The sequence below is a fragment of the Cupriavidus campinensis genome (assembly GCF_905397395.1).
GTDB classification, from domain to species: domain Bacteria; phylum Pseudomonadota; class Gammaproteobacteria; order Burkholderiales; family Burkholderiaceae; genus Cupriavidus; species Cupriavidus campinensis.
On record NZ_CAJPVH010000002.1, the window covers coordinates 1 to 230686 of the forward strand.

A 230686-nucleotide genomic window follows, 5' to 3' on the forward strand; every position below is an offset into this window, starting at 1 on the left:
GGCCACCCTCGCCCCCCAGGCACAACGCCAGCGCGCGCAGCCAGCCCGGATAGTTGCGCGAGCCCGCCAGCACCTGCCACGCGCCCGCCATGGCCCGGCGGCTGGCCGGCACGCCGGTGGCGCGCAGGTGCTCGTCCAGCACCAGGTGGAGGTTGTAGCTGGCGTTGTAGTAGGACTCGGCGTTGAAGATCGCGCGCTGGTCGGCATCGGCACGTGGCGCCGGAAAGTGATCGACGCACAGCGCCGGGTCATAGAGCAGGCGCCAGCCCGCGCGGCGCACGGCCAGGCTGAAAGCGAGGTCGTTATGAACCTGGGCGCCCGCGCCGCGCAGCCGCGTATCGAAGCGCAGCCCGTCCACCGCGCTGCGCCGCCACGCCATGTTCACGCCCTTGAGCACGTCCACGTCGCGCGGCGCGCCGGCTCCGATGTGATGATTGCCGATCACCCGGCCATACCAGCGCACCTGGCCCACGCAGCTTGCCGCACCCTGCAGGATGCGGCCGCCCTCGTGCACGCGGTCGCGCCCGCCCACGCCGCCAAGGCTGGCATCGCGCGCGAAGTGGCTGCCGATGCGCGCCAGCCAGTCTGGATGCGGCGCGGCGTCGTCGTCGGTCAGGCACAGGATGTCGCCGCGCGCGGCCGCGAAGCCGCGGTTGTTGGCGGCCACCTGGCCGGGCTCGTCCACCGTCACCAGGCGCAGGCCCGGCAGCGTCTCGGGGCAGGCCGTGGAGAGCCAGCGCGAGAGCAGCGCCAGCGTGGGCGCGTCGTCGGCGCGCGCCACCACCACCACCTCGTCGGCGGGGCGCTGCTGGCGCGCCAGCGCGCGCAGACAGCGGTCCAGGTCGTCGCAGCGCCTGTAGCTGGGAATGATTACCGATAGGTCCATCTTGGCGTCCCCCGGCGGATCAGCGGGCGGGCTCCATTGCCGCGCTGCCTTGCCGCCACTTACACGTACCCTGTCTCAATACCGCCCGCGCCGCTCTCAGTAGGCGTTGCGCCGGAGCAAAATGCACGCCGGCGTGCGCAGGATGATCTGCATGTCGAACCAGAACGACCAGTTCCGGATATAGAACAGGTCGAACTTGACCCGGGTCTCCATCTTCTCCACCGTGGACGTCTCGCCCCGATACCCGTTCACCTGCGCCCAGCCGGTCAGGCCGGGACGGATGCGGTAGCGGTGCATGTAGCCCTCCACCAGATTCTTGTAGAGCTCGTCGTGCGCCAGTGCGTGCGGGCGCGGCCCCACCAGCGACATCTGTCCGCGCAGCACGTTGAGGAGTTGCGGCAGCTCGTCGATGGACAGCGCACGCAGCACCGCGCCCACGCGCGTCACACGCGGATCGCCGCGCCGCGCCTGCGTCACCGTGCCGGGTGCCTCGTCGTGCAGGCACATCGTGCGGAACTTGAGAATCTCGAACTCGCGGCCGTCGTAGCCCTTGCGGCGCTGGCGGAAGAACACCGGCCCGTGCGAGGACTGCTTGACCAGCGCCGCCACCACCACGAACAGCGGGATCAGCGCCACCAGCGCCAGCGCGGCGGCCACGCGGTCGAAGATCTCCTTCGGCCAGAGCTGGTATTCGTCGGCCGGCGAGACGGCCAGATTGAGCGTGGGATAGCCCAGCACCTTGTCCACCGAGCATTGCAGGTGCGGCAGGCCGCGCAGGTCCGGCATGTAGCGGATGTCAACGAAGTCGTTGCGGAACTCGCGCACGAAGCGGCGCACCAGATGCTGGTCCGCCAGCGGCAGCGCCAGCCAGATCTCATCGATGGCGCGCGCGCGGACCATGCCGGCGAAGTCGCGGAAGTTGCCGCAGACCGGCACGTTGTGCAGCCACTCGGGGGCGTCGTCGCTCTCGTCATAGACACACACGGCGCGGTACTGCGCACCCGGCGCATGGGCCAGCTGCGCCAGCATGTTGCGCGCATGGGCGCGCGTGCTGACCACGGCCACCGTGCGCGTGCGCGTAGCCGCCCGGCCCAGCCGCCGCGCCACCCAGCCCGGTACCAGCCGCGCCAGCAGCAGCATGCCCGCCGAGGCGGCGGTCACGGCGATGAACCACGAAGTCGGCACGTTCTCCAGGCGTGGCGTGCACAGCAGCGCCAGCCCGGCCAGCGCCACCACGCCACAGGCCGCCAGCACCCGGTGGGTAAGCTGGCTGAGCGAGCGGTCGCGCCACTGGCCGTAGACGCCGAAGGCGGCGAACAGCACCACCGCCAGCAGCGCGTTGAACGACACCAGCATGGTCTGCGTGTCCGACCAGGCCAGCGGCAGGCCATGCCCCGGCAATGCCGGGGGCAGCATGAGCTGGTGCACCAGCAGCGCGCTGCCCGCCACCAGCAGCAGGTCCAGCGCGCAGGCAAGCAGCCCGGTCATCGCGGCATCTCCTTACTTGCGGCCATAGTTGTCCTCGAAGCGGACGATGTCGTCTTCTCCCAGATAGGCCCCCGACTGCACCTCGATGATCTCCAGCGGCGTCTTGCCCGGGTTTTCAAGCCGGTGCAGCGTGCCGATGGGGATGTAGGTGGACTGGTTCTCGCTGAGGATGCTCACGGTCTCGCCGCAGGTGACGCGCGCGGTGCCGCGCACCACGACCCAGTGCTCGGCGCGGTGGTAGTGCATCTGGAGCGAAAGGCTGGCGCCCGGCTCGACAATGATCCGCTTCACCTGGAAGCGGTCGCCATGGTCGATGGCGTCGTAGCAGCCCCACGGGCGGTGCACCTTGCGATGGTTGACCACCTCGCTGCCATGTTCGGCGCGCAGGCGCTGCACCACGTTCTTCACGTCCTGCACGTGGGCCTTGTCGACCACCAGCACGGCGTCGGCGGTTTCCACCACCACCACGTCATGCACGCCCACGCAGGCAATCAGCCGGCCTTCCGAGTGGGCGAGGCAGGCCGTCGCGCCATCGAACACCACGCGGCCCCGCGCGGCGTTGCCGAGCGCATCCTTGGGCGCGATGTCCCAGATCGCGGCCCAGGAGCCGACATCGGACCAGCCCGCGTCCAGCGGCACCACGCGCCCGGGCACGTCGGGCAGGCTCTCCAGCTTCTCCATCACGGCGTAGTCGATGGAGTCCGACTGGCACGCGCCGAAGGCCTCGCGGTTCAGCCGGAACGTATCGCCGCCGGCCTCACCAGCCTCGCCAGCCTCGTAGGCGGCGCGGCACTGCATGTACATCTCGGGCTGGAGCTGGCTCACCGCGCGCAGCCACACCGCCGCACGCACCACGAAGATGCCGCTGTTCCACCAGTAGCCGCCGGATTCCACGTAGTGCCGGGCCAGCTCCAGGTGCGGCTTCTCGACGAATTTCTCCAGCGTGTGGGCGCCATCGACCGCCGTGCCGCCGGCGCGGATGTAGCCGTAGCCGGTTTCCGGCGAGACCGGCACCACGCCGAGCGTGACGATGGCGCCGGCGTCGGCATGGCGTACCGCCGTGGCGAGCGCCTGGCGAAACGCCGGCAGGTCCGTGACGCTGTGGTCGGCCGGCGTCACCACCAGCACCACATCGCCCCCATCCGTAGCCGCCATCGCGTGCAGCGCCGCCACGGTCAGCGCCGGGGCCGTGTTGCGGCCGCAGGGCTCGGTCAGCAGCCGCGCGGGCTTGCCGGCGCGCTTCATCATGTCCGCGATCATGAAGCGATGTTCCTCGCCGCAGACCACCAGCTGCGGCGGCTCGATGCCGGCCGGGCGGCCCGCCAGCACCGCCACGCCGTCGAAGCGGCGCGCGGTGGCCTCCAGCAGCGTGTCTTCCGCCACGAGGTTCAGCAGCTGCTTGGGAAACTGTTCGCGCGAGAGCGGCCACAGGCGCGTGCCGGCACCCCCGGCCATGATCACGGGCTGGATCGGGAACTGGATGACGGGCAGCGCCGCAGCCACAGGCGGCGCGAGGGCGGCGCCGAGCGTGACGGGCGGCAGGCCCACCGGAATCGGTTGGTTCATGGAATGCTCTCCCGGCCGGGCCGCATGCGGCTCAGCGTGTCAGGCGGAACAGCCGGGCGCGCGCGCGGGGCGGCTGCCAGACCATACCGATGAAATGCGTACCGTGTTCCAGGTACGGGCCCTCGCGTTTGCTGAAGCCGAACCCCTCGCAGAACTCGCGCAGGTAGAACGGCACCTGGATGCCCACCGGCGCACCGGGCCAGCGCGTCTGGATGGCCTCCTGCGCGCTGCGCATCAATGCCTCGGCCGTGCCGTCGCCGCGACGCGACATGCGCGTGAGGAACTTGTCGATCCGGATCTCACTGCCCTCCCCCTTGAGCAGGCGGGCGTAGGCCACCACCTGCTGTGTGTCCTCCGCCGGCTCCACGCCAAGCACGTGCGTGCCGACGATGTCCTTGCCGTCGACGTCGAGCAACAGGCTGCCCTGCTCCACGATGAAGACCTCGCTGCGCACGCGCAGGATCTGATACAGCTCCCGCGTGGTCAGCTCGCTGAATTCCTTGTCCACCCAGTTCATGCCCGTCTTCCTGGTCTGTCCAAAGGCACGGACGGCGCTGCGCGCCGCGCTCACGCTCCCCATGCTCACCGCTGTTCTCGATGCGCGCGCCGCAACGCTGGCGGCACGCGGCCACAATCCATGAGTTGCAGTGTAGGAACGGCCCCTCGCCGTCTCTGTACGCTTCCGCACACCTTGCCCGGCGTGCGGTGGCGTGCCCATCAGAGCGCTAAATCGGCCGGGAAAGTGCCACTGCCGGCACGCGGCCTGCCCTCTGCCGGTGCCCCGCCAGCATGCGCGCAAACGTGCACCTTGCTGCGCCGCCTGTGTTGCCTCGCGCACCAATCTTTGGCGCGGTTGGGGCTGTAATGGAGACCGTCTGGCCGCGCCCGGCACGGCGCGGCATGCCTACACAGCGGAGGAGAATCCATATGAATGTCACGGCGACCCTGGCACGCAGCACGCCACAGCCCGCGCCGCACGCGCTGCATGGCGAGGACGTGATCTGGCAGGAGACCAACTGCTACATCGACCTGTGGATCGAACTGCTCAACGGCTGGGGGCTCGAGCCGCGCGCCGCGCTGCCCTTCACCGTCACGCAGGATTTCGAGGGCGATCACTTCACCTTCTTCAAATACCCGACCAACGACATCGAGCGGCTGTACGGCACCGTGGTGCAGGAAATGGCGCTCTACGATGCGCTGGAGGCGCATCTCGTCGAGCAGGTCGGGCGCGGCCACACGGTGCTGGTGGAGGTAGACAGCTACTACCTGCCGGACACCAAGGCCACCTCCTATCGGCAGAAACACGTCAAGACGTCGATCGGCGTGGACATGATCGATGCGCAGGCGCGCCGGCTGGGCTACTACCACGGCCTGGGCTACCACACCGTCAATGGCGACGACTACGAGGGCCTGCTGCGCCTGACGCCCGAACTGTCCGGCAACCCGGACCTGCTGTTCCCCTACGCCGAGTGCGCCAAGCGCGTGCGCGCGCCGGTGGCGCCGGGCATGCTGGCCGATGCCTCGGTGCGGCTGCTGCGCGAGCATCTGGCGCGGCGCCCCGCCGCCAACCCGGTGAGCCGGCTGCGCGCGGTGTTTCCGTCGCATATGGAGCGGATGCTGGCGCGCGGCGACGCCTACTTCCACCAGTACACGTTCAACGTGCCGCGCCAGCTGGGCGCCAACTTCGAGATGCTGCATCACTACCTCACGTGGCTGGCGCGGCAGGGCCACAAGGTGCCCGAGCCGGTGGTGGACGCGGCGCACAGCATCGCCACGGAAGCCAAGGTGCTGCAGTTCCGGCTGGCCCGCGCGGTAGCCCGAGGCCGGCAGGACCCCTGCACGGACTGCCTGGATGTGCTGGAGTCCGCCTACGACCGCACGCTGTCTGGCCTGGTGGCCACGTTCGGCGCGGCGGGGCCGGTGCATGTCCATGCGGGCGTCTGAGGACGGCGGCGCCATGGGCGGCGCGGGCGGGGGTCCGCACCAGGACGGACACGGGGACGGACACGGCGCCCAGGGGCCGCACGGCCCGGGGATGGTGCACGCCGTGATGGAACCGCTGCTGTTCGACGGGTGCTACGGCTGGCTGCACCGGCCTATCGTGCCTCTTTCCCCGCTCTTGCCCGATGCCTGCGGCGTGGTGCTGTGCAACCCGTTCGGGCAGGAAGCGATCATGACGCACCGTGGCTGGCGCTACCTCGCCACGGTGTTGTCCGCCAACGGCATGCCGGCGCTGCGCTTCGACTATCACGGCACCGGCGATTCCGATGGCGACGAGAGCGATCCCGCCCGGCTGCAGGCGTGGACGGCCAGCATCGTGGCCGCCGTGCGCGTGCTGCGCGAGCGTACCGGCGTAACGCGCGTGGCCTTGTGCGGCATCCGCCTCGGCGCGCTGCTGGCCGTCCTCGCCACGCAGGAGATGGAGGCGGAGGCGATCGACGCGCTGGTGCTGCTGGCCCCGGTGGTACGGGGGCGCGACCATCTGCGCGAACTGCGCGCGTTGCAGAGCACCGCGCGGTCGTCCCCGGCGGACCAGCTCGATCCGGCCGAGACCGAAGACTTCATGACCGTGGTCGGCAACCGCTTCTACCGCGACACCATCGAGGCCATCCAGGCCTGCGACCTCGGCAAACCCGGACAACTGCGCCAGCGCCCGGCGGCGCGCATGCTGATCCTGTCGGCCAGTACGCTCGACGGCGCCGGCCGCCTGGCCGAGCGCGCCGCGGCGCTCGGCTGCGACGTGACGCAGGCGCCGTTCGACGAGTACGAGACCTATGTCAGCTATCCCGAGCTGAACGACCTGCCCTGGCAGGCGTTCCGGCACGCCACGGCGTGGCTGGCCGGCGTGCCCGAGACCGATGTGCGCGAGCCCGACAACGCGCGCGTGCGCCGCCTGGCCACCGACGACGCGCCGGTGCTGCACGGTGACCGCTTCGTGGAGCGCCGCGCGCACTACGGCGCCGACGGCCTCTTCGGCATCCTGTGCGAGCCGCCCGCCGCCGCGCGCGGCGACGGCGCGCCGGTGGTGCTCATCATCAACACCGGCGCCGGCCATCATGTGGGCGATGCGCGCATGGGCGTGCTCTGCGCGCGCTACCTTGCCCGGCGCGGCATTGCGTCGATGCGGATGGACCTGGGCGGGATTGGCGACAGCGTCTCGCTGGCGCTGCCCCGCTATGCCTTCCAACCCTACGGCAGCCACCTGCGCCGCGACGTGACCGCCGCCGCCGCATGGCTGGCCGCGCAGGGCTTCGGCCGCGTGGTGCTGTTCGGTATCTGCTCGGGCGCCTTCGTGGGACTGCACGCCGCCACCGGCAGCGAACACGTGGCCGGCGCGGTGCTGGTCAACGTGCAGAAATTCCTGTGGCCCGAAGGGCTCGGCATCCAGGACGTGGTGCAGCAGCGCCCCAGCCCACGCCAGGCCGCCACGCGCGTGTACCTGACCGCCGCGCTGGACACGCAGAAATGGGTACGCGTCTTCAAGGGCGACGCGGAAATCGGCTCGATTGCATGGGAGCTGGGCCGCCGCATCATGGCCCGTGTGCGCACGCGGGCGCAGACGCTGGCCGCATGGATTACTCGCGCTGATACGCCGGTGCGTCAGGTGCATGGTCTCATTCGTCGGCTCGATGAACGCAGCGTGCCGGTGTGGCTGGTCTTCGGCGGCTACGATCCGGGCCTTGGGGAACTCGCCACGCACTTCGGCGCGCGCGGGCGGCAACTGCGGCGCTATCGTCATGTGAAGTGTGTGATTTCGGATGAAGTGGACCACGCGCTGCGGTCTTACGCGGCGCGCGAGGCGGTCTACGCGCTGCTCGACCAGTACCTGCGTACCCATTTCTGCGAGGATGCGGACACCATCGCCGCCCTCGTCGCCGGCATCGATCCGGAGCCGGCGCTGCGCTGAACCGCGCTGAACCGCGCTGAACCGCGCTGAACTGCGCTGGATCGCAGGGATACAGCGGTCGAACGGGCGCCCTAAGCCGGGCGCCCACGGTACTCAGAACACAAACTCCCGCCGCACGTGGTCCACCACGGTGACCGTGCCGGTGCTGGTCATGTGGTGCGAGCCGATCAGCCGCCGGCCGAAGTCCGGGTTGATGCGGCGCACCTCGCGCTCGCGGTACGCCTCGTCGGAGACCGCCAGCACCTCGTTGACGATCAGCCCTTCGCCGTAGCGGTCGAAGCCCTGGCGCTGCGCCAGCCGGTAGATGCGTCCGCCGTCCATGATCAGGCCGGCGTTGCGCCCGCCCGCCGGGTCGATCCGCACCGGGTTGGCCGCGCAGGGCGTCCAGTCCGTACCGAGCGGAGACGGCCCCGAGAACAGGTACAGCTCGCTGCAATGGTCCTTCACGTCGGCGGGGTCCATGCTGGTCAGCAGCCACCATTTGCCGTCGCGCGGGAACAGCACGGTATCGGCGGCGGAGACGTTTTCCATGAGCACGGCCGCCAGCTCCCACTTGAGCGGGAATTCGGCGCACCGATAGACGCGGATCTGTCCGGACCCCGAGCATTCGGGGCACATATACAGCGCCCCCTCGTACGCGAACAGGTAGGGGAACGACATGTGGTACGGCTCCACGATCACCGCGCCAAGATCCACCGCGCGATGGCCGACGATCTCCAGCGCCGAGATATGGGCGCGGCCGGTGGCGTAGCGGTAGTCCTCCACGAAGCAGACCACGCGGCCATCGGGGCCGGTCCACAGGAACGGATCGGCCCAGAAGCGGCCGCGCGGCGCGGTCACCTCCACGGCCTGCCGCAGGTCGGCGTTGCGCCAGGAGCCTTGCAGGATCGAGATACCGAACTTGCGCCGCATGCGCAGCGCGCGCTGGGTGCCCTTGATCGCCGCGCGCTTGAACAGGCGGCCCGCGTAGCCGAGGAGGTCGCGCGCACGGGGCCGGGCCAGCCCGGGAACCGGCGCGCCGGCCGGCGAGGGCAGCGTACCCGTCGTAGCAATGCCGGTGAGCAACGCGCGCAGGTGCACATCGGCCTTGCGGTACAGGTGGGCCTGGTTTTCCAGGTAGCTCACACGCGTGCCCACCCGGCCCGCGCGCAGCACACGGCGCGTACCGTCGATACGTTCGATGGCAAAGCCGGTGGCCGGCTCGGCGTGCCGGCATTCGTCGAAACCGGCGGCTGGCGCCACGCCGCCCCGGCCATAGCGCATCCATAGCGTGCCGATGCGCGCGGCGGCCGCCATGCGTGCATCGACCGTGGCGGGGCCGAAGCCGAGCAGCAGGTCCAGCCCGAGGGCGCGCACCTGGTCTACCGCGGCGACGTCGAACTGGATGTGGCCGTTGGCGCCGGGCATGGGCGCGGCAATGTCCAGGCGCTCGGGAATCGAGCGCGCGAGGTCGTGGCGGGTCAGGTGGCCGCGATAGGTGCGGCGCAGCACCATGCCTTCGGCCCGCATCAGGCCGCGCAGCATGGCCGCGAGCATGCGGTCCCACGGCGGGGTACCGCCCTGCACGGGCGCGTGCACGATCAAATGGGTGATGGCCAGGGCCGGCTGCTTGCGGGCCCAGAGCACGAGCTGGTAGAGGTGGTGCAGCGCCTGCGGGCTGTCCAGCAGCAGGCCGATGCGTAGCGGAACGACCGCTGCCTGGGCATCGCCGCCCGGCTTGGCATCGAGTTCGGGCAGGTCAAGCGAGGTGACCGTCATGGCGGGCTCTCCGGTTGGCGCAAGGATCCTTCGGCAGGAATGCGCGCGGCGCGGCATCACACCGCGCCGCATCGCCCTGGCGGGAATCAGGCTTGCACCAGCGCCGGCAGCAGGCGGTCGTACTCGCGCTTGACGAGCTTGTAGCACTCGCAGGAATGCTTCTCCAGCCCGCAGCGGTCCAGCACCGTGATATGGCCACGGCTGTGGTGGATCAGGCCCAGGTCCTCGAGCTTGCCGGCCGCTTCGGTTACGCCCTCGCGGCGCACGCCGAGCATGTTGGCGATGACCTGCTGCGTGATCACCAGTTCGTTGGAGCTCATGCGGTCGATCGCCAGCAGCAGCCAGCGGCACAGTTGCTTGTTGAGCGAATGGTGGCGGTTGCAGGCGGCGGTCTGCGCGATCTGCGTCAGCACGGCCTGCACATAGAGCAGGGTCACGCGTTGCAGGGCGGGCATGTGGGCCAGTTCGGCACGCAGGGCACGGGCGGGGATGCGATAGGCGAAGCCGGGGCTGCGCACTTCCACGCGGCTCGGCATGGTGTCGCCGCCGGTGACCACGGGAATGCCGACGAGTCCTTCGTTGCCGACGGCCGCGAATTCCACCGTGGCGCCGTCCTCAAGCAGCGACAGCAGCGACACCACCGACGTGGTCGGGAAGTACACGTGGACGATGCGCTGGCCCGAGTCGGTCAGTAGCTCACCGGCGCGGAGCCGGACCAGTTCGAAATGCCGCGAGAGCGTTTCCCATTCGTGACGCGGCAACGCGTTGAGCAGGTGATTGACATGCAAGTCTGACCGATGCGTAATCATGGTGATTCTCCTCCCTCTGACCCGGGAGCAGCATCGGTCCTCCACCCCGCATGGCAATCTCCATGCAGGCTGTGACCCGATCTCGCCGCTCCACCCGTTTGCGTTTTCTGGCGATCTCTGGCAGCCCCGTAGCTGCCACCCTCTTTACCCCCGGCACCTCGCGGGCCCCGGTTTTGCTATCTCGTTGTTGACTCTATTAAGGGCCATGCAGATCAGAATCGACAGTAGGCAGACGGCTGGTGCGGCGGTCATGCTTTGGGAGGGAAGGAGGGAGGCAAACGGCGGAGAGGCGGGGATGACGCGCGACGGGCCGGGCCCTGCGGATATGCCGCCCTGCCGCGCCGCATATGGCGCAGCGGGCAGGGGTTGAGAGGATGAGATCAGGCGTCGTAGGAGAGCGGGCGCTCGGCGTTCAGGGCGGAGATCTCGCCTGAAGGAATGGCGTCTCCCCCACCTCCTCCCCCTCCCTCATTCATCAGGCGGATACGGCGCGCTTCCCCGGGTCCGAGGTGGAACCAGTCGAGCTCCGGGCGAAACGCATGGTCCTCAATATGCACCCAGCGCGCAAAACGCCGGGCGCTGACGGTCAGCCACCACACGCCATCCACCTGATCCACCGTGGCACTCAACCCTGGCGCGCGCAACGCGGCGGCGCGGCGGTCCGGCAGGTACGCCGCCTGGCTGAGCAACGCGTTGCTGGCGGCCGGGTCGTGCAGGGTGGCCAGGACGACGTCGTGCGCGGGCGGGCCGAAGCGATAGGCGTAGGTGAAATCGAAAAAGTGATCGATGAGTTCTGCCGCCACGAGCCGGCGGGTCTCGCGCGGGGCCAGCGTGAGCGTTTGCGTGGCCTGCACGGTGGCGATTTCGCCATCGCGCAGGCAGCGGAAGGTCAGTTGCACCGTGCGCGGCGTGGCCGATTCGTTGACCACGTGCACGTGCAACCCGTTCAGGCCCTCGTCGGTGATCAGCACCTGGAGCGGCTGCCAGACCTGCCGCAGCGCATGCCAGGCCGATTTCGGCCGGCCCCGCGCATCGACGATGCCCCAGCCGGCACCCGGCAGCAGGTCCTGCAGCTGCCAGACCAGCCCGCCCATGCAGGTGGAGCCGGCGCGGCGCCATTCGCTGAAGACGTCGGTCATGATCTCGGCCACCACCGCGCGCGAGAGCGCCAGGTAGCGCGCAGGCTGCTCGTAGCGCAGGCGGGGCGGATCGACCTCGAACAGCGCCCGCAGGTAGAAATCGCGGATGTCCTCGAAATCCCAGGCGGAACCGGCGTCGCGCGGCACGCGCGCCTTCCAGCGCGGGTCGTGCAGCGGCTGGGAGAGGCCCGCCTCGGTCAGCGTGCGCGCGCACGGCACGTTGGCGAAGGCCAGGCACTCGGAGGTGAAGCGCACGTTGGCCAGCCGGGCATCGGCCAGCGGGCGCTGGTAGGCGCCCACGCCGTAGTAGTGCGTGATGCCGGTATCGGGCTGGAACGGCCAGGCGCCTTCGCTGGGCGAATTGCGCACATAGATCACATCGGGGCGATGTTCGGCCACGAGCGCGGGAATCAGGGTGTCGAACAGCGGCTGGCGCCACGCGCCGCGCGGCGTGCCGAGCATGGCCGCCTGCTGCTCGGCCTCGCTGCCGCCGCAGAGCACGGCGAGGCTGGCATGGGCGCGCGTGCCGGCCAGCCACTGGGCCACCTCGCGCGCGGCGTCGTCCATCAGGGCCGGCGTGGCGCTGGTCTCGCTGCCATAGTCGAAATTGGCGAACATGAAGTCCTGCCAGACCATCAGGCCGAGGGCGTCGCACTGGCGGTAGAACGCTTCGCCGGGATAGCAGGTCACGCCGCTGACGCGGACCATATTGGCGCCGGCGTCGCGCGCCAGTTGCAGCCAGCTGGCCACGGCTTCGTCGGTGTCGGCCAGACCCGGCAGGTCGTGGCTGGAAACGCAGGCGCCCCGGCAGAACACGCGCTCGCCGTTCACGCGCAGCGCGAACGCGCCGGGCTCGCCGTCGCGGTCTTCGGTGATGGTGCGGAAGCCGGTCTGGCCGCAGGGGATGGCGTGGCCGCCCACCTCGGCCTGCACGCGGTACAGCGCCGGCTCGCCGTGCGTATGGGGCCACCAGCGCTGGGCATCGGGCACGCGCAGGGTGCCGGCCAGCGAGTGCGCGCCCACGCGGCGCAGCTCGCCCTGCCAGACGCCGCCATCGGCCCCTTCGGCCCGGAAGCTGCCCTGCATCGGCGCCGGGCCGGGAAAGTGGAGTTGCAGCGCCACCACGCCGTCGCGGCCATCGAGATGGCCCGCCAGCACGGCGCGCGCGCCATGCGCGACATCCGCGCCCTCGGGGTGCAGCAGCTCGATGTCGCGCCACGGGCCCACCGCGTGCACGGGCGGGCACCAGCCGGGCATGTGGCCGAGCAGCGTGGTGCGCACCGCGCGCAGCGTGGGCGGCTGGATCATGCGCGGCTTCCAGCGCACCGCGCCGCGCTGCGTGCGCAGCCACGGATGCAGCGCGCGGAAGCAGATATGGAGCACATTGTCAGCGCCCTGCAATTGCACTGCCACCTGGTGCGCCACGAACATATGGCGCGTGGTGAGCACCTGCACGCCGTTGAGCCAGACCTCGGCCAGCGTGGCCAGCCCGTTGCAGCGGAGCACGCGGCGGCCACTGCCGGCGAAATGGAGCCGGTACCAGTAGTCGTGCTGGTGCAGCGGCGGCGGGGCGGAATCGTCCCACCGGCCGGCGGCGCGCAGCGCGCTGGCCACCGTACCCGGCACCGGCGCGGGCAGCCAGTGCCCGTCCTCGCCCAGTTCGCGCGGATGCGTGGCCGCGCCGGCCAGCGTCTCCAGGAAGGTCCAGTCGCCCTCCAGCCGCGCATCGCCCACGGCCACGCCGGCCCACAGGACGGGTTGCAGCGCCGGTTCCGGATCACGCGCGGTCATGTGACGGTCTCCCCGAAATAAGCGGCCAGCGCCGGCACGGTGCCCTCGTACGACAGTTCGAGCTGGTCGAGGCAGTCCTGGCACGGGTCCGGCTTGTGGCTGATGACGGCGCGCATCAGGCGGAACTGCATCACCATCGCCTCGGACGCCATCGTGTAGCAGGCTTCGCAGATCGCATCCGGCAACGGCTGGCCGTGTTCCGAGAGCCAGCGCAGATAGCGCCCCAGCAGCTCGAAGTTGGCGCCCAACTGACGCAACACGCTGGCCGCGTAGACCTGGAAGTTGGGCTCGCCGCGCGCCATCAGCTGCTCCAGGTGCCCGGGAAAGGCGCTGCGGAACGCGGTGATGGGGTTCTGGCGGGGCCGGCAGGCCAGGTGGTGGCGTAGCAGTTCCAGCGAGGCCGCGACCAGCGCCTCGCCCGCCTGCGCCGGAAAGCGCCGGCGCACGACCTCGGCGTGGGGAAACGCGGGCGCCTCCCACTCGGGGGCGATGCTCGCCTGGCGGAAGATGGCCGCGTAGTCGTCCCCGCTGGCGGTGTGGTAGCCATCGCCATGATAGAAACCCACGGCGTTGGCCTCCGGCACCAGCACGTCGATGCCGATGGCCGAGCGCGTGTGCTGGCGGCGGTAGGCATTGGGCGGCTGGGGCAGGTAGAAGCCATCCACCTCCAACAGCACCACGTTGCCCCGGCAGGTCTGCGCGGCCACGTGGGTCTCGAGCTTGTCGTAGGTGGACAGCTCGTGGGTGTGAATGCCGTAGAGGCGCTCAAGATCGCCGGGCGGAAAGCTCGCCAGCGTGAACTGGTCGCCCTCGAAATCCTGTGTCACGGCGAACGGCAGGGCCGCCACGGGTTCCAGTTCCCATCCATGCAGCAGCTCGACCCAGAGATCGATATGGCGGTTGGCGTGTGCCCACACCGGATTGCCACCATGCAATGCCGGGCCGCCCCGCGGCCGAAGCCTGCCGTCACCGTACATTTACTGGCCTCCGAGCGTATCCCGTACCGACTGCGGCCAACGGGCCGGATCCAGCCCGTGATGCTTGAGCAGCGCCAAGGTGAGACGCTCGATGCCAAAACCCACGCAGCCGGTGTGCGCCGTGCCGCCATCGGCGGTACGGATGTCCCACAGCGCGCCGAAGTGGTCCATGTGATAGTTGAAACTCATGCAGGCGGTGGGTCCCAGCCCGTCGTTCACCGGAATCAGCAACTCGAACTTGAGCTTCAGCTCGCGCTGGCTGTCCGCCACGATCTTGCCGCCGCGCCCGAAGAACGGGTCGTTGGCCACGTCCAGCTCCATCGGCAGGCCCAGCGCCTGCACGGCGGCCTGCCCGCGCCCCATCCACATCTCCCGGAACGCGATGATCTGCTCGGGCGATCCGATGCACACGAACTCGTGCTGGCGGAACAGCTGCATGCGCGTGGGCTCCAGCGAGGGCTCGTGCCGGTAGCAGTACGACATCACGTTGATGATCTTGCCCTCGGGCGGCAGCGGCCCGCGCCGCGCGATGACCGGATACACCGGATAGCAGGCGGCCGGCGTCAGCACCACGCCGGTGGGCTGCTGCTGGTCGGTCCAGTCTTCCTTGTCCTCCAGCCGCGCCAGCAGGCGGCGATGGCCGCGGTCGTCGCCACAGAAACTGTGGATGGTGCCGGCCAGCTGCGGAAAGCTCTTCAGGTACTCGCTGGTCTCGAAGTCGTGCTGGCCGATGGCCGGCGGGAAGCGCAGCGTCTCGGCGTGGTGGTCTTCGCCCAGCCGCTTCACCATGCGGTTGAGGCTTTCGGCGATGGCCTCGAAGGTCTCACTGCGGCCATACAGCCCGAGCACGCCGCTGGGAATCAGCAGCCCGGCCTCGATCAGCTGTTCGAGGAAGGTGGGCGCGGCAGCGCTGCCACCGGCTCCGCCGAGGGCGTGCGCGTCTGCCGTTACGGTTTGGGCGTCCATGGAAGCTCCTTGTTCCGACTGCTCTCAGGTCCGGTCGGCCAGCAGCAGGTTGGCCGTGTTGGACAGGATGCGGTCGTTATTGATCATCAACGGCGCCGACCACAGGTCGCGCAGATGGCGCCCCAGGCTGAACGGCGTGCCGTGCTTGTAGCCGGCCATGCCGCAGACCAGCATCGCCTGCTGCACCACGTCCAGCGCCATGGTCGAGACGGCCGTCTTCAGCCCGTTCATCTCGGCGGCCAGCGTGAAGGACGACACCGCCTTGGCCACATGCCGCTCGCGCTGGTGCGCGAGCGCGAGGTCCAGGCGCCCTTCGATCATCTGCAGCAGGCTCACGGCCTCCGCCACGCGCGGCGCGGACGGCGGCATGGAACCCGGACGCGCGCGCGCCTGGCCCTGGAAGAAGGTCTTGGCGCGCTGCACGGCGTCGCCGGCAATGCCAAGCCAGAGCGCGCTCCAGACGATGTGCGACACCGGCGTCATGGTCTCGTCGGCAATCTGGCCGAACGGCACCGGCAGGATCTGCGCCACATCGCCCGCCGCTTCGAGGCGGAAGCCGTTGCTGCAGGTGCCGCGCATGCCCAGCGTGTCCCAGGTGTTCAGGCTCTGGAGGGTGTAGTCGGCTTTCAGCGCACAGACCAGCACCTGGTCGGACGGCGCGGCGTCGGCGCTGCGGCGCGCGGTGATCAGGATGCCGTCGGCGTGCGCGCCGTACGAGATCGTCGGCGCCATCTTGAGCAGGTGGAAGCGTTCGCCCTCGGCGTTGACTGCGCAGCCGCTGTTGCGCAGCGCGCCGCCGATGGCTTCCTCCGAGGTGGCCGAGGCCAGCAGCAGCTGCTCGCCGGCCACGCGGGACAGCAGGCGCTCGTGCCACGGGCTGCCCATGCCGTGCTCCAGCACGCACGCCACCTGGATCTGGTGCATCGCGTAGACCATGCCCGTGGCGGCGCAGGCGCCGCCCAGCACGCGGCAGATGGCGGCCACGGTATCCAGCGTGGCGCCGGCGCCGCCGAGGTGCGTCGGGATCATCGCGCCGAGCAGGCCGTGCTCGCGCAGCGTGACGAAGGCTTCGTCCGGAAAGCGCGCGTCGCGGTCCACCGCATCGGCATGCGTGGCGGCGACGGCGGCAGCGGCCTGGGCGGCGGCGATCAGGGTGGCGGAGTCCGCCGGCGCGGGATGCGGCGACGCCTGGTCCACCGCGGCGAGAACGGGGTTCATCACGCAGCCTCCTGCAGTTGCGAGGCTGCCGCCGCGAGCGAGTTCACGCTCTTGAACAGCTGGCGGGTCAGCATGTGATCGGGAATCTCGATGTTGAACGCATTCTCGAGGGCCAGCATCACGTGCACCGTGGCCAGCGACGACAGGCCCGCCTGGTAGAGGTCGGCCTGATCGTCCAGCGTCTCGATGGGGACGTCGAGGCGGGCCACTTCGGCAAGGATCTGTCGGATGGTTTCCTTCATGGCGTATCTCCTGGTCAGAAGGCAGGGTGTGGCGCTGGCCTTGCCGGGCGCCTGTTTCGGATCGTTTCCTGCTCACGGTGCCATTGGGCCGCAGCGGGGGTACGGCTTCGGTGCGGTGTCCAACAAACGCCCTGGGGCACGCGCGAGAGGTCACATTGCCGGGCTGGGTCGGTCGTCAGTCGTCAGTAGGCGTCCCGGCCGGTCCAGCCATAGACGGCGGTGTGGACGATGATGCGGAGGTCCAGCACGAAGGACCAGTTGCGGATGTAGAAGATGTCGAACTCGGTACGCCGGCGCATTTTCTCCACCGTGTCGGTGCGGCCCCGGCAGCCGTTGATCTGCGCCCAGCCCGTGATGCCGGGCTTCACGCGGTGGCGCAGCATGTAGCGGTCCACGATCCCCTTGTAGAGCTCGTTGTGCTCGATGGCATGCGGGCGCGGGCCCACCACGGACATCTCGCCGCGCAGCACGTTCAGGAACTGCGGCAGCTCGTCCAGGCTGGTGCGGCGCAGGAAGGCGCCCACGCGCGTCACGCGGGGGTCGCCGGGCGCGGCCTGGGTCACGCCGGCGTCCGTGTGCGCCACCATCGACCGGAACTTGAAGACGTGGAACGGCTGGCCGTCCATGCCGAGCCGAGCCTGCCGGAACAGAATCGGACCCGGTGAGGACAGCCGCACGGCGAGGGCGATGGCCAGCAGCAGCGGCGACAGCCCGAGCAGCACCGCGAGTGCGAACACGCGGTCGAAGCTGGCCTTGACCAGGCCGGTCACGCCCGAGTCGGGCGGGCTGTTGAGGTCGATCACGGGCAGGCCCATGAATTCGGAGAAGCGATGGCCGAGCAGCTCCACGGACATGATGTCCGGCACCCAGCGGATGTCGACCAGGTCGTTGCGGAAGTGGAAGACCACGTCATAGAGGTCGCGGCAGGCCGCCATCGGCAGCGTCAGCCAGATCTCGCGCACGCGGTGGGCGTGCACGAAGGTGCAGACCTGGTCGAGCGAGCGTAGCGGGGCCACGCCTTCGGGGAGGTCGTCGGTGCCGGCTTCGTCGTAGATGCCCACCACCTCGTAGCCGGCGCCGGGAATCTGCGCCACGCGGCGGAACATGTCGTGCCCGAGCGGCCCGTAGCCGAGGATCACCACGCGCTTGGCGTTGATGCCCTGCTGGCGCACGCTGCTCAGGGTGCCGTAGAGCACCACGCGCGAACTCACCAGGCCAACCGCCGACCACGCCACCCAGAGCACCGACCACAGCCGCGATACGCCGGCCACCTGGTGCAGCAGGAAGGCGGACACCAGTGCCAGCAGGCAGACCACGCTCCAGGCCGCCAGCACGCGCACGGCCAGCCCTGCCTTGCTGCGTCCGCGCCAGGACCCGTACAGGCCGCAGGCGGGGAAGATCAGCAGCGCGCCCAGCGCGCAGAAGGCGGTCAGGAAGCCGTGGACCGGCGTGGCGCCGCGCAGGCCGCCGGGGAAGACCAGTTCGCCGATGGCAAAGCCGGTGGCGCCGATGATGAGGGCGTCGGTCACGCGGTACAGGTACTGGAAGGTTCCCTGTCGCCCAGCGACGAAGGCGCGCACTGCTGACATGTTGGTTCTCCTGCCGGGGCGGAGCGGGCCACCCTGTCAGGTATCGTCGTGCTGCCGGGCGGGCGGGTCTGTTTGGTGGCGCACACAGCGGGCGGCATCGCCGGTCAGCGCCGCGGCCCGTCCTTGTCGCGCTTCATGCCGGCCTTGCCCATCGTGCCACTCGCCGCGCCGGTACGGCTCCTCCCGGCCGGCGAGATGGCTGGCGATGCGCTCGAGCATGCCATGCGTCGGCAGGCTCACGGACGGATGCGGCGCCGCCAGCGCCAGCAGCAGCACGACGCCCGCCACCACGCGCGGCGCGGCGCGCAGCGGCCGGGCCGACCATGCCAGGAAGGTGGCGCTGGCGCCGAAGCCCAGCGCCAGCCCGGCCACGACCTCGGCCGGCGAATGGACCTCCAGCGCCAGCCGCGACACCCCCACCACGATGGCGACCGCCACGCTTGCCGCCACGGCCAGCGCCGCCATCGTGCGATGGCGCTCCGGCACCAGCAGCCGCGCCAGCACCGGCAGCACGGCGGCCGCCATCGTGCTGTGCCCGGAGATGCCGGTGAAATCAAAGGCGCGGCTGCCGATGCCCCAGCCCATGTAGGCCAGCTTGCTGGCCACGACCAGCGCGACGGCGCAGCCGAGCGTGAGCGCCCAGCGCACGGCGTTGGCGCGGTCGTGCGGGGCACGGCCCGACTGCAGCCACGCGAACACGACGAGCGCGCAGGGCATGAGCAGTGCGCTTTCGCCAACGCGCGAGACGAGGGGCCAGGCAGACATGGTGCGGCAGCTCACAGAAAAGGATGACGGGGTTAGGCCGGCAGACGGAGGTTCGCCCCGTCGCGCCCGCAGTGTGCGACGCAATGTTCAGCCGCCTCAACCAGCCAGAAGGTGGAGACGGCGCCGCGCGGCGCGCCGCCGCCGGGCGTGCGCCCGGCGCGGGGCATGCGTTTGCGCGGGAAGGTGGAGCCTGGCGGCGGCGGCGTGCGCCCCATGCGGCGCGTGATGCTTCTGGCCAATACGCCCCTTGCCCGCGTTTGGCTATCGTCACATGAATGGCGCACGTCCAGGACGGCGTCATTTCAAAGCCCGCATGGTCCCCCGGTCGGCGGGCTTCTTTTTTGGCGCGACGCCTCGTCGTCGTCCGCCGCGATCATCGCGCGCGCGGTGGCCATGTGCCGGGTAGCCTCCCGCTCGCCGAACTCGCACGCGGCGAGCACGGCGGCGGCCTCGGTGGCAAAGCACCGGCCATGCAGCTCGCCCCGAAACAACAACGGCCCGCCTCCTGCGATGGCGAGCCGAATCTCGAAACAACATGCCCACTTGCCCCGGCCCTCGCGCACGGCAAAGCCATGCACGACCAGGATATTGACGCCCCGTTCCATACGACCCCCTGCGTGGCCACGGCGGCCGGCCTCTCAAAGGCACCGGCTTCAGACCGTGGACTTCTCGCAAGCATAGGTCGCGCGACGCGGCCGCGCCTTCATCCGGTTGCCGTAGTGCCGTCAGCGGAGTGGGGGTGGGGGTAGGGGTGAAGGTGGGAGACGGGCGCTGCGCCGGCATGGCGCGGCTGGGCGCGCAGCATCGCCAGGGCCGCGCGCGGGAAGCACTGGCCGCCGGCCCAGACCAGGGCGGCGGCGGCGCAGACCAGTTCGATCGGGGCGGGCACGGCCAGGCAGCCGCTGGCGCCGATCTGGGCGGCGTAGACCATCAACGCGGCATCGAGCGAGTCGGACAGCACCAGCCAGCGGCGCGGGGACAGTTGTTCGCGCACGCGGTCCAGCAGCGCGCGGGGGTCGCCCTCCACGCCGCTGCAGTCAACGACCGCCATGTCCACCGGGGCGTCCGGCACGGCTTCGGAGGCGTCCGGATTGTCGATGGTGGCGGCGCGCGTCTTCGCATCCGGGGTGTCGAGCAGCCAGTCAGGCGCGTGCCATCGCACGGGCATGGAGATGTCCTGCCCCTCCATGCGTCTGGCGAGGATGCGGCACATCATTTCGTTGCTGGCGATCAGGTAGGTCGTCATCGACAGAGATCGGCTTGTTGGGCGTCTGCACCGCGCGGCGTTGCTTACCGCTGGCGCGACGGTGATCGGACGTCGGTTCACTGAACGCGTGCCAAACGGCACACGCACCGCCTGCCCGCGCGACAGGCGCAGCCGGGAAGGCAACAGATGGCAGGCAGGGGATGGATGACGGTGGCGGCACGCGTCTGGTGACGCAGTCCGCAAATCGGTCTGCAAATCGGCCTGCAATAACGCTAGCAAGCGCAGCCGGTCACCGCCTCATGCTTTCGGATGAGGGCGGGCCGGCAGATGGGGGACGCGAGTGGCAGGCCGCGCGACCGCGCTCAGGCGGCCTCACAGGCCTCCCGGGGCTGCAGGACGGCGGACGTACGGATCGAGGTCGGCGCGGTCACAACAGGCCCCGGCCAGTTCAGCGTGGCGCCGCGCTGGAGCGCGACGTAGACTGCCTCGCCCTTGTTGCGCACGTGCAGGCGCTGATAGAGCGTGCACGCATGGGTCTTTGCCGTGGCCACCGAGATATTGAGCAGCCGGCTGACGGTCTTGATCGGATAGCCGCGCGCGAGCAGGGCCAGCACCTCGTACTGTCGCTCGGTGATATTGAGCAGATGGGCGCCCGCCGTCGGGGTTTCCAGCGGCGTGGCGTGCGACTGCGGGCCGTGGCTCGGCACACCATGCAGCGGCACGACAATCGGCGCGGCGGCATGGCGGCCGTCGCGACCATCCGCATGGGCCGCCGGCACCGGTACCGACGCGGCGTGAACCTCGGGCAGCGGCTGGCCAGGCTGCGCAAACTGATTGGCCGCCGCCTCGGCACCGCGCATCACGGCGATGGGCGACGGGAAGCATTCGCCCCCGGCCAGCACCAGGCGGATGGCGGCTTCGAGCGCCTCGGCGGAGCAGGCTTTCGCCAGCAGGCCGCGCACGGTCTCCGGGAGGCCGAATTCGGGCATGGGTGCCGGCACGTGTTCGGCCAGCACCAGCACGCGCTGCGGCTCCAGCCGCTGGCACAGGCCGGCAAGGCCGAGCCAGCCGGCTTCCGCATCGGCGGGCAGGCCATAGATCAGCAGATCGGCGTGGTGCGTCCACGGATCCGGTTCATGCAGGGACTGGGGATCGATATCGACCAGATCGCCGGGAACATGCGCCTGTGCCAACAGGTGGCGCAGCCCAAGGCGTAGCAAAGGATGTGGCTCGAGCAACAGGATGGTGGCCATGGCCGCTCACTTCTTATTGGCGCGCGCGGATGCCGCGTACAATCCACTGCGCGCTGATTGGACACGCTCCGCTTTTGGCACGGCTGCACGCCCATACGATAGGTATCGCCTCCTGAGCCCTGCAGCGTTTCCCGTCCTGGCTCGCTGCTGTCCTGCCGGCCCTCCCTCGGAGGATGCCTACCGCCCCGTTTCGCGTATTCACGCGTTAGATGCTTCGCAACTCAGATTCAAATTAAATTGAATTCTGGTGTTCAGCATAGGAAGCACGCCGAGTGATTGCAAGCAAATGCTGCATTGCGGGGGTTTTCCCGCGTTGGGTTTTTGCGAGGTCGCTCACGGCACAAAGTGCGTTATATGGCGCTTTTTTTGGCGACTATTTTCCATACGTCACGCGTATGACCTGGATGGTTGCCACGTATGCTTCACATCCCCATCCTCCGATCTCCGACCATCTATATAGGCGAGGACGATAGAGGCAGCTTGGCCTCCCATCGAAAATAATTTACATTGCATTTTGATATTCAAAAGTGCCTGGTACGGATTGGCACTCCGCTAGAACTGTTATAACTCAAGCACTTACCGTCCCTTCTTCATGAGCACGGATCCCGACACGCTGGCCGCCACCAAGCTCACCCGAACCGAATTTGCCGTGGTTCGGGCCTATGCCCAGGGCATGCGGCCAGTCGATATCGCCAATCGCTACCTGCTCGATCCGGACGATGACGATGTGCTGACCGAGCATCAGGCGGTGCAGCGCATCCTGACGCTGCGCGACAGGCTGGTGCAGTTCGCGCTCCAGCATGACCGGCCCGATATCGCGGCCATGTTCGAGGCACTGCGCGGGCGCTCTGACGCCGGGATGACGCGCCGGGTGGACGCGCTGTCGTCCATCGAGCGGCTCGGCCAGGGCCGGCCGCTGCCCGGGCATCAGGTGTCGCTGTGGTTCCGCCCCAGCCTCGCCCGCCGGCTGGCCACGGGGGGCGTACGCACCATCGCCGACCTGACCGATCTGGCGAACCAGCGCGGCAGTAGCTGGTGGCGTGCCGTGCCACGCATCGGGCAGCAATCCGCCGAAATCATCACACGCTGGCTGCGTCAGCAGCAGTTGGAGATTGCCACAGCAGTTCGCCCATATGTGATGCCACCATCACAACATCGTGACCGGCCTGCGCTGGTGCCTGCGCGGCTGGGGCCGGCGATGCGCGATCCTATCCCGCTCGAACACATGCTGACGCCCGCGCCTGACTACCCCGGTGCGATCTCGTTAGGGGATGACCTGCGGTTTATTCGCGACTGGGTGGCTCGCCGCAGCGGCTCCCCGAACACGGCCGGGAGCTACCGCCGGGAGGCCGAGCGGCTGCTGCTATGGGTTGCCCAACAGCGGGGGTCGGTCCAGGCGCTGGAGGCGGACGACCTGGCACGCTACCGCAGCTTCCTGGCCGACCCGCAGCCGGCGAGCTTCTGGTGCGGCCCGGCGGGTGCCCGGGACCGGGCGCTCTGGCGGCCATTCGAAGGGCCGCTTGGCGCAAGTTCGATCGAGGCGTCGATGCGCGTGGTTCGGGCCTTGCTCCGGGCCATGGCGCGGTCGGGGCTGCGGCAAGGTGGCCAGGCTGTGTTGGCCGGTAGCGTACCCGTTGCTGCGTCGGAATCCATCGAAACGAATCGCTCGAATTTGCTTCCGCCCGGTGTCGTCGAGGATTTCCTGGATTGGCTTGGGACGGCAGATCCCTCCCCTAGGCAGCGGGCGGCACGAGCGACGGCGCTGCTATTGCATCGGCACGGTGTGCGGATCTCGGCGCTGCCGGCGATGCGGCTCGGGGATGTCCGCCTGGCCGGGCGCAGCGCGCGGCTGCTGTCCGGGGCACAAAATGAATCCGAAGATTCAGGGTTGCGGCTCGATGAAGATGTCTGGATGGCGCTGCGTGCGCACTGGGCCGATCGGGGGATTCAGGTGGAAGCCGGCTGGAACGCCAATGCTGCCCTGCTCGCGCCGAGCGAATTTCCGGCCACGAAGCGGGGTCGCGCGAAGCAGGCGCAGGACGGTGCGGGCTACGCCGCGAGTGGTCTGGACCAGTTGCTGCGGGGCACCTGGAAGCGCTTCGCGGCGGGGCGCGAACTGCCCGAAATCGGGTTCACGCCGCGCCTCCTGGCGCGCGCCGGGCGCCCGCTGCCGGACGCCCCGAAATGACCCCGAGCGTACCTTTTGCTGCGATCCAAATCTTCGATGAAACAATGAGTTAGCGAAGCGACTGCAAAAAACTCAGAGTAGCGTTTTATCCAGTCCAAAGCGTGCCTTAAGTACCTCGAGCAGGTCCTCCCGGGCATTGCGGTCGGACAGCTGAACATCGAGCATTACCCGACCCGAATCCCACTCCTTGATCGTGCCCAGTAACTGGCCCGATTCGGTCCGAATCTTGTACTGCCGGCTGATCTCCTTGACCTTGCGCGACTTCCCTTCCTGCGCCTGTTTACGGATCGCCTCGACCTCGCGGCTGGACAGGCCGTCGTTCATGATGCGCGTTGCCAGGTCACGCGTGCGGTCCTCGCCGGCGATCTTGCAGAACAGCGTCAGCTCGTAGCCGGCGGCAATCCCGATGGCACTCGGTCGCTCGCGCATCACGCCAAGCACTGAATCCGGCAGCTTCAGCAGCGCCAGGGTCTTGTTGACCGTGCCCGCCGACATACCGGTCAGTTCGCAGATCTCCTCCTCCTTCTGAACCTTGCCTTCGTCCAGCAACTGACGCCAGGCGATGGCATTGTCGAGCGCGGACTGGTCCGAGCGCTGCTCGTTGAGCAGGAACGACAGCCGGTAGAAATCGAGATCGCTGAGGTCGCTCTCGATGAAGCATTCCATCTCGAGCTTGCCGGCGGAGGCCAGGGCACGCTTGCGATAGTGACCGTCGATGAGGATGTAGTGCCCGGGACGCACGGGGTCTGGCGCCGCCAGACCAGGTGTTTTCTGCCCATGCGTGGCGATCGACGCAGCACGTTCCTGGACCACTGCGGGATCATAAATTCGACGCGCATTGAAAGGATTGTCGTGCAGTTGCGCGATGGGGATCTTGATCAGCGTGCGGCCCGTTTCCGACGGTTCCACACTTTCAGCGCTGAAAGTTTGGATTTCGGCAACCGGCAGACGCTCGGCGCGTTGGGTCTGGAGCAACCCGTTCGGATGCTGGGAGATGGCTGCCTCCGCCCTCGCGAAGCGATCCATCGTGTCGTTGCGGGTCTTCTCCGCCGCCATGCCGGCCAGCATGCCAGCCTTGAGGCTCTTCAATTTTGTTGCCATGGGAATTACTCGATCAGGGACAGGACTTCGTCGACCATCATGTCAACCTCCTGTATGGCCTCGCGGGCACCCGGCACACCGTGCACGGTGCAGCCAATGGCCTGGCATTCCCGGAACGCCGAGCGCGAGCCAATCATGGCATTCAGCAGCGGCACATCGCCGTCATCGCCCAGGATCTCGATGGCCTGACGGGCGATCGAGACGCGTCGCTGGACCATATTGGCCATGACGCGGATCTGCAGGGTCTCATTCTGGACCTGGGCATGCTGCGCGAGCGTCTTCGCCGCCACGGCCGCCCACAGATCGGGCGGGGACGGGACGACCGGGATAATCGCGAGGTCGGAAATCAGGAGCGCGCTCGACGGCGCGGCCGAATGCACGGCGGGCGGGCAGTCGACAAGGATGTAGTCGTAGTCGTGGATGAATTTGCGGACTTCGCGGTGCATCGCGCCACCGGACGGCGCCAGGCCGATCACGGAAGCGGGAAACGGGCGCTCATCGCTCGCCTGTGCGGCCCAACGGGTGGCGGTGCCCTGTTCGTCCATATCGACAAGCATGGAACGGGCGCCGCGCAGGCCCAGCGTGCCAGCCAGGTGCATGCTCACCGTGGTCTTGCCACAGCCGCCTTTCTGGTTGAACACGGTAATGATTTTTGCTGCCACACTGGCCTCACTTTCAGCGCTGAAAGCGCACATGACGAGTTCTCTACAGGCGGAACTGTAGCCAAATCGGCAGTGCGCTACAACCCATTTTTCATTATTCAAATTTTATGTGTCGTAACGTCGCACCAGCCCGTCACGGTGAAGGGTAAACACGGCTTACCTTAAATTCGGGGATATTTCCTCTTGAAATGAGGCAGAGAATCCGCCTAAAGTAAAGATAGTGCGCATTACCCCGCACATGACACAGCAGAACAAACTGGTTATGATGCGCGCTACAGTCGAGTCAAGTCGTGTCAACCTCGTTGGCTTCCGTTCGGTATCTACGAGACCTCAACGTGCTTGAACGGTTGTTTGCGTTGTGTACAAGAACTTGCTTCGAAAGGAAATTCCTATGGCAACCGGTACGGTCAAGTGGTTTAACGAGACCAAGGGCTTCGGCTTCATTACCCCGGACGACGGTGGTGCAGATCTGTTCGCGCACTTCTCGGAAATCCAGGGCTCGGGTTTCAAGACCCTGAAGGATGGTCAGCGTGTGACGTTTGAAGTGAAGCAGGGCCCCAAGGGTCTGCAGGCATCGGCGATCAAGCCCGCCTGACCCTGGTTCACTGAACGCCCCGCCACGTGCGCAAGCGCGTGAACGGTAAAGAAAAAGGCAAGCGCTCGTCGCTTGCCTTTTTCGTTCCGGCGGTCAGATCGCCTTCAGGCCAGCTTGCGAACGCTAGTGCGTGACGGCTGCAGGATCAGGGCCTTCGACGAATCAGCATCCACCTTTGCGCCCGGATAGACCACCAGCACATCCTTGAGCGCCTTGCGGAACAGTGCGCGGAACTTGCGCTCGCTCTCGGTCTCCGTGCCGAACTGCATCTGCAGCGCTTCCCACGGGATTTCGGTGCGGCGCTGGATCGTGAAGAACCGGTATGTCAGCCATGAATAGACATCGAGCGCGAACGGCGACTGCTTGAGCGCCTTGAGCGCACGCATATCCACAGGCACCGGGCGGTTTACCAGCTCGTTGAAGAATGGCTCCGACAGCACCACAAAGCTCTCGAACATCGAGCCCTGGCCGGGTTGCATCGGATCCCACCACGTCGACAGCTGGTCGGCCAGCAGGTAGCCCACGCGATCGATCGACAAGGGTTCGTGATTCGGCGTTTGATTGGGCGTCGGCGTCGACTTGTTCTGCACGATCGCAATCGTTGCCGAGAAAAGGCGGATCATCTGCTGGCGCACCAGCGTCATCGTGCCGCGCTTGCCCCCAGTCGCCATCGGAATGCCGAGGTTGTACATGAACTCGGACAGCGAGTTACCCAGTGAGATACGGCGGTCCTCGACCGTGCCCGTAAACTCGCCGCGCTTCTTCTTCGCCATGATCTCCTTGCCAATCCAGGCAAGCATCAGGCGTGGATAGGAGCCGTACGGATACCCTAGCGAAACAGTTTCGGAAACGAGCTTCTGACGACCATTGGCCGCCCGCTCGGAGCGTTGCTGCGTGAAGTAGCCCGGCTGGATCATCAGCGAGATGTTGCCACTGGTGCGCGTCCACACGGGCGGCGCGCCTTTGGGAGCACGATACGGCAACGTCACCTGCACGCTGGCGCGGCTCAGGAAGCCCACCTCGCCGCTTTGCCAGGCGTCCTCGCGCTCCATCGCCTGAGCCTCGTCGAAGAGGCGCTGGAATTTCTCGGACGGAACCAGGACGTTCTCGTTTCCGGGAACGATGATGCGGGAAGGCTCGTGATCCCCTTGCAGGACGGAGCGATCCCCCTCGGTGGCCAGGGAGCGTTTGATGGGCATATTGACGGGCTTCGGATTACCCGCCTTTTTACGCGAACCCGTAAACGTTGTCACGCAGAAACAGGTACGTATACGTTCTTTGTGTTTTTCCGGTGCCGAGCGCTGTTGACGTCTTGCCTGCGGTTGCGGTGCCACACCGCCAGCTTGTTTGCAGGCGATCTGTTTGAGGTTTCGGGTTTCTCAAGATTGGCAGGATGTCCGGCATGCGGTGGGCAACCCGACAGGGTTGTCCACGGTTGGCGGCACATCAGCTACAAGTAAACGATACCGATACGGGTTAACTACTTGTAAACCGTATACGGAGGGAAAACGGGCTTGATTTCAAAAGGAAAATGAACGCCCAGCGAACCCGATTCTGCGTGGAACCGTACTCGATTCTGCGAAGCCCCGAACCCGAATCTGCGACTGGGCGAACCCGTTTCAGCGGAAAGCGCGAACCGGATTCTGCGGGGATAACTCACTGATCCCACAGGCTTTTCCACAGTGGGACGCGCCCAAAGCGTACCTGATTCTGCGTGACCTGTGCTCGGCGACCGCTTCCCTGCTCGGAAGCCCTGTGAACAACCGTGTTATCCCCGCAGAAATGGGTGCGCGGGCGGGCTGCGTGATGGCTCAAGCGTACCCGATTCTGCGGACTCGACGCCCTAGAACGTACCTGTTTCTGCGCTGGGCAGGTTCGGGGCCGACCACATCCTGTGCGTACCCGTTTCTGCGGCGTACCCAATTCTGCGGAATGACATCACTTTGCTGCGCCGCCGGCAAACGTACCCATTTCTGCGCTGGTTCTGCTCGTCACAATCTCCGGGAGCGTACCCAAATCTGCGTGGACCGGAGGCGCAATGCGTCAGCCTGCAGAAGCAGCACAACTATACCACTGCCTTCCAGTAAAAGCCAGTGCTCACTCTCAACGTATACGTGGCTGCGACGAGATATCCATGCCGTACCCGTTTCTGCGCCATGTCGCTCTTCCGCATTGCGGCCGGACACGTATACATCACCGGTATCGTGGGCGCCCGTACCCGTTTCTGCGAGCACATTGATGCTGTCCGTCCCGGGTGCCATCGAAGAGCGTACCCATTTCTGCGTCCCAATCGCTGGGATGGGCCGCATACGTCGAGAAATTGCCGCGTACCAGATTCTGCGGGGACAACTCGACGCGAAATCCGGCCTCGGTCGGCCTATGACAGTGGGGTGGTGCCTTAAGCGAAGGGAGGGAGCGGACGAACTGCGTACCCGTTTCTGCGTGCGAATGCGGGAGGCCAGGGCGGCAATCCGCCGCCGACCGTACCCATTTCTGCGGAGATCAGTCAGGAAGGCGTACCCGTTTCTGCGGCGCGACTGCGCAGGGTACGAAGGAAGAACCACATCAAAGCGAAGCCGGACGACCAGGAAGCCTGATCCGACGAAAAACAGGCGAAAAAAAACCCCGCCAGTGATGGCGGGGCTCTTTTCGGTGCTGGCACACCTTGCGGCGTGCCGGAGCTACCTTGGCTTACAGCGGCGTGATGTTCGCAGCTTGCAGACCCTTCGGGCCGTTCTTGACTTCGAACGACACGCGTTGGTTTTCCTGCAGCGACTTGAAGCCGTCGGCGCGCACTTCGGAGAAGTGGGCGAACAGGTCATCACCGCCTGCGTCCGGCTTGATAAAGCCGAAGCCCTTGGCGTCATTGAACCACTTGACGATACCGGTTTGCATGGTATTGCTTTCCAAAAAAAGATAAAAAAGAAACCGATGGTGCACACACCATCGCACTGCCAACTCAAGGAAAGGACACCATGGACAACCGAAGTACCAACGGTGGCTAACGAATGAACTGTTGCCTCGTCGCTTGAATCTAGCTGAGGTTTATACGGGGGATTCGCCGCCTCGTCAAGGTGGGGATTCCCCGGCAGGGGCTGGCAGCGTCACGTGGGCCTATGGGATCATCCTGCCTTTTGCCTATTGTCTGTCATGCAGCCCTTGACGCCGCCCCGGGCCGGGCGAGCCGAGCCGCAGCAGACGCGCAACAGATCCAGGAGACCCCCACATGTCCCTACCGGACCCCGCCGAGCGGCCGGGCAGCGATGCCGCGCCCGCCTTTCAGTCCAGCCCGGCCCCCGCCAGCCTCGCCGAGCGCCTGTTCCGCCTGGCCGAGCACAACACCAATGTGCGCACCGAAGTGCTGGCCGGCGTGACCACGTTCCTGACCATGGCGTACATCATCTTCGTCAATCCGAGCATTCTTGGCGATGCCGGCGTGCCGAAGGACGCGGTGTTCGTCGCCACCTGCGTGGCCGCAGCCATCGGCACGCTGATCATGGGGCTCTTTGCGAATTATCCGATCGCAATGGCGCCGGGCATGGGCCTCAACGCCTACTTCGCCTATACGGTGGTCAAGGGCATGGGTCTGCCGTGGGAAGCGGCGCTCGGTGCGGTGTTCATCTCCGGCTGCCTGTTCCTGCTGGTCACGCTGTTCCGCATCCGGGAGATGATCGTCAAGGGCATTCCGCATGCGATCCGGGGCGCGATCACGGCGGGCATCGGACTGTTCCTGGCGATCATCGCGCTGAAGAACGCCGGCATCATCGCGGCCAGCCCGGCCACCCTGGTCACCATCGGCGATCTGCACCAGCCGCCTGCGATCATGGCCATCATCGGCTTCTTCGTGATCGTTGCGCTGGACCGCCTGAAGGTGAAGGGCGCGATCCTGATCGGCATCCTGCTCACCACGGTGCTGAGTTTCCTGTTCGGCGGCAACACCTTCCACGGCGTGTTCTCGGCGCCGCCGTCGATCGCGCCCACGCTGTTCAAGCTCGATATTGCCGGCGCGCTGTCCATCGGCATCATCAACGTGGTGCTGGTGTTCTTCCTGGTCGAACTGTTCGATGCCACCGGCACGCTGATGGGCGTGGCCAACCGCGCCGGGCTGCTCAAGGCCGGCAAGATGAACCGGCTCAATCGGGCGCTGATGGCCGACAGCACGGCGATCATGGCCGGCTCGCTGCTCGGCACGTCGTCGACCACGGCCTATATCGAGAGCGCGTCCGGCGTGCAGGCCGGCGGCCGTACCGGCCTGACCGCCGTGACCGTGGCCGTGCTGTTCCTGGCCTGCCTGTTCATCGCACCGCTGGCCGGCACGGTGCCGGCCTATGCCACCGCGCCGGCGCTGCTCTACGTCTCCTGCCTGATGCTGCGCGAGCTGGTCGATATCGACTGGACCGATGTCACCGAAGTCGTGCCCGCCGTGCTCACCGTCCTCGGCATGCCGTTCACGTACTCGGTGGCCAATGGCGTCGCGTTCGGCTTTATTGCCTACGCGGTGCTGAAGCTGCTGACCGGCCGCGCGCGCGAGGTGCCGGTCATGGCGTGGATCATCGCCGCCGTGTTTCTGTTCAAGTTCTATTACCTGCCGGGGCATTGAATCCGCCCGCATCCGCCCGATGGCGTACCCGATTCTGCGTCAAATGTGAGCGCTCATTAACCTGATGGGTCGCCTGCGGCGTGCGATTCTGATCTCACACTAAAGTATGAGACATGAATGAAAACGATCACTTCGGGCTGGACAAACCGTCTCAAATGCACTGAACTAGAGGCGAAGTAGACGAAGGGCGCGTGAGAGCGCCCTTTCTTGACTCCGGCCTATGTCGAGGCCGCGCCCCGCGCGCGGCGGCCGCCATCGGCCGAGGGCATCCAACGAGACCGTCTTGCAGCGACGGCGGGGCCACCACGAGATCACAGAAGTCATAAACAGACCACACGGCCGACACGTGTGGCAGACAACAGACAGCTCAAAACCAAACGTAGACAGTGGTAATCGTACGCAGTGCCGGGGGTGTTGTTCAACGGGGAACAAATCATGACCGCAGGAGAGATCCGGCGTCCCGAATTCGGGCCCATCAGTGCATCCGCCAGTCGATCGATTCACCGCGCGCCATTGGCCAGTGACGCGTCCGCCATTTCACTACGGGATGCCGACCTAGGCGGCCCGGACACCGAAGTCGCCGTGCTGCTCGCCGAGGACACGGAGATTTCGCCACGCACGCGCCAGGCCGTCGAGGCCCTGATGCAACGCCATCGCATGCTGGCCGAGGAACTCGCGCGCCAGCGCACCTTGCTCCAGGAATGGATCCTGAGCCAGCTCACCTACAAGGCGCTTTACTTCCAGTACTCCGGCCAGTCGCCCGAAGCGCCCAGCGTGGACCTGATGCGCGAGAAGGACATGGTGCGCCGCCGTATCCGCGACCAACTGCACGCCGGCCGTGATTACGACAGCGTGCTCGAAGAACAGTCTCGCAGTCTGTCCAGACCGTGATACCGACGTTGAGTGCGGGGGAACTCCCCCTGCCGGCGGAACCCAGCCGGGCCATGTGGCCCGCTTCCGGCCCGATTGCCGGCACCGCCGCGAACAAGAAGACAAACGTCAGGGAGAACGGCATGGACCGACTGTGCAAAGCGTCGACACGCTCCGCACAGATCGTGCTGGTGTCGCGTTACGAAGATTTTGGATTCAGTGCCGAGCAATTCGGCCAGGGGTGGGAGATCCGGCGCGTGCAGCAGGTGCGCGACCTGGAGCGCGTCGTGCGCGGCAGTGCGCCCATGGCGGGCATCCTCGACCTGCAATCGAGCTATTCCGATGCGGAGCTGACCCAACTGGAGCAGGGCCTCCAGCATCTGCACGTGACCTGGGTGGCCATCACCTCCAACGAGATGATCGAGGACGAGCGCATCCGCCGCATGATCCGCGACTATTGCGTGGATTACGTGCGCACGCCGTTCTCGTTCGACGAACTGGCGTACACGCTCAAGCACGCCCACGGCATGGCCAGCCTGCATGGCGTGCGCGCGCCGGAGCATGTGCCGCACGGCCCGATGATCGGCGACTGCAACGTCATGCGCGTGATGTTCCGCTCGCTGGCCAAGGTGGCCCACAACGACGCGCCGGTCTTTATCTCGGGCGAGTCCGGCACCGGCAAGGAGCTGGCCGCGCAGGCGATCCACGAGGCGTCGAGCCGCCGCAAGGGCCCGTTCGTGGCGATCAACTGCGGCGCCATCCCCTCGCACCTGGTGCAGTCCGAACTGTTCGGCTACGAGAAAGGCGCGTTTACCGGCGCCAACGCGCGCAAGATCGGCTGGATCGAGCAGGCGCAGGGCGGCACGCTGTTCCTCGATGAAATCGGCGACCTGCCGCTCGAGAGCCAGGTGGCGCTGCTGCGCTTCCTGCAGCAGGGCTGCATCACGCGGTTGGGCGGCCATCAGTCGATTCCGCTCGACCTGCGCATCATCTCGGCCACGCACGTGGACCTGGTGCTGGCGCAGACCGACGGCCGCTTCCGTTCCGACCTGTTCCACCGGCTCTGCGTGCTGACGCTGACGATTCCGCCGCTGCGCGACCGTGGCGAGGATATCCTGCTGCTGGCCAACGCGGTGCTGACCGAGCACGGGCACGAGGCCCACCGGCGCATTCGCGGCTTCTCGGCGTGCGCCACGCAGGCGATGATGCAGTACGCGTGGCCCGGGAATGTGCGGGAACTGATCAACCGCGTGCGGCGCGCCATCGTCATGACGGACAACCGCAAGATCACCGCGGAAGACCTGCAACTGCACGGGGGTGTGGAGGTGCCGCGCAAGACGCTCGATGCCATCCGCGAGGAGGCGGAGCGCGAGGCGATCCGCACGGTGATGGCCAGCCACGGTTTCCACGTGGTGCCGGCGGCGCGGGAGCTCAATGTCTCGCGCGTGACGCTGTACCGGCTCATGCACAAGCACAACATCCGCGTCGATTCGCAACCGGGCGCCGTGGCGGAGTAGGTTGCCGCGGAGTAAGTTACCGAAGTGCCAGGGGGGGCCCGGCGACGTCCGCTCGCCGGACCCCCTTCGTCCCACCGCCCGGACAGCAGCGGCAGGCTAGCGCGGCCTGGCCCGCGCGGAGATCGTCCTTAATCCCTCCCTTTCTCTTTCCCTCTCAAGAATCGTTCCTGGCGCCTCCCTAGTCATTCAAGTCATGCTGATCTTGTCGCGCCGGTGCCGTGGCGGCGTGGCGTCGGTCGGCCCGCGCGTGGGCAGCGGGTCGCGCGGCTCGGCGCTCTCGCGCGCCTGGCGCGCGTCGGGGTGGGGCGCGCTCTGGTCGGGCGCGAAGGTCAGGTCGCCCCAGGCCCAGGCGAAGCTGCGCACATAGCTGTCGTTGCTGAGGGCGGCGTGACTGTTGAGGTTGGCGCAGTCGGGCCGGTCGAAGTACGCGTAGTTGCCGGCGAACGCGGCAGTCGTCGCGGTCGAGAGCAGCGCCAGCGCGATGATGGCGGGGACTCTGGCGTTCATGGGTGGCTCACTCCCTTGCTGGAAAAAGGTGCCCGCCGGGGGACGGAGCACGTAAAGCTTTCAAATACTGCAAGCAATGCCGTTGTCGGTTGTCATCCACTGTTGTCCTTGCGACGTGGCCTCAGCATGCCGGCAACCCGTTGCGGCGCCGGCTGGCGGACACCGCGAGCGTTCGGCTGGCCGCCGCGCAATACGAGGCAACCGGGCGCAGTGGCTGGCGGGGCGACGGAAGCAGGGGCGGCGACAGCAGGTCAATCACGGACGGTGCGGGGCCCGCCAATCGATGGGCGCGCCTGCGTGCCGTCATTCGTGCGGGCGGATGACGCATGGCGGGGGGTCCTCCTGCGTGGTCTGTCGAATAGTTGTCAAAGGCGCGTGCTTCTCCCTGCCCGGTACAGAGCGACAAGTGTGCCAATGCACGCGAAACGCTTGTTTTATAGGGGTTGCGCGACTTTGGCACATGCGCCGGCCCCGGAGCGGGCCGTCAGGCGGCGTCGATCGGTTTCGCCGCTGTAACGCAAGCGGACGGAGGCGCGCGTGGCCGTGTGACATGTGGCAGGGCGGTTAGGGCGGGCGGTGCGTCATCATGCGGCGCCCATGCTCCCGGCCACGCTGCCAAGGTGGGAGGCGGTGGCAGATGTCGCCCCTGAATGACCCCCCGGCGCCACGCCGTTGCGCGTGCCGGTGGGGCGGCAGGGCCGATGGCGCGTCCTGATGCGCGACCCGGGCGCCCTGGCGCCGGGGCGCGGCACGAGGGTGCACCCGGTTGCAGGGCTGAAACATGGGTCTGGCGGGGAGGATCGACGCAGAAACGGGTACGCTCGCCGGCCCGCAGGTCGGCGGGGCCGGGCAGGGGAGGCGGGGAGTGTGGTGCCGGTGGCTAGCGCGGGGTGCCCGACGGCACCGATGCTCCCGGTGCCATCGGTGCCGGTCGGTCGCCGGGGGTGGCGTTCGAGGTGGCGCCGGAAATGGGCTTCGGGCCCGGCTGTCCACGCTGTTGTTCGCAGCCAGCCAGCGCCAGCAGGCCAAGGCAGAGCGCGGCAACGGGGCGCCTGATCGAGGTGCGGATCACGGAAGTCTCCTGTTCCTGGCCGGGCGCGGCGGGTCCGCGCGCCGGCGGGTGTGCCTGAACCTACTGTAGCAGGTTGCACCGGCGCCGCTCCGGATGCGCATTATCATGAACGCAGGTCGGACGCGCGCGGACAGACAGCCCCGGCCGCGTCGTCCATGCTCTGAACGTGACGAGGTCATCACCCTTCACCATCCGAGATCCGGCATGCCTCCTGAACAAGCTTCCCGGCCGCCCGAGGGCGCACCGCCCCGGCCTCAGCGTGGACGGATCCTGCCCGACCGCCATACGGCCGCGCGCACCTTCCGCGTGGTCACCGCCGCCATCCAGGCCTGGTTCGAGCACCGCGCGGCCAGCAAGGGCGCGGCACTCTCCTTCTATATGTTGTTCTCGCTTGCGCCGATCCTGGTGCTGGTGATTTCGATCGCCGGCCTGTTCTTCGGCGCCGAAGCCGCGCGCGGCGAGATCTTCTCCCAGCTCAACGGCCTGGTGGGGGAGCAGGGCGCCGCCGCCATCCAGGAGATCCTGGCCGCCACGCACCGCGCTGGCGGCGGTGGCGTGGCGGCGGCCATCGCGTTCGGCATCCTGATCGTGGGTGCGACGAGTGCCTTCGCCGAACTCAAGAGCAGCCTGGACGACATCTGGCACGCCCCGCCCCCGGCCGGCGCCGGCTGGAAGACGCTGCTGCGCGCGCGGGTGCTGTCGTTCAGCATCGTGCTGGCGCTCGCCTTCATGCTGCTGGTCTCGCTGGTCGTCAACGCCGCGCTGGCCGTGGTGGACCGCTTCTGGGGTGCGCTCTGGACCGCCTCCTGGTTCGCCCCGGTGGCGGACGCCATCTCTACGGCGTTCTCGTTCGCCGTGGTCACGGCCCTGTTCGCGGTGATCTTCAAGATGCTGCCCAACGCCCGCATCGCCTGGCGGGATGTGACGATGGGGGCGATCATCACCGCGCTGCTGTTCGCCGTGGGCAAGCGGCTGATCGGGCTCTACCTGGGGAACAGCGCGGTGGCGTCGTCCTATGGCGCGGCCGGCTCGGTCGTGGCGCTGATGTTGTGGGTGTACTATTCGGCACAAATATTCTTCTTCGGGGCCGAGCTGACGCGCCAGTACGCGTTGCAGTTCGGCAGCCTGCGCGGGCACGATCCGGCCAAGGAAAACCGCGCGGAGCCGGGTACCACGCGCGGTGCCACCCCGCCGGGGGCCGCGAACCGGTAAAATACCGCCCCATTCCCTGTGCCCCGCCCGGGGCCCTCCACCCGATCCTGCCTGTCAGTCACCAGATTCCGTTGCCGTGAGCTCGCTCGTTTCCGAAATTGCGCGTCGTCGCACCTTTGCCATCATCTCTCACCCCGACGCGGGCAAGACCACGCTGACCGAAAAACTGCTGTGGTTCGGCGGCGCCATCCAGGTGGCCGGCGAAGTGCGCGCCCGCAAGGCCGACCGCCATGCCACGTCCGACTGGATGGAGCTGGAAAAGCAGCGCGGCATCTCGGTGACCTCGTCGGTCATGCAGTTCCCGTACCGCCGCCGGCCGGACGTGCCCGAGAACATCGTCAACCTGCTGGACACCCCGGGCCACGAGGACTTCTCCGAAGACACCTACCGTACGCTGACCGCCGTCGACTCGGCGGTGATGGTGATCGACTCGGTGAACGGCGTGGAAGCGCAGACCATCAAGCTGCTCAACGTCTGCCGCCTGCGTGACACGCCCATCCTGACCTTCATCAACAAGCTCGACCGCGAAGGCCGTTCGCCGATCGAACTGCTCGATGAAATCGAGGACGTGCTCAAGATCCAGTGCGCGCCGATGACCTGGCCGATCGGCATGGGCAAGGCGTTCCGCGGCGTGTACCACATGATCGACGACAAGGTGCAGCTGTTCGACCCCAAGGGCGAAAAGGGCACCGCCGCGATCCTGGACGGGCTGGACAACCCCGAACTCGACCGCATCCTGGGCAGCCAGGCCGACGAGTTGCGCGTGGAAATCGAACTGGTACGCGGTGCTTCGCACACCTTCGACAAGGAAGCCTTCCTCTCCGGCAAGCAGACCCCGGTCTACTTCGGCTCGGCGATCAACAACTTCGGCGTGCAGTCGATGCTGGACGCGCTGTGCGAGCTGTCGCCCCCGCCGCTGGCGCGCCAGACCGAGAGCCGCGTGGTGGTGCCGGAGGAAGCCAAGTTCACCGGCTTCGTGTTCAAGATCCAGGCGAACATGGACCCGCGCCACCGCGACCGCATCGCCTTTGTGCGCGTGTGCTCGGGCAAGTTCGACCGGGGCATGAAGCTGCTGCACGTCTCGGCCGGCAAGACCGTGGCCATCAACAACGCCATCACCTTCATGGCGCAGGACCGCAACACCACCGAGGAAGCCTACGCGGGCGACATCATCGGCGTGCCCAACCACGGCACGATCCGCCTCGGCGATGTGTTCACCGAGGGCGAGTCGCTCAAGTTCACCGGGATTCCGTCGTTCGCGCCCGAGTTCTTCCGCCGCGCGCGCTTGAACAACCCGCTCAAGGTCAAGCAGTTGCAGAAGGGTTTGCAGCAGCTGGCCGAAGAGGGCGCGACGCAGATGTTCCGCCCGCTGGCGTCGAACGATCTGGTGCTCGGCGCGGTCGGTATCCTGCAGTTCGACGTGGTGGCGCACCGGCTGGAGCACGAGTACGGCGTGGATGCGATCTTCGAATCCCATGAATGCGCCACGGCGCGCTGGCTGCGTGGCGATGCCGCCGAGATCGAGAAACTGATCGAGAAGGCCGGCCACAACGTGGCGCTGGACGGCGCCGGTGACCACGTCTACCTGGCGCCCAGCATGGTCAACCTGCGCCTGACGCAGGAGCGCTTCCCGAACCTCCAGTTCCTGGAAACGCGCGAGATTGTCTGACATCTCCTGCTAGAATCCTGAGCTTGTACGATGACCGGCGTGCCTTGCACGCCGCACATCGCTCCCTTCCTGCCGCCCCCCATGTCCACCGCCACACCCGTGCCGGCCGCCGAGCCGGACACCGTATTCCGCGACCCCGCTTTCCGGCATTTCTGGTTCGCCAGGCTTTGCACCACCATCGGCTACCAGATCTTCACGGTGGCGGTGGGCTGGCAGATGTACGACCTCACGCGCGATCCCTTCATGCTCGGCATGGTCGGGCTGGTGCAGTTCCTGCCGTCGATCGTGCTGCTGCTGATGTCCGGGCACGTGGCGGACCGTTTCGACCGCCGGCTGATCGTACGCACCTGCCAGGCGCTGGAAGCGGTGATTGCCGTGTCGATGGCCGTGGCGAGCTTCTCGGGCTGGATCACGCGCGAGCACATCTTCCTGTTCGTGGCGGCCATCGGCGCCTGCCGCGCCTTCGAGACGCCCACGCTCCAGGCGCTGCTGCCCAGCGTGGTCACGCCACGCCAGCTGCCGCGCGCGGTGGCGCTGGCCAGTTCCGCCGGCCAGACCGCCATCATCATCGGCCCGGCGCTGGGCGGCTTCGCCTACGTGGCGGGGCCGGGCGTGGTCTATTCGATCAGCGCCGTGCTGTTTGCCATCGCCGCCGTGCTGGTGGCCACGCTCAAGCTGCGCCAGGCCGCGCAGCGGCTGACCACGCCGGTCAGCATCAAGACGCTGTTCGCCGGGTTTGCCTATATCCGCAGCCATCAGGTGCTGCTGGGCGCGGTGTCGCTGGACCTGTTCGCGGTGCTGCTCGGCGGCGCCACCGCGCTGCTGCCGATCTATGCGCGGGACATCCTCCACACCGGCCCCTGGGGGCTGGGGCTGCTGCGCTCGTCGCCGGCCATCGGCGCGCTGGTCACGGCGCTCTGGCTGGCGCGCAACCCGCTGAACCGGCGCGTGGGCCGCGTGATGTTCGGCGCGGTGGCGCTGTTCGGCGTGGCGACGATGATCTTCGGCATTTCCAACTGGCTGCCGCTCTCGATGGGGGCGCTGGTGGTGCTGGGCGCATCGGACATGATCAGCGTGGTGGTGCGCCAGACGCTGGTGCAGCTCGATACCCCCGACGACATGCGGGGCCGCGTGGGGGCGGTCAACTCGGTGTTCATCGGCGCCTCCAACCAGCTTGGCGAGTTCGAATCGGGCGTCACGGCGGCGCTGCTCGGGCCGGTGGGCGCGGTGCTGCTCGGCGGCGCCGGCACGGTGCTGGTGGTGTTCGCATGGATGCGGCTGTTCCCGGCGCTGGCCGACCGTGACCGCCTGCACGATCATCCCCACGACCGCCCGGCCCCGGCGCGCTGATCGCTCCCGATCCGGGCAAAGCGTACCCGTTTCTGCGCACACCTTCCCGCCGGACCCTGCTGCCCGCGCGCGCCATGCAGGGATTACAACGGCTCACGGCCGAAAGTTGTAATCACTGCACTCCCCCTGCCTTTTCTCCCTCGACTGTGATGTAAACGGCGCGCCGCACGGGCCGCCGTGAGCCATTGCGTGGCAACGGCTCACGCAGAAACGGGTACGCTTTGGGATTGTTCGCCGGGTTGGCTGGCACGTCCTTCGCAAGTCGGCCCGGGTTGCACGGAGGTTGCACTGAGGAGCGAACGCATGGAGCTGCCGTATATCGACGCCGATAAAGTCCAGGCCACCTGGGCCTATCTCACCCAGTTTGCGGTCAGCCAGGGGCTGAACTGCCTTGCCGCGCTGGCCATCCTGATTGCCGGCTGGTGGCTTTCCGGCCGCGCCGCGCGGGCCGTGAGGCAGGGCCTCCATCGCACCCACGTGGACGACACGCTGCGGCCCATGCTGGCCAGCGTGGCCCAGTGGGTGGTGCGCGTGCTGACCGTGGTGCTCGTGCTGTCGCAGTTCGGCGTGCAGACCGCGAGCATCATCGCCATGCTCGGCGCCGCCGGCCTGGCCATCGGCCTGGCGCTGCAGGGCACGCTCCAGAATATCGCCGCCGGGATCATGCTGGTGCTGCTGCGCCCGTTCCGCGTGGGCCAGTACATCGACGCCCAGGGCGTGGCCGGCACCGTGCGCGAGACCGGGCTGTTCATGACCGAGCTGACGACCTTCGACGGGGTCTGCCTGCGCGTGCCCAACGGCAAGCTCTGGGGCAGTTCGATCATGAACTACAGCGAGAACGTCACGCGGCGCATGGATATCGAGATCGCCGTGACCTTCGACAGCCCCGTGCAGGCCGGGCTGGATGCGCTCAAGGCCATGCTGGCCAAGGAGCCGCGGCTGCTGGCCGAGCCCAGGCCCGAGGTCATGGTGACGAAGTACACCGACCGGGGCATCGCGCTGAACGCGCGCTACTGGACCTCGAATGACGATTTCTGGAACGTGCAGTTCGGCTTCTTTGGCAAGCTGAAGCCGACGCTCGAGGCGGCCGGCTGCCGGATTGCCGTGCCGGTGCAGGAAGTCCTCGTACCGGAGATGGATGAGGCGGCGCTGGCCGAAGGGGCCGATGGGGCCGACGGCGACGGCAAGGCGGAGCGCTACGACGCCCGCCGCACCCCGCCGCGCCGGCCGAACTAGCCCCGCTCGGCCTCTTCCTCCGCGAACAAGGAGCACGCGCCGGTCTCGGCCGTGCTCACATGGGCGCGGAAGCCGCCGAACAGGTCGCGGCCCACGCCGTGCCGGTTGCGCGAGAGATCGGGCCGATCAGCTTCGCGCGCGGCCAGGTCGGCATCGGCCAGCTTCACGGTCAGCACGCCGGCTGGCGCGTCCACGCGCACGATGTCGCCGGTGCGCACCTTGCCGATGGCGCCGCCCAGCAGCGCCTCGGGGCAGACGTGGATGGCCGCCGGGACCTTGCCCGAGGCCCCCGACATCCGCCCGTCCGTGACCAGCGCCACGTGGAAGCCACGGTCCTGCAGCAGCGTCAGCGTGGGCGTGAGCTTGTGCAGCTCGGGCATGCCGCACGACGCCGGCCCCTGCCACGGCAGCACCGCCACGAAATCGCGCTCGAGTTCGCCACGCTTGAAGGCGTCCAGCAGATCATCCTGCCGCTCGAAGACGATGGCGGGCGCCTCCACCACCTGATGTTCCGGTTTCACAGCCGATGTCTTGATAACACATCGCCCCAGGTTGCCGTCGAGCAGCTTGATCCCGCCATCGGCCGCGAACGGCTGCTCGGGCAGGCGCACGATGGTGTCGTCCAGCGAGGCCGTGGGACCGTCGATCCAGGTCAGCTTGCCGTCGCGCAGCACCGGCTCGCGCGTGTAGTCGGCCAGCCCCTTGCCGGCGATGGTGGTCACGTCGTCGTGCAGCAGCCCCAGCGCCAGCAGGCCGCGAATCACCACTGCCAGCCCGCCGGCCGCCTGGAACTGGTTCACATCGGCCTTGCCGTTCGGGTAGACGCGCGCCAGCAGCGGCACCACGGCGGAGAGTTCATCGAAGTCGTCCCAGGTCAGCTGGATGCCGGCCACGCGCGCCATGGCGATCAGATGCAGCGTGTGGTTGGTGGACCCCCCCGTGGCCACCAGCCCGACGATGCCGTTGACGAACGCGCGTTCGTCGAGCACATCGGCCACCGGGGTGTAGCGCTCGCCGCCGTGCACCAGCGTCAGCGCGTGGGTGGCGGAATGGCGCGTCAGCGCCTCGCGCAGCGGCGTGCCGGGGTTGATGAAGGCGGTACCGGGCAGGTGCAGGCCCATGATCTCCATCAGCATCTGGTTCGAGTTGGCGGTGCCGTAGAAGGTGCAGGTGCCGGGGCCGTGGTAGGACCGGGTCTCGGCTTCCAGCAGCTCCGCGCGGCCGATCTTGCCTTCGGCATAAAGCTGGCGGATGTGGGCCTTCTCCTCGTTGCCGATGCCGGTGGTCATCGGCCCGCCCGGCACGAACACGGCCGGCAGGTGGCCGAAGGACAGCGCACCCATCACCAGGCCAGGCACGATCTTGTCGCACACGCCCAGGTACAGCACGCCGTCGAACATCTGGTGGGACAGCGCCACGGCGGTGGCCATGGCGATCACGTCGCGCGAGAACAGCGACAGGTCCATCCCATCCTGGCCCTGCGTCACGCCATCGCACATGGCCGGGGTGCCGCCGGCGAACTGCGCCGTGCCGCCGGCCGCCAGCGCGGCCTCCTTGATCCAGCGCGGGAAGGCTTCCAGCGGCTGGTGGGCGGACAGCATGTCGTTGTAGGCCGAGACGATGGCCAGGTTGGGGCGCTCCTGCGCCTTGAGGCGGATCTTGGCGTCATCCGGCATGGCGGCCACGCCGTGGGCGAGGTTGGTGCAGGACAGGTTGGCGCGCTCGACCTTCTGCCCGGCCATGGCGCGGGTGCGGTCGAGATAAGCCTGGCGCGTGGCGCGGCTGCGGGTCACGATGCGGGCCGTAACCCGCTCCAGGACAGGGTGGCGTGGCATGGAGTCTTCTCCTGTGAGGCGTGGGGCGCTTCGTGCGGCGCTCCATCAGCGTAGTCCAAATCGGCGGATACAGGTCGGATCGCTCACACGCCCGGATGTTCCGCGCTGGCCTGTGACAACGGCGTGTACCCCCGGTGTGCAGTCCGCGACGCTACGCAGAAATGGGTACGCTCGGGGTCCGCCTGGGGCCGCCCGCCGGCCGAATCCGTCCCGCCCACTGCCCAATCCCCGGCGAGTGACGTAACATGGCCGGAACTTATCCGCCCCTCGCCGGCACTCAGTAGTTGCCGGGGCGCCCACTTCCCCCCCGCAAGGAGCCCAGGGTGAGCATGCCCGATTTCGACATGGTGCTGTTTGGCGGCACCGGTGACCTGGCGCGGCGCAAGCTGCTGCCGGCCCTCTTCGACGCCCACCGCTGCGGCGTGCTGCATCCGTCCGCGCGCATCCTCGCCACGGGCAGCCACGCCCAGACCACCGAGCAGTACATCGCCACGCTGGAAGACACCGTGCGGCCCGCGCTGGAGCACGCGCCGCCCGACGCCTGGGCCTCGTTCCTGCAACGCATCTGCTATGTGCAGGCCGACGCGCGCGAGCCCGCCCACTTCGACGCGCTGGCCGAGAAGGTGCTGGCCCGCAAGCCCGAGGTGGTGGTCTGCTACCTGGCCACCGCCCCCCACATCTTCGTGCCGATCTGCGAGCAGTTGGGCCGCACTGGCGTGAACACGCCCAATGTGCGCGTGGTGCTGGAGAAGCCGCTGGGGCACGACCTGGACTCGTCCGAGGCCATCAATTCCTCCGTGGCGAAGTTCTTCGCCGAAGACCAGATCTATCGGATCGACCATTACCTGGGCAAGGAATCGGTCCAGAACCTGATGGCGATCCGCTTCGGCAACGCGCTGTTCGAGCCGCTGTGGCGCCGCGAATGGGTGCAGGACGTGCAGATCACCATCGCCGAGGAACTGGGCGTGGAGTCGCGCGGCGACTTCTACGACCGCACCGGCGCGCTGCGTGACATGGTGCAGAACCACCTGCTGCAGCTGCTATGCATGGTGGCGATGGAGCCGCCGGCGAGCCTGTCGGAAGACGCCATCCGCGACGAGAAGATCAAGATCCTCAAGGCGCTGCGGCCGATCCAGCCGCAGGACGTGGCCGAGAAAACCGTGCGCGGCCAGTACCGCGCCGGGGCGGTCGGCGGCAAGCCGGTGCCGGGGTATATCGAGGAACCGGGCATCGCCCCGGACAGCCGCACCGAAACCTTCGTCGCCATCAAGGCCGAGATTGCCAACTGGCGATGGGAGGGCGTGCCGTTCTACCTGCGCACCGGCAAGCGCATGCAGTCGCGCGTGGCCGAGATCGTGGTCCACTTCCGTGACGTGCCGCACGCCATCTTCCCCAAGCCGCTGACGCTGTCGCCGCAGAACCGGCTGGTGATCCAGCTCCAGCCCGAGGAAAGCATCAAGCTGTATTTCCTGGTCAAGCAGCCGGGCGATACCCTCGAACTGACCCCCACCTCGCTCGACCTGGACTTCGCCAACTCGTTCAAGGTGCGCCGCGCCGGCGCCTACGAGCGCCTGCTGCTGGACGTGATCCGCGGCCGGCTGGGCCTGTTCGTGCGCCGTGACGAGCAGGTGCAGGCGTGGCGCTGGGTAGAGCCGATCATCGACACCTGGGCCGACAGCACCGTGCCGCCCAAGTCGTATACCGCCGGCACCTGGGGGCCTGCGGCGTCGTCGGCGCTGATGTCGCGCGACAACGCGCTCTGGCACGAGGAAGTCTGACCCACCATCTGTCTAACTAGAAAGGGACCGATCATGCGCCAGTACGAACATGCCTCCGTGATGGATCAGGCCGAATCGCTGGCCCTCTCGATCGGCCATGCGCTGGAACTGGTGATCCAGGCCAAGGGCTGGGCGGTGCTGGCGGTGTCCGGCGGGCGCTCGCCGGTGCCGATGTTCGAACGGCTGCGCTATCGGCCCATCCGCTGGGACGCCGTGACCGTGACGCTGGTGGATGAGCGCGCGGTGCCGCCCGACCACCCTGACAGCAATGGCGCGCTGGTGCGCCACAACCTGCTGCGCGAGGCAGCGGGCGTGGCGGCCTGGTTGCCGCTGGTGGAGGATGCCGCCGAGGCGGCCCAGCCGGAGCGCGCCGTGGCGCGGCTCAACGAACGCTTCCAGCAGCCGGACGTGGTGGTGCTCGGCATGGGCGAGGATGGGCACACGGCGTCGCTGTTCCCCGAGGCGCCCGAGCTCCAGACCGCGCTGTCCGAGCCGAAGCCCGGTTTCCTGGTCACCCATCCGACCAGCGCCAACCACGCCCGCGTGACGCTGAACCTCGCCGCGCTGCTGGCCGCCGAACGCACCTTCCTGGCCATCTCGGGCGAGAAGAAGGCCGAGGTGCTGGCCCGCGCGCTCAAGGCGCCCACGCCGGCCCTGCCGGTGAGCCTGGTGCTGGCGCGCCACCACCACGGCGTGGATGTGTTCCGCACCTGATCGCTCGCCAACGTTCGTTCTCGACAAAGTTTTCGACAAAGGGTCCCGATGTCTCCACCTGATGCGCAAGCCGACTCGTATCCCCGCCTGCTGGCCGACGTAGGCGGCACCAACGTGCGGATGGCGCTGGAAACGGCACCGATGCGGATTGGCGCGGTCACCGCGCTGAAGGTGGCGGATTTTCCGTCGCTCGAAGCGGCCATGCGGCAGTACCTGCGCGGCCTGCACGACCTGCCGCGCCCGCGCCACGCGGCCATCGGGCTGGCCAATCCGGTCACCGGGGACCACGTCAAGCTGACCAACCACAACTGGGCGTTCTCGATCGACGCTACGCGCCGCGCGCTCGACCTGGACACGCTGGTGGCCATCAACGACTTCACCGCTTTGGCGCTGGCGCTGCCCTACCTGCCCGCGGAGGACCTTGCGCTGGTGCGCAGCGGCACGGCGGTGCCCACGGCGCCGCGCGCGCTGCTGGGGCCGGGCACCGGGCTGGGCGTCTCGGGGCTGGTGCCCGCGCCCGGCGGCGGCGCGGTGGCGCTGGCCGGCGAAGGCGGCCATATCGAGATCATGCCGGCCACCGACGACGAGTGGATCGCCTGGCGCTACGCCCATCAGCATCTGGGGCGGGTCTCGGCGGAGCGCATGTTGTCGGGCATGGGCCTGTCCCAGATCCACGCCGCGCTGGCCGCAGAAACGGGTACGCCTCTGGCCCAGCCGCTGACCCCGGCCGAGGTCACGGACGGCGCCATCAAGACCGGCGACCCGCTGTGCCAGCGCGCCTTCGCGGCGTTCTGCGGCCTGCTCGGCTCCGTGGCGGGCGACGTGGCGCTGGTGCTCGGCGCGCGCGGCGGGGTCTATCTCGGCGGCGGCATCGTGCCGCGTTTCGTCGATGCCTTCCGGGCCTCGCCGTTCGCCGCGCGCTTTGCCGCCAAGGGCCGCATGGGCGCCTATCTGGCCGACATCCCGGTCTACGTGATCACCGCCGCCTACCCGTCGCTACCCGGGCTGGCGCGCGCGCTGGCAGACCGCCTCGAGGGCGACATGCGCCACGGCGCCGCCGCCCAACCCTGACTGACCGATCCCGACATGCGTGTATTGCTGGTGGAAGATGACGCCATGATTGGCGAGAGCGTGAAGGTGGCACTGCGCCAGGAGGGCTTTACCGTCGATTGGGTGCGCGATGGCGATGCCGGCCTCGACGCCGCCTCTGACCAGCACGGCCCCCGCGCGGACGGCGGCTACGACCTCGTGCTGCTCGACCTTGGTCTGCCGCGCCGCTCGGGCCTGGACGTGCTGAAGACCCTGCGCGCCCGCAACGTGCGCACGCCGGTGCTGATCCTCACCGCGCGGGACGCCGTGGCGGACCGCGTGGCCGGCCTCAACGCCGGCGCGGATGACTACCTCGTCAAGCCCTTCGACCTCCAGGAACTGGCCGCGCGCATGCACGCGCTGGCGCGCCGGGCCGAGGGCCGCGCCGAGCCGCTGCTGCGCTACGGCGACATCGTGCTCAACCCCGCCACGCGCGAGGCCACCCAGGCCGGCACGGCGGTGCGGCTGTCCGCACGCGAGTTCGCGCTGCTCTCCGCGCTGATGGCGCGCCCCGGCCAGGTCTGGTCGGTGGCGCAGTTGCAGGAGCGCCTGTACGGCTGGGACGACGAGGTGGGCAGCAACACGGTCGAGGTCTATATCCACGCGCTGCGCCGCAAGTTCGGCGCCGCCCTGATCCGCAATATCCGGGGCGTGGGCTACGTGGTGCCGCAGCGTGATGGCGCCGACGAGGAGCGTCCGTCCTGATGCGCTCGATCCAACGTACGTTGTTGTGGTGGCTGGCCGCCGGGCTGGCGGCGGGTATCGCCGTGGCCACCGGCCTGATCTACGCGCAGGCCCGGCAGGAGGCCAACGCGCTGTTCGACTATCAGATGAAGCAGGTGGCGGCGGCGTTGCCGAGCCAGTTCCCGAGCCCGATCGCGCCGCCGTTCGACGGTGGCAATGGCAGCGGCGCCAGCGCGGACCTGCTCCATGCAGACGAGGACGTGGTGATCCACATCTGGGACGGCACGGGCCGCAGTCTCTACCTGTCGCACTCCCACCCGGTGCTGCCGCCGCGCGCGGAACTTGGCTTCTCCAGCGTGCGCACGGATTCCGGCGAATGGCGCATCTACAGCGTGCAGCTGGGGCCGGCCGTGGTCCAGATCGCCCAGCCGATGAGCGCGCGCCGCACGCTGGCCGCGCATATGGCGCTGCGCACGGTGGCGCCGCTGCTGTTGCTGATGCCGCTGCTGGCGTGGCTGATCTGGATGGCGGTAGGACGGGGTTTGCGCCCGCTGCGCGAGATTGCTGCCGAGGTGCGCGCGCGTGACGCCAACACGCTGGCGCCGCTGGCCTTGCGCCAGATGCCGGACGAAATCGCCCCGCTTTCCGACGCGCTGAACCAGTTGCTGGCGCGGCTGGCGCAGGCCATCGACACCCAGCGCGCCTTCGTGGCCGACGCTGCCCACGCGCTGCGCACGCCGCTGGCGGCGCTGCAATTGCAGGCGCAACTGGTGGAGCGCGCCGACAGCGCGCCGGCCCGGCAGGAAGCCGTGTCGCAGCTGCGGCAGGGGCTGGAGCGGCTGACGCACCTCGTCGCGCAGTTGCTGACGCTGGCGCGGCAGGAGCCCGGCGCCGCACCGCCGCCGCATGAGCCGGTGGACCTGCGCGCGCTGGCTGCGGGGGTGATCGCGGAAATGTCCCAGGCGGCCATCGACCGGGATATCGACCTGGGGCTGGAGGCCGATGCTGCCGAAGGCGCCATGGTGCGGGGCGATGCGGACGCGCTGCGCATCCTGCTGACCAATCTCATCGACAACGCGCTGCACTACATTCCGGCCGGCGGGCGGATCGATGTGCGGGTGGCGAGCTTGCCGGGTGTCGGCAGCGAGGGTGGCGTGGAACTGCAGGTCAGCGACAACGGCCCGGGCATTCCCGCCGACGAGCGCGCGCGCGTGTTCGACCGGTTTTACCGTGTACCGGAAGCGCCCACGGGCGGCAGCGGGCTGGGGCTGGCCATCGTGGCCGAGATCGCCCAGTCGCACGGCGCCCGCGTGGCGCTGGAAGATGCCGCGCCGGGGCTGCGCGTGCGCGTGACCTTCCCCCCGTCGCGGCCTGAGCCCGTCTTCCCTTAGTCGTGCCTCAGCCGACCGGCGCGAACAGCGGCTCGCCCGCGAAGTGCCGGCGCGCGTTCTCCAGGAACTGGCTGACCGACGCCAGCACCGCTTCCGGCGACCAGCCGGCCACGTGCGGGGTCAGCACCACGTTCGGGCAATCGAACAGTTCCTTGGGCGGCAGCGGCTCGCTCTCATAGACATCGAGCCCGGCGCCGCCCAGCTCGCCGGCGCGCAAGGCATTGGCCAGCGCCGCCGTGTTCACCACGCTGCCCCGCGCGATATTGACGAGGTAGCCGTGCGGCCCCAGCGCGCGCAGCACCGGCGTATCGACCAGATGGCGCGTCTCCGGGCCCCCCGGCGTGGCGATGACCAGATAGTCGGCCCACTTGGCCAGTGCGCCCACATCGGCAAAGTACGAAAACGAGACGTCCTCGCGTGCGCGGCGGTTGTGATAGCCGATCTCCAGGTCGAAGCCCTGGCCGCGCTGCGCAATGCGCCGCCCGATGGTGCCAAGGCCGACGATGCCGAGCCGCTTGCCCGAGAAATTCGGCGGCAGCGGCAGCGCGTTGCGCCAGACGCCGTCACGCGTGGCGTGGTCCAGCGCCGGCACGCGGCGCACGGTGGCCAGCAGCAGCGCCATGGCGTGGTCGGCCACGCAGCTGTCGTTGGTGCCCGCGCCGTTGCCCACGGCAATGCCGCGCGCCCGGCAGGCGGCCAGGTCGATGTTCTCGTAGCCGGCGCCCAGCGCGCACACCACCTCCAAGGCCGGCATGGCCGCGATCTCGGTGGCCGTCAGGCCGACCGTGCCATTGGTCAACACGGCGCGGAAGGTCTTGCCGTGCGCGGCCACTTCCGCCGCCCGGCCCTCGGCCGTGGGCGCGTAGCGGACGTCGTACTGGGCGGAGACAAGTTCAAGATGAGCGGGTTCGAGCTGGATCAGGACAAGCAGGGCGGGCAGGGCGGGCTTCATGACGTCACGGCGAGGGGAAGTGAAAGGAGGATGCCGGCGAACCGACGCGCCATTCTATGCCCGACACCGGATCAATGCTTGACCCCGCAAGGGTTGGTGCGCGCAGAAATGGGTACGCTTTGCCGGCAGGGGCGGCACCAGGCGGCGGAAAAAGCCGCGCAGAAACGGGTACGCTTTGGCCTGTTTCGCCAATTTCGCCGCTATGCTCGGTCATCCACCCGAGCCGACCATGTCCACCCTCCTCACCACCCCTCGCTGGCGCTGGCTGCCCGCCCCTGACACCTGGCAATACCACGCCCTGCTTGGTGCGGCGGGGATGCTGGTGCTGGGGCCGCTTGGCTGCGTGGCGGCGGCTTACATGAACTTCTCGCTCGGGTTCTTTATTGGCGGGCAGGTGCTGGCCGGCATTCTGGGTTCGGCGGTGACGGCGGGATATGGCGCCGCCGGGCGGCATGGGGCCAACTATATCCAGACGGCGGCGGCGTCCGTGGCCGGCATGGGCGGGATGGTCGTGGTGATCCAGGCGATGGGCTGGATGGGCATGGATGCGCCGCCGCTCTGGCACCTGATCGGCTACATGCTGTGCATCGGCATGTATGGCGTGGGTGTGGGCATGCTCTACACGCCCTTGCTGGTGGACCGCATGCAGCTGACGTTTCCGTCCGGGCTGGCCGTGGCCAACATCCTGCGGGCGCTGACCGATCCGGTGCTGCTGCGGCGCTCGGTGGCGCGGCTGGGCGGCGGTATCGCGCTCGGGGCGGTGGCCGGGGTGGGGGTCACGCGCGTGGCGTGGCTGGGTGCTATCGACCTGTCCGCGTCGACCTTCGGCGCCGGCATGATCGTCGGCGCGCGCATCGGCATCGCGGCGCTAGTCGGGGGGCTGGCGGGATGGGCGCTGACGCCGTATTTCGTGTCGATTGGCTGGCTCGCGCCGGGTGACCCCTATCGCAAGATCACCTTCCTGATCGCGCTGGGCATGATCATGGGCGCGGCGCTGGTCGATGTGTCACTGCTGCTCGCGCGGGCCTGGCGGGAGCGCCTGCCGGCCACGCAGGTGCCGGCGCCCGCCGTCCCTGTCCCCGCCTCCCCTATCCCCGCCTCCCTTATCCCCGCCTCCCAGCGCGGCCTGCCGATGCGTTGGATCTGGCTCTGGGTGGTGGTCTGGGGCGCGGCGGTGGTGGCAACGGGCGCGGCGTGGTTCGGCCAGCCGGTGGGCTACCAGCTGCTGGCCGTGGCGCTGGTGCTGGTGTTCGCGCTGGTCAACGGCATCTCGGTCGGCATGGTCGATGCGAATCCGATCTCGTCGGCCTTCGTGCTCACGGTGATCCTGATGGCCGCCGTGGGGCTGCGCGAGCCCCATATCGGCCTGATCGCCGCGACCGTGCTGCTGGTCTCCACGGCCGAGGCGTGCGACATGCAGCAGGACCGCTCCACCGGCTGGCGGCTCGGCACCAACCGGATGATGCAGTTCGGCTATCAGGTGGCTGGCATCGTCGTGGGCGCGGTGCTGGCGGTGCTGCTGGCGCGGCTGTTCATGCAGGCGTATCCGGTGCTGCGGCTCGACCAGACCCTGCTCCCGGCGGACCAGCAGCCGGCGCGCTGGACCTCCGCCATGACCTACAAGATCGTTGGCGCGCTGCGCAGCATGACCGAGGACCGCTCCTACCAGCGGCTGGCGGTGTGGATCGGGGTGGGTATCGGGCTGGTGACCGAGGTGGCGCGCAAGGCGATCCGTGCCTCGGCCCGCTACCGGCGCTTCGCGCAGTCGGGCGGCGCCGGCAAGACCGTGGATTTCCTGCTCGATGCAGCGGTGCTGCCGTCGCCGTACGCGTCGTCGTTCGGTGGGTTTGTGAACCTGCCGGCCGCCGCGTGGATGGCGGCGGGCGGCGTGCTGGCCAGCGTGGTGGAGAGCGTGGCGAAGAACCGCGGGGCGCCCGCCCGCGATGCCGCGCTGCCCGAGGACATGAGCACGACTTCGCTGGTAGGCGGCGGGCTGATCGCCGGCGACGCGCTGGCGGCGCTGGCGCTGGGTGTAGCGGGGTTGGTGGCAGTGGTGGGCTAGTCTCCCCTCACACCTCCTTCGTCATCCCCTTGAAGTCGATCCACTGGCCGAACTGTTCCTCGGTGACGTGGCCCGAGGCAATCGCGGCCTCGCGCAGGGACAGGTTCTTCTTCACGGCCAGCTTGGCGATTTCGGCAGCCTTGTCGTAGCCGATATGCGGGTTCAGGGCCGTCACGGACATCAGGGAGCGTTCGAGCAGTTCCTGAATCCGTGCGCGGTCCGGCTCCACGCCTTCGACCATATGTTCGGCGAAGCTCGACGCCGCATCGGCCAGCAGTGTCACAGACTGCAACAGGCTATAGACGATCACCGGCTTGTAGGCGTTCAGTTCGAGCGTGCCCAGGCTGTTGGCCAGCGTGACCGTCGTATGGTTGCCGATGATGCGGCAGCAGACCATGGCGAGGGCTTCGGCCTGCGTCGGATTGACCTTGCCGGGCATGATCGACGAACCGGGCTCGTTGGCCGGCAGTTGCAGTTCGGCAAACCCGGCGCGCGGGCCCGAGCCGAGCAGCATGAAGTCCCGTGCGATCTTCAGGAACGACGACGCCGTGGTGTTCAGCGCGCCCGAGAGGTCGGCCAGCGCGTCATGCGCGGCCTGGAGCGCGAAGCGGTTGGCTGCCGGCTCGAACGGCAGGCCGGTGTAGCCGGCCAGCGAGCGGGCAAAGGCGGCGGCGAATCCCGGGGGCGCGTTCAGGCCGGTGCCGACCGCGGTACCGCCCTGCGCCACCGGCATCGCGCGCAGCATGGCCTGTTGCAGGCGCGATTGCGCGTCCGCCACCTGGGTCATATAGCCGGAAAATTCCTGGCCGAGGGTCAGCGGCACGGCGTCCTGCAGGTGGGTGCGGCCTACCTTCACGATGTCGGCAAACGCTTCCACCTTCTTTGCGAAGGTTTGTTGCAGTTTCTCGAGCGAGGGGAGCAGCGTCTGCTGGATGGCGCGCGTGGCGGCGATGTGCATCGCCGTGGGAAAGCTGTCGTTGGACGACTGGCTGGCGTTGACGTGGTCGTTCGGGTGAACCGGCTTCTTGCTGCCGACCTCGCCGCCCAGCAGCTGGATGGCGCGGTTGGAGATCACTTCGTTGAGGTTCATGTTGGTCTGCGTGCCCGAGCCGGTCTGCCAGACCGAGAGCGGGAACTCGGCCGGCCACTTGCCGGCGATGACTTCCTCGGCGGCCTGCTCGATGGCTTCGGCAATCTCGGGCTTCAGCACGCCCAGGTCGCGGTTGGCACGGGCCGCGCAGAGCTTGAGCACGGCGAACGCCTCGATCAGGGCCGGGGGCATCTTCTCGCTGCCGATGCGGAAATTCTGGCGCGAGCGCTCGGTCTGGGCGCCCCAGAGATGATCGGCCGGTACGGCCACATCCCCGAGGCTGTCTTTTTCGATGCGGGTGGCTGACGAGGGGTTTGCGGGCTTGGCGGACATGGACGGACTCCTTGAGGGAAGGCTGCAGGATCAGGCAGGACTGCTAGCATAGCCTTCCCGCGTCACATTCGCGCCGAAGCCCCTGTCGCCGTCAGGCGGTTAGATTGCTGTGCATGTTGCGGCGATGCCGGCAGGTCAGGCGGTCATCTTGAGGCACATTTCCATGCAGGCCTGGCACGCCGCGGCGCATTCCTGGCAGTGCCAATGGTCATGTCGCTCACATTCTTCCTTGCACCATTTACACACTTCGGCGCAGTCTTCACAGACGAGGGGCGCAAATTCGCTATTGCGCAGCATGTAGGAGGCGGCGAGGGTGCAGATGCCGGCGCAGTCCATGTCCAGGGCGATGCAGCGTGTCATCTTCCGGGCGTCCTGCTCCTCGAGGCAGGCGGCCGCGCACTTCAGGCAGGCCGCCGCGCAGGCGTTGCAGGCGGCGATACAGTCGGCATACCGTTCAAAATTCTCTCGCACTGTGGGTCGAATCATCGGGTGTCCTCCTTGGGGGTGGGTGGTCGACAACCAGCAACCGTTATCCACAATAGCAGGCGCCCCGGCGTCCTGCCGCAATGTGGTGTGGTCTACAATGGCCGCCTCAGGTTCGGCGCCGTCAGCGTTGGATAGTTCCGGCCCATTCATCTGGATGGCCGGAGAAGCGTGAAGAAGTTGAAAATTGGCAGCGATAAGCTGCAAGAAAGGACGGCATCATGGGTGAAGCAAAACGGCGGGGCACGCCCGAGGAACGGGCGCAGCAGGCGCAGGCACGGATCGACGCCCTGCGGCCCGCACAACTGGTCTGCGGTGCGTGCAAGACCTCATTCACCAATTTCGATGCGATTCCGGCCCCCGGCCTGCGCGGCATCGACGCCGTGTTCGGCGGCCAGTGCCCGAGCTGCGGCAACGATGTGGTCGTATTCAAGGGCGAGCCCCAGGCGGTGGCCGAGGCCATGCTGGCCTACGAGAGGATGATGGGCGAGAGCGCGCGGCTGGGCTACCAGTCGGCCGATGGCCGGCACGTGCCGTTCGACGAGGCCGCGCCGCAGGCATCGGACGCTTCCGACGACTCGACCAAGCACTGAGCCGCCGGGCGGGTGGCGCTTTCAGCGCCGAAAGTCCCCCGGCTGGGCAGGTCCTGGCCGCCCCTCAGGCTTCCAGCGCCATCAGCTCCGCCGGGCCAATCTCGTAGCGGCCCCGGCCGAGCGCCTTGGCGCGGTAGAGCAGCGTGTCGGCCATGCGCTTGAGTGTCTCGTCCGTCATCGGGCTACCGCGATAGAGCGCCACGCCGATGCTGACGTCCACGTCGGCCATCACGCCGTCGAAGTAGAAGCGCTGGCCGATAGCGTCGAGGATGGACTCGGCCACGCGCTGGGCCGTGGCGGGCGAGGCGATGTCTTCCAGGATGACCGCGAATTCGTCGCCACCCAACCGCGCCACGTGGTCCTGGTCGCGCACGCAGCGGCGCAGGCGCAGGGCGAACGACTGCAGCAGCATGTCGCCCGTGGCATGGCCGTGCGCGTCGTTCACCGCCTTGAAGCGGTCCATGTCGAGGAACAGCAGCGCCATCAGACGATTCTCATCGCGGCTGCGCGCCATGGCGGCGTGGAGCTGGCTCTCGAAGGCGCTCCGGTTCTCAAGCTGCGTCAGGTGATCGGTTTGGGAGATCCGCGCCAGCCGCTGGTGCTCCAGCTTGCGCTGCGTAATGTCCTGCACGTGGATGTGCACCCCCACCACTTGCTTGCCATCCTCGCTCCATTCGGGGCGGTAGCTCATTTCCATCCAGTGCGGCTGCGGCGTGCGGTATTCGCTCTCGAACGTGATCACGGCACCGGCCAGCGCCTGTTGCAGGTAGGGGCGCGCCAGCGCGTAGCGCGCCTCGCCCAGCACCTCGCGCACGGTCTTGCCCCGGATCTCCTCCACCCGCATGCCGAACGCCTGCTCGTAGGCGACGTTGTTGAAGACGTAGCGCTCGTCGTTGTCGATAAAGGCCAGCAGCGAGGGCAGGTTGTCCGTGACCGCGCGCAGCCGGCGCTCGCTGCGCGCCAGTTGCTGGCCGCGCTGGCGCACATCGCGCATCAGGCGGATGAACGCGCGGGTCACGTCGCCGATTTCATCGCGCTGCGGGCGGCGGGGCAGGCGCTCGAAGGCGTCGGCATCGTCGGCGCTGGCCTGCACCACCTGATGCAGCCGCGATAGCGGCATGAGCAGCCGCCGCACCGCCAGCCAGATCAGCAGCGCCACGCCGCCCAGCACCAGCCCGGCCATCATCAGGAAACGCCGCTGCATCTGGCGCAAGGGCGCGTAGGCCTCGCGCGCGGGCAGCACGGCAATCAGCTCCCAGCCCGTGGTGGACATCAGGTGGCGCGCAATCACGGGCCGCTCCGGCATCAGGAATTCGAGCGTCGCGGGCTGGTCCGTCTCGCCGCAGGTGTCACCCAGGGCGCGGGCCGGCTGGCGTGCCTGACGGGTGTCCGGATGCTGCACGTAGACCGGCCTGGCGCCCGCCGACACCAGGCAATAGAACCCGGTGTTGCCCAGCCGGCTATGGGCGATCTCGACCAGGAAGTTCGAGCGCGACAGATCGAGCCAGCCGCCCACGAGGCCCAGAAACTGTCTGGACGCCGAGACCACCGGCATCGCCACCAGCACGCCAATCGTGCCATCGACGCGTGCGTGGATCGGCGCGGCCACCACCGGGTTCAGCGTGCGCACCGCCTCGCGGAAGTAGTCGCGGTCGCCCACTTCGATCGGCGGGCCCGATGACGTCAGCACGCTGCCATTGGCATCCGTCACCACCACTGAATTGAACGCCGCCGGCACAGGGATGGTCTTGCCGATGACGTCGAGCAGATCGGCCCGCACGTCCTCCCGGGCCCGACCGCGTGCATTTTCCAGCACCGCGCCAATCTGTGGCGCCATGTGGGCCAGCATCACGGTGCGGTCGTCCATGGCGGTGTCGAGCTGGTCGGCGGAGAGCTTGACGATGGAGTCCTGCTGGTTCTGGAGCGCGTCCTCCAGGTCCCGGTGCGCGTAATACAGCGAGCCGAGCACGATGCCCGTCCCGAGCACGGCGGCCAGTACCGTGGTGATGAGCGCGATGCGCGCTTTCAGGGAGGGTTGGAGGCGGGGCATGCTGACAAACGCGGGCAAGACGAAAGGCGAGGGCACGCAGGAGTGGAGAACAATGCTGCTCACGCACTTCCCATGCCTGATTCCGGGGGTGCGGCAGCGGGGCAACGTACCACGCATCACCCGTTTGAGTCAGCCGGGGGAAACGGCGTTGACAAGCCCCATGCGTTGCTGCCCGCCCCGCCGCGCATGTGTGTGCGGAAGCACTGTGCGCCGTTGGGCCGGCACGGTATAGTGCGCCCGGCGTAGCGAGTTTGCCCCCCAAACGAGGGGAGCCGGCGCCCCCCGGCCCGCGATGCAGGCCCGGGATATTCACCGTTTTCAGCGTTTCCACCGTCTTTTATCCTGCCTTCATGACCTTGTCCACGTGGTTGCCCGTTCTGTCCTGGCTGCTGGTTGCAGCGGGCGGCGCCTTGGTGGGCTGGATGGCGCGGGCGTGGTGGAGCCGGCGGGCTCCCGGGCAGGTCAGCGCGGCACAGGCGACGCAGGACCAGACCGAGCGCCGCCGCGTGGACGAGTACATCCGCCATCTGGCCCAGCATGACGCGCTGACCGGGCTGCTGAACCGCGCCGCGCTGCACAGCCGCACCGAGGCCGTCCTCGACGATGCGCGCCGCCAGGGCGGGCGCGTGGCGCTGCTGCTGCTGGACCTCGATCACTTCAAGCACATCAACGAAACCCTCGGGCACCCGGTGGGCGACGATGTGCTGCGCACGATTGCCCAGCGCCTGCGTGGCACGGTGCAGCCGCGCGACGTGGTGGCGCGCATGGGGGGCGACGAATTCGCCGTGGTGCTGGGCGGCCTGCGCCATGACAGCGAGGCCGAGCTGACGGCGGCCAAGATCCTGGCGCGCGTGTCCGAGGGCTTGCAGCTCGCCGGGCACCTCGCCGGGCAGCCGCTGCGCGTGACGCCTTCGCTCGGCATGGCGATCTATCCCGACGATGGCGAGACGCTGACGGACCTCCTCAAATCCGCCGATTCGGCCATGTATGCGGCCAAGCGCGGCGGCCGGGCGCAGTTGCGGCGCTTTGCGAGCGAGATGGCCGAGGCGTCGCTGACCCGCTTCACGATCGAGGCACTGCTGCGCCGCGCGCTGGCCGAGCAGGAATTCCGGCTGCGCTACCAGCCCATCGTCGACCTCGTCACGCTGAACGTGGTGGGCGTAGAGGCGCTGATCGCCTGGGAAACTCCCGAACGCGGCGTGATGCAGCCGTCCGAATTCATCCCGATTGCCGAGCAGTGCGGGATGATCGACGCGCTGGGCGAGTGGACGCTGGCCACTGCATGCCGCGAGATCCAGACCCTGCGCACCGAACTGGGCCGCGACATCGACGTGGCGGTGAACATCTCGCCCTTGCAACTGCGCCGCGCGGACTTCCCGGAGACCGTCGCGCGCTGCCTGCAAGCGGCCAGCCTGCCGGCGCCGAGCCTGACCATCGAGGTCACCGAAGGCATTCTGGTGGATGGCGGCGAGACTACGATCGAGTCGTTCCGGCGCGTGCGCCAGCTGGGCGTGAGCGTGTCCATCGATGACTTCGGTACCGGCTATTCGGGGCTGGGCTACCTGACGCGGCTGCCGATCAGCAAGCTCAAGATCGACAAGTCATTTGTCGATGACCTGGCCATGCCCGGCCACGACCGCGCCGTGGCCGCCGCGATCATCGCGCTTGGCCATCAGCTGCACCTGCACGTGGTGGCGGAAGGCGTGGAGTCGATGGCGCAGCTGGAATTCCTGCGTGGCGAGGGCTGCGACGCGGTGCAGGGCTTCCTGTTCTCCCAGCCGCTGGGCTTCAGCGCGCTGCGCGACCTGCTGCTGGCCGGCAACGGCTTCTCGCGCGTGGCCTGAGGACGTTCCGGCACCCATCCGGCGCCCCATCCGGCGCCGCAGAAACGGGTACGCCTTGAGTGCGCCTTGGGTACGCCTCAGGTACGCTCCGACCATGAAAAAACCCGGCTGGCGCTCAGGCGCACAGCCGGGTTTGTCTTATCCGGGGACGGGGCTCAGCCGTTGACGGTGGACGCCGCCGCATCCTCGCCATTGGGCGAATGGAGCCGGCGGTACAGTTCGTCGATACGCAACCGGCTGCTGGCCAGTTCCTCACGTCCCTGCTCGGTCAGTTGATAGACCCGCCCGATACCGTCGCGCAATACACTTTCCAGATAGCCATCCATCTGCAACGCGCGCAGCAAAGGCCGCACCGTGCCGATATCCACCTGGAATCCGTACTCCATCAGCATTTCTGCAAGCATGGCCACGGTGGCGGGCACCTCCATGGCGAATTGCAAGACGTAGACGCGGGCTAACAAGCCAAGGAACTGTCGTTTCATGAGGCAGGCAACGCAAAGGGGGGACTGACGGTTGACGCGGATTTTACCGCGCGCGCTGCGGCGCTGCCCGTGAGATGCCGAAGTCGCATACGATAGGCGCGTGTCCGACGGCAGAAAAAAAAGAAGCCGCCAGGGTTGCCTGGCGGCTTGTCGGGAATGCGTCGGAGGGGTCAATTAACTCTGGCGCAGAACAGAGTTTAGCGGAATCGAATACGCGATGTCACGCCCTGTGCTAAGGCTCCCCACAAATGGGGGGTAGGTATGTAAGGCATCCGAAAGCGATATTGCGGCCAATCCGCAACATTGGTGATCTTTGCCCCACTTTTGGGCAAGTTTTGGGACTTTTAGCGCGTGTTCTTCGACCCCTTCCGTGGTCAGGATCAGGTCCGATTCCAGCGCGCAGCCTGCCGCCGGGCGCAGTGTAATGGCAGTACCGCGTCACGGGTCGGGGAGTTCGACCCTCCGACGACACGCCCCATGCCGATCAATTTCTCGTCGTTTTGTATCCAATGCGCAACAGTTTCGCGGCGCGCGCCCGAATCGTTGCTTCTCACCAAGGCCATGAAACCTTCCGACCTGATTCGCCTGCTGTCGCTGTCCGCCATCTGGGGCGCCAGCTTTCTGTTCATCCGCATCGGCGCGCCGGTGCTGGGGCCGCTGCCGACGGCGTTCTTCCGCGTGCTGATCGGCGCCGTCACGCTGGCGGCCTGCCTGATGCTGATGAAAGTGAAATGGGACATGCGCGGCAAGTGGCGCCCGGTGATCGCGCTGGGCATCATCAACTCGGGCATCCCGTTCGTGATGTATTCGGTGGCCGCGCTCTGGCTGCCGGCAGGCTATTCGGCCATCTTCAACGCCATGACGCCGCTGATGGGCGTGCTGATCGGCAGTCTGTTCTTCGCCGAGAAACTGACGCGCGCCAAGGCGCTGGGGGTGCTGATCGGACTGGCCGGGGTGGCGGTGCTTACACGCACCGGCCCGGTGGTGTTCTCGCACGAGGTGCTGCTCGGCGCGCTGGCCTGCCTGGTGGCGACCTCGTGCTACGGGTTGGCCGGATTCCTGACGCGCCGCTGGATCACCGCGCGCGGCGGCCTGGATAACCGGCTCGTGGCGGCGGGCAGCATGGTCGGCGCGACGCTGTTCCTGCTGCCGTTCAGCCTCGCCGCGCTGGTGCGCGAGAACACGCTGCCGGCGGCTGGCCCTGGCGTGTGGGCGGCCATGCTCGGCCTGGGCATGGTTTGCACGGCCATCGCCTACGTGTTGTATTTCCGGCTGGTGGCGGATCTCGGCCCGGTGCGGTCGCTCACGGTGACCTTCCTGATTCCGCCGTTCGGCATCGTCTGGGGCTGGATGTTCCTGGGCGAGGCGCTGTCGTGGGCGCACGCCGCCGGCATGCTGCTGATCGGCGCGGCGGTCTGGCTGGTGCTGAAGCCGGCCGCGCCGGCGGTGAAACCGGCAGCGGCAAGCTCCTGACCGCCGCCTCAGTGGCGATGGTGGTCGCCGCGGTCGCCGTGGTCATCATGGCCGCGATGGTCATCGTGGCGGTCGCGGCCATCGCCATAGCCATGGCCGTTGCCGTGACGATGCCAGGCCTGGTACTGGCGGCGGTCATACCAGCGGCCGCCATCCCAGTAGCGATCGCCATGCCAGCCGATCACGACCGGCGCCACCACCACCGGCGCCGGACGATAGGCCACCGGCGGCGGCGCCACATAGACAGGCGCCGGACGCGGCTCGACATAAACGGGCGCAGGGGCCACATAGACCGGGGCCGGCACGCCCAGGTTGACGTCGATATCGACGCGCGCCATGGCGGCTGTGGAGGCCGTCAGCGCAGCGGCGCCAGCGACGAAAACCAGGAGGGAAAGGGGACGCTTGTTCATCGTATTCACCAGGGGTGAGAGGTTATGACTCCACTCTACCCATCTGGCGTATTACGATTCACGCACATTTGTAACAGAATCGGCCAATTCTGTAAGCGATCTGGCCGGCACTTCTGTCAGATCGACGACTCGCTTCCCGGCACCACCTGGCAGGCCGGGCACAGGCCATAGAGCACCAGCATGTGCTCGCGCAGCTCGAAGTCATTCTCGGCTGCCACCTTGCGCTGGCGTTGCTCGATTCCCTCGTCACGGAATTCCTCCACCCGCCCGCAGCTCACGCAGATCAGGTGGTCATGATGGCCACCCTCGTTCAGCTCGAACACGGCATGGTCGGCCTCGAAGGTGTGGCGCAGCAGGATATTGGCCTGCACCAGCTGGTTCAGCACGCGATAGACCGTGGATAGCCCCGCATCCACTTCCTGCGCCAGCAGGATCCGGTAGACATCTTCCGCGCTCAGGTGACGGCGGTCGCTGCGCCGGAACGCCTCCAGCACATGCATGCGGGGCGACGTGGCCTTGAGGCCGGCGCGTTGGAGAGGGGTAGGGCTGGACTTCACGGATGACAAGGACATGCGGCGGCTCGCACCGGGCGGGGTGCGCTCAGTTAGTTGACTCCACGAGGATTCCGAAGGGCGGTGGGCGCGGGTATCGAAGCATCGAGGCATCGATGGCCCACCGGCCGGGGCGTGCGGGAAATCAGGCGGGAAGCACCCGGGCCGGACGATGCAGACTGGCAGCCCCGTCCCGGGCGGCCCGCCGTGCCTGACGGCGCGCGGAATAAAAAGGTGGCCTGGCTTGTCGCTGGATGACGCGATCGGGAAAACGGGGTCTGGATGTTTTCCCGATCTTCCTGCGACTGGCTACTACCAAACGCTCCGTGTGTCGGAGCGGTCCCCACAAAAGTCGGTAACCGGCGCCGCATTGCTGCCACGCCCTGAAATCTGTTTTGTCTGCGGCGGCGGTGCCGTTCGTCAGACAGTGAAAGCAGTGTAAATGGGAATCGATCTCATTTCAAGAAAAATCTGCGGGGGGCCGATAACCTTGCGGCCTCAAGCGAGGGGGCTGCTGTGCCGGTCGGGAAACTCGAGCCGGAACGAGGTGAGCGCTTCCGGCTCGGATTGGACCGAGACGGCGCCATGGTGCAGGTCCATGATGGTCTTGACGATGGCGAGGCCGATGCCGGATGACTCCACGGAGTTCGCCCGCGACGGGTCCGCGCGGAAGAAGCGGTCAAACAGCAGCGGCAAGTGCGCAGGGTCGATGCCGGGCCCGGCATTGGTGATCTCGATCGCGGCGTGGCTGGCGCCCGCGCGCCCGCGCACCAGGATCTCGGAGCCCTGGTGCGCGTACCGTACGGCATTGGCAAGGAGATTGCCCAGCGCCCGCCGCAGCAGCGTTGCATCGGCGAAGACCCTGCCGTGGGCGTCGACGCGGATAGTCACTGCGCGGGCCTCCGCCAGCAGCTCGAAATAGTCCGCCTGACGCAGCAGTTCGTCCTTCAGGTCGAGTTCCGCCAGATGGAGCGCCACCCGCGCATTGTCGGCGCGGGCGAGGAACAGCATGTTCTCGATCATTCGGGAGAGCCGTTCGTACTCTTCCACATTGGAGGCGAGCAGGGACTGGTACTCGTCGGCGGAGCGGTCGCTGCCGAGCGCGACCTGTGTCTGGCCGAGCAGATTGCCAATCGGCGTGCGGAAGTCGTGCGCAAGATCGGCCGAGAAGTGGGAAAGCCGGTCGTAGCGTTCGCGCAATCGATCGATCATCTTCTGTAGCGCGCCGGCCAGGTCGTCCAGCTCCGCCGGCAGGGTGGAAGGATCGATCGGCAGGGTGCCGCTGGTGAACGTGATGGACTCGGTTCCGGCCGCGATGCGCCGCAGCGGCGCCATGCCCGCACGGAGCGCGGCGTATCCCAGGATGCCGGCGCCAAGCGCACCGAGGCAGGCCGCGGCGAAGACCTTCCAGCGATAGGCGCGCAGGAGCGCAACCCGGCTGCTGGCCAACTGGAAGATCTCCAGCGTGACCGGTGCCGCGACCGCGCCGGCACGAACCTGCAACGTGATCAGGCGCACGGGGGTGCCGCCGGGGGTGTTCCACATCGCCACGGGGAACATGTCGGGCCCGGTCTCACTCGCAAGATCGGGGTGCTCGGGCCTGGTGCCGTAGTCCGCGCCATTGGCGGCCAGCAACGCGCCGTCGGCGGCGCGTACCCGCATCCCGTATTCGTCATTGCCCTTGACCACACCCAGTATTTCGTTCCAGGCGGGGCTGCCAGGCTGGTCCGATGGGGAGAGCCCAGCCAGCGCGTGCCCGGCCCGCGTGGCCTTGCGCAGCAGTTCCGCGTTGTCACGCTCGATGATCTGGGTGGCCAGCGCGCGATACAGGTAGATACCCACCCCGCCAAAGGAGACGCCGGCGATCAAGGCAAAGGCCAGGGCCAGGCGGGCAGTCAGCGAACGCGTCTTCATCCGGGCTTTCGGCTCTCAAGCACATAGCCGATGCCGCGCACACTGTGAATCAGCTTGGGCGCGAAGCTGTCATCCATCTTGGCGCGCAGGCGCCGGATCGCCACGTCCACCACGTTGGTGTCGCTGTCGAAATTCATGTCCCAGACGTGCGAGGCGATCTGCGTCCGGCTCAGGACCTCGCCATGACGGCGGGCCAGGAAGTGCAGCAGCGCGAATTCCCGGGGCGAGAGGTCGATGCGCGCGCCCGCGCGGGTTACGCGGTGGCGCAGGAGGTCGATGTCGAGGTCCTCGATCTCGATGCGGTCCGCTTCCCGGACCGGCCCCCGCCGCAGCAGCGTCCGGGCGCGCGCCAGCAGTTCCACGAACGCGAAGGGCTTGGCGAGATAGTCGTCGCCGCCCAGTTCCAGCCCCTTGACCCGATCCTCCACCTCGTCCCGGGCAGTGAGGAAGAGCACGGGCGTGTCCTTGTGCTCCCGGAACTGCTTCAGCACTTCCCAGCCGTTCATGCCCGGCAGCATCACGTCCAGGATGACGAGGTCGTAGTCGCCCTCGAGTGCGTGGTGCAGGCCGTCCCGCCCCGTGGTGACCAGATCGACGACGAACGACGACTCGGTAAGCCCTTTGCGGAGGTACTCCCCCGTCTTGGGTTCATCCTCGATGACCAGAATTTTCATGATTCGTCCCCGGCTGCCCAGCGATCGCAGCCCAACCTTGGGGCCGATGATAGCCGGGCGCTCCTCCCGCTTGAATGACAACACTGTAATCAATTTGACCGCGATGCGGAGGGGGTTGGATTTCTAGAATCAGGCCCTGTCATGGCTGATTTGCGCGTGCTGGCGCCTGGAGTGAACTATGTGGATTGTGCGGCTCGCCTTACGTCGGCCTTATACCTTCGTCGTTCTGGCAATACTGATCCTGCTGGCCGGGCCGGTTGCCATCCTGCGCACGCCGACCGACATCTTCCCGTCGATCGACATTCCGGTCGTGAGCGTGGTGTGGAGCTACAACGGCCTGTCCGCGCAGGACATGGCGCAGCGCATCGTCACCGGCTATGAGCGCTCGCTCACCAACAGTGTCGATGACATCGAGCACATCGAATCCCAGTCCTTGCCGGGCGTGAGCGTCATCAAGGTCTTCTTTCATCCGGGCGCGGACATCAATCGTGCGATTGCGCAGACCACGTCGGGCGCGCAGTCGCTGCTGAAGCTGCTGCCGCCCGGCACGACGGCGCCGCTGATCCTGAGCTACAACGCCTCCACCGTTCCCATCCTGCGGCTGGCGCTCGGGAGCGACACGCTTCCCGAGCAGGAGCTGTATGACCTCGGGAACAGCTTCATCCGCACCCAGCTGGCCACGGTGCAGGGCGCCTCCATTCCCCTGCCGTACGGCGGCAAGGTGCGGCAGGTCACGGTGGACCTGCACGTGCCGGCGTTGCAGGCGCGAGGCCTGTCCCCCCTCGATGTGGTCAACGCGATCAACGCCCAGAACCTGGTCCTGCCCGGCGGCACGGCCAAGATCGGTGCGCTCGAGTACCGGGTGGACCTGAACGGCAGCACCGACACCATCGCCGCCCTGAATGACCTGCCGATCCGTAGCGGCCCGGAGGGCACGGTCTATGTGCGCGATGTGGCACAGGTGCGCGATGGCTACGCCCCGCAGCTGAATGTGGTCCGGCAGGACGGCAAGCGCTCCGCGCTGCTGGAGATCGAGAAGAGCGGCAATACCTCCACGCTGGCGATCATTTCCCAGATCAAGGCACTGCTGCCCGGCGTGACGGCGGGGCTGCCGAAGTCGCTCGTTGTGCAGCCGATCTCGGATCAATCGGTCTTCGTCACCTCGGCGATCGACGGCGTGCTGCACGAGGCGCTGATCGCCGCGTGCCTGACCGCCGCCATGATCCTGCTCTTCCTGGGGAGCTGGCGCGCCACGCTGATCATCGCCATCACCATCCCGCTTTCCGTGCTGGCGGCGCTCATCGCCCTGTCCGCCCTGGGGGAGACCCTCAATATCATGACGCTGGGCGGCCTGGCCCTGGCCGTGGGGGTGCTGGTCGATGACGCCACGGTCGCCATCGAGAACATCACCCATCACCGCGAGATGGGCAAGCCGCTGGAACAGGCCATTCTCGATGGCTCCGCGCAGATCGCGCTGCCCACGCTGGTATCCACGCTCTGCATCTGCATCGTCTTCCTGCCGATGTTCATGCTCAGTGGCGTGGCGCGCTACCTGTTCGTGCCGATGGCCGAGGCCGTGGTGTTCGCGATGATGGCGTCCTACTTCCTCTCCCGCACGCTGATTCCCACGCTCGCGCACTACCTGTTGCGTGGGGAAGGGGCGGCGGGTGGCCGCGTTGGTGGCCGCTTCTCTCGCGGGTTCGACCGTGCCCACACCGCCTTCGAGCATGGCTTCGAGCGCGTGCGGCAAGCCTATTCGGCGCTGCTTGGGGCGGCCCTGGGCGCGCCCCGCCGCGCGATGGCGCTGTTCGCGCTGCTTTGCATCCTCTCCATGACGCTCGTGCCGTTCCTGGGACAGGACTTCTTCCCGGCCGTCGACAGCGGCGAGATTCGCCTGCACCTGCGGGCACGGACCGGCACGCGGATCGAGGAAACGGCACGACTGGCCGATCAGGTCGAGGGGAAGATCCGGGAAGTCGTCGGCCCCGCCAATGTCGCGGGCATCGTCGACAACATCGGCCTGCCCGTCAGCGGCATCAACCTGACCTACGACTCCGCGCTGCCCATCGGCACCGGCGACGCCGAGATTCTCGTCTCCCTGAAACCGACGGCCGGCAGCTCGAGCGCGCTGGTCGACAAGCTCGACGCCGCATTGCCACTGGCCTTCCCGGGCATCAGCTTCTCGTTCCTGCCGGCCGATATGGTGAGCCAGATCCTCAACTTCGGCCTGCCGGCGCCGATCGACGTCCAGATCGTCGGGAACGACGCGGCAGGCAACCGCGCCGTCGCCAATCAGCTGCTGCGCAAGCTGTCCGCGATTCCCGGCCTGAGCGACCTCCACCTCCAGCAGCCCGACGACCAGCCCGCACTCACCGTCAACGTGGATCGCACCCGTGCGCTACAGGCCGGCATGTCGCAACGCGATGTGGCCCAGAACCTGCTCATCTCGCTGTCAGGCAGCGGGCAGACGACGCCGAACTTCTGGCTCAATCCGAAGAACGGCGTGAGCTATCCGCTGCTGGTGTCGGTGCCCCAGTATGCGATGGACTCGCTCCAGACGCTGTCGAACATTCCGCTCGGCATCGGCGCCGCAAGCCTGAAGCAGGGCGGCGCGGCGCAACTGGGCCAGTTCGGCACGATCCGTCGCGGCAACCAGGCCGGCGTGGTCTCGCATTACAACGTGCAGCCGGTGCTCGATCTGTTCGGCTCGGTGCGTGGCCGCGATCTGGGTGCCGTGGCGGCTGACGTCCAGCATGCCGTCGATGGCGTCCGTGCCACGCTGCCCGCCGGCTCGCGCATCGCGGTGCGCGGACAGGTGCAGACCATGCACGCCTCGTTTTCCGGCCTGATGGTGGGGCTGGCGGCGGCGATCGTCCTGGTCTACCTGCTGATGGTCGTCAACTTCCAGTCATGGCTGGACCCGGCCGCCATCGTGGGGGCCTTGCCGGTGGCCCTGTCGGGCATGGCGTGGATGCTCTTCGCCACCCGCACCACGGTCAGCGTCCCCGCGTTGACGGGCGCCATCATGTGCGTGGGCATCGCCACGGCCAACAGCATCCTCGTGGTCAGCCGCGCGCGGGAACTGCTCCAGGAGGGGAAGACGGCCCTTGCCGCAGCCTTCGAGGCCGGCGTCGGGCGCTTCCGGCCCGTGATCATGACGGCGCTGGCCATGCTCTTCGGCATGATTCCCATGGCGCTGGGCGCGGGCAGCGCCGGCGCCCAGAACGCCCCGCTGGGCCGCGTCGTTATCGGCGGACTGGCATTCGGCACCACGGCAACGCTTGTGCTTGTCCCAGTCTTCTTTGCCGCCCTGCATGGCTGGATGGAGAAGCGGGCGCGCGCCTCTGCAACCCTCACTCAGGTACACGACCCCGTATGACCTCGAACGAACCCCCTATCGCGCGGCAACCCGTGTCCCATCGGCCACGGCTCAGGATCGCCGCCGTGGCCGCCGTGGTCACCGCTGTGGTGGCTGCCGCCCTGACCGCCGGCATCGTTCCCCGGGTGAGCGGCGAAGCCGCCTTGCAGTCCCGGGCGCTTGTCGCGCAGGTGCCAGCCGTCAGCACGGTCAATCCGAAGGCGGCGTCCGCGGCGCAGGACATCACGCTGCCGGCCGATGTCCAGGCCTATCAGGACGCCGCGATCCACGCGCGCGTCAGCGGCTATCTGCGCCAGTGGTATGTCGATATCGGCGCACAGGTCAAGGCGGGCCAGTTGCTCGCCGAGATCGACGCACCGGAAGTTTCGGACCAACTGCGCCAGGCCCGCGCCGACGAGGCCACGGCCGCCGCCAACTACGCGCTGGCCAGGACCACCGCCGACCGCTGGAAGGACCTCCAGATCACCCACTCCGTGGCGCAGCAGGAAACCGACCAGAAGGTCGCCGACATGGCGGCCAAGGGGGCGCTTCTGGCCTCGGCACGGTCCAATACCGCGCGACTGGCGCAACTGGCGTCCTATACGCAGATCCGCGCGCCATTCGATGGCGTGATCACCGCGCGCAACGTGGACGCGGGCGCGCTGATCGATGCGGGCAGCGCGCCGGCCCAGGGCCGGGAACTGTTCCACATTTCCGCCGGCAGCCGGCTGCGGGTCTATGTGCAGGTGCCGCAGGGCGTCAGCGCGGCGGTGCGCCCGGGCGTGAAGGGCTGGCTGACGCTTCCCCAGGCGCCGGGCGAGCGTTACCCGGCGACGGTGACGCGCACGGCCGGGGCGATCGACACCGTAACACGCAGCCTGCGCGTGGAACTCGACGTCGACAGTCAGGGCGGCAGGATTCTCCCGGGCGCCTACGCGGAAGTGCACATCGAGCCCGAAGCGGGGCGCCCCGGACTGGACCTGCCCGCCAGCACGCTGATGTTCCCGGCCGGCGGCCCGTCGGTGGCCATCGTGGGCCAGGACGGCAAGATCGCGATCCGGCGCATCGCGCTGGGGCGGGATTTCGGATCGCACGTGGAAGTGCTGAGCGGGTTGACGACAAGCGACCGGGTCATCGTCAATCCGGGCGACGGACTCACCAGCGGCACCACCGTACGCGTGGTGCCGGCGAGGCCCGCCGCCGGGCAGGGAGGTGCAACGTGAAACGGCTTGCGATGGGGCTGCTGTGCGCGTGGCTGGCAGGCTGTGCCACCGCGCCCGACTACCACGCGCCGGCCATGCCGCTGCCGGCGCACTACACAGAGGCGCAAGACGTGGCGCGCCAACGGATTCCCGCCAACTGGTGGGCGGTCTATCAGGATCGGGATCTGGACGCGCTGATCCGTCGTATCGACGTTTCGACCCCAACGCTCGGGAAATCGCTGGCCCTGCTGCGTGACGCCCGCGCCCAGCGCGACGCGGCGCGCGCGGCGTATTTCCCGACGATCGGCGCCAACGTGAGCGCAAGCAGCAGCCATGTATCGGCAAACGTGGTCGGGCGCTCGCTCGCTGGCCAGACCACGCCGGACCGATTGATCGGCTTCGGCGCCAGCTGGGAGCCGGACCTCTTCGGGCGCATCGGCAACAACGTGGATGCCGCGGATTCGCGCGTGCAAGCCAGTGCCGACGATGTGGCGGCGGTTCGCCTGAGCCTGCAGGCGGAGGTGGCGGTGGACTACTTCGGCATCCGCTCGCTGGACCGCGAGTCGGCCCTGCTCAGGCAGACCGTGGAGGCCTATTCCTCCGTGCTCGAACTGGTGACAAATCGCTATCGGGGCGGCATTGCCGCCGAGAGCGATGTGGCGCAGGCGCAGGCCCAGCGCGACAGCACGCGTGCGCAGCTGGCCGACCTCACCCTCGCGCGCACCCAGTTGCAGCACGCGCTGGCCACGCTGCTGGGCGAGCCGGCGAGCACGTTCTCCGTCGCCCGGCAGGACAGCTATGACACGCAGCTCCCCGTCGCGCCATCCGCCGTGCCGAGCGAGTTGCTCCAGCGGCGCCCCGATATCGCCGCAGCGGAACGGCGCGTGGCGGCTGCCAATTCCCTGATCGGGGTCGCCCGGGCGGCGTTCTTTCCGAGCCTCATGCTGAACCTCAGCGGCGGGGTAGAAAGTTCGGGCCTGGCCGGGCTGCTCACCGCGCCCAGCCGCTTCTGGGCGGTCGGCCCGGCCCTGGCCGCCACCGTGTTCGATGGCGGCAAGCGGCGGGCGGGGGTCGATAGCGCCCGGGCGCAGTTCGATGCCAGTGCGGCCGACTACCGGGAGACGGTGCTGAAGGCGGTGCAGGACGTGGAGGACAACTACGCCGCGATCCGCCTGCTGAAGGAGGAGGCGGGCAGCCAGGCGTCGGCAGTGACCGCCTCCCGTCTGGCCCTGGCCCAGGCCACTGACCGCTACCAGAAGGGGGCGTCCGCCTATCTCGACGTGAACGTGGTGGAGGCGACGACGCTCGCCAACGAGCGGACGCTCGAGGAAATCCGGCGGCGCCAGCTGTCGGCCAGCGTCTCGCTGTTTCGCGCGCTGGGGGGCGGCTGGCAACCTGCCGATTGAGGACAAAAAACCATCAGGACGGTCGTTGCTGCCGGTCGTTGCAGCCTTCACCCCGCCGTCTTCACGAAATCGATAAAGGCGCGCAGCGGGGCGGGCACGTGGCGATGGCCGGGGTAGTAGAGGAACGGCCCGGAGAACGTCTGCCACCACGGCTCCAGGATGGGCTCCAGCGCGCCGCTGTCGAGGTAGCGGCGCAGGCCGCCCTCGAAGAAATGGACCACGCCGCCGCCCGCCAGGGCGATCTCGAAGGCGAGGTGGAAGGCGGCGGCCGGCTTCACGATCAGCGGCCCGGGCGGGTCCAGCGTCACCACCTCGCCATCGCGCTCGAAGAGCCACGGTGGCTTGGCGCCGCCCGCGAACTGGCCGCGCAGGCAGGCGTGGCCGAGCAGCTCGCGCGGATGGGTGGGCCGGCCGTGGCGGTCCAGATAGGACGGCGCCGCAGCCGTCGCAAAGCGCTGCACGCGCGGGCCAATCGGCACGGCGATCATGTCCTGCTCCAGCCGCTCGTCATAGCGGATGCCGGCGTCGCAGCCAATTGTCAGCAGATCGACAAAGCTGTCCTCGACGATTACCTCGACGCGGATATCGGGATAGGTCTCAAGAAAGCGCGGCAGCAGGGTGGCCAGCTCCAACGTGGTCACGCTCGACGGCACGTTGAGCCGCAGCGTGCCGGTGGGTTTGTCGCGGAACAGGTTCAGCACGTCGAGCGAGGCTTCCATCTCGCTGAACAGCGGCGTCAGCTTCTCCAGCAGGCGCAGCCCGGCTTCGGTCGGGGCCACGCTGCGCGTGGTGCGGTTCAGCAGCCGCAGGCCGAGCCGGGCTTCCAGCCGCCGCACGGCAATGCTCAGGCTGGAGGCGGATACCCCGCCGCTGCGGGCGGCATCCCGGAACCCGCCGGCACGGGCGACTGAGACAAAGGCGGCAAGGTCGTTGAATTCCATCGCGGCAAGGGCACGGGTTGTGCAGATTATTGAACAACCCGTGCAATCTAGATGGGATTATCGAACAGCGCAATCGCTCCCATACTCGCTTCACCCATTTCAAAGGAGCGCGTCATGTCGGCATCCCAACCCCTGAACACCTTTCCGCTGGCCGGTCGGACCATTCGCCGCCTCGGTTACGGCGCCATGCAACTGGCCGGCCCCGGCGTATTTGGCCCGCCGAAGGACCGTGCTGCCGCCATTGCGGTGTTGCGTGAAGCCGTGGCACTGGGCGTCAACCATATCGATACCAGCGATTACTACGGCCCGCATATCACCAACCAGCTGATCCGCGAGGCACTGCACCCGTATCCGGACGATCTGCTGATCGTGACCAAGCTGGGCGCGGTGCGCGGCGCGGATGCCGCCTGGATTCCGGCGCTGGAGCCGGCGGACCTGGCGCGCGGCGTGCACGACAACCTGCGCAATCTTGGGCTGGAGACGCTGGATATCGTCAATCTGCGTGCCATGGGCGATATCCACGCGCCGTCGGAAGGGTCGCTGGAGCGGCAGGTGGTGGCGCTGGCCGAACTCCAGCAAAAGGGCCTGATTCGCCACATCGGCTTGAGCAATGTCACCGCCACGCAGGTGGCGGAAGCGCAGCGCATCACGGAGATTGTCTGCGTGCAGAACCAGTACAACCTCGTGCACCGGCATGACGAAGCGCTGATCGACGATCTGGCGCGGCAGGGCATCGCCTACGTGCCGTTCTTCCCGCTGGGTGGGTTTTCGCCGATCCAGTCCACGGCGCTGGCGGACATCGCGCGCACGCTGGGCGCTACGCCAATGCAGGTGGCGCTGGCCTGGCTGCTGCACCGCTCGCCCAATATCCTGCTGATTCCGGGCACCTCGTCGGTGGGCCACCTGCGCGAAAACCTGCGGGCGGCCACGCTGGCGCTGTCGCCGGACGTGCTTGCGGCGCTGGACCGCATCGAGGCGCCGGCCGCCGCCTCACATTGAGGACTTGCCCTCCGCCTCGGCCCTCACCTCCGCCTCCAACATTGCCGCCGGCTTGCGCCATGGCCAGCCCAGCGTCATGCCGGCGGCGGCCACCAGGATCAGCATCGCCCCGACCAACTGGGCCGGGTGCAACTGGTGGCCGAACGCGAGCCGATCCACCAGGATGGCGACGATCGGATAGATGAACGACAGCGCGCCGGTCAGGTGCGTAGGCAGCTTCTGAATCGCGCCGTAGAGCAGGATGTACATCAGCCCGGTGTGGACCACGCCCATGGTGGTCAGCGTGGCCCACGGCACGAGGCCGGACGGCAGCTCCGAGGACACGGCCATCGGCAGCAGCATCACCGTGCCGACCATCACGTGGATCAGCGCGATCAGATGCGGCGGCGTGCCTTTGAGCTGTTTCGCAAAGATCGCGGCCAGCGCGTAGAAGAATGCCGCGCCCAGCGCCAGCAGGATGCCGACCAGGTAGTCGCCATGCGGCGCGCCGGCGCCGGGCCTGGCCTGCACGATCAGCAGCATGCCGCCGAAGGACAGCAGCAGCCAGCCGAGCTTGGCCAGCGTCAGCCGCTCGCGCAGGAACACCGCGCCGAGCGCCACCAGCATGAACGGCTGGGTGTTGTAGACCGCCGTGGCAATCGAGATGGACGCACCCGCGTAGGCCGAAAACAGCAGCAGCCAGTTGGCGACGATGGCCACGCCGCCCGCCACCGCGAGCAGCAACTGGCGCCGGTTGAGCGTGCCCGGCTTCAGGTAGCCCTTTGCGGCGCAGACCGCCAGCAGCACGGCCGCGCCGAACGCGCAGCGCCAGAAAACCACCTGCGTCACCGGGCGGCCCGACACCACCACCAGCCAGCCGATGGTGCCGGAGATGACCATCGCCGCCACCATTTCCATCATCCCGCGTTTGCGCTCGTCCACTGCGAATCCTCCTATCGAGGCTTGGCAGTTTACGAGGTCACCCGCCTGCTGCCCATGCCGGAATGTAGGAAATCGGCCTATATTCCTTACTTAATTAGGCGAAAGGGGGAAATTTCCTATGTCGATCGACGATCTGGACCGGCGCATCCTGGCGCTGCTCCAACAGGACGCGCGCATGCCGGTGAAGGCGCTTGCGGCGCAGGTGGGGCTGTCCTCGCCGGCGGCGTCGGAGCGGCTGCGGCGGCTGGAGGAGCGCGGGGTGATCCGCGCCTTTACGGTGGATGCCGAGCCGCGCACGCTGGGCTATCCGATGCAGGCCATCGTCCGCATCCGGCCGCTGCCGGGGAAGCTCCAGCAGGTGCAGAAGCTGATCGAGTCGATCCCCGAATTCGGCGAATGCGACAAGGTGACCGGCGACGACTGCTTTATCGGACGGCTGTATCTGCGCTCCATCGAACACCTGGACCATATTCTCGAGCGGATTACCGATATGGCGGAGACCAGTTCGGCCATCGTCAAATCCCAGCCGGTGAGGCGGCGGCTGCCGCCGCTTTGAAATGCTTCGAGTGACGGTGAAAGCATTATTGTGATTTCGACAAAATCGCCGAAACACGTCATTCGCGTTGCGCTGTCAATCCCCCCACAGCGGGTTGGCCGGCGCAAAGGCGCTCCCTGACACTCCACGCCGCCGGGCATCGTAGATTTGCCCGCGGGTACGCGCTGCGGGTCGCTGCGCGGGGAAAACACCATAAGAAGAGGTCAGGGATGAAATCGAGGATTTTGTTGACGGGTTTGGCGGCGGCGGTGCTCAGCGCCTGCGGCGGCGGTTCCGGGGATGGCACGACTACCACGCCGGCCGGCGGTTCGGGCAGCGCGCCGGTCACCACCAAGATCAGCGGCACGGCCGCGGTCGGCGCGGCGCTGGCCGGCGCCACGGTCCAGGCGAAGTGCGCCACGGGCAGCGGCACGGCCACCACGGCGGCTGATGGCACGTTCACCATCAATATCGATAACGCCACGCGCCCGTGCGTGCTGGCCGTGACCACGCCGGACGGCACGACGATGCACTCGGTGGTGGAACCCGGCTCCGGCACCAGCGCCGTAGCCAACATCACCCCGCTGACCGAACTGCTGACCGCCGCGCTGGCGGGCGGCAGCACCACCACCTTCTTCACCCAGTTCGACAAGAGCGCCCAGGGCCTCGTCACCACGGACGGCCTGTCCAAGGCCAACAACGCCGTGAGCCTGGTCCTGACCGGCGTGGTGGACCTCACGGGCATCGACCCGCTCAAGGCACCGCTGGTGGCCGCCAACGGCAGCAATGCCGGCAACGCGCTCGATCAGCTGCTGGACCAGCTGATGGCGCGCCTGGCCACGGCCAAGACGACGTTGGCCGACCTGTCGACGGCGGTGGGCAGCAACGCCGGCACGACCGCCGTCGGCACGATCCTGCAGCCGGCCTCGGCCACCTGCGCGGGCCTGCGCACGGGCAATTACTTCATGGTCATGGCGACGGCAAACATCGTCGGCACGGTCAAGTTCAACGCCGACACGACGTCGATCGCTCCCGTGGCCAGCTTCGACGCGGGTGCCGAAATTGGTCCCGCCACGCCGCTGACTCCGGTTGATGGCGATGCCTGTCACTTCACGGGCGGCACCGCCCCGATGGTGTTCGACATGATGGTGGCGAAGTCGGGCATGAGCATGATGGTGGTGCCGAACCCGGGTGTCAGCGCCCCCCCGATGCTCCCGCCGCTGCTCGTCCCGGCGCAGACCCTGCCGGTGGCCGAGCTGGCTGGCGACTGGAACGGCCTGGGCTTCGAGCGCGATGACTCCAGCGCGCCGTATGCGCCCTCGCGCGTGAAGTTCACCCTGGATGCCACCGGCAAGATGACCGCCGGCGCGGATTGCACGGGTACCAGCACCTGCTCGCCATGGCCCGCAGAGGAACTGGGCACGATCACGGCCAACCCCGTTGGCGGCTTCGACCTGACGGACTCCTCGGGCTTGGCGCGTGCCGTGGCGTTCAAGGGCACGGATGGCCAGATTACCGCCGTGATCGTGCATACCAACGGCATCCTGATTGCCACCAAGGCGATTGCCCGCGCGATGCCGGTGGTCGGCACGAAGAATTCGTACTGGGACCTCACGGCCTTCGCCGACAACACGATCTTGATGGAAACGGCGTCGACGACGATCACTGCGGCAGATCCGGTGACCGGCGTCTACTCGCGCCTGCGCAACGACGGCCGTCCGGACACCTGGACGCAGAACAGCCCGCTGCCGGGCCTGCGTTATCGCGCGGCCGCCAACAGCGTGCGCGAGGGGATTGCCATGACGCTGAACAACACCGGCGTGGGCGTGATGATCAGCCTCAGCGCGCCGGTGCCGTTCTTCGACATCTCGGTGAACCGTCCGCAGTAAGCGTCCCCCCGCTGTACGTATGACCGAAGCCCGCCTACCGGCGGGCTTCCTCGTTCCTGCGCCCGGAGTAGCCGCTTCAGGTCAGCGAGATGCCGCCGTCCACGCGCAGGTTCACGCCGGTGATGAAGCTGCCGGCAGCGCCCGCCAGCATCACGGCGGCCGATGCCACCTCGGCGGCGCGGCCCAGCCGGCCCAGCGGGATGGCGGCGGCCATGGCGGCCTCGAAGCCGGGGCGCTCGGCCGGGCCGACGCCCAGCTTGGCCAGGATCGGCGTCTCGGTCGGACCCGGGCTGATCACATTGACGCGGATGCCGCGCCCCTTGAACTCCAGCGCCCAGTTGCGCGCGAAGGCTTCGATCGCCGCCTTGCTGCCGGCATAGACCGCGTGGCCGTCGAGCACCTTGCCGCTGGCAATCGAGCTGACCAGCAGCACCGCGCCGCCGTCGCGCAGCAGCGGGTCGATCTTCTGCACGCCGAAGAACACCGCCCTGGTGTTGGTGGCGAAATGGGTGTCGTACTCGTCGATGCCGACCTGCGCGGAGTCGGTGATGATGTTCATCCCCGCGTTGGCCACGTAGATGTCGGCGCCGCCGAAGCGCTCCGCGACGAGTGCCGCCACGCGGTCATGGGTGGCGAGATCGGCAATGTCGCCGGTCAGGCCAACCGCCCGGGGGCCCAGTTCGGCCACGGCGGCCTCCACGGCATCGTTGCGGCGCCCGACGATCACTACCTGCGCGCCCTGGTCGACGAATTGCCGGGCGATGGCGAAGCCGATGCCACTGTTGCCGCCGGTAACGACGGCAACCTTTCCTGCTAGCGTGTTCATATGCGTTCCTGGATAGCCCTGATGGGTTTGCCCACGCATTTAGCCAGAGCCGTCCGGGGCGTCCCAGCCCTACAATGGGCCCTTCACTTGTGCCAATCTGTCATCTATGTCGATTGAACGCCTGCATGGCCTGTCCGCCTTCGTCCGCGCCGTGGAAGCGGGCTCGTTCACGGCCGCCGCGCGGCGGCTCGGCACCACGCCTTCGGCGGTGTCCAAGAGCATTGCGCGGCTGGAGGCGCGGCTGGGCGTGAAGCTGTTCCATCGCTCGACGCGCGCCTGCGTGCTGACCGACGAGGGGCAGGCCTACTACGGGCGCGTGGCGTCGCTGGTGCGGGGGCTGGAGGAGGCCGCCGAGGTGCTGGGCACCCCGTCCACGGCGGTGGGCAAGCTGCGCATCAGCATGCCGAGCGACCTTGCGCGCTCCTTGCTGGGGCCGGTCACGGCCATCCTGATGCCGCGCCATCCCCGCCTGGCACTGGAGGTCAGCGTCAGCGACCAGCATGTCGACCTGATCCGCGAAGGCTTCGACCTGGCCCTGCGCGCCGGGCAGGTGGCCGACAGCGGCCTGTTTGCGAAGCCGCTGGCGGACCTGCCGCTGGTGCTGGTGGCATCCCCGGACTATCTGGCACGGCACGGCGTGCCGCGCACGGTGGCGGATCTCGCCGCGCACCGGCACGTGCGCTACCGGCTGGCCGGGCAGGTGGTGCCGATTGCCTTTGCCGATGGCGCGCGCGTGCCGCTGGAAGGCGCGTTCGACTCCGACAGTGGTGAGGCGCTGCGCACCGCCGCCGTCAACGGGCTCGGCATCGCCCAGATCCTGCGCACGGCCGTGCAGGCCGATCTCGACGCCAACCGGCTGCGCGTGGTGCTGCCGGACGTGGCCCTGCGGCCCGTGCCGCTGCAGGTGCTGCACGGCTTCGGGCGGCGCCTGCCTGCCCGGGCGAAGGTGTTCATCGACTTCGTGGCGGCGGCGCTCAGGCGATCGGGCTCGGAGACAGGGCCGGCTCCGGATTGAAGTCGGTCAGGCAGTTCAGCGCCTGCGCGCGGATCGCGTCGGTCATGAAATCGATAAACACGCGGATGCGCGTGGGCAGGTGCTGCCGGCTCAGGTAGCAGAGGTAGTGCCCGCGGTCGTCGGGCGCGTAGCGGGCCATCGCCACCACCAGCTGCCCGGCGGCGAGGGGCTCGGCGATCTGGTACCCGGCCAGCTGCGCGATGCCCCAGCCCTGCAGCACCGCGTGCAGGACCAGATCGGAATCGTTGAAGGTGAGCCGGGCGGTGGGCATGACCTTGCGCACCTGCCCATCCACCTTGAACTCCCACTCGAACACCCGCCCGCTGGCAAAGCGGAAGTTGATGCAGGCGTGCCGGCCCAGCGCCTCGATCGTATCGGGCAGGCCATGCCGCGCCACATAGGCCGGCGACGCGCACAGCGCGATCTGCATCGGAATCAGCTGCTTGGCGATGATGCTCGAATCCTCGATGCGCCCGTTGCGGAAGGCCACGTCGACCTGCTCGGAGGCGAAGTCGGTGGGCCGGTCGTCTAGCAGCAGTTCGATGGCGATCTCCGGATAGGCCGCCATGAAGCGCTCCAGCAGCGGCGCCACCACCTTCCGGCCAAAGCCCACGGTGGCGCTGATGCGGATCATGCCGCGCGGCGGGCCTTCGCGCAGCTCCAGCATGTCGTTCATGGCCTCCACGATGTGCGTGACGCCCTGATGACAATTCTCGAAGAAACGCTGGCCCTCGCGCGTCAGCTGCGTGGTGCGGGTGGTGCGCAGGAACAGCCGCGTGCTCAGCTGCGTCTCCAGCTTCTGCACGTTGCGGCTCACCGCCGAGCGGCCGATGCCGAGGCGCTCGCCAGCCTTGGCGAAGCTGCCCTCGCTGGCCACCGCCATGAAGGCCATGATGCCCGCGTAGCTCGCGGCAAAGCCCGTGGACAGCGCATCGGCGCGATTTGGCAGGCTGACGCGGAAGCCACGTTCCACGGCCTCTGCGGGCGCCGCGGGCGCCACGGGCGCCAGGGGCGTTGTCGGGACCATCGATGCCGCGCCTGCCGCCGGGTCCAATGTGTCGGATCGGTTCATTCCTGCTGTTCCCCAGTCAAAGCGGTTGTGGATCGATATACGTAAGTCGTACGGCAGTGGCCCAGTGCATGACTGAGTTTCCGGGGCCGGACTGCTACTCTGCAATCCAAGACCACCTCACCCTCAACCGCCATGGACACCCTCCCGACCCCCCTCACTTCCGCCGCCGCTGGTGATGCGTCGGGAGAGCAATCGGCCGCACCGGTCGTCGCGTTTCATCGTCGGCAGATGTATCCGCACCTGAGCGCCGCCGACATCGCCCGGATCGCGCCTTATGGCGCTGAACGGACCTGGCGTGCCGGCGAACTGGTGGTGCGCACCGGCGACCCGGCCAGCGGCCTGGTGCTGGTGGTGGAAGGGCGCGTGCGCATCGTCCAGCGTGACGGCATCGGCGACAGCGCGCTGGTCGTGGAGCACGGCCCGGGCAACTTCCTGGCCGAGATCGGCCAGCTCTCCGGCATGCCGGAACTGGTGGACGGCATCGCCATGGAGGATGTACGGGCCATCGTCGTGCGCCCGGCCTGCCTGCGCTCCCTGATGGTGGCGGAGGCGGTGCTCGGCGAACTGATCATGCAGGCGCTGATCCTGCGCCGCTCGGCGATGATCCAGCGCGGACGCGGCCCGTCGCTGGTCGGCCACGGCAGCGACGCCGCCATGGTCGAACTCCAGGCGCTGCTGCGCCGCAACAACTACCCCTACTCGGTGTTCGACCTCGACACCGACGAGGACGCGGCCGGCATGCTGCGCAAGTTCGAAGCCCACGAAGCGGATCTTCCGCTGATGATCTGCCCCAACGGCACGGTGCTGCGCCGCCCGGACGCCACGCAGGTGCTGGCCTGCCTCGGGCTGCTGCCCGAACTCGACAAGGACCGCGTCTACGACGTCGGCATCGTCGGCGCCGGCCCGGCCGGACTGGCCGCCGCCGTCTACGCGGCGTCCGAGGGCCTGCGCGTGATCGTGCTGGACGCCCTCTCGCCCGGCGGGCAGGCAGGCGCCAGCGCGCGCATCGAGAACTACCTCGGCTTTCCGGCGGGCATTTCCGGCCACGCCCTGACCGCCAATGCGTATGCCCAGGCGCAGAAATTCGGCGCGCATATCGCGAGTCCTGTCGAAGTCGACCGGCTGGAATGCGGCACGGTGCTCAAAGTGCGCACCAAGGCCGGCGAGACGGTGCGCGCGCGCACGGTGATCATCGCCAGCGGCGCCGCCTACCGTCGCCCGCCGATCCCCAACCGGGCGACGTACGAGGGCCGGGGACTCTATTACTGGGCATCGCCGGTGGAAGCCAAGCTTTGCGCCAGACAGGAAGTGGTGCTGGTGGGCGGCGGCAACTCCGCCGGCCAGGCCGCCGTGTTCCTTGGCGCGCACGCCGCGCATGTGCATATCGTGATCCGTGGGCCGAGCCTCGAACAGAGCATGTCCCGATACCTGATCGACCGCATCGCCGCGCAGCCCAACATCACGGTGCATGCGCACACCGAACTGGTGGGCCTGAGCGGTGACGCCCGGCTCACCGGCGTGGTGCTCCGCAACCGCGAAACGGGCGTGGAAGAGAAAAAAGCGATTCAACATGTGTTCCTGTTCACCGGCGCCGAGCCGAATACGGCGTGGCTGGGCGGTTGCCAGGTGGGGCTCGATCAAAAGGGCTTCGTGCTGACGGGCGCCCAGGCCGGCCAGCCGACCAACACACTGGAAACCTGCGTGCCGGGCGTGTTCGCCATCGGCGATGTCAGGTCCGGCTCGACCAAGCGCGTGGCCACTGCCGTGGGCGAAGGGGCCGTGGTCGTGTCACAGATCCACGGCTACCTGGCTGCCGCGCAGGAAGCGGCCTGAGGGCGCCCACCTGAGTGCGCCCGCCCCGGCAGGCGCCGCGTGCGCCGCCTGGTGACTACGCCGCCAGCGACAGCTTGGCCAGTTCCGCCCGTCCGGCTGCCAGTTGCAGGGCCACGCGGGCCACGCGAGCGCCCAGGTAGGCCGAGGTCTTGAGGTCCGCCGCGGTGGCGCCGTCATCGGCGCAGACATCCGCATCGCTCTGGGCCGCCGCGCCGAGGAAGTAGCCGTGGCGATTCATGCTGTCTTCGGTGGAGCCGGAATGGTTGTGCCCGGGCGGCAGGCCCAGGTTGACCCAGTGCATGCCCAGCTGCGCGGCGTAGATCGCCAGTTGCTGCAGCGTATTCAGCTTGTCACCGGAGCGCGAGGCCGCGTTGGTGAAGCCGGCGGCCACCTTGTCCTTCCAGGCGCCGGTGGCGAACACGGTCTGCGACGACGCGTCCATGAACGCCTTGAATTGCGCCGAGGCGCTACCCATATAGGTGGGCGTGCCGAAGATGACCGCGTCGACCGATTCCAGGTCCTTCCAGTGCGCGTCGATCTCCTCCACGGGAATCAGCACGCTCCGTACCCCCATGACACTGCCTGCGCCCGCGTGCACGGCTTCCGCCTGTCGGCGCGTGTGGCCATATCCGCTGTGGTACACCACCGCGACGCGTACTGCGTTATTCATGCTTGCTTCTCACTAAAGACTTCGATGCGGGCCGGTATTGCGGCCTGTTTCAGGACTTGCTTCGATGGTAATTTCGGCCCCATGTGCCGTAAATGACAGCGTTCCCAGATTTCCTGCCAAGCTGCCAGCCGCACGCGGCACGTGCCGGGCATCGGCCGGGCGATTGGTGCATACGGGGAAACGCCGTTGGACGCGCCAGGTGTCTTGTTCACCATCCCGCGCCTGACTAGACTCGCTCTGACAGTGTCCCGATCTTGCCTGCGTCAGCGTGGGCCCCAGACTCCCCGATGAGACAAGACCCGTATCGCGTGCCAATTGCTGTGCTGCCGACCCTCCTGCGCCGAATTCCCGCCGTGCAGCACACCCAGTGCCTGGGCGACGCGCTACGAATCCTCGCCCAGCACCCCGCCGCCAGCGCGGTGGCCGTGCTGAGGGGGGAGGTGCCGGTGGGGGTGATCTGCCGCGAGCTGATTGGCGATGTGGTGCGGCTGCCGTGCTACCGGGGCTGGATCCATCGCGAATGCTGCGCGCAGTTCGTCTCGCAAGCGCCGCACCGGCTCTGCATCGATGCCACGGTCATCGAGCTGGCGCGGGCGCTGACGCCGCTGTTGCACCGGCACCCGGCAGACCCGCTGGTCGTGACCCGGGACGGTGCCTACCTCGGCATGGTCGAACGCCCTGCGCTGGTGCAGGCCGTCATCGACCTGCGCCACGTGCCGCCGGGTCCGCCAGGCAGCCAGACATCAGCCGGTCACGGTCTTGCATCAGATTGCCCGCATGACCTAACATCCACCGATTTCAGCGCTACGAGCCATGGGCCAGACACCTCCGCCACCCGCAGGGAACATTGAAGAGATGCCACGCAATATTCTGTTCGTGGTCTATCCCGAGGTGAGTCTGCTCGACCTGGCCGGGCCGCAGACCGTGTTCTGGGCCGCTTCCCGCTACGCGCACGAGCGCGGGCTGGCCGGCTACCGCTGCCATACCGCGAGCGTTGCGGGGGGCGCCGTACCCTCGGCGGAAGGCACGATGATGCATGTCGAATCGCTGGAGACATTCGATCTGCGCCTGGTCGACACGGTGGTGGTGCCGGGCTCGCCGAAGATCATCGACGTGGCCCAGCACTCTGCAACGCTGATTGCCTGGCTGCACGACGCGCCGGCGAGGGTGCGGCGCGTGGCCTCCGTATGCACCGGGGCCTTCCTGCTGGGCTTTGCCGGCCTGCTCGACGGCAAGCGCGCCACTACCCACTGGGCGATGCGCGACCGCTTCCACCAGCTGTTTCCCAGCGTGGACCTGGACGCCGACGCCATCTTCGTGCAGCAGCAGCAGCTCTGGACCTCGGCCGGCGTTACCACCGGCATCGACCTCGCGCTCGCCATGGTGGAGGCCGACTATGGCCACGAGGTGGCGCTGAACACCGCGAAGGAACTCGCGGTGTACATGAAGCGGCCCGGCGCGCAGCCGCAATTGAGCGAGATGCTGATCACGCAGAGCCGGCAGGTGCCGGTGTTCGAGTCGCTCCATATGTGGATCGTGCAAAACCTGTCCCGGGCCGAGCTTTCCGTCGAGCAGCTGGCCGACTATGTCGGCATGAGCCCGCGCAACTTCGCGCGGGTCTACAAGCAGAAGACCGGCCGCACGCCGGCCAAGGGCGTGGAGCTGTTCCGGCTCGAAGCGGCCCGGCGGGCGCTCCAGGACCAGAACCGGGCCATCGACCAGATTGCCCACGAATGCGGCTTCGGCAGTGAGGAACGCATGCGCGTGACCTTCCAGCGCCACTTCGGCCTCTCCCCCAGCGAGTACCGCCTGCAGGTGAACCGCTAGCCTTTCCCCTTGTACGTCTCCTTGTGATTGGTGCGAATTTGGAAACACCGTGCGCTTTGCGTCGGGCTGGCGCGGCGCGATGCCGGTGTCTAGCATGAGGGTGGATTCATCCCCCCTCGGCAACGCAGCATCCAGCAAGGAGAAGCATCATGAAGATTGTGGTCATTGGCGGTAGCGGCCTGATTGGCGCGAAGGTCGTGGCGCGGCTCGTCGCGCAAGGTCATGACGTGGTGGCGGCCTCGCCGAAAACCGGCGTCAACGCGCTGACCGGCGAAGGGCTGGACACGGCGCTGGCCGGCGCGCAGGTGGTGGTAGACGTGGCGAACTCGCCGTCGTTCGCGGACGACGCGGTGCTGCACTTCTTCGAGACGTCCGGCCGCAACCTGGCCGCTGCCGAGAAAGCCGCCGGGGTCGCCCACCACGTGGCGCTGTCGGTGGTCGGCACGGACAAGCTCGCGCAGAGCGGCTACTTCCGCGGCAAGATCGCCCAGGAAGCGCTGATCCGGGGCGCCGGCATCCCCTACACCATCGTCCGCTCCACGCAATTCCTCGAATTTCTCGGCGCCATCGTCCAGTCGGCGGGGGACAGCGACACGCTGCGCATCACGCCCGCGCTGATCCAGCCGATTGCTTCCGATGACGTGGCAGACGCCGTGGCGGACGCCGCCCTGGCCGCGCCGGTCAACGGCATCGTCGAAATCGCCGGGCCGGAACGCTTCCAGATGAGCGACCTCGTGCAGCGCTACCTCAAGGCCACTGGCGCTGCCAAGATCGCCGTGGCCGATCCGGCCGCGCGCTACTTCGGCGCCGAACTCGAAGAAGGCACCCTGGTGCCGGAAGGGGAGGCGCGGCTCGGCCACATCAGCTTCAGCGACTGGATGCATCGTTAACAACCATCCGGGAGACACGATGGAAAACGAGAGGTTGGAACCTCCACCGCTGACGCTGCTCGACCGATACCGGGGCCAGGGCTTCACCGCGCTCTATACGACCACGGTCACGGTGTCGGGGGGCCCGGCAGAGCACGGCCGTGCGTCCGGCGTGGCGAGATCCGATGACGGCAATCTCATGCTCGACCTGCGGCTGCCTGCCGCGCTGGGCGGCCCGGGCAGCGGCACCAATCCCGAGCAGCTGTTCGCGGCGGGCTACGCCGCCTGCTTCCACGGCGCGCTGAGCCTGATCGCGAAGCGCGCGCACGTCGATGTCGCGGCGATGACCGTGGCCGTCGAGGTCGCGTTCGGGCGCGACCCCGCCGATGGCGCCTACGCGCTGATCGCGGACGTCCGCATCCGCATGCCGGGTGTAGAGCGGCACGTGGCCGAGGAACTCGTGCGCAACACCGAGCGCATGTGCCCCTACGCCAAGATGGCCCGCGAGGGGATGCGCAGCGTCATCGCCGTCGCCCACTGAGTACACCGCCCGGGTGCACCGCCCGGGGTACACCGCCCAAGTACACCGCCGATTGGTGCCTGCGCGGCAACAGCGTGCGTACCGCGGCGGCACTTCCGGACCACCGCGCCACCCCCTACGATTCACCCCAAGCAGGACGGCAACCAAGCCGCACCGCCGCCGTGTCCCCGCACTGCGGCGGTGCCCTGCCCTCCCGTAGATATCCCATCGCTGCGGTGCCCGGCGGTACCCCTGGCTGAGACAAAGAGGAAACGACCATGAAACAAAGGATTCTGATTGTGGGCGGCGGCTTCGCCGGCGTCTGGGCCGCACTCGGTGCGGCGCGCGTCGTCGACATGGAGCGCGGCGCGGACACCGTGGTCGAGATCACGCTGGTGTCGCCCAAGGCCGAGCTGCACGTGCGTCCCCGCCTGCATGAAGCCCATCCCGAGCAGATGGCCGTGCCGCTGCTGCCGCTGCTGAACGCGGTCAACGTGAAGTTCATCGAAGGCACCGTGGACCGGATTCATCCGGGCGACCACAGCGTCGATGTGATCACCACTTCCGGCGACACGCGCTCGGTCGGCTATGACCGCCTGGTGCTGACCAGCGGCAGCCGCCTGTTCCGTCCGCCCCTGCCGGGCCTGACCGAGCATGCCTTCGCGGTGGACCAGATCGACGAGGCCGTGAAGCTGCGCGAGCACCTGCAGGGCCTGGCCGCGCGCCCGCGCACGGCCGCCCGCGATACCTTTGTGGTGGTCGGTGGCGGCTTCACCGGCCTGGAAGTGGCGACCGAGCTGCCGGGCCGCCTGCGCGCCATCTTCGGCAAGGATTACCAGCCGCGCATCGTGGTGGTGGAGCGTAACGAGGCCATCGGCCCCGATCTCGGCCCGGGCCCGCGTCCGCAGATTCTGGAAGCCCTCGACCAGCTCCGCATCGAAACCCGCCTGGGCGCCGGCGTGGTGTCGATGGATGCCACCGGCGTGGTCACGGCCACCGGCGAGCGCATCGATACCGACACCATCATCTGGACCGGCGGCATGGTAGCCAGCACGCTGACCAGGCAGGTGTCGCCGAACCTGGACCGCCAGGGCCGCTTGGAGGTGACGCCTGACCTCCGCGTGATCGGCGCCAAGGACATCTTCGGCGCCGGCGACGTGGTGCGCGCGCTCACCGACGACCAGGGCCACTACTCGCTGATGTCCTGCCAGCACGCGCTGTTCATGGGGCGCTTTGCCGGCCATAACGTGGCCGCGGACCTGCTGGGCCTGCCGACCCTCGGCTACAGCCAGGCGTTCTACGCCACCTGTCTGGACCTGGGCAGCTGGGGCGCGGTCTACACCGAAGGCTGGGACCGCCAGGTCAAGCTGACCCACGCCGAAGGCAAGGAACGCAAGATGGTGATCAACACTCAGTGGATCTACCCGCCCGCTCCGGTGCGCGAGCAGGCGCTGGCCGCCGGGGACCCGAACATCACGTACTAAGCCTCCCGCTCCGCTTCTCTCCGTCCCGTCTCCTCCATCCCGTTTAACCGACGGCTTCCTCCTCCGGGGCCGTCGGTTTTTTTCGTCCTCCGGGGTTATTCGTCCTGTGTATCCGGGCGATTGGTGCGGACTTGGAAACGCGGCCTCCCCGGCATGCGTCTTGTTGGGCGTCGCGGGCCTGCCTAGACTTCCTGCAACTGAGAATTGTTGCCTGCAAGCCCCGGAGCCCATCGTGAACCCCCTGCCACCGAAGTCCCCTCACGGGCGCGCCGCCCCCGAACCGCTGATCTACATCGTCGATGACGACCCCGGCATGAACGATGCCCTCGTGAACCTGCTCCGCTCGGTCGGCATGCGCTCGCGCTCCTTCCTCACTGCGGAGGCGTTCCTGGCAGCGCCCATCGACGACTCGCCCAGCTGCGTGGTGCTGGACGTGCGCCTGAGGGTGGCCAACGGGCTGGAGGTGCAGCGCGAGATCAACCAGCGCGGCCTGTGCCTGCCGGTGATCTTCATCACCGGCCACGGCGATATCGAGATGTCGGTGCGGGCGATGAAGGCTGGCGCGGTGGACTTTCTCACCAAGCCCTTCCGCGACCAGGATTTCCTCGACGCGGTGTCGGCGGCGATTGCCATGGATCGCACCAAGCGCCAGGCGCTGCAGTGTGGCGACGACCTGCGCGCGCGCTACACCACGCTCAGCGAGCGCGAGCGCGAAGTGATGATACTGGCCGCCTCGGGCCTGATGAACAAGCAGATTGCCGGAAAAATGGGGATCAGCGAGGTCACCATCAAGATCCATCGCGCCCGGGCCATGCGCAAGATGGCGGCGCGGACCTTTGCCGATCTCGTGAAGATGGCGCTGGAGCTGGGCCTGTGCCCGCCGCGCGAGACCAGCTCGGCCGGGTCGCGCCCGGGGAATGGCGCGGCCCGGCCGGCGGCGATGGGCTACTGAGTGACCGAGTTACCGAGCGCCCTCGGCCTGGCGCCGATGGATGTCGTGCGTCACGAACGGCGTCTCATGCGTGGGCATGGCCAGCCATTCCGGACGGTCCAGCGTGCCGCGGATATCGTCCAGCCCGCTGGTCCAGTGTTCCTTCATCGTCAGCGGCCCGAACTGGAAGTCCTTCGCGCTGCCTTCGAACGACTTGTCGCGGTAGATCAGCTGGATCACGTTGCGGCGCGCGTCGCACGCGCTTTCGGCGGCGCGCAGGTAGGCCTCGCTCTGGCGGCGCGCCGGGGGCACCAGCGCCAGCACGTCGCTGAGCAGGCGGCGGAAGTTCTGCTGCTCGCTCATGGAGTCGGTAATCAGGCGCGTGCGGCTGGAGTACTGAACGTCCTTCTGGCGCGTGGCCACCGCCATCAGGTCTTCCGGTAGCGCCCCCTGGGCGCTCCACAGGTCCACCTGGAAGATCAGTGCGTTGCGACGGGGCTTGGCCCGCAGGATGGCCGACAGCGGCGTGTTGGAGACCAGGCCGCCGTCCCAGTAGTACTCGCCGTCGATCTCCACGGCCGGAAAGCCGGGCGGCAGCGCGCCGGACGCCATGAAGTGCTCGGCACGCAGCGTGGTCCTGGTGTTGTCGAAATAGACGAAGTTGCCCGTGCGTACGTTCACGGCGCCCAGGGAGACCCGCATCTCGGCATGGCGGTTGATGCGGTCGAAGTCGGCAAAGCGCTCCAGCGTCGCCTTCAGCGGCGAGGTGTCGTAGTAGCTTGCGCTGCCGGCGCCCGGCACGCGCCACAGGCGCGGCGAGAAGAAGCCGCGCTGGCCCTCGACCAGTGCGCGCGCGGCCTCGATGCCATCGAACCAGATCCGCAGCGGGTCTGGCCAGTGCTGGGCGCTGTCGGCTATGGTCTCGTACGGGATCAGGCTGGGCAGCCAGGGCTGGCGGCAGATATGGGCCCAGAAATCACGCAGCCGCGCCACGCGGTGCTCGGGCGCGTTGCCGGCGATGATGGCGGCGTTCAGCGCGCCGATGGAGATGCCCGCTACCCAGTTCGGCTCGATCCCGGCCTCGGCCAGCCCCTCATAGACGCCCGCCTGATAGGAGCCCAGCGCGCCGCCGCCTTGCAGCACCAGCGCCCGCACGGCATAGCCGCGATCTATTTCGATGCTTGCCCGCGCGCCGCCGGAGCTGCCCTGCAGGTGCTGCTTGTCGAGAAACATGTCTTCTCCTCGCTTCGGTTGGCATGGGGCGCCCCTGCACGGGGCGCCCCCGTCGCCCTTACTGCATGTACCAGCCGTGGCTGACCACGAACGACTGTCCGGTCAGCGCGGCGGAAGGGTAGGCGCACAGGAACAGCGCCGTCTCGGCCACGTCTTCCACGGTGGTGAAGACACCATCCACGGTGCCGCCCAGCATCACGCGGCGCACCACTTCCTCCTCGCTGATGCCCAGCTCGCGTGCCTGCTCCGGGATCTGCTTGTCCACCAGCGGCGTGCGCACGAAGCCGGGGCAGATCACGTGCGAGCGCACGTTGTGCTCGCCGCCTTCCTTGGCCACCACGCGCGCCAGGCCCAGCAGCCCGTGCTTGGCCGCCACGTAGGCGCACTTCAGCGGCGAGGCCTCGTGCGAGTGGACCGAGCCCATGTAGATCACGGTGCCGCCCTGGTTGTCGCGGTACATGTGCTTGAGCGCCGCGCGCGTGGTCAGGAAAGCGCCGTCGAGGTGGATGGCCTGCATGCGCTTCCAGTCCGCGAAGCTGTATTCGTGGATCGGGGCGACGATCTGGATGCCCGCGTTGGAGATCAGGATGTCCACACCGCCGAAGCGGTCCGCCACCGCCGCCGTGGCGGACTCGACGGCGTCCTCGTTGGTCACGTCCATGGCCACGCTCATGGCCAGGCCGCCAGCGGCCTCGATCCCGGCGGCCACCTTGCGCGCGGCGTCCGCGTTGAGGTCGGCCACGGCCACCGCCGCGCCCTCGCGGGCCAACCGTTCTGCGATGGCCTTGCCGATGCCGCTTGCCGCGCCGGTCACGATGGCCGATTTACCTTGGAGCTTCATGTTTGTTTCTCCGTAAAAAAGGGAAGGGGGAGGGATTGGGGCTAGCGCTGGAGGTAGTCGTAGACCACCTCGCCCAGCCCGAGGGTCAGGTCGGCCACGTAATGCTTCGCGCCCAGCACCTCGAGCACGGGCAGGTCGGCCACCGGGGCCAGCGCATGGGGGAACAGCGACAGCGCCGCCGGGCCGCTCCAGGCGCCCTTCACATCCACGTCCTTGAGGAAGTAGCAGACCAGCTCGCAGATACGGGCGGTGCCGTCCACATGGGGGATGATCTTGAGCAGGTAGTTGGGCGTGTTCGCCAGGGCGTCGCGCACCTCCTGCGGGTCCAGCGCCTGGTGCTTGTAGCCCATGGTGCCGGTGGCCACGCGCACGGGGCCGTAGTCGAGCGTGCCCAGCAGCGTGTCGGTCTCCACCTCCAGGCGCGGCGTGGCCAGCTTCTTCGGAAAGCCCCAAAGCTCGCGCCCGGCTGCCAGCGGCGGGTGATCGTCGAGGAACATCGCATGGGTGTAGTTGCCGCGCCGGCCCTGGTACATCACCGGAATCACCTGGCCGGACTCGGTGTAGTCGCCAAAGCCGGTGGAGTCCGGCATGCGGATGAACTCGTAGTGGACCACCGGCTCGGCCATCTCAAGCGGCTCCGGCACCACGGCGCGCAGCCGCGCGGGATCGGTGCGGTAGGAGATGACGAAGAACTCCCGCTGGAGAAAGCGGTACGGTCCCATCGGATAGGCCGGGCTGCAAAACGGTGCGGCGAACGCGCGCGCCCGGATGGTCTGGACGTCCATGTGCTTGTGCCTCCTGAAGGCGGTCCGTGCCGCGGCCCCGCTGTCCCCATGACAGCGAGCCGTGACGGTCCGGTTCATTCTGGAAGGCCGGCGGAGGGGAATCCATCAGACGTGGGTATCTATCGCCGCGCGGCCAGTGCTGGCAAGGGCTGGCGGCGGATGGGGGCGGTTGGCGGGCGGTCCGGCGCTATACCGGACGGCGGCGCGATCATCCCGGAGGTGTACCCGATGCTGCCGGACGGGTGATGGATTGTGACGACGCCGACACAGGCGGGCGTGCGAACGGAACCGCAGCCCTACGGAATCCCGTCAGCCTTGTTACTCCCCAATCCCGGTGCCGGGTGCCAAACTAGGCTGGGATCGCCCCGCACAGGACGCACAGCACGCACAGGACGCACAGGAGATTGCGAACCATGACGACATCAAGCAAGGACATGAAGACCCCGCCGGTGGTATCGCCGGACGCCTGGGAGGCGGCACGCCAGCAGCTGCTGGTGAAGGAGAAGGCCCAGACCCGCGCGCGCGATGCGCTGGCCGCCGAGCGCCGCCGCATGCCGTGGATGGCGGTGGACAAGACGTACACCTTCGAGGGGCCCGCCGGCCAGGTCAGCCTGGCGGAGCTCTTCGACGGCCGGCGCCAGCTCATCGTGTACCGCGCCTTCTACGAACCCGGCGTGCATGGCTGGCCCGAGCACGCCTGCCGGGGCTGCTCGCTGGTGGCCGACCAGATCGCCCATCTGTCCCACCTGAACGCCCGGGACACCACGCTGGTATTCGTCTCGCGCGGGCCACAGGCGGAGATCGCCGGGCTGAAGGCGCGCATGGGCTGGGAGGACATTCCGTGGTTCACCATCACGGACCGCTTCGATGCCGACTTCGGCGTGGACGAATGGCACGGCACCAACGTTTTCTTCCGCGACGGCGACCGCATCTTCCGCACCTACTTCCTCAACAATCGGGGCGACGAGCAGATGGGCAACACCTGGAACTACCTCGACATCACCCCGCTGGGGCGGCAGGAGCTCTGGGAGGACTCGCCCGAGGGCTACCCGCAGACGCCCACCTACAAGTGGTGGAACTGGCACGACAGCTACGTCGCCGGCGCGCCGCCCGACAGGAAATGGGTGGAGATCTCCACCGCCGGCGAGAAGGCATTCCGTGAAGCCTCGGCGGCGGACAGGAAGCCCTGAGCGCCGCACCCCCCGGGAAGCCTTCGGCCGGGGCGCCTACGCCATCAGCACTTCCAGCGCCGCGCGCGCCTCGCGGCGCAGCTTGTCCACGTCGAGCCCCACGACCTCGCCCTGGCGCACCACGTGCCGGCCGCGCACGAACACGTCGCGTACCGGGGTGGGTTCGCCCGCCGCCACCGGGGCGGTGGCGATGTCGTGGAAGCCGGCAAAGCGCAGGCCGCCCACGTCGTAGATCGCCAGATCGGCGGACTGCCCCGGCGCCAGCGTGCCCACGCCGGGCAGGCCCAGCACCTGCGCGCCGCCGGCCGTGCCCCAGTGGATGACCTCTTCCACGCGGGTCTGCGCCGCGCCGCCCAGCGCCCGGTGCACCAGCCACGCGAAATTGGCCTCGTGCACCATGCTGCCGGACTCGTTCGACGCCACGCCATCCACGCCGATCGACACCGGCACGCCGGCATCGGCCATCGCGCGCACCGGCGCAATGCCGCTGCCGAGCCGCGCGTTGCTGACCGGGCAGTGCGCCATGCCGGTGCCGGTACTGCCGAGCAAGCGGATCTCGTCCGGCGTGACGGTGACGAGGTGGGCGAACCAGACGTCCGGGCCGAGCCAGTCGTGGTCGGCCACGAACTGCACCGGCGTGCAGCGGTACTTCTCCGCGCAGAAGCGCACGTAGTTGTCGGTCTCCGACAGGTGCGTGTGCAGCCGCAGCCCCATGCCACGGGCGAAGCCGGCCACCTCGCGCAGCAGCACGGGCGGCAGCGAGAACGTGGGCGTGGTCGGCGCCACCGCCACGCGGCGCAGGCCGTCTGGCGCGGCATCGTGGTAGCGGGCCTTCAGACGTTCGATATCGCCGAGCATCTCGTCTAGGGTCTCCGGCACCAGCGCCGTGGCGCGCATGCCGGGATGGTCGCCGGCGGACTGGATCGCGCCGCCCCGGCACAGCACCAGCCGCATGCCGAGCGCTTCGGCTTCCTCGAACAGCGCGTCGCCGGTCTCCGCGCCATGGCCGTGGTGGTAGAGGTAGTGATGGTCGGCGCAGGTGGTGGTGCCAGACAGCAGCAGTTCGGCAATGCCCAGCCGCACCGCCGTGCGGAACAGGTCGGGCGTGAAGCGCGCCAGCCGGGGGTAGGGCACGCTGGCCAGCCAGTCCTGGAGATCGGCATTCATGCCGGCCGGCACCGCCTTGAGCAGGTTCTGGAACAGGTGATGATGGGTGTTGACCCAGCCGGGGTAGACCACGCAGCCGGTGGCGTCGATGACCGTCTCGTCGGCGCCCGGCACGAGCCCGGCCGCCAGTTCGGCGATGCGCCCGTCGCGGATGCGGATGTCAACGGCGCCCGCACGCGCCGCGGCGCCGGCCCGGCCGGTCATCACGGCCGCCGCGCCGCGCACCAGCAGGTTGCCTTGCAGGGCGTGGCGAAGGGAAGGGGAGAGAGGGGTGGTCATGGCTACATCTCCGCGATGTGTTCGGGCGTGACGGCCAGCTCCGGCTCCTCGTCGCGCACGGGAATGCCGTTGAGCAGCAGGTTGAGGAAGACCGACACCACGCAGGCGATGATCACGCTGCTGTGGACGAACGGTTGCAGCGCGGCGGGCAGCCTGGCAAGCAGGGACGGCATGATCACCGGCATCAGCGCGCAGCCCAGCGTGATGGCCACCACGCTGAGGTTGGCCGGCTTGCGCTCGTAGTCCACCTGGCCGAGCGTGCGGATGCCCGCCGCGACCACCACGCCGAACATCACCAGCGCGGCGCCGCCGAGCGCAGCCGAGGGGATCGACGAGAACAGCGCGCCGATCTTCGGCACCAGCGCCACCGCGCAGAGCATCACGCCGCAGGTGGCCACCACCCAGCGGCTGCGCACCCCGGTAACGATGACCAGGCCCACGTTCTCCATGAAGGCGATGAACGGGAACGCGGCGAACATGCCGCCGATGGCGCTGGCCAGCCCGTTGGCGCGCAGGCCGTTGGTGGCCTCGCGCTCGGTGACGGGCCGCTTGACGATGTCGCCGATGGCCACGAACAGCCCCATCGACTCGACCATCTGCACCACCATCACGATCACCATGGTGGCGATGGCGCCGGCGTTGAAGGTCGGCAGCCCGAACGCAAACGGCGTGACCAGCGTGAACCAGGGCGCACGCGCCACCTCGTCGAAATTGCCCATGCCGAGCAGCCACGCCGCCCCGCCGCCCATCAGCAGGCCGATCAGCACTGCCAGGCTGCGCACGAGCTTGCCGCCGTGGCTGTTCACGAACAGGATCAGCGCCACCGTGCCGAACGCCACCACGAAGAACATCGGCGAGCCGAAATCCTTGGCGCCGTGCCCGCCGCCGGCCCACTGGTAGGCCACCGGAAACAGCGACAGCCCCACGGCGGTGATGATGCAGCCGCTCACCACGGGCGGAAAGAAGCGCTTGAGCCGGCCGATCACCGGGGCCAGGAACAGCGTGATGACGCCAGCGCCGATCACCGCGCCGCAGACGCCGTTGAAGCCCAGCGCGGGGTCGCTGCCGATGGCGATGACCGGCCCCACGGAGCCGAACGCCACGCCCTGCATCAGCGGCAGCCGTACGCCGAACTTCCAGACGCCCACGGTTTGCAGCAGCGTGGCGATGCCGGAGGTGAACAGCGCGGTGCTGATCAGCAGCGTGGTCTGGGCCGGCGTCATCTTGAGCGCGCCGGCCACGATCATGGGCACCGCAATGGCGCCGAGGTAGCTGACCAGCATGTGCTGGAAGCCGAGCGAGACCATCGCCCGGGCGGGCAGCATCTGGTCGACGGGGTGGACTGGGGGTTGCATGGGGGCGTCTCCTGCCATGTTGGAAGGGCGGGCCAGCCGATCGTGGTCGGGCCGTGCTGCCGCCGGGGGCCGCGTGGCCGCCTGCACTGACAGTAGCGAGCGCGGCGCGGCGGCCGTAGCATCGATGCGAAGCCGCCAGCACGGAAACGAAAAGGCACAGCACAGCGGGTTTCCCTGACTTGCCCGCATGGGTCGCGGCTCCTACGATGGCCGCACCTCACCGGAGACGTGCCATGACGCAGCGCGCCGCATCGCAGACAGGCAACACGGCCCACGCTGGCCGCGCACGGGCGCTGGACCACGTGCAGTCGCTCTCCGCGCGGGTGTTTGGGCCCACACGGCTCGATATCGGGGACGCTACGGGGGACGCCGAGGATGACGCACCGGACGTGCAGCTGCGCACGTGCCAGATCGGTCACCTGACGCTGGCCACCACGCGCTATGGCCGGGCGATGGAGATCGAGCCGCGCGTTGGCAAGGACGAATTCGTGATCCAGACCGTGACGGCGGGCCGCTGCCGGCTGCTGGCGGGAGGCCGCGCCGCCGAGATGCCGGTGGGCGCGGTGCGCGTGTTTTCGCCGTCGCTGCCGGTGCGGCTACAGCCCGATGCCGACTGCGAGCGCTTCAGCGTGGTCATCCGCCGGCAGGCGCTGGAGGCGGCGTTTCTGGAATGCTTCAGCTTCGACGCGCCGGCGCCGCTGGTCTTCGATTTCCACGCGGCGGATTCGGCGCGCTGGCAGGCGATGATGGCGTGGCTGCGTACGGAGTTCGACGCCCGCGCGCAAGGCGCCGCATTGGCCACCGAGGCGATCACCGACGCCGCCATCGAGCGGCTGGTGCTCGGCACGCTGCTGGTGGACCAGTTCGGCCACGACGGCAGCCTGCTGCCGCGCGGCTTCCGGGCCGCGCTGCCGGCCTACGTGCGTTGCGCCATCCGCTACCTGCGTGCCCACCTCGACAAGCCGGTCACGCTGGGCGCGCTGGCCGCCCATTGCGGCGTGTGCGAACGCACCCTGCAACTGGGCTTCCGCAAGGCCAAGAACACCACGCCGATGGAGTACCTGCGCGTGCTGCGCCTCCAGGCGGCGCGCGCGGACCTCCAGCGCGCCACGCCGGGGCGCGGCGCGGTCTCCGCCATCGCCCTGCGGCACGGCTTCACGCACCTGAGCCTGTTCTCGCGCGAGTACCAGCGCGAATTCGGCGAACTGCCTTCGGCCACGTTGCGGCGCTGAGGGGATGCGGGGCATCGCCGCACGATCCCGCACGATGCCGCACGATGCCGCACGGTGGAGGCTCAGGCGGCCGCGCTGGCAGCTTCCATCACATGCTTCAACTGTTGGGCAACATCGCTGGCGTGTGCGTAGCCGCCCGAGACGTGGTGAAGACGGCCGCCGTGATCCAGGACCAGCGCCGGGAAGCTGGAAATGCCCCAGCCGCGTGCGGTGCGGAAGTCTTCCACGGTGGCTGCGATGGCAGCGTCGCTGAGCCACTGGTCCAGGAACGTCTGCGCGGAAACGGCATGACCCTGACGATTCAGCGCCTGCGCCGCGACGTCCGCCAGTGCCTTGCCGTCCGTGGTGTCGAGCGCATCGACGTAGAACGCTGCCTGCAAGGCGCGGAATACCGCCAGGAGGTCGGATTGGGGGAATAGCTGGCGAGCCGTGACGACGGCGCGGCAGATGGGCTCGGTATCGTAGACAAAGTTCTCGCGCGCCATCAGCCCATCGCGATTGAACGGCAGACCGCTCGCGCTTTCCACCCGGCTCCAGTGATGGAGCCGGAAGCGCTTGCCGGCCTCGTCGAGGATGTCGGTGGCGCCAGCGCGGATGCCACCCACGACAATGCGCAACGGCAGATCGGGGAAGCGCTCACGAACCTCGGTCAATTCCTTGCCGAATCCATAGCACCACGAGCACATCGGGTCGCCAACATAGACCAGTTCCATTTCTTGCCTTTGATCGTTAGAGGGTCGCGCCGTGGCGACCGGGTGGAGATGCGCCTTCCGGCGCGGATCGAGCTTTCGGTAATGAAGAGGACTATAGAAGCGCGGACTGGCCCGATGAAGCCATCCAGGTGAACTTGAATTGATACATGGTGGAACAAGTCCGCGCCCTGAGCGTCAACGCTTACGCGTCTGCGCTAGCGCAACGACCTGAAGCTCGTGCGGACTTCTTCCGTGAACGCCCGGGGTTGTTCCCACGCCGCGAAGTGGCCGCCCTTGGGCAGGCGGTTGAAGTGAATCAGCTTCGGGTAGGCACGCTCCGCCCAGCTTCGTGGCGCGGCGTAGATCTCGTCGGGGAACACACTCACGGCAACCGGAATGGCGACGTGCTTCGGCGCGAAAAAGTCGAGCTTGTTCTCCCAATATAGCCGCGCTGAAGACACCGCAGTGTTGGTCAGCCAGTACAGCGTGACGTTGTCGAGCACGTCATCGCGCGTCAGGCCTTCCGGCTGTCCGTCGAACACGCGTGCGATCAGTGCCTGGCTGGCCGCATCGTGGTCGAGCATCCACGCCGCGAGGCCGACCGGCGAGTCCGCGAGCGCATACAGCGTCTGCGGGCGGTTCGCCATCTCCAGCGCATAGCCAAGCCCTTGCTTGTAGAACGTGTCGAGCTGCGCGTACGCATGCTGCTCGTCGGGTCCCAGTCCACCCGGCGCGGCCCCGCCCGCCTTGAGCGCGTTGGCGATGTCTTGCGGAATGGTGGCCGGCATGTTGGTGTGAATGCCGATCAGCTCCGGAGGCGCGATCAGCGCCATCTGCTCGGTTACCGCATTGCCCCAGTCGCCACCTTGTGCCGCAAAGCGCGTAAAGCCGAGCCGCTGCATTAGGGTGACCCACGCGCGTGCGATGCGCGCGGGATCCCAGCCGGTGGTGGTCGGCTTGCCCGAGAAGCCGTGACCCGGCAGCGACGGAATTACCACGTCAAAGGCGTCGGCCGCCGAACCACCATACGCGGTGGGGTCCGTGAGCGGGCCGATGACCTTCAGCTGCTCGATGATCGAGCCGGGCCATCCATGCGTGATGATGATCGGCAGCGCGTGGCTGTGCTTCGAGCGCACGTGGATGAAATGAATGTCGAGACCGTCGATCTCGGTGACGAACTGCGGCGTCGCGTTGAGCCGGGCCTCGATCCTGCGCCAATCGTAGTGCGCCTCCCAGTACTGCGCGAGCTTGCGCACTGTAGAAAGTTGCACGCCCTGCGTGGCGTCGGTGACTGTCTCGCGCTCGGGCCACTGCGTCGCCCGGATGCGCCGTCGCAGATCGACGAGGCGGGACTCCGGCACATGCACGCGCAGCGGGCGGATGGCCGTGCCGCCGGCTGGATTGCCGGACGGGCTGGCGATCCCGACGCTTGGCGGGCTCTCGCCGGCAAAGGCGAATTCGCTCAGGGACCCGCTGGCGACGGCTGCCGCTGCCGCACCCACGGAATAGCCGATAAAGCGGCGGCGCGATGGCGCCTGGGGAAGTGCATCGTTTGACATACAAGCTCCTGGTTATCCATTGAGTCCGGTTGGCGGCGCAGACGCCGCCAGGTCTTGGCAGCAGTATGGAAAAGTCGGAGCAGGACTTGAACGGTAGCCCGCGTACAACTCTTGTGCGGGGCAGGAACAATGCTTCGCAAGAAAAAAGCGGTGCAGGCGGCGTCACGCCGCACTGCACCGGCAAACACCCGACTGTCCGGCAGACGGGTCCCAGAGCGGTATCAAACCACCAATCAGGCCACCAATCAGGCCGCCAGCTGGGCGGGCTGGCACACGCGCAGGAGCGTCTGGAGCCGTGCGCGGTCGAGGTTGCGGCCGATAAAGACGAACTTGCTCTCGCGCGGGCGCGCGTCCCACGGGTCGGCGGGATGGAAGTCCATCAGCCGGTGCACCGCCTGCAACACGTGGCGGCGGTCGTCGTCCTGCACGGCGACGATGCCCTTCATGCGGAAGACGTCGTTGCCCTGCGCGGCCAGCAGGGCCTTGAGCGCGTGTTCCAGGCGCTGGCGGTCGAACGGGGTGTCGAACAGCAGAGAGACCGACGTCACCGACGGGTCGTGGCGATGGGCGTGGTCGTCGTCATCCGCATGGCCGTGCTCGCAGGTCTCGTCGCAAACATGTTCGTGATCATGGCCGTGGTCGTGCCCGTAATCATGCCCATGCAGGTCGTCCGCCGGCAGCGTGGCCACGCCGGGCGTGAAGCCACCGATGCCGAGGATGCGCGACAGATCCACCTGAGCGTGGTTCGAGCGCAGGATCTGCGCGCCCTCGTTCAGGTGATGAAGCCGGGCGGCCAGCGCATCGAGCCGTTCGGCGCTCACCAGGTCGGACTTGTTCAGAATGATGCGGTCCGCCGCCACGATCTGGTCCACCGCCTGGTTGTCGAAGCCGGAGAGCTGCGGGTCGTCCAGGTGCGATTCGATGTGCACGGCATCCACCAGCGTCAGGATGCCGTCGAGCGTCACCTGCTTCGCCACGTCGTTGTCCATGAAGAAGGTGGCCGCCACCGGCGTGGGGTCGGCCAGCCCGCTGGTTTCCACGAGGATATGGTCGAAGCGCTCCGGCTGGGCCAGCAGCGTCTGGAGAATGCGCACGAGGTCGGTCCGCACATCCACCACGCAGCAGATGCAGCCGTTGGTCATCTGGTAGATCTCCTCGTCCGAGGTCATCACCAGATCCGAATCGACATCCACCTCGCCAAACTCGTTCTCGATGACCGCGATGCGGTGGCCGTGCTTCTGCGTTAGGATGTGGTTGAGCAGCGTGGTCTTGCCGGCGCCAAGGAAGCCGGTGAGGATGGTCACGGGCACGGGCGGCAGGGACTGCGGGGTAGCTTGCGGAAGGGTCATGGTGTCTCCTGGGTGGGAAAGTCCGAATGCACGGCGGCCAGCGTGGCGCGCATGCCGCGCCAGCGCGAGACCAGCCCGGCGTGCTCCACGCCGAACAGGTCCAGCACGCGGCCCACGGTGTGGCCGACAATGTCGTCCACGCTCTGCGGATGGGCGTAGAACGCCGGCACGGGCGGCATGACGATGGCGCCCATCTCGGTCACCGTGGTCATGTTGCGCAGGTGGACGAGGTGCAGCGGCGTCTCGCGCGCCAGCAGCACCAGCCGGCGGCGCTCCTTGAGCATCACGTCTGCCGCGCGGGTGACGAGGTTGTCCGCCAGACCGGTGGCAATGGCGGCCAGCGTGCGCATCGAGCAGGGCGCCACCACCATGCCGTCGCAGCGGAACGAGCCGCTCGCCACGGTGGCGCCGATATCGCGCACGTTGTGCACCACATCCGCCAGCCGCTCCACCTCGGGCCGCTGCATGCCGAGTTCGTGATGGATCGTCAGCAGCCCGGACGGCGAGCAGACCAGATGCGTCTCCCAGCCCTCCGCCGTGCCGAGCGCCTGGAGCAGCCGCACGCCGTAGGCCGCGCCGCTGGCCCCCGTGATGGCCACGACCAGCCTGCGCGGGGCGTTCATGGCCGGGCCTCGCCGGGCAAGGCGGACCTGGCAGCAAGCGCGTGCAGCACCTGCTCGGGCCGGATCGGATAGTGGCGGAAGCGCACCCCGATGGCGTCATACACCGCGTTGGCGATGGCCGGGCCGATGGCAACGATCGGGTCCTCGCCCACTCCCTTGGCGCCGAACGGCCCGCCGGGGTCCGGCGCGGCTTCCAGCAGGATCGTGTGGATCGGCGGCATGTCCATCGCCAGCGGCATCTTGTAGTCCACGAAATTGGCATTGAGCGAGCGCCCGGTCTGCATGTCGATCTGGTAGTCCTCGTACAGCGTATGGCCGATGCCCTGCTGGATGCCGCCCTCGATCTGTCCCGCCGCCGCCACCGGGTGGATGACCTTGCCGATGTCGTGCACCGGCACCACCTGCGCCACGGTGATAAAGCCGGTCTCGGTATCGACCTCCACCTCGACGAAATGCGCGGCGAACGAGTACGACTTGGTGGGGTGATAGGTGGCCGTGCCGACGAACTGTGCGGCAGGCAGGCCCTTGCGCGGCATCACGGCCTCGCGCACGGTCAGCGTGGGGCCGGGGCGGCTCCGCACGGCAATCACGCCGTTGGCGATGGCCAGTTGCTCCGGCGCGGCTTCCATCTGCGCGGCGGCGCGGGCCAGCAGCTGCGTCTTGATCTCGCCGGCCGCCATCTGCGCCGCGCGGCCGACCATATAGGTGGTGTGGCTGGCAAAGGCGCCGATATCCCACGGCACCACGTCCGTATCGCCATGCACCACGCTCACGCAGTCGAACGGGATGCACAGTTCCTCCGCCACGATCTGCGCCAGCGCGGTGTGTGCGCCGGTGCCCAGCCCGGCGGCGCCGGTCAGCAGCACCACGGTGCCGTCCTCGTTCATCTTGACGATAGCGTTGCCCTGCTCCTTGATGCCGGGGTAGGCGCTGCTGCCGTGCATCTCGCACCCCACGCCCCAGCCGCGCCGGATCACGCCCTGCTGCTGGCGCGTCTGCGCGCGCCGCTGCGCCCAGCCGGTGGCCTCCATGCCCTTGCGCAGGCAGGCTTCCAGGCCGTGGCCGATCAGCGGATGGTTGGAGGGCGCGATGTCGCCCTCGCGCACGGCGTTGCGCAGCTTCAGCTCGGCGGGGTCGATGCCGAGGTGGGCGGCGGCCTCGTCCATCTGGATGTCCAGTGCGTAGTAGGTCTGCACCACGCCGTAACCCCGGAAGGCGCCGGCGATGGGGCTGTTGGTGTAGACGCAACGCCCCTCCAGCCGCACGTTCTCGCAGCGGTAGAGCGAGACCATCGCGGCGGTGCCCACGTTGGTCACGCCGGGGCCGTGGGAGCCATAGGCGCCCGAGTTGAACACCACCCTGGCCTCGCGTGCGGTGATCGTGCCGTCGTTGCGGAAGCCCTGGCGCAGCCAGATCCGCGCCGGGTGGCGCGTGCGGCCACCGAGGAAGGTCTCTTCGCGCGTGTATTCCATGCGCACCGGGCGGCGCGTCTCGCGGGCCAGCAGCGCGCACAGGAACTCGCTCTGGAACAGGTCCTGCTTGGCGCCGAAGCCGCCGCCCATGTGGTCCACCAGCACGCGCACCTTGTGCAGCGGCAGGCCCAGCACCTCGGCCATGATCCCGCGCACCATGAAGGCGGTCTGGGTGGAGATCCATACGGTCAGGTTGCCGTTGCCGTCCCACTTGCAGGTCAGCACGTTCGGTTCCATGTAGGCCGGCGTGGGGCGCCCGCCCTCGTAGATGCCTTCGAGGATGAAGTCGGCCTCGGCGAAGCCGCGCTCCACATCGCCCCGCTCGATCCGCACCGGCGGCAGTACGAGGTTGCCGCCGGGCGCGCGGTCGTGGATCAGCGGGGCGCCGGGCGCGGCGGCATCGTCCACGGTGAACACGGCGGGCAATGGCTCGTATTCGACCTCGATCAACTCCACGGCGCGCGCGGCGATCTCCTCGCTGATGGCTGCCACGGCGGCCACGCCTTCGCCCCAGTAGCGCACCTTGTCGTCGAGGATGTACTGGTCGCAGGTGACCGAGGCGGAGCGCGGGTGCGGCGAGCCCGCGTGCAGCACGCGCGGCACGTTCTCATGGGTGAGCACGGCCTTCACGCCGGGCAGCGCCAGTGCGGCCGAGGCGTCGATGCGGCGGATGCGTGCATGGGCCACATTGCTGCGCTTCATCTTGGCGTGGAGCAGGCCGGCGAGCGGCATGTCGGCGACGTACTTCGCGTTGCCGGTGACCTTGTCGAGCAGGTCCGTGCGCTTGACGCTGTGTCCGATCACGGCGTGGGTCATCGCGTGGCCTCCGGTGCGTGGCGCAGGGTTTCGGCGGTCTGCTCGATGGCCTCGATGATCTTGGTGTAGCCGGTGCAGCGGCAGATGTTGCCGGCGATGGCGAAGCGGATCTCGTCGCGCGTGGGCTGGGGGTTCTCGTCCAGCAGCGCCTTGGCCATGACCACGAAGCCCGGCGTGCAGAATCCGCACTGGGCCGCGCCGCAGCGCATGAACTGGTCCTGCACCGGGTGCACCGTGTCGGGGTCGGGCTGGATGCCCTCGATCGTGACCAGCGTGCAGCCGTGCGCCTCGGGCGCCAGCACCAGGCAGGCGTTGGTCGGCTTGCCGTCCATCAGGACCGTGCAGGAGCCGCATTCGCCGACGTCGCAGCCCTTCTTGGTGCCGGTGAGGCCGGCGTCATGGCGCAGCGCGTCGAGCAGCGTGCTGTGCGGCTCCACCGCGAGTTCGCGGGGCTCGCCGTTGAGGGTGAGTGCGATGAATTGGCGCATCAGTGGGTCTCCGTTTCCTGCAGGGCCAGTTCGATGGCACGGCGCGTGAGCACGCCCACCATCTCGCGGCGGTAGTCGGCGCTGGCGCGCACGTCGCTGATCGGGCGGGCATCCTCCATGGCCGCGTGGGCGGCCTGGAGAACCAGCCCGGCCGAGATGGGGCGGTCGCGCAGCATGGCTTCGGCGTGCACGGCGCGGATCGGGGTAGGGCCGACTGCCGCCAGCACGATGCCGACGTCGAGGCACTGCCCGCGTTCCACCGTAATCGACACCGCCACGCCTACGGTGGCCAGCTCCATCTGCACGCGCCGGCCATGCTTGAGGTAGGCCTTGCCGGTGTAGGGCCGGGGCGCCGGCACGGTCAGGCGCGAGACCAGTTCGTCGGCAGCCAGCGCGGTCTTGCCGGCGCCGGTGACGAAGGCCTCCACCGGCATCGAGCGCGAGCCGGACAGGCCATAGAGGTGCACCTGCGCGCGGTCGGCAATCAGCGGCGCCAGCGTATCGGCCGATGGCGACGCGCGGCAGACATTGCCCACCACCGTGGCGCGGTTGCGCACCTGGATCGAGGCGAAGTCGGTCACGGCTTTGGCCAGGCTGGCGTAGTGGCGCCGGGCCATGTCGGAGGTTTCCACCTCCCGCGTGGTGACCAGCGCGCCGATGCGCAGGCCCTCGGCGGCATCGAACGTCAGCACGTCCATGCCCGGGATCTTCTTGATGTTGATGACGCGGGCGGGCTGGCGGTGCGACGCCTTGATCTGCACGAGCAGGTCGGTGCCGCCCGCCAGCACGCTGGCGCGCCCGCCGCAGCGGTGCAGCAGCGCGGACGCTTCGGCAAGCGTGGCGGGTTCGAGGTATTCAAACGCTCTCATCGTGGCTCCTGTGGGGGCGGCGTGTCGGTGAAACCATGATGGTTGGCGCGCGATCATCGGTAAATACCCATAACCGGATTTATTGATCGTGTTACGCTCTGAATCGACCACCACACCACGCTTCAACAGAAAGCACGGGGGAGACATGGCCAACCTCAGCAATATGAATGTTTCGCTGCGGCAACTGCGCGCCTTTATCGCCGTTGCCGAGGAACTGCATTTCACGCGCGCGGCGGAGAAACTGAACCTCTCGCAGTCGTCAGTCAGCGCGCTGATCCACGAACTGGAAGGCAACCTGGGCCTCAAGCTGTTCGACCGCCACACGCGCCTCATGCAGATCACCCAGGCCGGCGCCGAGCTGCTGCCGACGGTCAAGAAGGCCGTGGCCGACATCGACAGCGTGCTGGAAAACTCCAACGAACTGCGCTCGCTGGGCCGGGGGCGGGTGTCGATTGCGGCGTCGTCGATCCAGGCGGCGCTGATGCTGCCGCGCTTTATCCGCGAGTTCTGCGTCGGGCATCCGGGCGTGAAGGTGGAATTGCACGATGTGTCCGAGCACGAGGTGCCGCGCATGGTCAGCTCGGGCGAGGTCGATTTCGGTATTGGCACGATTCCGGAGGGCCAGCCGGACCTCACCGCGTACCGGCTCTCGTCGGATGCCTTCGTGATCGTCATGCCGCCGCATCATCCGCTGGCGCGGCGCCGTGAACTGACCTGGGAGGATGTGGCGAAGCTGCCGGTCATCGGCCCGCACCGGGGCAACCCGATCCGCGATTGCCTTGATGCAGCGCTGGCGGTGCGCGGCATCACGCTGTCACGCGTGCACGAGGTCTTCCTGCCGCTGACGATGGTCGGCATGGTCGATGCGGGGCTGGGCATCGCCGTGATGAGCACGGCGGTGACCCGGCTGACCTCGGCGCTGGGGCTGGTCACGGTGGCGCCGCGCGACCCGGCGATTCACCGCGATATCTCGCTGCTGGTCCACGCCGACCGCTCGCTTTCGCCGCCCGCCCAGTCCTTCCGCGACCTGCTGATGAAGCACAGGAAGGAACTGGGCGAGTAAGTCCGGGCAGGCTCCGGGGTCAGGCGATCTTCTTCGCCAGCATCTCCGGCGCCCCGGCCTCAGCCCGGGTGTTGAACAGCAGGTTCAGCAGCACCGCGCACAGCGTGCCGAGCAGGATGCCGTTCTGGCAGAACTTGGCGACGAGTTCCGGCAGCTGCACGAAGAACCTGTCCGCCACCAGCGGAATCATCCCCATGGCGATGCTGACCGCCACGATATAGGCGTTCTTCTTGTTCTCGACGAAATCCACATGGCCGAGGATGCGCACGCCGGTGGCCGCCACCATGCCGAACATCACCAGCGCTGCCCCGCCCAGCACGTACTGCGGGATGGACGCCGCGAAGAACGCCAGCTTGGGCAGGCAGCCCAGCACGATCAGCATGCCGCCTGCCGTGGCGCACACCCAGCGGCTGCGTACGCCGGTCACCTGCACCAGCCCCACGTTCTGGGCGTAGGAGGTATAGGTGAAGGTGTTGAACACCGCCCCCACCAGCGCGCCCACGCCATCGGCGCGTAGCCCGCGCGCCAGGTCATCCGGCGTGACGGGCCGCTCCACGATCTCCCCGAGCGCCAGGAACTGCCCCACGCCCTCGATCATGATCACCACCATCACCACGCACAGCGTGACCGAGGTCATGGCGTCGAAGGTCGGCCAGCCGAAATGGAACGGCGTGATCAGCTCCACCCAGTGCGCCGTGTGTACGCCCGAGAAGCTGACCTTGCCCATCGACAGCGCGATGACAAAGCCCACCGTGATGCCGATCAGCACCGCGACATTGCACAGGAAGCCCTTGAAGAAGGCGATCATGACCAGCACGGTCAGCAGCACCGCCGCCGCGATGCCGAGGTTGGCGGGCAGCCCATAGGCCGGATTCGGCACCGGGCCGGTCGGGCTGGCAATCGTCGGGTTGCCGCCCGCCGCCCAGTTGATGCCGACCCGCATCAGCGAGATGCCTATGATGAGCACCACGGTGCCGGTGACCACGGGCGGGAACCAGCGGATCAGCCGGCTCACGTAGGGCGCCGCCACGTAGGTGAACACGCCGGCCACCATCACCGCCCCGAACACGGCGGGCAGCCCGAGCGCGGGGTTCGATCCGGTGGCGATGATCGGCGCGATGGCGGTGAAGGTGACGCCCATCATCACCGGCAGGCGGATGCCGATCTTCCAGATGCCGACGCTCTGGATCATCGTCACCAGCCCGCAGCAGAACAGGTCGGCGGCGATCAGGAAGGCAATCTGGTCCTTGGGCAGCTTCAGCGCGCCGCCGATGATCAGCGGCACGGCAATGGCGCCCGCGTACATCACGAGCACGTGTTGCAGCCCGAGAGCGGCCAGGCGCAGCGGGGGCAGGACTTCATCGACCGGATGCACGGGCGGTTTCCCGTGGGGGGCGTGGTGGGGGGTCATGCTGTCTCCTTGGTCTTCCAGGCCGGTCGCCGCATGATGGGCCGGAAGGGAGTCGCTGTAGCCGCCCCCCGTGGTCTGTGCCACGTCTTCCGCCACCTGCGTTGTCGTTGTCGGGGCAGCATGCCAGCCACCGGTCAGTGGGTATACAGGCGCCACGGATGAATCGATCGGCAAAGCCGATCAATCTGCCCCTACGGCGCGCTATCTAGGGGCTGGTTGGGGATTAGGGCGTCGGGTCAGTGTTTTCCCGTATCGAGCCGCGCCAGCAGTGCCGTGGCGCGGGCCATGGCGGCGGGGTCGATGCGGGCACGGATGCCGTCGAAGGCCGGGCCGCGCGTGGCGTCCAGCCCCATGCGCGAGGTGGTGCCCACGCCGGACGCCGAGGGGTCGAGCGCGCTGCCGGGCAGGCCGTCCACCACCACTACGTCCAGGTGCGGCTGCAGGTGCGTGGCGATGGCCCACAGCACCTCCTCGTCGCGCGTGATGTCCACATCCTCGTCCACGGCGACCACGGTCTTCAGGTACGGGTCCCAGCCGAGCAGCCCGAGCATGACCTGCCGTGCCTCCCCGGGCCGCGACTGGCGCAGCGCCACGTAGGCGTGGAAGTGCGTGCCGGAACTCGGGTAGTGCACCGCCGTGACGCCGGGAAAGCGCTCGCGCAGCTTCTCCACCATCTCCGACTCGCGCGGAATGCGTCCGAGGTTCAGGTGCTCGGCCGAATTGCCGCCGACCACATCGACCAGCCACGCATCGCGGCGGCGCATCACCGTCTCCACGCGCAGCAGGTTGTTGGTGGAGCGATCGGACGAATAGCCGGTGAACTCGCCGAACGGCCCTTCCTCGACGCGCGCCGACGGGTCGATCACCCCTTCCAGCACGATCTCGGCGTGCGCCGGCACGGCGATGCCATAACGCGGCGTCCGTACCACCTCAAGCGGCGCACCGAACAGCCCGCCGGCCACGTGGCGCTCGTCCACGCCGTACGGCAGTCGTGCCGCGCCGGCCAGCATGAACAGCGGATGGGCGCCGATCACCATCGCCACCGGCAGCGGCTTGCCGGCCGCCGTGGCGCGCTGGAGCATGCGCCACAGGTGCCCGCGCGAATGCAGGCTGGTGGCGATCTCGCTGGGCGAGTGCAGCATCGACCGGTGATAGCTGGCGTTGCCGATGCCGGTCTCGGGGTCTTCGGCAATCAGGATGGCATTGGTGATGTAGGGGCCCCGGTCCGTGGCGAAGTGCCGGATCGCGGGAATCGTCGACAGATCGACCTGCTCCTGCACGATGTCCGTCACCGCGCCGCTCGGCAGCACGCGTGGCGGCTGCATGCGGCGGCTGCGCGCCTGGTACTCGGCATGGATGCCGGCCGGCGAGACTCCGCCGAGCATGCGCCCCACGCGCTCGCGCGAGGCGAACAGGTTGGTGACCAGCGGCGTGGCGAGGCCCGCCACGTTCTCGAACACGATGGCCGGATGGCGGTTCTGCGCGGCCAGTGCCCAGACCAGCGCGGTCGGGTCCTGGTCGGCGGCCACGGGGTCGCGCACGGTCAGGACGTCGTCGGGATACGCCGCGCGGTACGCGGCCAGAAAGGTGTGGAAGTCTTGGGATGTGTCATCGAACCCCGCCGGCGGCGAGGTCGATGGCGTGGGCGAGGTGGGTAAGGCAGTCATGGCATGGCTCCGCTTGGGTACAAGGCTGGTACAACCATCGGGAGTCTGTTGCCGCGCGCGGGCGGAGCCGGGGAGGGCGGCCCGCGCGTGACCAGACGGATGTCAGGCTTGAGCGATGAGCGAGATCAGCGCGTGCTGGCGTAGGTGTCCTTGAGCCGCGCCTGCGCTTCCTCCTGGGTCTTGGGCGGTGCGGTCGGCTCGATACCGACCAGCCGGGCGATGTTGTTGCCCATGTAGCCCTCCAGCCCGTCCTCGTCCAGGTCCATGCCCTGCGGGGCGGGCCCGCACAGCATTTCCAGCTCGCGTAGCCACATGCCGGGCTCGTTGGGCGGCGTATCCGTGCCGAACACGATCTTGTTGCGCGGCAGCTGCCGGGCGAACTCGACAATGCGCGACTGGAAGCACCAGCCAGACTCGCAATACACGTTCGGCGTGTCCATCGCCATCCAGAACGCCTCGAACGAGTAGTTGCCGCCGGTCTGGATGCCGAAGTGACCGATGATGAAATTGACCATCGGGAACTCGCGGATCACCGGGTAGAACATCGTCGGGATCGTGTACGGGCCGTCGCCGGTATGGATCAGCACCACGATGTTGTACTTGGCGCAGACCTTCATTGCCGGGCGCAGCCAGTCCAGCGCGCGGTCAGGCCGGTAGCCGTGCATGTTGGCGTGCAGCTTCAGCATCTTGAAGCCGTACTCCTTGATGTGGAACTCCAGCTCCTGTGCGCCTTCCTCCGGGCCCCAGCGCGGGTTGAAGGTGAAATTGCCGATGAAGCGGTCCGGGTACTTCTGGCACAGGCTGGCGACGTAGGCCATGTAGTCGCGGATGCCTTCGCGGCCACGGCGGTTGCCGTCGCGGTAGCCGGTGTTGCCCGGCGGCGGCTGGATAAAGCCCATGTCGATGCGGCGCGGCTTGCCGTTGATCATGTAGGGGCCGTCCATCATCTTGAGCAGGCGCTCGCCGGTGAAGGGCTCGCCGGTGTGGCGCCAGGCTTCGTCGACGAGGTTGGTCGGGTGCAGGTGGGTATCGATAATCATCTGTGGCTCCGGGTGCGGAATCAGGCGGCCAGGCGGGCGCGGGCTTCTTCCAGCGTGCGCGGCACGGGCGTGGGTTCCAGGCCGATCATGCGGGCGACGTTGTTGCCGAGGTAGTCCTCGAGCGTGTCTTCGTCGAGGTTCAGCCCCTGCGGCGGCTCGAAGCAGAGCACCTCCAGCAGGCGCAGCCACATGCCGGGCTCGTTGGGCGGGGTGTCGGAGCCGAACAGGATCTTGTGCTTGGGCAGCACCTTGGCGAACTCGACGATGCGCGACTGCAGGCACCAGCCGGACTCGCAATACACGTTCGGCATGTCCATGGCCATCTGGAACGGCTCGAAGCAGTACACCCCGCCGGTCTGCACGCCAAAGTGGGCCATGATGAAGTTCACGGTCGGGAACTCCTTCATCATCGGCACCCATTCGGTGGGAATGCTGTACGGGCCGTCGCCCGTGTGCAGCTTGACCAGCACGCCCAGCTCGGCGCACTTCTGCAGCGCCGGGCGCAGCCAGTCCAGCGCGCGGTCGGGCCGGTAGGCGTGCATGTTGGCCTGGAACTGGACCATCTTGAAGCCGAGCCGCTTCACGTAGTGTTCCATCGCGTTCACGCCGTTCTCCACGCCGCAGCGCGGGTTGTAGACGTAGCAGCCAATGAAGCGCTCCGGGTACTTCTCCACCATCTCGCGCGTGTAGCCCATGTACATGTCGATGGACTCTGCGCCGCTGCGCTCGCCGTCGGTGTACGTGTAGATGGTGTTGCCCTGCGGCGGCTGGATGAAAGCCTTGTCGATGCGGCGCGGCTTGCCGTTGAGGGTGAACGGACCGTCCATCATGCGGATCAGGCGTTCGCCCGTGAACGGGTCGCCGTCATGCCGCCAGGCCAGGTCGACCAGGTTCGTCGGATAGCAACTGGTGTCGATGATCATTGAGATCCCCTAACGATGACTCAGGTGGAAGACGTGCATGCCGGCGCTCGGGGACGCTGGTCATGCCGCTTGCGGGAGTCGTGTCAGGGGGCGGGTGCGGCTGGATGCATGGCGCCACTGACGAACGACTCCGTCAGTGAGCAATCTCCAGTTGAACGGGGCGGCGTTGCGCCGCCGGTGTCCAATCGACCGCTTATACCCACGCGTTCGTTATACAGGATAGCCGGCGCCGCGGCGGCATTCATCTGGAACGCAGATCCATATATCGGCCGGGCCGATGAAGCTTGCGCGAAACAATGCGTTCGGGCGCCGGGAACGCTTTCATGGGATGGGTCCGGCCAGCCGTAGCCGGGTCCGGCGGTTCAGGGCTCGCGCGCTGTGTCCGGCGAGAGGCCCAGTACCCAGTCGCGGAAGGCGTCCAGCGCGGGCGCGTGGGGGCCGTCTTCCGGATAGGCGAAGTAGTAGCCCTGGCTCACGTCGAGCACCCGTTCCACCGGAATCACCAGCTGGCCGGTTTCCAGCTCGCGCTCGATCAGCAGGCGCGGCGCCAGGCCGACACCCAGCCCGGCCGCCGCGGCGGCCGTCATCATCGTAAACAGCTCATAGCGCGGCCCGCGTGCCGCCGCCACGCTGTAGTCCCAGCCCTGCACCGCATACCAGTCGCGCCACGCCTGCGGGCGCGTGCTCAGGTGCAGGTGCCGGCACTGGGCGAAGCCCTCGGCATCGGCCAGCGCGTGCGCCGCCCGGAAGGCGGGGCTGCACACCGGCACCATGCCGCCTTCCCGGAAGATCACCCCGCCGCGCGTGCCGGGCCAGAACTGGTCGCCGAAGTAGATCGCTGCGTCGTAGGCGCAATCCTGGAACGAAAAGGGCTGCGAGCGGGCGCTGAGGTTGACCGTGATCTCGGGGTGCAGCCGGGCGAAGTCCGGCAGGCGGGGAATCAGCCATTGGGTGGCGAAGGTCGGCACCACGGCCAGTTCCAGCGTGTAGCCCTGGGTGCGGCCGGCGCTGATCTCCTGGGTGTCCCGTTCGATATGGTCCAGATGGCGCCGTACGCGCGCCGCGTATTCCCGGCCTGTTTCGGTCAGCTCCAGCCGGCGCCGTACCCGGGTGAACAGCGCCACGCCGAGCCGCTGCTCCAGCAGGGCCACCTGCCGGCCGACGGCGCTCTGGGTGAGCGCGAGTTCGTCGGCGGCACGGGTGAAGCTGCCCAGCCGGGCGGCGGCCTCGAACGCGAGCAGCGCGTTCAGGTTGGGGATGTCCTTTCTCATGGCGGGCGGGGGCGACAGCAGGTTGGGGCGACTTGGGGGCGGCAGGGGGAGAGTATAGCGAGACGGACATCGTGCGCGCGGCGCACAACGTTGTGAGCATTCGTCGCTTGTGACCCGCCCGGCGCTGCCGCTATGCTGCGGCGCAACCTTACCGTGACTACGTTCCCATGAATCCGAATATCGCCAAGCTGCTCAACGCCAACCTGGGCGCCGCCCGTGCCGCCCACCTGCTGACCCTGGTCACCATGCCCGAAGGGCTGCCGGCCGATATCGAGGGCCGCGCCACGCGTGCCGAGATCGCCCAGGCGCTCAATGTCGTGCTGTTCGGCGACATCCTGGACCGCGTGCCCACCGGCCGCGCCTACACCGACGACGTGGCCCGCGCCGGCGGCAAGGTCACCTTCGACCATGGCGCACTGCGCACGGTGAAGTGGGAGAGCGGCGCGCTGCCCGAAGGCGAGGCGGCCTTCACGCGCATCCTGCGCCCGCTCGGCTACGTGCTGAACGGTACCTACCCGCTCGACCGCATCGGCATGACCGGCCGCTCCTACGCCCATGCCGACGCCCCCGAGCAGATTGCCCAGTTCTTCCTGAGCGAGTTCCACCCGGAGCGCGAGCGCTACAGCGACGCCTTCCGCGCCGCCGTGACCCGCGTGACCGAAGCGTCCGCCGACCCGCTGACCCCGCGCGCCCAGACATTGCTGTGGCAACTGGAACGCGACGGCCTGCTGGCCGTGGCGGATGGCGCCGAACTGGTCGGCCTGCTGGCGCGCTGCTTTGCCCGCCAGCACCCGGCGCCGCGTCTGGAAGACTACGAGACGCTGCTCAAGGAATCGGCCGAAATGGCGTGGATCTCCACCGAAGGCAACGCCTTCAACCACGCCACGGACCGCGTGGTGGACGTCTTCGCCCTGGCCGATGCCCAGAAGGCGCTGGGCCGGCCGATGAAGGAAAAGGTCGAGGTCTCCGGCAGCGGCCGCGTCAAGCAAACCGCCTTCCGCGCCGATCCCGTCACGCGCGAGTTCGTGGGCGCCAACGGCGAGACCGTCACGCGCCAGGTGCCGGGGTCGTTCTACGAGTTCATCACGCGGGATAGCTTCGAGGACGAAGCTGCGGCCCGTCGCCGGGTGGATCTCGGGTTTGACGCCGGGAACGCGCAGGGAATCTTCAAGATGACGGCGGCAGCCTAGGGGGCTTAGGCGGAGGCAACGGCAGGAAGGCGCCGCAAGGCGCCGGTTTCGATAATTCAATAAATTTGAATAACTATGACAGCGATAGCCCGCTTCCGGTGGCGGGTTGATCGCTATAGTTCAGCACATGGGCAGCGCAACAAAGCCGAGAAGCGAACAGCGCGCTGACCAAGAAAACCTCAAACTTATTGAATATCTTTTTACCGGAGAAACCACCATGTCGAACGCCAACAACGCCAAGCTGCAAGTCCTGACGCCGCGCAACAGCCAGCTGATCATCATCGACCACCAGCCGCAGATGGCCTTCGGTGTGCAGTCGATGGACCGCCAGACCATGAAGAACAACGTGGTGGGCCTGGCCAAGGCGGCCAAGATCTTCGATGTGCCGACGACGATCACCACGGTGGAGTCCGACTCGTTCTCCGGTTACACCTACCCCGAAATCCTCGACGTGTTCCCGGGCCAGCAGACCCTGGAGCGCACTTCGATGAACTCCTGGGACGACCAGAAGGTGCGCGACGCACTGGCCGCCAACGGCCGCAAGAAGATCGTCGTGGCCGGCCTGTGGACCGAGGTCTGCAACACGACCTTCGCCCTGAGCGCGATGCTGGAAGGCGACTACGAGATCTACATGGTGGCGGATGCCTCGGGCGGCACGACCAAGGAAGCCCACGACTACGCCATGCAGCGCATGATCCAGGCCGGCGTGGTGCCGGTGACGTGGCAGCAGGTGCTGCTGGAATGGCAGCGCGACTGGAAGAACAAGGAAACGTACGACGCCGTGACCGGCCTGGCCAAGCAACACTCGGGCGCCTACGGCATGGGCATCGACTACGCCTACACCATGGTCCACAAGGCTGCCCAGCGCACCCAGACGCCGCACGCATCCATCGCCCCGGTGCACGCGCCGGTGATCGAGTAACCCGGCCCGGCACCGTTCACGACCCAATCCGTCCCGGTGATCATGCCGGGACGGATACACGCTTCTCAATCAATCCACGAAATCGGTGGCTTCTGACGAGCCCCTCCACGCATCGAGATCCATCGCGACGGCCTTGGCCTTGACGGCGGCAAGGTCGTTGGCGATCTTGCCGGCGAACAGATGCAGCGGTGGCGATTCGACACTGGCGGCCTGGATGATCAGCAGTGCCAGCTTGTCAGGGTCTCCGGCCTGGTGGCCGTGCAGCGTGCCGAGATGCAGGTCGAGCGACGCCTTGGCCTCCGCGTAATCATCGATCTGCCGTTTGGCCACCGCCAGCGCGCCGCTTGACAGAAAATCGGTGCGAACTGGGCCGGGATAGACCACCGTGGCGCGAATGCCGAGTTCGGCAACTTCCGCGGCCAGCGATTCGGTCAGACCCGCCAGCGCGAACTTGCTCGCGACGTAGCTGCCCCAGCCCGCATAGCCGCCCTGGTAACCGACGATCGACGCGATATTGATGATGTGCCCGCTGCGTTGGCCGCGAAGATGCGGCAGCGCATGGCGCAGGACGACCATCGGCGCAAAGAAGTTCACTTCGAAGTTCTGGCGCAGCTCGTCGTCGGACAATGCCTCGACGGTGCCTTGCTGTGCGTAGCCAGCGTTGTTTACAACCACGTCGATGGCGCCAAACGTCTGCACGGCTTTCTCGATGGCCCGCCGGACGCTTTGGTCATCGGTCAGGTCCACTTCCAGGGGAAGGAAACCGTCGGATGCCTGACCGAACACCTTGGTCAGCGATGCTGCGGTGCGCGAGGTTGCGGCCACACGGTGGCCTTGCTCAAGCAGATGCTTGGCGAGCTTCTGGCCCACGCCTTTCGAGGCGCCGGTGATGAACCAGGTACGGGTTGGTGTTTTCATGGTGAAGATTCTCGAGTTGTAGGTTGAAGTTGGACGGGCGACGTCTTCAGGGCAGCGCGACGCTCATGCCGCCGTCGGCCATCACGACGGCACCGACGATGAAGCTGGCCTTTTCCGATGCCAGGAATGCAATCACCTCGGCAATTTCCTTCGGCTGGGCTGCGCGGCGGATGGGCGCCTTCTTGCCGTGTTCGGCCAGGAACGCCTGACCGTCGGCATGGATGTGATTGGTGATGTTGGTGATGACGTCACCGGAGCCCACCGCATTGACGCGGATGCCGTGCTCGATGGCTTCGAGCGACAACGCGCGGGTCAACTGCGCCAGCGCGCCCTTCGAGGCCGCGTAGGCGGCGATGGTCGGGAATGCCTGATAGCACGCGTACGAACCCACATTGACGATGGCGCCGGACTTTGCCGGCACCATCGCGCGCATGGCTTCCCGCGAGAACAGGAACGCGCCCGTGGCGTTGACGGCCTGGATGCTGTTCCAGTCTTCGAGTGACATGTCGACGACGGGCTTGTTGATGATGATCGCGGCGTTGTTGACGAGAATGTCGAGCTTGCCGAACCGGTCGATCGCTGTCGCGACCGCTTGCACGGCGCTTTCCTCGCGTGCTACGTCGGCGACGAGGGGGACGATGCCGGGTCGGGCCAGTGCTTCGACATTGGCGCTGCGTCCAACGGCGATCACGTTTGCCCCCTGGGCATGCAGGAGTTCCGTCGTGGCCAGGCCGATGCCGCTGGCCGCGCCGGTAACGATGGCGACCTTGCCTGCGAAGGCGCCGGTTTCCGAATGGCGTGATGTCATGATGGTTTCCTTGGTCGGGTTGCGGGACAGGTGCCAGGCGTTCAGAACGGGCTGGCGGTGGGCCGTACGATGATCTCGCTGACGTCGACATCGGCCGGCTGCTCCACGGCGTAGGCGATGGCGCGGGCGATGGCATCGGGCGTGATGGCGATGCGGCGGAACGCCTGCATGGCCGAGCGCGCGGTGTCGTCGGAGATCGAGTCGGCCAGTTCGGACTCCACGACGCCCGGGCAGACCACCGTCACGCGGATCTTGTCCGTCTCCTGGCGCAGCCCGTCGGAAATGGCGCGCACGGCAAACTTGGTGGCGCAGTAGACGGCGGCGGTCGGCGACACGGACAGGCCGCCGATCGAGGAGATATTGATGATCTGGCCCTGGCCTTGCTGCTCCATCGTCGGCAGGACGGCAGCGATGCCGTGCAGTACGCCACGGATGTTCACGTCGATCATCCGGTTCCACTCGCTGACCTTCAGCGCGTTCAGCGGCGAAAGCGGCATCACGCCCGCATTGTTGATGAGCACGTCGATGCGACCGAAGGCGTCGAGCGCAAATCGAGCAAATGCCGCGACATCCTCCGCCGAGGTGACGTCGAGTTCACGATAGCGGACGATGCCGCCGGCCTCCTGCAGCGATGCCGTCAGCTCGACGAGCCTGTCGGTGCGGCGTGCGCCAATCACAAGGCGATGGCCCTGCGCGGCGAGCAAACGGGCGGTGCCCTCGCCAATGCCGCTGCTGGCGCCGGTGATCAGGATGACCTTCGATTGGGTGGAAGAGATTGCCATCTTGCTTACTCCTATTGTCGGTTCGGTTTTGGCGGCGCCTGTCCGCGTTTGTTACGGGGACGACGCCGTGCCGGTTGCGGCCTGCAATGAAGCGAAAGGGGTTCGTCGGCCGGTGAATGAATGGTAGGGAAGACGCGCCCGGAGGCGAATACACGGACCGATGCCGTTATTGCCTATTCCTATCGAGTCCCTATCGAGTCGGCTGGCGCGCGCGCCGGGGGGTGACTACAATGGCGTCTATTGCGACAACAGGAGAGCGCGGTGTCGAACGTCCGCAATCCCGCTTCCACCCGGATGGTCCGTCTGCTGGAGAGACTGGCGCCCAACGAGGGTTACACCCAGTCGGCGCTCGACAGCGTGCGGCTGATGCGTTCGGATCGTCCGCTCGGGCGCACGCCGGTGCTGTACGAGCCGAGCATCGTGATTGTTTGCCAGGGGCGCAAGCTCGGCTTCCTGGGCAATGAGGTCTATGTCTACGACGCGCAGCATTACCTCGTGCTGTCCGTCCCGCTGCCGTTCTCGACGGAAACCCAGGCCTCGCCGGAGGAACCCATGCTTGCGGTGTCCATCCGTCTGGACCTGATCGAACTGAGCGAGCTGATGACGCAGATCGGTGCCGCCGGGCATCATCCCGAAGCGCCGCCGACCGGCATCGTTTCCACACGGCTGGAGGGAGACCTTGCCGGCGCCACGATACGGCTGCTGGAAGCATTGACGGTGCCGCTCGATGCGCAGGTACTGGGGCCAGGTATCGTGCGAGAGATCTGCTATCGGGTGCTCACAGGCGAGCAGGGCGGGGCGATGCGTGCCGCGCTGGCGCATCACGGCCGGTTCGGGCGCGTGGCGCGGGCACTCAAGCGGATTCACACCGAATTTGCGACGCCGCTCAACGTCGCGCGTCTTGCCGAGGAAGCCGGCATGAGCGTGCCGGCGTTTCACGCCAACTTTCGCACCGTGACGCAGACATCGCCGATCCAGTACATCAAGTCGACCCGCCTGCATCAGGCGCGCCTGATGATGATCCGCGACGGCGTGACCGCGGCGGCGGCAGCGGGGCGCGTCGGCTACGAAAGCGCGTCCCAATTCAGCCGGGAGTTCAAGCGCCTGTTTGGCCGCACGCCGGTCGAGGAGGTGCGTGACATGCGCGAATCATTCACGCTCTCGCCGGCGGTCCGCTTCGGTACCTAGGCGCTCGCTAGGCGGTCACGTCCAGAACCACCTTCCCCCGCACGTGGCCGCCCATGCTCCTTGCCAGGGCACGGCTTGCCTCCTGGAGAGGAAAGACCGAATCGACATGGGTGCGCACCTCGCCGGAGGCATGGAGCGCGGCCAGCGCGGCAAGCATCGGGCCATCGGCACGGGTGACGAAATGCCTGCCGGTTACCTGTGCCGGGTTGCCGGCGCGCGCGGCATCCGGCTTGCTGACGGTGGAAACCAGCGTGCCGCCGCGCTTCAGCACCGACCACGACCTTGCCTGCGTTGTGCCGCCGACGAGGTCGAGCACCAGATCGACCTGGGAGACTTGCTCCGCAAAATCCTGTGCGCGGTAGTCGATGAACGCTGCCGCACCGAGGCTTTGCAGGTACTCGCGATTGCCAGCCGAAGCGGTGCCGATGACATGCGCGCCGGCCAGTTTCGCCAGTTGCACTGCCGCGCTCCCCACGCCGCCCGCCGCGGCATGGATCAGGACCGTTTGACCGGCCTGCAACGCACCGTGTTCGTGCAGCGCCTGCCAGGCCGTCAGCGTCGCAGCGGGCATCGCGGCCGCCTCGGCGAAGCTCAGCCGCGCCGGCTTGCGCGCCAGCCGGCTGGCATCCACCACAATCCGGGAGGCATAGGCGCCGACGATGCCGATGAATCCCATGACCTCATCCCCCGGTGCCAGCGTGGTGACGTGGCGCCCGACTGCGACGACGGTGCCGGCGGCATCCACGCCGGGCGTGAAAGGCAAGGGCAGCGGGATGAACGCCTTCATGGCGCCACTGACGATTTTCCAGTCGATCGGATTCACGCCGGCAGCGGCAACATCGATCAGGACTTCGTTATCGCCGGGAACGGGATCGTCCAGTTCGGCCAGGGCCATGGCGTCCGGGCTGGCATAGGCGGCAACTTGTATGGCTTTCATCAGATGCTCCTCGAAGGGACGCCCACGATCGGGGCGTCAAGGGCCAACGCGGCCTGTACCGGATCGAAATACTCCCGCAAATGGGCGATCCGTCCGTCGCGCGCGGTCAGGAATACGACGTACTCTTGCCGGTAGGTCCGCCCGGTTGCGGAGATCAGCCCTTCGGCCCGCACCCGGGCGATGGCATGCTGGGGGTCGTCGGTGGCGGTGACCACCGTATCGAAGAAGCGGAAATCCTTGACCGCGCCCACGAACCAGCCCACATGCCGCAGCACGGACTCGCGGCCGTCAAGTTGCAGCGGATGGCCAAGGCTCGGTGCATAGGGCAGATCCCACACGATGTCGTCGGCAATCAATCCCTGCCATTGCTGCGGGTCGTCAACCAGCCACTGGAGGTGTTGCTGCAAAAGCGCTGTTGCGATGGTCATGATGCGTTTCCCCTTGTTGGTGCCGGATATTAGGCAATGACCCGCTCGGCCAGCGCGCGACGGTTGTCCAGGCTGAAGGCGCCAGCGCCGAAGGCGACCACCTGCAGCAGGCCCCCGGCCATGGCCAGGTTCTTCAGGAAATGGAACATCTGGTTCTGGTCTGCCAGCGCGTGGTGGAAGATCAGCGCGGTCACCACGGCGTAGGCCGCCAGCAGCAGGGCGACCAGGCGCGTCTTGTAGCCGAGCACCAGCAGCGCGGCGCCTGCCAGTTCCAGTACCAATGCGCCGATCAGGCCGAGCGCCGGTGCCGGGAGGCCCAGCGAGCCGATATAGGCCATCGTCGCCCCGGGGGCCATCAGCTTGCCGAAGCCGCTGATGAGGAAGATGGCAGCGATGAGAGTGCGGCCAATGGCCGGGACGGCCGAGCGGGCATTGAGGAGGTCGAGGTTGGCGTTCAGGTTCGAGTTCATGTTGTTCATCCTTTTCAGAGAGTGGATGTCCGAAGATTAGAGACTTGACACCTATCCAGGAAGCCTATATTTCTAGATGAAATCCATCTATATGGTAGATACATGCTCGACGCCGTCTCGTTGGACCAGCTCCGCACGTTTATCGCCGCCGCTGACGAAGGAAGCTTTTCCGCTGCGGGCCGCAAACTCAGGCGCGCGCAGTCGGTCGTCAGCCATACGCTGGCCAATCTGGAAGGGCAGATTGGCGTCCAGCTCTTCGATCGCAGCGGCCGCTACCCCCGGCTGACCGAGGAAGGGACTGCGCTGCTGGCGCAGGCTCGCCAGGTGGTGAGCGGCATGGACGGATTCAAATCGAAAGCGCGCGCGATTGCCGATGGACTGGAGCCCGAGTTGTCGGTCGTCGTGGACGTCATGTATCCCATGGCGTCGTTGACCGATGCCGTCGGCGCATTCCGGCAGGCATTTCCCCACACACCGCTGCGGCTCTACGTCGAGGCCCTTGGCGCCGTCATGCAGCCTGTACTGGGACAGGCGTGCCGGCTTGGTATCAGCGGCTCCATGCCGGCGGTTCCGGAGTTGTTGGAGGCGGAGAAGCTGTTGGACGTACCCATGGTCACGGTTGCTGCCCCGTCACACCCATTGGCGTCCTGCAAGGGACTCATCCGGCCGCGCGATTTGAAGGACCAAGTGCAGTTGGTACTTACCGATCGCACCACGCTGACCGAAGGCACGACGTTCGGCGTCTTCTCGCCGCAAATCTGGCGGCTTGCCGATCTGGGCGCCAAGCATGCGTTCTTGCGCGCCGGGTTCGGCTGGGGCCATATGCCGATGGCCATGGTTCAGGCTGACCTGGATGCCGGCACCCTCGTGAGGTTGCGCATCGAGGCCTTCCAACCCCGTACCCCGCCGATTGCCATGTTCGCGGTGTACCGGAAAGACACGCCGCCAGGCCCGGCAGGTCGATGGTTTCTCAAACGCCTGAAGGGCGCACGGGACGCTTGACCGTCCGGATGCGGGCGTAGAATGCACCGCCAGCCGCCGCTGGCACGGCACCAGTGACACGCTCCTCGAACAAGACCAAAAGGACAAGATGAGAAACGCCTTCGCCCCCTGCCTGACCCTCTGCGCGGCTGCTATTGGCATATCCGGCCTATCCAGCCTATTCAGCCCCGTGGCACACGCGGCAACCCTGGCACCCGAAGCCGCCCAGCAGCAGGCGCAAGCGAGCTACCGCGAGTATCTGGATCTGCTCAGCATCCCCAATGATTCGGTGGCGCCCGAAGATATCCGGCGCAATGTGGCCTGGCTCGAGCAGGCATTCCGCAAGCGTGGATTCACGACCCAGCCGCTGGACAACGACGGCAAGCCGATGTTGTTCGCCGAGTATCCGGGCAAGCAGGCGTCGCGCAAGACCGTCCTGTTCTATATGCACCTGGATGGCCAGCCGGTCATCCCCTCCCAATGGGCGCAGAAGAGTCCGTGGACGCCTGTGCTGAAGAAGAAGGGCGCCAAGGGCGATTGGGAGGAGATCGACATGGCCAACCTGTTCTCGGGGGCGGTGGACCCGGAGTGGCGGGTCTTCGGTCGTTCCTCGTCGGACGACAAGGGGCCGATCATGATGCTGCTGGCGGCCATCGATGCGATGAAGGCGGCAGGCACCCAACCCGCGGTCAATATCAAGGTGATCCTGGACAGCGAGGAGGAGAAGGGCTCGCCCTCCATCGGCAAGGTGATGCAGGCCCATCGCGACCTGCTGGCCTGCGACGGCATGATCATCCACGACGGCCCCATGCATGCCACCAATCGCCCCACACTTATCTTCGGCAACCGCGGCGCGGCGAAGGCAAAGATCACCGTGTTCGGCCCGAAGGCGCCGTTGCACAGCGGCCACTACGGCAACTACGTGCCGAACCCGGCGCTCCGGCTCGCGAGCCTGCTAGGCTCGATGAAGGACGATAGCGGTCGCGTCACCATTCCGGGCTACTACGCCAAGGTTCGTCTCGGCGATGCCGAGCGCAGGATCATGGCCGCCGTGCCTGACGACGAGAAAGCGCTGAAGGCCCGGATTGGCATCGCGCAAGCGGAGAAAGTCGGCGCCAATTATCAGGAGGCGCTGCAATATCCGTCGCTGAATGTGCGTGGCATGGCCGCCGCCGCAGTCGGTGACAAGGTCGCCAATATCGTTCCGGACAAGGCCGAGGCCGAACTCGATCTGCGCACCACGCCGGACTCCGATGCCGCGTACCTCGGCAAGCTGATCGAGCAGTACATCGCCAAGCAGGGCTACCACCTTGTGAAAGGCACGCCGACCGACGAGGAACGCGCGCGCTACGACAAGCTGGCAAGCTTCTCCTACCAGAGCGAAGGGGCGAATGCAGCGGGTTCGCCGATGGACTCCCCGGTCGCGAAATGGGCGTACCAGGGCGTCACCGGCACCTTTGGCACGAGCCCGGAGCCCGTCCGTATCCGCATGATGGGCGGCACCGTGCCGACGGCGGAAATCGTGGATGTACTGAACGTGCCGTTCGTGATCATCCCGCTCGTCAATGCCGACAACAACCAGCATGCCGCGAACGAGAACCTTCGGCTTGGAAACTATGTCAATGGCGTGCGCACGCTGTACGGGCTGATGACTGCGCCGTTCTGAGTATCAGGCTTTCGCTACGGGGGGCTAGCGATAGTCCCCCAGCACCGTCGCGCGCGTAAATTCCTCGATATTGTCCAGCAGCGCATCGAGCGCTTCGCCGGCGCCATCGACATCGCCGCGCGCAATCGCCGAGGCCACCGTGGCGTGCAGCTTCGACATCGTTGGCAGGTCCGCCGCCTCCTTGTAGTGGAGATACCAGAAGCGGCGCGACAGCCCGTGCATCAGCCGCATCGACCCCTCGGCAAACTCGTTGCGGGCGGCAACCAGACACAGTTCATTGAATTCCCGGTCCGCGCGCACGAAGGCCACGTCGTCGCCACTGCGCGATGACTGCTCGAATTCCTTCGCCAGGCGCTTGAAGTGATCGCGCTGCTCCGCCGTGGCGCGGCGTGCGGCGCAGCGGCAGATCAGTCGCTCCACCTCGCGGCGGGTCTCCAGCAGGCGAAGCTGCTTGGCTACGTCGATCGGCGCGATCAGCAGGCCGCGCTGCGGCAGCACCATGATCAGATGCTCGCGCGCCAGCCGCTGGATCGCCTCCCGGATTGGCGTACGGCCGATTCCCGTCATTTCGCTGAGCTGCAATTCCGACACGGAACTACCCGGCGCCAGCTTCAACGTCACGATGGCTTCTTCTACCTGCTCGTATGCCAGGTCGGTCAGCTTGCCGCGCTGGCCTGGAGCCTCTTCAGGCTCTTGTACTGGCGCAGAACGGGCGCGCGTGGCGGGTTTTGAGGTCATGGGCCGGGATCTGGGTGCACGGAAAACCCATTGTATATGAGCCGTACGCAACTCCTGTACAGGCTGGATTTCGCCCTTGCTTCCCGTCGGATTTCTGCTACTATCCTTCTAATATATTAGATGTGTACCGGAGGAGACGTGACGGACGACGATGTCATAGCCGTGGGGGGCGGGCCAATCACCGTGGTGGCCGTCCATGGCATCCAGGGCACACGGGGTGCCTGGCTGCCGCTGGCACGGCAGTTGGCCGACCGATGCACCTTCATCCTGCCAAATCTGCCCGGGCGTGGCCTCGCGAAGGCGCCCGCCAGTGAGGACGACTGCACGCTGGATGCCTACGCACGTGAGCTGGGCCGGACGATTACCCGGCATGTCGATGGGCCGTTCGTGCTGGCCGGGTGGAGCATGGGGGTATCCGTGGCGTTGGCCTATCTGTCACAGGTCCGCACGACGGCCGCGTGGCCGCTCCCCGCCGAGTTGCTGCTGGTCTCGGGCACGCCGTACCTCGACGCGGTGGCCTGGTTCCCGCCGTCGTCACCCGATGCGCTGCTGGAAGCGATCGCGACACGCGAACAACGGCTCGGGCTGCGTGAGGCCGCCGACCATCGCACCGTGGCGTGGACCTGGAACGCGATCCGGCGGACGGACCAACGCGGCGAGCTGGCCCATATCACGACTCCGGCACGGGTCATCCACGGCAGCGAGGATGCCGACTGCCCGCTGACGCACGGCGCGATGCTGGCCGATGGGGTTCCGCGCGCCGAATTCCACGTCCTGCAGGGCGCCGGCCACAGCGTGCTGACCGAGCGGACCGAGGACATCGCCGTGTATCTGCGCAAGCATTGGCCAGCGCCAGCCGCAGCGCACGGCACCAGAACATACCCACGGGAGACAGCATGAGAATGGAGGACCTGATCTATTTCTGCGCGCCGGCGCGCCTGATCATGGGCGCAGGCACCCGCGCGCAGCTGCCTGCGCTGCTGCAGCGGCTGGGCTATCGTCACGGCCTGCTGGTCACGGATACGTTCTTCACCTCCGCCACGCCATGGGTCGATGAACTCGTCGCTGCCGCACGCGCACACGGCGTGGCACTGATGGTCTATGACGGCGGCATGCCGGATCCCACGACCACGCTCTGCGACACCGCCACGGCAGCCATCCGGGCGCAGTGCAACGGCGAGCCGCTCGATCACGTCATCGCCCTCGGCGGCGGCAGCAATATCGATCTGGCCAAGGCCCTTTGCCTGAGCCTGCCGGGCGGCAAGCCGGTGCGGGAGTTCATCGGCATGATCGACAGCGCCACGCCCATTCTGCCGATGATTGCGCTGCCCACTACCGCAGGCACGGGCTCCGAGGCCACGCCCGGGGCGATCCTGGTCGATCCGGAGAGCGCCACCAAGGTGGCCGTCATGGACAACCGCCTGCGGCCCGCCGTGGCATTGATCGACCCCGAGTTCACCTACACCTGCCCGCCACGGGTGACGGCCGACGCGGGCATCGATGCGCTGACCCACGCCATCGAGTCATACCTGACGCTAGACGCCGCCCGTTTCGACCGGGGCGGGGACCCTGACCCCGGTTATAGCGGCCGCAATGCCCTGACCATGCTGTTCGCGCATGAATCGATCCGGCTGTGCAGCCAGTATCTGTTGCGCAGCTACCAACGCGGCGAGGACACCGAAGCGCGCATCGGCATGAGCCATGCAAGCCTCTATGCCGCGCTGTCGTATGGCAGCGCCGGACTGAACGCGGTGCATGGCATCGCCTATGCCGTGGCGGGGCTGACGCATCGCTCGCACGGCACGACCAATGCGGTGACGCTGCCTTACGTACTCGATGCCCTGCGCGATGTGCGTGCCGGCGAGATGCTTGCCGTGGCCCGGCTGTTCGGGATCGAGGACCCCGATCCCCATGTGGCCGTGGCGCGCCTGCCCGTCCTGGTGCGCGATCTGGTCCGTGACCTGGGCATTCCCACCACACTGCAGCAGTGCGGCATCGCGCAAGATGACCTGGAGACGCTGGTGAAGGATGCCCTTGGTGTGACGCGCCTCGCCAAGGCGTTTCCCGTGCCGGACGTACCGGTGCGCTATGCCGCCATCGTCCGGCATGCCTGGCACGGCGATCTCTCCGCCGAAGCCCCGTCCATGGCGCCGCGCCGCGCCGCGTAGCACCGCATTTCCGCTGCACCAAACGATGCCGCTTCGCACGGCATGCCGTAAACCATAACTTGAACATCAGCGATGTCCAACTAATATATTACGAAAGCGCGCCGCCAGAGAGCGCGACTCACCTACACAGGAGACAACCATGGATATGTCAGCAGGCGCCCTCAGGCTGGAGGCCGGCGTAGCGGCGCGGCTGGAACGATTGCCGATGACGGGCTACCAGCGCTCGTTGTTCGGCATCATCGCCACCGCGTGGTTTTTTGATTCGATGGACCTCGGCCTCATGACGTTCGTGCTCGGTTCGATCAAGGCCGAGTTCGGCCTGACCGCCGCGCAGGCCGGCATGCTCGCCAGCTCGAGCTTCCTGGGCATGTTCCTGGGCGCCGCCATCGCCGGGCTGCTGGCAGATCGCTTCGGCCGCAAGCCCGTGTTCCAGGTCAGCATGATCTTCTGGGGCGTGGGCAGCCTGATGTGCGGGCTGGCGGACAACGTCACGACGCTGATGATCTATCGCGTGCTGCTTGGCTTCGGCATGGGGATGGAGTTTCCGATCGGTCTGTCGATGGTGTCCGAGATCGTGCCGGCCAAGAGCCGCGGCAAGTACGTGGCCATCCTGGAAGGGTTCTGGCCGATCGGCTTCATCGCCGCCGGCGCGCTGACGTATTTCCTGCTGCCGATGATCGGCTGGCGCGGCATCTTCATCGCACTGGCCGTGCCAGCCGTATTTGTGTTCGTGGTGCGCCGGATGGTGCCCGAATCCCCGCGCTGGCTCGAGGATGTGGGACGCAGGCGCGAAGCCGACGCCGTGATGGCTGGCATAGAGCAGCGTGTGGAACGCGCCTGGGGCCGCGCCTTGCCCCCGGTCGCCACGACCTACGGGAGTGCGCAGCCGGCCAGCCGGAAGGCGCGCTTCATGGAACTCTGGTCTGGCCCCTATGCGCGCCGCACGATCATGCTCTGGTCGGTCTGGTTCTTCGCGCTGCTCGGCTATTACGGCCTGACCACCTGGCTCGGGGCGCTGCTCCAGCAGGCCGGCTATGCGGTGACCAAGTCCGTGCTCTACACGGTCTACATCTCGCTGGCGGGCATTCCCGGGTTCATGTTCTCGGCATGGCTGCTCGAGAAATGGGGCCGCAAGCCAACCTGCGCGCTGATGCTGCTCGGTAGCGCCGTCGCCGCGTATGCGTACGGCCAGGCGGCGGTGCACAAGGTGCCGGTGGAGCAGTTGATCGCCGCCGGGCTGTGCATGCAGTTCTTCCTGTTCGGCATGTGGTCGGTGCTCTACGCCTACACCCCGGAACTCTATCCCACGCGCTCTCGCGCCACCGGCTCCGGCTTTGCCTCGTCGATCGGCCGCATCGGTTCGCTGGCGGGCCCCTATCTGGTTGGCGTGCTGCTGCCGGTGACCGGGCAGGGCGGAGTGTTCACGCTGGGGGCGATGTCCTTCGCCGTGGCAGCCGCGATGGTGCTGATGCTGGGCGTGGAAACACGCGGCAGGGCGCTGGAGGAAGTCTCCCAATAACGATTCGCCGCGCGGCCAGCGTGCCGCGCCTGACAGGGCCCCTGTGCGACAGGGGCATTTTTTGGATCCTCGCACTTTTATATTCAACTAATATGTTAGTGCGACGGACTTTGCCGGAGATGCAATCATGATGACTGAACGCCAACGCCAGTTCAGGGAGCAATACAAGGCCGATATCAGCCCGCTTTATAACGGGCTGCTGCACATCACCGTGATCTACGGCGTGGGCATCGCCGCGCTGTACTGGGCGATCCAGCGCCTGCACAACGTCACGTGGGAATGGGCCCTGATACTGCCGGTGTTCCTGGCCGGCAACTTCGTCGAATGGTTCATGCACCGCTACATCATGCACCGCCGGATCGACGTGTTCGCGCTGCGCGCCATCTATGAGCGCCATACGCGCCAGCATCACCAGTATTTCACCGACCAGGAACCCACTATCGACACCACGCGCGAATTCCGCATCGTGTTCTTCCCGTGGCGCGTGCTGGCGACGCTGGGTGTGGGCGGCGGCGGGCTGGGCTATGTGGCGTCCCTGATCTTCAACGCCAACGCCGGCTACTTCGTGTTCATCACGATGGTGGCGCAGTACCTGGTCTACGAGACCTTCCATTACTGCTGCCACGTGCACGACAACTGGTTCGTGCGCAACATGCCGTTCGTCAACACCATCCGGCGCCATCACACCGCCCATCACAACATGGGCATCATGATGAAGTACAACATGAACCTGACGTTCCCGATCGCGGACTACATCATGGGCACCTCGGACCTGCGCCGCGGCCTGATCGGGCACCTGTTCAACGGCTACAGCGAAGCGTACGTCAAGGAAGAACTGAAGCCGGTGATCCAGAAGTTCCGCACCGACCATTCGCGGGTGACGCTCGACGGCCCGCTGCTGGACGACGAGGAGCGTCGCGCGATGGCTGCGTGACGCGATGATGGTGCGATTGGAGCCGGTGGCCCGCGCCTGGTAATCAGCGCAATACGCGATAGGTCGACTGTACCAGGCCGGACGGGAAGTACCGGCTTGATTCGAGCGCCAGACTCACGTCGTGCGGCAGGGCGCCGAACAGCGGTCTGCCGGCCCCGATCAGCACCGGCACCGTGGTGACCACCATGTCAGCGATCAATCCGTCACGCAGAAACGACTGGACCACCTGGCCGCCATCGACATATACGCGGCGCGCGCCTTCGCTCGCAAGTTGCGCCATCACGTCCGTGGGCGTGCAATCCGAGAAGCGCACCTTCCCCTGCAACGCTTCTGGCACCGGCGTGCCGGCCAACTGGCGGGATAGCACCAGCACCGGCCTGTCGTAAGCCCATTCCCCCATGCCGAGAACCTTTTCATAGGTGCCGCGGCCCATCACGATCGCGTCCTTGTCGGCGATGAAGCCATGGTAGCCATGGTCTTCGGCGGGGTCGTCCCGTTCCAGAAGCCAACCGATATCGCCATCGGGCCGGGCGATGAAGCCATCAAGGCTGGTGGCAATAAATACGTGTCCTGTCGTCATCAATCTCTCAACTGTCTTATCAAGTATCGATGCGCCGGAAACCTGTCCGCATCTCGACCACCCGCTGAAACACTTGGATCGTCACCTCTAATACGTTTTTTACCCTGCTAGCAACGGGGGATTTGAAGGCGTCGCACCTTCACGACAGCGCGTTATCAGTAGCGCTTACATAACTTTTAAGCCGTGATTTAAGATTGCCCCGCATCACTTTGTGTCAATAACAATACATTAGAACGGGGCAGTTCAATGATGACCCATTTTTGTCGTGGAATCCGGCAGGGCGGCGTGCGCGTGCCGCAAGCGTCCTCTATCACTCTGGCTGTCGCGCTGCTGTTTCCGATGGCTGCGTCGGCCGGCGAATATTTTGCTTCCAGTCTCGCCGAGCTGCAGTCGGCCATTGCGGCCGCCAATGCGGACGGCGATGCCACTGCCACCATTCGCCTGAGCGCTGACGTGACAATGCCAGGGGGCGCCTGGTCAATCGGCACGCCTACCAAGCCTATCACCCTCGATACCAATGGTTTTGTGCTGACGAAGACCGGCGCGCTGGGGAACTATGCGACATCCGCGGCGGGACCGCTGACGTTGAACGGCACCTATACGGTTGCCCCGGACACGGCGGGCGGCACGGCCATGCTGATCAGCGGCGGCGGCCAGGCCATCGTCAATGGCACCGTGACCGGCGGCAACACGACGGTGGCGGGCAGCGAGAGCGGGGCAGCCATCTCGGTACTGCCCAACGCATCCGTCGTCAACAACGGTTCGGTCAAGGGCGGCAGCGGAACGAACTCGGCCAACGGTACGGCAGGCGTATCGCTCTCGACCAATGCCAGATTGGTCAACGCGGCCACTGGCACCATCACAGGGGGCGATGCCTCGGGTGGCCTGGCCGGCACCGCCGTGAACCTCACTGCGACCGTCACGGGCGGCGTGGTCAACGCGGGCATTATTCGCGGGGGCGCCGACCTGAGTGGTGGCGGGGCCGGTGGCGTCGGCATACGCGTGGCGGCGGGTACGCCTACCGTCACTAACACGGGGCTGATCGAAGCCGGTGCGGGCGCGGCGGCTATCGTCGTCAATAGCACCACCGGAACGCTGACGGTCGTCAACGCGGGCACCATCCGCGCCGGTACCGGTTACGCGAATGCCATTGAATATGCCTCGGGCGGCACGGGCCGGGCTGTGCTCGAACTGCAGGCCGGCTCCAACATCGTCGGCAACGTCGTTGCGAACGCCACGGTGGCCAATGACACCTTCCGCCTCGGCGGCACTACTGACAGCGTGTTCGATGTCTCGACCATTGGCGACACCGCGCAGTACCGTTACTTCGACAACTTCACGAAGACCGGCACCAGCACCTGGGCGCTGACGGGCACCGGCACAGTCACCGCGCCGTGGACCGTGGACCAGGGGACGCTGCAGATCGGCAATGGCGGCACCAGCGGCAGCCTGGCCGGCAATGTCGTGGTCAACAGCGGCGCCACGCTGGCGTTCAATCGCTCGGATAGCTATACGTACGGCGGCATCGTCTCGGGCGCCGGCGGGGTGGCGCAGAACGGCACCGGCACCACGGTGCTGACCGGCGCAAACACCTATACGGGCGCCACCGCCATCAACCTCGGCACGCTGGCCATCGATGGCTCGATCACAAGCCCGGTGACGGTAGCCACGGCCGGTACGCTGTCGGGCACCGGCACGATCTTCGGCAATGTCACGAACAGCGGCACGGTGACCCCCGGTGGCACGGGCGTGCTGACCATCGCCGGCAACTACCTCGGCAACGACGGCACCGTGCGCGTGAACACCGTGTTCGGCGGCGATGCTTCGGCCACCGGGCGCCTTGTGGTGACCGGCGATACCTCGGGCACTAGCCAGATCCGGGCGGTAAACGTCGGTGGAGCCGGCGCCGCCACGGTCGACGGGATCAAGATCATCGACGTGCAGGGCGCATCGAATGCCACCTTCACGCTGGCCGGCGACTACACGTTCCAGGGCCAGCAGGCCGTGGTGGCCGGCCCGTACGCGTACCGGCTCTACAAGAACGGCGTGTCCACGCCGACCGATGGCGACTGGTACCTGCGTTCCACGCTGGCCGAAACGCCTGCCGGCAGCACCTCGGCCACGGCTGCCACGCCGCTGCTGGCACCGACCGTACCGCTGTACGAGGCCTATTCCAGCGTGCTGCAGCGCTTCAACGAGCTGGGCACGCTCCAGCAGCGCGTTGGCAATCGCTCATGGTCCCCCAACGCCGCCGTGCAGGCCGAGCAGGATGCGGGCAAGCCGATCATCGGCCGTGGGGCGTGGGCGCGCGTGGAAGGCTCGAACACCCATATCGATCCGTCCACCAGCACCACCAGCGCCAGCTACAACGTGCGCATGTGGAAGTTCGAGGGCGGCGTGGATGCACCGGTCGTCGAGAATCAGGCCGGCACGCTGGTGGTGGGCCCGACCTTCCACTACGGCATTGCCAATTCCAACGTCTCGTCGATGTTCGGCAACGGCGCGATCGATGCCACCGGCTACGGCTTTGGCGGCACGGCAACGTGGTATGGCAATAATGGATCGTATGTCGATGCCCGCGCGACCGTGACCTGGTACGACACCGATATCCGCTCGTCGACGCTGTCGACCAAGCTGGCCAACGGCAACCGCGGCAGCGGCGTGGCCACCAGCGTGGAAGCCGGCCACCAGCTCGCGCTGGGCGGCAACTGGTCGATCACGCCGCAGGCCCAGCTTGCGTGGTCGCAGGTTCGCTTCGATGCGTTCACGGACCAGTACGGGACCAATGTGTCACGTGACAACGGCAACAGCCTGGTTTCGCGCCTGGGCGTATCGCTGGATCACGAGACCAAGTGGACGGCCGGCAACGGCAAGACCCGCCGCTCGCACGTGTACGGTATCACCAACCTGTACTACGACTTCCTGCACGGCACGTCGGCGCGTGTGTCGGATATCAGCTTGATCAGCAAGGAGCAGGCGCTGTGGGCCGGGCTTGGCGTGGGTGCCTCGCTGAACTGGGATGATGATCGCTACAGCGTCTATGGCGAACTGCTGGCGCGCACCAGCTTGCAGGACTTTGGCGACAGCAATGCGATTGGCGCCAAGCTTGGCGTCCGCTACCGCTGGTAAGGCGGCATCGCTGAGCCGGAGCTGTCCCGCGCCCCAGTGGCGCGGGACAGCGAATCATCGTTGTGTTCCCTGCCTGCTCAGTGCGAGATCATCCAGGGCCTGCCGCTGGTGCTCCGGGCTACGTCGGGCCGTCCCGCAAGCTTCGGCTTTGCGCAGCACCCGCAGCCGGGGCCATGTCTCGATGATTCCTTCGGCGCAGCCGCGCTGCGTTCGTTGACCGCATGCGCGGCTCGCGCCGACGCCGCCATGCTGGCGAGCGCGGGCGCGGCCACGAGTGCCCGTTCCGCGCCCATGCCGCAGCCGGGGCACATGGCAGGCGCATCGCGCCGCGCCATTGGCCGGATCAATGCAAACTCGCCGCAGTCCTTGCACCGGTAGTCATAGGTAGGCATCGCCGCTCCGCTGGGTGGATTGCAACATGGTGCCGGCCTAGATCACGTCCGGCGACAGCGGCAGGTCCACGTCGCCCGTGATCATCCGCGTTGGCCCGCTGGCGCTGGGACGGATGTCGAAGTCGAAGATCTGGGTGGGCAACCACAGCGTGGCGCAGGCATTGGGAATGTCCACCACGCCGCTGATATGCCCCTGCACCGGGGCGGTTCCCAGGATGGAATACGCCTGCGCCCGCGAGTAGCCGAACTTGGTCATGTATTCGATCGCGTTCAGGCACGCCTGCCGGTAGGCAACCTGCACGTCCAGGTAGTGCTGCTTGCCCGCTTCGTCGACGGAAATCCCTTCGAAGATCAGGTAGTCGTTGTAGTTCGGCGTGATGGGGCTCGGCTTGAAGATCGGATTGCGGATGCCGTACTTGGCCATGCCGCCCTTGATCAGCGACACGCGCATATGTACCCAGCCCGCCATCTCGATCGCGCCGCAGAACGTGATTTCGCCATCGCCCTGCGAGAAATGCAAGTCGCCCACGGAAAGTCCGGCGCCATCCACATACACCGGGAAATAAACCTTGGCGCCGCGTGACAGGTCCTTGATGTCGCAGTTGCCGCCATGCTCGCGCGGCGGCACCGTGCGGGCGCCCGTGGCGGCGGCCTGGTCGCGCGCATCGCCCTGCAGCTTGCCCATGTGCGCCGTGGCGGCGAAGGGGGGATTCGCCAGCGGAGGCACGCGGTCCGGTTGGGTGGCGATGAAGTCCATCTCCCGCTTGTTCCACGTCTCGAGCATGGCCTGGTCCGGCAGGCAGCCTATCAGCCCGGGATGGATCAGTCCGGCGAAGTTCACGCCGGGAATATGCCGCGACGAGGTGTACAGGCCGTGGAAATCCCAGATCGACTTCTGCGCCTGCGGAAAATGATCGGTCAGGAAGCCGCCGCCGTTCTGCTTCGAGAAGAAGCCGTTGAAGCCCCACTGGCTGTCAGGCTTCGCGCCAATGTCGAGCAGATCCACCACGAGGAGGTCGCCCGGCTCTGCGCCTTCCACGCCCACCGGGCCGGTCAGGAAGTGGACGATGGAGAGGTCGATGTCACGCACATCGTCGGCCGAGTCGTTGTTCTTGATGAAACCGCCGGTCCAGTCGTAGGTCTCCAGGATGAAGTCCTCGCCGGGCTTGACCCAGCAGGCCATCGGGATATCCGGATGCCAGCGGTTGTGGACGTTGGGGTTCTCGTACGGCGATTCGGCCAGATCGACCTTGATCAGGGTATCCGTCATGACGTTTGCCTCCTGGTGGCGGTGAAGATGTGGTGAAGATGTGGGGTTGCGTTTAAACCGACAGCAGTTGCCGGATGTGCGCCACATCGGTGCTGTGGCGCTGGGTCTCGTGCACGAAGCGGCCGCCTTCGATGACAAGCAGCCGGTCGGCCACGTCCATGGCGAAGCTCAGCACCTGTTCGGAGAACACGATGGTGATGTCGCGCGTGCGCCGGATCTCGTTCAGCGCGCGCGCAATGTCCTTGATGATCGATGGCTGAATGCCCTCGGTGGGCTCATCCAGCAGCAGCACCTTCGGGTTGCTGACCAGCGCGCGGGCGATGGCCAGTTGCTGTTGCTGGCCGCCGGAGAGGTTGCCGCCCTTGCGGCGCCGCATGTCGAACAGCACCGGGAACATCGCGAAGATCTCGTCTGGAATGCGCCGCATGCGGCTTTGCTCCATGCCGGTGAGGATGTTCTCCTCCACCGTCAGGTGCGAGAAGATCATGCGGCCCTGCGGCACATAGCCCAGGCCGGCGCGCACGCGGCGATAGCTCTCGTCGTGCGCCACGTCGCGCCCATCCACGGTAACCTGGCCCGAGCGCACCGGCAGCATGCCGATCATCGCCTTGAACAGCGTGGTCTTGCCCATGCCGTTGCGGCCCATGATCGCCACGGTCTCGCCTTGCGCTGCGGAGAAAGAGACGCCGTGCAGCGCCTCGCTCTGGCCATAGTTCACCACCACGTTGTCCACGGAAAGCATGCGGGATTCTCCTTTGGCGAGTTGGCCGTGTTAGTGGCCGCGTTAGTGGCCGAGGTAGACGTCGATCACGCGCGGGTCGTTCTGCACCTGGGCCATCGAGCCTTCGGCCAGGATGCGGCCCTGGTGCATCACGGTGACCTTGTCGGCAATGCGCTGCACGAAGTCCATGTCGTGCTCGATCACGATCACCGCGCGGCCCTTGCTGATGCGCTTGAGCAGCTCGGCGGTCAGTTCGCGTTCGCGCACGCTCATGCCGGCGATCGGTTCGTCCAGCATCAGCAGTTTCGGGTCCTGCATCAGCAACATGCCAATCTCCAGCCATTGCTTCTGGCCGTGCGAGAGCTGCGCCGCCTCGCGCTCCAGGACCTCGTCGAGCGCGATCTCCGCAGCCACCTCGGCTACGCGCTGGCGCTCCGCCTCGGTGGTGCGAAACGTCAGCGCGCCCAACACGCTGCGGCCCCGGGGGAACGAGACGGCCAGGTTCTGAAACACCGTGAGGTTCTCGTAGATCGAGGGCGTCTGGAACTTGCGCCCCACCCCGGCGCGCACGATCTGGTATTCGGGCAGGCCAGTCATCTCGCGGTTGCGAAACTTGATGCTGCCGCCGCTGGCGCGCGTCTTGCCGCAGATCAGGTCGAGCAGCGTGGTCTTGCCGGCACCGTTCGGGCCGATGATGACGCGGAGCTCGTCGCGGTCTACGTATAGCGTGAGGTTGTCGATGGCCTTGAAGCCGTCGAACGATACGGTCAAATCCTCTACCGCCAGCATGAAGTCGGTATTGCTCATGGTGTCTCCCGGTCAGGCCGTCTTGGCGGGCAGGGCTTCCGGCTTGGGCGGCGTGGGCGGCTCGGCGGCGCGGCGGCGACGGCTGACGTATTTGGTGTAGAGCCCTGCCAGCCCGTCGGGGAATGCCACCACCACGCCGATGAACAGCGCCGCCATCAGGAACAGCCACAGATCCGGAAAGCTCTCCGAAAAGTAGGTCTTGCCGGCGTTCACCAGCAGCGTGCCCCACACCGCGCCCACCAGGCTCATGCGCCCGCCCACCGCAGCGAAGATCACCATCTCGATGGACGGCACGATGCCGACGAACGACGGCGACATGAACCCGACCTGCAGCGTGAACATGGCCCCGCCGATGGCCGCCAGCGCGGCCGCCAGGCAAAACACGAACACCTTGAACATCGACACGTCGTAGCCCGAGAACCGCACACGGTCTTCCTTGTCGCGCATCGCCAGCAGCAGCACGCCGAGCTTGCTCTTCTGGATCCAGCGGCACAGCGCGATGGCCCCGAACAACAGCGCCACGGTTACGAAGTAAAGAATCAGCCGCGCACTGTCCGTGCGGATATCCCAGCCGAGCAGGGTCTTGAGGTCGGTGATGCCGTTCACACCGCCGGTATAGCCCTGTTGCCCGATGATCAGCACCGACAGGATGAGCGCCACCGCCTGCGTGATGATGGCGAAGTAGACGCCGCCCACGCGGCGCCGGAACATCGCCACGCTGATGACGAATGCCAGCAGGGCCGGCACCACCACCACCCCGATCAGTGCGACCGGCAGATGGCGGAACGGCTCCCACCACCATGGCAGCGCCGTAAGCTGGTTCCAGTCCATGAAGTCCGGAATGCCAGGCGTGGACTGGATGGCGGTACTTTTGACATCCGATGCCTCCAGCTTGAGGAACATCGCCATGACGTAGCCGCCGAGGCCGAAGAACACGCCCTGGCCCAGGCTCAGGACGCCGCCGTAGCCCCACAGCATCACCAGCCCCACGGCCACGAAGGCGTAGCTCAGGTATTTGCCGATCAGGTTCAGACGGAACACGTCGAGTGCAAGCGGCATGATTACCACCAGCACGAGCGCCAGCAGCGCGTAGCCGGCCCATGCGCCGCCTATGCCGCGCAGCCGTTGCAGTCGGGAAGAATTGGACATGGTCTTTGCTCCTGGCATGGCGGTCAGCGCCGTACCGCCGGGGCGAACAGGCCCTGCGGACGAATCATCAGGATGGTCACGATCAGCAGCAGCGTCAGCACCCGCGCCATGGAACCGGTCATGAAGAACTCGGTGATGGACTGCATCTGCGCGATGCCGAAGGCTGACGCCACGGTGCCGGCGAGGCTCGCTGCCCCGCCGAAGGTGACCACGAGGAAAGAGTCGACGATGTACAGCGCGCCGCTGGTGGGGCCGGTGGAGCCGATCGTCGTGAATGCCGCACCCGCCACGCCCGCGATGCCACAGCCGATGGCGAAGGTCAGGCGGTCGGTGTGGCGGGTATTGATGCCGGCCGCGTTGGCCATCGGCCGGTTCAGCGTCGTGGCGCGTACACGCAGCCCCCAGCGCGACCGGTACAGCGCGAGCCAGACGAGGCCCGCTACACAAAGCGTGAGCGCCATCACGAACAGGCCGTTGATGGGGATGTCGAGCCCGGGCGCGGGTGACCAGGAACCCATCAGCCAGTCGGGCAGGGTGGGGCTGACTTCCTTGGGGCCGAAGATGGAGCGGAAAGCCTGCTGCATGCCGAGCGACAGCCCCCAGGTGGCGAGCAGGGTATCGAGGGGCCGCTTGTAGAGATGCCGGATCAGCGCCCACTCGGCCAGCCATCCCGCGCCGAACGCGATGGCGAACGCGGCGCAGATGGCGATGGGGAAGTAGTAGGGCATCCACGCCGGCGCCAGGCGCTCCACCATGGTGGAGGCCAGGAAGATGACATAGGCGCCGATAGTCATGAACTCGCCGTGCGCCATGTTGATGACGCCCATCTGGCCGAAGATGATGGCCAGCCCGAGCGCCATCAGGAGCAGCACCGAGAACAGGCTCAGCCCTGCAAAGCCCTGCATCAGGCCGATATTCAGCATGTCCGACACGTTCATGACTCTGACTCCGTGGATCGATGGGACGGCGGCGGGCTTACTGATAGCCCTTCGGGAACGGATTGGGCGGAATCAGCTGCGGCGATTCGGCCACCACCTTGAACTGGCCATCGAGCTGCGCCAGCCCGACGCGCGTCTTGCTCCACAGGTGATGGTTCGTATCCACCTTGACATAGCCCTCCGGGGCCGACTTCAACTCGATGCCCGGCGATGCCGCGACGACCTTGTCGATATCGAAGCTGCCGGCCTTCTCCACCGCGGCCTTCCACAGCCAGGGGCCCAGGTAGGCGGCCTGTGTGACATCGCCAATCACGGCCTTGCTGCCGAACTTGCTCTTGAAGGCATCGACGAACTGCTTGTTGTTGGGGTTGTCCAGGGACTGGAAGTACTTCATGGCCGCGTAGAAGCCGGCGATGTTCTCGCCGCCGATGCCGAGCACTTCGTCCTCGGTGACCGAGATGGTCAGCAGGAACTGCTTGTCTGCGGTAATCCCGGCCGCCTTGAGCTGCTTGTAGAAGGCAACGTTCGAGCCGCCCACCACGATCGCGTAGATGCAGTCGGGCTTGGCCACCTTGATCTTGTTGATCAGCGAGTTGAAATTGGTGTGGCCCAGCGGGTAGTACTCCTCGCCCACGACCTTGAGCTTGAGGAAGTTTTCAATGTGCTTGCGCGCGATCTTGTTGGAAGTCCGCGGCCAGATGTAGTCGGACCCAATCAGGAAGAAGCTCTTGGCATTCTTCTGCTTGGCGGCCCAGTCCAGGCCCCAGATGATCTGCTGGGTCGCCTCCTGTCCGGTATAGATCACGTTCTTGGACTGCTCGAGGCCCTCGTAGAACGTCGGGTAGTAGAGCAGGCCATTCTCCTTCTCGAAGACGGGCAGCACCGCCTTGCGCGAGGCGGAAGTCCAGCAGCCGAACACCGCTGCCACACGGTCGTTGACCAGCAGCTTGCGGGACTTTTCGGCGAAGGTGGGCCAGTCCGAGGCGCCGTCTTCCTTGATCACCTTGATCTTGCGGCCAAGGATGCCGCCGGCGGCGTTGATCTGGTCGATGGCGAGCTGTTCGGCCTGGATCGACCCGGTTTCCGAGATCGCCATGGTGCCGGTGGCGGAATGCAGCTGGCCGACGGTGACCTCGGTATCGGTGACGGCGAGCCGGGTGGTGTTCACCGTGCCGGTGGGCAGATTGGCGCCGCGCGCCTGCGTGGCCATGCCGGCAAGTGGCAGCGCGGGCAGGGCGGCAAGGCCCTGCATGAGCCGGCGGCGGGGCAGGGACGGCGGGGACCCGTTTTGTTCGTTATCGCTATCGTTGTCACGCATGATCGACGCTCCGTTGGGGAAGAGGAATGTTGCGGAGCGATCATGCTGTGGGCGTGGGGTGCCCGGCCATACGTCATTCAACGTAGTCGGGCAGTACGCGGCGCACGGCACATCTCTTGCATCGGCAGCGCACGACCCTTAGCCAGTGCGACCATGCACCCCCCTCCATGTCGAGCGTTCCCCAGCCCGTCCAGCGCATCAGCAAGATCCGGCGCGACTACAACCGCTGGGTCGCCGACGAAACCCTGGAGGACTACGCGCTGCGGTTTGCACCAAGGTCGTTCCGGAAATGGAGCGCATTTCGGGTCGGAAATACCGCTTTTGGTGCAGTCGCGTTCCTTGCGCTGGAAGCCATCGGGGCTGCCATCACGCTCAGCTATGGCTTTACCAACGCGATGTGGGCCATCGGGATGGTCAGCCTTGTCATCTTCCTGACCGGCCTGCCGATCTCCTACTACGCCGCCCGCCATGGGGTAGACATGGACCTGCTGGCACGGGGCGCCGGGTTCGGCTACCTCGGCTCCACCATCACCTCGCTGATCTACGCCAGTTTCACCTTTATCTTCTTCGCGCTCGAGGCGGCCATCATGGCGCAGGCATTCGAGCTGCTGTTCGGTCTGCCACGGTCCATCGGCTACCTGCTGTCCGCCATCGTGGTCATTCCGCTGGTCACCCACGGCGTGACGCTGCTGTCGCGCATTCAGCTCTGGACCCAGCCGCTGTGGCTGGTGCTGCTGATCCTGCCCTATGCGCTGATCCTGTGGCGCGAGCCGCAGCGCTATACCGAGTTCCTCTCACTCAACGGCCGCCTGGCCGATGGCGATGGCTTCTCATGGCAGGCATTCGGCGCCGCCGCCACGGTGGCCGCCGCGCTGATTGCCCAGATCGGCGAACAGGTGGACTTCCTGCGCTTCATGCCGCCGCTCACGCGTGACAACCGCGTGCGATGGTGGAGTGCGCTGATTGCGGCCGGGCCGGGCTGGATCATCCTTGGTGCCGCCAAGATGGCTGGCGGGGCGTTTCTCGCGTTCGTCGTGCTGCAGGCGGAATTGCCGATCGCCCACGCGCTGGAGCCCACGCAGATGTACCTGGCGGGCTTCGCACTCGGGCTCGGCAGCGGGTGGCCCGGCTGGGTGGCCGTGCTCCTGACGGGACTGCTGGTGCTGGTCTCGCAGACCAAGATCAACATTACCAATGCCTACGCGGGCTCGCTGGCGTGGTCGAACGTGTTCGCCAGACTCACGCACAGCCATCCGGGCCGCGTGGTATGGCTCGCCTTCAACGTGCTGATCGCGGTGATGCTGATGGCGATGGGCGTGTTCGAGGCCTTGGAGCAAGTGCTGGCGCTCTATGCCCACCTGGCCGTGGCGTGGGTCGGTGCCATCTTTGGCGACCTCGTCATCAGCAAGCCACTTCGGCTCTCGCCGCGCGATATCGAATTCCGCCGCGCCTACCTGTTCGACATCAATCCGGCCGGCTTCGGTGGCATGGTGCTGGCCTCGGCGCTGTCGATGCTGGTGCATCTCGGCGTGTTCGGCGACACGCTGCGTCCCGCCTCGGTAGGGGTGGGTCTCGCGCTGGCGGTCCTGTTGCCGCCGGCGATTGCCTACCTCACGCAGAGCCGCTATTTCATTGCGCGGGCACCAGTCGACTTCGGCGCGCGGCACGCGGTCATCCGCTGCGCGATCTGCCGAAACGCGTTCGAGCAGGAGGACGTGGCCGCGTGCCCGGCCTATCGCGGCCCGATCTGCTCATTGTGCTGCACGCTCGATGCGCGCTGCGGCGACCGGTGCAAGCCGGGGGCCAGCGCGCAAGAGCAGATCGCCTTCGCGCTCACGCGCGTACTGCCCGCCGGCACGCCGCTGGTGATGGCACGCCGCATCGGCCAGTTCAGCCTGGTGCTGGCCGGCATGGTGTTCGCGTTCGGCACGTTGCTGTGGCTGCTCTATACGCAGGAGCAGCTGGCGGGCGCTCTGGTGCAGGGCGCCGCGCCCCGCACCGACCTGTTCCTCAAGATCGGGGCGGGGCTGGTGCTGTTTGCCGCAGTGGCTTCCTGGTGGCTGGTGCTGGCCAACGAGAGCCGGACCGTCGCCCAGGAGGAATCGGAACGCCAGAACGGGCTGCTGCAGAAGGAGATCGACGCGCACCGTCGTACCGATGCGGCGCTTCAGCATGCCAAGGAGGTGGCCGAGCAGGCCAATGCCGCCAAGAGCCGGTTCATCACCGGCATGAGCCATGAGATGCGCGCGGGGCTCAACTCCATCCTCGGATACTCGCAGCTGCTGCTGCGGGCGCCGGCGTTGCCGGCTGCATGCAGGGAGGATGTGCAGACCATTGGCCGCGCTGGCGAACACCTGTCCAGCCTGGTGGATGGCCTGCTGGAGCTGTCACGGATCGAGGCCGGCAAACTGCGGCTCGAGCATGACGCCGTGGCGCTGGAGAGCGTGCTGGACGACCTGGTACGCATGTTCCGCCCGCTGGCGGCGGCGCGTGGGCTGACGTTTCACTATCGCGTCTCCGGTGCCTTGCCGCCCCATGTGCATGGCGATTCCAAGCGGTTGCGGCAAATTGTCATCAACCTGGTCAGCAATGCCATCAAGTTCACGGAGCACGGTGCGGTCACGCTGGCGGTACGCCATCAGCGCGAACTGGCGACCATCACGGTCAGTGACACGGGGCCCGGCATCGCACCGGAAGACCAGGTACGCATCTTCGATCCGTTCGAGCGCGCCACGGCGCATGACGACCGCGAGGGCATCGGACTGGGCCTTGCCATCGTGCGGCTGCTCGTGGACCTGATGGGGGGAGAGGTCAGGGTGCGCAGTGCGCCGGGCATGGGCAGCGAGTTCTCGGTGCGGCTCTATCTTCCCGCGCTGTCGGTGCCGGTGGCGCGGCCACGGAGGGTCCGTGAGGCGCCGCTGCCGGCGCATGCGCGGGTGTTGATCGTCGATGACCGGCAATCGCACCGGGCGGTGCTGCGTGGCTTCCTGTCGCCGCTGGGGCTGGCGGTGCAGGAAGTCGGGGAGGGTGCCGCGGTGCTCCCGCAAGTGCGGGCGTGGCATCCGCAGCTGGTGCTGCTGGACCTGAACCTGCCGGATGCATCGGGCTGGGACCTGTGCCGCGAGATCCGCGCGCTGGCGGACGCGCCGCAGGTGGTCATCGTCTCCGCCAACGCCCACGAGAACACCGAGGAGGCCCGGCTGCTGCACGGCTACCTCGGCTTCGTCAGCAAGCCGGTGCGCGAGTCGGAACTGATCGACATGGTGCGGCATGCGCTGACGCTGCCCGCCGAGCCAGCAGAATCAGCAGAATCCGCAGAATCTGCCGAGCCCCCCCAATCCCCCGAGCCCGAGGCGCCGCCCCATGCCGAGCTGTTGCGGGAGATGCTGCAACTGGGTGCCACCGGCCGGCTACGCGCCCTGGAGGCGCAACTGGCGGAACTTGCCGCCAGCGGCGGCGCCATCGGCGCGTGGGCGCGGGAGATGCTGACGCTGGCGCGCACCGATGGTGCCGCATTGAATGATCGACTTGGCGAGGCGCTCCATGCATCCCGAACCTGAATTCGCGGCATCCGAAACACGTGTGCTTGTGGTGGACGACAACGCCGACGCGCGCAGCTTCCTGACCCGCGCGCTGGGCGGCGAAGCCATGCTGGTACACACCGCGGCAAGCGGCAAGGCTGCGCTCGGCGCGCTGGCACAATTTTCCCCGGATGCGGTGCTGCTGGACGTGGACATGCCCGGGATGGACGGCTTTTCCACCTGTGCGGCGTTGATGGATCGCCATGCCGACCTCCCGGTCATCTTCATGACCGGCCTGGGCGATACGGTGCACATCGTACGGGGCTTCGAGGTGGGTGCGTGCGACTACGTGACCAAGCCCGTGGCCATCGCCGAGGTGGTGGCCCGCGTGCGCTCGCACGTCGGCAAGGCGCGGCAGGCGCGCGCGCTGCGCGAGGCCATCCTGCGCGGCCATGGCGAAGTGGAAGGCAGCAGCGCCGACGTACTGGCGTCCACGGCGGCGTCCACGGCGGCGCTCACGCGGCGCGAGGCCGAAGTCATGTCGTGGGTGGCCCGTGGCAAGACCAACCGCGATATCGCCGACATCCTCGGCATGAGCCCGCGCACGGTCAACAAGCATCTGGAGCACATCTTCGAGAAACTTGGCGTAGAGACGCGCACAGCCGCCGTGGCGGCCAGCGCCGCACGCGGCAGGTGGAATGCCCCGGTGTCGGCCGACTGAGTTATACGCGAGGGCGGCTAGCCGCCTGGATCTTGTCCCAGACCTGCCCGGCCTGCGGAATGTCGAGGTCGAACACGGTTTCAAACGTGTCGGCGAGATGGTCCGCGCTGGTGATGTGTTGTTCGCTGACGCTGCCGGACGTCACGGTGCGCAAGCGGTCATTGTGCAGGGCGATATAGCCGCTCGCGGTATGGCGCAGGACCGCCAGCGCGTTTGTGAACGGTGACCCGGGGTCCTGCATCAGCCAGGCATGCGTGGCGGCCATGGCAGCCTCGTCGCTGTAATCGACACGGAAGTCGAAGCTGTGCGCGATGCCATGCACATGATTGTTGAAGCGCAGCCAGCCGTCCTGCGTCGGCGCAATCGAAAAGTCGAAGCCGCGCTGGCTGATCGGACCGATTTCCAGCGGCACGGGTTCGACGATGGCATCGGCCACGCCGACCTCGGCGAGATAGGGGGCGTCGAGATCGACACGCAGGGTCAGGTGATTGCCGATGGCAATGTCCCCCAGTATTGCGCGATTCACGCCGCCGCACAGACGGGTGACGCGGAAGCCGAGCGCATCGAGGGCGGCGCCGAAGAGACCGTTCATCTCGTAGCACCAGCCGCCACGTCTGCCCCCCACCATCTTGGCGAAGGCCGACGCGGGGGTGATCGAGGACGGCCATCCCATGAAGGCATCCAACGCCTCGAAGGTGAAGGTCATGAGGTGCGCGCGATGGAGTCTCGACAGGCCGGGAAGGTCGGGCGCTTCCGGGCGGTCGATCTTGATCCTTGCGAGATAGGCATCCAGCTGGCTGGCCGTCAGGGTCATATCGTTTTCGCTGGCAGGCACGGTTGGCATCCTTCGGTCTCCTCTTGATGGAAAGCTGTTGTTCGATCCATCCCAAAAAGTGCATGAACGTGCATAACGTCCAAAAGCGGTCCCCGGCTATTCTTGCCAACGATCCGGGGGCGTCGGTGCGGAACCAGACAGTTCGTCAACGGGGCCGCCGCCGGATTTGCTGGATGCGCATTTCGGATCGCCGGATGTCGCATTCCGGTTTGAGGCTGGATCGACGCGTTCCTAGACTCTGTGCATCTCAATAAGGGGAGTGCACGTGTCCATCCTGACCATTTCAACGCGCGGGGCCCGCTGCGCCATGCTGGCGGTCGCTGTTGCGGCGTGCTCCGTCGCCGCCCATGCGGAAACCTGGCCGGCGAAGCCCATCACCATGGTGGTGCCATTTCCGGCCGGCGGCGGTACCGACCTCGTGGTTCGTTCGATCCAGCCGCTGTTGCAGCGCGAACTCGGGCAGCCGGTGGTGATCGACAATCGCAGCGGGGCCGGCGGCACGCTCGGGTCGGGCTACGTGGCGCGGGCCGTTGCCGATGGCTACACGGCTGGCGTGGTCACGACGAGCACGCACGCGGTAAGCGTGGCGCTGTATCCGAAGCTGACCTACAACCCGGCGCAGGACTTCGCCTATGCCGGCTTCATCGGCACGTCGCCCTACGTGCTGGCCGTCAACAACACCCTGCGCGTGGCCGATACCCGCGCGCTGGTTACCCGGTTGAAAGCGGACAAGTCGCAGCACAGCTTCGCTTCGGTAGGCGTTGGCACCGTGTCGCACCTGATGGGCGAACAGTTCCAGAAGTTCATCGGGGTGCCGATGATTCATGTTCCGTATCGCGGTGCGGCGCCGGCCTACACGGATCTGATTGGCGGGCAGGTGCAGATCATGTTCGACAACCCAGTGGGGTTGGCGCCATACATCAGGGCCGGGAAGATTGCCGCCGTCGCCGTGACTGCCGCCACGCCGCTGTTGCCAGATGTGCCGACGTTCGCCAGCCAGGGCGTGCCAGGCTTCGAACAGCAACTGTGGTACGGCATCGCCTTTCCAAAGGGAACGCCCGCCGCGATCGTCGATCGCTTCAATGCGGCCCTGAACAAGGTGCTCGCTGACAAGGCGGTCGCCGATGATCTCGCCGGCAAAGGTGTGACGGCGCGCCCCGGTACACCGTCCGCGCTGCAGACCGCAGTCCAGCGAGACATCCCCTACTGGGGCAAGATTGCCAAATCCGTGGGAGCCACAGGTGAGTGAAGTCAAGCTGATCCGGGTTTTCGTGCGCGATGGGCGAGGCGGCAATCCGGTACCGCTGGTGGCCGACGCGCGCGGCATGAGCGCGCCGGCAATGCAAGACGTTGCCGCAACCTATGGGCACGAGTCGGCATTCGTATTGCCGAGTGAGATCGGCTGCGACTGGCGCTTTCGCTTCTTTGTGCCACAGCACGAGATGGAGATGTGTGGCCATGCCACGGTGGGCACCCTGTGGGCGCTGCGCCAGTGGGGGCGCTGGACCACGCCGACGGCGCGCATCGAAACGCTGAGCGGCATCGTGCTGGCGTATTGGGACGACGCCTCGCAGCGCGTCTGGATTTCGCAGCCGGCAGTGCGTACCGAGATGCTGGGCGCCGGGGCATCGGGCCGCGTGGCCATGCAGCTTGGCCTGCCTGCTGGCAGCTATGCGGCCATCAATGCCGCCACCAGCCGCGTGAAGACGCTCATCCACTTGCCATCCGTGGCAGTGCTAGACGGCTTGCAGCCCGATTTCCCGACCATGGAGGCGCTATGCGCGTCGATCGACTCGACCGGCCTCTATCCCTATGCGTTCGGGGCGCCTAAGGCGGACGGCGAGCCCGTGGTCCATGCGCGGCAGTTTCCGAAGTCGTCTGGCTATCCCGAAGACGCCGCCACCGGCATCGCTGCGGCTGCGCTGTGGGGCTATCTGAACCAGGCCGGCAAACTGGGGGATGATGGCCGAACGGTGTCGTCCATCGCGGTCTGGCAGGGCGACGCCATGGGCAGTCCCTCGGAAATCCTCGTGGCACCGCGCCATGCCGATTCCGGCGCGCCTGACGGATGCTGGCTCAGCGGCGGCGTAGCATGGAGCGACGCATGACGGCCCATTCTCCCGAAGCGCGGCTTGCTGCCGCAGGATTCACGGTGCCCGAGGTGTCCAGTCCACGCGGCAGCTATGCGCCGTATCGCGCGGTAGAGGTGGGTCCGTCGCGTTGGGTGTCGATCGCCGGGCAGGTATGCCGGCAGCAAGGCGTTGCCATGGCAGGCCAATGCCAGAGCGAAGCCGATGTGGAGCCCGCCCGCCGCGCCGCCGAAGTCTCGATGCTGAACGCGCTGGCGGCGCTGCGCGTGGCTGCCGACGGCGAGTTGTCACGCGTGATCCAGATCGTCCGCCTGCGCGGTTTCATTCGCGCGGCGCCGGACTTCACCCATCATCCGGCCGTGCTCGATGCGGCCTCGGCCGTGCTGCGTACGGCATTCCCCGATCAGGCTCTGCCAGCGCGCAGCGCGCTTGGCGTGACGAGCCTGCCAGATGGTGCGTGGACGGAGATCGAGATCGACGCCGTCGTGATGACGGACTGACGCCGCCGGCCCGCTGCGCCTAGGCTGGATCGGCAGCTTCGCGCAGCAGGCGATGCAGATGTCCGCTGGAAGAAAAGCCGAGATCCAGGCTGACGCGGGCGACGGATTGGCCTTGCGCGATCAGGGCGCGTGCATGGGTGGCCAGGATGCGACGCCGGACCGCCACCGGCGTCACGCCGAACTCGATCTGGCAAGCGCGCTGCAAATGCCGGATCGAGACGCCCAGCTCGTTGGCCACGGCATCGATCGACGGCAAGGGCAGGTCGCGTTCAAGCGCCTGATGGAAGCGCCGCACCATGCGCAGTGCCACGGATGATGGTTCTTCGGGCATCGCCAGCGGCCGGCCGGCCAAGAGTTGCTCCACGATGGCGCGCACCAGCCATGCAGCACTCGTCACCGAGATGCCCGGCGCCAGCAGTGCCTCGAGCATGGGGATGGTCGCGGCGTCCAGATGCATGGCGCCAAACCGGCGACCGGCGGGCAGGCGGTCGGGCGGCAGGTAGAGCTCCCCATGCTGTTGGCGCCCGGGCTCGGATGCCGTCAGATGCGAGGTCGATGCCGGCAGCAGTAAGGCGGTACCGCGCACCAGCGACGCAGCATGCGGCGAGTCCGGCACGCCGGACACATCGTTCCAGACCGTCTTGAGCCTGCCCATACGCGGCCAGAGCAGCATGCCGCAGTCGTGGGTATGCCATCCCCGGTGAAAAGCGGGCTGGCGGCTGTCATGCAGCGCAAATCCGTGCTGCGCGGTCAGATGCAGCTTGGGAGACAGGTGAGGATCGTGGGTCATCGCCGGCATTTGGCAACCATTGAGGAATGCCGTCGATCATACGCTGTCAGGTAGATGGGGCGAAGGTCTGGTTCTACCCCTATGCCTCTTGTCGCTGGCGGGCTCAAAGCGGCCATATGGCGCCGAAGTTCCTCAATCGGACTTCGCTGCGAGCAGATCGATCATCCGGTTCGCCAGCGGTGACAGGTAGGCGCCCGCCCGCGACAGTACGCCGACGCGGCGGCCCAGGTCGAGGGCATCGGCGCGCAGTGCAATCGGATGCAGCCCGGCAATCCGGCTGTTGCCGTTGGCGGCGGCCATGCACAGCATCTCGGTGCCGCGCACGAGGTCGAACAGGGTGGCGCTGCCGAAGTCCGTCTCCACGCGCAGGATGGGCGGCGGGAGGCCGAGTTCGGCGAACGCGGCCTCGAGTTGTTGGCGAATCAGGACGTGGGCACTGGGCAGCATCCATTGCTGGCCGACCAGATCGGCCAGCGTGAGGTTGCGCCGCCGCTGCAGCGGGTGGGCCTCATCGGCGACCACGGCGAGGCGGTCGGTAAACAGTTCCCGCATCTGTAGCGCCGGATGGGGCTGGCGCGGCAGCGGCGCAAGGGCCAGGTCCAGTTCGCCGGTCTCGACCAGGTCCATCAGTTCGCGCGCCACACGCATCGTCAGCCGCAGCCGCGCCACCGGGCGCTCCCGGATCAACTGCCGGCACGCGCCGAGCACCAGCCCGGTTGGCATCGACGGCGAATAGCCCAGCCGTAGCAGGCCCAGTTCCCCGGTCTGGATGCCGCGCATCTCCTTTACCGCATCCTCGTATTCCAGCCGGATGCGGCGCGCCCGTTCCAGGAACACCGCCCCGGCTGGCGTCACGCGCATGCCCAGCGCCGTGCGCTCGAACAGCGACACGCCAAGTTGGGCTTCCACGCGCTGGATCGCCTTGGTCACCGCGGGCTGCGTCATCCCCAGCGCCTCCGCAGCCCGCCCGATGCCACCGTGCGTGCCCACTGCCAGCACGTAATCCAGGTCCCGCGTCTCCATATGGCATTCCTGATGGTTATGACTTTATGCCACTCACCAGATTGTAGTGATGGGCCGCAGCTTACAGACTGAAGGTACAAAAACCAAGGCCATCCAGGAGACACCCCATGTCCTTTGCCTATTTCCTCAGGCGCGCCGCGCGTTACTGGGGCGATAACCCCGCCGTACTGTACCGGGACCGCTTGCTGACCTACCGCCAGCTCGAAGACCGTTCGACCCGGCTGGCCAACGCGCTGCTGGCGCTGGGCCTGCGCAAGGGCGACCGCGTGGCGATTCAGTCACGCAATTGCCCCGAGATCGTCGAGATTGAATGCGCGCTATACAAGGCCGGACTCGTCAAGGCCGCGCTGAACCCGCGTTTCACCGCCGCCGAGGCGTCCGACGTGGTGGAAAACTGCACGCCGCGCGTGATGATCGTGGGGCCCGGATATACCGGTTACTCGCGCGATACGCGCGGCTTTGGCAGCGTGGAGCACTTCTTCGCCATCGAGGCCGGGGCAGCGGGCCATCGTGACTATGAAACCCTGGTGGCCGGCGGCGGCCTGGCAGCCATCGACTACACGCCACACCCCGACGATCTGGCGGTGCTGCATTTCTCCTCGGGCTCCACAGGCAAGATCAAGGCGGCCATGCAGAGCTACGGCAACCGGCTGGCGGCGCTGCGCAAGATGATCCTGACCATGGATCGGCCCGCACGCCCCGGCGACCGCCTTGCCCTGATCGGCCCGGTCACGCATGCGTCCGGCATGCTGATGCAGCCTTACCTGTTCCTGGGCGCCACACTGGTGCTGTTCGAGAAGTTCGAGCCGGCGCATTTCCTGGCCGAGGTGGCACGTCTGCAGCTGACCCACGTCTTCATGGTGCCGGCGATGATCAACATGCTGCTGGCCGAACCGACGCTGGCCAATGCCGACCTGAGCAGCCTCAAGACGCTGGCCTATGGCGCGGCACCGATGGCGCCGGCGCGCATCCGCGAGGCGTGGCAGCGCATCGGCCCGGTGCTGTCGCAGGGCTACGGTGCGAGCGAATCCACGTCGGGTGTCACGCGGCTTTCCACGGCCGACCATGCATTGGCCATCGACCAGTACCCCGAGCGGCTGGCGTCATGCGGGCGCGCGCTGGGCGAGACCGAAGTCCGCGTGGTCAACGAGCGCGGCGTGGAGGTCAGTGGCGACGAGATCGGCGAACTGGTGATTCGCGGCGCAGACGTGTTCCAGGGCTACTGGGGCGAGCCGGCGTTGACCAGCGAGGTGCTGATCGATGGCTGGCTCCATACCGGCGATCTCGCGCGCGTGGATGCGCAAGGCTATATCTATCTGGTCGACCGCAAGAAGGACATGATCATCTCGGGCGGCTTCAACGTCTATCCGAACGAGGTGGAGGCCACGCTGTACCAGCACCCCGACGTGATGGAGGCGTGCGTGATCAGCGTGCCGGACGATACCTGGGGCGAAAGCGTCAAGGCCGTGGTGGCGTTGTGGCCGGGCCGGCAGGCCAGCGCGAATGAGTTGATCGGCCATTGCCGCGCGCGCATTGCGGACTACAAGTCGCCGCGCTCGGTGGACTTCGTGGCGGAACTGCCCAAGAACGCCAGCGGCAAGCTGGCTCGCAAGCTCGTGCGCGAGCAGTACTGGGCCGGTGCCGGCCGCCGCGTCAACTGAGGAGTGCTGATGTTCGACCATCTGACCAATCCGGTGCTGATCGAGACGCGCGCCGCTGTGGCGCGCTTCATCGAAGATGAACTGCGCCCGCTCGAGCGCGAACTCGGTCTGGGTACCGAAGACCCATGGCCGCGCGAGGTACTGCGCAACGTCTGGCGCCGTTCCAGCGAACTGGGCCTCTACGCCGCCTGCCTGCCTGCGGAGCTTGGCGGAAAAGGGCTCAACATCCAGGAGCAATGCGCGCTCAAGGCTGACCTTGCCGTCAGCGGCGCGGTACTGGCGCCGCACGTGCTGGGCGATCTGGGTGGCCCGCCCCGCGTGGGCAATATGCTCAAGTACGCCACGCCAGACCAGGTGGCCCGCTACTTCCGCCCGGTGATCCGGGGAGAGAAGTCCACCTGCTTCGCGCTGACGGAACCCCATTCCGGATCTGACGCGCAGAGCATTCGGACCACCGCCGTCGCAGACGGCGACGATCTGGTCATCCACGGCCAGAAGCACTACATCAGCGGGGCACCGTTCGCGGACTTCGCCATTGTGATGTGCGTGACCGATGCAAGCGCCACGCCGCCCGCGATCACCGCAGTGCTGGTGGACCTGGACCTGCCCGGCGTGACCGTCGAGCAGGCTTATGTGCCGATGTCCGGCCAGCATATCGATGCCGACATCCGTTTCGAGAACGTGCGCGTGCCGCGCGCGAACATCTTCGGGGGGGAAGGGCGGGGCTTCAAGCTCGGCATGTCGCGCATCAACGTGAACCGGCTGCTGCATTGCCCCTCGATGCTCGGGCTGGCGGCGCGTGCGTACCAGGCATCGGTGGAGTACGCGGGACAACGGCGGCAGTTTGGCGGCCCGATCGCGCGCTTCCAGGCTATCCAGCACATGCTGGCCGATATGGCGGCGGCGCTGTGGGCCTGCGAGAGCATGATTGCGCAGACGGCGATGCTGGCCGATGCCGGCGCCGACCTGCGCATGAAGGCCGCCGCCTGCAAGCTGTTCGTGTCGGAGCGCTGTTTCGAGGTGGCCGACAAGGCCGTGCAGATCCACGGCAACGTGGGCGTGACGCGCGGGCATCCCGTGGAGCAGACCTGGCGCAAGCTGCGCATGTTCCGCATCTTCACCGGCACCAGCGAGATCCAGCGCAACACGATTGCCAAGGCGATCCTCGATCCCGCTGCTGCCTGAACGCATACCGGCGACGCGGCCCAGACCGCGCGCCCATCAGGAGACAACCATGAATCGTCGTCAATGGCTTGCCAGTGCAGGCGCCGCAGCCGGCGCCGCGGCGCTGGGCGGCACGTTTGGCCGCGTGGCGCTGGCCGCCGCACCCTATCCAGGCCGGCCGATCCGGCTCGTCGTGCCGTTTGTCGCGGGCACCGCGCCGGATGCCATCGCCCGTACGATCTCGGCGGAACTGGGGCCGGTGCTCGGGCAACCGCTGGTGGTGGAGAACGTCGGCGGGGCCGGCGGCATCATCGGCGCGCGCGCGCTGAAGCGGGCGGCGCCCGATGGCTACACGCTGGGCGTGCTGGCCAACCAGCACGTGATCAATGTGCACCTGTATCGCGAACCACCGTTCGATCCGTCGCGTGATTTCACGGCGATCTCGGCGCTATCGGGCGGGCCCGTGGTGCTGGCCGTGCCGGCCTCCTCGCCATACAAGACGGCGCGCGAACTGCTCGACGCGCTGCGCAAGCGGCCCGGCGCGCTGAACTATGGGTCGGGCGGCAAGGGTAGCGTGTCGCACCTGGCGGTGGAAACGCTGCTGCACAACACGCACACGGAAGCGGTGCACATCCCCTACAAGGGCGCCAACGAGATCCTCACCGCCATGATCAGCGGGCAGACACAGTTCGGCATGCCTGTGCTCAGCACCGCCGCGCCGATGATCCGGCAGGGACAGGTGCGCGCGCTGGCGGTATCCGCGGCGGCGCGTTCCACGCATTTTCCGGAAGTGCCGACGTTAGCCGAATCGCTTCCGCCCGGCTTCGTGCTCGACAACTGGAGCGGGCTGTTCGCGCCGGCGGGCCTGCCTGCCCCCATCGCCAGGCGGCTGTTCGAAGCGGTGGCGGCCTTGCAAGCCAGCGGCAAGCTGGACGCCACCATGAAGGCCAATGCCGGGGAGCTGCGCAAAAGCGCATCGCCCGCGCAGTTCGCGGAAATGGTTGCGGCAGAGACCACGCGCTACGGGGCGCTGGTGGCGAAGATCGGGATGAAGGGCGAGGCAGGGTAGCGAAAAAAGCCCGCAGCCAAACCGGCCTGCGGGCTTCAACACCGGGCTTCACCACCCTTATCGAAACACCGGCTTCAGATTGCGCCTGCCAACCTGAACTGCCCCACCGCCCGGTGCAGGGCGTCTGCCTGGTCTTCCAGCGACGCCGCTGCGGCCGTGGCTTCCTCCACCAGCGCCGCGTTCTGCTGCGCCATCTGGTCCATTTGCGACACCGCCTGGTTCACCTGCTCGATGCCGCCGGTCTGTTCCTCGGTGGCGGCGCGCATCTCGCCCATCAGGTCCGTCACGCGCTTCACCGCTTCCACGATCTCCTCCATGGCGCGGCCGGCGCCTTCCACCAGCACCGCGCCGTCTTCCACGCGCTGGGCCGAGTTGTCGATCAGGGCCTTGATCTCCTTCGCCGCCGTGGCCGAGCGCTGGGCCAGGCTGCGCACCTCGCCGGCCACCACGGCGAAGCCGCGGCCCTGCTCGCCGGCCCGGGCGGCTTCCACCGCCGCGTTCAGCGCCAGGATGTTGGTCTGGAAGGCGATGCCCTCGATCACGCCGATGATGTCCACCACCTTGCCGGAGGCCGCCTTGATCTCGCCCATGGTACCCACCACCTGGTGCACGATCTCGCCGCCGCGCACGGCGATGTCCGAGGCGCCCTCGGCCAGCCGCGACGCCTGCCGGGCGTTGTCCGCGCTCTGGCGCACCGTGCTGGTCAGCTCCTCCATGCTCGCGGCGGTTTCCTCGAGCGAGGCGGCCTGCTCCTCGCTGCGGCGCGACAGGTCCACGTTGCCCGCGGCGATCTGGCGCGCCGCGCCGGCGATCGAATCGGCCGAGCTTCGGATTTGTCCGATGGCACCGGTCAGGCGCGCCTGCATCTGCTGCATGTTGTAGAGCACGCTTTCCTGATCGTTGGGCGCGGTCTGCACGTGCGAGGCGAGGTCGCCCTCGGCGATGCGCGCCGCGATCTGCGAGGTCAGCGCGGGCTCACCCCCCAGCTGCTTCTGCAGGCTGACGGACACCCGCACCATCACCACGCTCATCAGCGCGCCCACGCCCAGCAGCCAGGCCAGCGCTTCCCACAGCGACTGGCGGAATTCAGCGTGGATGTCATCGAGGTAGAGCCCGGCGATGAAGTTCCAGTCCCATGGCTTGAAGTTCAGCACGTAGCTCAGCTTGGGCTGGGGCGCCTCGGCGCCCGGCTTGGGCCACAGGTATTCGACGAAGCCGTGGCCCGGGTTCTTGCCCAGCGCGGCAATCTCCCGGAACAGGTAGACCCCGTTGGGGTCCTTCATGTCGCCCATGTTCTTGCCATCCAGCTCCTTCTTGATGGCATGCATGAGCACCACGTGATCAGAACGCATCACGGTGAAATAGCCGTCCGCGCCAAAGCGCAGTGCGCGCACGCGGTCCAGCGCCTGCTTCTGGGCCTCTTCCACCGGCAGCTTGCCGGCCCGCGCCATCGCCTCGTACTCGGTGACGATGGAGTTGGCGACATCGGTCACCTGCTCGAGCGACAGCTTGCGATCGTGCAAGCGCAGCGCGCGCATTTCCCAGGCATTCCAGAGGGTGATGGCCAGCAGGCAGATCCAGCTCAACACCAGGGGCAGCATGAGCTTCTTTCTCAGGCTGAGATTTTGCAGCATTCGATTTCCTCCTTTTCCATGTCTGAAACCCGTTCGGGGCGATCTCTTTGTCGCCCTCTATGGGTGCCATAACGGCGCGGTCATCAAGGATCTTGATCGGGGGGAAACACTGATAGGGTTAGGTGATGAGAGAGGCGCATGGGTTCTCCGACCGCCCACCGCTGGGGCTGTAACGCAACGTAACCAGGAGCGGTGTGCTGATTACGTCATGTCGGATTGCCCCAACAAATGAGAACGATTATCATCCGCCGGTTGCGGCTGATTGACAGGCCGCCGCGCACCGGCGCACCTCCCATTTTTCTCCCGCATGACAGACAACCAGCCGGCCTCGGGCCAGCAGCGCCGCGCCTTCTGGCTCAAGCACCTTCACCAGTGGCACTGGATCAGTTCCGCGATCTGCCTGATCGGGATGATGCTGTTCGCCATCACCGGCTTCACGCTGAACCATGCCGGCCAGATCGAGGCCCGGCCCAGCGTGGTCACGCGCGGCGACACCGCACCGCGCGAGGTGCTGGCCGCCCTGCGGCAAGCGGCCCCGGCCGGTGCCGCCCGGAAGACCGAAAAAACGCCGGTGCCGCCCGCGCTGGCCCAGTGGCTGTCGGCGTCCCTCCATGTGGATGCCGAGGGGCGCGAGGCCGAATGGTCTGCCGATGAACTCTACGTGGCCCTGCCACGCCCCGGCGGCGACGCCTGGGTCAGCGTGGCGCTGGACAGCGGCGAGGTGCAATACGAAGCCACCTCGCGCGGCTGGATCTCGTATTTCAACGATCTGCACAAGGGCCGCAACACGGGCCACGCGTGGAGCCTGTTCCTCGATGTGTTCGCCTTCGCGTGCCTCGTCTTCAGCCTCACCGGGCTGTTCCTGCTGAAGCTGCACGCCGGTGGCCGCGCGGCCACGTGGCCGCTGGTGGGCGCAGGGCTGGTGGTGCCGCTGCTGCTCGCCATCGTGTTCATTCACTGATTTGCATTCCTTCCAACCAGAAAAGGTAGTTCCGATGCGCCGACTCCTTACCGTGACCATGACTGGCCTTGCCGCCGCGCCGCTGGCGCCCGCCATGGCCGCCGATCTGAACGTCAAGGTGGAAATTCCCCGCCTCACCGTGGCCGAGTACCACCGCCCCTACGTGGCGATGTGGGTGGAGCGTGCCGACCAGAGCCCCGTCTCCACGCTGGCGGTCTGGTACGACGGCAAGCTCAAGGACGGCGAGGGCACCAAGTGGCTCAAGGACATGCGCCAGTGGTGGCGCAAGGCCGGCCGCGACATGCAGATGCCGGCCGATGGCATCTCCGGCGCCACCCGCGCGCCGGGCGAGCACGCGGTGTCGTTCAAGGACGGCAAGTCGCCGCTCGGCAAGCTGCCCGCCGGCGACTACCAGCTGGTGGTGGAGGCCGCGCGCGAAGTGGGCGGCCGCGAGCTGGTGCGCGTGCCCTTCACGTGGCCGCCGCAGTCCGCGCAGACGGCCCGCGCCAAGGGCGAGCATGAACTCGGCGGCGTCACCGTCGACCTGAAGCCCTGACCCATCCGCCGTTCTCACCCCGTTTTGACTGGATTGACTGGATTGACTGGAGCCTGACGATGAACAAGCCTGCCCGTTTCCCGCAACGCCTTGCCATGCGCGCCGCCGTGCTGGCGCTGGCCGCCCTGGCCCCGCTGGCCGCCCACGCCCACCGCCAGTGGCTGCTGCCGTCGGCCACCGTGCTGTCCGGCAACGACGCCTGGGTGACCGTTGACGCTGCCGTCTCCAACGACCTGTTCTACTTCGAACACGTGCCGATGCGGCTCGACAACCTCGTCGTCACCGGCCCCGATGGCGCCGCCGTGAAGGCCGAGAACGCCGCCACCGGCAAGTACCGCAGCACCTTCGACCTGCACCTGACGCAGCCGGGCACCTACCGCGTGGCCGTGGTCAACCAGGGCGTGTTCGCCTCGTGGAAGGAAGGCGGCCAGACCAAGCGCTGGCGCGGCACCGCCGAGGCGCTGGCCAGCAACGTGCCGGCCAACGCGCAGGACCTGCAGGTAACCGAGAACGCCGGCCGCGTGGAAGCCTTCGTCACTGCCGGCAAGCCGTCGAAGCAGGCGCTGTCGACCACGGGCCGCGGCCTGGAGCTGGCCCCGATCACCCACCCGAACGACCTCGTGGCGGGCGACACGGCCAGCTTCCGCCTGCTGCTGGACGGCAAGCCGGCCAGCAACCTGAAGGTGGAGATCGTGCCGGGCGGCATCCGCTATCGCGACAAGCTCAACGACATGAGTGTCACCACGGACGCGGACGGCAAGTTCAGCGTCAAGTGGCCGGCCCCGGGTATGTACTGGATGGAAGCCGATGTGCGTGACGACAAAACCTCGGTCAAGCAGGCCAAGGCCCGCCGCGCGGGCTACGCCGTGACCGTGGAAGTGCTGCCCCAGTAAGCCCGGCCGATGCAGCGCGTTCTGATCCCCACCTCGCTGACCGCCCCGCCGCCCACACCGGTGGCGGACGGCCACGTGCGGCAGTGGGCCGGGCGGACCATGGGCACCACGTGGTCGGTGTCGGCGGTGCTGGCAGGCGATGGGGATGCAGGGATCGAAGCCGGGATCGAGACGGTACTCGCCAACGTCATCGCCCAGATGAGCAACTGGTCCGAGACCTCGGACCTGAGCCGCTTCAACCGCGCTGCCGCCGATACCTGGGTCACGCTGCCCGAGGATTGCTTCACGGTGCTCCAGGCCGCGCTGCAGGTGGCGCGCGACAGTGGCGGCGCCTACGACCCGAGCGCCGGGCCGCTGGTGGACCTGTGGGGCTTCGGCCCCGCAGGGCTGGCGCATGCGCGCCAGACCGCGCCCACCCCGGACGACGTGGCGCGCGTGCGCCAGCCCTGCGGCTGGCAGCGACTCGAGGTCGATGTGACCCACCGCCGGGCGCGCCAGCCGGGCGGGCTCGCGCTGGACTTCTGCGCCATCGCCAAGGGGTTTGCCGTCGATGCGGTGTCCCGCCATCTGGACGCGCGCGGCATCACCCATCATCTGGTCGAGATCGGCGGCGAGCTGCGCGGGCAGGGCCTGAAGCCGGACGGCATGCCGTGGTGGGTGGAACTGGAATCCCCAGGGGGGAACGGGACCGGGAGTGGGAACGCCCACGGCGCCGCCCGCACGCTGGTGGCGCTGCTCGGGCTGTCCATCGCCACGTCCGGCGACTATCGCCGCTACTTCGAGCAGGACGGGCGGCGTTTCGCCCATACCATCGACCCGCGCACCGGCTACCCGGCGGCGCACGCGCTGGCTTCGGTGACGGTGATCCACCGGGACTGCATGCTGGCCGATGCCTTCTCCACGGCGCTGACCGTGCTTGGCCCGCAGGCGGGCATGGACTTCGCGCGGCGCCATGCGCTGGCGGCGCGCTTCCTGGTCCGCACGCCGCGCGGCTTCGATGAACTTACCTCGCCGGCGTTCGCCGCCATGCTGTCATGACCGTGGGACGCCTGTGGCCCTGGGCCGTGTGCCTTGCCGGCGTCGCGCTGGCCGTGCTGTCCCCGGAGCGGATGGCGATGGCCGCCGGCGTGGTGGCGGCCTATGCGGGCTTCTGCGCCGCCATCCTCGCCCAGCATCGCCGCCGCCGCGCGGCGCGGGTGGGGCTCATTCAGCAGGACAACGGCGCCGCGCGCCCGACGCTGGTGGCCTACGCCAGCCAGACCGGCTTCGCCGAGCAACTGGCGATGCAAACCGCCCGCGCGCTGCAAGGCGCCGGGCTGCCGGTGCAAGTCCTGTCCTTTGCCGAGCTGGACGGCGCGCGGCTGGCCGCCTGCGGGCAGGCGCTGTTCCTGGTCAGCACGACAGGCGAGGGCGACGCGCCCGATACCGCCTCCGGCTTCACGCGCAAGCTGGTGTCCGGCGCCGCGCCGGAATCGCTGCGCCAGTTGCGCTACGGCATTCTCGCGCTGGGCGATAGCAGCTACGCGCGCTTCTGCGCCTTCGGGCACACGCTGTCCGGCTGGTTGCAGCGCCATCACGCCCAGCCGCTGTTCGACATGGTCGAGGTGGACAACGGCGACCCCGGCGCGCTGCGCCACTGGCAGAACCATCTCTCCGCGCTCGGCGGCGGCGCGGAGATTGCCGACTGGGAGCGCCCGCGCTATGGCCGCTGGCAGCTGGTGGAGCGCCGGCTGCTCAACGCCGGCAGCCAGGGGGCGCCGGCCTGGCACCTCGCGCTGGTGCCCGAAGATCCCAGCGATCTGGCGTGGACGGCTGGCGACATCGCGGAGGTCGGCCCCTGCCAGCCGCCGGACGTGGTGGCGACCCTGCTGACCCGTCTCTCCCTCGATGGCGCCACGCCGGTCCGCTGCGACAGCCGCCCCATGACGCTGGCCGAGGCGCTGGCCACGCGCCTGCCGCTGCCCGATGCCCATCTCGACACCATGGCCGGCCTGGCCCCGCAGGCGCTGATCGACGCCCTGCCGGCCCTGCCGCACCGCGAGTATTCGATTGCCTCGCTGCCCGCCGATGGCCGGCTCGAACTGCTCGTGCGCGAGACCCGTCATGACGATGGCCGGCTGGGGCTGGCTTCCGGCTGGCTGACCGTCCATGCCCCCGAGGGCACGCATATCGCGCTGCGCGTGCGCGCCAATCGCGCGTTTCATCCGCCTGCCGATGACCGCCCGCTGATCCTGATCGGCAACGGCACGGGCCTGGCCGGCCTGCGCGCGCTGCTGAAGGCCCGCGCGGCCGCCGGGCATCGGCGCAACTGGCTGCTGTTTGGCGAGCGTTCCGCCGCCCATGACGACTTCCACGGTGCAGAACTGCGCGCGTGGCAGGAGCAAGGTGTGTTGCAGCGCATCGACCGTGCGTGGTCGCGCGATGGTTGCGTGCCGCACTACGTGCAGGACGCCGTGACGGCGCAGGCCGACGCCATCCGCGCATGGCTGGCCGAAGGCGCGGCGATCTATGTCTGCGGCAGCCTGCAGGGCATGGCCGGCAGCGTGCACGCGGCGCTCGCCGGCATCACCGGCGAAGACGCTTTGCAGGCGATGACCGAGGACGGGCGCTACCGTCGGGACGTTTACTGAACCTGAAACGCCTGTATTGCGGCGGCGCACGATCGCCGTATCGGCCCCATCGGCGCCACATTCGTCTATCCTCATGAGTCCTGATTCAACAGGCCCCGAAGAGGAGACACAATGCTTCACCATTCCCGTCCGCTGCGGCGCACTGCCGCCGCGCTCGCTTGTCTTGCCACGCTCTCCAGCCTCACCACCCTCAGCACCCCCGCCGCCCTCGCCGCCGGCCCAGACCGCTTCGCGGTGCCGGGGCTGGAGAAGCCGGCCAGCATCCTGATCGACAAATGGGGCGTGCCCCATATCTACGCCGGCACGCTCTACGACGCTTTCTACGCGCAGGGCTTCATGGCCGCGCGCGACCGCCTCTGGCAGATCGACCTCTGGCGCAAGCGCGGGCTCGGCGAGATGGCCAAGGACTTCGGGCCGGCCTATGTCGAGGGGGACCGCATGGCGCGCGCGGTGCTGTTCCGGGGCGATATGTACCGGGAGTGGCTGGCCTACGGCTCAGACGCCAAGCGCGTGGCCGAAGCCTTCGTGGCCGGCGTGAACGCCTACGTGGCGCAGACGGAGGCCAACCCGGCGCTGCTGCCGCCCGAGTTCCGGGTGCTGAACTACAAGCCGGCGCTCTGGCGCGCCGAAGACATCGTGCGGATTCGCCACCACGGCCTGACGCTCAATTTCACGGGCGAGATGGACCGCGCGGCGGTGTTCTGCGAAGGCAAGGCCAACGCGGTGCGCGCCGACTGGGTGCGCCGCGAACTCGATCCGCCGGTCGAGCCGAAGCTGCCCGAGGGGCTGGACCCCTGCGCGCTGCCCGTGGCCGAGCTGAAGCAGGCCTACGCGCTGGCCACGGCCGCGCCGCGCTTTCCGAAGGAGTGGTGGACACCGGGCGCCAGCAAGGCTGCGGCCGCGGGGGCCGGGAACGTGCCGGTGGACCAGCTCTATGCGATGGTCGATGCATCCAGCGACACCGGCCGCAGCCTGGGCTCGAACAACTGGGTCATCGCGGGCAGCCGCACCACCACGGGCCGGCCGATCCTCGCCAATGACCCGCACCGCGCGCACGGCGCGCCGAGCCTGCGCTACATCAGCCACCTGAACGCGCCGGGATTGTCCGTGATCGGCGCCGGCGAGCCGTTCCTGCCAGGCATCTCGATTGGCCATAACGGCACCATCGCCTTCGGCCTGACCCGGTTCTACATGGATCAGGAAGACCTCTACGTCTACGAGACCAACCCCGGGCAGGCGCGCGAGTACCGCTACAAGGGCCGCTGGGAGCCGATGGAAACCGTCACCGAGCAGATCGCGGTGCGCGGGGAGGCCACGCCGCGCACGGTGACCATCGACTACACGCGCCACGGCCCGGTGCTCTACGCCGACGCCAGGACCCAGCGCGCCTGGGTGCTGCGCGCCGCGTGGCTGGACTACGGCATGGCGCCGTATTTCGGGTCGATGGACTACATGCGCGCGCGCAACTGGGACCAGTTCCGCGCGGCGATGAACCGCTGGGGCGCGCCGGGCGAGAACCAGGTCTACGCGGATACCTCGGGCAATATCGGCTGGATTCCGGGCGGCCTGACCGTGAACCGGCCCAACTGGGACGGCCTGACGCCGGTGCCCGGCGATGGCCGCTACGAGTGGGCCGGCTATCGCAACATGGACGAACTGCCGTGGGCCTACAACCCGACGCCGGGCTACGTGGTCACCGCCAACGAGAACAACATCCCGGCCAACCATCCGGCCGCGAAGATTGGCGTGGGCTATGAATGGAGCGACAGTTCGCGTGCCCAGCGGCTCAAGGCAGTGGTGGGGGCCAAGTCGCGCAGTTCGGTGGCGGACTCGATGGCGTGGCAGAACGACACGGTGTCCCTGCCGGCTCAGCGCGTGGTGGCGCTGCTCAAGCCGCTCAACAGCCCGGACGCGCAGGTCCAGCGCGGGCTGGACCTGCTGCGCAACTGGGACGGCAACGAGCGCGCCAACAGCGCGGCGGCGGCGCTGTTCGAGGTCTGGTTCAGCAAGCATCTGCGCACGGCCATCGTGCGCGGGGCGCTGTCGCCGGAAGCGGCCAAGCTGGTGGGGGCGGGCGATGCCACCCGGGTGATCGCGGTGATGGAGCAGCCCGCCAGCTGGATGACCGTGGAGCGCCGCAACGAGATCATGCTCAGCTCGCTGAAGTCGGCCATGGCCGAGGTCGAGAAGTCCCTCGGGCCGGACCCGGCGGCGTGGCAGTGGGGCAAGCTGCACACCGCCGTGTTCAACCATCCCCTCAACGCCATCCTCGACCCCGCCCAGCGCCAGCAGTACGACGTGAACGCGGGGCCGATCGGCGGATCGTCATTCACGCCGATGAACACCAGCTATCGCAACAATGACTTCCAGCTCACCGCCGGGGCCTCGTTCCGGATGGTGCTGGACGTGGGCAACTGGGACGCCTCGCGCGCGGTGAACACGCCGGGGCAGTCGGGCAACCCGGCCAGCCCGCACTACCGCGATCTGGCGCCGCTGTGGGCCAAGGGGGAGTACTTCCCGCTGGTCTACACGCGCAAGGCGGTGGAAAAGGCCACCACCGAGCGCGTGGAACTGGTGCCGCGCTGAGCGGCGGGGTCCACCTCAGGCTGGCGGCTGTTCCTGGCTGAACGCCGCCAGCTCGCGCGCCAGGCTCTGCGCCGCGAGCTCGACCAGCGCGCGGCCCCGCTCGCGCGTGGCCAGCCCCGGGTTGGAGCCCAGCCGGCCGTCCGGGAAGCGGGCGCGGAAGTCCAGCGCATCGCGGATCGGGCCAGACGGGGCGATGGGCGGCGCATAGTCGGCCGTCTTCACCGACTCCGGGAAGGCCCATTGCGTGATGGCGATCTCGGAGGGCGTGGCGTGCGCGCCGTGCCCGGTCGGGAACTGGTCGCGCGCCAGTTCGCCCACGCCTTCCAGGTCCCACCAGTTGGCGAGCTTCAGCGCGAAGCCGGCCGGGCGCCGCGCGAAGCTGGCTTCCGCGTACAGCTCCGAGAACGCCGCCTCGATCGAGGCCACATTCCCGCCGTGCCCGTTCAGGAACAGGATCTTCTCGAAGCCGTGCAGGGCGAGGGAGCGTACCCAGTCGCCGATGGCGGCGATGAATGTGGACGGGCGCAGCGAGATCGTCCCGGCAAAGGCAAGGTGGTGCTGGGCCATGCCGATATTGAAGGTCGGGGCGATCAGGATGTCGGCCGATTTCTCCGCCTCCCGCGCGATGATCTCGGGGCACAGCCAGTCGGTGCCCAGCAGGCCGGTCGGGCCGTGCTGCTCGTTGGAGCCAATCGGCACGACGATGGTGCGGCTGCGCTGGAGGAACGATTCGATTTCGGCCCAGGTGGACATGTGCAGTTGCATGGGAATCCTCTTATGGGTGGCTACCGGTTGGCCGGCAGCTTGTTGGTGATGACGATCAGGGCGGCAAGGACAGGCAGGCAAGCCATGACCAGCACGCCAAGGTGCAGGCTGCCGGTGGCGGTCTTGGCCCAGCCGATGATGGCCGGGCCCCAGAAGCCGCCGGACAGCCCGATGGTGTTGATCAGCGCGATGCCGCCCGCCGCTGCCGGCCCCTTGATATAGGCGGGCGGAATCGCCCAGAAGACCGTGTAGGTCATCCACAGCGCCGTGGTGCCCAGCGTCAGCAGCGCCAGCGTCAGGAACAGGTGGCCGTCCGCCAGCGTGGAGGCGGCGAGCAGCACGCCGCCAGCCAGCGCGGGCACGCCGCAGTGAAAGCGCCGCTCGTTCTTGCGGTCCGAGCGCCGGCCCATGTAGTACATCCCGAACGCCGCGCCGATATAGGGCACCGCCGCGTACCAGCCGAGCTGCACGGTGTCCGTCACGCCCTGCGCCTTGATCAGGGTGGGCAGCCAGAAGCTGATGGCGTAGATCGCCGCGATGATGCAGAAGTAGGCGAAGGCCAGCACGTAGATGCGCCTGTCGCGCGCCACGGCCCGGAACGAGTGGCTGTGGGCGGCGCCGGCGTGGCCGAGGTCGGCCTCCAGGATGCGGCGCTCCTGATCGGTCAGCCAGGTGGCCTCCGACGGCTTGTTCGGCACCAGCTTCAGCGCCAGCAGGCCCAGCAGCACGCAGGGCAGGCCCTCCACCAGGAACATCCACTGCCAGCCGGCGAGGTTGCCGGCGCCAGCGAGCGAGGTCATCAGCCAGGCCGAGGCCGGCGCGCCCAGAATGCCGCCAATCGGCCCGGCCAGGAAGACGATGGCGATGGCGCGCGCCATGCGCTGCGGCCCGTACCAGCACGACAGGTAATAGATCATGCCCGGCGCGAAGCCCGCTTCGAAGATGCCGAGCAGGAAGCGCATGGCGTAGAACGTCGGCACATCGCGCACGAACAGCATGCAGGCCGAGGTAATGCCCCACAGCACCAGGATGCGGCTGAAGGTCTTGCGCGCGCCAATGCGCGGCAGCATCAGGTTGCTCGGGATCTCGAACAGCACGTAGCCGATGAAGAAGATGCCGGCGCCCACGCCGTAGGCCGCGTCCGAGAACCCCAGGTCGCTCTGCATCTGGAGCTTGGCGAAGCCGATGTTCACGCGGTCCAGGTAGGCGAACAGGTAGCAGATCAGCAGAAAGGGCAGCAATCGCCAGTTGATCTTGTTGTACAGCGCGGACGTGTCGTCGACTGCACTTTCCTGGGGGATTGCTAGCATTGCCGGTCTCCAGTCTGTTCTCTAGGGATGCCTGTGAGGGATGCCCTGCGTGGGGTCACTCGATATTGGCAGCGGCGCGCCCACCTACCAACAGCAACAAAGTTCACGTATCGTTGCCCCTCAGGCAACGTAGCGAAGGCAACGTAGCGAAGGCAACGTAGCGAAGGCAACGTAGCGAAGGCAACGCAGGGAAGGCGGCGAGATGCGCGAGATCAATCAGCAGCGGTTGCGGTACTTTCGGGAGGTGATGGCGCACGGCACCATCCGGGGCGCGGCGGAGCACCTCAACACGTCACCGTCGGTCATCACCCGGCAGATCCGGCTACTGGAGGACGAACTGGGGTCGACGCTGTTCGAGCGCCAGCCGCGCGGGCTGCGGCCGACCGAGGCGGCCGCGCATCTGCTCGAGTTCTGGCGCGGCTATCGCTCCCACCAGGAGAAGCTGGAAGATCAACTCCACGCCTTGCAGGGGCTTCAGCAGGGCGAGGTGCGGCTGGTCATCAGCGAGGGGTTTGCCGATGCGCTGGTCAACGAGGTGCTGGCGCCGTTCTGCGCGCGCTATCCGAAGCTCGACATCCACATGGTCAGCCTGCCCGTGGACGACGTGCTGAACGAGGTGGCCGAGAGCCGCGCCCATATCGGCCTGGCCTACAACCCGCCGCCGCACCCGCGCGTGGCCTACCGCGCCAGCGTGGCCCAGCCGGTGGTGCTGCTGGTGCGGCGTGACCATCCGCTGGCGCTGCGCGGCGGCCCGGCGAGCATCGCGGACATGCAGGATTACCCGCTGGCGCTGATGCCGCCGTCGTTCGGCATCGGCCATGCGGCCAAGATGCTGGAGTTTGCCGAGAACATCACCATCCACGCCACGCTGACCACCAACTCGCTGCCGGCGCTCAAGCAGATCGTGGCGTACGAGAACTTCATGACGCTGATCGGCGAGTTCGCGGCCTACCGCGAGATCGCTGCCGGGCAACTGGCCGTGGTGCCGATCGACCATCCGCTGTTCCGGAACACGCAGGCCCGGGTGCTGGTCAAGGCGGGGCGGCCCCTGCCGGGCGCGGCGCTGGCGCTGCTGGCGCAGATCACGGAGGGGATGTCGATGTTCCGGGGGCATGCCGTGCGTGATGCATAAGCCACGCGCGATCTCAAAAACGTTCAGATCGGATCCGACGGACGCCGGCATATAGTGGTGAGACCGTTCCCGGCATGGCCGGACAAGGAGTCTCGCATGGCCAAAATTTCCGTCCCCGCCACGCTGCGCCGTGCCGCGTGGCTGACCCTTCCCGCGTGCGGCGTCGCGCTCTCTGCCTTCTCGGGCGTGGCCCACGCGCAGCTCGGCGACTTGATGAAGTCGGCCCCCAGCGGGGGACTCGGTGGCATCAGCGGGCTGTCGATGTCGTCGCTCAGCGCCGGCAGCGCCGGCAATGCCGCCGGGGTGATCGAATACTGCATGAAGAACAACTACCTCAACGCCGACTCGGCAACCTCGGCGGTGAAGGACAAGCTGCTGGGCTCCGTGCCAGGCGGCAGCAAGGACGCCGGCTACAGCGACGGCTCGCGCGGCGTGCTCTCCACCAGCAACGGCCGCCAACTCGACCTGAGCAATACCGCCGGCATCAAGGCCGAAGTCACCAAGCAGGTCTGCGACAAGATCCTCGCGCAGGGCAAGTCGATGCTGTGAGGCGGGCGGTGTCGCCCGCCCGGTCTCACCTGACTCACTTGACGCACCTGACCTACTTGAGCTGCTGGATGCGGAGCATGTTGCCGGCCGGGTCGCGCACGCCCAGGTCGCGCACGCCGTAGGGCTGGTCGGTCGGCTCCTGCACGATCTCGGCGTCCCAGTCCTGCAGGCGCTGGAAGGCGGCGTCGAGGTCGGTCGCGCCCAGCAGCAGCATGGCGTAGGTGCCCTTGGCCATCATTTCGGCGATGGTGCGGCGTTCGTCGTCGGTCACGCCGGGCGTGGCGTTGGGCGGATACAGGACGATCGACGTCTCGGGTTTGCCCTTGGGGCCGACCGTGACCCAGCGGTTGCCGCCGAAGGCGACGTCTTTGCGGATTTCGAAGTCGAGCGCGTCCCGGTAGAAGGCCAGCGAGGTTTCCGGGTCGGTGTGGGGCAGGAAGGCCGAGTGAATGCTGAGGTTCATGAGGGGGGTTCCGGTTCCGTGTTGAGGTCCAGGCAGTCTAGGCCGTCCCCTTTCCCGGCGCTTCTCGATTCCTGATCGGTCGCGTGACCTGCCGGGCGACGCAGGGCGGCATGCCCTCGGTCTCGCCGGCGGCCTCGCGCCGGTAGCGGCTCGGCGAGACCCCGACCAGCTCGGTGAAACGGGTGCTGAAGGTGCCCAGCGACGAACATCCCACCTCGAAGCAGACCTCGGTGACGCTCAGGTCGCCCCGGCGCAGCAGGGCCATCGCGCGCTCGATGCGCCGCGTCATCAGGTAGGCATAGACGGATTCGCCATAGGCCAGCCGGAACTGGCGGCTGAGGTGGCCCGCGGACATGTGGACACCCCGGGCCAGCGCCTCGACGTCCAGCGGCTGGGCATACTCGCGGTCGATGCGGTCGCGCACGCGGCGCAGGCGGGCGAGGTCGCGGAGGGTGGTGTCGGCGGCGATATGGGCGGCGGCGGGCATCCGGCCATGCTGCCATGCCCGCCGGGCAGGTTCAACCCACCATCACTGGCCGTCCCCGCGGATGGCCGCCTCGATCCTGGCGATGTCGATCTTCTTCATCGTCAGCATCGCGTTAAACGCGCGTTTGGCCAGCGCCTTGTCCTGGCTGGTAACGGCCTCGACCAGCACGCGCGGCGAGATCTGCCACGACAGCCCCCATTTGTCCTTGCACCAGCCGCAGGCGCTCTCCTGCCCGCCGTTGCCGACGATGGCGTTCCACAGGCGGTCGGTTTCGGCCTGGTCTTCCGTGGAAATCTGGAACGAGAAGGACTCGTTGTGCTGGAAGTGCGGGCCGCCGTTCAGGCCCACGCAGGGAATGCCGGCGACGGTGAACTCGACGGTGAGGACATCGCCCTCCTTGCCGTCCGGATAGTCGCCCGGCGAGCGGTGGACCGCCCCAACCGCGCTGTCGGGGAAGGTCTTGGCATAGAAATTGGCGGCATCGAGCGCGTCGCGGTTGTACCACAGGCAAATGGTGTTCTTGCTACTCATGCGTGTCTCCTGAAGTTGGACCAACACTTCGGGTCGCGCCGCAGGACGGGCGAAGTTGGCCTCGCTCCATTGTATGACCGCATCCGCCTAGGCAAACACCTCCGCCTCCCGCAGCGTCTTGGCCCCGGCGTCCTTGGCCGCGAGCAGCGGTTCACCCTGGAGTGGCCAGTCGATGTGGAGCGTGCTGTCGCGCCACAGCAGGGAGCGCTCGTGTTCGGGGTGCCAGGTGTCCGTGGTCTTGTAGAGGAACTCGGCATAGTCCGAGGTGACCACGAAGCCGTGGGCGAAGCCTTCGGGCACCCAGAGCTGGCGCTTGTTGGTGGCCGAGAGCGTCACGCCCACCCACTTGCCGAAGGTGGGCGAACTGCTGCGCAGGTCCACCGCCACGTCGAATACCTCCCCCATCACCACACGCACCAGCTTGCCCTGCGGATGGCGCACCTGATAGTGGAGGCCGCGCAGGACATTGCGTGCCGAGCGCGAATGGTTGTCCTGGACGAAGCTGGTCTTCACCCCGGTCAGGGCCTCGAACTCGGGGCCGTTGAAGCTTTCGTAGAAGAAGCCCCGATCGTCGCCGAACACCTTGGGTTCGATGACCAGCACATCGGGAATGGCGGTTCGAGTCACGTTCATGGTCATGGGAGGCTCCAGGCTTACGGGCTTACGGGCTTACGGGCTTACGGGCGCAACTGGTCCAGCAGCAGGTGCAGCCCCTGCTGCCAGTCCGGCAGGTGGATGCCGAACGTGCGGCGCAGCTTGCTGGTGTCAAGGCGCGAACTTGCCGGGCGCGGCGCCGGCAGCGGATAGTCGGTGGCGGGAATGGGGGCGATGCGCGCCGGGTCCGTCTTCAGTGGGAAGCCATGCGCGGCGGCGTAGCGGATCACCTCGGTGGCATAGCCGTGCCAGCTGGTTTCGCCGGCGGCGGCCAGATGGTAGAGGCCGGCCGGGAACGCCGCGCGGTTGCCGGCCAGCCAGTAGCGGGCCACGATCTGCGCGGTGACATCGGCGATGAGTGCTGCGGTGGTCGGCGCGCCGAACTGGTCCGCCACCACGCGCAGGCTGTCGCGCTCGGCGCCGAGCCGCAGCATGGTGCGGGCGAAATTGGCGCCGTGCGCGCCGGCCACCCAGCACGTGCGCAGGATCAGCGCCGGCGCGTCCACGGCGGCGATGGCCTGCTCGCCGGCGAGCTTGCTCCGGCCATAGACCGACAGCGGGCCGGTCGGGTCGCTCTCTATATAGTAAGCACCGGTTTTTGCCCCATCGAACACATAGTCGGTGGAGTAGTGCACCAGCAGGCTGCCGTGCGCGCGGGCCTCTTCCGCCAGCACGCCCACGGCCTCGCCGTTGATCCGGAAGGCGGTGTCGCGCTCGGCCTCCGCCTCCGCCCGGTCCACGGCGGTGTAGGCGGCAGCGTTGAGGATCACGTCCGGGCGGACTTCGCGCACCACGCGCCGGAGTTGGTCGAGGTCCGACAGGTCGCAGCCGGCGCGGTCCAGCGCCACCACGCGGCCCAGCGGCGCCAGGCTGCGGCGCAGCTCGAAGCCGACCTGGCCGTTGCTGCCGGTGACCAGCAGGGTGGGGATCTCGCGGTCCCTGGGGGTGTCATGCGGCGGCATACTGCCTCGCCATCCAGTTGCGGTACTCGCCCGAGGTCACGTCCTTGACCCAGCCGGGGTTGTCCAGATACCACTGCACGGTCTTGCGCAGGCCGGTCTCGAAGGTTTCGGCGGGCCGCCAGCCCAGTTCACGCTCCAGCTTGCGGGCGTCGATGGCGTAGCGGCGGTCGTGGCCGGGGCGGTCGGTGACGAAGGTGATCTGCTGGCGGTAGGAGCCGCTCGCCTTCGGGCGCAGGGCGTCGAGCAGGTCGCACAGCGTGTGCACCACGTCCAGGTTCGACTTCTCGTTCCAGCCGCCGATGTTGTAGGTCTCGCCAACCCTGCCGCGCGCCAGCACCGTGCGGATGGCCGTGCAGTGATCGCCCACGTAGAGCCAGTCGCGCACGTTGAGGCCGTCGCCATAGACCGGCAATGGCTTGCCGGCCAGCGCGCGGGTGATCATCAGCGGGATCAGCTTCTCGGGGAAGTGGTAGGGGCCGTAGTTGTTCGAGCAGTGGGTGGTTAGCACCGGCAGCCCGTAGGTGTGGTGGTAGGACCGGACGAGGTGGTCCGACGCCGCCTTGGAGGCCGAGTAAGGGCTGTTGGGCTGGTAGGGCGTGGACTCCGAGAACGGCGGGTCGTCGGCGCCCAGCGAGCCGAATACCTCGTCGGTGGAGACGTGCAGGAAGCGGAAGTGGTCCGCATCGGCCGCATTCAGGCGCCCCCAATAGGCCCGGGCGGCTTCCAGCAGCGTGAAGGTACCGACCACATTGGTCTGGATAAAGGCGCCCGGATCGGCGATGGAGCGGTCCACGTGGCTCTCCGCCGCGAAGTGCACCACGGCCTGGGGGCGGTGGGTGGCCAGCAGCGCGTCCAGCGCGGCCCGGTCGCAGATATCGGTCTGGGAGAAGACGTGGCGTGGTTGTCCTTCCACGGCGGCCAGGCTGCGGCGGTTGCCGGCGTAGGTCAGCTTGTCCACATTGACGATGCGGTCGCCGTGGTGCCGCCGCAGCCAGTCGAGCACGAAGTTGCTGCCGATGAAGCCGGCGCCGCCGGTGACGAGAAGGGTTGCCATCGTAGTTTGCCTGGTGCCTGGTGCCTGTTACCTGTGGACTAGCGCTATCGCCCGACGATCCGCTTGGCCAGCGCCTTGGCGTACGGGGGCGTCATGCCATGCAGGATGTCTCGCGCGGTGATGGTGAAGCGCTCGCCGGGCCGGGCGCGGAAGCGCGTGGTGTGTTCCTCGGAGGCCTGGTCCGGGCGCCCGTTGGTGTAGTAATAGAGCGCGATCGAGCGGCGCGTGACGCCGGGCGGGCAGGCCAGCGGCACCGGATGGCCGTGCCAGGAGCACTCGTTGGTGCTGAAGACCACCAGCCGGTTGCCGATGGGCGAGATGTTCTGCACGCAGTGCTGGACTTCCTCGTCCCAGAGCTGGAGATGGCCGGCCCAGTTGTCGTCCCATTCGTCATTCAGGTACAGCAGCACGTTAAGGCGCCGGTCCAGCTTCCATTCGAGGTGGTAGTTGTAGTCGATATGGAGCCCCAGGCGGCCGCCCGGCAGCGTCTGGTGCAGCCCGCCGCCGTGCAGGTGGGGGTCCGGCACCAGCCCCTGGATGCCCGACAGCTGCTCCAGGAAGCGGATGAAGCCGGGACTGTTGAACTCGACAATCAGGGCGCGCAGCGCAGGCGGAATGGCGTAGAAGTCCTGGATCTGGAGCTTCAGGTTCTCGGCGGCGGAGCGGAAGGTGAACCAGACTTTCTCGTCGGCGCTGGGGAATGCGGCGCTGGCCTCGCGGTAGAGGCCGTCGTCCAGGAAATTGTCGATACAGACATGCGGAAACGGCGCGGCGCCACTGTAGGACTCCGAAAGCTCGCGCGACATCCAGTCCAGCTTGGCAACATCCAGCAGATCTTGGTGCATGACTCTTGCCTCCTCCTGTAGCTAGGCTGCGTCTGGCAGCGCGGTCTTGTCGAGATTGCGGTAGGCGGTGGGGGACAGCTCGAAGCGTTTGCGGAAGATCTTGGCAAGGCGGTCGCCATTGCCCATGCCGCAGCGGCGGGCGATCTTGTCCACCGGGAGGTCGGTTTCCTTGAGCAGCCGGCAGATCATCTCCAGCCGGGCACGGATCAGGTATTCGGACGGGGTCATGCCCAGCGCGCACTTGAAGCGGCGCAGGTAGTTGCGCTCGCTCATGGCGGCGATGCGGGCGGCGTCGGCCACGGAGATCTCTTCCGCGTAGTGCGCGGTGATCCAGCGGGCGGAGGCGCGCACTTTCTCCAGGGCTTCGGAGGAGGCGGCGATGTCGGGGCCGTCGTCGGGTTCGGGCGGGTCCTGGCGGGCCAGCGGGGTGTCGCGCTGCGGAGCCAGGCGGCGGGCCACTTCGGTTGCCATCGCGCAACCGAGGTCGAACTCGATCTGCGCCAGCGCCATGTCGGCGGCCGAGGGCATCACGTCCGGCGCGGAGACGGCGCCATCGCGGCACCAGAACACGGACGAGGTGACGTGGCTGATGCCCGTCATCTCGTCCACTTCGACAATCTTCTGGGGAATGGCGCGTGATACGCGGGGCTGGGCGGGCGGCGGGGTGCGCTGGCCGCGAGGGTGGCTTCCGGGGCTGCGCTCCAGGACCGAGGCGCTGACCTCGATCATGGCGTTCATCAGGCGGGCGTCGCGCTCGCCAGACGGCTCGCGCTCGCTGCAGCCAATGAAGATGGCGTTGAAGCCACGTTGGCCCAGCACGTCCAGCCCCTGCGTCCAGATCCGCACGGAGGAGGAGCAGGCAACGATGCCGCCCCGGTGGGACAGCAGGGACAACTGGTAGGCGGGCCGGCCGGTGCGCTGCAGGGCGATTTCATTCGCCATGCGGAATGCCTCGGCAATGATGCCGGCGGTCAGCAGGGAGCAGCCATCGAACAACATCAGGCCGATGCGCCGGATCTCGCGCTGGCCGGTCATCGGGATCGGGCCGATGGTGCGCATCGGCGCTGGCGTATCGACTAGGTAATCCATTGGCCGCTGCTCCCCTGATGTCGAATAAGAAAATCGCATCTGCTGCGTTGCATCATAACGAATATCGCCTGCCCGCAAAATCCGGCTGGCCGATAAAGACGCGATATTGGCGGAACATGACTTGTACGCCGTCGCATAAAGGAGAATAAGCGACGCCACCGCCATCCGATGTTTCCGAAGTGAATCATTATTTTCATTCAAATGCGCGGAAACGCACAGAGACTTGTCGCCGATCCGCCGCAATCCCTTGTGCGCACAGGCTTTGGGCATTGCGATGAACTAAATACATGCGCCGCCGCATATTGGTGCGGGATTTTGTAAATATGCCGTGCTGATTCATCCTTTCGATATTCAGCCGGCGTTTCGCCTGATCAAAGTGGAGGCTTAATTACTTTCAAAAGCGTTACACCTTGATTATTCGGACAAAGATTCTGCATTTTCCGCCGCGCGGTCAGATCTGCTTTTTCGGGCATCTATGCTTCGCTGCAACAAAAGGCATTTCGCCCGTTGCAGCGACCCGGACAGGAGCAGACATGCGTACCACGGACACGATGGAATCCACGACGGACCTCGCGGTAGCAGCGCCCGCCGTGCGCTTGCGGCTGGCCGCAGTGGTGCTCGCCGGCGGCTCGGGCACGCGGCTCTGGCCCCTCTCGCGCAAGCACTTCCCCAAGCAACTGATCGACGTGATTGGCGGTGACACGCTGCTCCAGACCACCGCGCGCCGGCTGGCCGGGCTGGTGGAGGGGGGCGGTGCGATGGGTGAGGTGGCCCCGATCATCGTCTGTGGCGAGGCGCACCGCTTCATGACCGCCCAGCAGCTGGCCGAAGCCGGCGTGGCAGCGCGCATCGTGGTGGAGCCGGCCGGGCGCAACACCGCCCCGGCCCTGACCCTGGCCGCGCTGCTTGCCTGCGCCGAGGGCGAGGACTGCATCCTCGTGGCCATGCCGGCCGACCATGTAATTGCCGACAACGGCGCCTTCCAGCAGGCCGTGCTGCGCGCGGCCGGGTTTGCCGAGCAGGGCGCGATGGTCACGCTTGGCGTGCCGCCGACGCGCGCCGATACCGGGTTTGGCTACATCCGGCTGGGCGCCTCGCTCGACGATGCCGCGCGCCGGATCGACGCCTTCGTGGAAAAGCCTGCCGCCGAACTGGCGGCCAAGTACGTGGCCTCGGGCGAGTACTGGTGGAACAGCGGCATCTTCGTGGTGCGCGCCAGCACCTGGCTGCGCACGCTGCAACAGCTGCAGCCGGCCATGCACGCGGCCTGCGCGGATGCCTTCGCCACCGGCCGCAGCGAGGGCGCGGTGTTCCATCCGCACGCGGCGGCGTTCGCGGCAGTGCCCTCGGACTCGATCGACTACGCGGTGATGGAGCAACTCGCGCGCGCCGATGGCGTGCCGGGCGTGGTGGTGCCGCTGGATGCCGGCTGGTCCGACCTCGGCTCCTGGGACGCCGTGTGGGACGCCATCGACAAGGATGGCGAAGGCAACGCCGCGCGGGGCCGCGTGCTGTTCGAGGGCGCCACCTCCTGCTACGCCCATTCCGAGGGCCGGCTGGTGGCCTGCGTGGGCACCACCAACGTGATCGTGGTGGAGACCGCCGACGCCGTGCTCGTGGTGGATCGCTCCCATGTGCAGGGCGTGAAGGGGCTGGTCGAGCGGATCGCGCGCCAGCAGGGCACCGAGGCGGACTCCCACCGCAAGGTGCAGCGTCCCTGGGGCTGCTACGACTCGCTCGACACCGGCGAGCGCTTCCAGGTGAAGCACATCGTGGTCCGGCCGGGCGCCAAGCTCTCGCTGCAACGGCACCACCATCGCGCCGAACACTGGACCGTGGTGCGCGGCACCGCGCTCGTCACCCGTGGCGAAGAGCAGTTCCTGCTCAGCGAAAACGAATCCACCTACATCCCGATCGGCACCACGCACCGGCTCGAGAACCCCGGAAAGCTGCCGCTCGAGATCATCGAAGTGCAGTCCGGCGCCTATCTCGGCGAAGACGACATCGTGCGGATCGAGGACACCTACGGGCGCTGCGCCTAGACCCCCTGACCACCTGAAAACAGTCGCCGCGCGGCCGCCCAGCCGGCCGACGCGCGCCTCCTGGAGACATCGATCGCAAGTTAACCCTGGCCACGGGAGAGTCGCCATGTTCCAAGCTTTCAAATCGCTGTTCACCGAGTCCGGCATCGCCACCCGCCGCCTGACGCCCCCCGTGCCCGGCGGCGCGGGCAGTGCCGGGAGGACGGGCGAGTTGCCCGGCGCCATGGCGACCTTTGTGCCGCCTGCGCTCGATGGCCCGGCGGACATGTCGATGCGGCTGCCGCCCGCGCTGGGGCTGGGCGTCAAGCGCGCCTTCGACGCGGCGGCCGCGCTCACCCTGTTGCTGCTGCTCTCGCCACTGATGCTCACCGTGGCGCTGCTGGTGATGAGGGATGGCGGCCCGTGCGTGTTCGGCCATACCCGCATCGGCGCCAACGGCCGCAAGTTCAAGTGCCTGAAGTTCCGTTCGATGGTGATGAACGCCGACGCGGTGCTGCAGGAGCTGCTGGCCACGGACCCCGTGGCGCGGGCCGAGTGGGAGCGCGATTTCAAGCTGCGAGACGACGTGCGTATCACCCGGCTGGGCCGCTTTATCCGCCGCACCAGCATCGACGAACTGCCGCAGCTGTGGAACGTGGTGCGCGGGGACATGAGCCTGGTCGGCCCGCGCCCCGTGGTGGAGAAGGAGCTGGAGCGCTACGGCGACGCGGCGGCCTACTACCTGCGCGTGCTGCCCGGCATCACCGGCCCGTGGCAGGTCAGCGGCCGCAACGAGACCGACTACGGCACGCGCATTTCGCTCGACGTGGCCTACGTGCGTAACTGGTCGTTCGTGGGGGACATCGTGATCCTGTTCAAGACCGTAGGCGTCGTCCTGCATGGCCGTGGCGCGTATTGACACACACAACAACGACCCTCGCCCGCGCGGGCGGGGGCGATACGGGAGAACGGCATGAATTCGCCTCAGATCATCCACGCAGGCCATGACATGCCGGGGCGGCCCTTCGCCCGCTCGATGAACATCCGCACGACGATCCTGGCTTCGCGCTGGCTGATCGCCGGCACCACCGCGCTGTGCCTGCTCGGGGGCGTGGCCTACGCGCTGTTTACCCGGCCGGTTTACCGCTCGGACCTGTTGATCCAGGTGGAGCCGAGTGCCTCCGAGTCGCGCTCCCCCTCCGGCGACGTGCGGCCGATGCAGGAGCTGAAGCCGGACACCACCTCGGAAATCCAGGTGCTGAACTCGCGCATGGTGGTGTCGCGCGCGGTGGAGACGCTCAAGCTGTATATCGATGCCGCGCCGCGCTACGTGCCGGTGATCGGCTGGTGGCTGGCCGCGCGCACGGACGGGCTGTCCCAGCCGCTGCCGGGCGGCTACGTGCATGGCGCGGAGCGCATCGACGTGGCGCGCTTCGACGTGCCGGCCGGCTGGCAGGGAAAGACCTTCGTGATGACGCTGGGGAGGAACGGGTCCTACGTGCTCACGCTGTCCCGGATGTGGGGCGAGCCGCTGCTGACGCTGCGCGGCAAGGTCGGCGTGCCGCTGCACGCGGACACCGCGCGCGGGCCGGTGGACCTGCTGGTGAAGACCGCCGACGGGGAGCCCGGCGCCACCTTCACGATCAAGCGCTATTCGGAAATCGCCACCACGGAGTGGCTGCAACGGTCGCTGTCGATCTCGGAGCGCGGCAAGCAGTCGAGCATCATCGGCGTGGCGCTCGATAGCGTGGACCCGGTGCGCGCCAGCCAGATCCTGAACGTGGTGGGCACCGAGTATGTCGAGCAGAACGTGCGGCGGCGCTCCGAGGAGGCGGACAAGTCGATCCGCTTCCTGGACGAGCAGCTGCCGCAGCTCAAGCAGCAGGTGGAGGAATCGGAGAGCGCCTACAACGCCTATCGGGCCAAGGAAGGCGCCGTCGATACCAGCGAGGAGGCGCGCACGCTGCTGGAGCAGGCCGTGACCATGGAGACCCGCCAGCTCGACCTGAAGGAGAAGCGCCGGGAGCTGATCACGCGCTACACGGACGAGCACCGCTACGTGCGAGCGCTGGACGCCCAGCTACAGGAGGGCGCCGCCGCGCTGGCGCTCAACCAGGCGCGCACGCGCAACCTGCCGCTGATCGAGCAGACGCTGTTGCAGCGCCAGCGCAAGATGAAGGTGGACACCGAGCTGTACACCAACCGCCTGAACGCGCGCCAGCAACTGGCGCTGGTGCGCGCCGGCAAGGTGGCGAACGTACGGCTGATCGACCCCGCCACGCCGCCCGAGACACCGTTCATGCCGCGCCGGGGCGTGGCCGTGGGCGGCTCGCTGCTGGCCGGCCTGTTCGCCGGGCTGGTGCTGGCCACGTTCCGGCGCCGCATGGCCGGCGCCGTGCAGGACCGCGAGGAAATCGAGATTGCCACGGGCCTGCCCGTGTACGCCACGGTGCCGCGCAGCCGGCTGACCAGCGAGGCCAAGCCCGGCCGGCCAAACTGGCCGCTCCGGCTGGCCAGTCCGGCGGAGCGCGCCGTGCTGCCCGATGCCGCCATCGAAAGCCTGCGCACCATCCGCACCACGCTGCACTTCGCCCTGAGCGAGGCGCCCAACCGCGTGGTGCTGATCACCGGGCCCACCGCCGGCATCGGCAAGTCGTTCGTCGCCGCGAACCTGGCGACGCTGGCGGGGGCATCCAAGCGCCGCGTGCTGCTGATCGACGCGGACCTGCGCAACGGCGCGCTGCACCGGCGCTTTCACGTCGACCGGGGGCCCGGCTTGTCCGAGGTGGTTGCCGGCACGCACCGGCTGGAGGATGTGGTCCGCCGCGATGTCTCGTACGGGCTGGACCTGCTGTCCACCGGCCTGCACATGGCGGGGCCGAGCGAACTGCTGCTCCAGCCGGAGCTGGCCGCGCTGATCCAGCGCGTGTCGGCCCAGTACGACATGGTGGTGCTGGACGGCCCGCCGCTGCTGCCCGTGGCGGATGCGCTGGTGCTGGGCCGCATGGCCGGCACCGTGCTGATGGTGGCGCGCCACCGCGTGACCACGGTCGACCAGATCGACGAGAGCACGCGCCGGCTGGCCCAGGCCAACGTCGCCGTGCAGGGCGTGATCTTCAACGACTTCACCGGCACCCTGCATCGCTACAGCTATGCCTACGGCGTCAATGCAGAGCCCCAGGCGCTCCGCCCGGCCACGCCGGGCTCCTCCCCAAGCGAGCCGTCATGACTTTCTCTCACAACAAGCGCATCACACTGGTCACTGTCACCTACGGAGACCGGCTCCACTACTGCGCGGAACTGCTGCGGCGCGCGTTCGACGACGAAGGCGTGCGGCACGCCGTGGTGGTCAGCAACAACTCGGCATCGGACCTGAGCTTGCTCGAAGCCCGCTGGGGGCGCCGCATCACCGTGGTGCACCTGCCGACCAACACTGGCTCGGCCAACGGCTACGCGGTCGGCATCGAGACCGCGCTGCGTGGCGATACCGACTACCTCTGGCTGATGGATGACGACAACGCCCCGTGCCCGGGCGCGCTGGGCGTGCTCTGCCATCAGCTCGATGTGCTGACCCGCGAGACCGGCCGGGCGCGCGCGGCGGTGCTCGGCTTCCGGCCCGACCATCAGGGCGACATCGCCATGGGCGTGCCGGGTGCGCTGGCCTCGCCGCCGCGTTCGAGCTACTTCGGCTTCCACGTCGCCCGCATCCCCTACAAGATCTGGCGCCGCACGCCGTGGGGCCGGCCGCGCCCGCACGCGCTGCCCGCCGTGGTGTCGATGCCGTTCGCGCCGTACGGCGGCTTTCTGGCCCACCGGGACGTCTATGCCGACCTCGGCCTGCCGGACCCGAATCTGGTGCTCTACGCGGACGACACCGAATACACCTGGCGCCTGACCGCCCGGGGCGGCCGCATCGCGCTGGTGACCGGCGCGCAGCTCGAGGATCTGGAGGGCTCCTGGAACGTCAAGCGCAACTGGAAGAACCATTTCGAATGCCTGCTGCTGAGCGGCTCGGACTTCCGCGCCTACTACAGCAGCCGCAACCAGGCGTGGTTCGACAAGCACTACTGGTCCACGTCCGGGTTCACCTATCGGCTGAACCGGCTGGTGTTCCTGATCCTGCTGCGCTTCTACGGCAAGCGCCGCAGCGCGGCGGCGCGCCTGAGCCTGCTGGAGCGTGCCATTGCCGATGGCGAGGCGAACCGCCTTGGCTTTCATGCCGATTACTCCCTGTAGCAGCGCCCCCCGTTCCCCCACCACCGAGACCCCCATGCCGTCGCACCCGGAACCCGCGAGCCTGACCATCGTCATCTGCAACTACAACTACGCGCGGTTTCTGGGCGGGGCGATTGACTCGGCGCTGGCCCAGACCGCGCCGGCGGTGAAGGTCATGGTGATCGACGATGGCTCGACGGACGGCTCGCGCGAGATCCTGGACGGCTACGGCGACCGCATCGAGGCGATCTGCCAGGCCAACGGCGGGCAGGTCTCGGCCTACAACCACGCGCTGCGCCGCGTGACCACGCCCTACGTGATCTTCCTCGACGCCGACGACCTGCTGGAGCCGGACGCCGCCGCGGCGGTGCTGGCCGCCTTTGCCGCCGGCGACTACGGCAAGGTGCAGTTCCGGCTGGAAGTGATGACCGGCGACGGCACGCTGACCGGCGTGCAGGTGCCGCAATCGAACGCCGTGGCCGACTGCGGCGCGCTGCTGCGGCAGGGCTGGCTCTATCCGTCGCCGCCGGGCTCTGGCAATGCCTATCGCGTGGACGCGCTGCGCCGCATCTTCCCCGTGCCGGTGACCGCCGACAACATCCACGGCGCCGATTTCTATGCGATCTACGGCATCGCGCTGGTCGGCGACGTGTTTGCCATCGACCGGCCGCTTGGCCGCTACCGGGTGCATCGGCAGGACAACGGCGGGCTGTCGCTGGCCAACGCGGAAGACGCGCTGGCGGGCGCGCGGCAGTCCACCCGGCGCTGGGTGCTGCTGCGCGAGATTGCGCGCCAGCGGCTCGGCATCACGCTGCCGGCGGCGCCGCTCGACTTCGCGCTGGAGAAGGCGCTGTTCGCCACCGCGCTGTATGGCGCGCCGCTTGGCCAGCGCTGGCGCTGGTTCCTGCGCGAGTCCGGCCGCTACTTCCACACCGTCACCGCGAACCCGTACTGGAGCCTGCGCAAGAAGGTGGCGGTGTCCGGCCTGACGGCGCTCGCGCTGGTGCCGGTGAGGGCGGTTGGCGACCGCGCGATCCGCTATATCGCCAACCCGCTCGCGCGCAGCGGGGCGCCGGTGCGGCCGGTGGCGCCAGCGGGCGGTGACCCGACCATCGTGTCGATCAATGGCCGCTATCTGGGCCGGCGCCCGACCGGCGTGGACCGCTTTGCGAACGAGGTGATCCGCAGCATCGACGAACTGGTCGCCACGCAGGCGCCCGCCGTGGCGGGGCTGTCGTTCGAGCTGCTGATCCCGCCGTCGGTGCAGGTCGAGCCGGAACGCTTTCCGAATCTGCGCATCCGCACCGTGCCGGGCGGGAACGGCCAGTACTGGGAGCAGGTCTGCCTGCCGCTGGCGGCGCGCGGCACCCTGCTGCTGAACCTGTGCAACGCCGGGCCGCTGCTCTACCGGAATCAGGTGACGGTGATGCACGACGCCGCCCCGATGCGCGTGCCGCAGGCATACACGCGCGCCTTCCGGGCCTGGTATCGGATGATGGCGCCGTGGATTGGCCGCATCGCCCGGCGCGTGCTGACGGTGTCCGAGTTCTCGCGCGGCGAGCTGATCCAGGCGTATCACATCCCGGGCCGCAAGATCGGCGTGCTGCCGATGAGCGGCGACCATATGCTGCGGCTGCCGGAGGAGGTGGACGTCCGCGAGAAGTTCCACTTGTCTGGACGGCCATACATCCTCGCCGTCAGCAGTGCCAGCCATCACAAGAACTTCCGGCTCGTGGTGGAGGCCATCGAGCTGCTCAAGGCCACGGACTACGACGTGGTCATCGTCGGCGGCGGCATGCCGATGCTCAAGGCGGTGCAGCAGGCGTCGCCCGATTTCGTGAAGCGGGTGGGCTATGTCGAGGATGGCGACCTCAAGGCGCTGTTCCGCCAGGCCGCCTGCTTCGTGTTTCCGTCGCTGTACGAGGGCTTCGGGCTGCCGCCGGTGGAGGCGATGACGCTGGGCTGCCCGGTCATCGCGTCCAACCTGCCCTCGGTGCGCGAGGCCTGCGGCGACGCGGCAATCTACTTCCGCCCCACCAGCGCGGCGGAGTGCGGCGAAGCCATGATGCATGTGATGCACGACAGCGCCCTGCGTGACCGCCTGCGCACCCAGGGCTTCGCCAACGTCCAGCGGCGTTCCTGGCGCCTGACCGCCGACCGGCTTCTTACCGAGATCTCCCCATGGCTGCCCCAGCGCTGACCCCCTCCCCGACGCTCACCCCGACGCTCACCCCGAGTCCCCTGCCCGGCGAGTTCGGCCGGGTGGCCGTGGTGCACGACTGGCTGACCACCTACGCCGGCTCCGAGCGCGTACTGGAGCAGATCCTCAAGATCTGGCCCGATGCCGACCTGTTCAGCGTGGTCGATTTCTTCCCGGACGCCCAGCGCCACGTGCTGCAAGGCAAGCACGCCAGGACATCGTTCATCCAGCGCCTGCCGCGCGCCCGCCAGTCGTTCCGCAACTACCTGCCGCTGATGCCGCTGGCGGTGGAACAGTTCGACCTCTCCGACTACGACCTCGTGATCTCGTCCAGCCATGCCGTGGCGAAGGGGGTCATCACCGGGCCGGAGCAGCTGCACGTCAGCTATATCCATTCGCCGATCCGCTACGCCTGGGACCTCCAGCACCAGTATCTCGACGAATCGCGCCTGACGCGCGGGCTCAAGAGCTGGGTGGCGCGGGCCATCCTCCATTACATGCGGATCTGGGACCAGCGCACCGCCCATGGCGTGGACCTGCTGGTGGCCAACTCGGCCTACGTGGCGCGGCGCATCCGCAAGGTCTACGGCTGCCCGGCCACGGTGGTATTCCCGCCGGTGGATGTGGAGCGCTTCGGCCCGGGCCAGTGCCGCGAGGACTTCTACCTGACCGCCTCCCGGCTGGTGCCGTACAAGAAGGTTGCGCTGATCGTGGAAGCCTTCGCGGCCATGCCGGACAAGCGGCTGGTGGTGATTGGCGATGGGCCGGACTTCGCGCGCATCCAGGCCATGTTGCCGCCCAACGTGCGGATGCTGGGCTACCAGTCGACCGAGATACTCATCGACCATATGCAGCGCGCCCGGGCCTTTGTGTTCGCCGCCGAGGAGGATTTCGGCATCGTGGCCGTGGAGGCGCAGGCGTGCGGCACGCCGGTAATCGCGCTGGGGCGGGGCGGCGCCAGCGAGACGGTGATCGACGCCGGCAATGCCGGCACCCGTACCGGCGTGTTCTTCCGGCGCCAGACCGTGGAGGACATCGTGCGTGCGGTTTGCCGCTTCGAGGACAGCGGCTGGTTCGACCCGGCAGTCTGCCGCGAGAACGCGCTGCGCTTCACGCCGGAGCGCTTCCGGCGCGAGTTCCTGGCCGTAGTGCGGCAGGCCATGGCCGGGCAGGCCGGCAGGCTGCGCCCCGCGCCGCCCGAGCCGGACCCCCCGGCGCCGGCGGAATCGCTTCACACCGACGACCTCGCGGTCGTCCCCCGATAGATGCCGATGCCCCATCCGATCCCGCCCCGCGACCTCCATGACGGCTACTGGTGGGAAGACCCCACCCGGCTGCTGCTGTACTTCATCCTGCCGCTCTATGTGCTGATCTCGGTGTCGCTGCTGGGCGACCAGAAGGCCATCGAGCGGGTCTACTTCACCAGCTTCTACGCGCTGGCCGGCGGGCTGTTCCTGGTGGTGTTGACAGTGGCGTCCTACGCGGGCGATTCGCTGGCCCCGCTGGCGCCCCGGCCGCGCGCCGAGATGCCCGTGCACATCCTCGACGCGCTGTTCTGGCTCGCCCTGATCGGCTATCTGGTGATGATGGGCGGCGTGATTGCCCGGCCCGCCGTGCTGATCTCGTTCCTGACCGGCTCCGCCAGCACCTACGACGTCCTCGAACTGAAGGGCCGCATCGCCGGCATCAGCACGCTCACCCAGGCCGGCGTGGCCTACGTGCCGCTCTACTTCTACATTTTCCGCCAGCCGCTGCGTGGCCTGAACCGCTTCAAGGTCTACCTGGCCGTGCTGCTGGTGCTGACGGTGCTGCGCAGCTTCATCTTCGCCGAGCGGCTGGCGCTGGTGGAGCTGGTGCTGCCGTGGGTGCTGATGGTGATGCGGTTCCGCAACGTGCCCCGGCGCAACTGGCTGCTGCGGCTGGGGCCGTTCGCGGCCATCGGCCCGCTGATCGGCTTCTTTATCGCCAACGAGTACAACCGGTCGTGGGAGACGCACTACGTCAATCTCTACGACAACATCTTCGAGTTCGCGCTGGAGCGGCTCGGCATGTACTACTCCACCTCGCTGAACAACGGCGCCGGGCTGCTGGCCATCATGGGCTGGGGCGCCGGCGACGCGGTGTTCACGTTCGACTGGCTGGTCAAGTTCCCGGTGGTGGGCGAGTTCATGCGCCCGCTGGTCGGCAATGGCGACAGCTACACGATGTTCCTGAGCGACTTCGGCGACCCGGAGTTCAACAATCCGTCCGGCATCTACGTGCACTTTCACGAGTGGGGATGGTTCGCGCTGCTGCTGGCGGCGGGCATGGGCTGGCTGCTGTCCCGCAGCTATGCGGGCTGGCGCGCGGGGGATGGCTTCTGGTGCTGCGCGCACGCGGTGCTGCTGGTGTCCCTGCTGGAGATCCTGCGCGTGCCCAACCTGTTCAGCGGGCGCAACTTCGTGCCGCTGGCGCTGCTGTGGCTGATCTTCCAGATGGCCGGCCAGCCGGTGCGACGACGGGCGTCGCCGGTGCCGCGTGGTGTGATCCGTCCCGGTCCGCGCTGACGTCGCCGCCATCATGCCAACCTCCATCCGCGCCACCGCCACTTATCTCCTGCTGATCCAGGCTGGCAACTACCTGTTCCCGCTGCTCCTGCTGCCGCTGCTCGGCCGGGTGCTCGGGGTGAAGGAGTTCGGCGTGCTGGCCTACTGCCAGGCGCTGGCGCAGTACCTGATCCTGCTGACTGACTACGGCCACAATCTCACCGCCACGCGGCTGGTGTCCCTGGGGCGGGACGATCCCAACGTCGTCGCCCGGGTGTTCTCGGCCACGATGGCCGCCAAGCTGACCCTGACGCTGGCCGCCGCGCTGCTGATGGCCGGCACGCTCGGGCTTGTGCCGAGCCTGCGCGAGCACTGGACCATCCTCGCGGCGGCCTTCGTCGGCGTGGTGGCCAATGCGTTCACGCCGATCTGGCTGTACCAGGGCCTGGAGCGCATGAAGGTGCTGGTGGTGCCGAATTTCATCGCCAAGGCAGTCAGCCTGGGGTGCGTGCTGGCATGGGTGCGCGGGCCGGGGGACGCCGCGCTGGCCGCGCTGGGCATCAGCGTGGGCACGGTGCTGCTGGCGGTGGCGGCGCTGTGGGGCATTTATCGGCAGCGGCTGGCGTTGCTGGTGGCGGTGTCGGTGCGCGAGGTGGCCACCTCGTTCCGCGAAGGTTTCCCGGTGTTCCTCTCGCTGGTGCTGGTGAGCTTCTACGTCACCTTCAACGCCATCCTGCTCAACTACTTCCACGGCCCGGTGGCGGTGGGGCAGTTCTCGATGGCGGACAAGATCCGCGTGGCGGCCCAGACCATCTTCACCGTGGTGGGCACCGCCTTCTTCCCGCGCATCAGCCAGTACAACGTCTCGGACCCGGACGCGGCGCGCGCGCTGATGCGCAAGGCGATGCTGGCGGTGTTTGCCTGCGCCGGCGCGCTGGCCATCGGCATCGAGCTGTTTGCCGATGTGGGCATCCGCATGTGGCTGGGCGAGCCGTTCCACGACGCTATCCTGCTGCTGCGGCTGGAAGGCGTGCTGCTGCCGGTGACCAGCGTGGCCTTTGTCTTCGGCAACCTCGGCCTGCTGGCGCTGGGCCGCCACCGGCTGGTGCAGAACATCTACGCCGCCGTGACCGTGCTCCACCTGCTCTACGTGGTGCCGCTGGTGATGCTGATGGGCGCCCGGGGCACGGTGATCTCGATCATCCTGACCGAGGTGTTCGGCGCGCTGGCCTTCTTCATCTGCTACCGGCGCGAGGCGGCTGCCCGCGCCACGGCCCGGAGCGTGGACCCCGTGGCGCCCATCCCCGCCCCGTTTGAACGAGCGACCTGAACAAACTTGACCGACCGACTTGACCCGACCATCGACCTGGGAGATTCAACCATGAACCGCAAAGGCATCATCCTGGCCGGTGGGTCCGGCACCCGGCTGTACCCGATCACGCAGTGCGTTTCCAAGCAGCTGCTGCCGGTCTACGACAAGCCGATGATCTACTACCCGCTCTCCACGCTGATGACGGCGGGCATCCGCGAGATCCTGGTCATCTCCACGCCGCAGGACCTGCCGCGCTTTGCCACCATGCTGGGCGACGGCAGCCAGTGGGGGCTGGACATCCAGTACGCGGAGCAGCCCTCGCCGGACGGGCTGGCGCAGGCGTTCATCATCGGCCGGGACTTCGTGGGCAAGCACCCTTCGGCGCTGATCCTCGGGGACAACATCTTCCACGGCAACGACCTGGCCCGGCTGCTGGCCCGCACCAACCGGCGCGAGGAAGGCGCCACCGTGTTCGCCTATCACGTGGATGACCCGGAGCGCTACGGCGTGGTGGAGTTCGACGAGGACTTTCGCGCGCTGTCGATCGAGGAGAAGCCGGCCGCCCCGCGTTCCAGCTACGCGGTGACGGGGCTGTACTTCTATGACAACGCGGTGTGCGACATCGCGGCGGACATCCGGCCTTCGGCGCGCGGCGAGCTGGAGATCACCGATGTCAACTCGCGCTACCTGGAAGCCGGCAAGCTCAGCGTGGACATCATGGGGCGCGGCTACGCGTGGCTGGACACCGGCACGCACGACTCGCTGGTGGAGGCGGCGCTGCTGGTCTCGACGCTGCAGAAGCGGCAGGGCCTGATGGTGGCCTGCCCGGAGGAGATTGCCTACCGGCGCCGCTGGATCGATGCCGAGCAGCTGGGCCGGCTGGCCGGGCCGCTGGGCAAGAGCCACTACGGCAAGTACCTCCAGCGGCTGATCACCGAGACCCCGCGCGTGCGCTAGGTGCGATAAGGGGTCATTGCTGCCGCAGCGCCGTACGCACCTGCGGCATCCGGGTCCGGTCCGCGCCGGACACCTGTGGCGAGCCGGTCCCGTTGCAGCCGGTCAGGGCGATGCCAGTGCCGTCCAGCGTGTTGCCGTCGCAGGTCCAGGCGTCCGTCGGGCAGTTGCGCACCTGGAGCGACAGCGCCGCGCCGCCAATCGTCACGAACCGGTTGCGCGAGACCCGCACGTTGCACACATTGCCCACGGCCCGGAAGCCATCGTAGGTGGCCCGCGTCACCTGGTTGCCCGCCACCAGCACCCGCGCCACGCTGCCCGTCCCCGTATTGATGTCGATGGCCGCGTGGCCCGCCGCCAGCCGGTTGTTGCCCGGCTGGGTGGCGTTCTCGATATCCGAGATCATGTTGTCCGTCACCTGCACATTGGTCACGCCTGCCGTGCGGTAGCCGTCTTCCTGGGCGATGAGCACCGCCGCCGCCTTCTGCACCCCTTCGATCCAGTTGTTGGCCAGGGTCACATCGGTGCCGCCGACGATGGACGCACCGCGCCCCCAGGCGTTGCCGGCCAGGTAGTTGGCGCTGACGAGGATGTTCTGGTTGATCGTGCCGTCGCGCTGGTAGCTGACGATGCCGATCATGTCGTCGCCGGTGGCGGTGACGGAGTTGTCCTGCACGAGCACGTCGCGCGAGCCGCCGGTGATGTGGATGCCATCGGCCAGCGTGCCGTGGACCTTGTTGCCGACCAGCGCGATGCTGCTGCCGCGCGAGACGAAGATGCCGGCGCTGGCCCCGCCACGGATGGTGACGTCGAGCACCTGGATGCCGTAGCCGTCCACAGACACCTTGGCGGAGGTGGACGATTCGAGCCGCTGCGTGCCGGTGCCGACCAGCGTGACGCCGACCAGCGTGGCGTTGCGGCCGGTGATCTCCACCGCCTGCGCGTCCGGGCTGGTGGCGGTGAGCGTGGCGCCGTAGCCGGACACCACCACCTGCTCGCCACGGATGGCCAGCACGTTGCCCACCCGGTAGTTGCCCGGCGCCAGCACCAGCCGCTGGCCCGGCTGCAGGCTATCCAGCGCCGCCTGCAGGGCAGCGGCCTGGTCGGCCCCGCCGGCTATCGGCTGGACCGCCACATCGGCTGTGGCGCCGACCGCGTCGATCGAGCCGCCCACCTCCTTGCGGCCGCCCAGCCACAGCACGAGCGCCGCCAGCGCCAGGGCCGTCAGTACGCCGGCCGCAGCGCCCTTGCGTTGGCGCCCCGTCATGTCGCCCGGCCTGCCGCGGCATCAGGCGAGACCTTCAACTCGTTTGCGATGGTGCCCATGGCTTTGGTTCTCCGTCCATTTCTCCGTCCAGACCGCTGGTTCGCCGTTGCATCATAGGCGCTGCGCTGGCCCGGTCCGGCCGCTTTGTCCGGCAGGAGCGGGAACTTGGCGGATTTGGACGGAGAATCTGTGGCGTAGGTGCGCTATCCGGCTGGCGTTTGTGCCGTCGCCATGGCCCGCTCCAGCACCCGCGCCACGTGCAGCGCCTCCCGGCCCGCACCATCGTGGATCTGATGTCGGCAACTGGTCCCATCCGCCACCACGAGGGTGTCGCCATCGGCCTTGCGCACGGCCGGCAGCAGCGACAGCTCGGCCATCTTCATCGAGGCTTCGTGGTGCTCGGCCTCGTAGCCGAAGCTGCCGGCCATACCGCAGCACGACGACTCCACCAGCTCGGTCTTCAGGCCCGGAATCCAGCCAAGTACCTGCTCCACGGGGCGAACGGCGTCAAACGCCTTCTGGTGGCAGTGGCCATGCAGCAGCGCGCGTGCCGTGCCGATGGGCTGGAGCGATGGGGCGAAGCGGCCGGCGGCGTGCTCGCGGACCAGGAATTCCTCGAACAGGAAGGCGTTGTCCGCGAGCTGGCGCGCGGCGTCGCCGTAGCCGTACTGGAGGAATTCGTCGCGCATCGACAGCAAACAGGATGGCTCCAGCCCCACCACGGCCACGCCGCGCGAGACGAAGGGCAGCAGCGCATCCAGCGCACGGCGGGCCTCGGCCTTGGCTTCATCGACCAGACCCGCCGCCAGGAAGGTGCGGCCGCAGCACAGCGGCCGCTCGCCCGGCACCGCCGACAGGTGCACGGTGTAGCCGGCGCCCTCCAGCACGCGCTGGGCCGCGCGCGCGTTCTCGGGCTCCATATGGTTGTTGAAGGTATCGACGAACAGCACCACCTCCTTGCCGCCCGCCGCCTTCGGCGTGTAGTCGCCGCCCAGGAAGGCCGCCTGCCAGCGCGGCAGCGAGCGCCGGGCGGACAGGCCGAACAGCCGCTCGCTCAGCGCCGGCAGCCCCGGCACGCGGTCACGCAGGTTGAACAGCCACGGCAGGCGGCTGGCCAGCCCCGCGTAGCGCGGCAGGAAGGCGACCATGCGGTCGCGCGCGCGCAGCTTGCCGGCTTTGGCGTGGGCGGCGCGGACCTCGATCTTCATCTTGGCCATGTCGATGCCGGTAGGGCAGTCGCGCTTGCAGCCCTTGCAGGAGACGCAGAGGTCGAGCGTCTCCTTGACCGCCGGCTCCAGCAGCCCTGCCGGGCCGAGCTGGCCGGACAGCGCCAGCCGCAGCGTGTTGGCGCGGCCACGGGTCAGGTGCTGCTCGTCCCGCGTGACGCGGTAGCTCGGGCACATGGTGCCGGCGTCGAACTTGCGGCAGTGACCGTTGTTGTTGCACATCTCCACGGCCGCCGCCAGCCCGCGCGCGGGGTCCAGGCCGGTGCCGGGCGCGCTCTCGGCCTCGGTCACCGGATCGCGCGTGACGTTCCAGGCCGACCAGTCGAGCGCCGGGGTGATCGGCTTCACTGTGTAGCCGGGCGGGAAGCGGAACAGCGCGGTGTCGTCCATCTTCGGCGTGCCCACGATCTTGCCGGGGTTGCAGCGGTTCTCGGGGTCGAACAGCGCCTTGACCTCGGCGAAGGCCTGGTTCAGCGCCGGGCCGAACTGCCACGCCACCCATTCGCCCCGGCAGATGCCGTCGCCGTGCTCGCCCGAGTAGGCGCCCTTGTACTCGCGGACCATCGCGGCGGCTTCCTCGGCAATCGCCCGCATCTTGGCGGCGCCGTCGCGGCGCATGTCGAGGATGGGGCGCACATGCAGCGTGCCGACGCTGGCGTGGGCGTACCACGTGCCGCGCGTGCCGTGCTTGTGGAAGACCTCGGTCAGCCGGGAGGTGTACGCGGCCAGATGCTCCAGCGGCACCGCGCAGTCTTCGATGAAGGACACTGGCTTGCCGTCGCCCTTCATGCTCATCATGATGTTCAGGCCGGCCTTGCGCACTTCCCACAGCGCTTTCTGGGGGCCGGCGTCGGGCATCTCCACCACCGAGCCCGGCAGGCCGAGATCGGCCATCAGCTCCACCAGCCGCGCCAGCCCACGCACCGTGGTCTCGCGGTCTTCGCTGGCGAACTCCACCAGCAGGATGGCCTCGGGCTCGCCCACCAGCGCGCGCTCGATCACCGGGCGGAAGGCCGGGTTATGGCGCGCGAGGTCGATCATGGTCCGGTCGACCAGCTCCACCGCCGCCGGCTGCAGGGCGACGATATGGCGCGTGAGGTCCATCGACTGGTAGAAGGTCGGGAAATTCACCACGCCGAGGGTCTTGTGCGTGGGCAGCGGCGCCAGTTGCAGCGTCAGGTGCCGGAAGTAGGCCAGCGTGCCCTCCGAGCCAACCAGCAGGTGGGCGAGGTTGACGCTGCCGTCGGCGGTGTAGGGGCGTTCGTTCTGGGGATGGAACAGGTCGAGGTTGTAGCCGCCCACGCGCCGCAGTACGTGCGGGTACATCTCGGCGATGGCGTCGCGCTCCCGCTCGGCGATGCGCCGCACGCCATCGGCGATGGCGCGGTGCGGGGCGCCGTCCGCCGGCCAGCCGGCGTCGAAGCGCACGTCCTCGCCGCCGGCCAGGATCGCCTGGATGCCCAGCACGTTGTGCACCATGTTGCCGTACTGGATCGAGCGCGACCCGCACGAGTTGTTGCCGGCCATGCCGCCGATCGTGCACTGCGCCGCCGTGGAGACATCCACCGGGAACCAGAGCCCGTGCGGCTTGAGCCAGGCGTTGAGGTGGTCGAGCACGATGCCGGGCTGCACGGTCACCGTGCGCGCCACCGGGTCGAAGTCGATCACCTGGTTCAGGAACTTGCTGTTGTCGATGACCAGCGCCTCGCCCACGGTCTGCCCGCACTGGCTGGTGCCGCCGCCGCGCGGCAGCAGCGGCGCCTTGAAGTCGCGGGCGATGTCCAGCGCCAGCCGGGCGTCGGCTTCGTCGCGCGGCACGACCACGCCAATCGGCATGACCTGATAGATCGAGGCGTCTGTGGCGTAGCGGCCACGGCTGGCGGTGTCGAACAGCACGTCGCCGCGCAGCTCGGCGGCGAGCCGCCGGTACAGCGGCGACTGGGTAGCGGGCGACGAAGCGGCGCCGGGCATGAAGCGCAGCGGCTGCACGCCGGGCGGCGTCGGGGTGGTAGGCAGGGCCATGAGCGGGGGATGTCTCCGTGTGCATGCACTGGAGACGCCGTCGCCATGGCCCGTGGCGCGCCTGCCCGCCGTCCGGAGACGGCGCGGCGCGCCCGGGGTCAGGCGGCGGCGTCCTGTGCGCGTTCTAGTTCGGCGATCAGCGCGTCGTGCTTGTGTTGCAGGTGCGCGCGCAGGATGTCTCGCAGGGCGGCGCCGTCGCGCTTCGCCAGGGCATCGAGCATGGCGCCGTGCTCGCGCACGGCCAGATCCCATTTGTCCTGGTCGAAGTTGGAGCGGAAGCGCAGCGCCTGGATACGCAGGTTGATGCGTCGATAGGTCTCCTCGAGGATCGGATTGCGCGCCGCCGCGTTGATGGCGTCGTGGATGCGCCGGTTCAGCGCGTAGTAATTAGGGAGGTCCCGGCGCGCGTGGCACGCCAGCATCTCGTAGTGCATGGCACGGATCTCGACCAGCTCGGCGTCTGTGATGCGCTGGCAGGCCAGCTCGCCGCTGGTGGCTTCCAGCGCGCCCATCATCTCGAACAGGTGGTCGATCGATTCCTTGGACAGCACCACCACCTCGGCGCCCCGGTTTGGCAGCAGTGTGACCAGGCCATCACTCGCGAGCACCTTGAATGCCTCCCGCAGCGGGGTGCGCGAGACCTGGAGCAGGTCGCACAGCACGCGCTCATTGAGCCGGGTACCGGGCGCCAGATCGCCTTCCATGATCATGGTGCGCAGGCGCTGGGCCACCGCCACATGCAGGATCTGGCGGTCTACGGCTTGCGAGGGAGTGGTCGGATTGGCGGTCATCAGGGATCGTGTGGCTTGACAGTATTGTATTCAAAACCTACTCTGGGGCAAGCACGAACTGCATTCCGGTGTCGTTGGCCACGGCCGGAACAGCGCGACGGACGGTCTGAAATCCTGATAAATACTGATTTATAAGGACTTTTTGCGGAATGCAGGGCGCTTGCGCCGGGCAACATTATCCCGCATGCCGGACCCGCAGTGCATCCCCGATTTTTGAATACAAAATTCAAACCGAAGAACACGAGGCGACATGATCCGACTGAACTCCCATCCCAGCGGCCGGCATTTCCTGCAGATCCCGGGTCCGACCAACGTGCCCGACCGCGTGCTGCGCGCGATGGACTACCCCACCATCGACCACCGCGGCCCCGAGTTCCAGCAACTCGGCAAGAAGGTGTTGGCGGACATCCGCAAGGTCTTCCAGACCGCCCAGCCGGTTGTGATCTATCCGGCATCCGGAACGGGCGCGTGGGAAGCGGCGCTGGTGAATACGCTCTCCCCGGGCGACCGCGTGCTGATGTTCGAGACCGGCCACTTCGCCTCGCTGTGGAAGAAGATGGCCGACAAGCTCGGCCTGAATCCCGAATTCCTGGTGGGCGACTGGCGCCACGGCGTGGATGCCGCCGCCATCGGCGCCCGGCTGGCCGAGGACCGCAGCCACGAGATCAAGGCGGTCTGCGTGGTCCATAACGAGACCTCGACCGGCGTGACCTCCGACATCGCCGCCGTGCGCCGGGCGATCGATGCAGCCGGCCACCCCGCGCTGCTGCTGGTGGACACCATCTCCTCGCTCGGCTCGATCGACTATCGCCACGACGAATGGGGCGTGGACGTGACCGTCTCCGGCTCGCAGAAGGGGCTGATGCTGCCGCCGGGCCTGTCGTTCAACGCGGTCAGCGCCAAGGCCGTGGCGGCGTCGGCCAGGTCGAAGCTGCCCAAGGCGTTCTGGGGCTGGGAAGAGATCATCGAAGCCAACAAGAATGGCTTCTGGCCGTACACCCCGGCCACCAACCTGCTCTACGGGCTGTCCGAGGCGTGCGACATGCTCCAGGAGGAAGGCTTGCAGAACGTGTTCGCGCGCCATCGCCGCCATGCCGAGGCCACGCGCGCCTGCGTGAACGCCTGGGGGCTGGAGATCCTGTGCCAGAACCCGGCCGAGTACAGCCCGGCGCTGACCGCCGTGGTCATGCCGGACGGCCATAACGCCGACGCGCTGCGCAAGGTGGTGCTGGAGAACTTCAATATGTCGCTGGGCCAGGGGCTGTCCAAGCTGTCCGGCAAGGTGTTCCGCATCGGCCATCTGGGCGATTTCAACGACCTGACGCTGATGGGCACCCTGGCCGGCGTGGAGATGGGCCTGGCGCTGGCCGGCGTGCCGCACCATGCGGGCGGCGTGCTGGCGGCGATGGAAAGTCTGCGCGCGGCCGCGCTGAAGCCGGCGCTGCGCGCGGCCTGAGGACGCAGCCGACGAAGGTCACCAACGATGTAGAAGAAAAAGACGGGCCGCCCGGTCTTCCGGGACGGCCCGGCCGTACCGCCGATGCGCCATCAGAGCGCACGGTTCACACCAAAGGAGACAGACCATGACGTTGCGTTCCCCCGCACGCGCCGCCGCGCGTGCTTCGCTGCTCGGTATTGCCCTCAGTGTTTCATTTGCCGCTCCCGCGTTTGCCTGGGAGCCCACCAAGCCCGTCGAGATCGTGGTGCCGTTCAGTGCCGGCGGCGCCTCCGACCAGATGGCGCGTTCCATCCAGGGCATCATCGCCAAGCACAAGCTGATGGGCCAGCCGGTCATCGTGGTGAACAAGGCCGGCGCCAGCGGCGCCGAGGGCCTGATGGACACCAAGGCGTCCAAGGGCGACCCGCACAAGCTGCTGGTCACCTCGTCCGCGCTCTATACCGTGCCGATGGTCAGCCAGCTGCCGTTCAACTGGCGCGACCTGACCCCGGTGGCCATGGTGGCGATGGACGAATTCGTGCTGTGGACCAACGCCGAAGCGCCCTACAAGACCCCGGCAGACTACGTTGCCGAGGCGAAGAAGCAGCCCGGCAAGCTCAAGATGGGCGGCACCAGCTCCAAGCGCGAGGACCAGATCATCACCGCGCAGATGGAGCGCAAGGCCGGCGTGCGCTTTATCTACATCCCGTACAAGGGCGGCGGCGAGGCCGCCACGCAGCTCTCGGGCAAGCACATCGACTCCAATGTGAACAACCCGTCCGAATCGATCGGCCAGTGGCGGGCCGGCGAGCATCGCGCGCTGTGCGTGTTCGCGCCGTCGCGCATGCAGTACACGGGCAAGGTCACGGCCACGCAGAGCTGGGGTGACATTCCCACCTGCAAGGAGGCCGGGCTGGACGTGCAATACCAGATGCTGCGCGTGTTCATGCTGCCGGGCGGCGTCACGCCGGACCAGCAGAAGTACTACGTCGATCTGATGCAGAAGGTGGCCGCCACGCCCGAGTGGAAGGAGTACCTCGAAAAGAACGCGCTCAAGAACGAGTTCCTGACCGGCACCAAGCTGACCGAGTTCCTCCAGGCGGACGAGACCCGCCACAAGGACATCATCAAGGAAGCGGGCTTCGTGGCGGCACGGTGAGCGCCGGCGGCGGCGTTCTTTCAACCGGGAGACTCACATGAGCGAACACACCCAGGAGCCGGCCACGCCGGCGGCCATCACGGTGCGCACGGCGGAGATCGCCGTGGCGCTGCTGATCGCCGCCGGCGCGGTCGTGGTCATGGTCAGCAATTACCAGATCGGCGCGGGCTGGGCGCCGGACGGCCCGCAGGCCGGCTACTTCCCGCTGCGTATCGGGGCCATCATCTTCGTGGCCTGCCTGGCCGTGCTGTGGCAGGCGTGGCGCACGGCGTCCGACGCCACCTTCGTTACCTGGCCGCAGCTGCGCCAGGTGGCGGTGATCCTGGTGCCGCTGACGATCTACATCGCGCTGATCAAGTTCCTCGGCATCTATGTGGCCAGCGCCATCTTCATCGCCGGCTTCATGCGGGTCATCGGCAAGTTTGCCTGGTGGCGTGCCGTGCTGACCGGCGTTGCCATCAACGCCGCGCTGTTCTGGATCTTCGAGATGCAGTTCCGCGTGCCACTGCCGAAGGGCCCGCTCGAAGCGGCGTTCGGTTTCTGAGGGGACGGGCGTGGAAGAACTGAACTCACTGATGGGCGGCTTCGCGGTCGCCATGTCGTGGCACAACGTCGGGCTGATGCTGGTCGGCATCCTGCTCGGCATCGTGGTGGGCGTGCTGCCCGGGCTGGGCGGCCCCAACGGCGTGGCGATCCTGCTGCCGCTGACGTTTTCGATGGAGCCAACCTCGGCCATCATCATGCTGTCCTGCATCTACTGGGGCGCGCTGTTCGGCGGGGCGATCACCTCGATCCTGTTCAACATCCCCGGCGAGGCCTGGTCCGTGGCGACCACCTTCGACGGCTACCCGATGGCCCAGCAGGGCGAGGCCGGGCGGGCGCTGACCTCGGCCTTCACGGGCTCGTTCCTCGGCGCTCTCGCGGGTGTGCTGTTGATCACATTCCTGGCGCCGCTGGTGGCCAAGTTCGCGCTGCGCTTCGGGCCGCCGGAATTCTTCGCGGTGTACTTCCTCACGTTCTGCAGCTTCGTCGGCATGGGCAAGGAAGCCAAGGCCAAGATCGTGATTGCGATGTGCATGGGCTTTGCGCTGGCGGCGGTGGGCATGGATACCGTCTCGGGCACGCTGCGCATGACCTTCGGCTCCACCGAGCTGCTGCGCGGGTTTGATTTCCTGGTCGCCGTGATTGGCCTGTTCGGCATCAGCGAGATCCTGATCACGATGGAGGAGGGCGTGGCCTTCCGCGGCAAGCGCGCCAGCATCGACCTCAAGGTAGTGCTCAAGACCTGGGCCGAGCTGCCGCGCTACTGGATGACGCTGATCCGCTCGTCGGTGATTGGCTGCTGGCTGGGCGTGACGCCGGGCGGCGCCACGGCGGCGTCGTTTATGGGCTACGGCGTGGCCAAGCGCTTCTCGCGCAACCGCGAGAGCTTCGGGCGCGGCAATGTGGAAGGGGTGATCGCGCCGGAGTGCGCCGCGCACGCGGCCGGCACCAGCGCGCTGCTGCCGATGCTGGCGCTGGGCATTCCCGGCTCCGCCACGGCCGCCGTGCTGCTGGGCGGGCTGATGATCTGGGGCCTGCAGCCGGGGCCTCTGCTGTTCACCGAGCAGAAGACCTTCGTCTGGGGGCTGATCGCCAGCATGTACCTGGGCAATATCGCCGGGCTGATCGTGGTGCTCTCCACGGTGCCGCTGTTCGCGGCCATCCTGCGCATTCCGTTCGCGATCATCGCGCCGCTGATCCTCGTGGTGTGCGCCATCGGCGCGTTCACGGTGCACAACGCCATGTTCGACGTCTGGCTGATGTTGATCTTCGGCGTGATTGGCTACGTGCTGAAGAAGCTGGACTACCCGCTGGCGCCGCTGGTGCTGGCGCTGGTGCTGGGTGACCGCGCCGAGGATGCGTTCCGGCAGACCATGCTGATGTCCCAGGGCCAGCTGGACGTGTTCTGGTCCAACGGCCTGGTCGGCACGATCATGGCGCTGGCCGTGGCGGTGCTGGTGTGGCCGGTGATCGGCGGGCTGGTGGAAAAGGGCCGGCGCCGGAAGGTTCAGCCGACTTGATCGGCCAACATCGTCAGCCCACGTAGTAGAGGATGCTGACGAACTGGCAGAAGCTGCCCGCCAGGACGAAAAGGTGCCAGATGCCGTGGAAGTGGCGCACGCGTTCGTCGAACAGGAAGAAGCCGATGCCGGCGGTATAGGTGGCGCCGCCGGCCACCAGCCAGTACAGGCCGGCACGCGGCAGGGCGGCGGTGAGCGGATCGAACGCGAACAGCACCAGCCAGCCCATGATCACGTAGATCGACAGGGACAGGATGCGCGTGCGGTGGCCGATCCACAGTTCCTGGATGATGCCGATGACCGCCAGGCCCCAGTTGACGCCGAACAGCGTCCAGCCCCAGGGGCCGCGCAGCGTGACTAGCGCGAAGGGTGTGTAGCTGCCGGCGATGAGCAGGTAGATGGCGCAGTAGTCGAGCCGGCGGAAGATGTCCTTCGCCGGGCCGCGGATGCTGTGGTAGACCGTGGAGATGGTGTAGAGCAGGACCAGCGTGGTGCCGTAGACCACCGAGCTGACCACCTTCCAGGCATCGTGATGCAAGGCCGAGGAAGTGACGAGCACTGCCATGCCGGCGGCCGCCAGGACCGCCCCCGCGAGGTGGCTGTAGCCGTTGAACCGTTCGCCGCGATACATCCCCGAAGCTCCGTTTCCGCGTTGGACCAGCCGGCATTTTGGCATGGATCAACAGAAACGATGTTGCGTCGCCGCAAATCTGACTAGTTCGAAACGTCCATGTTTCTCCCCGCTCCGGCTTGCGCAGCGGGGAGAAGCGCATCCCTGTTACTTCATCGCCTGGAAGAATTTCAGCGTCCGGGCATTGGCCTCTTGTGCCGCATCCGCCACATAGTGCACGCCGTCATTGCGGGCGAAGGCGTGCTGGCAGCCCGGGTAGGTGTGGATCTCCACGTGCGGGCTGTCTTCCAGCGCCTCGATGATCTTGGCCCGGGCTTCGGCCGGCACGAATTCGTCTTCCTCGGCAATATGCATCAGCAGCGGCTTGGCGATGCGGGAGGCCTCGTCCAGATGCTTGTCCATGCCGACGCCGTAGTACGACACCGCCGCATCGGCCCCGGTGCGCGTGGCGGTCAGGTAGGCCAGCAGCCCGCCCAGGCAGTAGCCCACCGTGCCCACGCCGCCGGTCACGCCCGGCTGCTGGCGCACGGCCTGGATGGTGGCGTCGATGTCCGCCACGCCCTTGTCCACGTCGAACGCGTTGTACAGCGCCAGCGCCTTCTTCCATTCCGCCTCGGTCTTGTCGGTCAACTCCACGTTGGGTTCCTGGCGCCAGTACAGGTCGGGGCAGATCGCCACGAAGCCTTCGCGCGCGAAGTTGTCGCAGGTCTCGCGCATGTCGGCGTTGATGCCGAAGATTTCCTGGATGACCACGATGGCCGTGCCGCGCGCGTTGGCGGCGTCCGGCGTGGCGAGGTAGGCGGCGAAGCTGCCGTCCGGTACGGAAAGGGTGATGCGCTGGCCCATGGTTGTCTCCGGTGTGAGGGGAATGGTCCGGAGAAGCTTAGCAAACGGCCATCGTTCATGTGGCGTGAAATGTTGTGAAGCGCGCGTCCCACGGCTTGCCTTTGCCGCCGCCATCGCCTTTGATGAAACGTTTCCGCCCGGCGGCATCCCATCACCGCTGTCCCACCCCCCAACCCCATCCAGGAGCACGCATCATGGCATTCGCAATCGCGCAGGACGGCACGGAGATCTATTACAAGGACTGGGGGCACGGCCGCCCCATCGTGTTCTCGCACGGCTGGCCGCTCTGCAGCGACGCCTGGGACGCTCAGATGCTGTTCTTCGTGCAGCAGGGCTTCCGCGTGATTGCCCATGACCGCCGGGGCCATGGCCGCTCCGGGCAGCCGTCCGGGGGCAACGACATGGATACCTATGCCGATGACCTGGCCGCCGTGCTCGAGAAGGCCGACGTCGAAAAGGCCACGCTGGTCGGCCATTCCACGGGCGGCGGCGAAGTGGCGCACTACATCGGCCGCCACGGCACACGGCGCGTGGCGCAGGCGGTGCTGATCGGGGCGGTGCCGCCGATCATGCTGAAGACCGCCGCCAACCCGGGCGGGCTGCCCATCGATGTGTTCGACGGTATCCGCAAGGGCGTGGCTGACAATCGCTCCCAGTTCTACAAGGACCTGGCGGTGCCGTTCCACGGGTACAACCGGGAGGGCGCCAAGCCGTCCCAGGGCACCATCGACAGTTTCTGGGCCCAGGGCATGGCCGGCGGCATCAAGGGCCAGTACGAGTGCATCAAGCAGTTCTCGGAGGTGGACTACACCGAGGACCTGAAGAAGTTCGACATCCCCACGCTGATCCTGCACGGCGAGGACGACCAGATCGTGCCGATCGATGCCGCCGGGCGGCTGTCGGCCAAGATCGTCAAGGGTGCGGTGCTGAAGACGTATCCCGGCTTCTCGCACGGCATGTGCGTGGTCAATGCCGATGTGATCAACGCCGACCTGCTGGCCTTCGTCAAACAGTCGTCCTGATAGCAGACCCGGGGGGCAGACCGCTGAAACCATAATAATTTTTGCGTTCATCGGTCTGAAAAGCGCTTTTTTCTGCTTCCGACAGCCACCAGACTGTCGGCAGCAGCGCGTCCCCCACCGGTTTGCCCGAGGCTCGCCCCTCCGCGCTGTCCCCTATCTATATAAGAAAGACACCGGAGACAACATGACCCCCACCTACCGCGCCGTCCGGCGCCGCCTGCTGCTGGCCGGGCTTGCCGCGCCGCTGGCCGTCTCGATGCGTAGCGCGCTGGCCGCGTGGCCGGACAAGCCGATCCGCCTGGTGGTGCCCTATCCGCCGGGCGGGGCCACCGATGTGATCGGCCGCATCATCGCCAGCAAGCTCTCCGAGGCGCTGGGCCAGCAGGTGGTGGTGGACAACCGGGGCGGCGCGGGCGGCAATATCGGCGCCGAGGCCGTCGCCAAGGCGGCGCCCGATGGCTACACGCTGCTGATGGGCGCGCTGACCTCGCACTCGACCATGGCCACGCTCGAAAAGGGCCGGCTGCGCTACGATCTGGTGAAGGATTTCGCGCCGGTGATGGTGGTGGGCTCGGTGCCGCTGGTGGTGGTGGTCAACCCCAAACTGCCGGTGCACACGCTGCAGGAGCTGATCCAGTACGGCAAGGCGCATCCGGGCAAGCTGAACTACGCGTCGTCCGGCGCCGGCGCGCCGCAGCGCATGGCCGCCGAGATCTTCCGCAAGGAGGCCGGGCTGGACATGGTGCACGTGCCCTACAAAGGCAGCGGCCCCGCGATGACCGACCTCGTGGCGGGGCAGGTGAACATGATGGTGGAAACCGCGCCGGCCTCGCTGCCGTTCATCAAGTCCGGACAATTGCGCGCGCTGGCCGTGGCCGCGCCGGCCCGGATCTCGATGCTGCCGGACGTGCCCTCCGCCACCGAGGCCGGCATGCCCGCGCTCGACGTCAGCTCCACGTTCGGCGTGCTGGCGCCCACCGGGACCCCGGCGGCCGTGGTCGAACGGCTGAACGCCGCGCTGGCCAAGATGCTCGAGGCGCCCGACGTCAAGGAGCAGTTCCTGAAGCAGGGCGTCTACGCGCTGGCGCCGACTTCGCCGGACAAGGCCGCCGAGCGCCTGCGCACCGAGGTATCGCGCTGGGAAAAGGTGATTACCGACGCCCAGATCAAATCGGATGGCTGACCGCCATCGCCGATTTCCGAATTTTTCTTGATTGTTGTTCGCACACGCCGCATCCATGACTCAGAAACCCAAGGACTCCTCCTCCCCCGCATCGACCGGATCGACGGAATCGGCCGGATCGACCGGATCGACCGGATCGACCCAGGGCCAGCCCGGCGCCACCGGCCTGCGCAAGGGCCTGACCAACTATGGCGACCAGGGCTTCTCGCTGTTCCTGCGCAAGGCGTTCATCAAGGGCTCGGGCTACACGGACAGCGCGCTCGATCGCCCGGTCATCGGCATCGCCGACACCGGGAGTGCGTACAACCCGTGCCACGGCAACATGCCGCAACTGCTGGAGGCCGTGAAGCGCGGCATCATGCTCGCCGGCGGGCTGCCGATGGCCTTCCCGACCATCTCCGTGCACGAGAGCTTTGCCGCGCCGACCAGCATGTACCTGCGCAACCTGATGTCGATGGACACCGAGGAGATGATCCGCGCCCAGCCGATGGACGCGGTGGTGCTGATTGGCGGCTGCGACAAGACCGTGCCGGCGCAGCTGATGGGCGCCGCCTCGGCCGGCGTGCCGGCGATCCAGCTGGTGACCGGGGCGATGCTGACCGGCTCGCACCGCAGCGAGCGCGTGGGCGCCTGTACGGACTGCCGCCGCTACTGGGGCAAGTTCCGCGCGGGCGAGATCGATGCCGACGAGACCGCCGACGTCAACAACCAGCTGGTGGCCAGCGTGGGCACCTGCTCGGTGATGGGCACGGCCAGCACCATGGCCTGCCTGACCGAGGCGATGGGCATGAGCCTGCCCGGCGCGGCCACGCCGCCCGCCGTCACGGCGGACCGCATCCGCATTGCCGAGCTGACCGGCGCGCGCGCGGTGCAGATGGCGCGCGAGCGGCTGACCATCGACCGCATCCTGACCCCGGCCGCGTTCGAGAACGCGATGCGGGTGCTGCTGGCCATTGGCGGGTCCACCAACGGCATCGTCCACCTGGCGGCCATCGCCGGGCGCGTGGGGCTGGACATCGACATGCAGGCGCTGGACCGCATGGGCCGCGAGACCCCGGTGCTGCTCGACCTGAAGCCGAGCGGCCAGCACTATATGGAGGACTTCCACAAGGCCGGCGGCATGGCCACGCTGCTGCGCGAGCTGAAGCCGCTGCTGCGGCTGGACGCGCTGACGGTGACCGGCCGCACGCTGGGCGAGGAGATCGAGGCCGCTGGGCCGGGCTTCGCGCAGGACGTGGTGCGCACGATGGCCGCGCCGATCTATCCGCAGGGCGGCATCGCCGTGCTGGCCGGCAACCTGGCGCCAGGCGGGGCCATCATCAAGCAGTCGGCCGCGGATGCCCGGCTGATGGAGCACGAAGGCCGTGTGGTGGTGTTCCAGGACTCGCAGGACCTGGTCGAGCGGATCGATTCGGATGACCTCGACGTGACGGCAGACGACATCCTCGTGCTGCGCAATATCGGCCCGAAGGGGGCGCCGGGCATGCCCGAGGCTGGCTATATCCCGATTCCGCGCAAGCTGGCCCGCGCCGGCGTGAAGGACATGGTGCGGATTTCGGACGGCCGCATGAGCGGCACCGCGTTCGGCACGGTGGTGCTCCATGTAACGCCCGAGGCCGCCGTGGGCGGCCCGCTGGCGCTGGTGCGCACCGGCGACCGCATCCGCCTGAGCGTGAGCCGGCGCGAGCTGAGCCTGCTGGTATCGGACGAGGAACTGGCGCAGCGGCGCGCGGCATCGGACTGGATCGAACCGAGCGCGCCGCGCGGCTACCTGAAGCTGTTCCTGCAGACGGTGACGCAGGCCGACCAGGGGGTGGATTTCGACTTCCTGCGCGCGGCGGAGACCCGTGGCAAGACGCCGGAGTAGGGCGATGTCAGGGGCGTGTCAGGGGCGTGTCAGGCCCGGGTGGTCCGGAACAGCGCGAGGGCCTCGTCGAGCAGGGCTTCGGCCAGCGAGGCGCGCGGCCCGTGCGTGGCCCAGATCAGGCCCACGCGGCGTACCGGCGCGCGGTCCGGCAGCGGCAGGCGGGCGATCTTGAGCGGGCCGTCCCACATCGGCGCCCAGTCCGGCACCAGCGCCACGCCGAGACCCTCGCTCACCAGCGCGGCGATGACCATCAGGCCATCGACCTCGAGCCGCTGGTGCGGCCGGATATCGTGGTCGCGCAGGTAGCGGTCCGCCAGCTGCCCGCCCAGTACCGAGCGGTCGTAGCGGATGAACGGCTGGGTGGCCAGCAGCGCGTGCGGGTCCTGCCCGGCCAGCGCGGCGGGTGCCACCACCACCAGCGGCTCGGCGATGAATTCGGCCCACTGGTAGCCCTTGGCCACCGCGAACTGCGGTTCCACCACGATGGCGGCATCGAGTTCGCCGCGCACGAGGCTTTCGCACAGTTCGATCGACCGGCCCGGCTTGACGAACAGGTTCACGTCCGGATGCCGCCGGTAGAGCCGGCCCAGCAGCGGCGGCACGATGCTGCCCATCGCCGTCACGAAGGAGCCGAGCCGGAATTCGCCGAGCGAGGCGTCGCCGCTGGCTACGGTGCTCATGTCGCGCACATCGCGAATCACCTGCCGCGCACGCTCGAGAATGCGGATGCCGGCCTCGGTCGGCACCACCGAGCGGCCGGCGCGCCGCACCAGCGGCACGCCAATCTCCTCCTCGAGCGCGTGCAGCCGGGCCGCGATGGCGGCCGGCGTCAGGTCGAGCCGGCGCGCCGCTTCGGCGAGCGAGCCGACATCCACCACCGTCACGAAGCTTTGGAGAAATCTGACATCCATGCCGTGATGCTAACAAATCCCATGACCTTGAAGGGGGCGCCGCTTGGGGCTACCCTGACGCTCGCTTTCCCTGACTATCCATCCAGGAGCCACCATGCCTTCCCCCGCTTTCACCGCGCTGACCGCTGACGCACGCGGCGTCTTCCCCATCGCCCCGACGCCGTTCTTCGACGATGGCACGATCGACATCGCCTCGATCGACCGCCTGACCGACTTTTACCTCGCCTGTGGCGCCACCGGCATTACCGTGCTGGGCCAGCTGGGCGAGGCGCCCAAGCTGGAACATGCCGAATCCGTGGAGGTGGCCGCGCAGATGATCCGCCGGGCGGGGCGACTGCCGGTGGTGGTGGGGGTGTCGGCGCCAGGGTTTGCCGCCATGCGCGCGCTGACCCGCGAAGTGATGGAGCGCGGCGCGGCGGGCGTGATGATCGCCCCGCCCAACACGCTGCGCACGGATGACCAGATCGTCGGCTATTACCGCCAGGCCGTGGAGGCCATCGGCGCGGACGTGCCGTTCGTGATCCAGGACTATCCGCTGACCTTCTCGGTGCAGATGACGCCCGGCGTGATCCGCCGCATCGTGCAGGAACTGCCCTCCTGCGTGATGCTCAAGCACGAGGACTGGCCCGGGCTGGAAAAGATCTCGACGCTGCGCGGCTTCGAAAAGGATGGCTCGATGCGCCATATCTCGATCCTCTGCGGCAACAACGGCCTGTTCCTCGACTACGAGATGGAACGCGGCGCCGACGGCGCCAACACGGGCTACTGCTTCCCGGACATGCTCTGCGACGTGGTGCGCCTCTCTGCCGCCGGCCAGCGCGAGGCAGCCCACGACCTGTTCGATGCCCACCTGCCGCTGCTGCGCTACGAGCAGCAGCCCGGCGCGGGGCTGGCGGTGCGCAAGTACGTGATGATGCGGCGCGGCCTGCTGACCTCTGCCGCCCAGCGCAAGCCGGCGGCGGCGATGACGCCCACGGCCAGGTCGGAGGTCGACCACCTGCTGGTGCGCTTGGCGCGGCGCGACCCGCGCGCGGCCGCCGCGCTTGGCTGACGCCGTTTTTCTTGGGGATTCTCGGACTTGTCCTATATCGCTAAGCCGCGTTGGTTGGTAAGGTGACGAGATACTTGCCTAGCCAGGCACGCCATTCGCATTTGCATGTCGCAATCAATATGAAGCAGGATGGATTTACTTTGGGGATTCAACAATGGGAGACAGGGAAAACCTGATGCGCACGCTCGTATCGTTCGCTCTCCTGCGTGAGGGGGAACGCAAGATCTTCATCTCGCAAATGAACGAATTCCTGCTGGCCTCCCCGAAGATCCGGCAGCGCATCGTGGCGGAATGGCGCGAGCATGCCGAAGGCCACAGGAAGGCCCCCGCTGGCCGAGCAGGGGATTGCAATACATCAGGCCTCTTATGAGTCGCTATGGTATCCGGGTCATCTTTGCCGATGACCACCCTGTGCTCACGCTGGCAAACCGCCATGTCGTCGCCGCCGTTCCCACCATCACCTGCGTGGGCGACGCGCGCAATTCGACCGAACTCGTCGATCTGCTACAACGCACGCCCTGCGATGTGCTGGTCACCGACTACGCCATGCCCGGTGGCGAGTATGGCGACGGGCGTACGCTGATCTCGTTCCTCTCGCGCCGCTATCCGGCACTCAAGCTCGTGGTCATGACCATGATGGACAATCCGATGGTGTTGCGCTCGCTGTTCAGCCAGCGCATCCATTGCGTGGTCAGCAAGTCCGACGACCCGGGCCACGTGGTGCCCGCCATCCATGCCGCCCACCGCGGCGACCGCTATGTCTCGCCGCGCGTGGAGTCGTTGCTGGAGGCCTGGCCGGTCACGGAAGGCAATGGCGCGGAGACGCGCCTGAGCGGGCTCAGCCAGCGGGAACTCGAGGTGGTGCGGCTCTTCGTCTCCGGCATGACCGTCTCCGAGATCGCGGGCATCCTGCGGCGGACCAAGCAGACCATCAGCACGCAAAAGCTCAACGCGATGCGCAAGCTCGGCATCGAGCGTGACGGCGACCTGTACCGGTACGCGAACGAGGTCGGGCTCGTGGCCAGCGCGTCGGGCGCGGCCTGACGGCGGACGTCGTCAAGCCGCCAGCGCGAATCGTGTGAATGGATTGGAAAAATCGGACTAGTTCAATAGATTGCTGGGCGCGGGCTTGCTAGGCTTCGATCTCTGGGAAACGTCTTTCCAGCCTCGAACGGCGCCATGAACGAAACAGATGCAGCACGCGAGGAGGGCACGGTGTCCGCGTCCTCCGATTACAGCGACCTGGTCGCGTTGGCCATGGGTGGCGCGCAGGATGTGCGTTCGCTGCCGGATACATCGCTGGTACGGCACTCTTCCGACGCCAGCCAGCCGATCGCCGACTTGGACGCCTCCGATGTGCTTGGGCAGCTTGCTGTCGAGTACCGCGAGGCGCTGATGTCCGGCGGGCAGGAGCCGAAGCGGCTCAAGCGCCTGGGGGCCGGATGCGCATCGGGTCCGCTACCTCCCGATCCGCTGCGTCTGAATACCAGAACGACATCCGCCGTCTGCCTGTTCGACGACCTGCTGGGGCCACGCCGCATCGACCGTGTGCTGGACGGCCTCGACAGCTTTGGCGCGCAGCAACTGTTTGCGCCGCCGCCCCGGCACGAGATCCTGAGACTGTTCGCCGCCCGCAATCTGCAGACTCGCCGCACTGGCCAGTTCGCGCTGCTGGCACGCCAGGAGCACCATGCATCGAGCATGGATAGCTGGCTCACCATGCCGGAGATCGCCACGGACACGTCCGACGATACAGGAGATCGCCATGCCACCACGTGATGGCGGGTTCCGCAACGCGTACCTCCCCTCCCTGCTGGATCGCCTCCAGGACGATGCCCCGCAGCAGCGCAGCGAGCCGTCCGAGGCCTACGCCCCGGACGAACGCGGCATGCGTCGCATCATCCAGCGCGATCTGGGCCTGTTGCTGAATACCACCAACCTGAACGAGGAACTCGATGCCGAGGCGTATCCCGAGGTGGTGAATTCGGTCGTCAACTACGGCATTCCACCGCTCTCCGGCGGATTCGCCACGGAAATGACCTGGGAGCGGCTTGAGGAGCGGGTGCGTACCGCGATCGCCCGCTTCGAGCCCCGGCTGATTCCGGACACGGTGCGGCTGCGTCCGTTGCGCGACACGTCCGCACGGCGCTACAACAAGATGATGTTCGAGATCGAGGCGCTGATGCAGTGGACGCCTTATCCGCTCGAATTTCGCATCCAGAGCGTCTTCGATCTGGAGCTGAGCAAGGTCTCGCTCCAGTCAGGCCATACCCCGGGATCGGCAGGCTGACATGGATCCGAAGTTCCTCGAGTATTACAACCGCGAGCTGACCTACCTGCGCGAATCGGCAGGCGAGTTCGCCGCACAGCATCCGAAGATTGCGCGCCGGCTGGGTATGGAGGGCATCGAAGTTGCCGATCCTTATGTCGAGCGGATGATCGAGGCGTTCTGCTTCATGTCCGCACGCACGCACCTGAAGCTGGATGCGGAGTTCCCGCGCTTCACCCAGCGGCTGCTTGAAGTCGTCTATCCGAACTACGTGGCGCCCACGCCGTCGATGGCGGTGGCGCGGCTGCATCCGAGCCTGCGCGAGGGTGAGTTCAGCCAGGGCTTCAAGGTGGCGCGCCATAGCGTCATGCGCTCCGCCGTACCGCCCGGCGAACAGACCGCGTGCGAGTTCCGCACCGGCCAGGACGTGACGCTCTGGCCAATCGAGATCGCCGATGCGCGGCTGACCGCCGTACCGCCGGACCTTCCGGAAACCGGCCATCTGCTCCGCCACCGTCAGTTGCGCGGTGCGCTGCGGCTGCGCTTGCGTACGGTGGGCGATATCCGCTTCAACGAGATCAAGGGGCTGGACCAGCTACCACTCTATATCGACGGTGACGAGCGTATCGCCTCGCATCTGTTCGAGCTGATCCATGCGGGCGCCGTGGCGTCCGTGGTGCGGCCGGACGGAGTTACCGATCACCAGCGGAGCCACGTCGTGTCCAGGGCGCCGGTAGCGCTCGAAGGTTTTGAGCCGGAGCAGAGCCTGCTGCCGCTGCGCTGGAACAAGTTCAGCGGGCACAACCTGCTCCAGGAGTATTTCTCGTGCCGGCAACGCTTCTACTTCTTCGTGCTGACGGATCTGGCGAAGGGGCTATCCCGTGTGGACGGCAAGGAGGCCGAGATCGTGCTGCTGCTGGACCGCATGCCCGACGAACTCGGCGTGCATGTCGATGGCAGCCGCTTCCTGCTGTTCTGTACGCCGATCGTCAACCTGTTTCCCAGGCGCACGGACCGCGTGGAGGTGGACCGCAGCCTGACGGATTTCCATCTGGTGGTCGATCGCGCACGTCCGCGTGACTACGAGGTCTACTCGGTTTCGCGCGTCTTTGGGCAGATGGCGCAGACGTCGACGGAGATCCAGTTCAATCCCCTGTACCAGACCCTGCACAGTGACCTTGGCAACTATGGCCGGTACTTCTCGGTGCGGCGGGAACAGCGAATGCTGTCCGGCGACGCCCGCAAGTACGGCACGCGCACGGCCTATATCGGCACGGAGGTCTTCCTGTCGCTGGTGGACCAGGCCGAGGCGCCATATGCCGACGACATCCGCTACCTGTCCGTGGAGGCGTGGGTCACCAACCGCGACCTGCCGCGCCTGATGCCGCGCGGCGTAGGGGCCCATCTGACCATGCCCGATGCGGTACCGCTCGAGGCCGTCAGCCTGGTCCATGCGCCGAGCGCCCCGCGGGCGCCCTACGCGAGCGACGAAGCGGCATGGCGGCTGATCCGCCAGCTCAGTTTCAACTACATGCCGTTGTCGGAACTCGATCACGGCGAAGGTGCGCAGGCGCTTCGCAACATGCTGCGACTGTTCGTGACCCACAGCGAGCGGGAGCAGATCGCGCAGGTCGAGAGTCTGGTCGGCGCAAAGACGCAGCCCGTGGTGAGTCGCCTGCCAGGCCATGGCCTACTGGTGTACGGGCGCGGCGTGCGTTGCGAGTTGACGGTGGACGAGAGCGGATTTTCCGGGGCCAGCCCCTACCTGTTCGGCCTGATCCTGGAGCACTATCTCGCGCGCCACGTGGCGATCAACGTCTTTTCAGAAACCGAACTGCATTCGATGCAACGGGGCCTGATCACGCGCTGGGCACCCCGGATGGGAGGTCGCGGTGCCGTATAGGCCTGTGAAAGTGCCTCCGAACGCCGCGTTGCAGCCGGATGCGATGCGCGCATGGTTCGATCAGGACCGTCCATGGAGGTCAGGCTTCTTGAGCCTGATGCGCGCAATCGCCGCGCGTGACCCCAGCCGTCCCGCGCCGGGCGAAGCCGACCTGCCGTCACAGGAAACGTACCGCATTGGGCAGCGTCCAGTGCTTGCCTTTCCGCCGCGGGAGGTTGCTTCGCTCGACACGCGGCACGGCCGGCTCGACATCCGGCTGTTCGGGCTGGGTATCTGGGGCCCGCAGGGGCCGCTGCCGTTGCATGCCACGGAGTTGGCCTATCACCGGTCCGTCGCGCTCCAGGACCGGACGCTCGAGCACTTCGCCGACCTGTTCCACCATCGCGCGTTGGCGCTGTTCTATCGCGCCTGGGCTGCGGGGCAGTCCACCGCCGCGCTCGATCGGCCCGACGAGGAGCGGTTCTCGTTCTACATCGCCAGCCTGATGGGCACGGACCAGGCCGAGGCACGCCAGAGCTGCCTGCCGACTCACGCGCGTTACGGCGCCTCGGCGCACATTGTGCGCGAGTCGCGCAACCCTGAGGGCCTCGCGGCCACGCTGTCGCAATACTTCGATGTGCCGATTGCCGTCGAGGAGTACGTGCCGCACTGGATCCGAGTCGATGAGACCGGCCATTGCCGACTCGGCATGCCCGGCGCCTCGTCTTTCATGGGCGAATCGGCCATGCTCGGCGAGCAGGTTGCAGACCGGCAGCACAAGTTCCGTCTTGTGATCGGCCCGCTGGATTTCTCCCGCTACCTGCGGCTCACGCCGCGTGGCGAAGATCTATGCACGCTGGTGGAATGGGTCCGTGCGTTCATCGGCTACGAGTACGACTGGGAGATCCAGTTGCTGATCAAGCCGGAGGAAGTGCCGGCACCGCGCGTGGACGGGCGTCAACGGCTTGGGCACTCGACCTGGCTGGGCGAGTGCGACCCGGCGCAACCCGTGTCCGGCATGGTCTTCGAGCCGGAGATCTACGCGGCATGACCGAGAACTTCCCCATGACAATGCATAACCTGGCACCTGCCGAAACGTCGCGCTACGACGACCTGCTTGAACCGGCTTCGGATGCATCAGCCTGTGGTGATGACCTGGAATACGATCCGGCCTTCATCATGCTCCAGGCCGCCGTCGCCCCGTCCGCGCCCGTGCAATACGGTGACTTCGTCGAGACGCCGGCCTCTGTCAACTGGGCCGAGGCCGAGCGAGAGTGCGAGGCGCTGCTGGCGCGCACCAAGGACCTCCGGGTGGCCATCATCCTGTTGCGTGCCGCGGTGCGCCAGCGCGGCGCGGCGGGCCTGCGCGATGGGATGGTCTTCCTCCAGTCTTTGCTGGAACGATATGGCAGCGGGCTGCATCCGTTGCCGTACTTCGACGGCCAATGGGATCCCATCACGTTCGCCAATGCGCTCGCCGCGCTCGCGGATGCGGAAGGCGCGCTGGCCGATGTCCGCGAGATTCCGCTACCCAAGGCGGCCGGCGCGCAGTTGCAGTTGCGCGATATCGAAAAAGCACTTGCGCTGCCGCGTCAGAAGGATGCGCTGTCGCCCGAAAGTGTGACGCGCATGCTCAAGGAACTGGCTGCGCGCGGCGAAGCGGTCGTGCTCGCGCTCGGCGAAGCCCATGCCCGGTTGGCACAGATCGCCGCATGGGCAGAGAGCGGGCTCAAGGCCGACGCGCCCAACCTCGACCCCCTTTCCCGGTTGCTGCAGCCATTCAGCGAGATTGAGCGCCTGGTGGAGGCTGTGCCACCAGCACAGTCGACGGCACCCGTCGCCGAGACGCGGGCTGGGCGATCCAGCGCTATCGCGCCCTCAACCGCGACGGACATTCCCAAGCCCATCGAGTATGCGACGACGACGGCTGCGCCGCACACACCGCCCCCCCCCGCCCTGACGATGGACCGCTGGACCGCCCTCGCCACGATGCGGCAAGTGCGGGAGTGGTTTGAAGACAACGAGCCCAGCAGCCCGGTGACCGTGATGCTGCGCGAGGCGGAGCGCATGGTTGGCAAGCGATTCTCCGAACTCGCACAGAGCATCCCACTTGAACTGCTGTCCAAGTGGGATGCCGTGGACAACTGAATGGCTCCAATTGGCACGCCCATTAACGCATCGGACGACACGCCGGCCAGCCGGCGGTGTCGCCCGCAATCTCGATAGGTACTGTGATGAAAGGCTATACCAAGGGTTTCGCCGTGCTGCTGGGGCTTGGACTGCTGTTGCCGGCGGCGGGCGCGATGGCGGCCTGCAGCCAGGTGACGCAGGCGGACATCGACGAGTGGACCGTGAAGGGGCTTCCGAATATCGACGTCATTCAGAAGGAGATCAGCTTCCATGTGACCTTCCCGTCGACCATCGATGTCCAGCCTGACCTTCCGGTTGGCGAGACGTTTGGCAGCGGGGCGTCCCCGAGCTTGGGAAGCAGCACCGCCCTGTTGAACTGTGACTGGCGCACCGGCGGGCAGGTTCGCTATGCGTTCGTGAGTCCGAAACAGGGCACCGCATTTCCGGGGGTGGTGGAATCCGGCATGAAGGGTATCGGCATGCGCCTCAGCTACGTCCGAGGCTCCGGGACGGTCAGCACATTTCCCTTCATCGTGAACTTCGGGCCGGCGGAGCCCAATCAACCGTACTTTCCCGGCTTCCGCTCGGGGCTGCGGATGGTGATCGATTTTGTGAAGACCGGAGAGATGGACGTTTCGTCGACGTTCGGCGCCGGGGATATCGCCACGGCCATGGGCGATGGCGCGGGCGGACCGGTCATCCGGATCACCACCGGCAGTACGCGGATCAACGTGTTGCCCAGTTGTAGCCCAAGCACACCGACCCGGAACATCGACTTCGGTACGTTTGGCGCCAACAGTGTCTCGCAGACCGTGGGGCCTACGCGACCCATCAACTTTGAAGTGACCTGTATCGGCCCTGCGTCCCCGAGCTCGATCACGGCCAAGCTTACTGGCACGCCGGACACGGAAAATCCCTCGCTGCTCAGGAATACAGGCGCGCAGCACCTTGGCATCAGGGTCAAGGATCGAGACAGCGATACCGTACTCAGGCCCAACGACAACGCCAGCGTCATTACCAAGCCCGGCAACAGCAAGCTGTTCACATACAACCTTGATGCCACCGTGCTACGCACCGGGACGCAGACCCCGACCGCCGGTCTGATCAATGCCACAGCCGTATTCACCATGGCGGTCAACTGAAGGCGACGGTGGCTGGCAACGTGATGGCCGAGAGAATCTTCGTGCAGATGGCAAGCTATCGGGATCCCCAACTGATCCCGACCTTGCACAGCCTGGTCAGGCAGGCCTCCCGGCCGGATCGGCTGCGCGTGGTGGTGTGCTGGCAGCACGGCCTCGACGAGATGATCGGCATGTTCTTCGCACATGGCTTCTCGCATTGGCAAGTGGTGATGCGCGCCGGGCGCACCGTGCATCGGCTGGTGCTGGCGGAAGCGGCGGTCGAACTGATCGATGTGCCCGCGATGGAAAGCCAGGGCGCCTGCTGGGCGCGGAACCTGATCCAGCAGCAGTACGCTGGCGAAGACTATACCTTGCAGATCGACTCCCACCATCGCTTCGTCCACGGCTGGGACGGGATGGCCATCGAGATGCTCGAGTCGCTGCGCGACGAAAGCGCGAGGCCTGTGCTGACGGCCTACCTGCCGGCCTTCGAGCCACGGGGCGAAGACCCGTCGTGCCGAGGCGAGCATCCGACCTTCCTCATCTTCGACCGGTTCATTGCAGCCGGGGCGCTGCTTGTGGCGTCGCGCCGGATTCCGGGTTGGGAGGCGCTGGAAAAGCCGCTCAGAGCCCGCTTCTATAGCGGGCACTTTGCCTTCGCCGATGGCCATTTCGCGACGAATGTCCAGCACGATCCCGAGTATTTCTTTCACGGCGAGGAAATCTCGATTGCCGTGCGGGCCTTTACCCATGGATATGACCTGTACCACCCGCATCGTGTGCTGGCCTGGCATGAGTACACGCGCGACTATCGCGCCAAGGTGTGGGATGACCACACCCCCGAAAATCGGGCCCGCGGCCTGGTGAAGATGGTCTGGTTCGAGCGCGACCGGCTGTCGCAGGAGCGTAATCGCGCCCTGCTTGGTGTGGATGATGTGAGTGCTGCGGGCGTCGATTTCGGTCCGTATGGACTCGGTCAGGTACGCACGCTGGCCGAGTACGAAACCTATGCGGGTGTCAGCTTCGCGCGGCGCGCGGCCACGCCGGAAGCGCTGCGCGGGGATCTCCCCACGGCCGGCACAGACCATCCCGAGACCGCGCTCGCACGCCTGCGACGCTCCCATGACGTGGCTGTTGAGCTTTATCTCGGCGACCTCGATAGCTTGTCTGGCGTTAGTCACATCGCGTTCACGGTTCTTGCGGCGGATGGTGGCACGCTTCATGAAGAGCTTCAGCCCGCCAATGGGATGACGCGGATCCTCGCTGAGCACAACGGCTGGCTGTGCCGGCGACTCATCTTCCAATGCGGCGCGGATGACATTCCGATCCGCTTCATCGCCAGATTCGTCAATGTGGACGACGTCACCGTGCACGAACTGGCGCGCGATGTGCCGCCCTACGGCACCCCTATCTCGCCTTGAACGCCGCCCACCGGCGGACCCATTCCCCTCCCGGCATCTCTGTTACACCATGACCACATCCAGAAAGACCTTGTTCGGCAAACTCGGCGAGACGCTGTTTCGCAGCATCGAATCGGCCACGACGTTCTGCAAGCTCCGCGGCAACCCTTACGTCGAGTTGGCGCACTGGCTGCACCAGATCCTCGCGCTGCCCGACAGTGACATGCATCGCATCTGCCGCCACGGTGGCGTGGACCGCGAGAAGCTCGATGCGGATCTGGTTCGAGCACTCGCTGCGTTGCCTGCCGGCGCCAGCTCGATCAGCGACTTCTCGAACCACATCGACATCGCCATCGAGCGCGCCTGGGTGGTTGCGACACTAGAGTTCCGCGACCCGCGCGTGCGCGGCGCCTGGCTCATGGCGGCCCTGCTGAAATCGCCCGAGCTGCGGCGCGTACTCCTGTCGATTTCCCCCGAGTTCGCGAAGATCGGCGTGACGGATCTGAATGCCATGCTGCCGGCCTGGATCATCGATTCGCCTGAGGAGGGGGATCAAGCCTACGAGAGCTCCGATTTCCCGGCCGCGATGCCCGGCGTGGCGTCCGGCGCCATGGGAGACGCCGCGGTGGCCGGTTCCCCGCTTGAGCAGTACTGCGTAGACCTGACTGCCCGCGCGCGTGCCGGTGGGGTCGATCCTGTGGTCGGCCGGGAACTGGAGATCCGCACGATGATCGACGTTCTGGTTCGCCGCCGGCAGAACAATCCCCTGCTGACGGGAGAGGCGGGCGTCGGCAAGACTGCCGTCGTGGAAGGGCTGGCGTTGGCCATCGCCCGGGGCGATGTGCCGTCGAAGCTGGCCGACGCAAAGCTCCTGAGCCTGGACGTTGGCGCGCTGTTGGCGGGCGCGAGCATGAAGGGCGAATTCGAGGCGCGCCTCAAAGGCGTGCTGGCCGCGGCGGAAGCGAGTGCGGGAACCGCAATCCTGTTTGTGGACGAGATCCACACGCTGATCGGCGCGGGCGGGCAGGCCGGCACCGGCGATGCCGCGAACCTGCTCAAGCCGGCCCTTGCGCGCGGTACGATCCGCACGATAGGCGCAACGACATGGGCCGAGTACAAGCGCCATATCGAGAAAGACCCGGCGCTGACGCGCCGCTTCCAGGTGCTGCAGGTCCATGAGCCGCAGGAGCCGGCGGCCATCGATATGGTGCGCGGGCTGGTGAAGACGTTCTCGCGTCACCACGGCGTGGTGGTCCTCGATGCGGCGATCCGCGCCGCGGTGGCGTTGTCACATCGTTACATTCCGTCCCGCCAACTGCCCGACAAGGCCATCAGCCTGCTCGACACGGCCTGCGCCCGGGTCGGCCTGTCCCAACAAACGCGACCACGGGAGTTGCAGGACGTGCAGCAGCAGTTGCTGGCGGCGCGCGCCGAGCTGGATCTGCTGGAAAGTGAAGCGCGCATCGGGCTCGAAGTCGACAGGAATCTGGAAGACGTGCGGGCCCGCATCGACGGATTGGAGGGTGAGGATGCGGCCGTCACCGCAAGGTGGGAGGCCCAGCGCGAGGCGGCGCAGGCATTGCTGTCCGCGCGCGAACGCATGGAACGCCGTGCAGGCGTGGACGCCGAGCCTGATGGCGACTCCGAGCCGCCACCCTCCATGGAGGCGCTCCGCGAGCTCGAAGCGAGTATGACGGCACTTCAGGGTGAGGCGCCGCTTGTGTTTGCCGAAGTCAACGAGGCAATTGTGGCCGAGGTCGTCTCCGACTGGACGGGCATCCCCGCCGGCCGCATGCTGACCAATCAGGTCGCCGCTGTGCAGGCCCTCCCGTCCACACTCGCCAATCGGGTAATGGGGCAGGAAAATGCCCTGCATCGAATCAGCGAGCGGGTGCAGACCGCGCGCGCCGGGCTGACAGATCCGGGGAAGCCGCTCGGCGTATTCCTGCTGGTTGGCCCGTCCGGGGTGGGCAAGACCGAGACGGCACTGGCGCTGGCAGAGGCCCTCTATGGCGGCGAGCAGAACCTGATCACGATCAACATGAGCGAGTATCAGGAGGCGCACACCGTCTCCGGGCTCAAGGGCGCGCCGCCCGGATATGTTGGCTATGGCGAAGGTGGCGTGCTGACCGAAGCGGTGCGGCGCCGTCCCTACTCGGTAGTTCTGCTCGATGAAGTGGAGAAGGCGCATCGCGACGTCCACGAGATGTTCTTCCAGGTATTCGACAAGGGATACATGGAGGATGGCGATGGCCGCTACATCGACTTCAAGAATACGGCGATTCTCCTGACCAGCAACGTCGGCGCCGAGCTGATCTCCCATTTTCATACCGATACCTCGGATGCACCGGAACCCGATGCGCTGCGCGATGCGCTGATGCCGGCGCTGCTGAGTGCCTTTCCGGCGGCCTTCCTGGGCCGCGTGACCGTAGTGCCGTACCGCCCACTGGCGCATGCCTCGCTGTCGAACATCATACGCCTGCACCTCGACCGCGTTGTGCAGCGCATGCAGGACCATCACGACATCGCGGTGGGCTACAGCCAGGCGGTGGTCGACTACGTGATCGACCGTTGCCTTGTACAGGAGACGGGTGCGCGCGCGCTGATCGGCTTTATTGACCAGCACATCCTGCCGAGATTGTCGGCGCTCTGGCTGGAATCCGTTGCCTCGCGATCTGTCCTGACGCATATCGACGTCGATATCGACGACGCCAGGTTGACCCCTGCGACGGCACTTTGCCTGCACGTGCGCCAGGCAGAAATTCTGTCGCAGAACTAACGGGAACTTTCGAACGCGTCATATATGCGTCGGGAATGCCGGCTTGTACGATGGTCTCGTCGTGAAGTGAGGCGGGATCCGAGTTAGGCCAACGCCGTTTTGCAGCAACAGCGGAAGGACTGAATCCGCATTCTTAATGGAAGGACGTTTCATGAACAAGCAAGTACTCCAGGGTGCCGTCGCCGCTTTGGTCGCTATGGGCGCGGCATCGAACGCCATGGCACAGGCCGTCGTCTCGCAGGGCCAGGTCAATTTCAATGGCCGGTTGACGGGGCAAACCTGCTCGGTCACCGCCGGTGATCGCAACCAGACCGTGACATTGCCGACCGTCGCGATTTCCAGCCTGACGGCGAAGGGCCATACCGCCGGTTCGAAGCCGTTCAGCATCGGTATCGAGAACTGCCCGGTCGGGGTCAACAGCGTGTCGGCGCACTGGGAGATCACGAACCTTAATCCAGAAACCGGGAACGCCCGCAACCTCGCAACGACGACTCCCGCAGGCAGCGTCGAAGTGCAATTGCTGGACCACGACGGCTCGGTGCTGCGTCTGGGCGACAGCGGCAAGCCCATTCAGGTGACGCGGACGGCCGCGGACGCTGTCGGTACCGCAACGCTGCACTACGGCGGCCGCTACTACGCCACCGGTGCAACTTCCGCTGGCATGGTGTCGACCACCGCGAACTTTACCCTGGCTTACAACTAAGGCACGCGGAAGATTGGCTGGGCCCGTTCGCGGGCTAGCCAATCAGGCGCCTGGAGATCAACGATGCATGCCTGGAGATGGCTCTCCTTCCTGTTTGCGGCGACAGTGGGGCTGGCATCAATGTCGGCCCAGGCCGCGATCGTCATTACCGGTACCCGGGTCATCTATCCCGAGAAGAGTCGGCAAGTTTCCGTGCGGCTCAACAATGTCGAGGACACACCAGTCTTGGTGCAGGCATGGATTGACGATGGTGACACTTCGGTTCCGGTCGAGAAGATCAATGTGCCGTTCGTCATCACGCCGCCGGTCTTCCGCGCAGAAGGTGGAAAAGGCCAGACGCTGCGGGTGAAGTTCACCGGCAAGACAATGCCTGCGGACCGCGAGACGGTCTACTGGCTCAACATCCTCGAGATTCCGCCAAAGCCGGTGGATGCGGATAGCCGGAACATGCTCCAGCTGGCGTTTGGCACGCGTATCAAGCTGTTCTATCGCCCCGCCGCGTTGCGCGACGACCCGTCCGCCGGGCGTGCCGGATTGACCTGGACGGCTGCACGGAACGCAGAAGGCAAGCAGGTGCTGCGTGTTGGCAATCCAACTGGCTATTACGTGTCACTCGACAGCGTGTCAGTCAAAGCTGGCACCACCGACATTGGCTACCAGCCCAAGATGGTCCCTCCATTTGGCAGCGCGGAGCTACCACAAGTCGGCGATCGCAATGTCTCCCCGCCAAGCGGTACGGCAATCGCCTACACCCTGCTCAACGACTTCGGCGCGACCGTCGAAGACGCCGCCATAGTCCAGTAACGCCAGCAGCCAACGCTAGCGCTTCCCGTAGTCGCCGTCAGCCGGTGATCCTGCCGCTGAGAAGGCGTGATCACATCAAAGCAAGGCGAAATGTTTCTATGAGTACGAGGCATCGTTTGGCTGTGCGCCCGTTGGCACGGACGGTGATGGTCCTTAGCGCATTCGGGTGCTACGGACTGAATGCAGAGGCGGTCCAATCGAAGCCAGGTGACGTACCGATCGAGGAGATCGAAACGCTCATGACGGCACCGCGGGAGCGAAGCACGCGGCGTCACCGCCCCAAGCTTGCCGCGGTCCAATTCAATCCGGCGTTCCTGAACGGCCAAGTGGTCAGCATTTCGCGCTTCACGAACGGCAACCCCGTGCCAGCGGGCGTCTACGACGTGGATCTGTCGCTCAATGGCAAAGCGCAGGGGCAGCGCGAAGTCCAGTTTGTCGCCATGGCAGACAGTGATGTGGCGGAGCCATGCTTCACCATCGCGGCGCTGCGTGGTCTGGGCGTCGATGTTGACAAGGCACTCCGATCCCGCGTGGAGTCCGCCGGCGCCGTAACCGGTGATGCAACGGGATCCGCAGCCTTCTACGACGACGGCCAATGTGTCCGACTCGCAGACCTCGTTCCCGATGCACGGGCCGAATTCGACCTCGCGGAATTGCAACTCGACATCACCGTCCCCCAGGCAAGCATAGTGCAAACGCCGTACGGCTATGTGAGCCCTGCTTTGTGGGACGCCGGCATCAAAGCGGGTCTGCTCCAGTACAACTTCACGACATACAGCGCCAATCAATCTGGCGCCGACGTGAGCAGTGCATATCTCGGCCTGCAACTCGGCTTGAATCTGGGCCAATGGCGCTTTCGCCAGCGCTCCACGCTTGACTGGAACAGCAACGTGGGCGGCATGCGATGGAACAATCTGGCAACGTATGTCGAGCGAGATCTCACGTCCTGGCGAAGCCGCCTGACGTTCGGTGACAGCTTCACGACTGGTGAGGTCTTCGATTCGTTCAGTGTAAGAGGCGTTCAGATATCCAGTGAAGACCGGATGCTGCCCGACTCGATGCGCGCCTACGCACCTATCGTACGTGGCGTGGCGGAAAGCAACGCGCGCGTGATCGTCCGCCAGAACAACGACATCCTCTACGAGACCAGCGTTCCACCCGGTCCGTTCGAGCTGGGCGATCTGCCGGCGATCGGCTACGGCGGCGATCTGCGCGTGACGGTGGAAGAAGCGGACGGACGCCGGCAAACCTTTCTGGTGCCGTTTGCCGCCGTGCCGAATCTGCTCCGCCCCGGCTTCACGAGGTTCAACGTGTCCGCAGGTCAGTACCGCGATCAGCTCGTTCAGCATGAGCCGTGGGTGGTGCAGGCGACGATCCAGCGTGGTCTGAGCAACATGCTGACTGGTTACACGGGTGTCCTGACATCCGAGGGGTATAGCTCGGGCCTGCTTGGCCTTGCCGTCAATACGCCGGTCGGGGCAGTCTCCGCCGATGTAACGATGGCGCGCACGGACCTGGCGAGCAGTTCGCATACCGGCAGCAGTTGGCGCGTGAGCTACAGCAAGCGCATTCCCGCAATCGAAACGAACCTGCTGCTGGGTGCCTATCGATACTCGACAGATGGCTTCTACAGCCTGCGCGACGCGATCTATGCGCGAAATGTGGGGAATCCGGGCGGCAACCTGATGAGCTACCGCACGCGCAATCGCTTGCAACTCAGCATCAACCAGCCACTCGGCACGATGGGTTCCATGTATCTCTCGGGCAGCACGCAGGACTACTGGGATGGCGGTCGCGGAAGGGATACCCAGTATCAGGCTGGCTTCACCGGGGGAGTCGGGAGAGTGGCGTACACGATCTACGCCCAGCAGTCATTCGACCAGAATCGCTCAAAACATACCCAGTTCGGTGTGAACCTGACCATTTCCCTCGGCCGTAACTCTGCGGTGGAGCGCGGTCCCTTCGACTCTCTGTCGACGAACGTCACGGTGGACACCCACGGCGACAGCGCGTTCCAGGCCAGCCTCAACGGCGCCACCGCGGGCGAAGCGCCCATTTCCTACGGCATGAATGTCCAACGCACGTCGAACTCGGGTGACCACACGAACCAGCTCGGTGGCAACGCCACCTATCGTGCGCGTTATGGCACATACGCCGCGAACGCCTCCCTCGGAAACCGGGGTCGCCAGATCGGCTTGAACGCGGACGGCAGCATCGTCGCGCACGCAGGCGGCATCACCTTGGGGCCGCCACTCGGCCAGGCCGCCGCCCTTGTCGAAGCCAAGGGCGCAGAGGGCGGGCGCATCGTCAATGGACAAGGCGCGCGCATCGACGGAAATGGCTACGCTTTGCTGCCTTCGTTGACGCCCTACCGCGTGAACCGGGTGGCGATTGATCCGACCGACCTGCCAGACGACGTTGAACTGGAGACTTCCAGCGACCAAGTCGTGCCGCGCCTCAACGCCCTTGTGCTCGTGAAGATGCCAACCGTCACCGGAAAAGCCGCGCTGGTGGCCATGCATGACCACGCAGGCGAGCCCCTGCCGCTAGGCACGGCCTTGTTCTCCGCCGATGGCAAGTCGATGGGTATCGTCGGGCAGGGCGGCCTGGCGTTCCTGCGCGGCCTGGAGGGCAGCGGCGCACTGCGTGCGCAGTGGGGCGAGTCGACGGCCGAGTCATGCGAACTGCCGTACGCAATGCCCGCTGGAGCGAGCGTGGATGGCGGAACAGACCCGGGAGCGCGCCTGACACTACGTTGCGAAGCGGCGGCCAGTTGAAGTGGAATCGATGTGAGCGGAGACCCCAAAGAATGAAGATGCACGCTAAGTTGCCCGTCATACAGCAAGCGAGGCCGTTACCACGGACGCTTCAGGCGCTCTTGGCCGTCGGCCTGACCATGCTGTGTGCCTCCGCCTTTGCAGACGGCAGCAAACCATCCGTCGCGTTGAACTTCACGGGGAAGTACGTCACGCAAACCTGCCGCCACTCAGGGTCGCCCCAACTAGAGGTCAGCCTGCCAACGATCCCAACAGGCGCTTTGAAGAAAGCCGGAGACACAGCGGGCGACACCATGTTCACGATCAATCTGGTGTGCGAGGGTGGTCAAGAGCCCGTGGCAGTCTTGTTCCTCACCAATAGAAGGGTCGACGGGCGGTTGAGATCCGTTGGCACCGCGCAGAACGTCCAGGTCCAATTGCTCAAGGCGGACGGGACACCAATCGTGGTGGGCGATCACTCCACGACGCCGATGTTTCCGATGTCGCCGACAGGATTAATGTCGCTCTCATTCGTTGGGCGGTACTACGCGACGGGACCCACCACCCCGGGGTCGGTCATGGCCGACACCTGGTTCTTCATTGAGGTGCGCTGACGCTAGCTCAGAAACTTCCGACAAGACCCGGAACTTTCGAACGTTTCCTATATCGCGGCCCCGCTTCGAGACCTACCATGCTTCTCGCAGGCCCATGCGGCGGAGCTCGGGTCCGCGGATCTCACGGCAAGTCCCACATCACCACGCATTCGACGGAGTATCCCATGTCAGCATCCAACAGTTCACAGAAGTTCATCGCGAGGAACCGCGCGCCACGTGTGCAGATCGAGTACGACGTCGAGATCTACGGCTCGGAAAAAAAGATCGAACTGCCATTCGTGATGGGTGTGCTTGCCGATCTTTCCGGTACGCAGGTGGATCCGCTGCCGCCGGTGGCGGATCGAAAATTCTTCAACATCGATGTCGACAACTTCGACGAGCGCATGAAGGCGATGAAGCCGCGTGTGGCGTTCCCGGTGGCCAACACGCTGTCGGACGAGGGCCAGTTGATGGTGGACATGACCTTCGAGAGCATCGACGACTTCTCGCCTGCCGCCATCGCCCGCAAGGTCGATGTCCTCGCCAAGCTGCTCGAGGCCCGTACGCAGCTCGCCAATCTTCAAACCTACATGGACGGCAAGTCCGGCGCCGAAAGCCTGGTTGCACAGGTGCTCAAGGACCCGGCGCTGCTGAATGCACTGGCCAAGGCACCTCGCCCCGAGGCGGCGAAGGACGCGGACGACCAGGCCCAGGCGCAGTAAGGACAGCAACCGAAACCGAGTACAAGACATGGCAGACATGGCAACACGTGACACGCAATACAAGGCCGCGACAGCGCAGACGCTCGACCGGAAATCCGACTTCAATGCGCTGCTGACCAAGGAATTCAAGCCGAAGACCGAGCAGGCGCGAGAGGCTGTCGAGAACGCGGTCAAGACACTCGCGGAGCAGGCGCTGGCTAATGCGGTGACGATGTCCGACGATGCTTACAAGAGCATTGAGGCCATCATCGGCGAGATCGACCGCAAGCTATCGGAGCAGATCAACCTCATCCTGCATCACGAGGACTTCCAGAAGCTGGAAAGCGCGTGGCGCGGGCTGCACCACCTGGTCACCAACACAGAGACCGACGAGAAGCTCCGTATCCGCTTCATGGATATCTCGAAGGACGAACTGCGCCGCACCATGAAGCGCTTCAAGGGCGTGGCGTGGGATCAGAGCTCTCTGTTCAAGCAGATCTACGAGGAGGAGTACGGTCAACTTGGCGGCGAGCCTTATGGCTGCCTGGTGGCCGACTATTACTTTGATCACACGCCGGCAGACGTGGACCTGCTCGGCTCGATGGCAAAGGTGGCTGCCGCCGCGCACGCGCCGTTCATTAGCGGCGCGTCCCCATCCGTGCTGCAGATGGATTCCTGGCAGGAGCTCGCCAATCCGCGGGATCTGACCAAGATCTTCACGCAGAACCTCGAGTATGCGCCGTGGAACTCACTGCGGTCGTCGGAGGATTCGCGCTACATCGGCCTGGCCATGCCGCGTTTCTTGTCCCGTCTGCCGTATGGCGTGCGCACCAACCCGGTGGATGAGTTCGATATCGAGGAAGAGACCGACGGTTCCGATCACCAGAAGTACGCGTGGTCGAACGCCGCCTACGCGATGGCGGTGAACATCAACCGCTCGTTCAAGCGCTACGGTTGGTGCACTTTGATTCGCGGCGTCGAAAGTGGCGGCGTAGTCGAGAACCTGCCCTGCCATACCTTCCCGACCGACGATGGCGGTGTGGACATGAAGTGCCCGACCGAGATCGCCATTTCGGACCGCCGCGAGGCCGAGCTGTCGAAGAACGGATTCATGCCGCTGATCCACCGCAAGAACACCGACTACGCGGCGTTCATCGGTGCACAGTCGCTGCAGAAGCCCGCCGAGTACTACGATCCGGACGCCACGGCCAACGCCAACCTGTCGGCACGTCTGCCCTACCTGTTCGCTTGCTCGCGCTTTGCCCATTACCTCAAGTGCATCGTGCGCGACAAGATCGGCTCCTTCAAGGAGCGCGACGAAATGGAACAGTGGCTCAACGAATGGATCATGAACTACGTCGACGCTGACCCGACGAACTCGAGCCAGGAAACCAAGGCGCGCCGCCCGCTGGCCGCTGCGGAGGTAGTGGTCGAGGACGTCGAGGGTAACCCCGGCTACTACCAGGCCAAGTTCTTCCTGCGTCCGCATTTCCAGCTCGAAGGCCTGACGGTATCGCTGCGACTGGTAGCCAAGCTGCCGCTGGTAAAGGCAGCCGCCTGAGCATCGTGGCGCGGCGGAAGTCGTGCCTGCGATCTCGATTCCGAGTCACGGCGGGGGCTCGTCAAACAAGCCCGCCATCGGCAAGTCATATCTACTGAACAAGGAAATTCTCACTATGGCACAAGACATCTTCCTGAAGATCACCGGCATCGATGGCGAGTCCGAGGATAGCGTTCACAAGAGCGAGATCGAGGTGTTGAGCTGGTCGTGGAACGTCAGCCAGCAATCCAACATGCACGCCGGATCTGGCGGCGGCGCTGGCAAGGCCACTGTCGATGATCTGCAGTTCGAACACTATATCGACCGTGCCAGCCCGAATCTCGTGCAGTACTGCCTGCTGGGCAAGCATATCGACGAGGCTCGCCTGGTGGTCCGCAAGGCCGGCGGCAGCCCCCTCGAGTACATCAAGTTCACGATGCATGACCTGCTGGTCACGCAGGTGAGCCCCTCTGGCCTCAGCTCGGACGAAGCACGTCCGCGTGAAATCGTGCGTCTGTCGTTCTCGCGCCTGAAGCAGGAATACGTGGTGCAGAACGCGCAAGGCGGCAGCGGCGGTGTGATCACCGCGACGTTCGACGTCAAGAAGAACACCGCCTGAGTCTCCTGGTTGTCGTGCAATCCGGTTGCGATTCGGCGGCCGGGTTGCCCTGTGCGCAGCCAAACCGAATCGAACATGTTCATGCGCTTTGATCTGACTCCCACCGGAATGGCAGGCACTCGCGCCACTCGGTGGATGGCGATTGGGTGGTTGCTGCTGACGGCATGCCTGGTCTTGCAAGGATGCAGCACTGCACCGACGCGCAAGGAGGTGTCGAAGTTGAAGCTCCATATCGAGACGAGCGGGCACCTGAACAGCGATGAACAGGGTCGCGCAGCGCCGGTCGTGGTGCGCGTCTACGAGCTCAAGTCTGCTGCGGCGTTTGATAACGCCGACTTCTTCACGCTTCAGAACGAGGACAGGAAGGTGCTAGCTGCTGACCTGCTTGCCGTCGACGAGTTCATCTTGCGACCCGGCACCGGCGAACGTATCGAACGCAAGTCCAACCCGGCCACAACCGCAATCGGCGTGCTGGTTGGCTATCGCGACCTGGGCAAATCCGTGTGGCGCGCGACGTGGCGACTGCCCGAAGCGCCGGACGCGGCCTGGTACCGCGCAGTGGTGCCCGACAGGACTATCGCCCTGAAGATCGAGGCACGCGATCAAGCTGTTTCGATTACTGAGGTCAACTGATTGCCATGAGCTACCACAATAAGATTGTCTGGAGTGAAGGGCTATTCCTGCGCCCTCAGCTGTTTCAGCAACAAGAGCGCTATCTTGAATATGTTGCACAGCGATGTGTGACAACGCTTAGTCCGTTCTCATGGGGATTCAGCCAGTACGAGATCGATCAGAGCGCTTTGTCCTTCGGCAAGGTGGCGATCAAGCGTGGATCGGGCATCTTTCCCGATGGCACACCGTTCGACACGCCAACTGAGGCGCCGCCGCCACCACCGCTGACGATCACGCCCGAGCATCTCGGCCAATTGATTTACCTTGCTGTGCCGCTACGCCTTGCCAACACCGAGGAAACGATCTTCGAGGAGCAGGCCGGGTCGCTGGCGCGGTATCTCGCCTTCGACGAGGCACTGCGGGACGCAAACGCGATCGGACAAGGTCCGAAGCCGGTCCAGATGGCTAACCTGCGGCTGCGGCTGTTGCCTGAAAAGGAACTGAGCCAGTCCTGGATCGGCATCGCCGTGGCACGCGTCCAGAGCCTGCAGCCAGACGGGTCTGTCGTCCTTCATGAGCGCGATCATATCCCTCCGGTGGTGCACTTTGGCGCCAACGCCTTGCTGCGGGAATGGGTGACGCAGTTGCACGGACTGGCGAAGCTGCGTGCCGACGCGTTGGCGAATCGTCTTTCGGGCAGCCATGGGCGCAGCGGAGCCGTTGCCGAAGTTGCCGACTATCTGCTGCTCCAGGTTCTCAACCGGCATGAACCCCTGCTCGAGCACATCGGGCAGATTGGCGAGACCTCGCCCGTCGAACTCTACCGCGCGCTGCTCTTGCTATCCGGCGACCTGGCGACCTTTGTCCGCCCCCAAACGCGGCGACCGGAGCTTGCGCCGGGCTACGACCATGCGCGTCTCTTTGAAAGCCTGTACCCACTCGTTACCGAGGTCCATTACCTGCTGAACCAGGTGCTGATCCGTGGGGCGCAGCCAATTCCGCTGGTGGAGCAGCCGCACGGCATTCGCCTCGCGACAATGCTGCCAACGGAGCTGGCCGGCTTCGAGAGCCTTGTGCTCGCAGTCGGCGCGCAGATGTCGCCCGACGTGCTGCAACAGCAGTTCGCCGCACAGGCCAAGATCAGCCAGCCTCAGCGCTTGCCGGAACTGATTCGCTCACACCTGCCCGGGCTCCAGATGCTGCCGCTGCCCGTGCCGCCGCGCCAGATTCCGTTCAATGCCAATTACGTCTATTTCGAACTGTCCCGGACCGGCGTGTTCTGGGACCAGATCGCTCAGCAGGGCGCACTGGCCATGCATATCGCCGGCAGTTTTCCCGAGCTGAAGATGGAACTGTGGGGGGTGCGTCATAAGTGAGCGCCGGGAACTTTGAATCGTCGGACGATTTCGCGTTTCTCACCGAGACCGGCGTGACGGACGTACAGACGCCATCTGGCGCGAAGGTGGCGGTCTCGCGCGAGACCATGTCGCCAACGGAAGCCGATGTGCTGTTCGCGTTCGATCCACCAGTGGACGTGGAACGACGGCTCGAGGCGGTGCGGGTCGCCAGGAATCCGCTCATGGAAGCGGCTGGCCCGCTGCTGCGGATGCTGGCCGACATGCCGGCGACGATGGCGTCGCAGGAGGAGATCCGCGCGCTGCGGCTCCTGCTAGCGCGCGAAGTGGACCGTTTCCAGACCCTTTGCGAGCGTGCCAACCTCCATTGGACGCACATGGCGGCGGTGCGTTACTGCCTCTGCACAGCGCTTGACGAGGCCGCCAACCGCACGCGATGGGGCGGCGGTGGCGCCTGGGCGCGCAACAGCCTGCTGATTGCCTTCGAAGGCGAGAACGACGGCGGTGAGAAGGTCTTTCTCCTGATCGGCCGGATGGCTGCCGATCCGCAGACCTACATCGACGTGCTCGAGATCCTGTACCGCATCCTGGGCCTGGGTTTCGAAGGCCGGTACAGCGTGATCGAGGATGGCAGGCGTCATCTGGAGCAGGTGCGGCATCGCCTTGCCGCGCTGGTCGCGGGCGCGCGCGATGCAGTGCCGGTCGAACTGTCCCCACGCTGGAAGCCCGCCGAGCCGGGCCGCCTGCGTGCGTTGCGCGGCGTGCCGCCATGGAGCCTGGCCGCCGTGGCAGCGGTGATCGTGTTCGGTTTGTTCGCCTGGTACAAGTATCAATTGCTCACAGCCGGGGGCGCGTTGCACGCGCGCATTCACAGTATTCCGCGCGGATCGGTGCAGGCGCCGGCGCGGCTCCGCCTGTCGATTCTGCTCAAGGACGAGGTGGCGCGCGGCCTCGTGAGCGTGGAGGAGGACAACCGGCACAGCCTGGTCATCTTCAAGGGCGATTCCATGTTTCCGTCCGGTAAGAGCGAAGTGCGTGCGGACATGTATCCGACCCTCGAAAAGGTGGCAAAGGAGGTGGCCCGAGTCGGCGGACAAGTCGTCATCACGGGTCATACCGATAGCCAGCCGATCCGTTCGCGGGAGTTTTCGAGCAACGAAGCGTTGTCCGAGAAGCGAGCGGCATTCGTGGCGAAGATCCTGGAGTCGGGCGGCACGCCCGCGAATCGTATCGCGGTCCATGGCCGTGGCGATGCGCAACCCGTGGCCAGCAATGGCACGGCGGAAGGACGTTCCCGCAACCGGCGCGTGGAAGTCATGGTGACGCAGTAGCGCGGACCCAACATGCATAACTTGAAGACCTTCTTCTCCCCCCTGTTCTCGAAGGCGATGCTGGCGTTCCTCGCCGTCGTGGCGCTGGGACTGGCCGTCTGGTTCCTCGGCCCCTGGCTCGCCTTCGGCGCTCATCATCCTCTTGGCGATCTGTCGCTACGCGTGACCGCCATCGTGATGCTGGTCGTGCTGTACGTTTGCTGGTTGCGGCGCTGGCCGTATAGCCCGCTCGCGGTAGCCGCGGTGTGTATGTTGCTGTGGCATCTCGGCCCGCTCCTTGCGCTCGGCGAAGTTCGTCCACTGGCTTCCTATGGTGCGCGTACCGTCTGCATTCTCCTGATCGTCATTGCCTACGGGGTATACGGTGCCTGGCGTCTGTGGCGCGCGTTGCGCAGCAACGATGCCCTCGTCAAGCGCATCTTCGCGGCGCCCGATGACGCGGCTGCTCGGCCAAGGGAAGAACTGCACGTGCTTGGCGCCATTGTCGGCAAGGCTGTCCAGCATGTCCGACGCATTCATGGGCGCGGGCTGGGCCTGAAGCGATTTTTTGAGAGTGACCGCCAACTTTACGATCTGCCGTGGTTCTTGATGCTGGGCACGCCGGAGGCGGGCAAGACCATTGCCGCTCTGAATTCCGGACTCGAGTTCCCGGAAGCAGACCAGATGAATGCGGTCTCTCTGAAGGCGCCGCAGGGCACGACCTATTGCGACTGGTGGTTCACCAACGAGGCGGTACTGATTGATGCGGCCGGCCGGTACGCCGATCATCGCGCCGGCGAGACGGATGAACCCGAGCGCAACAAGACGGAGTGGATCGGCTTCCTTGGGCTGTTGCGCAAGCACCGCCCGCGCGCGCCTGTCAATGGCGTGGTGCTGGCACTCAGCGCCTCGGAATTGCTGGGCAAGTCGCCCGACGAGCGGATCGCCCTCGCTGCGACCCTGCGCACGCGGCTGACTGAGCTGCGGCACGAGCTTGGCATCCGCTTCCCGGTGTATGTGCTCGTCACCAAGGTCGATGTGCTGCCGGGCTTCGGCGAGTACTTCCAGTCGCTGACTGCCGAAGGCCGTGCGCAGGTTTGGGGGATTGTCGTCTCTGCACCGGATGACGGTACGGTTCGCGGCGTCAATAATCTGCGCGAACAGTGCGTCGAGGAAATCGGCGTGCTCGTTGATCGCCTGGAAGCGGGCGTCAACAATCGGCTGATCGAGGAGTACGAGACCGAACGCCGCAAGCGCCTGTATGCGCTGCCGGCGGAATTCGGGTGCCTGGCTGACGTGGTGCTCGATGTGGTGTCGCTCGTGTTCATGGATTCGCGCTACGACAGCACGCAGATCGACAGCGCCTTGCGCGGCGTGTACTTCTCGAGCGCAATGCAGTCAGACGTGACGATTGCCGCCGACAAGACCACGCTGCTCCAGCGGCTGCGCGGTGGCGCCATCCGCTCCGTACCCAGCGATACCGGAGCAGAGGCCGAGACATCGGGTGCCCCTGGCGCCGAGACGTCCGGCTATCGCAGCTACTTCCTGCACAACCTGTTCCAGCAGGTGATTGTGCCGGAAGCCCACCTGGTTCGGCCGAACCTGCGCTGGGAACTCCGCTTCCGGGCGATGCGCGGGGCGAGCTATCTGGCGTCGATCGTGGTGTGTGGCTGGCTGGTCTATGCACTCATCGCGAGTTTTGAGAACAATCGCGATTACCTTACGGCCATCGACGCGAAGGTGACTGCGCTCGATGAACGGGTCAAGGGATATCGGAAGCTGCACGAGCCGGCGGCCTTGCCCGCCATGCTGAACGCGTCGGCCGAGTTGCCGCACCTCGGGCAGCTCGATCTCGCCAATCCCGGCTTCGATTACCGATACGGGCTCTATGCCGCGCCTCCGGTCATCGACGCCTCGGGGCGAACCTACGCCATCCTGTTGCGCCAGACACTACTGCCGCATGTCGTGCGGCGTCTAGAGGATTCGCTCGATGCGCGGATGGAGGCCGGCGATCCCGACGGCGTCTATAGTGCCCTGACGGCTTACCTGATGCTGTATGACAGGAAACACTTCGACGCCGCGGTGTTCAAGGCGTGGGTGCTCAAGGACTGGGAGCAGTCGGACAGCAGCAGCGCTGTGTTCGGCGAGCCCCACCGGATGCGCCAGCACCTCCAGGCCCTGTTCGATGGCGACGACCTGTCGCCGACCACGCCGCGGAACGCGTTGCTGGTGGACCGCGCACGTCGCTACCTGAGCAGCAACCCGGCACCGCGCCGGCTCTATGAGCGGGCCATGGTGGAGATGGCCAAGGAGGCGCCCGAGCCGGTCACCCTGGCGCGCGCGGCGGGGTTGCAGGCAGGATCGGTCCTGACGCTCGCGGACAGCGACCTGCTGGAGCAGGGCGTGCCCGGCCTCTACACGTATGACGGTTACCACAAGGTGTTTGCGCGGCGGCTGGCGCACTTCCTTGTCAAGGCCCAGCCTGCGGATGCCTGGATCATGGGGCGCACGGAGTTGCAGACAAAGGCCGGCTACGGCCAGGACGTCGCCACGCTGATGGCCAGTTCGCCGCTGGCCGAAGATATCCGCCGTCAATATCTGATCGACTACGCCAACTACTGGCAGCGTTTTCTGGAAAGCGTGCGGCCGGCGATGCCGGACGCAGCGGAGCAGGGCGGTTCCACAGTGCTCGATCTCCAGATCCTGCGCATCCTGTCCTCCGCGGATTCCCCGCTGGCACGGCTGGCCCGCACTGCCATACGCGAGACGTCGCTGTCGGTGGCGGACGACGAGGAGGACGGCATGGATGCCGCGCAAAAGGCTGTCACGGCGACGGGCATGTCGTCGCGGCTCCATACGGTGACGCGCGCGGCCAGTGCTGCATCCGCGCTCGGCGGCACGAATCGGCTGCGCCGCGTGGAGCGCGAACTGGTCGACAACCGCTTCGCGGCGTTGCGCGAGGTGGTTACCGGGCACGCCGATGGGGGCGCCGGCACGGCTCCCGCCAGCGCGCCGGTGGCTGCGCTCGGCTCCGGCGGCAATGCGCTCCACCTGGGCGGCATCTTGGCGCTGCTGGGCGAGCAGTACACCCGGCTCTCTGTGGCGGGTGCCGCGCTAGCGGCGAATAGCATGCCGCCGGCGGTCGACATCGGCACGATGCTGCAACTGGAAGCCGAGAAACTCCCCGCGCCGTTCCGCGCAGTGCTGGCCGGTATATCCGTTCAGGTAACGCAGAAGGTCAACGCGGGCGTTGGCACGCTTTTGGCGGCCCAGCTCGAATCATCCGTCGGTGCGGCGTGCCGCCGCGCTATCGCGGGCAAGTATCCGTTCGTGGCGGATGCGAGCCAGGATGTGGACATCGAGGACTTCCACCACATCTTTGCGGCCGATGGCCTGCTGGATGCCTTCTTCACCCGAACGCTTGCGCCGAACGTCGATACCAGTTCCCGGCCATGGCGGTACAAGGCGCTCAGTCCCGGCATGCCGCCCATCCACGGCCCGAGCCTGGAACCGTTTGAACGGGCCGCAGCTATCCGCGAGACGTTCTTCCGCGAATCGGGCGGGAAGCGGATGGCGTGGAAGGTGGATGCTCGGGTGGCCAATCTTGACCCCGAGATCCTGGAACTTTCGCTCGACATCGACGGCCAGCAGATCCGCTATGCGCATGGCCCGGTCGTGACGTTCCAACTGGGATGGCCGGGGCCACGCGGCGGGGCGGTAGCCGGGATGTCGGCCAGCCCGAAGATCCGGCCCGATACGTCGACGATCGTGACGTCCGGCCCGTGGGCCCTGTTCCGGCTGGTTGATCAAGGTCGGCCAGTTGGCACGGCCTCGGCCAGCCGCATGGTCGTGGATTTCACATTCGACGACCGCCATGCGGCACTGGAATTCGTGACGGGCGGGCACGCGAATGCGCTGTCCGGTCAGCTTCTCAGGGGCTTTTCCTGCCCGAAGGGCACGTAGCGCCGGCCATGCCGACGACGTTGGAAACAGACTGTGATTGCATAGGGAAGAGATGGCTACTGAATTCTTGAACGGCGTTGCTTCGCAGAATCGTACCGTGGCGATCCGCAGCGCGGCTATGCCCACGGTGGCCGGCTTGCCGGCCCTGGAGTTCCTGCAGGTTCATGGAACGGAGCGGCTTGGCCGACTGTTTGAGTACGAGGTCCAGCTACGCACGCCGGACGACTACCAACTGCCGCTGGCGGCGAGCGCGAACCTCGACCTGAAAGCGTTGGTTGGCAAGGAGATGACGCTCTCGATCCAGATTGATGGGAGCGGCAAGGGGCCAGGCACCCAGGTAGGGCGAGGCACGCGGGAGATCAGTGGGCTCGTTGTCTCGGCCGGTTACCTGCACCAGGAGGGACGCTATAACGTCTATCGCGTGGTGTTGCGGCCGTGGTTGTGGCTGGCCACGCTGACCAACGACTTCAAGATCTACCAGGACAAAACCGTACTCGAGATCATCGACGACGTCCTGGCCGACTATCCCTACCCGGTGGAGAAGCGGCTCGACGTGGGAAAGTATGCGCTGACGAGCGAATCCGAGCGCAATGATCCGCGCAAGTTCCAGGTCCAGTATGGCGAGACGGACTTCAACTTCATCCAGCGCCTGATGGAGGAATGGGGCATCTACTGGTTCTTCGAGCATTCGGACGGCAAGCACCGGCTTGTGTTGTGCGATCACATCGGGGCACACCGCCGCGTGCGCAGCGAGGCTTACCACCAGATCGAATATCACCCCAACGACGACAAGATCGATATCGAACACATCGCGGCGTTCTCTGTGCACGAGGCACTGCGTACCGGCCGCGTGGAAGTGGACGACTACGACTTCACGCGCTCGCGGGCAAGGCTGCTGCAAGCTAATCAGCAGCCGCGTCGCACCACATGGGCCGACCGGGACGTGTTCGAGTGGCCAAGTGACTTTACCGACGCACGACATGGCGACATGATCAGTCGTGTCCGCATGGAAGAAGCGCGCGCGGAAGGGGCGCGCGCGTTCGGCCATGGCAATGTACGCGGCGTGGCTTGCGGCGAGACCTTCGTGCTCTCTCGCCACGCGCACCGCAGCGCGAACCGCGAGTACCTCGTGGTGGAATCGAGGCTGACGCTGACAGAGATTGCCGACGAATCGGGCGCCGGCTATCAGTACCAATGTCGGAACGAGCTCGAGGTGCAGCCGACCAACGAGGTCTTCCGCATGCCCCGCACGACGGCCAAGCCCAATACGCACGGTCCGCAATCGGCGATTGTGGTCGGTCCGCCGGGCTCCACGGTCTGGACGGACGAATTCGGCCGCATCAAGGTGCGCTTCCTGTGGGACCGCTACGCCCGTAACGATGAGTCGGACTCCTGCTGGGTGCGTGTGGTGCAGGCCTGGGCTGGCGCCAAGTTCGGCAGCATCTATATCCCGCGCGTTGGCCATGAGGTAATCATCAACTTCATGAACGGCGACCCGGATCGGCCACTGGTCACCGGCAGCCTCTATAACAATGCGACGCAGCCGCCCTGGGACCTGCCTGCCAGCGCTACCAAGAGCGGCTTCAAAAGCCAGACGCCGGGTGGCGGGCCGGACAACTACAACGGCGTCCGGTTCGAGGACAAGGCCGGCATGGAGGAGTTCTACCAGCAGGCCGAGCGCGATATGGTCAGCCTGACCAAGCGGAACGAGACGAAAACCGTCGGCATGGACCTGGCGATGGGCGTGGGTATGAACTTCAACCTCGGCGTTGGCGCACTCTATGCCACTAACGTGGCCGGCGGATCGGTCCACACGGTCGGCGCCGCGTATTCCATGAGCATCGGCGGCATATCTGCGGTGAACGTCGGCGGCGCTTCGACCTACTCGGTGGGCGGCGCATACCTGGTGAGCATCGGCAAAGCGATGGCCGTCAGTTCCGGCGAGGCCCTGTCGCTGACCTGCGGGGAAGCTTCGCTGACAATGGCTAGCGACGGAACGATCAAGCTCGTGGGCAACAAGGTCGTGATCCAGGGTACGCAACTGGACCTGAACCCGGGCGACGGCAAGAACAAGGGCGGCGGAGGCGGTGGCGGAGGAGGCTTCTTTGCGATCGGGCTGGCCGCGCCGTCGGTACCGATCGTCGTGCCCATGCTGGGTCTTGGCGCTCGCGCCGATGGCGGAGGGATGCCGGGCCCGCCGGGGCCAACAGGGGCGACGGGGGCGACGGGGCCAACAGGGCCAACAGGGCCAACAGGGCCAACAGGGCCAACAGGGCCAACAGGGCCAACAGGGCCAACAGGGCCAACAGGGCCAACAGGGCCAACAGGGCCAACAGGGCCGAGCGGGCCAACCGGGTCGACAGGACCCACCGGTCCAACCGGTCCGACTGGACCAACGCCCCCAACGCCGACGCCTACCCCACCCGCGCCGACGCCGCCGATCCCGACGCCGACGCCAACGACGCCAGAGCCGTAACGGCGGAAGGCGAGAACCTGCTCGCCCCGGTGACATCTGTCACCGGGGCATCACTCGATTCTGAAAGGAAGCACATATGGGAACGCCAGCTGCGCGATTGGGTGACGCGATCGGCCACGGAGGGTCGATCACGTCAGGATCCGGCAATGTCTTCATCAACGGGGTGCCAGCCGCCGTTGCGTGCGCGAGCAGCTGCACGTGCTCGCTGCACGGAGGCGGCTCGCTGGCGAAGGGCTCGTCCACCGTATTCATCAACAACATGCCGGCCTCCATGGTCGGCGGCGTGTCCGGCTGTGGCGCACCGGTCGCAAGTGGCTCCCCGAACGTCTTCGTCGGTGGTTGAGGGCGGACATGTCGGCCATCAGTGAACTGGGCAGCCTGCTCGATGTGCTGCGGACGAAGGAGATCGATGCCGTGGCAACCCGCCCCTTCGTCGGGCGATTCCACGGCCACGACGCGGAGCTCGCGGCGCGGTACGGCGTTCGTCGCGCGCTGTCCGGGCTGCTATGGGGCGACATCGATGTCTTGTCTGGCGACAAGATCTGCCTGCCCGCGCACGAGACCGATTTCACGCTGCCGGCGCGACTGCCGCTGTGCTGGTCGCGCTTCTACTCCGGCGCACTGGCGGTGGAAGGGGCGCTGGGCGTTGGCTGGCGCGTGCGTTGGGAGGTGACGCTGCACCGCCAGGGCGACCGGCTGGTCTACACCGACGAGCACGGGCGCATGATCGATGTGCCTGATCCGCAGCCAGGCGCGCGCGTCACGGTGCTGTCCGAACGCCTGCACCTGGCGTGCCTGTCCGATGGCACGATGGTCGTGGCCGATTTCTCGCCGTGCTATCGCGTTTTCGAAAAGTTCGACGCGCAGGGCATCGCACGGCTCAAGTACATCGAGGACTATGCCGGCGAGCGCATCGGTTGCATCCGGGACGCCTCGGGACGGCTGGACCGGCTTGGCAGCACGTGCGGTTACGTATTGCAGATGCATTATTCCGGCGACGGCAGACGCTTGTCCGCCATAGAGAGCGTTGGCAGCGGGCCTGCGGGCATGCTGGCGCACTATCGCTACGATGACGACGGACGGCTCGCCCGGGTCGAGGACCGCACCGGTGCCACGACCCGGCGCTACGGCTACCGGGGCGGGCGTATGGTCGAACAGGTCGGCGCACTCGGCGGCGTGACCCGCTACGTGTGGGAAGCCGATGGAGACCGTGCGCGCGTGGTCGAGCGCAGCACCGATGCCGGGGCACGCGAACAGTTCACGTACGACACCGCGTCGCGCACCTGCGACGTCACCGATGTGTTTGGGCATACAGCGCACTGGCGCTACGACGCGCGTGGTTGCGTGGTCGGCTTTCGCGATTTCGATCGGCGCCAGTATGCGTTCCAGTACAGCCGCTCGCACTGGCCGGTGGCGCTGGAACTGCCGGGTGAGCGCCGCATCGTGCTCACGCTGGATAACCTGTCGCGCGTGGTCAAGGAGACGGATTCTTCCGGCCGATGGCGCCAGACCCACTACACCTTCAGCACACTCGCGCCGCTGATGGTGAAAGAGTCCGCGGGCCAGAGCTGGGCGTGGGTTCGTGATGACAGTCTCCAGCCGACGCAGCACCTCACGCCGGAAGGCGAAGTGACCACGGCGTATGACGCGCACGGCTGGATCGTCCGCCGCACCGGCCCCGATGGCGCAACGATTACACTCGAGCGGGACGCCGCCGGCCGGGTGATCCGGCAGACCGATGCGGCGGGGCGGACCTTCGACCTGACCTATGACGCGGACAGCCATGTCGCTGCGCTGCGTGATGCGGCGGGCGGCATCACACGCTTGGAATGCAACGGCAACGGCTGGCCGCTCCAGCTGACGCGCGCGGATGGCAGTTGTGAGCGTCATGGCTGGAACGCGCTCGGCCAGCGGACGCAGTATGTCGGTGCCGACGGCCAGGGCCGGACGTGGGAGCGCGATGGGCGCGGGCGTGTCCTGCGCGAGATCAACGAAGAGGGGCACGCCATCGCGCATGCCTATGACGCGCACGGCCGGCGCGTGCGTACCACGAGCGGCAATGGCGCGGTGCAGACGTTCGAATGGGATGCCGTGGGCCGCCCGAGCCGGTCGACCGACGAGAACGGCGTGACGCACGCGTACACCTACACGGACCGTGGTGCGCTCGCCGCGCTGACAGCGAGTGCTGGTGGCCAGATGCGGCGCGAGGCGTTCGCGTATGACCCGCTCGGCCGTCTCGTGGGGCGGGATACCATGCACAGTCGCTATCGGTTCGACTATGCCGCCGATGGCCGGCTCCAGACCGTGACACGCACGCCCACGGCCGAGGGCGAGGCCATCGGCATCGTAGAAACCTCCATCCGCTACACGCATGACGAGACGGGCCAGCCCTTGTCCGAGGAAGGCCCGCACGGCAAGCTGCGCTATGGCTACGATGACGCCGGTCGCCTGATTGGGGTGCTCCTGCCGCAGCAGCAGACCATACAGGTGACGCGCGATGACACGGGGGCGGTCACGTTGATCGGGATCGATGGCCAGCATGTCGCGGAATTTGCCTTCGATGCGATGCAGCGCGAAGTGGTTCGCATGCAGGGCGACCTGCTGACCTATACGGGCTACGACGCCGTCGGGGCGCCGCTGTGGTGGCGCGCGGTGTTGCACAGTGAGACCGCCGAGCGCGAGATCGTAGCCGAGGATCTGCGGCTTTGGCGCGCGGTCAGTTACGGCGCCGGTGGCAGGGTGGTGCAGACCATCGATCATCGCCATGGCACCACGCACCTCGACTATGACCGCAGCGGCAATCTGCTGCGGCGCGTGACGGACGATCTGGGCATCGAGCGCTTTAGCTGGGATGGTGCCGGCACGCAGCTGGACCCGTCGCGGAGCCTGGTGGGCCCGCAGCGGCGCGACGATCACCGGCTCACCGAGTTTGCAGGCTGGCGATATGAGTACGATGCTTGGGGGCGGGTTGTGGCGAAGTCCGGCAACCGCGACGCGATCGCGCTGGAATGGGATGCCGAAGACCACCTGATCGCCGTGCGCGTGCGCGACAGGCTCGTGCGTTACCAATACGACCCGCTGGGCCGCTGCATCGAGCGCACCGTGACGGTCCGGCAGGCGCCGGGCCGCGCCTTGCCGGCCACGCCGCCTCGCGTCACGCGCTTCGTCTGGCACGACGACACCTTGATTCAGATGATCGAGCCAGACCGCGTGCGGACCTATCTCCATGTGCCGACGAAGCACGGCTTTGGCGGTGACGTGCCATTGACCTGTATCGACCAGGTGCTCGATGCCGGTGGGCAGCCCGGGAGCATGCGGCTCCTGCACTACCAAACGGATGTCGCCGGCACTGCCGTGGCGTTGACCGACGAGACGGGGGCGGAGGTCTGGTCTGGCCGCTATACGGCCTTGGGCCGCCTGCTGGCCCAGGATGGCCCGGCCGCCACCGCCGGGCAGCCGCTGCGGCTCGCGGGTCAGTTCGCCGACGACGAAATCGGGTTGCACTGGCACGGCCGGCGCGTCTACGACCCCGATATCGGCCGGTACCTGAGCCCGGACCGGCGGGGCGGCGATGGCGTCAACCCCTATGCGTATCGGGCGCCCACGGCGAAGCCGGTGCCGTCGTTGCATGCGCAAGGGCCGGCCATGCCTGACGACTACTGGACCGTGGCGGATAGCGCACGGCGGCACGCCATGGCCTCCTCCCGCGCGGAGAAGGAAGGGGGATGACCCACTACTGGGAAGGCAATCTCCTGCTCCATCTCGCCCAGCCCCTGTTCCGCATCCTCGACGAACTGTCGCCGGCGCTGAAGTCGATGGCGCGGTTGGAGTGGCTCAAGCGCGAGGCCCGCAAACGGCTTGTCTACCTGCAGCGGGCGGGCGCGGCGGTGAACCTGCCGCCCGAGGCCGTGGAGGCGGTGCGCTATTGCTTCTGCACCGCGCTGGACCAGGCAGGCAGCCGTGTGCAGGGCGCGTCGGGGAGTTGCCGGGGTGTCTGGCTGCAGGACAGCCTGCTGCGCGAGTATTACGGCAGCGCGGATACCGGGCAGCAATGCCGCACGTGGATCCTGCAACTGCGTGAAGCGCCGGAGATCGGCACGCACGCACTGGCCGTGATCGCGGCGCTGGTCGCTCGCGGGCTGCGGGACGAGCATGGCGCGCCGCTGCCGGATACGGCGCCGCGCGTCCGGCCTCCGGTCCCGGCGGTGGTGGAGGAGGAGCCTGTGCCAGCCCTGGTCGCCGAACCGGAGCCGCATAGCGCGATGCCGTGGCGCTGGATTGCCGTGGTCCTCGTTGCACTGGTGCTGTCGCTCTCGCTCGCGCACGTCATCGTCGGGCTGTTCGTGGTTGGATGATGCCTCGGGTACACTGCCGGC

Annotated in this window: 191 protein-coding genes and 3 pseudogenes; 106 read left to right on the forward strand and 88 right to left on the reverse strand. The window is 67.2% G+C overall.

All coding sequences use genetic code 11. The annotated features are described in order from the left end of the window. The 4 genes from KHO18_RS01580 to KHO18_RS01595 all read right to left on the reverse strand — a co-directional run. Positions 1 to 886, reverse strand: an 886-nt coding sequence (locus KHO18_RS01580) for a glycosyltransferase (protein ID WP_211942679.1), incomplete at its 3' end; no start/stop codon positions are given. 96 nt (positions 887 to 982) lie between these two features. Further along, entirely contained in the window at positions 983 to 2374 is a 1392-nt protein-coding gene (locus tag KHO18_RS01585; protein WP_144201087.1) for an undecaprenyl-phosphate glucose phosphotransferase, read from the reverse strand. 12 nt (positions 2375 to 2386) lie between these two features. After that, a complete protein-coding gene (locus KHO18_RS01590; RefSeq protein WP_211942680.1) occupies positions 2387 to 3940 on the reverse strand; it encodes a mannose-1-phosphate guanylyltransferase/mannose-6-phosphate isomerase in 1554 nt (517 codons plus the stop codon). Between the two features lie 31 nt (positions 3941 to 3971). Continuing rightward, positions 3972 to 4457, reverse strand: a complete 486-nt coding sequence (locus KHO18_RS01595) for a GNAT family N-acetyltransferase (RefSeq protein ID WP_092294228.1) — start codon at positions 4455 to 4457, stop codon at positions 3972 to 3974. Positions 4458 to 4867: 410 nt separating this feature from the next. On the opposite strand from KHO18_RS01595, the gene KHO18_RS01600 reads away from it, so the two are divergent. Further along, the gene (locus KHO18_RS01600) at positions 4868 to 5884 is read left to right on the forward strand and encodes a DUF1839 family protein (protein ID WP_244844458.1); all 1017 of its coding nucleotides are present in this window, start codon (positions 4868 to 4870) and stop codon (positions 5882 to 5884) included. Beyond that, positions 5871 to 7847, forward strand: coding sequence for a serine aminopeptidase domain-containing protein (locus tag KHO18_RS01605; protein ID WP_211942681.1), 1977 nt, complete (start codon positions 5871 to 5873; stop codon positions 7845 to 7847). The genes KHO18_RS01600 and KHO18_RS01605 overlap by 14 nt, the downstream gene beginning before the upstream one ends. Positions 7848 to 7940: 93 nt before the next feature. Here KHO18_RS01605 and KHO18_RS01610 read toward each other — a convergent pair whose 3' ends face one another. The 12 genes from KHO18_RS01610 to KHO18_RS01665 all read right to left on the reverse strand — a co-directional run bounded on the left by KHO18_RS01610 (position 7941) and on the right by KHO18_RS01665 (position 21561). Next, on the reverse strand, positions 7941 to 9605 hold the full coding sequence (locus KHO18_RS01610; RefSeq protein WP_211942682.1) for a glucosamine inositolphosphorylceramide transferase family protein: 1665 nt from the start codon (positions 9603 to 9605) through the stop codon (positions 7941 to 7943). An 86-nt stretch (positions 9606 to 9691) separates the two neighbouring features. After that, entirely contained in the window at positions 9692 to 10414 is a 723-nt protein-coding gene (locus tag KHO18_RS01615) for a Crp/Fnr family transcriptional regulator (protein WP_092294220.1), read from the reverse strand. A 380-nt stretch (positions 10415 to 10794) separates the two neighbouring features. Then, positions 10795 to 13344 carry a glycoside hydrolase family 2 protein gene (locus KHO18_RS01620; protein WP_211942683.1) on the reverse strand — a complete coding sequence of 850 codons (2550 nt, stop codon included), beginning with the start codon at positions 13342 to 13344 and terminating at the stop codon, positions 10795 to 10797. Beyond that, positions 13341 to 14321: a DUF1839 family protein gene (locus KHO18_RS01625; RefSeq protein ID WP_149138553.1), complete on the reverse strand. Its 981-nt coding sequence runs from the start codon at positions 14319 to 14321 to the stop codon at positions 13341 to 13343. Before KHO18_RS01625 ends, KHO18_RS01620 begins: the two co-directional genes overlap by 4 nt. Then, entirely contained in the window at positions 14322 to 15287 is a 966-nt protein-coding gene (locus tag KHO18_RS01630; protein WP_144201071.1) for an amino acid--[acyl-carrier-protein] ligase, read from the reverse strand. Positions 15288 to 15311: 24 nt separating this feature from the next. Beyond that, the gene (locus KHO18_RS01635) at positions 15312 to 16505 is read right to left on the reverse strand and encodes an acyl-CoA dehydrogenase family protein (RefSeq protein ID WP_144201069.1); all 1194 of its coding nucleotides are present in this window, start codon (positions 16503 to 16505) and stop codon (positions 15312 to 15314) included. Further along, positions 16505 to 16747, reverse strand: a complete 243-nt coding sequence (locus tag KHO18_RS01640) for an acyl carrier protein (protein WP_144201067.1) — start codon at positions 16745 to 16747, stop codon at positions 16505 to 16507. The genes KHO18_RS01635 and KHO18_RS01640 overlap by 1 nt, the downstream gene beginning before the upstream one ends. A 182-nt stretch (positions 16748 to 16929) precedes the next feature. Further along, a complete protein-coding gene (locus KHO18_RS01645) occupies positions 16930 to 18336 on the reverse strand; it encodes an undecaprenyl-phosphate glucose phosphotransferase (protein WP_211942684.1) in 1407 nt (468 codons plus the stop codon). 36 nt (positions 18337 to 18372) lie between these two features. Continuing rightward, positions 18373 to 19101, reverse strand: coding sequence for a phosphatase PAP2 family protein (locus tag KHO18_RS01650; protein WP_144201063.1), 729 nt, complete (start codon positions 19099 to 19101; stop codon positions 18373 to 18375). 302 nt (positions 19102 to 19403) lie between these two features. After that, positions 19404 to 19706 (reverse strand): hypothetical protein, encoded by a 303-nt coding sequence (locus KHO18_RS01655; RefSeq protein WP_244844460.1) that lies wholly within the window; start codon positions 19704 to 19706, stop codon positions 19404 to 19406. Between the two features lie 98 nt (positions 19707 to 19804). Then, positions 19805 to 20347 carry a DNA-binding response regulator gene (locus KHO18_RS01660; RefSeq protein WP_244844462.1) on the reverse strand — a complete coding sequence of 181 codons (543 nt, stop codon included), beginning with the start codon at positions 20345 to 20347 and terminating at the stop codon, positions 19805 to 19807. Between the two features lie 323 nt (positions 20348 to 20670). Continuing rightward, positions 20671 to 21561, reverse strand: coding sequence for a helix-turn-helix transcriptional regulator (locus tag KHO18_RS01665; RefSeq protein ID WP_144201061.1), 891 nt, complete (start codon positions 21559 to 21561; stop codon positions 20671 to 20673). Between the two features lie 592 nt (positions 21562 to 22153). Here KHO18_RS01665 and KHO18_RS01670 point away from each other — a divergent pair. Then, positions 22154 to 23749 carry a phage integrase family protein gene (locus KHO18_RS01670; RefSeq protein ID WP_144201059.1) on the forward strand — a complete coding sequence of 532 codons (1596 nt, stop codon included), beginning with the start codon at positions 22154 to 22156 and terminating at the stop codon, positions 23747 to 23749. A gap of 72 nt (positions 23750 to 23821) precedes the next feature. Here KHO18_RS01670 and KHO18_RS01675 read toward each other — a convergent pair whose 3' ends face one another. After that, positions 23822 to 24850 carry a ParB/RepB/Spo0J family partition protein gene (locus KHO18_RS01675; protein ID WP_211942685.1) on the reverse strand — a complete coding sequence of 343 codons (1029 nt, stop codon included), beginning with the start codon at positions 24848 to 24850 and terminating at the stop codon, positions 23822 to 23824. Positions 24851 to 24855: 5 nt separating this feature from the next. Continuing rightward, complete coding sequence (locus KHO18_RS01680; RefSeq protein WP_144201200.1) at positions 24856 to 25512, reverse strand: AAA family ATPase; 657 nt, start codon at positions 25510 to 25512, stop codon at positions 24856 to 24858. A gap of 391 nt (positions 25513 to 25903) precedes the next feature. On the opposite strand from KHO18_RS01680, the gene KHO18_RS01685 reads away from it, so the two are divergent. Further along, entirely contained in the window at positions 25904 to 26107 is a 204-nt protein-coding gene (locus tag KHO18_RS01685) for a cold-shock protein (protein WP_006159056.1), read from the forward strand. Between the two features lie 104 nt (positions 26108 to 26211). Here KHO18_RS01685 and KHO18_RS01690 read toward each other — a convergent pair whose 3' ends face one another. Together KHO18_RS01690 and KHO18_RS01695 are read right to left on the reverse strand one after the other, a co-directional pair. After that, entirely contained in the window at positions 26212 to 27306 is a 1095-nt protein-coding gene (locus tag KHO18_RS01690; protein WP_144201054.1) for a replication protein RepA, read from the reverse strand. Positions 27307 to 28798: 1492 nt separating this feature from the next. Then, complete coding sequence (locus tag KHO18_RS01695) at positions 28799 to 29002, reverse strand: cold-shock protein (protein WP_008646365.1); 204 nt, start codon at positions 29000 to 29002, stop codon at positions 28799 to 28801. Between the two features lie 331 nt (positions 29003 to 29333). Here KHO18_RS01695 and KHO18_RS01700 point away from each other — a divergent pair, with 331 nt between their 5' ends. The 3 genes from KHO18_RS01700 (at position 29334) to KHO18_RS01710 (ending at position 33094) form a co-directional block, all read left to right on the forward strand. Continuing rightward, positions 29334 to 30707, forward strand: a complete 1374-nt coding sequence (locus tag KHO18_RS01700) for an NCS2 family permease (protein WP_144201052.1) — start codon at positions 29334 to 29336, stop codon at positions 30705 to 30707. Between the two features lie 435 nt (positions 30708 to 31142). After that, entirely contained in the window at positions 31143 to 31598 is a 456-nt protein-coding gene (locus KHO18_RS01705) for a hypothetical protein (RefSeq protein WP_144201050.1), read from the forward strand. 122 nt (positions 31599 to 31720) lie between these two features. Further along, positions 31721 to 33094: a sigma-54-dependent transcriptional regulator gene (locus tag KHO18_RS01710; protein WP_144201198.1), complete on the forward strand. Its 1374-nt coding sequence runs from the start codon at positions 31721 to 31723 to the stop codon at positions 33092 to 33094. Between the two features lie 186 nt (positions 33095 to 33280). Here the strand turns inward: KHO18_RS01710 and KHO18_RS01715 are convergent, their stop codons facing one another. After that, complete coding sequence (locus KHO18_RS01715; RefSeq protein WP_144201048.1) at positions 33281 to 33601, reverse strand: hypothetical protein; 321 nt, start codon at positions 33599 to 33601, stop codon at positions 33281 to 33283. A 1276-nt stretch (positions 33602 to 34877) separates the two neighbouring features. Here KHO18_RS01715 and KHO18_RS01720 point away from each other — a divergent pair. The 4 genes from KHO18_RS01720 to KHO18_RS01735 all read left to right on the forward strand — a co-directional run bounded on the left by KHO18_RS01720 (position 34878) and on the right by KHO18_RS01735 (position 40140). Next, positions 34878 to 35885, forward strand: a complete 1008-nt coding sequence (locus KHO18_RS01720) for a YihY/virulence factor BrkB family protein (RefSeq protein ID WP_211942686.1) — start codon at positions 34878 to 34880, stop codon at positions 35883 to 35885. 76 nt (positions 35886 to 35961) lie between these two features. Continuing rightward, positions 35962 to 37554 carry a peptide chain release factor 3 gene (locus KHO18_RS01725; RefSeq protein WP_144201042.1) on the forward strand — a complete coding sequence of 531 codons (1593 nt, stop codon included), beginning with the start codon at positions 35962 to 35964 and terminating at the stop codon, positions 37552 to 37554. 81 nt (positions 37555 to 37635) lie between these two features. After that, positions 37636 to 38904, forward strand: coding sequence for an MFS transporter (locus KHO18_RS01730; RefSeq protein WP_144201040.1), 1269 nt, complete (start codon positions 37636 to 37638; stop codon positions 38902 to 38904). 303 nt (positions 38905 to 39207) lie between these two features. Further along, positions 39208 to 40140 (forward strand): mechanosensitive ion channel family protein, encoded by a 933-nt coding sequence (locus tag KHO18_RS01735; protein ID WP_211942687.1) that lies wholly within the window; start codon positions 39208 to 39210, stop codon positions 40138 to 40140. Here the strand turns inward: KHO18_RS01735 and edd are convergent. Beyond that, complete coding sequence (edd, locus tag KHO18_RS01740; protein WP_144201036.1) at positions 40137 to 41975, reverse strand: phosphogluconate dehydratase; 1839 nt, start codon at positions 41973 to 41975, stop codon at positions 40137 to 40139. The two genes, KHO18_RS01735 and edd, sit on opposite strands and share 4 nt — an antisense overlap. Before the next feature lie 329 nt (positions 41976 to 42304). Between edd and zwf the strand changes: the two genes are divergently transcribed. The 5 genes from zwf to KHO18_RS01765 are packed head-to-tail and all read left to right on the forward strand — an operon-like array spanning position 42305 to position 47631. Next, positions 42305 to 43753, forward strand: a complete 1449-nt coding sequence (gene zwf, locus KHO18_RS01745) for a glucose-6-phosphate dehydrogenase (protein ID WP_211942688.1) — start codon at positions 42305 to 42307, stop codon at positions 43751 to 43753. 33 nt (positions 43754 to 43786) lie between these two features. Beyond that, positions 43787 to 44467, forward strand: a complete 681-nt coding sequence (gene pgl / locus KHO18_RS01750) for a 6-phosphogluconolactonase (protein WP_144201032.1) — start codon at positions 43787 to 43789, stop codon at positions 44465 to 44467. 48 nt (positions 44468 to 44515) lie between these two features. Continuing rightward, positions 44516 to 45538 (forward strand): glucokinase, encoded by a 1023-nt coding sequence (locus tag KHO18_RS01755; RefSeq protein WP_144201030.1) that lies wholly within the window; start codon positions 44516 to 44518, stop codon positions 45536 to 45538. Positions 45539 to 45553: 15 nt separating this feature from the next. Continuing rightward, a complete protein-coding gene (locus KHO18_RS01760) occupies positions 45554 to 46261 on the forward strand; it encodes a response regulator (RefSeq protein WP_144201028.1) in 708 nt (235 codons plus the stop codon). Then, positions 46261 to 47631: a sensor histidine kinase gene (locus KHO18_RS01765; protein WP_211942689.1), complete on the forward strand. Its 1371-nt coding sequence runs from the start codon at positions 46261 to 46263 to the stop codon at positions 47629 to 47631. Before KHO18_RS01760 ends, KHO18_RS01765 begins: the two co-directional genes overlap by 1 nt. A 7-nt stretch (positions 47632 to 47638) precedes the next feature. Here KHO18_RS01765 and KHO18_RS01770 read toward each other — a convergent pair whose 3' ends face one another. After that, positions 47639 to 48583, reverse strand: a complete 945-nt coding sequence (locus tag KHO18_RS01770; RefSeq protein ID WP_211942690.1) for a 2-hydroxyacid dehydrogenase — start codon at positions 48581 to 48583, stop codon at positions 47639 to 47641. Between the two features lie 229 nt (positions 48584 to 48812). Between KHO18_RS01770 and KHO18_RS01775 the strand changes: the two genes are divergently transcribed. Continuing rightward, on the forward strand, positions 48813 to 50645 hold the full coding sequence (locus KHO18_RS01775; RefSeq protein WP_211942691.1) for an OPT/YSL family transporter: 1833 nt from the start codon (positions 48813 to 48815) through the stop codon (positions 50643 to 50645). A 7-nt stretch (positions 50646 to 50652) separates the two neighbouring features. Here the strand turns inward: KHO18_RS01775 and fumC are convergent, their stop codons facing one another. Further along, positions 50653 to 52068 (reverse strand): class II fumarate hydratase, encoded by a 1416-nt coding sequence (fumC, locus tag KHO18_RS01780; protein ID WP_144201019.1) that lies wholly within the window; start codon positions 52066 to 52068, stop codon positions 50653 to 50655. Between the two features lie 135 nt (positions 52069 to 52203). Next, the gene (locus KHO18_RS01785; RefSeq protein ID WP_144201017.1) at positions 52204 to 52554 is read right to left on the reverse strand and encodes a four-helix bundle copper-binding protein; all 351 of its coding nucleotides are present in this window, start codon (positions 52552 to 52554) and stop codon (positions 52204 to 52206) included. A gap of 218 nt (positions 52555 to 52772) precedes the next feature. Between KHO18_RS01785 and KHO18_RS01790 the strand changes: the two genes are divergently transcribed. Next, the gene (locus tag KHO18_RS01790; RefSeq protein ID WP_144201015.1) at positions 52773 to 53144 is read left to right on the forward strand and encodes a hypothetical protein; all 372 of its coding nucleotides are present in this window, start codon (positions 52773 to 52775) and stop codon (positions 53142 to 53144) included. A gap of 64 nt (positions 53145 to 53208) precedes the next feature. Here the strand turns inward: KHO18_RS01790 and KHO18_RS01795 are convergent, their stop codons facing one another. After that, positions 53209 to 55194, reverse strand: a complete 1986-nt coding sequence (locus KHO18_RS01795; RefSeq protein WP_144201013.1) for a diguanylate cyclase domain-containing protein — start codon at positions 55192 to 55194, stop codon at positions 53209 to 53211. Positions 55195 to 55544: 350 nt separating this feature from the next. Here KHO18_RS01795 and KHO18_RS01800 point away from each other — a divergent pair, with 350 nt between their 5' ends. Continuing rightward, on the forward strand, positions 55545 to 57038 hold the full coding sequence (locus KHO18_RS01800) for a putative bifunctional diguanylate cyclase/phosphodiesterase (RefSeq protein ID WP_377732460.1): 1494 nt from the start codon (positions 55545 to 55547) through the stop codon (positions 57036 to 57038). A 155-nt stretch (positions 57039 to 57193) separates the two neighbouring features. On the opposite strand, the gene KHO18_RS01805 is transcribed toward KHO18_RS01800, so the two are convergent. After that, complete coding sequence (locus KHO18_RS01805; protein ID WP_144201011.1) at positions 57194 to 57520, reverse strand: PadR family transcriptional regulator; 327 nt, start codon at positions 57518 to 57520, stop codon at positions 57194 to 57196. 561 nt (positions 57521 to 58081) lie between these two features. Here KHO18_RS01805 and KHO18_RS01810 point away from each other — a divergent pair. Then, positions 58082 to 58993 carry a DMT family transporter gene (locus tag KHO18_RS01810; protein WP_144201009.1) on the forward strand — a complete coding sequence of 304 codons (912 nt, stop codon included), beginning with the start codon at positions 58082 to 58084 and terminating at the stop codon, positions 58991 to 58993. An 8-nt stretch (positions 58994 to 59001) separates the two neighbouring features. Here KHO18_RS01810 and KHO18_RS01815 read toward each other — a convergent pair whose 3' ends face one another. The 4 genes from KHO18_RS01815 to KHO18_RS01830 all read right to left on the reverse strand — a co-directional run bounded on the left by KHO18_RS01815 (position 59002) and on the right by KHO18_RS01830 (position 62542). Next, complete coding sequence (locus KHO18_RS01815; RefSeq protein ID WP_144201007.1) at positions 59002 to 59403, reverse strand: PXPV repeat protein; 402 nt, start codon at positions 59401 to 59403, stop codon at positions 59002 to 59004. 116 nt (positions 59404 to 59519) lie between these two features. Continuing rightward, a complete protein-coding gene (gene fur, locus KHO18_RS01820; protein WP_144201005.1) occupies positions 59520 to 59975 on the reverse strand; it encodes a ferric iron uptake transcriptional regulator in 456 nt (151 codons plus the stop codon). A gap of 477 nt (positions 59976 to 60452) precedes the next feature. Further along, positions 60453 to 61868, reverse strand: coding sequence for a heavy metal sensor histidine kinase (locus KHO18_RS01825; protein WP_144201003.1), 1416 nt, complete (start codon positions 61866 to 61868; stop codon positions 60453 to 60455). Further along, positions 61865 to 62542, reverse strand: a complete 678-nt coding sequence (locus tag KHO18_RS01830) for a heavy metal response regulator transcription factor (protein ID WP_144201001.1) — start codon at positions 62540 to 62542, stop codon at positions 61865 to 61867. The genes KHO18_RS01825 and KHO18_RS01830 overlap by 4 nt, the downstream gene beginning before the upstream one ends. Before the next feature lie 178 nt (positions 62543 to 62720). On the opposite strand from KHO18_RS01830, the gene KHO18_RS01835 reads away from it, so the two are divergent. Genes KHO18_RS01835 through KHO18_RS01845 form a run of 3 tightly spaced genes read left to right on the forward strand, consistent with a single transcriptional unit; the run spans position 62721 to position 68508 of the window. Beyond that, positions 62721 to 65921, forward strand: coding sequence for an efflux RND transporter permease subunit (locus KHO18_RS01835; protein ID WP_211942692.1), 3201 nt, complete (start codon positions 62721 to 62723; stop codon positions 65919 to 65921). Continuing rightward, entirely contained in the window at positions 65918 to 67123 is a 1206-nt protein-coding gene (locus tag KHO18_RS01840; RefSeq protein ID WP_211942693.1) for an efflux RND transporter periplasmic adaptor subunit, read from the forward strand. The genes KHO18_RS01835 and KHO18_RS01840 overlap by 4 nt, the downstream gene beginning before the upstream one ends. After that, positions 67120 to 68508: an efflux transporter outer membrane subunit gene (locus KHO18_RS01845; RefSeq protein ID WP_244844464.1), complete on the forward strand. Its 1389-nt coding sequence runs from the start codon at positions 67120 to 67122 to the stop codon at positions 68506 to 68508. The genes KHO18_RS01840 and KHO18_RS01845 overlap by 4 nt, the downstream gene beginning before the upstream one ends. Before the next feature lie 47 nt (positions 68509 to 68555). On the opposite strand, the gene KHO18_RS01850 is transcribed toward KHO18_RS01845, so the two are convergent. Then, positions 68556 to 69449: a LysR family transcriptional regulator gene (locus KHO18_RS01850; protein WP_211942694.1), complete on the reverse strand. Its 894-nt coding sequence runs from the start codon at positions 69447 to 69449 to the stop codon at positions 68556 to 68558. Positions 69450 to 69563: 114 nt separating this feature from the next. On the opposite strand from KHO18_RS01850, the gene KHO18_RS01855 reads away from it, so the two are divergent. Continuing rightward, on the forward strand, positions 69564 to 70448 hold the full coding sequence (locus KHO18_RS01855) for an aldo/keto reductase family oxidoreductase (protein ID WP_211942695.1): 885 nt from the start codon (positions 69564 to 69566) through the stop codon (positions 70446 to 70448). Here the strand turns inward: KHO18_RS01855 and KHO18_RS01860 are convergent. Next, positions 70440 to 71369 (reverse strand): DMT family transporter, encoded by a 930-nt coding sequence (locus tag KHO18_RS01860; protein ID WP_244844466.1) that lies wholly within the window; start codon positions 71367 to 71369, stop codon positions 70440 to 70442. The two genes, KHO18_RS01855 and KHO18_RS01860, sit on opposite strands and share 9 nt — an antisense overlap. Before the next feature lie 118 nt (positions 71370 to 71487). Here KHO18_RS01860 and KHO18_RS01865 point away from each other — a divergent pair, with 118 nt between their 5' ends. Continuing rightward, positions 71488 to 71925 (forward strand): Lrp/AsnC family transcriptional regulator, encoded by a 438-nt coding sequence (locus tag KHO18_RS01865; RefSeq protein WP_144200990.1) that lies wholly within the window; start codon positions 71488 to 71490, stop codon positions 71923 to 71925. A gap of 209 nt (positions 71926 to 72134) precedes the next feature. Next, positions 72135 to 73793: a hypothetical protein gene (locus tag KHO18_RS01870; RefSeq protein WP_211942696.1), complete on the forward strand. Its 1659-nt coding sequence runs from the start codon at positions 72135 to 72137 to the stop codon at positions 73791 to 73793. Positions 73794 to 73869: 76 nt separating this feature from the next. Here the strand turns inward: KHO18_RS01870 and KHO18_RS01875 are convergent, their stop codons facing one another. Then, the gene (locus tag KHO18_RS01875) at positions 73870 to 74619 is read right to left on the reverse strand and encodes an SDR family NAD(P)-dependent oxidoreductase (protein ID WP_144200987.1); all 750 of its coding nucleotides are present in this window, start codon (positions 74617 to 74619) and stop codon (positions 73870 to 73872) included. A 106-nt stretch (positions 74620 to 74725) separates the two neighbouring features. Here KHO18_RS01875 and KHO18_RS01880 point away from each other — a divergent pair, with 106 nt between their 5' ends. Next, entirely contained in the window at positions 74726 to 75634 is a 909-nt protein-coding gene (locus tag KHO18_RS01880; RefSeq protein ID WP_144200985.1) for a LysR family transcriptional regulator, read from the forward strand. Here KHO18_RS01880 and KHO18_RS01885 read toward each other — a convergent pair. Beyond that, entirely contained in the window at positions 75594 to 76661 is a 1068-nt protein-coding gene (locus KHO18_RS01885; RefSeq protein ID WP_144201186.1) for a LysR family transcriptional regulator, read from the reverse strand. The genes KHO18_RS01880 and KHO18_RS01885 overlap by 41 nt on opposite strands. 177 nt (positions 76662 to 76838) lie before the next feature. Here KHO18_RS01885 and KHO18_RS01890 point away from each other — a divergent pair, with 177 nt between their 5' ends. Then, a complete protein-coding gene (locus KHO18_RS01890) occupies positions 76839 to 78539 on the forward strand; it encodes an FAD-dependent oxidoreductase (RefSeq protein WP_144200983.1) in 1701 nt (566 codons plus the stop codon). Positions 78540 to 78594: 55 nt separating this feature from the next. Here the strand turns inward: KHO18_RS01890 and KHO18_RS01895 are convergent, their stop codons facing one another. After that, on the reverse strand, positions 78595 to 79209 hold the full coding sequence (locus KHO18_RS01895) for a flavodoxin family protein (RefSeq protein ID WP_144200981.1): 615 nt from the start codon (positions 79207 to 79209) through the stop codon (positions 78595 to 78597). Positions 79210 to 79496: 287 nt separating this feature from the next. On the opposite strand from KHO18_RS01895, the gene KHO18_RS01900 reads away from it, so the two are divergent. The 6 genes from KHO18_RS01900 to KHO18_RS01925 all read left to right on the forward strand — a co-directional run bounded on the left by KHO18_RS01900 (position 79497) and on the right by KHO18_RS01925 (position 84861). Then, the gene (locus KHO18_RS01900; RefSeq protein WP_144200978.1) at positions 79497 to 80060 is read left to right on the forward strand and encodes a CBS domain-containing protein; all 564 of its coding nucleotides are present in this window, start codon (positions 79497 to 79499) and stop codon (positions 80058 to 80060) included. A gap of 4 nt (positions 80061 to 80064) precedes the next feature. Then, positions 80065 to 81036 carry a GlxA family transcriptional regulator gene (locus KHO18_RS01905; protein WP_244844470.1) on the forward strand — a complete coding sequence of 324 codons (972 nt, stop codon included), beginning with the start codon at positions 80065 to 80067 and terminating at the stop codon, positions 81034 to 81036. 149 nt (positions 81037 to 81185) lie between these two features. Further along, positions 81186 to 81926 carry an SDR family oxidoreductase gene (locus KHO18_RS01910; RefSeq protein WP_144200974.1) on the forward strand — a complete coding sequence of 247 codons (741 nt, stop codon included), beginning with the start codon at positions 81186 to 81188 and terminating at the stop codon, positions 81924 to 81926. Between the two features lie 19 nt (positions 81927 to 81945). Further along, positions 81946 to 82446 (forward strand): Ohr family peroxiredoxin, encoded by a 501-nt coding sequence (locus KHO18_RS01915; RefSeq protein ID WP_144200972.1) that lies wholly within the window; start codon positions 81946 to 81948, stop codon positions 82444 to 82446. Between the two features lie 257 nt (positions 82447 to 82703). Next, entirely contained in the window at positions 82704 to 83909 is a 1206-nt protein-coding gene (locus KHO18_RS01920) for an NAD(P)/FAD-dependent oxidoreductase (RefSeq protein ID WP_211942697.1), read from the forward strand. Positions 83910 to 84141: 232 nt separating this feature from the next. Beyond that, a complete protein-coding gene (locus KHO18_RS01925; protein ID WP_280527749.1) occupies positions 84142 to 84861 on the forward strand; it encodes a response regulator transcription factor in 720 nt (239 codons plus the stop codon). A gap of 9 nt (positions 84862 to 84870) precedes the next feature. On the opposite strand, the gene KHO18_RS01930 is transcribed toward KHO18_RS01925, so the two are convergent. Genes KHO18_RS01930 through KHO18_RS01940 form a run of 3 tightly spaced genes read right to left on the reverse strand, consistent with a single transcriptional unit; the run spans position 84871 to position 87699 of the window. Continuing rightward, on the reverse strand, positions 84871 to 86073 hold the full coding sequence (locus KHO18_RS01930; protein WP_144200968.1) for a DUF3734 domain-containing protein: 1203 nt from the start codon (positions 86071 to 86073) through the stop codon (positions 84871 to 84873). A gap of 58 nt (positions 86074 to 86131) precedes the next feature. Then, positions 86132 to 86914, reverse strand: coding sequence for a 3-hydroxybutyrate dehydrogenase (locus KHO18_RS01935; protein WP_144200966.1), 783 nt, complete (start codon positions 86912 to 86914; stop codon positions 86132 to 86134). A gap of 41 nt (positions 86915 to 86955) precedes the next feature. After that, positions 86956 to 87699, reverse strand: coding sequence for an acetoacetate decarboxylase (locus tag KHO18_RS01940; RefSeq protein WP_144200964.1), 744 nt, complete (start codon positions 87697 to 87699; stop codon positions 86956 to 86958). 413 nt (positions 87700 to 88112) lie between these two features. On the opposite strand from KHO18_RS01940, the gene KHO18_RS01945 reads away from it, so the two are divergent. Then, positions 88113 to 88889: a DUF899 domain-containing protein gene (locus tag KHO18_RS01945; RefSeq protein ID WP_144200962.1), complete on the forward strand. Its 777-nt coding sequence runs from the start codon at positions 88113 to 88115 to the stop codon at positions 88887 to 88889. A gap of 36 nt (positions 88890 to 88925) precedes the next feature. Here the strand turns inward: KHO18_RS01945 and KHO18_RS01950 are convergent, their stop codons facing one another. Together KHO18_RS01950 and KHO18_RS01955 are read right to left on the reverse strand one after the other, a co-directional pair. Then, positions 88926 to 90335 (reverse strand): amidohydrolase family protein, encoded by a 1410-nt coding sequence (locus tag KHO18_RS01950; protein ID WP_211942698.1) that lies wholly within the window; start codon positions 90333 to 90335, stop codon positions 88926 to 88928. Positions 90336 to 90337: 2 nt separating this feature from the next. After that, complete coding sequence (locus KHO18_RS01955; protein ID WP_211942699.1) at positions 90338 to 91690, reverse strand: nucleobase:cation symporter-2 family protein; 1353 nt, start codon at positions 91688 to 91690, stop codon at positions 90338 to 90340. Positions 91691 to 91923: 233 nt separating this feature from the next. Between KHO18_RS01955 and KHO18_RS01960 the strand changes: the two genes are divergently transcribed. Beyond that, positions 91924 to 92922, forward strand: coding sequence for a helix-turn-helix transcriptional regulator (locus KHO18_RS01960; protein WP_144200956.1), 999 nt, complete (start codon positions 91924 to 91926; stop codon positions 92920 to 92922). 62 nt (positions 92923 to 92984) lie between these two features. Here KHO18_RS01960 and KHO18_RS01965 read toward each other — a convergent pair whose 3' ends face one another. The 7 genes from KHO18_RS01965 to KHO18_RS01995 form a co-directional block, all read right to left on the reverse strand. Further along, a complete protein-coding gene (locus tag KHO18_RS01965; protein ID WP_211942700.1) occupies positions 92985 to 93635 on the reverse strand; it encodes a DsbA family protein in 651 nt (216 codons plus the stop codon). 194 nt (positions 93636 to 93829) lie between these two features. Beyond that, positions 93830 to 95173: an epoxide hydrolase family protein gene (locus tag KHO18_RS01970; protein ID WP_211942701.1), complete on the reverse strand. Its 1344-nt coding sequence runs from the start codon at positions 95171 to 95173 to the stop codon at positions 93830 to 93832. 245 nt (positions 95174 to 95418) lie between these two features. Beyond that, on the reverse strand, positions 95419 to 96522 hold the full coding sequence (locus tag KHO18_RS01975; protein WP_144200948.1) for a CobW family GTP-binding protein: 1104 nt from the start codon (positions 96520 to 96522) through the stop codon (positions 95419 to 95421). Then, positions 96519 to 97145: a UbiX family flavin prenyltransferase gene (locus KHO18_RS01980; RefSeq protein WP_144200946.1), complete on the reverse strand. Its 627-nt coding sequence runs from the start codon at positions 97143 to 97145 to the stop codon at positions 96519 to 96521. The genes KHO18_RS01975 and KHO18_RS01980 overlap by 4 nt, the downstream gene beginning before the upstream one ends. Next, positions 97142 to 99433 (reverse strand): xanthine dehydrogenase family protein molybdopterin-binding subunit, encoded by a 2292-nt coding sequence (locus tag KHO18_RS01985; protein ID WP_211942702.1) that lies wholly within the window; start codon positions 99431 to 99433, stop codon positions 97142 to 97144. Before KHO18_RS01985 ends, KHO18_RS01980 begins: the two co-directional genes overlap by 4 nt. Continuing rightward, the gene (locus KHO18_RS01990; RefSeq protein ID WP_144200942.1) at positions 99430 to 99921 is read right to left on the reverse strand and encodes a (2Fe-2S)-binding protein; all 492 of its coding nucleotides are present in this window, start codon (positions 99919 to 99921) and stop codon (positions 99430 to 99432) included. The genes KHO18_RS01985 and KHO18_RS01990 overlap by 4 nt, the downstream gene beginning before the upstream one ends. Beyond that, a complete protein-coding gene (locus KHO18_RS01995; protein ID WP_144200940.1) occupies positions 99921 to 100790 on the reverse strand; it encodes an FAD binding domain-containing protein in 870 nt (289 codons plus the stop codon). The genes KHO18_RS01990 and KHO18_RS01995 overlap by 1 nt, the downstream gene beginning before the upstream one ends. A 145-nt stretch (positions 100791 to 100935) precedes the next feature. Here KHO18_RS01995 and KHO18_RS02000 point away from each other — a divergent pair, with 145 nt between their 5' ends. Further along, positions 100936 to 101853, forward strand: coding sequence for a LysR family transcriptional regulator (locus KHO18_RS02000; RefSeq protein ID WP_144200938.1), 918 nt, complete (start codon positions 100936 to 100938; stop codon positions 101851 to 101853). A gap of 19 nt (positions 101854 to 101872) precedes the next feature. Here KHO18_RS02000 and KHO18_RS02005 read toward each other — a convergent pair whose 3' ends face one another. From KHO18_RS02005 to KHO18_RS02025, 5 genes are all read right to left on the reverse strand, one after another. After that, positions 101873 to 103264, reverse strand: coding sequence for a nucleobase:cation symporter-2 family protein (locus tag KHO18_RS02005; protein WP_144200936.1), 1392 nt, complete (start codon positions 103262 to 103264; stop codon positions 101873 to 101875). 236 nt (positions 103265 to 103500) lie between these two features. After that, positions 103501 to 104931: a UbiD family decarboxylase gene (locus KHO18_RS02010; protein ID WP_211942703.1), complete on the reverse strand. Its 1431-nt coding sequence runs from the start codon at positions 104929 to 104931 to the stop codon at positions 103501 to 103503. 125 nt (positions 104932 to 105056) lie between these two features. After that, positions 105057 to 105971 (reverse strand): amidohydrolase family protein, encoded by a 915-nt coding sequence (locus tag KHO18_RS02015; RefSeq protein ID WP_092293969.1) that lies wholly within the window; start codon positions 105969 to 105971, stop codon positions 105057 to 105059. A 20-nt stretch (positions 105972 to 105991) separates the two neighbouring features. Continuing rightward, on the reverse strand, positions 105992 to 106894 hold the full coding sequence (locus KHO18_RS02020) for an amidohydrolase family protein (RefSeq protein WP_211942704.1): 903 nt from the start codon (positions 106892 to 106894) through the stop codon (positions 105992 to 105994). 362 nt (positions 106895 to 107256) lie between these two features. After that, positions 107257 to 108165 carry a LysR substrate-binding domain-containing protein gene (locus tag KHO18_RS02025; RefSeq protein WP_144200928.1) on the reverse strand — a complete coding sequence of 303 codons (909 nt, stop codon included), beginning with the start codon at positions 108163 to 108165 and terminating at the stop codon, positions 107257 to 107259. 167 nt (positions 108166 to 108332) lie between these two features. Here KHO18_RS02025 and KHO18_RS02030 point away from each other — a divergent pair, with 167 nt between their 5' ends. Then, on the forward strand, positions 108333 to 109355 hold the full coding sequence (locus KHO18_RS02030) for a DUF1338 domain-containing protein (RefSeq protein WP_144200926.1): 1023 nt from the start codon (positions 108333 to 108335) through the stop codon (positions 109353 to 109355). 217 nt (positions 109356 to 109572) lie between these two features. Beyond that, positions 109573 to 110277 carry a hydrolase gene (locus KHO18_RS02035; protein ID WP_144203691.1) on the forward strand — a complete coding sequence of 235 codons (705 nt, stop codon included), beginning with the start codon at positions 109573 to 109575 and terminating at the stop codon, positions 110275 to 110277. A gap of 69 nt (positions 110278 to 110346) precedes the next feature. Here KHO18_RS02035 and KHO18_RS02040 read toward each other — a convergent pair whose 3' ends face one another. The 3 genes from KHO18_RS02040 to KHO18_RS02050 are packed head-to-tail and all read right to left on the reverse strand — an operon-like array spanning position 110347 to position 112785. Continuing rightward, the gene (locus KHO18_RS02040) at positions 110347 to 111195 is read right to left on the reverse strand and encodes an SDR family oxidoreductase (RefSeq protein WP_211942705.1); all 849 of its coding nucleotides are present in this window, start codon (positions 111193 to 111195) and stop codon (positions 110347 to 110349) included. Positions 111196 to 111241: 46 nt separating this feature from the next. Further along, complete coding sequence (locus KHO18_RS02045; protein WP_144197534.1) at positions 111242 to 112003, reverse strand: SDR family NAD(P)-dependent oxidoreductase; 762 nt, start codon at positions 112001 to 112003, stop codon at positions 111242 to 111244. A 41-nt stretch (positions 112004 to 112044) separates the two neighbouring features. Further along, positions 112045 to 112785 carry an SDR family oxidoreductase gene (locus tag KHO18_RS02050; RefSeq protein ID WP_144197535.1) on the reverse strand — a complete coding sequence of 247 codons (741 nt, stop codon included), beginning with the start codon at positions 112783 to 112785 and terminating at the stop codon, positions 112045 to 112047. 294 nt (positions 112786 to 113079) lie between these two features. Here KHO18_RS02050 and KHO18_RS02055 point away from each other — a divergent pair, with 294 nt between their 5' ends. After that, positions 113080 to 113973, forward strand: coding sequence for an AraC family transcriptional regulator (locus KHO18_RS02055; protein WP_144197807.1), 894 nt, complete (start codon positions 113080 to 113082; stop codon positions 113971 to 113973). 7 nt (positions 113974 to 113980) lie between these two features. Here KHO18_RS02055 and KHO18_RS02060 read toward each other — a convergent pair whose 3' ends face one another. The 3 genes from KHO18_RS02060 to KHO18_RS02070 are packed head-to-tail and all read right to left on the reverse strand — an operon-like array spanning position 113981 to position 115817. Next, complete coding sequence (locus KHO18_RS02060; RefSeq protein WP_211942707.1) at positions 113981 to 114910, reverse strand: NADP-dependent oxidoreductase; 930 nt, start codon at positions 114908 to 114910, stop codon at positions 113981 to 113983. After that, entirely contained in the window at positions 114910 to 115338 is a 429-nt protein-coding gene (locus tag KHO18_RS02065) for a nuclear transport factor 2 family protein (RefSeq protein WP_144197537.1), read from the reverse strand. The genes KHO18_RS02060 and KHO18_RS02065 overlap by 1 nt, the downstream gene beginning before the upstream one ends. A gap of 29 nt (positions 115339 to 115367) precedes the next feature. Continuing rightward, a complete protein-coding gene (locus tag KHO18_RS02070; RefSeq protein ID WP_144197538.1) occupies positions 115368 to 115817 on the reverse strand; it encodes a DoxX family protein in 450 nt (149 codons plus the stop codon). A gap of 93 nt (positions 115818 to 115910) precedes the next feature. Here KHO18_RS02070 and KHO18_RS02075 point away from each other — a divergent pair, with 93 nt between their 5' ends. Together KHO18_RS02075 and KHO18_RS02080 are read left to right on the forward strand one after the other, a co-directional pair. Next, positions 115911 to 116810, forward strand: coding sequence for a LysR family transcriptional regulator (locus tag KHO18_RS02075; protein WP_144197539.1), 900 nt, complete (start codon positions 115911 to 115913; stop codon positions 116808 to 116810). 88 nt (positions 116811 to 116898) lie between these two features. Continuing rightward, complete coding sequence (locus KHO18_RS02080) at positions 116899 to 118455, forward strand: M20/M25/M40 family metallo-hydrolase (RefSeq protein ID WP_144197540.1); 1557 nt, start codon at positions 116899 to 116901, stop codon at positions 118453 to 118455. Between the two features lie 24 nt (positions 118456 to 118479). Here the strand turns inward: KHO18_RS02080 and KHO18_RS02085 are convergent, their stop codons facing one another. Next, complete coding sequence (locus KHO18_RS02085) at positions 118480 to 119193, reverse strand: GntR family transcriptional regulator (protein ID WP_144197541.1); 714 nt, start codon at positions 119191 to 119193, stop codon at positions 118480 to 118482. Between the two features lie 138 nt (positions 119194 to 119331). Here KHO18_RS02085 and KHO18_RS02090 point away from each other — a divergent pair, with 138 nt between their 5' ends. From KHO18_RS02090 to KHO18_RS02105, 4 genes are all read left to right on the forward strand, one after another. Beyond that, positions 119332 to 120093, forward strand: a complete 762-nt coding sequence (locus tag KHO18_RS02090; RefSeq protein ID WP_244844472.1) for an alpha/beta fold hydrolase — start codon at positions 119332 to 119334, stop codon at positions 120091 to 120093. Beyond that, positions 120090 to 121361, forward strand: coding sequence for an iron-containing alcohol dehydrogenase (locus tag KHO18_RS02095; protein ID WP_144197543.1), 1272 nt, complete (start codon positions 120090 to 120092; stop codon positions 121359 to 121361). Before KHO18_RS02090 ends, KHO18_RS02095 begins: the two co-directional genes overlap by 4 nt. A gap of 139 nt (positions 121362 to 121500) precedes the next feature. Continuing rightward, complete coding sequence (locus tag KHO18_RS02100; RefSeq protein ID WP_144197544.1) at positions 121501 to 122880, forward strand: MFS transporter; 1380 nt, start codon at positions 121501 to 121503, stop codon at positions 122878 to 122880. Positions 122881 to 123007: 127 nt separating this feature from the next. Beyond that, positions 123008 to 123814, forward strand: a complete 807-nt coding sequence (locus KHO18_RS02105; RefSeq protein ID WP_144197545.1) for a sterol desaturase family protein — start codon at positions 123008 to 123010, stop codon at positions 123812 to 123814. 43 nt (positions 123815 to 123857) lie between these two features. On the opposite strand, the gene KHO18_RS02110 is transcribed toward KHO18_RS02105, so the two are convergent. Further along, positions 123858 to 124394, reverse strand: a complete 537-nt coding sequence (locus KHO18_RS02110) for a dihydrofolate reductase family protein (RefSeq protein ID WP_144197546.1) — start codon at positions 124392 to 124394, stop codon at positions 123858 to 123860. 339 nt (positions 124395 to 124733) lie between these two features. Between KHO18_RS02110 and KHO18_RS02115 the strand changes: the two genes are divergently transcribed. Further along, entirely contained in the window at positions 124734 to 127523 is a 2790-nt protein-coding gene (locus tag KHO18_RS02115; RefSeq protein ID WP_186296820.1) for an autotransporter family protein, read from the forward strand. 77 nt (positions 127524 to 127600) lie between these two features. On the opposite strand, the gene KHO18_RS02120 is transcribed toward KHO18_RS02115, so the two are convergent. The 7 genes from KHO18_RS02120 to urtA are packed head-to-tail and all read right to left on the reverse strand — an operon-like array spanning position 127601 to position 134118. Further along, positions 127601 to 127915: a zinc ribbon domain-containing protein gene (locus KHO18_RS02120; RefSeq protein ID WP_144197548.1), complete on the reverse strand. Its 315-nt coding sequence runs from the start codon at positions 127913 to 127915 to the stop codon at positions 127601 to 127603. Between the two features lie 37 nt (positions 127916 to 127952). Continuing rightward, complete coding sequence (gene fmdA / locus KHO18_RS02125) at positions 127953 to 129185, reverse strand: formamidase (protein WP_144197549.1); 1233 nt, start codon at positions 129183 to 129185, stop codon at positions 127953 to 127955. A 52-nt stretch (positions 129186 to 129237) separates the two neighbouring features. Continuing rightward, positions 129238 to 129927 (reverse strand): urea ABC transporter ATP-binding subunit UrtE, encoded by a 690-nt coding sequence (gene urtE / locus KHO18_RS02130; protein ID WP_144197550.1) that lies wholly within the window; start codon positions 129925 to 129927, stop codon positions 129238 to 129240. A 42-nt stretch (positions 129928 to 129969) separates the two neighbouring features. Beyond that, positions 129970 to 130713 carry an urea ABC transporter ATP-binding protein UrtD gene (gene urtD / locus KHO18_RS02135; protein ID WP_144197551.1) on the reverse strand — a complete coding sequence of 248 codons (744 nt, stop codon included), beginning with the start codon at positions 130711 to 130713 and terminating at the stop codon, positions 129970 to 129972. Positions 130714 to 130725: 12 nt separating this feature from the next. Then, positions 130726 to 131862 (reverse strand): urea ABC transporter permease subunit UrtC, encoded by a 1137-nt coding sequence (gene urtC, locus KHO18_RS02140; RefSeq protein WP_211942709.1) that lies wholly within the window; start codon positions 131860 to 131862, stop codon positions 130726 to 130728. 23 nt (positions 131863 to 131885) lie between these two features. Further along, a complete protein-coding gene (gene urtB, locus KHO18_RS02145) occupies positions 131886 to 132800 on the reverse strand; it encodes an urea ABC transporter permease subunit UrtB (protein ID WP_211942710.1) in 915 nt (304 codons plus the stop codon). 37 nt (positions 132801 to 132837) lie between these two features. Then, positions 132838 to 134118, reverse strand: a complete 1281-nt coding sequence (gene urtA, locus KHO18_RS02150; protein WP_144197553.1) for an urea ABC transporter substrate-binding protein — start codon at positions 134116 to 134118, stop codon at positions 132838 to 132840. 167 nt (positions 134119 to 134285) lie between these two features. Between urtA and KHO18_RS02155 the strand changes: the two genes are divergently transcribed. Together KHO18_RS02155 and KHO18_RS02160 are read left to right on the forward strand one after the other, a co-directional pair. Continuing rightward, positions 134286 to 137678, forward strand: coding sequence for a hybrid sensor histidine kinase/response regulator (locus tag KHO18_RS02155; RefSeq protein ID WP_211942711.1), 3393 nt, complete (start codon positions 134286 to 134288; stop codon positions 137676 to 137678). Then, entirely contained in the window at positions 137662 to 138360 is a 699-nt protein-coding gene (locus KHO18_RS02160; RefSeq protein WP_144197555.1) for a response regulator transcription factor, read from the forward strand. Before KHO18_RS02155 ends, KHO18_RS02160 begins: the two co-directional genes overlap by 17 nt. Before the next feature lies 1 nt (position 138361). Here KHO18_RS02160 and KHO18_RS02165 read toward each other — a convergent pair whose 3' ends face one another. Further along, positions 138362 to 139204, reverse strand: coding sequence for an arylamine N-acetyltransferase family protein (locus KHO18_RS02165; protein ID WP_144197556.1), 843 nt, complete (start codon positions 139202 to 139204; stop codon positions 138362 to 138364). A 256-nt stretch (positions 139205 to 139460) separates the two neighbouring features. On the opposite strand from KHO18_RS02165, the gene KHO18_RS02170 reads away from it, so the two are divergent. The 3 genes from KHO18_RS02170 to KHO18_RS02180 are packed head-to-tail and all read left to right on the forward strand — an operon-like array spanning position 139461 to position 141785. Beyond that, on the forward strand, positions 139461 to 140444 hold the full coding sequence (locus KHO18_RS02170) for a Bug family tripartite tricarboxylate transporter substrate binding protein (RefSeq protein ID WP_144197557.1): 984 nt from the start codon (positions 139461 to 139463) through the stop codon (positions 140442 to 140444). Further along, the gene (locus KHO18_RS02175) at positions 140437 to 141303 is read left to right on the forward strand and encodes a PhzF family phenazine biosynthesis protein (protein WP_144197558.1); all 867 of its coding nucleotides are present in this window, start codon (positions 140437 to 140439) and stop codon (positions 141301 to 141303) included. Before KHO18_RS02170 ends, KHO18_RS02175 begins: the two co-directional genes overlap by 8 nt. Then, positions 141300 to 141785: a RidA family protein gene (locus KHO18_RS02180; protein ID WP_144197559.1), complete on the forward strand. Its 486-nt coding sequence runs from the start codon at positions 141300 to 141302 to the stop codon at positions 141783 to 141785. Before KHO18_RS02175 ends, KHO18_RS02180 begins: the two co-directional genes overlap by 4 nt. A 19-nt stretch (positions 141786 to 141804) precedes the next feature. Here the strand turns inward: KHO18_RS02180 and KHO18_RS02185 are convergent, their stop codons facing one another. Together KHO18_RS02185 and KHO18_RS02190 are read right to left on the reverse strand one after the other, a co-directional pair. Continuing rightward, positions 141805 to 142584: a helix-turn-helix transcriptional regulator gene (locus tag KHO18_RS02185; RefSeq protein ID WP_322791026.1), complete on the reverse strand. Its 780-nt coding sequence runs from the start codon at positions 142582 to 142584 to the stop codon at positions 141805 to 141807. A gap of 123 nt (positions 142585 to 142707) precedes the next feature. Next, positions 142708 to 143598, reverse strand: coding sequence for a LysR family transcriptional regulator (locus tag KHO18_RS02190; protein ID WP_144197560.1), 891 nt, complete (start codon positions 143596 to 143598; stop codon positions 142708 to 142710). A 107-nt stretch (positions 143599 to 143705) separates the two neighbouring features. On the opposite strand from KHO18_RS02190, the gene KHO18_RS02195 reads away from it, so the two are divergent. From KHO18_RS02195 to KHO18_RS02205, 3 genes are read left to right on the forward strand one after another with little or no spacing between them, the layout of a single operon-like run. Beyond that, positions 143706 to 145259, forward strand: coding sequence for an AMP-binding protein (locus tag KHO18_RS02195; RefSeq protein ID WP_211942712.1), 1554 nt, complete (start codon positions 143706 to 143708; stop codon positions 145257 to 145259). A gap of 9 nt (positions 145260 to 145268) precedes the next feature. Next, positions 145269 to 146444 carry an acyl-CoA dehydrogenase family protein gene (locus KHO18_RS02200; RefSeq protein WP_211942713.1) on the forward strand — a complete coding sequence of 392 codons (1176 nt, stop codon included), beginning with the start codon at positions 145269 to 145271 and terminating at the stop codon, positions 146442 to 146444. A gap of 49 nt (positions 146445 to 146493) precedes the next feature. Continuing rightward, on the forward strand, positions 146494 to 147492 hold the full coding sequence (locus tag KHO18_RS02205; RefSeq protein ID WP_144197563.1) for a tripartite tricarboxylate transporter substrate-binding protein: 999 nt from the start codon (positions 146494 to 146496) through the stop codon (positions 147490 to 147492). Between the two features lie 74 nt (positions 147493 to 147566). On the opposite strand, the gene KHO18_RS02210 is transcribed toward KHO18_RS02205, so the two are convergent. Then, positions 147567 to 149126: a methyl-accepting chemotaxis protein gene (locus tag KHO18_RS02210; RefSeq protein ID WP_144197564.1), complete on the reverse strand. Its 1560-nt coding sequence runs from the start codon at positions 149124 to 149126 to the stop codon at positions 147567 to 147569. A gap of 307 nt (positions 149127 to 149433) precedes the next feature. Here KHO18_RS02210 and KHO18_RS02215 point away from each other — a divergent pair, with 307 nt between their 5' ends. The 6 genes from KHO18_RS02215 (at position 149434) to KHO18_RS02240 (ending at position 156752) form a co-directional block, all read left to right on the forward strand. Beyond that, positions 149434 to 150087 carry a PepSY-associated TM helix domain-containing protein gene (locus KHO18_RS02215; protein ID WP_144197565.1) on the forward strand — a complete coding sequence of 218 codons (654 nt, stop codon included), beginning with the start codon at positions 149434 to 149436 and terminating at the stop codon, positions 150085 to 150087. A gap of 34 nt (positions 150088 to 150121) precedes the next feature. Then, positions 150122 to 150643 (forward strand): DUF2271 domain-containing protein, encoded by a 522-nt coding sequence (locus tag KHO18_RS02220; protein ID WP_144197566.1) that lies wholly within the window; start codon positions 150122 to 150124, stop codon positions 150641 to 150643. 59 nt (positions 150644 to 150702) lie between these two features. Beyond that, complete coding sequence (locus KHO18_RS02225; protein WP_144197567.1) at positions 150703 to 151536, forward strand: DUF4198 domain-containing protein; 834 nt, start codon at positions 150703 to 150705, stop codon at positions 151534 to 151536. Positions 151537 to 151545: 9 nt separating this feature from the next. Then, positions 151546 to 152574, forward strand: a complete 1029-nt coding sequence (locus KHO18_RS02230) for an FAD:protein FMN transferase (protein WP_144197568.1) — start codon at positions 151546 to 151548, stop codon at positions 152572 to 152574. After that, the gene (locus tag KHO18_RS02235; RefSeq protein WP_144197569.1) at positions 152571 to 154166 is read left to right on the forward strand and encodes a sulfite reductase subunit alpha; all 1596 of its coding nucleotides are present in this window, start codon (positions 152571 to 152573) and stop codon (positions 154164 to 154166) included. The genes KHO18_RS02230 and KHO18_RS02235 overlap by 4 nt, the downstream gene beginning before the upstream one ends. Positions 154167 to 154277: 111 nt before the next feature. After that, entirely contained in the window at positions 154278 to 156752 is a 2475-nt protein-coding gene (locus KHO18_RS02240; RefSeq protein WP_211942714.1) for a penicillin acylase family protein, read from the forward strand. 15 nt (positions 156753 to 156767) lie between these two features. Here the strand turns inward: KHO18_RS02240 and KHO18_RS02245 are convergent, their stop codons facing one another. Further along, positions 156768 to 157517, reverse strand: coding sequence for a creatininase family protein (locus tag KHO18_RS02245; RefSeq protein WP_144197571.1), 750 nt, complete (start codon positions 157515 to 157517; stop codon positions 156768 to 156770). A gap of 20 nt (positions 157518 to 157537) precedes the next feature. After that, the gene (locus tag KHO18_RS02250) at positions 157538 to 158827 is read right to left on the reverse strand and encodes an MFS transporter (protein ID WP_211942715.1); all 1290 of its coding nucleotides are present in this window, start codon (positions 158825 to 158827) and stop codon (positions 157538 to 157540) included. A 202-nt stretch (positions 158828 to 159029) separates the two neighbouring features. On the opposite strand from KHO18_RS02250, the gene KHO18_RS02255 reads away from it, so the two are divergent. Beyond that, positions 159030 to 159959, forward strand: coding sequence for a LysR family transcriptional regulator (locus KHO18_RS02255; RefSeq protein ID WP_144197573.1), 930 nt, complete (start codon positions 159030 to 159032; stop codon positions 159957 to 159959). A 96-nt stretch (positions 159960 to 160055) separates the two neighbouring features. Next, positions 160056 to 160508: a DUF2501 domain-containing protein gene (locus KHO18_RS02260; protein WP_144197574.1), complete on the forward strand. Its 453-nt coding sequence runs from the start codon at positions 160056 to 160058 to the stop codon at positions 160506 to 160508. 52 nt (positions 160509 to 160560) lie between these two features. Here the strand turns inward: KHO18_RS02260 and KHO18_RS02265 are convergent, their stop codons facing one another. The 8 genes from KHO18_RS02265 to KHO18_RS02300 all read right to left on the reverse strand — a co-directional run bounded on the left by KHO18_RS02265 (position 160561) and on the right by KHO18_RS02300 (position 166593). Further along, a complete protein-coding gene (locus KHO18_RS02265) occupies positions 160561 to 160971 on the reverse strand; it encodes a VOC family protein (RefSeq protein ID WP_211942716.1) in 411 nt (136 codons plus the stop codon). A gap of 37 nt (positions 160972 to 161008) precedes the next feature. Beyond that, positions 161009 to 161458 (reverse strand): helix-turn-helix transcriptional regulator, encoded by a 450-nt coding sequence (locus tag KHO18_RS02270; protein ID WP_211942717.1) that lies wholly within the window; start codon positions 161456 to 161458, stop codon positions 161009 to 161011. Between the two features lie 42 nt (positions 161459 to 161500). Further along, entirely contained in the window at positions 161501 to 161989 is a 489-nt protein-coding gene (locus KHO18_RS02275; RefSeq protein WP_144197577.1) for a VOC family protein, read from the reverse strand. 87 nt (positions 161990 to 162076) lie between these two features. Next, the gene (gene rfbC, locus KHO18_RS02280; protein WP_211942718.1) at positions 162077 to 162628 is read right to left on the reverse strand and encodes a dTDP-4-dehydrorhamnose 3,5-epimerase; all 552 of its coding nucleotides are present in this window, start codon (positions 162626 to 162628) and stop codon (positions 162077 to 162079) included. A 38-nt stretch (positions 162629 to 162666) separates the two neighbouring features. Continuing rightward, positions 162667 to 163605, reverse strand: coding sequence for a dTDP-4-dehydrorhamnose reductase (gene rfbD / locus KHO18_RS02285; RefSeq protein ID WP_144197579.1), 939 nt, complete (start codon positions 163603 to 163605; stop codon positions 162667 to 162669). Next, positions 163592 to 164659 carry a dTDP-glucose 4,6-dehydratase gene (gene rfbB, locus KHO18_RS02290; RefSeq protein ID WP_144197580.1) on the reverse strand — a complete coding sequence of 356 codons (1068 nt, stop codon included), beginning with the start codon at positions 164657 to 164659 and terminating at the stop codon, positions 163592 to 163594. The genes rfbD and rfbB overlap by 14 nt, the downstream gene beginning before the upstream one ends. A 44-nt stretch (positions 164660 to 164703) precedes the next feature. Continuing rightward, a complete protein-coding gene (locus KHO18_RS02295) occupies positions 164704 to 165504 on the reverse strand; it encodes a 2OG-Fe(II) oxygenase (protein WP_144197581.1) in 801 nt (266 codons plus the stop codon). Between the two features lie 21 nt (positions 165505 to 165525). Beyond that, positions 165526 to 166593: a GlxA family transcriptional regulator gene (locus tag KHO18_RS02300; RefSeq protein ID WP_186296821.1), complete on the reverse strand. Its 1068-nt coding sequence runs from the start codon at positions 166591 to 166593 to the stop codon at positions 165526 to 165528. Between the two features lie 533 nt (positions 166594 to 167126). On the opposite strand from KHO18_RS02300, the gene KHO18_RS02305 reads away from it, so the two are divergent. The 10 genes and pseudogenes from KHO18_RS02305 (at position 167127) to rfbA (ending at position 179823) form a co-directional block, all read left to right on the forward strand. Then, a complete protein-coding gene (locus KHO18_RS02305; protein ID WP_144197583.1) occupies positions 167127 to 168635 on the forward strand; it encodes a mannose-1-phosphate guanylyltransferase/mannose-6-phosphate isomerase in 1509 nt (502 codons plus the stop codon). Between the two features lie 301 nt (positions 168636 to 168936). Continuing rightward, positions 168937 to 169533: pseudogene (locus KHO18_RS02310) on the forward strand (sugar transferase); the annotation flags it as partial. A 54-nt stretch (positions 169534 to 169587) separates the two neighbouring features. Then, positions 169588 to 171843 carry a GNVR domain-containing protein gene (locus tag KHO18_RS02315; RefSeq protein ID WP_211942719.1) on the forward strand — a complete coding sequence of 752 codons (2256 nt, stop codon included), beginning with the start codon at positions 169588 to 169590 and terminating at the stop codon, positions 171841 to 171843. After that, positions 171840 to 172850 carry a glycosyltransferase gene (locus KHO18_RS02320; RefSeq protein ID WP_144197586.1) on the forward strand — a complete coding sequence of 337 codons (1011 nt, stop codon included), beginning with the start codon at positions 171840 to 171842 and terminating at the stop codon, positions 172848 to 172850. The genes KHO18_RS02315 and KHO18_RS02320 overlap by 4 nt, the downstream gene beginning before the upstream one ends. Positions 172851 to 172884: 34 nt before the next feature. After that, positions 172885 to 173892: pseudogene (locus KHO18_RS02325) on the forward strand (glycosyltransferase family A protein); the annotation flags it as partial. A gap of 615 nt (positions 173893 to 174507) precedes the next feature. Next, a pseudogene (locus tag KHO18_RS28360) lies at positions 174508 to 175029 on the forward strand (glycosyltransferase family 4 protein); the annotation flags it as partial. Further along, entirely contained in the window at positions 175011 to 176294 is a 1284-nt protein-coding gene (locus KHO18_RS02335; RefSeq protein ID WP_144197587.1) for a glycosyltransferase family 4 protein, read from the forward strand. The pseudogene KHO18_RS28360 and the gene KHO18_RS02335, both read left to right, overlap by 19 nt. A gap of 6 nt (positions 176295 to 176300) precedes the next feature. Next, positions 176301 to 177575 carry an oligosaccharide repeat unit polymerase gene (locus KHO18_RS02340; RefSeq protein WP_144197588.1) on the forward strand — a complete coding sequence of 425 codons (1275 nt, stop codon included), beginning with the start codon at positions 176301 to 176303 and terminating at the stop codon, positions 177573 to 177575. A 13-nt stretch (positions 177576 to 177588) separates the two neighbouring features. Then, positions 177589 to 178884, forward strand: coding sequence for an oligosaccharide flippase family protein (locus KHO18_RS02345; protein ID WP_144197589.1), 1296 nt, complete (start codon positions 177589 to 177591; stop codon positions 178882 to 178884). Positions 178885 to 178935: 51 nt separating this feature from the next. Further along, positions 178936 to 179823: a glucose-1-phosphate thymidylyltransferase RfbA gene (gene rfbA / locus KHO18_RS02350; protein WP_211942720.1), complete on the forward strand. Its 888-nt coding sequence runs from the start codon at positions 178936 to 178938 to the stop codon at positions 179821 to 179823. A 13-nt stretch (positions 179824 to 179836) separates the two neighbouring features. Here the strand turns inward: rfbA and KHO18_RS02355 are convergent, their stop codons facing one another. From KHO18_RS02355 to KHO18_RS02365, 3 genes are all read right to left on the reverse strand, one after another. Further along, the gene (locus KHO18_RS02355) at positions 179837 to 181087 is read right to left on the reverse strand and encodes a right-handed parallel beta-helix repeat-containing protein (protein WP_144197591.1); all 1251 of its coding nucleotides are present in this window, start codon (positions 181085 to 181087) and stop codon (positions 179837 to 179839) included. A 203-nt stretch (positions 181088 to 181290) separates the two neighbouring features. After that, complete coding sequence (locus KHO18_RS02360; protein WP_144197592.1) at positions 181291 to 184335, reverse strand: FAD-binding and (Fe-S)-binding domain-containing protein; 3045 nt, start codon at positions 184333 to 184335, stop codon at positions 181291 to 181293. Positions 184336 to 184433: 98 nt separating this feature from the next. Then, positions 184434 to 185126: a GntR family transcriptional regulator gene (locus tag KHO18_RS02365; protein ID WP_149138446.1), complete on the reverse strand. Its 693-nt coding sequence runs from the start codon at positions 185124 to 185126 to the stop codon at positions 184434 to 184436. Between the two features lie 250 nt (positions 185127 to 185376). On the opposite strand from KHO18_RS02365, the gene KHO18_RS02370 reads away from it, so the two are divergent. The 4 genes from KHO18_RS02370 (at position 185377) to KHO18_RS02385 (ending at position 189786) form a co-directional block, all read left to right on the forward strand. Beyond that, positions 185377 to 186582, forward strand: a complete 1206-nt coding sequence (locus KHO18_RS02370; protein ID WP_144197594.1) for a pyridoxal-phosphate-dependent aminotransferase family protein — start codon at positions 185377 to 185379, stop codon at positions 186580 to 186582. Between the two features lie 127 nt (positions 186583 to 186709). Then, complete coding sequence (locus KHO18_RS02375) at positions 186710 to 187723, forward strand: Bug family tripartite tricarboxylate transporter substrate binding protein (protein WP_144197595.1); 1014 nt, start codon at positions 186710 to 186712, stop codon at positions 187721 to 187723. Positions 187724 to 187760: 37 nt separating this feature from the next. Next, entirely contained in the window at positions 187761 to 188267 is a 507-nt protein-coding gene (locus KHO18_RS02380; protein ID WP_211942721.1) for a tripartite tricarboxylate transporter TctB family protein, read from the forward strand. A 10-nt stretch (positions 188268 to 188277) separates the two neighbouring features. After that, the gene (locus tag KHO18_RS02385; RefSeq protein WP_144197597.1) at positions 188278 to 189786 is read left to right on the forward strand and encodes a tripartite tricarboxylate transporter permease; all 1509 of its coding nucleotides are present in this window, start codon (positions 188278 to 188280) and stop codon (positions 189784 to 189786) included. 13 nt (positions 189787 to 189799) lie between these two features. Here the strand turns inward: KHO18_RS02385 and trhA are convergent, their stop codons facing one another. Together trhA and KHO18_RS02395 are read right to left on the reverse strand one after the other, a co-directional pair. Continuing rightward, positions 189800 to 190417 carry a PAQR family membrane homeostasis protein TrhA gene (gene trhA, locus KHO18_RS02390; RefSeq protein ID WP_144197598.1) on the reverse strand — a complete coding sequence of 206 codons (618 nt, stop codon included), beginning with the start codon at positions 190415 to 190417 and terminating at the stop codon, positions 189800 to 189802. A gap of 147 nt (positions 190418 to 190564) precedes the next feature. After that, positions 190565 to 191263, reverse strand: coding sequence for a dienelactone hydrolase family protein (locus tag KHO18_RS02395; RefSeq protein WP_211942722.1), 699 nt, complete (start codon positions 191261 to 191263; stop codon positions 190565 to 190567). A gap of 194 nt (positions 191264 to 191457) precedes the next feature. Here KHO18_RS02395 and KHO18_RS02400 point away from each other — a divergent pair, with 194 nt between their 5' ends. The 3 genes from KHO18_RS02400 (at position 191458) to KHO18_RS02410 (ending at position 195335) form a co-directional block, all read left to right on the forward strand. After that, complete coding sequence (locus KHO18_RS02400) at positions 191458 to 192285, forward strand: alpha/beta fold hydrolase (RefSeq protein WP_144197600.1); 828 nt, start codon at positions 191458 to 191460, stop codon at positions 192283 to 192285. 184 nt (positions 192286 to 192469) lie between these two features. Beyond that, the gene (locus tag KHO18_RS02405) at positions 192470 to 193468 is read left to right on the forward strand and encodes a Bug family tripartite tricarboxylate transporter substrate binding protein (RefSeq protein ID WP_211942723.1); all 999 of its coding nucleotides are present in this window, start codon (positions 192470 to 192472) and stop codon (positions 193466 to 193468) included. Positions 193469 to 193523: 55 nt separating this feature from the next. Continuing rightward, entirely contained in the window at positions 193524 to 195335 is a 1812-nt protein-coding gene (locus tag KHO18_RS02410) for an IlvD/Edd family dehydratase (protein WP_244844474.1), read from the forward strand. A 29-nt stretch (positions 195336 to 195364) separates the two neighbouring features. Here KHO18_RS02410 and KHO18_RS02415 read toward each other — a convergent pair whose 3' ends face one another. Beyond that, positions 195365 to 196246, reverse strand: coding sequence for a LysR family transcriptional regulator (locus KHO18_RS02415; protein WP_144197602.1), 882 nt, complete (start codon positions 196244 to 196246; stop codon positions 195365 to 195367). Positions 196247 to 196340: 94 nt separating this feature from the next. Here KHO18_RS02415 and KHO18_RS02420 point away from each other — a divergent pair, with 94 nt between their 5' ends. The 26 genes from KHO18_RS02420 (at position 196341) to KHO18_RS02545 (ending at position 230665) form a co-directional block, all read left to right on the forward strand. Next, positions 196341 to 197297 (forward strand): dihydrodipicolinate synthase family protein, encoded by a 957-nt coding sequence (locus KHO18_RS02420; RefSeq protein ID WP_144197603.1) that lies wholly within the window; start codon positions 196341 to 196343, stop codon positions 197295 to 197297. A gap of 175 nt (positions 197298 to 197472) precedes the next feature. Further along, complete coding sequence (locus KHO18_RS02425) at positions 197473 to 197667, forward strand: hypothetical protein (protein WP_144197604.1); 195 nt, start codon at positions 197473 to 197475, stop codon at positions 197665 to 197667. After that, entirely contained in the window at positions 197664 to 198341 is a 678-nt protein-coding gene (locus tag KHO18_RS02430; RefSeq protein WP_144197605.1) for a LuxR C-terminal-related transcriptional regulator, read from the forward strand. The genes KHO18_RS02425 and KHO18_RS02430 overlap by 4 nt, the downstream gene beginning before the upstream one ends. A 135-nt stretch (positions 198342 to 198476) precedes the next feature. Next, the gene (locus tag KHO18_RS02435) at positions 198477 to 199076 is read left to right on the forward strand and encodes a TagK domain-containing protein (protein ID WP_144197606.1); all 600 of its coding nucleotides are present in this window, start codon (positions 198477 to 198479) and stop codon (positions 199074 to 199076) included. Continuing rightward, positions 199063 to 199587 (forward strand): type VI secretion system baseplate subunit TssE, encoded by a 525-nt coding sequence (tssE, locus tag KHO18_RS02440; protein ID WP_144197607.1) that lies wholly within the window; start codon positions 199063 to 199065, stop codon positions 199585 to 199587. The genes KHO18_RS02435 and tssE overlap by 14 nt, the downstream gene beginning before the upstream one ends. A gap of 1 nt (position 199588) precedes the next feature. Then, positions 199589 to 201469, forward strand: a complete 1881-nt coding sequence (gene tssF, locus KHO18_RS02445; protein WP_144197608.1) for a type VI secretion system baseplate subunit TssF — start codon at positions 199589 to 199591, stop codon at positions 201467 to 201469. A 43-nt stretch (positions 201470 to 201512) separates the two neighbouring features. Further along, entirely contained in the window at positions 201513 to 202499 is a 987-nt protein-coding gene (gene tssG / locus KHO18_RS02450; protein ID WP_211942744.1) for a type VI secretion system baseplate subunit TssG, read from the forward strand. A 20-nt stretch (positions 202500 to 202519) separates the two neighbouring features. Then, positions 202520 to 203596 (forward strand): type VI secretion system protein TssA, encoded by a 1077-nt coding sequence (locus KHO18_RS02455; RefSeq protein WP_211942745.1) that lies wholly within the window; start codon positions 202520 to 202522, stop codon positions 203594 to 203596. Between the two features lie 86 nt (positions 203597 to 203682). Then, positions 203683 to 204720: a fimbrial protein gene (locus KHO18_RS02460; protein ID WP_144197609.1), complete on the forward strand. Its 1038-nt coding sequence runs from the start codon at positions 203683 to 203685 to the stop codon at positions 204718 to 204720. A gap of 23 nt (positions 204721 to 204743) precedes the next feature. Beyond that, positions 204744 to 206120 (forward strand): GlcNAc-transferase family protein, encoded by a 1377-nt coding sequence (locus KHO18_RS02465; protein ID WP_211942724.1) that lies wholly within the window; start codon positions 204744 to 204746, stop codon positions 206118 to 206120. A gap of 49 nt (positions 206121 to 206169) precedes the next feature. Continuing rightward, positions 206170 to 208878 (forward strand): type VI secretion system ATPase TssH, encoded by a 2709-nt coding sequence (gene tssH / locus KHO18_RS02470; protein WP_211942725.1) that lies wholly within the window; start codon positions 206170 to 206172, stop codon positions 208876 to 208878. 151 nt (positions 208879 to 209029) lie between these two features. Further along, the gene (locus KHO18_RS02475; RefSeq protein WP_144197612.1) at positions 209030 to 209581 is read left to right on the forward strand and encodes a fimbrial protein; all 552 of its coding nucleotides are present in this window, start codon (positions 209030 to 209032) and stop codon (positions 209579 to 209581) included. 63 nt (positions 209582 to 209644) lie between these two features. Then, on the forward strand, positions 209645 to 210385 hold the full coding sequence (locus KHO18_RS02480) for a fimbria/pilus periplasmic chaperone (protein ID WP_144197613.1): 741 nt from the start codon (positions 209645 to 209647) through the stop codon (positions 210383 to 210385). A 239-nt stretch (positions 210386 to 210624) separates the two neighbouring features. Further along, positions 210625 to 213162, forward strand: coding sequence for a fimbria/pilus outer membrane usher protein (locus KHO18_RS02485; RefSeq protein ID WP_186296822.1), 2538 nt, complete (start codon positions 210625 to 210627; stop codon positions 213160 to 213162). Positions 213163 to 213194: 32 nt separating this feature from the next. After that, complete coding sequence (locus KHO18_RS02490; protein ID WP_186296823.1) at positions 213195 to 213755, forward strand: fimbrial protein; 561 nt, start codon at positions 213195 to 213197, stop codon at positions 213753 to 213755. Positions 213756 to 213919: 164 nt separating this feature from the next. Then, on the forward strand, positions 213920 to 214456 hold the full coding sequence (tssB, locus tag KHO18_RS02495) for a type VI secretion system contractile sheath small subunit (RefSeq protein WP_144197616.1): 537 nt from the start codon (positions 213920 to 213922) through the stop codon (positions 214454 to 214456). A 37-nt stretch (positions 214457 to 214493) separates the two neighbouring features. Next, positions 214494 to 215996 carry a type VI secretion system contractile sheath large subunit gene (gene tssC / locus KHO18_RS02500; RefSeq protein ID WP_211942726.1) on the forward strand — a complete coding sequence of 501 codons (1503 nt, stop codon included), beginning with the start codon at positions 214494 to 214496 and terminating at the stop codon, positions 215994 to 215996. 115 nt (positions 215997 to 216111) lie between these two features. Beyond that, positions 216112 to 216594, forward strand: coding sequence for an Hcp family type VI secretion system effector (locus tag KHO18_RS02505; protein ID WP_144197618.1), 483 nt, complete (start codon positions 216112 to 216114; stop codon positions 216592 to 216594). 81 nt (positions 216595 to 216675) lie between these two features. Next, positions 216676 to 217227, forward strand: coding sequence for a type VI secretion system lipoprotein TssJ (gene tssJ, locus KHO18_RS02510; RefSeq protein WP_244844476.1), 552 nt, complete (start codon positions 216676 to 216678; stop codon positions 217225 to 217227). A gap of 5 nt (positions 217228 to 217232) precedes the next feature. Continuing rightward, positions 217233 to 218582 (forward strand): type VI secretion system baseplate subunit TssK, encoded by a 1350-nt coding sequence (gene tssK / locus KHO18_RS02515; RefSeq protein WP_144197619.1) that lies wholly within the window; start codon positions 217233 to 217235, stop codon positions 218580 to 218582. Then, the gene (gene tssL, locus KHO18_RS02520) at positions 218579 to 219892 is read left to right on the forward strand and encodes a type VI secretion system protein TssL, long form (RefSeq protein WP_211942727.1); all 1314 of its coding nucleotides are present in this window, start codon (positions 218579 to 218581) and stop codon (positions 219890 to 219892) included. Before tssK ends, tssL begins: the two co-directional genes overlap by 4 nt. A gap of 12 nt (positions 219893 to 219904) precedes the next feature. Beyond that, positions 219905 to 223834: a type VI secretion system membrane subunit TssM gene (gene tssM, locus KHO18_RS02525; RefSeq protein ID WP_211942728.1), complete on the forward strand. Its 3930-nt coding sequence runs from the start codon at positions 219905 to 219907 to the stop codon at positions 223832 to 223834. Between the two features lie 52 nt (positions 223835 to 223886). Further along, complete coding sequence (locus KHO18_RS02530; protein ID WP_211942729.1) at positions 223887 to 226310, forward strand: type VI secretion system Vgr family protein; 2424 nt, start codon at positions 223887 to 223889, stop codon at positions 226308 to 226310. 76 nt (positions 226311 to 226386) lie between these two features. Further along, on the forward strand, positions 226387 to 226653 hold the full coding sequence (locus KHO18_RS02535) for a PAAR domain-containing protein (RefSeq protein WP_144197623.1): 267 nt from the start codon (positions 226387 to 226389) through the stop codon (positions 226651 to 226653). A gap of 8 nt (positions 226654 to 226661) precedes the next feature. Then, positions 226662 to 230039 carry a DUF6531 domain-containing protein gene (locus KHO18_RS02540; RefSeq protein WP_211942730.1) on the forward strand — a complete coding sequence of 1126 codons (3378 nt, stop codon included), beginning with the start codon at positions 226662 to 226664 and terminating at the stop codon, positions 230037 to 230039. Then, positions 230036 to 230665, forward strand: a complete 630-nt coding sequence (locus KHO18_RS02545; protein WP_144197625.1) for a DotU family type IV/VI secretion system protein — start codon at positions 230036 to 230038, stop codon at positions 230663 to 230665. The genes KHO18_RS02540 and KHO18_RS02545 overlap by 4 nt, the downstream gene beginning before the upstream one ends. The last annotated feature ends 21 nt before the right edge of the window (positions 230666 to 230686 follow it).

Coding starts and splice junctions, on each gene's coding strand:
- KHO18_RS01630 (WP_144201071.1), bottom strand. CDS start 15,287: ATGGACGCCCAAACCGTAACGGCAGACGCGCACGCCCTCGGCGGAGCC.
- KHO18_RS01620 (WP_211942683.1), bottom strand. CDS start 13,344: ATGACCGCGCGTGATCCGGAACCGGCGCTGCAACCCGTCCTGTGGGCC.
- KHO18_RS01840 (WP_211942693.1), top strand. CDS start 65,918: ATGACCTCGAACGAACCCCCTATCGCGCGGCAACCCGTGTCCCATCGG.
- KHO18_RS02115 (WP_186296820.1), top strand. CDS start 124,734: ATGGCTGCGTCGGCCGGCGAATATTTTGCTTCCAGTCTCGCCGAGCTG.
- KHO18_RS01825 (WP_144201003.1), bottom strand. CDS start 61,868: ATGAAGACGCGTTCGCTGACTGCCCGCCTGGCCCTGGCCTTTGCCTTG.
- KHO18_RS02040 (WP_211942705.1), bottom strand. CDS start 111,195: ATGAAAACACCAACCCGTACCTGGTTCATCACCGGCGCCTCGAAAGGC.
- KHO18_RS02035 (WP_144203691.1), top strand. CDS start 109,573: ATGTCGAACGCCAACAACGCCAAGCTGCAAGTCCTGACGCCGCGCAAC.
- KHO18_RS02070 (WP_144197538.1), bottom strand. CDS start 115,817: ATGAACAACATGAACTCGAACCTGAACGCCAACCTCGACCTCCTCAAT.
- edd (WP_144201036.1), bottom strand. CDS start 41,975: ATGCCACGCCACCCTGTCCTGGAGCGGGTTACGGCCCGCATCGTGACC.
- KHO18_RS02180 (WP_144197559.1), top strand. CDS start 141,300: ATGACGGCCCATTCTCCCGAAGCGCGGCTTGCTGCCGCAGGATTCACG.
- rfbC (WP_211942718.1), bottom strand. CDS start 162,628: ATGACCATGAACGTGACTCGAACCGCCATTCCCGATGTGCTGGTCATC.
- KHO18_RS01590 (WP_211942680.1), bottom strand. CDS start 3,940: ATGAACCAACCGATTCCGGTGGGCCTGCCGCCCGTCACGCTCGGCGCC.
- KHO18_RS02345 (WP_144197589.1), top strand. CDS start 177,589: ATGCCAACCTCCATCCGCGCCACCGCCACTTATCTCCTGCTGATCCAG.
- KHO18_RS01665 (WP_144201061.1), bottom strand. CDS start 21,561: ATGGCCACCATCCTGTTGCTCGAGCCACATCCTTTGCTACGCCTTGGG.
- KHO18_RS02315 (WP_211942719.1), top strand. CDS start 169,588: ATGAATTCGCCTCAGATCATCCACGCAGGCCATGACATGCCGGGGCGG.
- KHO18_RS02535 (WP_144197623.1), top strand. CDS start 226,387: ATGGGAACGCCAGCTGCGCGATTGGGTGACGCGATCGGCCACGGAGGG.
- tssJ (WP_244844476.1), top strand. CDS start 216,676: ATGCGCTTTGATCTGACTCCCACCGGAATGGCAGGCACTCGCGCCACT.
- tssC (WP_211942726.1), top strand. CDS start 214,494: ATGGCAACACGTGACACGCAATACAAGGCCGCGACAGCGCAGACGCTC.
- KHO18_RS02340 (WP_144197588.1), top strand. CDS start 176,301: ATGCCCCATCCGATCCCGCCCCGCGACCTCCATGACGGCTACTGGTGG.
- KHO18_RS02220 (WP_144197566.1), top strand. CDS start 150,122: ATGCGCCGACTCCTTACCGTGACCATGACTGGCCTTGCCGCCGCGCCG.
- urtC (WP_211942709.1), bottom strand. CDS start 131,862: ATGTCCAATTCTTCCCGACTGCAACGGCTGCGCGGCATAGGCGGCGCA.
- KHO18_RS01595 (WP_092294228.1), bottom strand. CDS start 4,457: ATGAACTGGGTGGACAAGGAATTCAGCGAGCTGACCACGCGGGAGCTG.
- KHO18_RS02320 (WP_144197586.1), top strand. CDS start 171,840: ATGACTTTCTCTCACAACAAGCGCATCACACTGGTCACTGTCACCTAC.
- KHO18_RS02530 (WP_211942729.1), top strand. CDS start 223,887: ATGGCTACTGAATTCTTGAACGGCGTTGCTTCGCAGAATCGTACCGTG.
- KHO18_RS02210 (WP_144197564.1), bottom strand. CDS start 149,126: ATGCTGCAAAATCTCAGCCTGAGAAAGAAGCTCATGCTGCCCCTGGTG.
- tssE (WP_144197607.1), top strand. CDS start 199,063: ATGCCACCACGTGATGGCGGGTTCCGCAACGCGTACCTCCCCTCCCTG.
- KHO18_RS01910 (WP_144200974.1), top strand. CDS start 81,186: ATGAAGATTGTGGTCATTGGCGGTAGCGGCCTGATTGGCGCGAAGGTC.
- KHO18_RS02160 (WP_144197555.1), top strand. CDS start 137,662: ATGCATCCCGAACCTGAATTCGCGGCATCCGAAACACGTGTGCTTGTG.
- KHO18_RS02335 (WP_144197587.1), top strand. CDS start 175,011: ATGGCTGCCCCAGCGCTGACCCCCTCCCCGACGCTCACCCCGACGCTC.
- KHO18_RS02000 (WP_144200938.1), top strand. CDS start 100,936: ATGGCCAACCTCAGCAATATGAATGTTTCGCTGCGGCAACTGCGCGCC.
- urtD (WP_144197551.1), bottom strand. CDS start 130,713: ATGAGCAATACCGACTTCATGCTGGCGGTAGAGGATTTGACCGTATCG.
- urtE (WP_144197550.1), bottom strand. CDS start 129,927: ATGCTTTCCGTGGACAACGTGGTGGTGAACTATGGCCAGAGCGAGGCG.
- zwf (WP_211942688.1), top strand. CDS start 42,305: ATGCCCGATTTCGACATGGTGCTGTTTGGCGGCACCGGTGACCTGGCG.
- KHO18_RS01935 (WP_144200966.1), bottom strand. CDS start 86,914: ATGAAGCTCCAAGGTAAATCGGCCATCGTGACCGGCGCGGCAAGCGGC.
- KHO18_RS01850 (WP_211942694.1), bottom strand. CDS start 69,449: ATGGAATTCAACGACCTTGCCGCCTTTGTCTCAGTCGCCCGTGCCGGC.
- KHO18_RS02095 (WP_144197543.1), top strand. CDS start 120,090: ATGAGAATGGAGGACCTGATCTATTTCTGCGCGCCGGCGCGCCTGATC.
- KHO18_RS02230 (WP_144197568.1), top strand. CDS start 151,546: ATGCAGCGCGTTCTGATCCCCACCTCGCTGACCGCCCCGCCGCCCACA.
- KHO18_RS01965 (WP_211942700.1), bottom strand. CDS start 93,635: ATGGAACTGGTCTATGTTGGCGACCCGATGTGCTCGTGGTGCTATGGA.
- KHO18_RS02190 (WP_144197560.1), bottom strand. CDS start 143,598: ATGGAGACGCGGGACCTGGATTACGTGCTGGCAGTGGGCACGCACGGT.
- KHO18_RS01905 (WP_244844470.1), top strand. CDS start 80,065: ATGCCACGCAATATTCTGTTCGTGGTCTATCCCGAGGTGAGTCTGCTC.
- KHO18_RS01865 (WP_144200990.1), top strand. CDS start 71,488: ATGTCGATCGACGATCTGGACCGGCGCATCCTGGCGCTGCTCCAACAG.
- KHO18_RS01625 (WP_149138553.1), bottom strand. CDS start 14,321: ATGTACGGTGACGGCAGGCTTCGGCCGCGGGGCGGCCCGGCATTGCAT.
- KHO18_RS02475 (WP_144197612.1), top strand. CDS start 209,030: ATGAACAAGCAAGTACTCCAGGGTGCCGTCGCCGCTTTGGTCGCTATG.
- KHO18_RS01940 (WP_144200964.1), bottom strand. CDS start 87,699: ATGGACGTCCAGACCATCCGGGCGCGCGCGTTCGCCGCACCGTTTTGC.
- KHO18_RS01650 (WP_144201063.1), bottom strand. CDS start 19,101: ATGTCTGCCTGGCCCCTCGTCTCGCGCGTTGGCGAAAGCGCACTGCTC.
- KHO18_RS01830 (WP_144201001.1), bottom strand. CDS start 62,542: ATGAAAATTCTGGTCATCGAGGATGAACCCAAGACGGGGGAGTACCTC.
- KHO18_RS02295 (WP_144197581.1), bottom strand. CDS start 165,504: ATGCACCAAGATCTGCTGGATGTTGCCAAGCTGGACTGGATGTCGCGC.
- KHO18_RS02405 (WP_211942723.1), top strand. CDS start 192,470: ATGACCCCCACCTACCGCGCCGTCCGGCGCCGCCTGCTGCTGGCCGGG.
- KHO18_RS01920 (WP_211942697.1), top strand. CDS start 82,704: ATGAAACAAAGGATTCTGATTGTGGGCGGCGGCTTCGCCGGCGTCTGG.
- KHO18_RS02080 (WP_144197540.1), top strand. CDS start 116,899: ATGAGAAACGCCTTCGCCCCCTGCCTGACCCTCTGCGCGGCTGCTATT.
- KHO18_RS01605 (WP_211942681.1), top strand. CDS start 5,871: ATGCGGGCGTCTGAGGACGGCGGCGCCATGGGCGGCGCGGGCGGGGGT.
- KHO18_RS02430 (WP_144197605.1), top strand. CDS start 197,664: ATGAGTCGCTATGGTATCCGGGTCATCTTTGCCGATGACCACCCTGTG.
- tssH (WP_211942725.1), top strand. CDS start 206,170: ATGACCACATCCAGAAAGACCTTGTTCGGCAAACTCGGCGAGACGCTG.
- KHO18_RS02425 (WP_144197604.1), top strand. CDS start 197,473: ATGCGCACGCTCGTATCGTTCGCTCTCCTGCGTGAGGGGGAACGCAAG.
- KHO18_RS01855 (WP_211942695.1), top strand. CDS start 69,564: ATGTCGGCATCCCAACCCCTGAACACCTTTCCGCTGGCCGGTCGGACC.
- KHO18_RS01675 (WP_211942685.1), bottom strand. CDS start 24,850: ATGGCAACAAAATTGAAGAGCCTCAAGGCTGGCATGCTGGCCGGCATG.
- tssF (WP_144197608.1), top strand. CDS start 199,589: ATGGATCCGAAGTTCCTCGAGTATTACAACCGCGAGCTGACCTACCTG.
- KHO18_RS02545 (WP_144197625.1), top strand. CDS start 230,036: ATGACCCACTACTGGGAAGGCAATCTCCTGCTCCATCTCGCCCAGCCC.
- KHO18_RS02215 (WP_144197565.1), top strand. CDS start 149,434: ATGACAGACAACCAGCCGGCCTCGGGCCAGCAGCGCCGCGCCTTCTGG.
- KHO18_RS02120 (WP_144197548.1), bottom strand. CDS start 127,915: ATGCCTACCTATGACTACCGGTGCAAGGACTGCGGCGAGTTTGCATTG.
- KHO18_RS02415 (WP_144197602.1), bottom strand. CDS start 196,246: ATGGATGTCAGATTTCTCCAAAGCTTCGTGACGGTGGTGGATGTCGGC.
- KHO18_RS01795 (WP_144201013.1), bottom strand. CDS start 55,194: ATGCCCCGCCTCCAACCCTCCCTGAAAGCGCGCATCGCGCTCATCACC.
- KHO18_RS02480 (WP_144197613.1), top strand. CDS start 209,645: ATGCATGCCTGGAGATGGCTCTCCTTCCTGTTTGCGGCGACAGTGGGG.
- KHO18_RS02255 (WP_144197573.1), top strand. CDS start 159,030: ATGCGCGAGATCAATCAGCAGCGGTTGCGGTACTTTCGGGAGGTGATG.
- KHO18_RS02200 (WP_211942713.1), top strand. CDS start 145,269: ATGTTCGACCATCTGACCAATCCGGTGCTGATCGAGACGCGCGCCGCT.
- KHO18_RS02010 (WP_211942703.1), bottom strand. CDS start 104,931: ATGACTGCCTTACCCACCTCGCCCACGCCATCGACCTCGCCGCCGGCG.
- KHO18_RS01960 (WP_144200956.1), top strand. CDS start 91,924: ATGACGCAGCGCGCCGCATCGCAGACAGGCAACACGGCCCACGCTGGC.
- KHO18_RS01885 (WP_144201186.1), bottom strand. CDS start 76,661: ATGGTCCCGACAACGCCCCTGGCGCCCGTGGCGCCCGCGGCGCCCGCA.
- KHO18_RS01615 (WP_092294220.1), bottom strand. CDS start 10,414: ATGATTACGCATCGGTCAGACTTGCATGTCAATCACCTGCTCAACGCG.
- KHO18_RS02540 (WP_211942730.1), top strand. CDS start 226,662: ATGTCGGCCATCAGTGAACTGGGCAGCCTGCTCGATGTGCTGCGGACG.
- KHO18_RS02410 (WP_244844474.1), top strand. CDS start 193,524: ATGACTCAGAAACCCAAGGACTCCTCCTCCCCCGCATCGACCGGATCG.
- KHO18_RS01890 (WP_144200983.1), top strand. CDS start 76,839: ATGGACACCCTCCCGACCCCCCTCACTTCCGCCGCCGCTGGTGATGCG.
- tssM (WP_211942728.1), top strand. CDS start 219,905: ATGCATAACTTGAAGACCTTCTTCTCCCCCCTGTTCTCGAAGGCGATG.
- KHO18_RS02490 (WP_186296823.1), top strand. CDS start 213,195: ATGAAGATGCACGCTAAGTTGCCCGTCATACAGCAAGCGAGGCCGTTA.
- rfbB (WP_144197580.1), bottom strand. CDS start 164,659: ATGGCAACCCTTCTCGTCACCGGCGGCGCCGGCTTCATCGGCAGCAAC.
- KHO18_RS01875 (WP_144200987.1), bottom strand. CDS start 74,619: ATGAACACGCTAGCAGGAAAGGTTGCCGTCGTTACCGGCGGCAACAGT.
- KHO18_RS02270 (WP_211942717.1), bottom strand. CDS start 161,458: ATGCCCGCCGCCGCCCATATCGCCGCCGACACCACCCTCCGCGACCTC.
- KHO18_RS01800 (WP_377732460.1), top strand. CDS start 55,545: ATGACCTTGTCCACGTGGTTGCCCGTTCTGTCCTGGCTGCTGGTTGCA.
- KHO18_RS02045 (WP_144197534.1), bottom strand. CDS start 112,003: ATGACATCACGCCATTCGGAAACCGGCGCCTTCGCAGGCAAGGTCGCC.
- KHO18_RS01950 (WP_211942698.1), bottom strand. CDS start 90,335: ATGACCACCCCTCTCTCCCCTTCCCTTCGCCACGCCCTGCAAGGCAAC.
- rfbA (WP_211942720.1), top strand. CDS start 178,936: ATGAACCGCAAAGGCATCATCCTGGCCGGTGGGTCCGGCACCCGGCTG.
- KHO18_RS01695 (WP_008646365.1), bottom strand. CDS start 29,002: ATGCAAACCGGTATCGTCAAGTGGTTCAATGACGCCAAGGGCTTCGGC.
- urtA (WP_144197553.1), bottom strand. CDS start 134,118: ATGCGTGACAACGATAGCGATAACGAACAAAACGGGTCCCCGCCGTCC.
- KHO18_RS01880 (WP_144200985.1), top strand. CDS start 74,726: ATGTCGATTGAACGCCTGCATGGCCTGTCCGCCTTCGTCCGCGCCGTG.
- KHO18_RS01835 (WP_211942692.1), top strand. CDS start 62,721: ATGTGGATTGTGCGGCTCGCCTTACGTCGGCCTTATACCTTCGTCGTT.
- KHO18_RS01585 (WP_144201087.1), bottom strand. CDS start 2,374: ATGACCGGGCTGCTTGCCTGCGCGCTGGACCTGCTGCTGGTGGCGGGC.
- KHO18_RS02100 (WP_144197544.1), top strand. CDS start 121,501: ATGGATATGTCAGCAGGCGCCCTCAGGCTGGAGGCCGGCGTAGCGGCG.
- rfbD (WP_144197579.1), bottom strand. CDS start 163,605: ATGCCGCCGCATGACACCCCCAGGGACCGCGAGATCCCCACCCTGCTG.
- KHO18_RS01640 (WP_144201067.1), bottom strand. CDS start 16,747: ATGAAGGAAACCATCCGACAGATCCTTGCCGAAGTGGCCCGCCTCGAC.
- KHO18_RS02205 (WP_144197563.1), top strand. CDS start 146,494: ATGAATCGTCGTCAATGGCTTGCCAGTGCAGGCGCCGCAGCCGGCGCC.
- KHO18_RS02420 (WP_144197603.1), top strand. CDS start 196,341: ATGCCTTCCCCCGCTTTCACCGCGCTGACCGCTGACGCACGCGGCGTC.
- KHO18_RS02015 (WP_092293969.1), bottom strand. CDS start 105,971: ATGATTATCGATACCCACCTGCACCCGACCAACCTCGTCGACGAAGCC.
- KHO18_RS01990 (WP_144200942.1), bottom strand. CDS start 99,921: ATGCGCCAATTCATCGCACTCACCCTCAACGGCGAGCCCCGCGAACTC.
- KHO18_RS02155 (WP_211942711.1), top strand. CDS start 134,286: ATGTCGAGCGTTCCCCAGCCCGTCCAGCGCATCAGCAAGATCCGGCGC.
- KHO18_RS02485 (WP_186296822.1), top strand. CDS start 210,625: ATGACGGCACCGCGGGAGCGAAGCACGCGGCGTCACCGCCCCAAGCTT.
- KHO18_RS02455 (WP_211942745.1), top strand. CDS start 202,520: ATGCATAACCTGGCACCTGCCGAAACGTCGCGCTACGACGACCTGCTT.
- KHO18_RS02400 (WP_144197600.1), top strand. CDS start 191,458: ATGGCATTCGCAATCGCGCAGGACGGCACGGAGATCTATTACAAGGAC.
- KHO18_RS01980 (WP_144200946.1), bottom strand. CDS start 97,145: ATGAACGCCCCGCGCAGGCTGGTCGTGGCCATCACGGGGGCCAGCGGC.
- KHO18_RS01995 (WP_144200940.1), bottom strand. CDS start 100,790: ATGAGAGCGTTTGAATACCTCGAACCCGCCACGCTTGCCGAAGCGTCC.
- KHO18_RS02465 (WP_211942724.1), top strand. CDS start 204,744: ATGGCCGAGAGAATCTTCGTGCAGATGGCAAGCTATCGGGATCCCCAA.
- KHO18_RS01810 (WP_144201009.1), top strand. CDS start 58,082: ATGAAACCTTCCGACCTGATTCGCCTGCTGTCGCTGTCCGCCATCTGG.
- KHO18_RS01730 (WP_144201040.1), top strand. CDS start 37,636: ATGTCCACCGCCACACCCGTGCCGGCCGCCGAGCCGGACACCGTATTC.
- KHO18_RS01660 (WP_244844462.1), bottom strand. CDS start 20,347: ATGACGACCTACCTGATCGCCAGCAACGAAATGATGTGCCGCATCCTC.
- KHO18_RS01735 (WP_211942687.1), top strand. CDS start 39,208: ATGGAGCTGCCGTATATCGACGCCGATAAAGTCCAGGCCACCTGGGCC.
- KHO18_RS02225 (WP_144197567.1), top strand. CDS start 150,703: ATGAACAAGCCTGCCCGTTTCCCGCAACGCCTTGCCATGCGCGCCGCC.
- KHO18_RS02250 (WP_211942715.1), bottom strand. CDS start 158,827: ATGCTAGCAATCCCCCAGGAAAGTGCAGTCGACGACACGTCCGCGCTG.
- KHO18_RS02075 (WP_144197539.1), top strand. CDS start 115,911: ATGCTCGACGCCGTCTCGTTGGACCAGCTCCGCACGTTTATCGCCGCC.
- KHO18_RS02020 (WP_211942704.1), bottom strand. CDS start 106,894: ATGATCATCGACACCAGTTGCTATCCGACGAACCTGGTCGACCTGGCC.
- trhA (WP_144197598.1), bottom strand. CDS start 190,417: ATGTATCGCGGCGAACGGTTCAACGGCTACAGCCACCTCGCGGGGGCG.
- KHO18_RS02050 (WP_144197535.1), bottom strand. CDS start 112,785: ATGGCAATCTCTTCCACCCAATCGAAGGTCATCCTGATCACCGGCGCC.
- KHO18_RS01985 (WP_211942702.1), bottom strand. CDS start 99,433: ATGACCCACGCCGTGATCGGACACAGCGTCAAGCGCACGGACCTGCTC.
- KHO18_RS01655 (WP_244844460.1), bottom strand. CDS start 19,706: ATGGAACGGGGCGTCAATATCCTGGTCGTGCATGGCTTTGCCGTGCGC.
- KHO18_RS02300 (WP_186296821.1), bottom strand. CDS start 166,593: ATGGATTACCTAGTCGATACGCCAGCGCCGATGCGCACCATCGGCCCG.
- KHO18_RS02360 (WP_144197592.1), bottom strand. CDS start 184,335: ATGGCCCTGCCTACCACCCCGACGCCGCCCGGCGTGCAGCCGCTGCGC.
- KHO18_RS01685 (WP_006159056.1), top strand. CDS start 25,904: ATGGCAACCGGTACGGTCAAGTGGTTTAACGAGACCAAGGGCTTCGGC.
- KHO18_RS02460 (WP_144197609.1), top strand. CDS start 203,683: ATGAAAGGCTATACCAAGGGTTTCGCCGTGCTGCTGGGGCTTGGACTG.
- fumC (WP_144201019.1), bottom strand. CDS start 52,068: ATGTCCGCCAAGCCCGCAAACCCCTCGTCAGCCACCCGCATCGAAAAA.
- KHO18_RS02380 (WP_211942721.1), top strand. CDS start 187,761: ATGAGCGAACACACCCAGGAGCCGGCCACGCCGGCGGCCATCACGGTG.
- KHO18_RS01645 (WP_211942684.1), bottom strand. CDS start 18,336: ATGTCAGCAGTGCGCGCCTTCGTCGCTGGGCGACAGGGAACCTTCCAG.
- KHO18_RS01930 (WP_144200968.1), bottom strand. CDS start 86,073: ATGTTTCTCGACAAGCAGCACCTGCAGGGCAGCTCCGGCGGCGCGCGG.
- tssK (WP_144197619.1), top strand. CDS start 217,233: ATGAGCTACCACAATAAGATTGTCTGGAGTGAAGGGCTATTCCTGCGC.
- KHO18_RS02370 (WP_144197594.1), top strand. CDS start 185,377: ATGATCCGACTGAACTCCCATCCCAGCGGCCGGCATTTCCTGCAGATC.
- KHO18_RS02105 (WP_144197545.1), top strand. CDS start 123,008: ATGATGACTGAACGCCAACGCCAGTTCAGGGAGCAATACAAGGCCGAT.
- fur (WP_144201005.1), bottom strand. CDS start 59,975: ATGTCCTTGTCATCCGTGAAGTCCAGCCCTACCCCTCTCCAACGCGCC.
- KHO18_RS02195 (WP_211942712.1), top strand. CDS start 143,706: ATGTCCTTTGCCTATTTCCTCAGGCGCGCCGCGCGTTACTGGGGCGAT.
- KHO18_RS02305 (WP_144197583.1), top strand. CDS start 167,127: ATGCGTACCACGGACACGATGGAATCCACGACGGACCTCGCGGTAGCA.
- KHO18_RS01775 (WP_211942691.1), top strand. CDS start 48,813: ATGTCCACCCTCCTCACCACCCCTCGCTGGCGCTGGCTGCCCGCCCCT.
- KHO18_RS02355 (WP_144197591.1), bottom strand. CDS start 181,087: ATGACGGGGCGCCAACGCAAGGGCGCTGCGGCCGGCGTACTGACGGCC.
- KHO18_RS01815 (WP_144201007.1), bottom strand. CDS start 59,403: ATGAACAAGCGTCCCCTTTCCCTCCTGGTTTTCGTCGCTGGCGCCGCT.
- KHO18_RS01790 (WP_144201015.1), top strand. CDS start 52,773: ATGGGTGAAGCAAAACGGCGGGGCACGCCCGAGGAACGGGCGCAGCAG.
- KHO18_RS01785 (WP_144201017.1), bottom strand. CDS start 52,554: ATGATTCGACCCACAGTGCGAGAGAATTTTGAACGGTATGCCGACTGT.
- KHO18_RS01760 (WP_144201028.1), top strand. CDS start 45,554: ATGCGTGTATTGCTGGTGGAAGATGACGCCATGATTGGCGAGAGCGTG.
- KHO18_RS02395 (WP_211942722.1), bottom strand. CDS start 191,263: ATGGGCCAGCGCATCACCCTTTCCGTACCGGACGGCAGCTTCGCCGCC.
- KHO18_RS02165 (WP_144197556.1), bottom strand. CDS start 139,204: ATGCCAACCGTGCCTGCCAGCGAAAACGATATGACCCTGACGGCCAGC.
- KHO18_RS02375 (WP_144197595.1), top strand. CDS start 186,710: ATGACGTTGCGTTCCCCCGCACGCGCCGCCGCGCGTGCTTCGCTGCTC.
- KHO18_RS01900 (WP_144200978.1), top strand. CDS start 79,497: ATGAGACAAGACCCGTATCGCGTGCCAATTGCTGTGCTGCCGACCCTC.
- KHO18_RS01770 (WP_211942690.1), bottom strand. CDS start 48,583: ATGAAGCCCGCCCTGCCCGCCCTGCTTGTCCTGATCCAGCTCGAACCC.
- KHO18_RS01805 (WP_144201011.1), bottom strand. CDS start 57,520: ATGAAACGACAGTTCCTTGGCTTGTTAGCCCGCGTCTACGTCTTGCAA.
- KHO18_RS01610 (WP_211942682.1), bottom strand. CDS start 9,605: ATGACGGTCACCTCGCTTGACCTGCCCGAACTCGATGCCAAGCCGGGC.
- KHO18_RS02055 (WP_144197807.1), top strand. CDS start 113,080: ATGGTCCGTCTGCTGGAGAGACTGGCGCCCAACGAGGGTTACACCCAG.
- KHO18_RS01705 (WP_144201050.1), top strand. CDS start 31,143: ATGACCGCAGGAGAGATCCGGCGTCCCGAATTCGGGCCCATCAGTGCA.
- KHO18_RS02235 (WP_144197569.1), top strand. CDS start 152,571: ATGACCGTGGGACGCCTGTGGCCCTGGGCCGTGTGCCTTGCCGGCGTC.
- KHO18_RS02260 (WP_144197574.1), top strand. CDS start 160,056: ATGGCCAAAATTTCCGTCCCCGCCACGCTGCGCCGTGCCGCGTGGCTG.
- KHO18_RS02060 (WP_211942707.1), bottom strand. CDS start 114,910: ATGAAAGCCATACAAGTTGCCGCCTATGCCAGCCCGGACGCCATGGCC.
- KHO18_RS02275 (WP_144197577.1), bottom strand. CDS start 161,989: ATGAGTAGCAAGAACACCATTTGCCTGTGGTACAACCGCGACGCGCTC.
- KHO18_RS01895 (WP_144200981.1), bottom strand. CDS start 79,209: ATGAATAACGCAGTACGCGTCGCGGTGGTGTACCACAGCGGATATGGC.
- KHO18_RS01755 (WP_144201030.1), top strand. CDS start 44,516: ATGTCTCCACCTGATGCGCAAGCCGACTCGTATCCCCGCCTGCTGGCC.
- KHO18_RS01720 (WP_211942686.1), top strand. CDS start 34,878: ATGCCTCCTGAACAAGCTTCCCGGCCGCCCGAGGGCGCACCGCCCCGG.
- KHO18_RS01690 (WP_144201054.1), bottom strand. CDS start 27,306: ATGCCCATCAAACGCTCCCTGGCCACCGAGGGGGATCGCTCCGTCCTG.
- tssB (WP_144197616.1), top strand. CDS start 213,920: ATGTCAGCATCCAACAGTTCACAGAAGTTCATCGCGAGGAACCGCGCG.
- KHO18_RS01710 (WP_144201198.1), top strand. CDS start 31,721: ATGGACCGACTGTGCAAAGCGTCGACACGCTCCGCACAGATCGTGCTG.
- KHO18_RS01970 (WP_211942701.1), bottom strand. CDS start 95,173: ATGTCAAACGATGCACTTCCCCAGGCGCCATCGCGCCGCCGCTTTATC.
- KHO18_RS01715 (WP_144201048.1), bottom strand. CDS start 33,601: ATGAACGCCAGAGTCCCCGCCATCATCGCGCTGGCGCTGCTCTCGACC.
- KHO18_RS01700 (WP_144201052.1), top strand. CDS start 29,334: ATGTCCCTACCGGACCCCGCCGAGCGGCCGGGCAGCGATGCCGCGCCC.
- KHO18_RS02085 (WP_144197541.1), bottom strand. CDS start 119,193: ATGACCTCAAAACCCGCCACGCGCGCCCGTTCTGCGCCAGTACAAGAG.
- fmdA (WP_144197549.1), bottom strand. CDS start 129,185: ATGACGGATACCCTGATCAAGGTCGATCTGGCCGAATCGCCGTACGAG.
- tssG (WP_211942744.1), top strand. CDS start 201,513: ATGCGCGCATGGTTCGATCAGGACCGTCCATGGAGGTCAGGCTTCTTG.
- KHO18_RS02185 (WP_322791026.1), bottom strand. CDS start 142,584: ATGCCGGCGATGACCCACGATCCTCACCTGTCTCCCAAGCTGCATCTG.
- KHO18_RS01870 (WP_211942696.1), top strand. CDS start 72,135: ATGAAATCGAGGATTTTGTTGACGGGTTTGGCGGCGGCGGTGCTCAGC.
- KHO18_RS02240 (WP_211942714.1), top strand. CDS start 154,278: ATGCTTCACCATTCCCGTCCGCTGCGGCGCACTGCCGCCGCGCTCGCT.
- KHO18_RS02110 (WP_144197546.1), bottom strand. CDS start 124,394: ATGACGACAGGACACGTATTTATTGCCACCAGCCTTGATGGCTTCATC.
- KHO18_RS02030 (WP_144200926.1), top strand. CDS start 108,333: ATGAATCCGAATATCGCCAAGCTGCTCAACGCCAACCTGGGCGCCGCC.
- KHO18_RS02025 (WP_144200928.1), bottom strand. CDS start 108,165: ATGAGAAAGGACATCCCCAACCTGAACGCGCTGCTCGCGTTCGAGGCC.
- KHO18_RS01945 (WP_144200962.1), top strand. CDS start 88,113: ATGACGACATCAAGCAAGGACATGAAGACCCCGCCGGTGGTATCGCCG.
- KHO18_RS02435 (WP_144197606.1), top strand. CDS start 198,477: ATGAACGAAACAGATGCAGCACGCGAGGAGGGCACGGTGTCCGCGTCC.
- KHO18_RS02065 (WP_144197537.1), bottom strand. CDS start 115,338: ATGACCATCGCAACAGCGCTTTTGCAGCAACACCTCCAGTGGCTGGTT.
- KHO18_RS02365 (WP_149138446.1), bottom strand. CDS start 185,126: ATGACCGCCAATCCGACCACTCCCTCGCAAGCCGTAGACCGCCAGATC.
- KHO18_RS02265 (WP_211942716.1), bottom strand. CDS start 160,971: ATGAACCTCAGCATTCACTCGGCCTTCCTGCCCCACACCGACCCGGAA.
- KHO18_RS01600 (WP_244844458.1), top strand. CDS start 4,868: ATGAATGTCACGGCGACCCTGGCACGCAGCACGCCACAGCCCGCGCCG.
- KHO18_RS01915 (WP_144200972.1), top strand. CDS start 81,946: ATGGAAAACGAGAGGTTGGAACCTCCACCGCTGACGCTGCTCGACCGA.
- KHO18_RS01955 (WP_211942699.1), bottom strand. CDS start 91,690: ATGCAACCCCCAGTCCACCCCGTCGACCAGATGCTGCCCGCCCGGGCG.
- KHO18_RS01765 (WP_211942689.1), top strand. CDS start 46,261: ATGCGCTCGATCCAACGTACGTTGTTGTGGTGGCTGGCCGCCGGGCTG.
- KHO18_RS01635 (WP_144201069.1), bottom strand. CDS start 16,505: ATGAACCCCGTTCTCGCCGCGGTGGACCAGGCGTCGCCGCATCCCGCG.
- KHO18_RS02005 (WP_144200936.1), bottom strand. CDS start 103,264: ATGACCCCCCACCACGCCCCCCACGGGAAACCGCCCGTGCATCCGGTC.
- pgl (WP_144201032.1), top strand. CDS start 43,787: ATGCGCCAGTACGAACATGCCTCCGTGATGGATCAGGCCGAATCGCTG.
- KHO18_RS01670 (WP_144201059.1), top strand. CDS start 22,154: ATGAGCACGGATCCCGACACGCTGGCCGCCACCAAGCTCACCCGAACC.
- KHO18_RS01975 (WP_144200948.1), bottom strand. CDS start 96,522: ATGACCCTTCCGCAAGCTACCCCGCAGTCCCTGCCGCCCGTGCCCGTG.
- KHO18_RS02505 (WP_144197618.1), top strand. CDS start 216,112: ATGGCACAAGACATCTTCCTGAAGATCACCGGCATCGATGGCGAGTCC.
- urtB (WP_211942710.1), bottom strand. CDS start 132,800: ATGAACGTGTCGGACATGCTGAATATCGGCCTGATGCAGGGCTTTGCA.
- KHO18_RS02245 (WP_144197571.1), bottom strand. CDS start 157,517: ATGCAACTGCACATGTCCACCTGGGCCGAAATCGAATCGTTCCTCCAG.